188 protein-coding genes, 1 tRNA gene, 1 other RNA gene, 7 pseudogenes and 1 riboswitch (1 of these 198 cut by a window edge) are annotated in these 227,373 nt (G+C 73.1%); of the genes and pseudogenes, 98 read left to right on the plus strand and 99 right to left on the minus strand.

The window, feature by feature from the left end; genetic code table 11:
* Positions 1 to 177: 177 nt before the first annotated feature.
* On the minus strand, positions 178 to 369 hold the full coding sequence (locus ACIQ8B_RS01500) for a hypothetical protein (RefSeq protein WP_403544425.1): 192 nt from the start codon (positions 367 to 369) through the stop codon (positions 178 to 180).
* Between the two features lie 54 nt (positions 370 to 423).
* Entirely contained in the window at positions 424 to 1,140 is a 717-nt protein-coding gene (gene npdG, locus ACIQ8B_RS01505) for an NADPH-dependent F420 reductase (RefSeq protein ID WP_403544427.1), read from the minus strand.
* A 139-nt stretch (positions 1,141 to 1,279) separates the two neighbouring features.
* Here npdG and ACIQ8B_RS01510 point away from each other — a divergent pair, with 139 nt between their 5' ends.
* On the plus strand, positions 1,280 to 1,882 hold the full coding sequence (locus ACIQ8B_RS01510) for a hypothetical protein (RefSeq protein ID WP_106414500.1): 603 nt from the start codon (positions 1,280 to 1,282) through the stop codon (positions 1,880 to 1,882).
* An 11-nt stretch (positions 1,883 to 1,893) separates the two neighbouring features.
* On the opposite strand, the gene ACIQ8B_RS01515 is transcribed toward ACIQ8B_RS01510, so the two are convergent.
* A complete protein-coding gene (locus ACIQ8B_RS01515) occupies positions 1,894 to 2,121 on the minus strand; it encodes a hypothetical protein (protein ID WP_106414499.1) in 228 nt (75 codons plus the stop codon).
* A gap of 58 nt (positions 2,122 to 2,179) precedes the next feature.
* On the opposite strand from ACIQ8B_RS01515, the gene map reads away from it, so the two are divergent.
* Both map and ACIQ8B_RS01525 read left to right on the plus strand, forming a co-directional pair.
* Positions 2,180 to 3,037 carry a type I methionyl aminopeptidase gene (gene map, locus ACIQ8B_RS01520; RefSeq protein ID WP_106414498.1) on the plus strand — a complete coding sequence of 286 codons (858 nt, stop codon included), beginning with the start codon at positions 2,180 to 2,182 and terminating at the stop codon, positions 3,035 to 3,037.
* 246 nt (positions 3,038 to 3,283) lie between these two features.
* Positions 3,284 to 3,931 carry a heme oxygenase (biliverdin-producing) gene (locus ACIQ8B_RS01525; protein WP_290009852.1) on the plus strand — a complete coding sequence of 216 codons (648 nt, stop codon included), beginning with the start codon at positions 3,284 to 3,286 and terminating at the stop codon, positions 3,929 to 3,931.
* Between the two features lie 66 nt (positions 3,932 to 3,997).
* On the opposite strand, the gene ACIQ8B_RS01530 is transcribed toward ACIQ8B_RS01525, so the two are convergent.
* Positions 3,998 to 4,642, minus strand: a complete 645-nt coding sequence (locus ACIQ8B_RS01530) for a PhzF family phenazine biosynthesis protein (RefSeq protein WP_106414495.1) — start codon at positions 4,640 to 4,642, stop codon at positions 3,998 to 4,000.
* Positions 4,643 to 4,859: 217 nt separating this feature from the next.
* On the opposite strand from ACIQ8B_RS01530, the gene ACIQ8B_RS01535 reads away from it, so the two are divergent.
* The 4 genes and pseudogenes from ACIQ8B_RS01535 (at position 4,860) to ACIQ8B_RS01550 (ending at position 7,999) form a co-directional block, all read left to right on the plus strand.
* Positions 4,860 to 6,020 carry a serine hydrolase domain-containing protein gene (locus ACIQ8B_RS01535; RefSeq protein ID WP_403544431.1) on the plus strand — a complete coding sequence of 387 codons (1,161 nt, stop codon included), beginning with the start codon at positions 4,860 to 4,862 and terminating at the stop codon, positions 6,018 to 6,020.
* A gap of 150 nt (positions 6,021 to 6,170) precedes the next feature.
* Positions 6,171 to 6,736 (plus strand): annotated as a pseudogene (locus ACIQ8B_RS01540) (ATP-binding cassette domain-containing protein); the annotation flags it as partial.
* 155 nt (positions 6,737 to 6,891) lie between these two features.
* Positions 6,892 to 7,017: pseudogene (locus tag ACIQ8B_RS01545) on the plus strand (iron transporter); the annotation flags it as partial.
* Positions 6,992 to 7,999 carry a hypothetical protein gene (locus ACIQ8B_RS01550; protein ID WP_403544433.1) on the plus strand — a complete coding sequence of 336 codons (1,008 nt, stop codon included), beginning with the start codon at positions 6,992 to 6,994 and terminating at the stop codon, positions 7,997 to 7,999. The pseudogene ACIQ8B_RS01545 and the gene ACIQ8B_RS01550, both read left to right, overlap by 26 nt.
* Before the next feature lie 35 nt (positions 8,000 to 8,034).
* On the opposite strand, the gene ACIQ8B_RS01555 is transcribed toward ACIQ8B_RS01550, so the two are convergent.
* Positions 8,035 to 8,769: a bifunctional DNA primase/polymerase gene (locus ACIQ8B_RS01555; RefSeq protein WP_290009843.1), complete on the minus strand. Its 735-nt coding sequence runs from the start codon at positions 8,767 to 8,769 to the stop codon at positions 8,035 to 8,037.
* A 250-nt stretch (positions 8,770 to 9,019) separates the two neighbouring features.
* Here ACIQ8B_RS01555 and ACIQ8B_RS01560 point away from each other — a divergent pair, with 250 nt between their 5' ends.
* Positions 9,020 to 9,901 (plus strand): glycerophosphodiester phosphodiesterase, encoded by an 882-nt coding sequence (locus tag ACIQ8B_RS01560; protein ID WP_403544436.1) that lies wholly within the window; start codon positions 9,020 to 9,022, stop codon positions 9,899 to 9,901.
* 24 nt (positions 9,902 to 9,925) lie between these two features.
* On the opposite strand, the gene ACIQ8B_RS01565 is transcribed toward ACIQ8B_RS01560, so the two are convergent.
* Positions 9,926 to 10,546, minus strand: a complete 621-nt coding sequence (locus tag ACIQ8B_RS01565; protein ID WP_403544438.1) for a TetR/AcrR family transcriptional regulator — start codon at positions 10,544 to 10,546, stop codon at positions 9,926 to 9,928.
* Between the two features lie 121 nt (positions 10,547 to 10,667).
* On the opposite strand from ACIQ8B_RS01565, the gene ACIQ8B_RS01570 reads away from it, so the two are divergent.
* The gene (locus tag ACIQ8B_RS01570; protein ID WP_290009837.1) at positions 10,668 to 10,880 is read left to right on the plus strand and encodes a DUF6243 family protein; all 213 of its coding nucleotides are present in this window, start codon (positions 10,668 to 10,670) and stop codon (positions 10,878 to 10,880) included.
* Between the two features lie 215 nt (positions 10,881 to 11,095).
* Here ACIQ8B_RS01570 and ACIQ8B_RS01575 read toward each other — a convergent pair whose 3' ends face one another.
* From ACIQ8B_RS01575 to ACIQ8B_RS01585, 3 genes are all read right to left on the minus strand, one after another.
* Positions 11,096 to 12,097 carry a small ribosomal subunit Rsm22 family protein gene (locus tag ACIQ8B_RS01575; protein WP_403544440.1) on the minus strand — a complete coding sequence of 334 codons (1,002 nt, stop codon included), beginning with the start codon at positions 12,095 to 12,097 and terminating at the stop codon, positions 11,096 to 11,098.
* Positions 12,098 to 12,530: 433 nt separating this feature from the next.
* On the minus strand, positions 12,531 to 13,700 hold the full coding sequence (locus ACIQ8B_RS01580) for a serine hydrolase domain-containing protein (protein ID WP_403544442.1): 1,170 nt from the start codon (positions 13,698 to 13,700) through the stop codon (positions 12,531 to 12,533).
* Positions 13,661 to 15,049, minus strand: coding sequence for a multidrug effflux MFS transporter (locus tag ACIQ8B_RS01585; protein ID WP_403544444.1), 1,389 nt, complete (start codon positions 15,047 to 15,049; stop codon positions 13,661 to 13,663). The genes ACIQ8B_RS01580 and ACIQ8B_RS01585 overlap by 40 nt, the downstream gene beginning before the upstream one ends.
* Positions 15,050 to 15,188: 139 nt before the next feature.
* Between ACIQ8B_RS01585 and ACIQ8B_RS01590 the strand changes: the two genes are divergently transcribed.
* The gene (locus ACIQ8B_RS01590) at positions 15,189 to 16,214 is read left to right on the plus strand and encodes a Gfo/Idh/MocA family protein (protein ID WP_403544446.1); all 1,026 of its coding nucleotides are present in this window, start codon (positions 15,189 to 15,191) and stop codon (positions 16,212 to 16,214) included.
* On the opposite strand, the gene ACIQ8B_RS01595 is transcribed toward ACIQ8B_RS01590, so the two are convergent.
* From ACIQ8B_RS01595 to ACIQ8B_RS01610, 4 genes and pseudogenes are all read right to left on the minus strand, one after another.
* Positions 16,201 to 17,853, minus strand: a complete 1,653-nt coding sequence (locus ACIQ8B_RS01595) for an alkaline phosphatase D family protein (protein WP_403544448.1) — start codon at positions 17,851 to 17,853, stop codon at positions 16,201 to 16,203. The two genes, ACIQ8B_RS01590 and ACIQ8B_RS01595, sit on opposite strands and share 14 nt — an antisense overlap.
* A 505-nt stretch (positions 17,854 to 18,358) precedes the next feature.
* Positions 18,359 to 19,081 (minus strand): type II toxin-antitoxin system RelE/ParE family toxin, encoded by a 723-nt coding sequence (locus ACIQ8B_RS01600; RefSeq protein ID WP_403544772.1) that lies wholly within the window; start codon positions 19,079 to 19,081, stop codon positions 18,359 to 18,361.
* 28 nt (positions 19,082 to 19,109) lie between these two features.
* Positions 19,110 to 19,390: pseudogene (locus ACIQ8B_RS01605) on the minus strand (type II toxin-antitoxin system Phd/YefM family antitoxin); the annotation flags it as partial.
* Positions 19,368 to 19,919, minus strand: coding sequence for an ATP-binding protein (locus tag ACIQ8B_RS01610; RefSeq protein ID WP_403544450.1), 552 nt, complete (start codon positions 19,917 to 19,919; stop codon positions 19,368 to 19,370). The gene ACIQ8B_RS01610 and the pseudogene ACIQ8B_RS01605, both read right to left, overlap by 23 nt.
* A 147-nt stretch (positions 19,920 to 20,066) precedes the next feature.
* Here ACIQ8B_RS01610 and ACIQ8B_RS01615 point away from each other — a divergent pair, with 147 nt between their 5' ends.
* The 3 genes from ACIQ8B_RS01615 (at position 20,067) to ACIQ8B_RS01625 (ending at position 22,714) form a co-directional block, all read left to right on the plus strand.
* Positions 20,067 to 20,987, plus strand: a complete 921-nt coding sequence (locus ACIQ8B_RS01615; RefSeq protein ID WP_403544452.1) for a helix-turn-helix domain-containing protein — start codon at positions 20,067 to 20,069, stop codon at positions 20,985 to 20,987.
* Entirely contained in the window at positions 20,984 to 21,199 is a 216-nt protein-coding gene (locus ACIQ8B_RS01620; RefSeq protein ID WP_106414482.1) for a DUF397 domain-containing protein, read from the plus strand. Before ACIQ8B_RS01615 ends, ACIQ8B_RS01620 begins: the two co-directional genes overlap by 4 nt.
* Before the next feature lie 288 nt (positions 21,200 to 21,487).
* Positions 21,488 to 22,714: a cytochrome P450 gene (locus ACIQ8B_RS01625; RefSeq protein WP_403544455.1), complete on the plus strand. Its 1,227-nt coding sequence runs from the start codon at positions 21,488 to 21,490 to the stop codon at positions 22,712 to 22,714.
* A gap of 225 nt (positions 22,715 to 22,939) precedes the next feature.
* Here the strand turns inward: ACIQ8B_RS01625 and ACIQ8B_RS01630 are convergent, their stop codons facing one another.
* The 6 genes from ACIQ8B_RS01630 to tal all read right to left on the minus strand — a co-directional run bounded on the left by ACIQ8B_RS01630 (position 22,940) and on the right by tal (position 29,545).
* Positions 22,940 to 24,220, minus strand: a complete 1,281-nt coding sequence (locus tag ACIQ8B_RS01630) for a cytochrome P450 (RefSeq protein ID WP_290009819.1) — start codon at positions 24,218 to 24,220, stop codon at positions 22,940 to 22,942.
* Entirely contained in the window at positions 24,217 to 24,834 is a 618-nt protein-coding gene (locus ACIQ8B_RS01635) for an ATP/GTP-binding protein (protein WP_106414479.1), read from the minus strand. The genes ACIQ8B_RS01630 and ACIQ8B_RS01635 overlap by 4 nt, the downstream gene beginning before the upstream one ends.
* Complete coding sequence (locus tag ACIQ8B_RS01640; RefSeq protein WP_106414478.1) at positions 24,815 to 25,174, minus strand: DUF742 domain-containing protein; 360 nt, start codon at positions 25,172 to 25,174, stop codon at positions 24,815 to 24,817. The genes ACIQ8B_RS01635 and ACIQ8B_RS01640 overlap by 20 nt, the downstream gene beginning before the upstream one ends.
* Entirely contained in the window at positions 25,171 to 25,596 is a 426-nt protein-coding gene (locus ACIQ8B_RS01645) for a roadblock/LC7 domain-containing protein (RefSeq protein WP_198602574.1), read from the minus strand. Before ACIQ8B_RS01645 ends, ACIQ8B_RS01640 begins: the two co-directional genes overlap by 4 nt.
* A gap of 138 nt (positions 25,597 to 25,734) precedes the next feature.
* Positions 25,735 to 27,759: an ATP-binding protein gene (locus ACIQ8B_RS01650; RefSeq protein WP_403544459.1), complete on the minus strand. Its 2,025-nt coding sequence runs from the start codon at positions 27,757 to 27,759 to the stop codon at positions 25,735 to 25,737.
* Between the two features lie 649 nt (positions 27,760 to 28,408).
* Positions 28,409 to 29,545 (minus strand): transaldolase, encoded by a 1,137-nt coding sequence (tal, locus tag ACIQ8B_RS01655; protein WP_403544461.1) that lies wholly within the window; start codon positions 29,543 to 29,545, stop codon positions 28,409 to 28,411.
* An 874-nt stretch (positions 29,546 to 30,419) separates the two neighbouring features.
* On the opposite strand from tal, the gene ACIQ8B_RS01660 reads away from it, so the two are divergent.
* From ACIQ8B_RS01660 to ACIQ8B_RS01690, 7 genes and pseudogenes are all read left to right on the plus strand, one after another.
* On the plus strand, positions 30,420 to 31,592 hold the full coding sequence (locus ACIQ8B_RS01660) for a 3-deoxy-7-phosphoheptulonate synthase (protein ID WP_403544463.1): 1,173 nt from the start codon (positions 30,420 to 30,422) through the stop codon (positions 31,590 to 31,592).
* Positions 31,593 to 31,665: 73 nt separating this feature from the next.
* Complete coding sequence (locus tag ACIQ8B_RS01665; RefSeq protein ID WP_365422617.1) at positions 31,666 to 32,436, plus strand: 2,3-dihydro-2,3-dihydroxybenzoate dehydrogenase; 771 nt, start codon at positions 31,666 to 31,668, stop codon at positions 32,434 to 32,436.
* 43 nt (positions 32,437 to 32,479) lie between these two features.
* Positions 32,480 to 33,103: an isochorismatase family protein gene (locus tag ACIQ8B_RS01670; RefSeq protein ID WP_403544466.1), complete on the plus strand. Its 624-nt coding sequence runs from the start codon at positions 32,480 to 32,482 to the stop codon at positions 33,101 to 33,103.
* The gene (locus ACIQ8B_RS01675) at positions 33,100 to 35,043 is read left to right on the plus strand and encodes an anthranilate synthase family protein (protein WP_403544468.1); all 1,944 of its coding nucleotides are present in this window, start codon (positions 33,100 to 33,102) and stop codon (positions 35,041 to 35,043) included. The genes ACIQ8B_RS01670 and ACIQ8B_RS01675 overlap by 4 nt, the downstream gene beginning before the upstream one ends.
* The gene (gene aroC, locus ACIQ8B_RS01680; protein ID WP_403544470.1) at positions 35,012 to 36,196 is read left to right on the plus strand and encodes a chorismate synthase; all 1,185 of its coding nucleotides are present in this window, start codon (positions 35,012 to 35,014) and stop codon (positions 36,194 to 36,196) included. Before ACIQ8B_RS01675 ends, aroC begins: the two co-directional genes overlap by 32 nt.
* A 29-nt stretch (positions 36,197 to 36,225) precedes the next feature.
* Positions 36,226 to 36,312, plus strand: a pseudogene (locus ACIQ8B_RS01685) (shikimate kinase); the annotation flags it as partial.
* Between the two features lie 74 nt (positions 36,313 to 36,386).
* Positions 36,387 to 36,713, plus strand: coding sequence for a shikimate kinase (locus ACIQ8B_RS01690; RefSeq protein ID WP_403544472.1), 327 nt, complete (start codon positions 36,387 to 36,389; stop codon positions 36,711 to 36,713).
* A gap of 61 nt (positions 36,714 to 36,774) precedes the next feature.
* On the opposite strand, the gene ACIQ8B_RS01695 is transcribed toward ACIQ8B_RS01690, so the two are convergent.
* From ACIQ8B_RS01695 to ACIQ8B_RS01745, 11 genes are all read right to left on the minus strand, one after another.
* Complete coding sequence (locus ACIQ8B_RS01695) at positions 36,775 to 37,632, minus strand: arylamine N-acetyltransferase (protein ID WP_403544474.1); 858 nt, start codon at positions 37,630 to 37,632, stop codon at positions 36,775 to 36,777.
* 101 nt (positions 37,633 to 37,733) lie between these two features.
* A complete protein-coding gene (asnB, locus tag ACIQ8B_RS01700) occupies positions 37,734 to 39,587 on the minus strand; it encodes an asparagine synthase (glutamine-hydrolyzing) (protein ID WP_403544476.1) in 1,854 nt (617 codons plus the stop codon).
* A gap of 57 nt (positions 39,588 to 39,644) precedes the next feature.
* Positions 39,645 to 41,210: a carboxylesterase/lipase family protein gene (locus tag ACIQ8B_RS01705; RefSeq protein WP_403544478.1), complete on the minus strand. Its 1,566-nt coding sequence runs from the start codon at positions 41,208 to 41,210 to the stop codon at positions 39,645 to 39,647.
* Positions 41,211 to 41,331: 121 nt separating this feature from the next.
* Positions 41,332 to 42,594, minus strand: a complete 1,263-nt coding sequence (locus tag ACIQ8B_RS01710) for an FAD-dependent oxidoreductase (RefSeq protein ID WP_403544480.1) — start codon at positions 42,592 to 42,594, stop codon at positions 41,332 to 41,334.
* The gene (locus ACIQ8B_RS01715) at positions 42,591 to 44,030 is read right to left on the minus strand and encodes an FAD-dependent oxidoreductase (protein ID WP_403544482.1); all 1,440 of its coding nucleotides are present in this window, start codon (positions 44,028 to 44,030) and stop codon (positions 42,591 to 42,593) included. Before ACIQ8B_RS01715 ends, ACIQ8B_RS01710 begins: the two co-directional genes overlap by 4 nt.
* A gap of 8 nt (positions 44,031 to 44,038) precedes the next feature.
* A complete protein-coding gene (locus tag ACIQ8B_RS01720) occupies positions 44,039 to 46,132 on the minus strand; it encodes a molybdopterin oxidoreductase family protein (protein ID WP_403544484.1) in 2,094 nt (697 codons plus the stop codon).
* Positions 46,125 to 47,516, minus strand: coding sequence for a nitrate/nitrite transporter (locus ACIQ8B_RS01725; RefSeq protein ID WP_403544486.1), 1,392 nt, complete (start codon positions 47,514 to 47,516; stop codon positions 46,125 to 46,127). The genes ACIQ8B_RS01720 and ACIQ8B_RS01725 overlap by 8 nt, the downstream gene beginning before the upstream one ends.
* Before the next feature lie 134 nt (positions 47,517 to 47,650).
* Positions 47,651 to 49,219 (minus strand): class I adenylate-forming enzyme family protein, encoded by a 1,569-nt coding sequence (locus ACIQ8B_RS01730; RefSeq protein ID WP_403544488.1) that lies wholly within the window; start codon positions 49,217 to 49,219, stop codon positions 47,651 to 47,653.
* Positions 49,220 to 49,307: 88 nt separating this feature from the next.
* Positions 49,308 to 49,850: an SRPBCC family protein gene (locus ACIQ8B_RS01735; protein ID WP_106414462.1), complete on the minus strand. Its 543-nt coding sequence runs from the start codon at positions 49,848 to 49,850 to the stop codon at positions 49,308 to 49,310.
* A 104-nt stretch (positions 49,851 to 49,954) separates the two neighbouring features.
* On the minus strand, positions 49,955 to 50,938 hold the full coding sequence (locus ACIQ8B_RS01740; RefSeq protein ID WP_403544763.1) for an NADPH:quinone reductase: 984 nt from the start codon (positions 50,936 to 50,938) through the stop codon (positions 49,955 to 49,957).
* 105 nt (positions 50,939 to 51,043) lie between these two features.
* Positions 51,044 to 53,674, minus strand: coding sequence for an ATP-binding protein (locus ACIQ8B_RS01745; RefSeq protein WP_403544490.1), 2,631 nt, complete (start codon positions 53,672 to 53,674; stop codon positions 51,044 to 51,046).
* A 133-nt stretch (positions 53,675 to 53,807) separates the two neighbouring features.
* Between ACIQ8B_RS01745 and ACIQ8B_RS01750 the strand changes: the two genes are divergently transcribed.
* The 3 genes from ACIQ8B_RS01750 to ACIQ8B_RS01760 all read left to right on the plus strand — a co-directional run bounded on the left by ACIQ8B_RS01750 (position 53,808) and on the right by ACIQ8B_RS01760 (position 58,597).
* On the plus strand, positions 53,808 to 54,893 hold the full coding sequence (locus ACIQ8B_RS01750; RefSeq protein WP_290004527.1) for an alkene reductase: 1,086 nt from the start codon (positions 53,808 to 53,810) through the stop codon (positions 54,891 to 54,893).
* 169 nt (positions 54,894 to 55,062) lie between these two features.
* Positions 55,063 to 56,316, plus strand: coding sequence for an MFS transporter (locus tag ACIQ8B_RS01755; RefSeq protein ID WP_403544492.1), 1,254 nt, complete (start codon positions 55,063 to 55,065; stop codon positions 56,314 to 56,316).
* 361 nt (positions 56,317 to 56,677) lie between these two features.
* Entirely contained in the window at positions 56,678 to 58,597 is a 1,920-nt protein-coding gene (locus ACIQ8B_RS01760) for a helix-turn-helix domain-containing protein (protein WP_403544494.1), read from the plus strand.
* Here the strand turns inward: ACIQ8B_RS01760 and ACIQ8B_RS01765 are convergent.
* The gene (locus tag ACIQ8B_RS01765; protein ID WP_403544496.1) at positions 58,585 to 59,706 is read right to left on the minus strand and encodes an IS701 family transposase; all 1,122 of its coding nucleotides are present in this window, start codon (positions 59,704 to 59,706) and stop codon (positions 58,585 to 58,587) included. The two genes, ACIQ8B_RS01760 and ACIQ8B_RS01765, sit on opposite strands and share 13 nt — an antisense overlap.
* Before the next feature lie 449 nt (positions 59,707 to 60,155).
* On the opposite strand from ACIQ8B_RS01765, the gene ACIQ8B_RS01770 reads away from it, so the two are divergent.
* Entirely contained in the window at positions 60,156 to 60,863 is a 708-nt protein-coding gene (locus tag ACIQ8B_RS01770) for a DsbA family protein (protein WP_403544498.1), read from the plus strand.
* A 563-nt stretch (positions 60,864 to 61,426) separates the two neighbouring features.
* Here the strand turns inward: ACIQ8B_RS01770 and ACIQ8B_RS01775 are convergent.
* From ACIQ8B_RS01775 to ACIQ8B_RS01790, 4 genes are read right to left on the minus strand one after another with little or no spacing between them, the layout of a single operon-like run.
* A complete protein-coding gene (locus tag ACIQ8B_RS01775) occupies positions 61,427 to 63,556 on the minus strand; it encodes a DEAD/DEAH box helicase (protein ID WP_403544500.1) in 2,130 nt (709 codons plus the stop codon).
* On the minus strand, positions 63,553 to 64,884 hold the full coding sequence (gene brxD / locus ACIQ8B_RS01780) for a BREX system ATP-binding protein BrxD (protein ID WP_403544502.1): 1,332 nt from the start codon (positions 64,882 to 64,884) through the stop codon (positions 63,553 to 63,555). The genes ACIQ8B_RS01775 and brxD overlap by 4 nt, the downstream gene beginning before the upstream one ends.
* Positions 64,881 to 67,685 carry a BREX-2 system phosphatase PglZ gene (pglZ, locus tag ACIQ8B_RS01785; RefSeq protein ID WP_403544504.1) on the minus strand — a complete coding sequence of 935 codons (2,805 nt, stop codon included), beginning with the start codon at positions 67,683 to 67,685 and terminating at the stop codon, positions 64,881 to 64,883. The genes brxD and pglZ overlap by 4 nt, the downstream gene beginning before the upstream one ends.
* Positions 67,685 to 71,575: a PglY protein gene (locus ACIQ8B_RS01790; protein ID WP_403544506.1), complete on the minus strand. Its 3,891-nt coding sequence runs from the start codon at positions 71,573 to 71,575 to the stop codon at positions 67,685 to 67,687. The genes pglZ and ACIQ8B_RS01790 overlap by 1 nt, the downstream gene beginning before the upstream one ends.
* Before the next feature lie 322 nt (positions 71,576 to 71,897).
* Here ACIQ8B_RS01790 and ACIQ8B_RS01795 point away from each other — a divergent pair, with 322 nt between their 5' ends.
* On the plus strand, positions 71,898 to 73,067 hold the full coding sequence (locus tag ACIQ8B_RS01795; protein ID WP_403544508.1) for a hypothetical protein: 1,170 nt from the start codon (positions 71,898 to 71,900) through the stop codon (positions 73,065 to 73,067).
* Here the strand turns inward: ACIQ8B_RS01795 and ACIQ8B_RS01800 are convergent.
* The 3 genes from ACIQ8B_RS01800 to ACIQ8B_RS01810 all read right to left on the minus strand — a co-directional run bounded on the left by ACIQ8B_RS01800 (position 73,043) and on the right by ACIQ8B_RS01810 (position 75,442).
* On the minus strand, positions 73,043 to 73,654 hold the full coding sequence (locus ACIQ8B_RS01800) for a hypothetical protein (protein WP_403544510.1): 612 nt from the start codon (positions 73,652 to 73,654) through the stop codon (positions 73,043 to 73,045). The genes ACIQ8B_RS01795 and ACIQ8B_RS01800 overlap by 25 nt on opposite strands.
* Before the next feature lie 151 nt (positions 73,655 to 73,805).
* Entirely contained in the window at positions 73,806 to 74,948 is a 1,143-nt protein-coding gene (locus tag ACIQ8B_RS01805) for a hypothetical protein (RefSeq protein WP_403544512.1), read from the minus strand.
* A 32-nt stretch (positions 74,949 to 74,980) separates the two neighbouring features.
* Positions 74,981 to 75,442 carry an ATP-binding protein gene (locus ACIQ8B_RS01810; protein ID WP_403544514.1) on the minus strand — a complete coding sequence of 154 codons (462 nt, stop codon included), beginning with the start codon at positions 75,440 to 75,442 and terminating at the stop codon, positions 74,981 to 74,983.
* 150 nt (positions 75,443 to 75,592) lie between these two features.
* On the opposite strand from ACIQ8B_RS01810, the gene ACIQ8B_RS01815 reads away from it, so the two are divergent.
* The 3 genes from ACIQ8B_RS01815 to ACIQ8B_RS01825 are packed head-to-tail and all read left to right on the plus strand — an operon-like array spanning position 75,593 to position 77,756.
* Entirely contained in the window at positions 75,593 to 76,441 is an 849-nt protein-coding gene (locus tag ACIQ8B_RS01815; RefSeq protein ID WP_403544516.1) for a helix-turn-helix domain-containing protein, read from the plus strand.
* The gene (locus ACIQ8B_RS01820; RefSeq protein WP_403544518.1) at positions 76,438 to 76,626 is read left to right on the plus strand and encodes a DUF397 domain-containing protein; all 189 of its coding nucleotides are present in this window, start codon (positions 76,438 to 76,440) and stop codon (positions 76,624 to 76,626) included. Before ACIQ8B_RS01815 ends, ACIQ8B_RS01820 begins: the two co-directional genes overlap by 4 nt.
* A gap of 38 nt (positions 76,627 to 76,664) precedes the next feature.
* Positions 76,665 to 77,756, plus strand: a complete 1,092-nt coding sequence (locus ACIQ8B_RS01825; RefSeq protein WP_106415316.1) for an IS630 family transposase — start codon at positions 76,665 to 76,667, stop codon at positions 77,754 to 77,756.
* A gap of 74 nt (positions 77,757 to 77,830) precedes the next feature.
* On the opposite strand, the gene pglX is transcribed toward ACIQ8B_RS01825, so the two are convergent.
* On the minus strand, positions 77,831 to 81,589 hold the full coding sequence (gene pglX, locus ACIQ8B_RS01830; RefSeq protein WP_403544520.1) for a BREX-2 system adenine-specific DNA-methyltransferase PglX: 3,759 nt from the start codon (positions 81,587 to 81,589) through the stop codon (positions 77,831 to 77,833).
* A gap of 207 nt (positions 81,590 to 81,796) precedes the next feature.
* Here pglX and ACIQ8B_RS01835 point away from each other — a divergent pair, with 207 nt between their 5' ends.
* The 5 genes from ACIQ8B_RS01835 to ACIQ8B_RS01855 all read left to right on the plus strand — a co-directional run bounded on the left by ACIQ8B_RS01835 (position 81,797) and on the right by ACIQ8B_RS01855 (position 87,514).
* Positions 81,797 to 82,330: a hypothetical protein gene (locus tag ACIQ8B_RS01835; RefSeq protein ID WP_403544522.1), complete on the plus strand. Its 534-nt coding sequence runs from the start codon at positions 81,797 to 81,799 to the stop codon at positions 82,328 to 82,330.
* A complete protein-coding gene (locus ACIQ8B_RS01840; protein WP_403544524.1) occupies positions 82,327 to 83,727 on the plus strand; it encodes a KGGVGR-motif variant AAA ATPase in 1,401 nt (466 codons plus the stop codon). Before ACIQ8B_RS01835 ends, ACIQ8B_RS01840 begins: the two co-directional genes overlap by 4 nt.
* On the plus strand, positions 83,724 to 85,202 hold the full coding sequence (locus tag ACIQ8B_RS01845) for a hypothetical protein (protein WP_403544526.1): 1,479 nt from the start codon (positions 83,724 to 83,726) through the stop codon (positions 85,200 to 85,202). Before ACIQ8B_RS01840 ends, ACIQ8B_RS01845 begins: the two co-directional genes overlap by 4 nt.
* An 87-nt stretch (positions 85,203 to 85,289) precedes the next feature.
* Positions 85,290 to 86,468: an ATP-binding protein gene (locus ACIQ8B_RS01850; protein ID WP_403544528.1), complete on the plus strand. Its 1,179-nt coding sequence runs from the start codon at positions 85,290 to 85,292 to the stop codon at positions 86,466 to 86,468.
* Positions 86,465 to 87,514, plus strand: coding sequence for a ParA family protein (locus ACIQ8B_RS01855; protein WP_403544529.1), 1,050 nt, complete (start codon positions 86,465 to 86,467; stop codon positions 87,512 to 87,514). Before ACIQ8B_RS01850 ends, ACIQ8B_RS01855 begins: the two co-directional genes overlap by 4 nt.
* A 64-nt stretch (positions 87,515 to 87,578) precedes the next feature.
* Here the strand turns inward: ACIQ8B_RS01855 and pglW are convergent, their stop codons facing one another.
* The 7 genes and pseudogenes from pglW to ACIQ8B_RS01890 all read right to left on the minus strand — a co-directional run bounded on the left by pglW (position 87,579) and on the right by ACIQ8B_RS01890 (position 98,108).
* Positions 87,579 to 91,889 carry a BREX system serine/threonine kinase PglW gene (pglW, locus tag ACIQ8B_RS01860; protein WP_403544531.1) on the minus strand — a complete coding sequence of 1,437 codons (4,311 nt, stop codon included), beginning with the start codon at positions 91,887 to 91,889 and terminating at the stop codon, positions 87,579 to 87,581.
* Positions 91,890 to 92,094: 205 nt separating this feature from the next.
* Positions 92,095 to 93,003 (minus strand): DUF3800 domain-containing protein, encoded by a 909-nt coding sequence (locus tag ACIQ8B_RS01865; RefSeq protein ID WP_403544533.1) that lies wholly within the window; start codon positions 93,001 to 93,003, stop codon positions 92,095 to 92,097.
* Positions 93,004 to 93,142: 139 nt separating this feature from the next.
* Positions 93,143 to 95,053, minus strand: coding sequence for a DNA/RNA helicase domain-containing protein (locus tag ACIQ8B_RS01870; protein ID WP_403544535.1), 1,911 nt, complete (start codon positions 95,051 to 95,053; stop codon positions 93,143 to 93,145).
* 304 nt (positions 95,054 to 95,357) lie between these two features.
* An RNA gene (rnpB, locus tag ACIQ8B_RS01875) (RNase P RNA component class A) lies at positions 95,358 to 95,760 on the minus strand.
* A gap of 115 nt (positions 95,761 to 95,875) precedes the next feature.
* A pseudogene (locus tag ACIQ8B_RS01880) lies at positions 95,876 to 96,655 on the minus strand (DMT family transporter); the annotation flags it as partial.
* 19 nt (positions 96,656 to 96,674) lie between these two features.
* Positions 96,675 to 97,511, minus strand: coding sequence for an AraC family transcriptional regulator (locus ACIQ8B_RS01885; RefSeq protein WP_403544537.1), 837 nt, complete (start codon positions 97,509 to 97,511; stop codon positions 96,675 to 96,677).
* A 27-nt stretch (positions 97,512 to 97,538) separates the two neighbouring features.
* Positions 97,539 to 98,108 carry a Uma2 family endonuclease gene (locus ACIQ8B_RS01890; RefSeq protein ID WP_403544765.1) on the minus strand — a complete coding sequence of 190 codons (570 nt, stop codon included), beginning with the start codon at positions 98,106 to 98,108 and terminating at the stop codon, positions 97,539 to 97,541.
* A gap of 172 nt (positions 98,109 to 98,280) precedes the next feature.
* Between ACIQ8B_RS01890 and ACIQ8B_RS01895 the strand changes: the two genes are divergently transcribed.
* From ACIQ8B_RS01895 to eda, 4 genes are all read left to right on the plus strand, one after another.
* Entirely contained in the window at positions 98,281 to 99,036 is a 756-nt protein-coding gene (locus ACIQ8B_RS01895; RefSeq protein ID WP_190000382.1) for a MerR family transcriptional regulator, read from the plus strand.
* Positions 99,037 to 99,085: 49 nt separating this feature from the next.
* Positions 99,086 to 99,694, plus strand: coding sequence for a hypothetical protein (locus ACIQ8B_RS01900; RefSeq protein WP_403544767.1), 609 nt, complete (start codon positions 99,086 to 99,088; stop codon positions 99,692 to 99,694).
* A 27-nt stretch (positions 99,695 to 99,721) separates the two neighbouring features.
* On the plus strand, positions 99,722 to 100,504 hold the full coding sequence (gene yaaA / locus ACIQ8B_RS01905; RefSeq protein ID WP_403544539.1) for a peroxide stress protein YaaA: 783 nt from the start codon (positions 99,722 to 99,724) through the stop codon (positions 100,502 to 100,504).
* Between the two features lie 75 nt (positions 100,505 to 100,579).
* Entirely contained in the window at positions 100,580 to 101,242 is a 663-nt protein-coding gene (gene eda / locus ACIQ8B_RS01910) for a bifunctional 4-hydroxy-2-oxoglutarate aldolase/2-dehydro-3-deoxy-phosphogluconate aldolase (RefSeq protein ID WP_403544541.1), read from the plus strand.
* Between the two features lie 24 nt (positions 101,243 to 101,266).
* On the opposite strand, the gene ACIQ8B_RS01915 is transcribed toward eda, so the two are convergent.
* The 3 genes from ACIQ8B_RS01915 to ACIQ8B_RS01925 are packed head-to-tail and all read right to left on the minus strand — an operon-like array spanning position 101,267 to position 104,341.
* Positions 101,267 to 102,646: a bifunctional RNase H/acid phosphatase gene (locus tag ACIQ8B_RS01915; protein ID WP_403544543.1), complete on the minus strand. Its 1,380-nt coding sequence runs from the start codon at positions 102,644 to 102,646 to the stop codon at positions 101,267 to 101,269.
* 34 nt (positions 102,647 to 102,680) lie between these two features.
* On the minus strand, positions 102,681 to 103,424 hold the full coding sequence (locus ACIQ8B_RS01920; RefSeq protein ID WP_290004757.1) for a zinc ribbon domain-containing protein: 744 nt from the start codon (positions 103,422 to 103,424) through the stop codon (positions 102,681 to 102,683).
* Entirely contained in the window at positions 103,421 to 104,341 is a 921-nt protein-coding gene (locus ACIQ8B_RS01925) for a Nif3-like dinuclear metal center hexameric protein (protein ID WP_403544545.1), read from the minus strand. Before ACIQ8B_RS01925 ends, ACIQ8B_RS01920 begins: the two co-directional genes overlap by 4 nt.
* Before the next feature lie 235 nt (positions 104,342 to 104,576).
* Here ACIQ8B_RS01925 and ACIQ8B_RS01930 point away from each other — a divergent pair, with 235 nt between their 5' ends.
* Together ACIQ8B_RS01930 and ACIQ8B_RS01935 are read left to right on the plus strand one after the other, a co-directional pair.
* Positions 104,577 to 105,797 carry a hypothetical protein gene (locus ACIQ8B_RS01930; RefSeq protein WP_403544547.1) on the plus strand — a complete coding sequence of 407 codons (1,221 nt, stop codon included), beginning with the start codon at positions 104,577 to 104,579 and terminating at the stop codon, positions 105,795 to 105,797.
* Between the two features lie 97 nt (positions 105,798 to 105,894).
* Positions 105,895 to 106,062, plus strand: a complete 168-nt coding sequence (locus ACIQ8B_RS01935) for a hypothetical protein (protein WP_198602571.1) — start codon at positions 105,895 to 105,897, stop codon at positions 106,060 to 106,062.
* A 388-nt stretch (positions 106,063 to 106,450) separates the two neighbouring features.
* Here the strand turns inward: ACIQ8B_RS01935 and ACIQ8B_RS01940 are convergent, their stop codons facing one another.
* On the minus strand, positions 106,451 to 107,884 hold the full coding sequence (locus ACIQ8B_RS01940) for an MFS transporter (protein WP_403544549.1): 1,434 nt from the start codon (positions 107,882 to 107,884) through the stop codon (positions 106,451 to 106,453).
* 272 nt (positions 107,885 to 108,156) lie between these two features.
* Between ACIQ8B_RS01940 and ACIQ8B_RS01945 the strand changes: the two genes are divergently transcribed.
* The 4 genes from ACIQ8B_RS01945 (at position 108,157) to ACIQ8B_RS01960 (ending at position 111,174) form a co-directional block, all read left to right on the plus strand.
* Positions 108,157 to 108,816, plus strand: coding sequence for a class I SAM-dependent methyltransferase (locus tag ACIQ8B_RS01945; protein WP_106416443.1), 660 nt, complete (start codon positions 108,157 to 108,159; stop codon positions 108,814 to 108,816).
* Between the two features lie 9 nt (positions 108,817 to 108,825).
* Positions 108,826 to 109,791, plus strand: coding sequence for an N-acetylmuramoyl-L-alanine amidase (locus ACIQ8B_RS01950; protein WP_403544551.1), 966 nt, complete (start codon positions 108,826 to 108,828; stop codon positions 109,789 to 109,791).
* 162 nt (positions 109,792 to 109,953) lie between these two features.
* Positions 109,954 to 110,769: a DUF5336 domain-containing protein gene (locus ACIQ8B_RS01955; protein ID WP_290004542.1), complete on the plus strand. Its 816-nt coding sequence runs from the start codon at positions 109,954 to 109,956 to the stop codon at positions 110,767 to 110,769.
* Between the two features lie 111 nt (positions 110,770 to 110,880).
* Positions 110,881 to 111,174 (plus strand): hypothetical protein, encoded by a 294-nt coding sequence (locus ACIQ8B_RS01960; protein WP_290004543.1) that lies wholly within the window; start codon positions 110,881 to 110,883, stop codon positions 111,172 to 111,174.
* A gap of 199 nt (positions 111,175 to 111,373) precedes the next feature.
* On the opposite strand, the gene ACIQ8B_RS01965 is transcribed toward ACIQ8B_RS01960, so the two are convergent.
* The 3 genes from ACIQ8B_RS01965 to ACIQ8B_RS01975 are packed head-to-tail and all read right to left on the minus strand — an operon-like array spanning position 111,374 to position 114,665.
* Positions 111,374 to 112,477 (minus strand): prenyltransferase, encoded by a 1,104-nt coding sequence (locus ACIQ8B_RS01965; protein WP_290004544.1) that lies wholly within the window; start codon positions 112,475 to 112,477, stop codon positions 111,374 to 111,376.
* Entirely contained in the window at positions 112,474 to 113,214 is a 741-nt protein-coding gene (locus tag ACIQ8B_RS01970; protein WP_019522471.1) for a class I SAM-dependent methyltransferase, read from the minus strand. The genes ACIQ8B_RS01965 and ACIQ8B_RS01970 overlap by 4 nt, the downstream gene beginning before the upstream one ends.
* Positions 113,208 to 114,665, minus strand: coding sequence for a glycosyltransferase family 4 protein (locus ACIQ8B_RS01975; RefSeq protein WP_290004545.1), 1,458 nt, complete (start codon positions 114,663 to 114,665; stop codon positions 113,208 to 113,210). Before ACIQ8B_RS01975 ends, ACIQ8B_RS01970 begins: the two co-directional genes overlap by 7 nt.
* Before the next feature lie 206 nt (positions 114,666 to 114,871).
* Here ACIQ8B_RS01975 and ACIQ8B_RS01980 point away from each other — a divergent pair, with 206 nt between their 5' ends.
* From ACIQ8B_RS01980 to ACIQ8B_RS02010, 7 genes are all read left to right on the plus strand, one after another.
* On the plus strand, positions 114,872 to 115,522 hold the full coding sequence (locus tag ACIQ8B_RS01980; RefSeq protein ID WP_403544555.1) for a TetR family transcriptional regulator: 651 nt from the start codon (positions 114,872 to 114,874) through the stop codon (positions 115,520 to 115,522).
* Between the two features lie 436 nt (positions 115,523 to 115,958).
* Positions 115,959 to 116,029: riboswitch (cobalamin riboswitch) on the plus strand.
* A gap of 130 nt (positions 116,030 to 116,159) precedes the next feature.
* Entirely contained in the window at positions 116,160 to 117,386 is a 1,227-nt protein-coding gene (locus ACIQ8B_RS01985; protein WP_403544557.1) for a prenyltransferase/squalene oxidase repeat-containing protein, read from the plus strand.
* Complete coding sequence (locus ACIQ8B_RS01990; protein ID WP_403544558.1) at positions 117,383 to 118,042, plus strand: SCO2322 family protein; 660 nt, start codon at positions 117,383 to 117,385, stop codon at positions 118,040 to 118,042. Before ACIQ8B_RS01985 ends, ACIQ8B_RS01990 begins: the two co-directional genes overlap by 4 nt.
* Positions 118,035 to 119,219: an energy-coupling factor transporter transmembrane component T gene (locus ACIQ8B_RS01995; RefSeq protein WP_403544560.1), complete on the plus strand. Its 1,185-nt coding sequence runs from the start codon at positions 118,035 to 118,037 to the stop codon at positions 119,217 to 119,219. Before ACIQ8B_RS01990 ends, ACIQ8B_RS01995 begins: the two co-directional genes overlap by 8 nt.
* Positions 119,216 to 120,880: an ABC transporter ATP-binding protein gene (locus ACIQ8B_RS02000; RefSeq protein ID WP_290004549.1), complete on the plus strand. Its 1,665-nt coding sequence runs from the start codon at positions 119,216 to 119,218 to the stop codon at positions 120,878 to 120,880. Before ACIQ8B_RS01995 ends, ACIQ8B_RS02000 begins: the two co-directional genes overlap by 4 nt.
* On the plus strand, positions 120,877 to 121,722 hold the full coding sequence (locus tag ACIQ8B_RS02005) for an ECF transporter S component (RefSeq protein ID WP_290004550.1): 846 nt from the start codon (positions 120,877 to 120,879) through the stop codon (positions 121,720 to 121,722). The genes ACIQ8B_RS02000 and ACIQ8B_RS02005 overlap by 4 nt, the downstream gene beginning before the upstream one ends.
* A 306-nt stretch (positions 121,723 to 122,028) precedes the next feature.
* Entirely contained in the window at positions 122,029 to 122,457 is a 429-nt protein-coding gene (locus tag ACIQ8B_RS02010) for a transglycosylase SLT domain-containing protein (protein WP_403544563.1), read from the plus strand.
* Here ACIQ8B_RS02010 and ACIQ8B_RS02015 read toward each other — a convergent pair.
* Positions 122,372 to 123,121, minus strand: a complete 750-nt coding sequence (locus tag ACIQ8B_RS02015; protein ID WP_403544565.1) for a hypothetical protein — start codon at positions 123,119 to 123,121, stop codon at positions 122,372 to 122,374. The genes ACIQ8B_RS02010 and ACIQ8B_RS02015 overlap by 86 nt on opposite strands.
* Positions 123,122 to 123,321: 200 nt before the next feature.
* On the opposite strand from ACIQ8B_RS02015, the gene ACIQ8B_RS02020 reads away from it, so the two are divergent.
* Positions 123,322 to 124,959, plus strand: a complete 1,638-nt coding sequence (locus ACIQ8B_RS02020) for a hypothetical protein (RefSeq protein ID WP_403544567.1) — start codon at positions 123,322 to 123,324, stop codon at positions 124,957 to 124,959.
* Here ACIQ8B_RS02020 and ACIQ8B_RS02025 read toward each other — a convergent pair.
* A complete protein-coding gene (locus tag ACIQ8B_RS02025; RefSeq protein ID WP_403544569.1) occupies positions 124,913 to 127,006 on the minus strand; it encodes a phosphatase PAP2 family protein in 2,094 nt (697 codons plus the stop codon). The two genes, ACIQ8B_RS02020 and ACIQ8B_RS02025, sit on opposite strands and share 47 nt — an antisense overlap.
* Before the next feature lie 390 nt (positions 127,007 to 127,396).
* Here ACIQ8B_RS02025 and ACIQ8B_RS02030 point away from each other — a divergent pair, with 390 nt between their 5' ends.
* Positions 127,397 to 128,800 (plus strand): MFS transporter, encoded by a 1,404-nt coding sequence (locus tag ACIQ8B_RS02030; RefSeq protein WP_403544571.1) that lies wholly within the window; start codon positions 127,397 to 127,399, stop codon positions 128,798 to 128,800.
* Positions 128,801 to 128,880: 80 nt separating this feature from the next.
* A pseudogene (locus ACIQ8B_RS02035) lies at positions 128,881 to 129,550 on the plus strand (O-methyltransferase); the annotation flags it as partial.
* A 30-nt stretch (positions 129,551 to 129,580) separates the two neighbouring features.
* Here ACIQ8B_RS02035 and ACIQ8B_RS02040 read toward each other — a convergent pair.
* Positions 129,581 to 129,973: a hypothetical protein gene (locus ACIQ8B_RS02040; RefSeq protein WP_290004761.1), complete on the minus strand. Its 393-nt coding sequence runs from the start codon at positions 129,971 to 129,973 to the stop codon at positions 129,581 to 129,583.
* Between the two features lie 103 nt (positions 129,974 to 130,076).
* Between ACIQ8B_RS02040 and ACIQ8B_RS02045 the strand changes: the two genes are divergently transcribed.
* Positions 130,077 to 130,517 (plus strand): DUF1992 domain-containing protein, encoded by a 441-nt coding sequence (locus tag ACIQ8B_RS02045; protein WP_106414427.1) that lies wholly within the window; start codon positions 130,077 to 130,079, stop codon positions 130,515 to 130,517.
* Here the strand turns inward: ACIQ8B_RS02045 and ACIQ8B_RS02050 are convergent.
* Entirely contained in the window at positions 130,506 to 131,354 is an 849-nt protein-coding gene (locus ACIQ8B_RS02050) for a hypothetical protein (RefSeq protein ID WP_403544573.1), read from the minus strand. The two genes, ACIQ8B_RS02045 and ACIQ8B_RS02050, sit on opposite strands and share 12 nt — an antisense overlap.
* A 5-nt stretch (positions 131,355 to 131,359) precedes the next feature.
* Entirely contained in the window at positions 131,360 to 132,034 is a 675-nt protein-coding gene (locus ACIQ8B_RS02055; RefSeq protein ID WP_403544575.1) for a hypothetical protein, read from the minus strand.
* 177 nt (positions 132,035 to 132,211) lie between these two features.
* Between ACIQ8B_RS02055 and ACIQ8B_RS02060 the strand changes: the two genes are divergently transcribed.
* Positions 132,212 to 132,706, plus strand: a complete 495-nt coding sequence (locus ACIQ8B_RS02060; protein ID WP_403544577.1) for a GNAT family N-acetyltransferase — start codon at positions 132,212 to 132,214, stop codon at positions 132,704 to 132,706.
* A 21-nt stretch (positions 132,707 to 132,727) separates the two neighbouring features.
* Here the strand turns inward: ACIQ8B_RS02060 and ACIQ8B_RS02065 are convergent, their stop codons facing one another.
* The gene (locus ACIQ8B_RS02065) at positions 132,728 to 134,827 is read right to left on the minus strand and encodes a DHA2 family efflux MFS transporter permease subunit (protein WP_403544770.1); all 2,100 of its coding nucleotides are present in this window, start codon (positions 134,825 to 134,827) and stop codon (positions 132,728 to 132,730) included.
* Between the two features lie 159 nt (positions 134,828 to 134,986).
* On the opposite strand from ACIQ8B_RS02065, the gene ACIQ8B_RS02070 reads away from it, so the two are divergent.
* Positions 134,987 to 136,504, plus strand: coding sequence for a peptidoglycan-binding protein (locus tag ACIQ8B_RS02070; RefSeq protein WP_403544579.1), 1,518 nt, complete (start codon positions 134,987 to 134,989; stop codon positions 136,502 to 136,504).
* A 30-nt stretch (positions 136,505 to 136,534) separates the two neighbouring features.
* Here ACIQ8B_RS02070 and ACIQ8B_RS02075 read toward each other — a convergent pair whose 3' ends face one another.
* Both ACIQ8B_RS02075 and ACIQ8B_RS02080 read right to left on the minus strand, forming a co-directional pair.
* Positions 136,535 to 137,200, minus strand: a complete 666-nt coding sequence (locus ACIQ8B_RS02075; RefSeq protein ID WP_403544581.1) for an HAD-IA family hydrolase — start codon at positions 137,198 to 137,200, stop codon at positions 136,535 to 136,537.
* Between the two features lie 204 nt (positions 137,201 to 137,404).
* Positions 137,405 to 137,986, minus strand: a complete 582-nt coding sequence (locus ACIQ8B_RS02080) for a TMEM165/GDT1 family protein (protein WP_106414420.1) — start codon at positions 137,984 to 137,986, stop codon at positions 137,405 to 137,407.
* A gap of 434 nt (positions 137,987 to 138,420) precedes the next feature.
* Here ACIQ8B_RS02080 and ACIQ8B_RS02085 point away from each other — a divergent pair, with 434 nt between their 5' ends.
* From ACIQ8B_RS02085 to ACIQ8B_RS02100, 4 genes are all read left to right on the plus strand, one after another.
* The gene (locus ACIQ8B_RS02085) at positions 138,421 to 139,065 is read left to right on the plus strand and encodes an HNH endonuclease family protein (protein WP_106414419.1); all 645 of its coding nucleotides are present in this window, start codon (positions 138,421 to 138,423) and stop codon (positions 139,063 to 139,065) included.
* Positions 139,066 to 139,155: 90 nt separating this feature from the next.
* On the plus strand, positions 139,156 to 140,802 hold the full coding sequence (locus ACIQ8B_RS02090) for an alkaline phosphatase D family protein (protein WP_403544583.1): 1,647 nt from the start codon (positions 139,156 to 139,158) through the stop codon (positions 140,800 to 140,802).
* A gap of 252 nt (positions 140,803 to 141,054) precedes the next feature.
* Positions 141,055 to 141,507: a DoxX family protein gene (locus tag ACIQ8B_RS02095; RefSeq protein WP_403544585.1), complete on the plus strand. Its 453-nt coding sequence runs from the start codon at positions 141,055 to 141,057 to the stop codon at positions 141,505 to 141,507.
* Between the two features lie 349 nt (positions 141,508 to 141,856).
* Positions 141,857 to 142,456, plus strand: a complete 600-nt coding sequence (locus tag ACIQ8B_RS02100) for a DedA family protein (protein ID WP_403544587.1) — start codon at positions 141,857 to 141,859, stop codon at positions 142,454 to 142,456.
* A gap of 24 nt (positions 142,457 to 142,480) precedes the next feature.
* On the opposite strand, the gene ACIQ8B_RS02105 is transcribed toward ACIQ8B_RS02100, so the two are convergent.
* Positions 142,481 to 142,735: a DUF2277 domain-containing protein gene (locus tag ACIQ8B_RS02105; RefSeq protein ID WP_403544589.1), complete on the minus strand. Its 255-nt coding sequence runs from the start codon at positions 142,733 to 142,735 to the stop codon at positions 142,481 to 142,483.
* A 94-nt stretch (positions 142,736 to 142,829) separates the two neighbouring features.
* On the opposite strand from ACIQ8B_RS02105, the gene ACIQ8B_RS02110 reads away from it, so the two are divergent.
* Positions 142,830 to 143,177 (plus strand): hypothetical protein, encoded by a 348-nt coding sequence (locus tag ACIQ8B_RS02110; protein ID WP_106414414.1) that lies wholly within the window; start codon positions 142,830 to 142,832, stop codon positions 143,175 to 143,177.
* 71 nt (positions 143,178 to 143,248) lie between these two features.
* Here ACIQ8B_RS02110 and ACIQ8B_RS02115 read toward each other — a convergent pair.
* Positions 143,249 to 143,320 (minus strand) — tRNA-Val (locus ACIQ8B_RS02115).
* Between the two features lie 220 nt (positions 143,321 to 143,540).
* Here ACIQ8B_RS02115 and ACIQ8B_RS02120 point away from each other — a divergent pair.
* The 3 genes from ACIQ8B_RS02120 (at position 143,541) to ACIQ8B_RS02130 (ending at position 146,117) form a co-directional block, all read left to right on the plus strand.
* On the plus strand, positions 143,541 to 144,356 hold the full coding sequence (locus ACIQ8B_RS02120) for a DUF4097 family beta strand repeat-containing protein (protein ID WP_403544591.1): 816 nt from the start codon (positions 143,541 to 143,543) through the stop codon (positions 144,354 to 144,356).
* Positions 144,357 to 144,484: 128 nt separating this feature from the next.
* Positions 144,485 to 145,858: a hypothetical protein gene (locus ACIQ8B_RS02125; protein ID WP_403544593.1), complete on the plus strand. Its 1,374-nt coding sequence runs from the start codon at positions 144,485 to 144,487 to the stop codon at positions 145,856 to 145,858.
* 37 nt (positions 145,859 to 145,895) lie between these two features.
* The gene (locus ACIQ8B_RS02130) at positions 145,896 to 146,117 is read left to right on the plus strand and encodes a zinc ribbon domain-containing protein (protein WP_039988362.1); all 222 of its coding nucleotides are present in this window, start codon (positions 145,896 to 145,898) and stop codon (positions 146,115 to 146,117) included.
* Between the two features lie 24 nt (positions 146,118 to 146,141).
* Here ACIQ8B_RS02130 and ACIQ8B_RS02135 read toward each other — a convergent pair whose 3' ends face one another.
* Together ACIQ8B_RS02135 and ACIQ8B_RS02140 are read right to left on the minus strand one after the other, a co-directional pair.
* Positions 146,142 to 146,789 (minus strand): response regulator transcription factor, encoded by a 648-nt coding sequence (locus tag ACIQ8B_RS02135; RefSeq protein WP_290004572.1) that lies wholly within the window; start codon positions 146,787 to 146,789, stop codon positions 146,142 to 146,144.
* Positions 146,780 to 147,922, minus strand: a complete 1,143-nt coding sequence (locus ACIQ8B_RS02140) for a sensor histidine kinase (protein WP_403544596.1) — start codon at positions 147,920 to 147,922, stop codon at positions 146,780 to 146,782. The genes ACIQ8B_RS02135 and ACIQ8B_RS02140 overlap by 10 nt, the downstream gene beginning before the upstream one ends.
* A 131-nt stretch (positions 147,923 to 148,053) precedes the next feature.
* Here ACIQ8B_RS02140 and ACIQ8B_RS02145 point away from each other — a divergent pair, with 131 nt between their 5' ends.
* The gene (locus tag ACIQ8B_RS02145) at positions 148,054 to 148,860 is read left to right on the plus strand and encodes a DedA family protein (RefSeq protein ID WP_403544598.1); all 807 of its coding nucleotides are present in this window, start codon (positions 148,054 to 148,056) and stop codon (positions 148,858 to 148,860) included.
* A gap of 33 nt (positions 148,861 to 148,893) precedes the next feature.
* On the opposite strand, the gene ACIQ8B_RS02150 is transcribed toward ACIQ8B_RS02145, so the two are convergent.
* From ACIQ8B_RS02150 to ACIQ8B_RS02160, 3 genes are all read right to left on the minus strand, one after another.
* Complete coding sequence (locus ACIQ8B_RS02150; RefSeq protein WP_290004575.1) at positions 148,894 to 149,703, minus strand: HAD family hydrolase; 810 nt, start codon at positions 149,701 to 149,703, stop codon at positions 148,894 to 148,896.
* Positions 149,703 to 152,162, minus strand: a complete 2,460-nt coding sequence (locus ACIQ8B_RS02155; protein ID WP_403544600.1) for a phosphoribosyltransferase — start codon at positions 152,160 to 152,162, stop codon at positions 149,703 to 149,705. Before ACIQ8B_RS02155 ends, ACIQ8B_RS02150 begins: the two co-directional genes overlap by 1 nt.
* Before the next feature lie 122 nt (positions 152,163 to 152,284).
* The gene (locus tag ACIQ8B_RS02160) at positions 152,285 to 153,451 is read right to left on the minus strand and encodes an HpcH/HpaI aldolase/citrate lyase family protein (RefSeq protein ID WP_290004579.1); all 1,167 of its coding nucleotides are present in this window, start codon (positions 153,449 to 153,451) and stop codon (positions 152,285 to 152,287) included.
* Positions 153,452 to 153,624: 173 nt separating this feature from the next.
* Here ACIQ8B_RS02160 and ACIQ8B_RS02165 point away from each other — a divergent pair, with 173 nt between their 5' ends.
* Positions 153,625 to 154,602, plus strand: coding sequence for a TerD family protein (locus ACIQ8B_RS02165; protein WP_403544603.1), 978 nt, complete (start codon positions 153,625 to 153,627; stop codon positions 154,600 to 154,602).
* Between the two features lie 27 nt (positions 154,603 to 154,629).
* On the opposite strand, the gene ACIQ8B_RS02170 is transcribed toward ACIQ8B_RS02165, so the two are convergent.
* The 6 genes from ACIQ8B_RS02170 to ACIQ8B_RS02195 all read right to left on the minus strand — a co-directional run bounded on the left by ACIQ8B_RS02170 (position 154,630) and on the right by ACIQ8B_RS02195 (position 159,121).
* A complete protein-coding gene (locus ACIQ8B_RS02170; protein WP_403544605.1) occupies positions 154,630 to 155,367 on the minus strand; it encodes a Tellurium resistance in 738 nt (245 codons plus the stop codon).
* 135 nt (positions 155,368 to 155,502) lie between these two features.
* A complete protein-coding gene (locus tag ACIQ8B_RS02175; RefSeq protein WP_403544607.1) occupies positions 155,503 to 156,642 on the minus strand; it encodes a DUF475 domain-containing protein in 1,140 nt (379 codons plus the stop codon).
* 48 nt (positions 156,643 to 156,690) lie between these two features.
* On the minus strand, positions 156,691 to 157,266 hold the full coding sequence (locus ACIQ8B_RS02180; protein WP_403544609.1) for a TerD family protein: 576 nt from the start codon (positions 157,264 to 157,266) through the stop codon (positions 156,691 to 156,693).
* Between the two features lie 151 nt (positions 157,267 to 157,417).
* Positions 157,418 to 157,993 carry a calcium homeostasis/redox stress adaptation protein gene (locus ACIQ8B_RS02185; protein ID WP_106414403.1) on the minus strand — a complete coding sequence of 192 codons (576 nt, stop codon included), beginning with the start codon at positions 157,991 to 157,993 and terminating at the stop codon, positions 157,418 to 157,420.
* A gap of 113 nt (positions 157,994 to 158,106) precedes the next feature.
* Complete coding sequence (locus ACIQ8B_RS02190; RefSeq protein WP_403544611.1) at positions 158,107 to 158,565, minus strand: peroxiredoxin; 459 nt, start codon at positions 158,563 to 158,565, stop codon at positions 158,107 to 158,109.
* 118 nt (positions 158,566 to 158,683) lie between these two features.
* Positions 158,684 to 159,121 carry a DUF3052 domain-containing protein gene (locus ACIQ8B_RS02195; protein ID WP_198602566.1) on the minus strand — a complete coding sequence of 146 codons (438 nt, stop codon included), beginning with the start codon at positions 159,119 to 159,121 and terminating at the stop codon, positions 158,684 to 158,686.
* 403 nt (positions 159,122 to 159,524) lie between these two features.
* Here ACIQ8B_RS02195 and aceE point away from each other — a divergent pair, with 403 nt between their 5' ends.
* Positions 159,525 to 162,272, plus strand: coding sequence for a pyruvate dehydrogenase (acetyl-transferring), homodimeric type (aceE, locus tag ACIQ8B_RS02200; RefSeq protein WP_290004588.1), 2,748 nt, complete (start codon positions 159,525 to 159,527; stop codon positions 162,270 to 162,272).
* A 60-nt stretch (positions 162,273 to 162,332) separates the two neighbouring features.
* Here the strand turns inward: aceE and ACIQ8B_RS02205 are convergent, their stop codons facing one another.
* Entirely contained in the window at positions 162,333 to 162,641 is a 309-nt protein-coding gene (locus ACIQ8B_RS02205) for a small hydrophobic protein (RefSeq protein ID WP_106414400.1), read from the minus strand.
* A 459-nt stretch (positions 162,642 to 163,100) separates the two neighbouring features.
* Here ACIQ8B_RS02205 and ACIQ8B_RS02210 point away from each other — a divergent pair, with 459 nt between their 5' ends.
* Complete coding sequence (locus ACIQ8B_RS02210) at positions 163,101 to 164,318, plus strand: alpha/beta hydrolase (protein WP_403544614.1); 1,218 nt, start codon at positions 163,101 to 163,103, stop codon at positions 164,316 to 164,318.
* Between the two features lie 67 nt (positions 164,319 to 164,385).
* The gene (locus ACIQ8B_RS02215) at positions 164,386 to 165,261 is read left to right on the plus strand and encodes a DUF4429 domain-containing protein (protein WP_403544616.1); all 876 of its coding nucleotides are present in this window, start codon (positions 164,386 to 164,388) and stop codon (positions 165,259 to 165,261) included.
* A gap of 92 nt (positions 165,262 to 165,353) precedes the next feature.
* Here ACIQ8B_RS02215 and ACIQ8B_RS02220 read toward each other — a convergent pair.
* A pseudogene (locus tag ACIQ8B_RS02220) lies at positions 165,354 to 165,806 on the minus strand (MerR family transcriptional regulator); the annotation flags it as partial.
* 94 nt (positions 165,807 to 165,900) lie between these two features.
* On the opposite strand from ACIQ8B_RS02220, the gene ACIQ8B_RS02225 reads away from it, so the two are divergent.
* The 6 genes from ACIQ8B_RS02225 to ACIQ8B_RS02250 all read left to right on the plus strand — a co-directional run bounded on the left by ACIQ8B_RS02225 (position 165,901) and on the right by ACIQ8B_RS02250 (position 175,295).
* A complete protein-coding gene (locus ACIQ8B_RS02225) occupies positions 165,901 to 166,368 on the plus strand; it encodes an N-acetyltransferase (protein ID WP_365414441.1) in 468 nt (155 codons plus the stop codon).
* An 18-nt stretch (positions 166,369 to 166,386) separates the two neighbouring features.
* A complete protein-coding gene (locus tag ACIQ8B_RS02230) occupies positions 166,387 to 167,208 on the plus strand; it encodes a serine hydrolase domain-containing protein (protein WP_403544619.1) in 822 nt (273 codons plus the stop codon).
* Positions 167,209 to 167,355: 147 nt separating this feature from the next.
* Positions 167,356 to 168,336 (plus strand): hypothetical protein, encoded by a 981-nt coding sequence (locus tag ACIQ8B_RS02235; RefSeq protein ID WP_403544621.1) that lies wholly within the window; start codon positions 167,356 to 167,358, stop codon positions 168,334 to 168,336.
* Between the two features lie 54 nt (positions 168,337 to 168,390).
* Positions 168,391 to 170,259, plus strand: a complete 1,869-nt coding sequence (locus ACIQ8B_RS02240) for an HSP90 family protein (protein ID WP_403544623.1) — start codon at positions 168,391 to 168,393, stop codon at positions 170,257 to 170,259.
* A gap of 2 nt (positions 170,260 to 170,261) precedes the next feature.
* Positions 170,262 to 173,228 (plus strand): hypothetical protein, encoded by a 2,967-nt coding sequence (locus tag ACIQ8B_RS02245; protein ID WP_403544625.1) that lies wholly within the window; start codon positions 170,262 to 170,264, stop codon positions 173,226 to 173,228.
* A gap of 492 nt (positions 173,229 to 173,720) precedes the next feature.
* Complete coding sequence (locus tag ACIQ8B_RS02250) at positions 173,721 to 175,295, plus strand: S8 family serine peptidase (protein WP_403544627.1); 1,575 nt, start codon at positions 173,721 to 173,723, stop codon at positions 175,293 to 175,295.
* 290 nt (positions 175,296 to 175,585) lie between these two features.
* Here ACIQ8B_RS02250 and ACIQ8B_RS02255 read toward each other — a convergent pair whose 3' ends face one another.
* The gene (locus ACIQ8B_RS02255) at positions 175,586 to 176,242 is read right to left on the minus strand and encodes a pirin family protein (RefSeq protein WP_403544629.1); all 657 of its coding nucleotides are present in this window, start codon (positions 176,240 to 176,242) and stop codon (positions 175,586 to 175,588) included.
* A gap of 144 nt (positions 176,243 to 176,386) precedes the next feature.
* On the opposite strand from ACIQ8B_RS02255, the gene fasR reads away from it, so the two are divergent.
* The 5 genes from fasR (at position 176,387) to fabF (ending at position 181,352) form a co-directional block, all read left to right on the plus strand.
* Positions 176,387 to 177,592, plus strand: coding sequence for a fatty acid biosynthesis transcriptional regulator FasR (gene fasR / locus ACIQ8B_RS02260; RefSeq protein ID WP_106414391.1), 1,206 nt, complete (start codon positions 176,387 to 176,389; stop codon positions 177,590 to 177,592).
* Positions 177,593 to 177,682: 90 nt separating this feature from the next.
* A complete protein-coding gene (locus ACIQ8B_RS02265) occupies positions 177,683 to 178,597 on the plus strand; it encodes an ACP S-malonyltransferase (RefSeq protein WP_403544632.1) in 915 nt (304 codons plus the stop codon).
* A 21-nt stretch (positions 178,598 to 178,618) separates the two neighbouring features.
* Positions 178,619 to 179,647, plus strand: a complete 1,029-nt coding sequence (locus ACIQ8B_RS02270) for a ketoacyl-ACP synthase III (protein ID WP_403544634.1) — start codon at positions 178,619 to 178,621, stop codon at positions 179,645 to 179,647.
* An 80-nt stretch (positions 179,648 to 179,727) separates the two neighbouring features.
* Positions 179,728 to 179,976, plus strand: coding sequence for an acyl carrier protein (locus ACIQ8B_RS02275; protein ID WP_004988657.1), 249 nt, complete (start codon positions 179,728 to 179,730; stop codon positions 179,974 to 179,976).
* A gap of 104 nt (positions 179,977 to 180,080) precedes the next feature.
* Complete coding sequence (fabF, locus tag ACIQ8B_RS02280) at positions 180,081 to 181,352, plus strand: beta-ketoacyl-ACP synthase II (protein ID WP_106414388.1); 1,272 nt, start codon at positions 180,081 to 180,083, stop codon at positions 181,350 to 181,352.
* 118 nt (positions 181,353 to 181,470) lie between these two features.
* Here the strand turns inward: fabF and ACIQ8B_RS02285 are convergent, their stop codons facing one another.
* Positions 181,471 to 181,965, minus strand: a complete 495-nt coding sequence (locus ACIQ8B_RS02285) for a DUF3145 domain-containing protein (RefSeq protein ID WP_290004625.1) — start codon at positions 181,963 to 181,965, stop codon at positions 181,471 to 181,473.
* Positions 181,966 to 182,240: 275 nt separating this feature from the next.
* Between ACIQ8B_RS02285 and ACIQ8B_RS02290 the strand changes: the two genes are divergently transcribed.
* From ACIQ8B_RS02290 to ACIQ8B_RS02300, 3 genes are all read left to right on the plus strand, one after another.
* Positions 182,241 to 183,140: an SGNH/GDSL hydrolase family protein gene (locus tag ACIQ8B_RS02290; RefSeq protein WP_403544637.1), complete on the plus strand. Its 900-nt coding sequence runs from the start codon at positions 182,241 to 182,243 to the stop codon at positions 183,138 to 183,140.
* Positions 183,141 to 183,155: 15 nt separating this feature from the next.
* Positions 183,156 to 184,127 carry an aldose epimerase family protein gene (locus ACIQ8B_RS02295; RefSeq protein ID WP_403544639.1) on the plus strand — a complete coding sequence of 324 codons (972 nt, stop codon included), beginning with the start codon at positions 183,156 to 183,158 and terminating at the stop codon, positions 184,125 to 184,127.
* A 327-nt stretch (positions 184,128 to 184,454) separates the two neighbouring features.
* Positions 184,455 to 185,753: a pyroglutamyl peptidase gene (locus tag ACIQ8B_RS02300; RefSeq protein ID WP_403544641.1), complete on the plus strand. Its 1,299-nt coding sequence runs from the start codon at positions 184,455 to 184,457 to the stop codon at positions 185,751 to 185,753.
* On the opposite strand, the gene ACIQ8B_RS02305 is transcribed toward ACIQ8B_RS02300, so the two are convergent.
* From ACIQ8B_RS02305 to ACIQ8B_RS02315, 3 genes are all read right to left on the minus strand, one after another.
* Entirely contained in the window at positions 185,725 to 186,339 is a 615-nt protein-coding gene (locus tag ACIQ8B_RS02305; protein ID WP_290004632.1) for a LysE family transporter, read from the minus strand. The two genes, ACIQ8B_RS02300 and ACIQ8B_RS02305, sit on opposite strands and share 29 nt — an antisense overlap.
* The gene (locus ACIQ8B_RS02310) at positions 186,336 to 187,133 is read right to left on the minus strand and encodes an EI24 domain-containing protein (protein WP_403544644.1); all 798 of its coding nucleotides are present in this window, start codon (positions 187,131 to 187,133) and stop codon (positions 186,336 to 186,338) included. The genes ACIQ8B_RS02305 and ACIQ8B_RS02310 overlap by 4 nt, the downstream gene beginning before the upstream one ends.
* Positions 187,134 to 187,258: 125 nt before the next feature.
* Positions 187,259 to 188,857 (minus strand): MFS transporter, encoded by a 1,599-nt coding sequence (locus ACIQ8B_RS02315; RefSeq protein WP_403544646.1) that lies wholly within the window; start codon positions 188,855 to 188,857, stop codon positions 187,259 to 187,261.
* Between the two features lie 148 nt (positions 188,858 to 189,005).
* Between ACIQ8B_RS02315 and ACIQ8B_RS02320 the strand changes: the two genes are divergently transcribed.
* On the plus strand, positions 189,006 to 189,605 hold the full coding sequence (locus ACIQ8B_RS02320) for a helix-turn-helix domain-containing protein (RefSeq protein ID WP_403544648.1): 600 nt from the start codon (positions 189,006 to 189,008) through the stop codon (positions 189,603 to 189,605).
* 104 nt (positions 189,606 to 189,709) lie between these two features.
* Here the strand turns inward: ACIQ8B_RS02320 and ACIQ8B_RS02325 are convergent, their stop codons facing one another.
* Complete coding sequence (locus ACIQ8B_RS02325) at positions 189,710 to 190,732, minus strand: NADP-dependent oxidoreductase (protein WP_403544650.1); 1,023 nt, start codon at positions 190,730 to 190,732, stop codon at positions 189,710 to 189,712.
* 89 nt (positions 190,733 to 190,821) lie between these two features.
* On the opposite strand from ACIQ8B_RS02325, the gene ACIQ8B_RS02330 reads away from it, so the two are divergent.
* Positions 190,822 to 191,271 (plus strand): MarR family winged helix-turn-helix transcriptional regulator, encoded by a 450-nt coding sequence (locus tag ACIQ8B_RS02330; protein WP_403544652.1) that lies wholly within the window; start codon positions 190,822 to 190,824, stop codon positions 191,269 to 191,271.
* Between the two features lie 356 nt (positions 191,272 to 191,627).
* Here the strand turns inward: ACIQ8B_RS02330 and ACIQ8B_RS02335 are convergent, their stop codons facing one another.
* The gene (locus tag ACIQ8B_RS02335) at positions 191,628 to 192,455 is read right to left on the minus strand and encodes a hypothetical protein (protein WP_403544654.1); all 828 of its coding nucleotides are present in this window, start codon (positions 192,453 to 192,455) and stop codon (positions 191,628 to 191,630) included.
* Positions 192,456 to 192,693: 238 nt separating this feature from the next.
* On the opposite strand from ACIQ8B_RS02335, the gene ACIQ8B_RS02340 reads away from it, so the two are divergent.
* From ACIQ8B_RS02340 to ACIQ8B_RS02375, 8 genes are all read left to right on the plus strand, one after another.
* Positions 192,694 to 193,860, plus strand: coding sequence for a mandelate racemase/muconate lactonizing enzyme family protein (locus ACIQ8B_RS02340; RefSeq protein ID WP_106414379.1), 1,167 nt, complete (start codon positions 192,694 to 192,696; stop codon positions 193,858 to 193,860).
* A complete protein-coding gene (locus ACIQ8B_RS02345) occupies positions 193,857 to 194,861 on the plus strand; it encodes a zinc-binding dehydrogenase (RefSeq protein WP_403544656.1) in 1,005 nt (334 codons plus the stop codon). Before ACIQ8B_RS02340 ends, ACIQ8B_RS02345 begins: the two co-directional genes overlap by 4 nt.
* Positions 194,862 to 195,056: 195 nt before the next feature.
* On the plus strand, positions 195,057 to 196,025 hold the full coding sequence (locus ACIQ8B_RS02350) for a hypothetical protein (RefSeq protein ID WP_365414468.1): 969 nt from the start codon (positions 195,057 to 195,059) through the stop codon (positions 196,023 to 196,025).
* 182 nt (positions 196,026 to 196,207) lie between these two features.
* Positions 196,208 to 197,320: a multiple monosaccharide ABC transporter substrate-binding protein gene (chvE, locus tag ACIQ8B_RS02355; RefSeq protein ID WP_403544659.1), complete on the plus strand. Its 1,113-nt coding sequence runs from the start codon at positions 196,208 to 196,210 to the stop codon at positions 197,318 to 197,320.
* 32 nt (positions 197,321 to 197,352) lie between these two features.
* A complete protein-coding gene (mmsA, locus tag ACIQ8B_RS02360) occupies positions 197,353 to 198,903 on the plus strand; it encodes a multiple monosaccharide ABC transporter ATP-binding protein (protein WP_403544661.1) in 1,551 nt (516 codons plus the stop codon).
* Positions 198,900 to 200,144 carry a multiple monosaccharide ABC transporter permease gene (mmsB, locus tag ACIQ8B_RS02365; RefSeq protein ID WP_106414375.1) on the plus strand — a complete coding sequence of 415 codons (1,245 nt, stop codon included), beginning with the start codon at positions 198,900 to 198,902 and terminating at the stop codon, positions 200,142 to 200,144. Before mmsA ends, mmsB begins: the two co-directional genes overlap by 4 nt.
* A gap of 54 nt (positions 200,145 to 200,198) precedes the next feature.
* Positions 200,199 to 201,353 (plus strand): aldose epimerase family protein, encoded by a 1,155-nt coding sequence (locus ACIQ8B_RS02370; RefSeq protein WP_403544663.1) that lies wholly within the window; start codon positions 200,199 to 200,201, stop codon positions 201,351 to 201,353.
* A 202-nt stretch (positions 201,354 to 201,555) separates the two neighbouring features.
* Positions 201,556 to 203,250, plus strand: a complete 1,695-nt coding sequence (locus tag ACIQ8B_RS02375; protein WP_403544665.1) for a pyridoxal phosphate-dependent aminotransferase — start codon at positions 201,556 to 201,558, stop codon at positions 203,248 to 203,250.
* 25 nt (positions 203,251 to 203,275) lie between these two features.
* On the opposite strand, the gene ACIQ8B_RS02380 is transcribed toward ACIQ8B_RS02375, so the two are convergent.
* The 14 genes from ACIQ8B_RS02380 to ACIQ8B_RS02445 all read right to left on the minus strand — a co-directional run bounded on the left by ACIQ8B_RS02380 (position 203,276) and on the right by ACIQ8B_RS02445 (position 216,960).
* A complete protein-coding gene (locus ACIQ8B_RS02380) occupies positions 203,276 to 204,523 on the minus strand; it encodes a lytic murein transglycosylase (protein WP_403544667.1) in 1,248 nt (415 codons plus the stop codon).
* A gap of 104 nt (positions 204,524 to 204,627) precedes the next feature.
* A complete protein-coding gene (locus tag ACIQ8B_RS02385) occupies positions 204,628 to 205,392 on the minus strand; it encodes a hypothetical protein (protein ID WP_403544669.1) in 765 nt (254 codons plus the stop codon).
* A gap of 48 nt (positions 205,393 to 205,440) precedes the next feature.
* On the minus strand, positions 205,441 to 205,989 hold the full coding sequence (locus ACIQ8B_RS02390) for a nuclear transport factor 2 family protein (protein ID WP_106414370.1): 549 nt from the start codon (positions 205,987 to 205,989) through the stop codon (positions 205,441 to 205,443).
* A 25-nt stretch (positions 205,990 to 206,014) separates the two neighbouring features.
* Complete coding sequence (locus tag ACIQ8B_RS02395; RefSeq protein ID WP_403544671.1) at positions 206,015 to 206,674, minus strand: hypothetical protein; 660 nt, start codon at positions 206,672 to 206,674, stop codon at positions 206,015 to 206,017.
* A gap of 191 nt (positions 206,675 to 206,865) precedes the next feature.
* The gene (locus ACIQ8B_RS02400) at positions 206,866 to 207,381 is read right to left on the minus strand and encodes a hypothetical protein (RefSeq protein ID WP_290004665.1); all 516 of its coding nucleotides are present in this window, start codon (positions 207,379 to 207,381) and stop codon (positions 206,866 to 206,868) included.
* A complete protein-coding gene (locus ACIQ8B_RS02405) occupies positions 207,378 to 208,652 on the minus strand; it encodes an MCE family protein (RefSeq protein WP_290004667.1) in 1,275 nt (424 codons plus the stop codon). The genes ACIQ8B_RS02400 and ACIQ8B_RS02405 overlap by 4 nt, the downstream gene beginning before the upstream one ends.
* Positions 208,649 to 209,974, minus strand: coding sequence for an MCE family protein (locus ACIQ8B_RS02410; protein ID WP_403544674.1), 1,326 nt, complete (start codon positions 209,972 to 209,974; stop codon positions 208,649 to 208,651). Before ACIQ8B_RS02410 ends, ACIQ8B_RS02405 begins: the two co-directional genes overlap by 4 nt.
* On the minus strand, positions 209,971 to 211,014 hold the full coding sequence (locus ACIQ8B_RS02415) for an MCE family protein (protein ID WP_290004670.1): 1,044 nt from the start codon (positions 211,012 to 211,014) through the stop codon (positions 209,971 to 209,973). The genes ACIQ8B_RS02410 and ACIQ8B_RS02415 overlap by 4 nt, the downstream gene beginning before the upstream one ends.
* Positions 211,011 to 212,054 carry an MCE family protein gene (locus tag ACIQ8B_RS02420; protein ID WP_403544676.1) on the minus strand — a complete coding sequence of 348 codons (1,044 nt, stop codon included), beginning with the start codon at positions 212,052 to 212,054 and terminating at the stop codon, positions 211,011 to 211,013. Before ACIQ8B_RS02420 ends, ACIQ8B_RS02415 begins: the two co-directional genes overlap by 4 nt.
* Positions 212,051 to 213,118: an MCE family protein gene (locus ACIQ8B_RS02425; protein ID WP_403544678.1), complete on the minus strand. Its 1,068-nt coding sequence runs from the start codon at positions 213,116 to 213,118 to the stop codon at positions 212,051 to 212,053. The genes ACIQ8B_RS02420 and ACIQ8B_RS02425 overlap by 4 nt, the downstream gene beginning before the upstream one ends.
* The gene (locus ACIQ8B_RS02430) at positions 213,115 to 214,380 is read right to left on the minus strand and encodes an MCE family protein (protein WP_403544679.1); all 1,266 of its coding nucleotides are present in this window, start codon (positions 214,378 to 214,380) and stop codon (positions 213,115 to 213,117) included. The genes ACIQ8B_RS02425 and ACIQ8B_RS02430 overlap by 4 nt, the downstream gene beginning before the upstream one ends.
* Position 214,381: 1 nt before the next feature.
* A complete protein-coding gene (locus tag ACIQ8B_RS02435) occupies positions 214,382 to 215,188 on the minus strand; it encodes an ABC transporter permease (RefSeq protein WP_290004677.1) in 807 nt (268 codons plus the stop codon).
* A gap of 6 nt (positions 215,189 to 215,194) precedes the next feature.
* Positions 215,195 to 215,959, minus strand: coding sequence for an ABC transporter permease (locus tag ACIQ8B_RS02440; RefSeq protein WP_290004678.1), 765 nt, complete (start codon positions 215,957 to 215,959; stop codon positions 215,195 to 215,197).
* Positions 215,956 to 216,960: an ABC transporter ATP-binding protein gene (locus ACIQ8B_RS02445; protein WP_290004679.1), complete on the minus strand. Its 1,005-nt coding sequence runs from the start codon at positions 216,958 to 216,960 to the stop codon at positions 215,956 to 215,958. Before ACIQ8B_RS02445 ends, ACIQ8B_RS02440 begins: the two co-directional genes overlap by 4 nt.
* Positions 216,961 to 217,680: 720 nt before the next feature.
* On the opposite strand from ACIQ8B_RS02445, the gene ACIQ8B_RS02450 reads away from it, so the two are divergent.
* The 5 genes from ACIQ8B_RS02450 to ACIQ8B_RS02470 all read left to right on the plus strand — a co-directional run bounded on the left by ACIQ8B_RS02450 (position 217,681) and on the right by ACIQ8B_RS02470 (position 225,639).
* Entirely contained in the window at positions 217,681 to 218,301 is a 621-nt protein-coding gene (locus ACIQ8B_RS02450; protein WP_106414360.1) for a hypothetical protein, read from the plus strand.
* Positions 218,302 to 218,434: 133 nt separating this feature from the next.
* Positions 218,435 to 220,003, plus strand: a complete 1,569-nt coding sequence (locus ACIQ8B_RS02455) for a DUF6801 domain-containing protein (RefSeq protein ID WP_403544682.1) — start codon at positions 218,435 to 218,437, stop codon at positions 220,001 to 220,003.
* Between the two features lie 48 nt (positions 220,004 to 220,051).
* Complete coding sequence (locus ACIQ8B_RS02460) at positions 220,052 to 220,993, plus strand: hypothetical protein (RefSeq protein ID WP_403544684.1); 942 nt, start codon at positions 220,052 to 220,054, stop codon at positions 220,991 to 220,993.
* 227 nt (positions 220,994 to 221,220) lie between these two features.
* Positions 221,221 to 222,462, plus strand: coding sequence for a helix-turn-helix domain-containing protein (locus ACIQ8B_RS02465; RefSeq protein ID WP_290004685.1), 1,242 nt, complete (start codon positions 221,221 to 221,223; stop codon positions 222,460 to 222,462).
* Positions 222,463 to 222,804: 342 nt separating this feature from the next.
* Complete coding sequence (locus tag ACIQ8B_RS02470; RefSeq protein ID WP_403544687.1) at positions 222,805 to 225,639, plus strand: beta-galactosidase; 2,835 nt, start codon at positions 222,805 to 222,807, stop codon at positions 225,637 to 225,639.
* A 25-nt stretch (positions 225,640 to 225,664) separates the two neighbouring features.
* Here ACIQ8B_RS02470 and ACIQ8B_RS02475 read toward each other — a convergent pair whose 3' ends face one another.
* Together ACIQ8B_RS02475 and ACIQ8B_RS02480 are read right to left on the minus strand one after the other, a co-directional pair.
* On the minus strand, positions 225,665 to 227,170 hold the full coding sequence (locus tag ACIQ8B_RS02475) for an alpha-N-arabinofuranosidase (RefSeq protein ID WP_106414355.1): 1,506 nt from the start codon (positions 227,168 to 227,170) through the stop codon (positions 225,665 to 225,667).
* A 38-nt stretch (positions 227,171 to 227,208) separates the two neighbouring features.
* Positions 227,209 to 227,373: the final stretch of a carbohydrate ABC transporter permease gene (locus ACIQ8B_RS02480; RefSeq protein WP_403544689.1), read on the minus strand. It continues 690 nt past the right edge of the window; the window shows 165 of its 855 coding nt (coding positions 691-855); the start codon falls outside the window, past its right edge — the gene reads right to left on this strand; it ends in the stop codon at positions 227,209 to 227,211.

A 227,373-nucleotide genomic window follows, 5' to 3' on the forward strand; every position in this document is an offset into this window, starting at 1 on the left:
GGCACACCGGCGGACGGCGTGCCGGGACGAGGCCGGGTGCGGGTCAGGGGCGGGCGCGGACCCCGGTGGGCCGGGCGGATCGGGCGGACCGGACGGCCTCGGGGCCGAGGAGAGCGTGAGCCGGGTGCGGAACGCCGGGTCCGGGCCGGGCCGAGGAGGGGCGGACCCCCGAGGGGGTCAGCGGGTGGCCGGGCCGCCGTCCTGGGGGGCGCGGCCCCGCTTCACGTAGTACCAGGTCATGTTGGACGACAGGCCCGCCAGGAGGACCCACACGATGCCGATGAACACGCCGCCCTCCACGAAGGAGACGACGGCCGCGGCGACGGCGAGGAGGCACACGACGAGGGTGCAGACGGCGAGGCGGGGCATGACGGGGGGCTCCTGTCGGGGGACACTGCTACCGCTCCAGTGTCCCCCATCGCCTCATACGTCCGTGACGCGGAGCCCGGCGTGCGCCTTGTAGCGGCGGTTGACCGAGATCAGGTTGGCGACCAGCGACTCCACCTGGTGGGCGTTGCGCAGCCGGCCGGCGAAGACGCCCCGCATGCCGGGGATCCGCCCGGCCAGCGCCTGGACGGTCTCCACGTCGGCGCGGACCTCGCCGAGGACCATGACGTCGGTGTCGATCGCCTCGATCTCCGGGTCCTGCAGCAGCACCGCCGACAGGTGGTGGAACGCGGCGGTGACGCGGGAGTCCGGCAGCAGCGCGGCGGCCTGCTGGGCCGCGCTGCCCTCCTCCGGCTTCAGCGCGTAGGCGCCCTGCTTGTCGAAGCCGAGCGGGTTGACGCAGTCCACGACGAGCTTGCCGGACAGTTCCTCGCGCAGGGACTCGAGGGTCTCGGCGTGCCCGTCCCACGGCACCGCGACGATGACGACGTCGCTGCGCCGGGCGGTCTCGGCGTTGTCGGCGCCCTCGATGCCGTGACCGAGCTCCTCGGCGGCGGCCTGCGCCCGCTCGGCGGCGCGGGAGCCGATGATCACCTTCTGTCCGGCCTTGGCGAGCCGGTAGGCGAGGCCCTTGCCCTGTGGCCCGGTGCCGCCGAGCACGCCGACGACGAGACCGGAGACGTCGGGCAGGTCCCAGGGGTCCTTGGCGGGGGCCTTCTTCGGGGGCTGCTGTGCACTGTCGGTAGAGGTCATGGCCCGACTCTACGTGCGGACGACCGCCGTGACCGGCCGGGCACAGGCCCGTCACGGCCGCCCCCGGGGTCCCCGGGTCGGGCGAACCGGATTCGAACACCGGGACGCGGGCGGGCCGTCGGGGGCAGGATGCGGCGGCATGGACGCCGTACGGGTCGCGCTGCTGAGGGAAGTGCTCGCCGGGACGGAGTGGCTGGGCGCGACCCGGCACTTCGCGGGGACGCTGCGCGGGTCGGTGGTGTCGCACGGCGGCGGACTGCTGCTGGTGGGCACCCCGGAGTACGAGCCGTGGCACCTGGCGGCGCACCTGGTGGACGAGGCGGCCTGGTCGGGCACCCCGGAGCTGGCCCCGACGCTGGTACGGCACGACGCGCGTCCCACGGACCCGGCGCACCTGGCCGTGGGCCTGGGGCGGCTGGAGGCGGCGCGGCGGGGCGAGACGCTGCTGGTGGTGGCGCCCGGCGAGCCGCCCGCGACGCTGCTGGAGCGGGTGTCGGACGCCCGCCGGGCCGGGGCGACGCTGCTGTCGCTGGGTCCGGAGGCGGGTGAGCTGCCGGCGCTGGCGCACGAGGTGCTGCCCGTCCCGGACGGCTCCGAGCTGGACCTGGACACGGTGCAGCACCTGGTGAGCGCGGCGGCCGGGGAGAACGCGCTGCCCGCCCGCCGGGGCCCGCGCCGCTTCCGGGACCGGCTGTCCCGGCTGGCCGACCTGCTCACCGCGCCGCCGCCGATCCGCTGGTAGCGCGCGGCGGCTCAGTCCTCGTCGCGGCCCTGGGGGGCGTCGTGCCACGCGGGGTCGTTCTCCCACTGGAGGTTGCGCTCGCGGGCGGTCTCCATCGCGTGCTCCGCCTCGGTGCGGCTCGCGTACGGGCCGAAGCGGTCCTTGGCCGGGCACTCGGGCCCTTCCTCGACCTTCCGGTGCTCCAGGCAGTAGTACCACTCGCCGGGTCTGCCGGCCGTGCGCTTCTTGAACAGGGGCATGACGGCTCCTCTCGCCACGGAAGATGGTCCCCCGTCGCCGCTGAATTAGACTCGCCGCATGTCTGGCCAGTCACTCCTCGTACCGGGGAAGCTCTCCCCCACCCGCCCCGTTCCCGGGAACATCCGCCGTCCCGAGTACGTCGGCAAGCCCGCGCCCGCCCCGTACACCGGGCCGGAGGTGCAGACGCCCGAGACGATCGAGGCGATGCGGCGCGCCGGCCGGATCGCGGCCCGCGCGATGGAGGAGGCGGCGAAGCTCATCGCGCCCGGCGTGACGACGGACGAGCTGGACAGGGTGGCGCACGAGTACCTGTGCGACCACGGCGCCTACCCGTCGACGCTCGGCTACCGCGGCTTCCCCAAGTCGCTGTGCACCAGCGTCAACGAGGTCATCTGCCACGGCATCCCGGACTCGACGGTGCTGCGCGACGGCGACATCGTCAACCTCGACGTGACCGCGTACATCGGCGGGGTGCACGGCGACAACAACGCCACGTACCTGGTCGGCGACGTGGACGAGGAGAGCCGGCTGCTGGTGGAGCGGACCCGCGAGGCGCTGAACCGCGCGATCAAGGCGGTGAAGCCGGGCCGCCAGATCAACATCATCGGCCGGGTGATCGAGTCGTACGCGAAGCGGTTCGGCTACGGGGTGGTCCGTGACTTCACCGGTCACGGCATCAACACGTCCTTCCACTCGGGCCTGATCATCCCGCACTACGACAGCCCGCACGCGACGACGGTCATGCAGCCGGGCATGACCTTCACCATCGAGCCCATGCTGACGCTGGGCACGCACGAGTACGACATGTGGGACGACGGCTGGACGGTCGTGACGAAGGACCGCAAGCGCACGGCCCAGTTCGAGCACACGCTGGTGGTCACGGACACCGGGGCGGACATCCTGACGCTGCCGTGACGTCCGGCGCGCCCCGCGCCACGCCTACGAGGGCCCGCCTCCTCCGGGAGCGCGGGCCCTTCCGTGTCCTCGGGGCCCTGGGGTCCTCGGGGCCCTGGGGTCCTCGGGGCCCTGGGGTCCTCGGATCCTGGGGTCCTCGGATCCTGGGGTCCTCGGCCCGTTTGCCCGGGGCGGAGGCGGGGGAGGTTCCCGACAAGCTGTCGGCAAGGCATTGACTTAGGTAAGCCTAACCAAGAAGATCGGCCCATGGACTCCTTCTCGACCCTCATCCGCACCGCCTCCCACGAGCAGCACGTGGAGGCGGAGACCTCGACCTTCATGACCGATCTGCTGGGCGGGCGACTGGGCGTGGACGCCTACGCGCGCTACACCGAGCAGCTGTGGTTCGTGTACGAGGCACTGGAGTCCGGCGCGCGGGACCTGGCGTCGGACCGGGTGGCGGGCCCGTTCATCCGCCCGGAGCTGTTCCGCCTCGCCGCCCTGGAGCGGGACCTGGAGCACCTGCGCGGCCCCGGGTGGCGCGCGGCCCTGACCGCCCTGCCCGCCACGCGGGCCTACGCGGACCGGGTCGCCGCGGTGGCCCGTGAGTGGCCGGCGGGATACATCGCGCACCACTACACCCGTTACCTGGGCGACCTGTCGGGCGGCCAGATCATCCGCGACAAGGCGGAGCGGACCTGGGGTTTCGCCAAGAAGGGCGACGGAGTCCGCTTCTACGTCTTCGAGGGGATCCCCAACCCGGCCGCGTTCAAGCGCGAGTACCGCGCACTGCTGGACGGGGTGCCGGTGGACGATCTGGAGAAACAGCGCGTCGTGGCCGAGTGCAAGCGGGCGTTCTCGCTGAACACGGACGTGTTCCGCGCGCTGGGCGAGGAGTTCCCGCTGTCGGCGTGACGCGAGCGGACCCCTCGCGCGACGCCGGTGACCGGGCGGCGCCCTTGGCGCCGCCCGGCAGTCGTGTCAGCGCTCCAGGCGGACCCGGCCGCCGACCTCCGTCCAGCCCTCCGGCTGCGGCGCCGTGAGGATCTGCGAGCCCGTGCCCTGCGTGATGTTCAGGGCGCGGCCCAGTCGGTCGGTGAGCAGCAGCGCGGCGGCGCCCGTCGCCTCGTCCTCGTCGACACCGTCGTCCCGGCCCGGGAACGCGCGGGCCCGGATCCGCCCGGCCGGCTCGTCCAGCCAGGCCCAGGCGTAGACCCACTCGCCCTTCGGGGGCACGGGCAGTTCGTCCACTTCGGCGGCGGTGGCGTACTGCCGCAGAGTGCGCGGCGGCGCCCATTCCGCCCGTGCCTCGATCCAGCAGAACTCCCCGTCCTGCCGGGCTCCCACGACCCCGGCGGGCGTGACGAGTTCGGGCACGTCGAGCAGCCAGGCGGCGCCGACGCAGGGGTGGCCCGCGAAGGGCAGGCGGGTGGTGGGGGTGTAGACGTCGATCACCCCGCGCTCGGGGTCGTCGACGAACACGGTCTCGCTGAAACCGAGTTCGGCAGCGAACTCCTGGCGCTCGTCCGGTCCGGGCAGGACCGAACCGTCCCGGACGACGCCCAGTTCGTTGCCGTATCCGCCGCGTGGGCCGCAGAAGACACGCAGCACGTCGTAAGCAGTCACGGGGGCATTCAAGCACCGTCCGCGGACCCCGGCCGCCCGCGGTCCGGGCGCCCCGCCCGTCTCGGGGTCACGGCCCTGGGAAGTCCCTTACGAGACGGGCCGGTTGATAGGGGACGCCTCAGGGACGGTCCTCGTCACCGCGCACGATTCCGCCGTCGTCCATGATCACCAGGATGGTCCCGTCCGCAGCACGCACCGCCGCGATCGGAGACCCTCCATGACCTCAGGCACCACCGCCCGCGCCCGCGCCACGGCCGTGTCCGCCTTACTGGCCTCGTCCCTGCTGCTCGTCCCCCTCGCCGGGACGGCCGCCGCCCACCACGCTCCCGCCTCCCCCGCCGCCTCCGCGCCCCGGACCGGCGGGTTCGACGCGACCGCGCTGGAACGGGCGCTCGCCGAGGTCCCCGACGGGGACGTCTCCGCGGCCCTGATCCGGGTCGGCGGCCAGGGCAGCTGGGCGGGCAGCGCGGGTGTCCGGAACCTGCGCACGGGGGCGCCCGCGCTGCCGCACGCCCGCTTCCGGGCCGGCTCCACGACCAAGGTGGTGACCGCGGCGGTCGTGCTCCGGCTCGTCGCGGAGAAGCGCGTCGACCTGGACGCCCCCGTCACCCGCTACCTGCCCGGACTGCTCCCGCCGTCCTTCACCGAGCCCCCGACCGTCCGTCACCTGCTCACCTACACCAGCGGGCTGCGTCCCGGCGCGAGCCTCGGGTCGACGACCGAGGAGATGTACTCCCGCCGGTTCGAGACGCTCACCCCGCAGGAGGTGGTGGCCGCGTCCGTCGCCCAGGGACCGGCGCACGCTCCCGGCGAGCGGCAGGAGTACGGGAACATCCACTACACCGTGCTCGGCCTGCTCATCGAGAAGGTGACCGGCGACAGCTACGCACACCAGGCGGCCGTACGGGTCCTCCGCCCCCTGGGCATGCGGCACACCGGCTTCCCCGGCGGCCCCGACCCCCGTGTCCACGGGCCGCACCACCGCGCGTACGCCGACATCGGCGGCCGGACCACCGACGTCACCGAGTGGAACATGTCCGACCGCTGGGCGGCCGGGGACATGATCTCCACCACCGCCGACCTGGAGCGCCTGCTGTTCGGCCTGTTCGGCGGCGAACTCCTGCCCCGGCCGCTGCTGGACCAGATGCTCACCGTGCCGGACGCCGACGGCGCCACCTACGGGATGGCGCTCGAGCGGTTCGTGATCGACGGGCGGGAGGTCTGGGGCAAGACCGGCTCCCGGCCCGGCTGCCACACGGTGCTGGGGGCCACCCGGGACCTGTCCCGCACGGTCGTCTCCTCGGTCAACGCCAAGAGCGCCCGCGAGGACGGCTTCCCGCTCGTCCAGCGCTTCGCCCTGCCGGCCTTCGAGAGCTAGGCGGAGCACGCGGACGGGGCGCCCCGGAGGAGGGTTGCCCCGTCCGCTGCGTGGCGACGCGTTCCCGTGGGGACGCGCTCCCGAGGGACGTCCGGCGTCCCCGCGGCTCACTCGGCCACCGCGCGCCTCCGGCGGAGGGGGGAGGCCGCGGAGTGGTCCGCGCCCGAACTCGCCCTGCGGCGGGCCGTCCTGCCCCAGTCGGCCACGCTGTCCTTCCCGTTCACGGTCGAGGACGTGGTGCGCATGGGCCGGGCGCCCTGGATCGGCGCGCGTCCCGGGGAGGACGGGGCGGCGGTCGCCGAGGCGATGGCCGCGGCCGAGGTGACGGCGTTCGCCGCGCGCCCGTCCTCCGCGCTGAGCGGCGGCGAACGCGCCCGGGTGGCGCTCGCCCGGGTGCTGGCCCAGCGGGCGCCGCTGCTGATGCTCGACGAGCCGACGGCCGCGCTCGACCTGCGCCACCAGGAACTGGTGCTGCGGCTGTGCCGGGAGCGGGCACGGGCCGGTGACGCGGTGGTCGTGGTCCTCCACGACCTCGGCCTCGCCGCGGCCCGCGCCCACCGCGTGGCGGTCCTGCGGGCCGGCCGCGTCGCGGCGGACGGCCCCCGGAGGAGGTCTTCACGGAGGACCTGCTCACGGAGGTCTACGACCAGCCGGTCGAGGTCCTGCCCCACCCGCGCACGGGCGCGGTCCTGGTGCTTCCCGTACGGGAGGAGTGAGAACGGGCGCTCCGGCAGCCGGCTCCCCCCGGCGCGGGGGCAGGCGCTCCGGGGAAGGCCGACACCGCCGCACGGAGGGCTGCTTGCCCCCCTCGGCGACCGCCGCCAGGGCGTCACGGCCGCCCTCGGCCGGAGGGAACCGGACGCGCCGCCGGGTTCAGGTCACGGTGTGGCCGCTGTGACCGGTCCCGGCGTCCGGCTCCGGGGGTGTCCCGGTAGGGTTCGCCTCCGGGAAGGGGAAGGTGAAGGAACCGGATGAGCAGGGATCTCGGTCTTCGTAGGCTCCACGCACTCCGCGGGCCCCGCGGGCCTCGCCGCACCGCGCTGATCGCGGCCTCCGTGACCGCGCTGTCGGTGACGGCGAGCGGCTGTGTCGTGGTGCACGGCGAGCGCGAGGTGCTCCCGGCCGCCACCCGCGCCGAAGCGGCCGAGGCGCTCAAGGAGTTCACGGCCGCGTACAACGAGGCCGACAAGGCGTACGACTCCTCCCTGGACGCCGACCACGTCACCGGCGCGCTCGCCGACATCGACGGGGCGCGGCTCGAGGCGGGCAAGGTCAACCATCCCGACGGCAACCCGCGTCACGTGCCGCTGGAGCTGACCGACGCGAAGTTCACCATCCCCGCCAAGGCCGGCTGGCCGCGCTGGTTCCTCGCGGACGCGGCCGCCAACAAGGGCGGTGACATCCGCTGGCTGCTGGTGTTCACCCGCGACGCGCTGGACGATCCCTGGGAGGTGGCGTTCCTGACGCTGGTCCCCCCGGAGGACATGCCGGAGTTCAAGACGGACAAGGACGGCTGGGCCGAGGCCGTCCCCGCGAACTCCACCGGTCTCGCGGTCGCGCCGGGCGAGTTGAGCCAGAAGTACGCCACGTACCTGAAGGACGGCGGGGACGGTTTCGCGGACGGCCCGCACACCAGCGGGTGGCGGGACACCCGGCGGAAGCAGTCGGTGCGGCCGGGGCTGGCCACGCAGTACATCGACGAGCCGCTGGTGAACGGCGACTACGCGCCGCTGGCGCTGCGCACGGCGGACGGCGGGGCGCTGGTGTTCTTCACGACGCGGCACTTCGAGAAGCAGACGGCGGCGGCCGGGGCGACGGTGCCGACGCCGAACAAGGACGTGCTGGCGCTGACCACCGGGGAGATACGGCAGTCGCTGACGATGGAGTTCGTCTCCAACGAGGTGGCGCTGGACCCGGCGGACGGTCCGGTGGAGGTGCTGGGGCGGATCCAGGGGCTGACGTCCGCGAAGGGCGAGTAGCGGCGGCGGACGGCGCGAGGGGACCGGCGTGACGGTCAGTGGCGCAGGGGCCAGGCGGCTTCGGTGGGGTCGGGCTGGTCGCCGGCGTACCGGGCGCAGGCGTCCGTGAGGTACTCCAGCAGGCTCAGCGGGTCGGGCAGCGGGTGCTCGGGGCCGCGCTCCCAGTGGACCGACGGGTCGTCGTCGCCGAGGAGGCGGGACGGCGGGACGAGGACGTAGGAGCCCCGGCAGTGCCAGCGCAGCCCGGGATGCTCGTCCATGGTCTCCGGATGGCAGTCCAGCTCGCAGGGCCACCACTCGTCCTCGTCCTCGGGGGTGCCCCGGGTGAGGGTGAAGAACAGCATGCGGCCGTCGTCGCTCTCGGCGACCGGGCCGACCTCGACGCCGGCCTCCAGCAGGCGGTCCAGCGCCTCACGGCCCGCGTCGAGGGGGACGTCGAGGACGTCGTGCACCATGCCGGTCGCGGTGATGAAGTTGGCCTGCGGCTGGTGGCGGGCCCAGCGCTCGATCTGGGCGCGGTCGGTGGTCGACTGGGTCTGCCAGGCGAAGGACACCGGGTGCCGGGCGGGGGTGGGACAGCCCACGCGGTCGCAGGAACAGCGGTAGCCGGCGGGGTGCGCGGCGGGCGCGAGCGGCAGTCCCGCTTCGGCGGCGGCGAGCAGCAGGGCCTCACGGCCGCCGTCACCGGCGGCCTCCTTCGGGCGGCGTCCTCGCAGCCACTGGGAGAGTTTGCCCTGCCGGCCGCTCCGGCCGCCGAACTCCGCGCTCATCTATCCCCTCGCCTCGCCGTCGTGCGCTCCAGCATGCCCTATGGTCCCACGATCGTGCGCATCGGGGGTCCGGAGCCCACAATCGGCGCAGGTGGGACGAGGGTGACGCGACAGGGCGCAAGCTGACCGGTGGGGCGAACGGGACATGTGCGCGCCAGGGCGGACCGGACACCCGGACGGCCGGACGGGGCGCGGCGGACCGGGTGTCGGTGCGCGGTCCGCCCCGACGGGCCCGCCTACCGTGGGCGGCATGGTCTCGTGGATCGCGTCGACGGCGCCGGCCGCCCTGCTGTCCGTGGTGTCCCTGGCCGCGCTGCCGTTCACGGGGCACGGCGGCTCTCCCCCGCTGGAGTGGGGCGGCGGCCCGCTGACGGTGGACTCGCTGCCCCGGGTGACGTACGTCGCCCACCGCGGCGGGGCGCGGGAGGTGCCGGAGAACAGCATGACGGGGCTGATGGCGGCGTACCGGCGCGGCACGGCGCAGGTGCTGGACTTCGACACCCGGGTGCTGCGGGACGGCACCCCGGTGGTCTTCCATGACGCGACCCTGAACCGTACGACCTTCCTGGGCGGGGAGGTGCGGAAGCTGGACGCGCGGGAGTGGAAGGGGGTGCGGCTGCGTCCGCGCGACAGCCTGCCGGGGAGCTGGCGCTCGGAGCGGCCGCCGACGGTCGAGGAGGTGCTGGACCGGCTGGGCGGGCGGATCCTGCTGATGCTGGAGCTGAAGGATCCGCGCGGGCTGGACCGGGTGGCCGGGATGATCCGGGCGCGGGGGCTGACCCGGTCGGTGTTCGTCAACACCAACGACCCGGCGGTCGCGCGGCGGGTGCACCGGCGGGGCCTGCTGACCCAGCTGTGGCGCTCGGCCGGCCAGATGCGCACCGACCGGCCGGAGCGGTGGCGGTCCTTCGTCGACCTGCTGGACGTCGACATCCACGCCCGGGACGCGGACCTGAAGCGCGCGGTGCGCTCGGGGATCGGGCGGGTGTGGGCGCACACCGTCATCACCCCGGCGCAGCGCGACCGCGCCCTGGCGCTCGGCTGCGACGGGGTCCTCACGGACGCGCCGGGGCGGCTGGCGCGGTACCGGGCACGGGTGCCGGGGCCGGTCAGCGCGGTGACGGGGCGCTGAGCGGCGGGCCGGGCGGGACCCGGGTCAGCGGGGTGCGAGGCCGTGGAGGGCGTAGTCGACGAGGGTGTCGGTGTACGCGTGGTCGATGGGGCCGGTGCACTGCAGCCAGCGCTGGGCGAGCGGGGAGACGAAGAGCTCCAGGGCGATGCGCGGGTCGATGTCGGGGCGGACGTCCCCGGCCTCCTGCGCGGCGCGCAGCCGGTCGACGTAGAGCTGGAGCTGGGGTCCGAGGAGCCGGGCGACGAAGCGCCGGCCGAGCTCCTCGTTGACGACGCCCTCGGCGGCCAGGGCACGGGAGGGCGCCTCGAAGGCGGGGTCGCGCAGCTCGTCGACGGTGGCGCGCAGGACGTTCTTGAGGTCGGCGGCGAGGTCCCCGGTGTCCGGGATGCTGTAGGGGACCTGCCCGGCGGCCTCGGCGGCCTGTTCGCTCAGCTCCAGGAACGCCTCGAGCAGCACGTCCGCCTTCGACGACCACCAGCGGTAGATCGTCTGCTTGCCGACGCCGGCGCGGGAGGCGATCCCCTCGATGGTGGTCTTCGGATACCCCACCTCGGCGACGAGGGCGAGGGCGGCGTCGTAGATGGCACGACGGGACCGCTCGCTGCGGCGCGAGGTGTCGGGGGCGGGCGGCTGTTTCTGGACCATGGCGTGAATTTATCAGGTTGACAAGACGCCACGTCTCGCCGGACAGTGGAGCGGACGACAGGCGAGACGAACCGTCTCGTATCCTATCCACTCGTGTCCTCTCCATCGGAAGGAGCCCCTCATGCCCCGAGGCGGAAACATGCTGGGTGTCGGCGGCGCCCGGCGGCACCTGGGCCGCGAGGCCCTGCGCGGCGGCGGCCACGGCGGCCGCATCGGCGGCGGCACGGACCCCCAGGCCCAGAAACGCGAACTGCTGCGCAAACTCCAAGAACGGCGCAACGCCCGCCAGGAGGGCGACGAGGGGGAGGAGAACGGTCAGCCGGTCCAGCGGTAGACGACCGGCCCTGGCGGCGGGCGCCGCGGGCGCGGTCGGCCGGATCGCCGAGGATCACCGGCGGCCTCCGGGTCCTCCGGGTGGCGGTCTCACCGCCGTCGGCCGTCGAAGGCTCCGGAGGAGAGCCGCTCGTACGCGCGTCGCGGACCGGCCCGCGGCACCGCGACGGTGAGGGACACCCCGGCATCACGCCGGCCGGCAAACGACCGTGACCGCTAGTCCCGCTCGGGCGCCGGCGGCCAGGGGTCGCCCCAGTCCGTGTCGCGGGCCGCCCGGTAGAGGGCGCCGTGGCGTCTGGTGATCGTGGTGCGGTGGAGGGCCGGGTCCGTCTCGCAGAGGTCGAGGAGGACCTGGCCCTTGCGGATCTGGGGCTTGCGGACGACGCGGGCGGGGGCCGGGGCGGCCGGGTGCCGGGTCGCGGCGACGTAGCTGAACTTCTCGTCCTCGTAGGCGAGGGTACCGCCCTTGACCTGGCGGTGCAGCGAGGAGCGGCTGACCCGCGCCGAGAAGTGGCACCAGTCCGTGCCGGGCGCGATGGGGCAGGCCGCGCTGTGCGGGCACGGGGCGGCCACGTGGAAGCCCGCGGCGATCAGCCGGTCGCGGGCCTCGATCGTGCGGGCGTACCCGTCGGGGGTGCCGGGCTCCACGATCACCACGGCCCGCGCGGCGCCGGCGGCCGCGTCGACGAGGGCCGCGCGGTCGGGGGCGGTGAGTTCGTTGAGCACGTAGGAGACGGTGACGAGGTCCGTCGGCTCGAGGGCGAGCGCCGGTCCGATCCGGGCGCGTTCCCAGCGGGCGGCGCGCAGGGCCGGGTGCCCGGCGGCCAGTTCGCGGCCGAGGTCGAGCGCGGGTCCGGCCCAGTCCAGCACGGTCACCGGACGCTCCCCGTCCCAGGTAGCACTCACCGCCCACGCCGCCGCGCCGGTGCCGCCGCCCACGTCGACGTGGTTCCCGGGCGCCCACCCGGGCACGGCGCCGGCGAAGGCGCGGAGCGCCGCGTGGACCGCCTCGAAGGTGGCGGGCATGCGGTACGCGGCGTACGCGGCCACGTCGGCGCGGTCGCGCAGGATGGGGGCGTCGGTGGGGGTGGCGCCCCGGTAGTGGGCGATCAGCCGCTCGACGGCCTGAGCGGCCTGCCGCGCCGGAACCCCGTCGAGCAGCCCCCCGAGGGCGGCACGCAGGGAGTCGGCGGTGGGGAGGGGGGCGGGGGCGTTCACCCGGTGATTCTACTGACCCCCAGGGGGCCTCGTTTCCGCATGTGGGCCGGGGCGTGCCGACGGACCGGCACGCCTGGCGGCGATGGGGCCGGCGGGCCGCGGCTCCGCCGGGGTCAGGCCGGCGACGGGACCGGGACGCCGGACGGCCCGTTGCCGGGGGCCGGGAATCCGTGGGCGCCGCGGGCGCGGTGTCACGGGATCACGGGATCCGAGGCCCCGTGGGTACGGACGTCCGGGCGGCCCGGGCCTTCTGCCGGGGACGCCCCGTCCCGGAAGCGCCGTCAGCGCCCGGTCAGGGCCTGCGCGGCAGGACTCCGGTGGGGGCGGCGGCCGTCACGGGGCAGCCGCGAAGCCGCGGCGCTCCCGACCCGCGGGACGCCAGGACGGGCGGCGCGACGCCGTTGCCGGGGGCTGCCCCCGAGGGCGGGCCCCCTCACCTCCCCCGCACCGCCCGCGCCACCCGGGTCGCCGCGTCCGCGCGGGGCGTGCTGTCGGGCGGGGTGGGGCGGCGGGGGTGGACCGTGTTGGCGAGGAGGACGACGAAGGTGTCCGTGGCGCGGTCGAGGACCAGGGACGTGCCGGTGAAGCCGGAGTGGCCGGCGGCGCCGCGGCCCGCGAGGGCGCCCATGAAGGAGGGCTGGTCCACGGCGAAGCCGAGGCCCGGGGGCCGCAGCATGAGGTCCACGTGGTCCGGGCCGAGGATGCGGGCGGGTCCGTACGCCCCGCCCGCCAGCAGGGTGCGGCAGAGGACCGCGAGGTCGCCCGCCGTGGCGAAGAGGCCCGCGTGGCCGGCGACCCCGCCCAGCGCCCAGGCGTTCTCGTCGTGCACCTCGCCCCGCAGCATCCCCCGGTCCGCCTTGCCCCACGGCCGCCGTTGGTCCTCGGTCGCGGCGGCCGACGGGCACGGCCCGAACCCGGTCGCGTCCATGCCGAGGGGCCGGGTGATGCCGTCGCGCACCAGGACGTCGAGGGGGCGGCCGGTGAGGCGTTCCAGGACGTGCTGGAGCAGCAGCATGTTCAGGTCGGAGTAGCAGTACGTGCCGGGCACGCCGACCGGCCGTTCCGCGCGCAGCCGCGCCAGCCGTTCGGCGTCGTCGGCGCAGTCGTACAGCGGCAGTTCGGGGCGCAGTCCGGAGGTGTGGGTGAGCAGCTGGCGCACGGTGATGCCGTGCCGTACGGCCGCCGTGAAGTCCGGCAGGTAGGCGCCGACGCGCGCGTCGAGGCCCAGCGTGCCCCGCTCGATCTGCTGCACGGCGGCCACCGCCGTGAACAGCTTGGTGACGGAGGCCAGGTCGAACGGGGTGTCCACGGTCATCGGCACCCGCTGCTCCGGCGGCAGCTCGACGGGCGCGTCCGCCGTCCCGTCGTAGCCGGCGTAGCGCACCGCCCAGCCCACCGCCTCTTCCACGGCGATCACCGGGCCGCGTCCGACGGCCACCACCGCGCCCGCCGCCCAGGGCCGTCCGCCCTCGGTGCGGGCGCGGACCTCCTGGACCAGACGCCGCAGCTCCCCGGCGTCCAGCCCGGCCCGTTCCGGGGCGCCCCGGCGCAGTCTCGGGGTGCTCAGACGCCCCCGCCCTTCCTGTCCGTCCCGCTCCTCCACGGGCGGCACATTCCCAGGAAGCAGGCCGTCGCCACCAGGGCGGAGGCCAGCTGGACGACGGCCATCGGGACGGCGGTGTCCTCGCCGGCGATGCCGACCAGCGGGGTGACGACCGCGGCGACCAGGAAGGACGTGGTCCCGAGCAGGGCGGACGCGGAGCCCGCGGAGTGCTTGGTGCGCAGCAGGGCGAGGGTCTGGGTGTTGGGCAGGGTGACGCCCATCGCGGACATCAGCACGAACAGCGCGACGGCCACGGGCACCAGCCCCGTCTCGCCGAACACGCCGAGGGACAGCAGCAGCAGTACCGTCGCCGCGGCCACCACGACGGCGAGCCCGACGCCGAGCACCTTGTCCAGCCGGACCCGTCCGACCAGCACCTTGCCGTTGATCTGGCCCACCACCATCAGCCCGACGGAGTTCAGCCCGAACAGCAGGCTGAAGGTCTGCGGGGAGGCGCCGTAGATCTCCTGGACGACGAACGGGGACGCCGAGACGTAGGCGAACAGCGAGGCGAAGGCGAAGCCGCCGGCCAGCGTGTAACCGGTGAAGACCCGGTCGGCGAGCAGCCGGCGCATCGAGCCGAGGGTCTCGCCCACTCCCCCGTCGTGCCGGTCGGCCGGCGCCAGCGTCTCCGGCAGCTTCGCCCACACCACGGCGGCCAGCAGCACCCCGATGGCGGTCAGGACGACGAACACGCCCCGCCAGTCGGTCACCCGCAGGATCTGCCCGCCGACCAGCGGCGCCATGATCGGCGCGATCCCGGAGATCAGCATGAGGGTGGAGAAGAAGCGGGCCATGGCCACGCCGTCGTACAGGTCGCGGGCGACCGCGCGGGCGATGACGATGGCGGCCGCGCCCGCGAGTCCCTGGACCAGCCGGAAGGCGACGAGGAGTTCGACGGTGGGGGCGAGGGCGCACAGCGCGGTGGCGACGACGTACACCGCGAGGCCGGCCAGCAGCGGCCGGCGGCGGCCCCAGCGGTCGCTCATCGGCCCGACGACCAGCTGCCCGAACGCCATGCCGGCCAGGCAGGCGGTGAGGGTGAGCTGGACGGTGGCGGCGGGCGCGTGCAGGGACCGGGTGACCTCCGGGAGGGCCGGCAGGTACATGTCCATCGCCAGCGGCGGGGTGGCCGTGAGCCCGCCGAGGAGCAGCGTGACCAGCAGACTCGCACGCCGGCCGGGGACCGCGCTCCGGGCCGCCGGGACCGCGCCCTTCACCGCCCCTGCCGCGCCGCCCGCCGCCGGGTCCGGCGGCCCGCCCCTGCCCGTGTCCGCAGTCCCCTCCGGTGCCCCGCCGCCGGCCGGACCGGCCGACGGCTTCGATATGGACGCCCCGCCCTCGGGCATGTGCCCCTCCCTTTTTCTGTCTTCGGCTCCCTATGCTCTCAGCTCGTACGGAATGCTCGGCGTCGACGGTGATGTCATGGGAGCGCTTCCATCGACTCTCGTCGACGATACGGCGAACGACACGATCAGGGTGGGACGGATGACAGAGCAGAAGGTGCGCTGGGGGATCCTGGCGACCGGGGGGATCGCCGCGAGGTTCACCGCGGACCTGGAGGACGTGCCCGACGCGGAGGTCGTGGCGGTGGCGTCGCGGTCGACGGAGCCGGCGAAGGCGTTCGCCGAACGGTTCGGCATACCGCGGGCCTACGGCGACTGGGAGTCGCTGGCGCTCGACGAGGAGGTCGACGTCGTCTACGTCGCCACTCCGCACACGGCGCACCGCGCGGCGGCCGGGCTGATGCTGGAGTCCGGGCGGAACGTGCTGTGCGAGAAGCCGTTCACGCTGAACGCGCGGGAGGCCGAGGAGCTGGTCGCGCTGGCGCGGGGCAACGGGCGTTTCCTGATGGAGGCCATGTGGACGTACTGCCATCCGATGGTGCGGCGGCTGAAGGCGCTGGTCGACGACGGCGCGATCGGCGAGGTGCGCCACGTGCAGGCGGACTTCGGTCTCTCGGGTCCGTTCCCGGCGTCGCACCGGCTGCGGGACCCGGCGCTGGGCGGGGGCGCCTTGCTGGACCTGGGCGTGTACCCGGTGTCGTTCGCGCAGCTGCTGCTCGGGGAGCCGTCGGACGTCACGGCGCGGGCGATGCTCTCGGAGGAGGGCGTCGATCTCCAGACGGGGGCGCTGCTCTCGTGGGAGAACGACGCCCTCGCCTCGGTGCACTGCTCCATCGTGGGCGGTACGGCGACCTACGCCTCGGTCACCGGCTCCGAGGGACGCATCGACATTCCGTCCGGCTTCTTCTTCCCGGAGCGGTTCGTGCTGCACCGGGACGGCCGTGACGCCGAGGAGTTCACGGCCGACCCGGCCGACGGCCCCCGCGACAGCCTCAAGCACGAGGCCGTCGAGGTGATGCGGGCCCTGCGGGCCGGCGAGACCGAGTCCCCGCTGGTCCCGCTGGACGGCACCCTCGCCGTGATGCGGACGCTCGACGCGATCCGGGACCGCGTCGGCGTCCGCTACCCGGGCGAGGACGCGAACGGCACGGCGGTCAGGCCGGCTTGAGCCCCGGGTCCCCCGCCTCCGTGACGAAGGAGGCGGCGGTGGTGAGCGGCGCGCCCTGCGTGGTCACGTGGGAGACCGTCTTGAAGTCGGCGCGCGCCCGCTCCCGGCCGAGCGTGACGGTCGTGTAGCCGCGCAGGCCGTTGTAGAAGCGCATGTGCGGATTGGCGGCGGTCAGGCTGTCCCAGTTGGCGGGCTTCTCCGACCCGTTGCCGCCGCTGGTGACGGAGGTGGTGACGATCTCGGTGCCCACGGTCCTCGAGCCGGGGTCGGAGAAGTCGCGCTTGATGTCGAAGCCGTAGTGGACGTGCACGTCGCCGGTGAGGACCATCAGGTTCTCGACGCCGGCGGCCTGCGCGCCGGCCAGGACGCGCTCGCGGGAGGCCGGGTAGCCGTCCCAGGAGTCCATGGAGACCTTGGCGGGCGGGGTGGGCCTGTCGAGCCGCTGGGAGAAGGTGACCTGCTGCGGCACGACGTTCCACACCGCGTCGGAGCGCCGCCAGCCGTCGAGCAGCCAGCGCTCCTGGGCGGCGCCGGTGAGGGTGCGCGAGGGGTTCTCGGACTCGGGGCCGGGGTACTGCCAGCCGTCGCCGTAGGCCTGGTCGGAGCGGTACTGCCGGGTGTCGAGCACGTCGAACTGGGCGAGGCGGCCCCAGTGCAGCCGGCGGTACAGCTTCAGGTCGGGGCCCTCGGGGAGCTGGGGCCGGCGCAGCGGCATGTTCTCCCAGTAGGCGCGGTAGGCGGCGGCCCGGCGCAGCAGGAACTCCTCCGGCGGGACGCTGTTCTCGGGGGTGTCGTCGGCGTAGTTGTTCTCGGTCTCGTGGTCGTCCCAGGTGACGACGAAGGGGTGCGCGGCGTGCGCGGCCCTGAGGTCGGGGTCGGACTTGTAGAGGGCGTACCGCAGCCGGTAGTCCTCCAGCGTGACGGTCTCCCGGCGGAACAGGTCGGGCAGGGTGCCGGCCGGGTAGGCGCGGGAGCCGGCGACGTCGTTGACGGCGTACTCGTAGAGGTAGTCGCCGAGATGGAAGACGACGTCGACGTCCTCCTGCGCGAGGTGCCGGTAGGCGGTGTAGTAGCCCTGGTCGTAACGCTGGCAGGAGACGATGCCGAAGGTGAGGTCCGCGGCGCGGCTGCGGGCGGCGGGCGCGGTGCGGGTGCGGCCGGCGGGGCTGACGAAGCGGCCGGCGCGGAAGCGGTAGTGGTAGACGCGGCCGGGGGCGAGGCCGCCCGCCTCGACGTGCACGGTGTGGTGGAACTCCGGGTGGGCGGCGGCCTTCCCGCGCCTGACGACGCTGCGGAAGCGGGCGTCGAGGGCGATCTCCCACTCGACGGTGACGCGGCGGGCGGGCAGCCCGCCGTCCGCCTGGAACGGCGCGGGCGCGAGGCGGGTCCACAGCAGCACCGAGTCGGGGTGCGGGTCGCCGGAGGCGACGCCGAGGGTGAAGGGGTCGTCGGTGAGCCGCGCGGTGTCCAGTTCGGCGGCGGCCGCGGTGCCCGCGCCGGGCACGCCGACGGCGAAGGCGAGCGCGGCGGCGGCCCCGGTGGCGGTCAGGAAGCGGCGACGGCCGATGTGACGGGCGGCGGCGCGGAGTTCGGGCGCGTGGGACGGGCGGGCCTCGGGTGTCGTCGGTACCTGTGCCATCGGTTCCTCCCCTGGCGGACATGTGGGTGCGGGAGGAATTGCAGTGGCCGGGGACGACGTGGCATTGACGCGTACACAGCATCCGGATGACGGTCGCATGAGCAGCAGCGGCCCGGGGCCGCGTGGCGATGCCTCCCGTACGCTGCGGATCCTTGAACACCGGGGAAACAGACGGACGGGGGCGGGCTGCGGCACCGGATGCGCGGTGACCCGCGAACTGCTGGGCGCGGGCCGGGCGGTGGCGACGGCGGGGCGGAGGGCGACGGAAGGCGGCCGGCTTTCTCGACGGCCGTGTCACGACCCGGAGACGCGGAGGCGCTGTTCACGGCGACCGAGATGACGGAGATGACGGAGATGACGGGGCGTATGCGGACCGGCGCGCTCCAGGCGAACGGAGAGATCGCGGGCGAGGCGTTCCGCGTCTTTGCCGTGGGAGGTGATCCACACAAGCGGAGTTAACACCTCCGCCCCATTGCGGCCGTTCGGCACACTATGCTCAACTTCTCTACACCAAAGCTTCACAGTTGAGGCAGCGGTCTTTCGTCGGCCACATCCAGGGGGGAGGCGGCAGCCGTTCCACACCGCCGGCTGGGGGTGGGCCCGCGCGGGACCGCGGGTCCATACCGGCGGGTGGAACGGCTGCCGCACGTTTTCCGTGGCTGAAGGGCTCCCGGCCTCCCGCTCCGACGGCCCGTCGAGGTCGCTCGATCCTGTTCCGGCCATGGGCGACGGCCCCTCCTGGTCCCCCGCACCGTCGCCATGTCGCTCCCACGGCCCGCTCGACGCTCCCGGGGGTCGCTTCCTCGGTGACCGTCACGTCGGAACCGTAGGTGTCGTCACAGAGGATCAGTTCCTCCGCCGGCGGGACCAGGCGGCGGTACCGGACGGCGAACCGGACCGCGAGGTGCGGCGGTCCTTCGAGGCAGAGGCACGTCCCGTCGCCGTGGGAGCGGCCTTCGAGCCGGTCCCCCGCCTCCTCGTACGGCCCGACCGTCATCTCGCGCAGCCGGCCGTCCTCGACGGTGGGGACGACGCGGCAGTCACCGGCCCTGAGCCGCCACCGGGCGCCGTGACCCTGCAGGGCCTTGACGTCCAACGCCGTCGTGTCGCCCGGGTCCATCGCCTTCTGCAACTCGGTGAGCCGGTACAGGATCCGCAGGGCGTCCGGGCGCGGGATCCTGAGCACGTCCCGCTGCGCGTGCGGGGTGAAGCGCGTGACGCACCCCATGCGGTCGGTCCCGGCCGGTGCGGGGCGGGGCGGCCGCCCCCTCGGGCGAGACCGACCCCTCCGGGCCTTCGGACCCGGCTTCGTCGGCCAGCCGGTTGAGCCAGGCGTCCTCGGCGTCCTCGGCGATCCGGCGCAGCCGCCGGTACTCCTCGATGCCGGTCACGACGGCCTCCTGCTTCCCGCGCCGCGTGATGATCGCCGGGGTCTCCTCGTGCCGGGCACGGTCGATCACGTCGGCGAGGTGGCTTCTGACCTCGCCATGGACTCGATCACCGGTTCACTCATGTCATGAATGCACCAGATGTACATCTGGTACGGCTGTGCTCCCGTACTCCGCCCAGACCGTCTTGCCCGGGCCGTCCGGCCGCGGGTGCCAGTCCCAGCGGGTGGCCAGGGCGGCGACCAGGAGGAGGCCCCGGCCGGTTTCGTCCACGGCGGGAACCTCGGGCCGGGGTCTTCCCGGCCGGAGCGGGACCCGTTCGCCCCGGGTGTCGGTGACCTCGACGCGGACGGTGGCGGAACGGGGTCCGGCGTGGAGGAGCCCGAGGCGCAGGTGGAAGTCCCGGCCGGGGACGTTGCCGTGCAGCACGGCGTTCGCCGTCAGCTCGGCGACGATCACCAGGATCGCGTCGTGGTCGTCGGTGCCGTACGGGACACCCCAGGCGTCCAGGCGGACGGCGGCGAGGTGGCGGGCGAGACGGGCTCCGCGCGGGGTGGAGGTGAAGCGCATCGCGAAGGTGCGGGACGCCGGCGCGGGTCCAGGTGGGGCGGTGCCCAAGTGAGCGGTGGGGGTGGCGAGTCGGCCGGGACCGGTGGGACCGGCGGGGTTGTTCGTCATGCCGACCACGGTCCCGCCGGTCGTGTGGCGTGACCAGCGGTGACGCACCGACGCGGGCCGCTGTACGCGACGTGTCGGCGCGCGTACGTGACGTGCGGCGTGACGGCGTCCCCCGCGGGCGCGTTGAACCGGAGAAGGCGGTGGCCGATGACGAAGCGTACGGGCGCGGACGCCCTGGCGGGCGGCGGGGACGGCGGAACGGTCGTGAGTGTCGGGGACGGATGGGAGAGCGACGACGGCGGGGGCGGCGCGTGCCGTCCCGAGGACGGGGCGGGGAAGGGCGTGGTCGCCGCGTTCGGGCAGACCCTGAAGACGCTGCGGTTGCGGGAGGGCCTGGACCGGGCGGAGTTCGGGAGCCGGATCGGGTACTCCGCGGCCACGGTCGCGTCGTTCGAGCAGGGGCGGAGGATCCCGTCGCCCCGGACCATCGAGCGGGCGGACGAGGTGCTGGGGGCGGACGGGCTGCTGTGCGTGTGGAAGGAGGAGGTGGAGCGGGCCCAGTATCCGGTGTTCTTCCAGGGGATGGCGACGCTGGAGAAGGAGGCCGTCGAACTCGTCTCCTACAGCATGCCCGTCCTCAACGGGCTGCTCCAGACCGAGGAGTACATGAGGGGGTTGCTCGCGATGAGGCGTCCCCCTCTGGACGAGGAGACCACGGAACAGCGTGTGGCAGCACGACTGGCCCGACAGGACATCTTCGACCGGCAGCCGGCGCCCTTCCTGAGCTTCGTGCTCGACGAGTCGCTCCTGCGACGCCCCTACGGGGGTAAGGCCGTGTTGCGGGGGCAACTGGAGCACCTGCTGCTGATCGGACAGAAACGCAACGTCGAGATCCAGGTCATGCCGTTCGAACGCGAGGACAACGCGGGCGTGAACGGGCCGTTCACCGTCGTCACGCGCAAGGACGGCAAGAAGTTCGTGTACGCCGAGGCCCGAGGCATCGGCTCTCTGGAGACCGACCCGGAACAAGGGGTTCTGGCCGCCGCGCTCTATGGGATCATCCGATCACAGGCTCTCAGTCCGCGAGAGTCAACGGAGTTCATCGAAAGGTTGCTGGGATCGCCATGAAGAGCGCTGAGTCCTCGACCGTCACCTCCGGGCTCGCCTGGTTCAAGAGCAGCTACAGCGGAACCGAGGGCGGCGAATGCGTAGAGGTCGCGGCCGGTACGGCAGTTGTGCACGTCCGGGACTCCAAGGCCGTCGCCGGGCCCGTCGTCACGGTGTCGCGTGACGCGTGGGCGGGGTTCGTCGGGCTGGCCTCCTCGGAGCGGAGCGTCTGACACTCGTACGGTCACGGGAGCCCTGCCGCGCCTTGCGGGCGGCAGGGCTCTCGTGTGCGCCGGGCGCCTGATCAGCCCTCCGTGTCTCCCGGAGGCCTGGTGTCACCGGGCTCCCAGCCGTCCCGCGCGCAGCGGGAGCGCCGCGGCGGACGGCCGCGACGAGGCCGCTCAGGGGCGATTTTCGGCCGGTTCCGCGTTCGAGCGGATCCGGTCATCAAGCGGTCTGTCGTCGCTGACGAATGATCAATAACCTTGTGCAGTACACGAAATACGATCGCAGGGAGCCCCATGTCCACCGCCCAGCAGGTGCCCGACATCCTCTCGCCCGAGTTCGCCGCCGACCCCTACCCGGCCTACCGCGTGATGCGGGAGACCTCGCCCCTCATCTGGCACGAGCCGACCAAGAGCTACATCGTCTCGCGCTACGAGGACGTCGAGCGCGTCTTCAAGGACAAGGCCGGCGAGTTCACCACCGACAACTACGCCTGGCAGCTCGAACCGGTGCACGGCAAGACGATTCTGCAGCTCAGCGGGCGTGAGCACGCCGTACGCCGCGCGCTGGTCGCGCCCGCCTTCCGCGGCAGCGACCTGGAGCAGAAGTTCCTGCCCGTCATCGAGCGCAACTCCCGCGAGCTGATCGACGCCTTCCGGCACACCGGCTCCGCGGACCTGGTGAACGACTACGCGACCCGTTTCCCGGTCAACGTCATCGCCGACATGCTGGGCCTGGACAAGGCCGATCACCCCCGCTTCCACCGCTGGTACACCGCCGTCATCGCCTTCCTCGGCAACCTCTCGGGGGACCCCGAGGTCACGGAGGCCGGTGAGCGGACCCGGGCGGAGTTCGCCGAGTACATGCTGCCGATCATCCGCGAACGCCGGAAGAACCCGGGCGACGACCTGCTGTCGGTCCTGTGCGCCGCCGAGGTGGACGGCGTACGGATGAGCGACGAGGACGTCAAGGCGTTCTGCAGCCTGCTGCTGGCCGCCGGCGGCGAGACCACCGACAAGGCCATCGCCGGCATCTTCGCGAACCTGCTCGCCCACCCCGACCAGCTCGCCGCCGTCCGTGCCGACCGCTCGCTGATACCGCGCGCCTTCGCCGAGACCCTGCGGTACACCCCGCCCGTCCACATGATCATGCGGCAGTCCGCGACGGAGGTCACCCTCAGCGGCGGCACCGTACCCCCCGGCGCCACCGTCACCTGCCTGATAGGCGCCGCCAACCGGGACGAGCGCCGTTACGCCGACCCGGACCGGTTCGACATCTTCCGCGAGGACCTGACCACCACCAAGGCCTTCTCCGCCGCCGCCGACCACCTCGCGTTCGCGCTCGGCCGGCACTTCTGCGTCGGCGCGCTGCTGGCCAAGGCCGAGGTGGAGATCGGCGTCGACCAGCTCCTCGACGCCATGCCGGACGTGCGGCTCGCCGACGGGTTCCAGCCGGCCGAGCAGGGCGTGTTCACCCGCGGCCCGCAGAGCCTCCCGGTCCGGTTCACGCCGGTCCAGGGCTGACCGCGCCGGTCACCGTCGTCGTACGCACCGTCGTCGTACGCACCGTCGCCGGTCACCGTCGTACGCGCCGCCCCCGCCCCGGCCGGATCCCGCCGCGCCGGGCCGCCCGCGGGGGCAGCGCCCGCCCGGACATCCGCGGACGCCCGCACGCACCTCCGCGGGCGCCCCTCCCCGCCTCGCCGGAGTGTCCCGCGCGCCGCGGAGCCCTCCCGCACCGGCGGAGCGCTACTGCACCACCGGCGTGAACTGCACCGGCAGTTCCATCAGGCCCCGCATCCAGATCGACGGACGCCAGACCAGTTCCTCCGGCTCGACGGCCAGGACCAGGTCCGGCAGCCGCTCCAGCAGCGTCTCGACCGCCGTCCGCGCCATCACGTCCGCCAGCAGCGGGGCGGGGTACGGGCAGCGGTGCTCACCGTTGCTGAACGACAGGTGCGCCGCGTTCTCCGCGCCCACGTGGCCCTCGGGCCAGATCTGCGGGTCGGTGTTGGCCGCGGCCAGGCCCAGCACCACGCAGTCGCCGGCCTTTATCTGCCGGCCGCCGAGCTGGACGTCCCGCACCGCCCAGCGCCCGATGAAGTTCTGCGTCGGGGTGTCCAGCCACAGCACCTCGTTGAGCGCCTCGCCGACGCTGAGCCGGCCGCCCGAGACGTTCACGGCGAAGCGCTCGTCCGTCAGCAGCAGACGCAGGGTGTTGCAGACCCAGTTGGCCGTCGGCTGCTCGGCCGCCGAGATCACCGAGATGAGGTCCTGGACGATCTCCTCGTCCGAGAGTCCCGCCGGGTCCGTCACCATGCGCGAGGTGACGTCCGGGCCGGGCGCCGTCCGCTTCTCCTTGACCAGCTCCCGCAGCCGTTCACCCACCCGGTTGTACCCGGCGACCGGGTCCTCGCCCTCCGCGGCGTCCAGGGAGATGCGCAGGTCGTCGACGAGCCCGCGGGTGTCCTCACCGGTCGCCGGCATGCCGCACATCTGCACGACGGCGCGCATCAGCAGGGGGTGCACGTAGTCGGACATCAGCTCGGCCTGGCCGCTGCCGGCGAACCGGGCGATGAGGTCGTCGGCGATCAGCAGGCACTCGTTGGCCAGCTCGAACTGGTCGACGCCCTCCAGCGCCTCGGTGATCACTCCGGCCCGCCGCCGGTGCTCGTCGCCCTCGGCGAACAGCACCGACGGCTGGTAGCCGACGTACGGCAGCAGCGGCCAGTCCGACGGGATGTTCTCCCACTGGTTCCAGCGCCGGGAGTCCCGCGCGAACAGCTCGTCGTGACTGGTCACATAGGTGAGCTCGGTGTAGCCCAGCACCAGCCAGGCCGGGATGCCGCCGTCGAGCAGCACCGGTGCCACGGGGCCGTGTTCACGGCGCATCGTGCGGTAGAGCTGCGAGGGCGTCTGCTGGAAGTCCAGCCCGGTCAGACTCACCGCGCCGGCGTGCGCGGGGCACCCCGGTGGCGGCCCGTCGCCGGTGCGGGCCGGGTGCGCGAAGGGAGCGGCCGGATCGGTCACAGTGTCGCCTCCTTGGCGGTGGCCAGGTCGTGGAGGTGGTTCACGAGGGTGATCAGCACGTCCTTGCCGGAGGCCCGGACCCGGGCGTCGCAGTCGACCATCGGCACGTGCGCGGGGAGGGCGAGCGCCTGGCGTATCTCGTCCAGGGAGTACCGGACGCTGTTGTCGTCGAACCGGTTGACGGCCACCACGAACGGCGTGCCGTGGTGCTCGAGGCGGTCGATGGCGTACCAGGAGTCGTCCATCCTCCGCGTGTCCACGAGGACCACGGCGCCCAGGGTGCCGGAGAACAGCCGGTCCCACAGGAACCAGAAGCGCTCCTGCCCGGGCGCGCCGAAGAGGTACAGCACCATGCGGTCGTTGAGGCTGATCCGCCCGAAGTCGAAGGCGACCGTGGTGGTGGTCTTCGTGCTCACCCCGTCGGTCTCGTCGACGCCCACGCCGGCCTGGGTCATCACCTCCTCGGTGTTCAGCGGCCGGATCTCGCTCACGGAACGGACCAGGGTCGTCTTGCCCACGCCGAACCCGCCCACGACGACGATCTTCAGACCCGTCTCCGCGGTGTCGCGGAGCGGTGTGCGGTGGGTGGGCAGCTCAGAGGTTGCGGAGTCCATGGAGCACCTCTTGGAGTAGGGCGGAATCGGGCAGGGAGGCGACGGACGCCGCCGCGCGCGGGTGGCGCGCGGTGATGCGTCCGGTGTCCAGCAGGTCGCCGAGCAGGATGCGTACGACCGTGACCGGCAGCCCGAGTTCCGCAGCGATCTCGACGACGGCGACGGGGTGTGCGCACAGTTCCAGGATCCGGACGTGCTCCGACTGCATCCCCGGCGTCGGCGCGCTCTCGCTGACGATCAAGGTGACCAGGTCGAAGGACTCGTCGGCGCGGCTGCGTCCGCCGGTGACGGTGTAGAGCCGGTCCGGGTCGCCCGTGTCGACGGGTTTGCGGGGGGTCACGAGGTTCCGCTCCCCGCGGCCTCGGTTCGGGGTTCGGCCCGCAGGTGGTCGCCGATCTGCTCGACCAGCTCCGTCATCTGGTGGCCGACCACGCCGGGGTCGGCGTCCTCCCCGGCGACGACGGCGAGGTGCGCGCCCTCGCCGGCCTCCACGATGAACAGCAGGCCGCCGTGGAACTCGGTCATCGACTGCCGTACGCCGCCGGTGCCGTCGCCGAACTCCATGGAGGCACCCTGGGCGAGGGCCTGGATGCCGGAGCAGATGGCCGAGAGCTGGTCGGCGAGGTCGAGGGTCAGGTGCTCGCTCCAGCAGAGCTTGAGGCCGTCACGGGAGAGGACCAGGGCGTGCCGTGCGCCGGGGGTCCGCTCCAGGAGACCCTGCAGGAGCCAGTTGAGGCTGTTGTCGGTGGTCGTGGTCTGCATGGTGGGTGATGGGACGGTGGTGTCCGGCATGCCGGTCACCGGCCCGTTCCTCCTATCTCACGTGCTCGAGCGGGAAGGGGCGCCGTCGCCCCGGACGCCGTGCGGGGCCGGGGGCGGCACCGTACGGGAGGGGTGGGACTAGGGAGCCGCGGGCGGCTGGGAACCGGCGTCGGTTCCGGACGTGCCGGTGTTGCCGCTGCCGGACGCGCCGGTGATGCCGTTTCCTGACGTGCCGGCGGCGCCGGTGCCGGACTGCCGGGCGCCGCGGTGGAAGGCGCCGAACCGTGAACCGGCGTCGCGCGCGCCGCGCCGTGCCGACCCCGTGTCGCCGGAGCGGGCGGCCGCCGACTGGCGCTGCTCGCGCTCGCGTTCCGCCTCGGCCATGGTGCGGCCGGGGGCGCGGACCGGAAGGCCGTTCAGGGTGGTGCCCTCGGGCTGCCGGTGCCGTCCCTGGCCGGGTACCGAGGACAGGCCGGACCGCTCGGTGCGGGCGGCCGGGCGCTCGGGCCAGGAGGCCGGCTCCGGGGCGGCGGGCAGCGCGGCGGCCGCGGGGCGGGCCTCGGCAGCGTTGTCATGGTCGTCGTGGGAGCCGCGGGCGGGCAGGGCGTCCGCGTCGCTCCGGGAACCACGGGTGGGCAGGGCGTCCGCGTCGCTCCGGGAACCACGGGTGGGCAGGGCGTCCGCGTCGTGGGAGCCGCGGGCGGGCAGCGGGGCCGAGCCGGACGTCGACGGGGACGGGACGGGCACGCCCCGGGCCGCTCCGCCGCGGCCGGCCAGCGCCTCGCCCCGGCCGGCCGTCTCGTGCGGCGCGGGCTCGCGCTGCTGGGCGAGCAGGTTCAGCGGCAGCAGGACGACGACGCCGGTGCCGCCGCGGGAGGACGGCCGGTAGTTGACGCTGATGCCGTACTTCGCGGCGAGCCGGCCGACCACGGCGAGGCCGAGCCGGGTGCCCTGGAGCGAGGCGAGGTCGGTGACGCGGCCGGTGACGGCCTCCTCGGCGCGCCGCATCGCCGCGGCGGCCATCTTCAGGCCGCTGTCCTCGATGGTGACGACGATGCCGGCGCTGCGGTCCTCGACGTAGACGTGCACCTCGTCGATGGGCGGGGAGAAGTTCGCCGCGTTGTCCATCAGTTCGGCGAGCAGGTGCATGACGCCCTCGGCGGCGAAACCGGCGACCGCGGAACGGGTGGAGCAGTGCAGGCGCACCCGCTGGTAGGCGGCGATGCGGCCGGCGGCGCCGCGCAGGATGCTCTCCATCACGATCGGCTTGTTCCAGGCGCGGCTGGACCGGCCGCCCATGAGCAGCGCCAGCCGGTCGGTCATCAGGCCGAGCTGGGAGGTGCTGTGGTCCAGCCTCAGCAGGTCGCCGAAGACCTCCTCGCCGTGCCGTTCCTGCATCTCGCGCAGGTCGGCGAGCATCTGGACGGCCTTCGCCTGGACGCGGCTGAGCGCCTTGGCGGAGGCGGCCTGGGCGGCGGCGGCGCGCCGCTCGCTGTAGGCGAGTTCACGGATGAACGATTCCGCCGGGGCGCGCAGGGCGGGGAGCTGCGGCAGGTCGGTCTCGGCGAGCACGGTGTCGGCGGAGCGGCCCTCGCGGAGCCGGGCGACCGCGGCCGGCATCGTCTCCCGTACGAACCGGTCGTGTTCGGCCGCGGTCCGGTCGAGTTCGTCGCGGACCGCGCGGTACTCGTCCTCGAGGGTGAACACGCGCCGCACGTCCTCCTCGACGGTGGCGGCGAAGGTGTGGGTGATGCGGGAGAGCTGCGGGTCGGACGGCGGGGGCACGGCGGCCAGCACGTCGGCGGCGCTCGTTCCCTCGCGCAGCCGTTCGGCCACGGCGGGCAGGGTGACTCCGGCCAGGTGGGAGATCTCCGCGGACCGCCGGGCCGCCTCGGCGCGCAGGCGGCTGATCTCCGACTCCCGCTCGGCGGCGGTGGAGCGGGCCCGCTGGACGAAGCGGTGGTCGACGAGGACGGTGACGGCCACGCACGCCCATCCGGCCAGCACCACGGCCAGGGCCCACGAGGTGGCGCCGGACGGTGCCAGGGCGAGCGCCGCGCCTCCGGCGGCGGCGGTCACCACCAGCACGGCCGCCCGTGCGGCGAACGAGGTGCGCGGCGCCCCCGCCGGTGGGTGCTGGCTGGGAGAGGCAGGCACTGGCATGGAGCGGTCCCTCGGTCGGTGAGAGCAGGGGAAGGGGGCGGCCGTGCGATGACGGCCGCGGGCCGGGGAAGGGATCGGCCAGGAGAAGGCGATCTTCCGACCACGTACGGCTCATGCTAATCACCCGGATGCGCGCGGAAGCCCCGCTTGCTGAACAGCTCGTCAGCGAAATGAGTTCGTCGTGAACTCATCGCTCGTGCGTTCCGCTGTGGTAGTCCTGACGACGCCGGACGAGCCGGGCCGGAGTGCGACAACGCGCCTCCGCCGAGAGCTAACGGTCCGTCACATCCGCTCCACAGGGCGCTTCTCCGCGCCCGCCTCACTCACGCGAGGCATCGTTTTTTGGCCAACTACGCCTATGCCAGGGGCGTTTCCCCCCTGGCCGCCGTGACGAGGAGGGCGCGGAGGTGAAGGACTGCCGCCGCTCGTGAAGCTTCGGTGACGGCCGTTCGCGCCGGTGTGCGTGAGCGGGGGCACACGGGGGTTCCCGCGGAGGGGGACGGGGCCCCGGAGGAAGAGGAGAGCGGCACCGGATCGGCCCGGGTCGCGCGGAGGCAGCCGGAGGCGACCCCTCCGCTCCTGCCGCCCGAGCGGCCCGGGAGTCGGGAGCCGGACAGGCCGGCGACTCCGCCTCCGGCCCCCGGCCCGGTCACGTCCGGTGAGCCGTGTGCCGCCCCGCGTCCACTGCCGCGTACAGGTCACGCCACGCGGCCGCCAGCCCTTCGACGCTCTCGGCCTCCAGCTTCCTGGCGACCTCTTCGCCGTCGATGCCGAGGCCTTCCAGTCGTCTCCAGACCTCGAGAGCCGCGCCGTGACGGCCCATCAGCGTGTCGCCGCACATGTCGAGCCGTCGGGCGGCCGCCTCCAGGGTGGGCAGGGTCATCAAGGTGATCGTGCCCCAGGTGACGAGCTGCTCGACGTAGCGGGTGAGGGACGACGAGGGCTCGGTCACGGTCGTGGCCGTCCACATCAGCCGTTGCGGATGGCCCCCCGCGGCGGCCAGGGCCCGCCAGTCGGCGCCGCCGAACCAGTCGTCGTACATCCGGTAGAAGTGGCGGGCCCGTGCCACAGCGGCTTCGCCGCGCAGCGCCAGGGCGTCGGAGGTGCCCAGGTCCTCCAGCCGCGCGTCCACCTCAGCGTCCAACAGGCCCACGGGCAGTGAGACGACCGAGGCCAGCGCCGGGAGTCGCCGGCCGTCGGCCAGCGCGCGCTGGAGGCCCTCCACATAGGCGTCGAGGGCCTCGCGGTAGCGCGAGGCCGAGAAGACCGCGGTGACGTGGACGGGGAAGCCCGCACCGACGCACTCCCTGATCGCGGCGATCCCCTCCGTGGTGGCCGGCAGCTTGACCATCGCGTTGGGCCGGTTCACCGCGCGCAGCGCCTGCTCCGCCTCCGCCACGGCCGACTCGACGTCGTGGGCGAGGCGCGGGTCCAGGTCCATCGACACCAGGCCGTCCAGGCCGCGTGTGGCCTGGTACACCGGGCGGAGTTCGTCACAGGCCCAGCGGACGTCGTACGCCGCCACCGCACGTACCGCGTCGGCGGCGCAGATGTCGTCGGAGGCCAGGCCCGCGAGTTGTTCGCGGTAGGCGTCGTCGCTCTCGACCGCCGCTGCCAGCGCGGCCGGGTCGGACGTGGCGCCCCGGACGCCGGTGCGCGCGATGAGCCGGGTCAGGCATCCGGAGGCGAGGTGACCGCGGGTGAGTCCGTCCAGCCAGGGCGAGACGCCCTCCGCGACCAGTTCGTCCAGCTCCAGCACGCCCGGTTGCCTCAGCCGGTCCGACATGGCGGATCGTCACTCCTTGCTAGTCCATGGAGAGTTCAAGCATCGCCGTCAGGTTATTCGCATGCACCCGCGATGAACTACGGGTGTCATGCCACATTGGCGCAAAGTGGTTCCGACATCGACTTGATGAAGTAGCGGCTATTTGACGAAGTCCGTCGATCGCCATTGGGCCTGCCTTCGCTTTCGATACAGGATCGGGGCGAACAGCCGGCCCGAGGTCCGGCACGACCACTCCGTCTGCCGAGGAGCACCGCATGCACGACCCACATCGCCGTCCTCGACGGCCCTGCACGGGTCTTGTCCGCAATTCGGACGCCGACCGGCGCAGGGGGGCTCGTCACCTGGGAGAACGGCCTGTTTTCTCCGTCCGCGCCCCGTCGCGGCTCCTCCGGGGGCGACACTCGAACGATTTTTCGAATCCGGGCCGGGCCGCGCGCGGCCCCGTGGGGGCCGTTCCGGTCCCCCGGCCCGGCACCGGAACCGGGTGAAGCGGAAAGCACCGCCTCCGGGCCGGTAACGCATTTACGGGGCAGCGCCCATTGCGTGCCCCGGCGTCCGGGTCCGCCGCAAAGCGAGCAATTCCCAGCCGCGGCGTTCCCGCCACCTATCGCACGAGCGGAGCTATCACCAGAGCTATTCCGCGTGCCGAACAAAGCGGCGGTCGTCGCGCCCCCGACGCGCGGACGGGCACCACCCGCACGGCCCGCGGCGGCGCCGCTCGTGCGGCTTGTCCGATGACCGGCGGCCCCGGCACACCCCGGTGCGCCCGGCCCCGCCGGCCCACGTCCGAGACCCGCACGGCCGCGCGTCACGGGGTTCTCCCCGCCCCGGCGATGGCGCGCCGCAGTCACGCCCTTCGCCAAAGGAGACACCAGTGGACGACGCCCTGCTCGACATCAAGGACAAACCGGCCAGGCAGCAGCCCGAATGGGGTGACGCGGCGCGGGTGCGGCAGGTCACGGACACCCTGGCCCGCCGACCCGCCCTCGTCGACGCGGCGGACGTCGACACGCTGCGTTCGCTGCTGGCCCGGGTCGCCTCGGGCGAGGCCCTGGTCGTCCAGTCCGGCGACTGCGCCGAGGACCCCGCCGAGTGCACGCCCGGCTATGTCGCCCGGAAGGCCGCGGTGCTGGACCTGCTGGCCGGCGCGCTGAAGATGATCACGCACAAGCCGGTGATCCGTGTGGGCCGGATCGCGGGCCAGTTCGGCAAGCCCCGCTCCAGCCCGACCGAACTGGTCGGCGGTGTGGAACTGCCGTCCTACCGGGGCCACATGGTCAACGGCCCGGAGCCCGACCCGGAGAGCCGGCGCCCGGAACCCGGCCGCATGCTGGACTGCTACCAGGCGGCCCGCGAGATCATGACCCAGCTCGGCTGGCAGGACGCCGGACCGCGGCACGCCGTCGAGCCGCCGGTGTGGACCAGCCACGAGGCACTGATCCTGGACTACGAACTCCCCATGGTCCGCCGGGACGAGCGGGGCCGGCTCGTCCTCACCTCCACGCACTGGCCCTGGATCGGCGAGCGCACCCGTCAGCTCGACGGCGCGCACGTCGCCCTGCTGTCCCGGGTCGCCAACCCGGTCGCCTGCAAGATCGGGCCCAAGGTGACGGCCGACGAGCTCCTCGGGCTGTGCGAACGGCTCGACCCCGACCGGGAGAAGGGCCGCCTGACCCTCATCGCCCGGATGGGAGCGGCCACGGTCGGCGACCGGCTGCCGGGGCTCGTCGCCGCGGCCCGCGATGCCGGGCACCCGGTGATCTGGCTGACCGACGCCATGCACGGCAACACCGTCGCCCTGCCGGGCGGCCTCAAGACCCGCTACCTGGAGACGATCGAGCGGGAGATCCAGGAGTTCCAGGAGGCCGTCCGCTCCGAGGGCGGCATCATCGGCGGGCTGCACCTGGAGACCACGCCGGACGACGTCACCGAGTGCGTCCCCAACGACGCCTGCGTCGAGCACGTCGCGGACAAGTACACGTCCTACTGCGATCCGCGCCTCAACCCGGGCCAGGCCGTCGCCGTGGCCTCGGCCTGGCTCGGCTGACGGCTCCGCCACCCACCCCGGCCGGCACGGGGCACGGCCGTCGGGCAGACACGCAGATGAGGAGGTCCTGACAATGGACGGAAAGGTCGCACTCGTCACCGGGGCGGCGGGCGGCATCGGCGAGGCGGTGGCCCGCGCCCTCGGCGAACGCGGCGCGGTGGTGGGAGCCGTGGACCGCGACGCCGACCGGCTGCGGCAGGTGGTGGACAAGCTGCGCGCGGACGGCCTGGAGGCGCAGGCCCTGCCCGCCGACGTCACCAGCGCCGCCGACGTCGACGCCGTGGTCCGCACGGCCGAGGAGCGCCTCGGCCCGCTGGAGTACCTGGTCAACGGGGCCGGCGTGCTGCGCCTGGGCACCGTGCGCAACCTCACCGACGAGGACTGGACGACGACGTTCGCCGTCAACGCCACCGGCGTCTTCCTGATGTCGCGGGCCGTCGTCAACCGCATGCTGCCGCGTCGGCGGGGCGCGATCGTCACCGTGGCGTCCAACGCCGCCGCCACCCCGCGGGTGCAGATGGCCGCCTACGCCGCGTCCAAGGCGGCGGCGACCATGTTCACCAAGAGCCTGGGCCTGGAGGTCGCCCGGGACGGCATCCGCTGCAACGTGGTGGCGCCGGGCTCCACCAGCACCCCGATGCTCACCTCCATGTGGCACGACGAGTCCGGCCCGAAGCACACGATCGAGGGGCGGCTGGACGCGTTCCGGGTCGGCATCCCGCTGGGCAAGGTGGCCCGTCCCTCGGACGTCGCCGACGCCGTCGCCTTCCTGCTGTCCGACGAGGCCTCCCACATCACCCTGCACGAACTCACCGTCGACGGCGGCGCCGCGCTCGGCGCCTGAGCCCCGCCCCCCCACCGACCTGAGGCGACCAGGAGAGCAACTCATGGCAGGTATACCCGAGATCACCCCCTACCCGATGCCGACGGCCGGCGACGTGCCCGCCAACGTGGCCCAGTGGTCCGTCGACCCGGACCGCGCCGTCCTGCTGGTGCACGACATGCAGCGCTATTTCCTGCGGCCCCTGCCCGACGGCCTGCGGGAGGAACTCGTGGACAACGCGCGGCAGGTGCGCGAGCACTGCGCCGGGCTCGGCGTGCCGGTGGCGTACACGGCGCAGCCCGGCGGCATGACCGACGAACAGCGGGGCCTGCTGAAGGACTTCTGGGGCCCGGGCATGCGCACCGCCCCCGCCGACCGGCAGGTCGTCGGCGAACTGGCCCCGGCCCCCGGCGACTGGCAGCTCACCAAGTGGCGTTACAGCGCCTTCTTCCGCTCCGACCTGCTGCAGCGGATGCGCGCCGCCGGCCGGGACCAACTGGTGCTGTGCGGCGTGTACGCCCACGTCGGCGTGCTGATGACCGCCGTCGAGGCGTTCACCCACGACATCCAGCCGTTCCTGGTGGCCGACGCCGTGGCCGACTTCTCCGAGCACCACCACCGGCTGGCCCTGGAGTACGCGGCGCAGCGCTGCGCCGTCGTCGTCACCACCAAGGAGGTCCTGGCATGACCGGCACCGCGAACGGCGACCTGCTCGGCCGGATCCTGGGCGACCGGCCACCGGCCGCGTACGCCCTGCTGCACCGTCCCGAGACGACGGGTCCGGGCGTGCTGGACGTCGTCGTCGGCGAGGCGGCCGAGCCGCGCACCCTCGCCGAACTGCCCCTGCCCGACACCGCGGAGACATCCGGCGGCCCCCGCCACGAGGTCCTGGCCCTCGTGCCCTACCGGCAGATCGCCGAGCGCGGATTCGACTGCCCCGACGACGGCACGCCGCTGCTGGCCATGACCGTCACCGGTCAGGCCGCCGTGCCCGTCACCGAGGTGCTGACCCGGATCCCCGACCTGCCCGTGGAGCTGTCCGGCGGCGGCTTCGACGTCCCGGACGAGGAGTACGCCGCCACCGTCCGCCGGGTCGTCAAGGACGAGATCGGCACCGGGGAGGGCGCCAACTTCGTCATCAAGCGCACCTACACCGCCGACATCACCGGCTACACCCCGCGGCACGCGCTGGCGGTCTTCCGGCGCCTGCTGCAACGCGAGAGCGGCGCCTACTGGACGTTCCTGGTGCACACCGGCTCGCGCACGCTCGTCGGCGCCACTCCCGAGCGGCACATCAGCCTGCGCGAGGGCCTGGCGGTGATGAACCCGATCAGCGGCACCTACCGCTACCCGTCCACGGGCCCGGCGCTGCCGGAGGTGCTCGACTTCCTCGCCGACCGCAAGGAGGCCGACGAGCTGTACATGGTCGTGGACGAGGAACTGAAGATGATGGCCCGGATCTGCGAGGAGGGCGGCCGGGTGGTCGGGCCGTATCTCAAGGAGATGGCCCGCCTCGCCCACACCGAGTACTTCATCGAGGGGCACAGCACGCGCGACCCGCGCGACATCCTGCGCGAGACGCTCTTCGCCCCGACCGTCACCGGCAGCCCGCTGGAGAACGCCTGCCGGGTCATCAACCGGTACGAACCCGAGGGGCGCGGCTACTACAGCGGTGTCGTCGCGCTGATCGGCCGTGACGAGCACGGCGGGCGGGCCCTGGACTCCTCCATCCTGATCCGTACCGCCGACATCGACGCCACCGGCCGGCTGCGGATCGGCGTCGGCGCCACGCTCGTACGGCACTCCGACCCGGAGAGCGAGGTCGCCGAGACCGCGGCGAAGGCGGCGGGTCTGCTCGCGGCCGTCGAGAACCACGGGCCGGCCCGCTTCGCGGACCATCCGCGGGTCCGGTCGGCGCTGGAGCGGCGCAACGCCACCCTCGCCGGCTTCTGGCTGGCCGGTCACGGCTCCGGGGCGCGGCCCGGTCCGGAGCTGAGCGGACGCCGCGTGCTGGTCGTGGACGCCGAGGACACGTTCACGTCCATGCTCGACCACCAACTGCGCTCCCTGGGGCTGCGGGTGACGGTCCGACGCTTCGACGAGCCCTACTCCACGGACGGCTACGACCTCGTGGTGATGGGGCCCGGTCCGGGCGATCCGCGCGACGTCGGGCACCCGAAGATCGCGCACCTGCGTGCCACGGTGCGCACCCTGCTCGACGAGCGGCGCCCGTTCCTCGCCGTCTGCCTCAGCCACCAGACGCTGTGCACGCTGCTCGGTTTCCCGCTGGTGCGCCGGGCGGTGCCCAACCAGGGCGTGCAGCGGGAGATCGACCTGTTCGGATCCCGGGAACGGGTCGGGTTCTACAACACGTTCGCCGCCCGCGCCGAGGAGGACAAGGCCGAGTGCGAGGGGGTGGGCGTGGTGGAGGTCAGCCGCGACCCCGACACCGGTGAGGTGCACGCGCTGCGCGGCCCGCACTTCGCGTCGATGCAGTTCCACGCCGAGTCGGTGCTCACCCAGGACGGCGTGCGGATCATCGGCGACCTCGTCAAGGAGGTTCTCCCCCACGCGACGGGAAAGGAGCGCGGCACCGTTGAGCAGGTTGCGCTGGCTGACCGCGGGTGAGTCCCACGGTCCCGCACTCGTGGCGACGCTGGAGGGTCTTCCCGCCGGCGTGCCGATCACCACGGACATGGTGGCGGACCACCTGGCGAGGCGGCGGCTCGGCCACGGTCGCGGTGCCCGGATGAAGTTCGAGCGGGACGAGGTCACGTTCCTGGGCGGCGTCCGGCACGGACTGACCCTGGGCTCCCCGGTCGCGATCATGGTGGGCAACACCGAGTGGCCCAAGTGGGAGCAGGTCATGGCGGCCGACCCGGTCGACCCCGGCATCCTCCGGGGACTGGCCCGCAACGCCCCGCTCACCCGCCCGCGTCCCGGCCACGCCGACCTGGCCGGCATGCAGAAGTACGGCTTCGACGAGGCCCGGCCGGTCCTGGAGCGCGCCTCCGCCCGGGAGACCGCCGCCCGCGTGGCGCTCGGCGCGGTGGCCCGCTCGTACCTGAAGGAGACGGCCGGCGTCGAGATCGTCTCCCACGTCGTGGAGCTGGCCTCGGCCAAGGCGCCGCAGGGCGTGTACCCGACGCCGGCGGACGTGGAGCGGCTGGACGCGGATCCCGTGCGCTGTCTGGACGCGGACGCGTCGAAGGCGATGGTCGCCGAGATCGACCAGGCGCACAAGGACGGCGACACCCTCGGCGGCGTGGTGGAGATCCTGGCCTACGGCGTGCCGGTCGGCCTCGGCTCGCACGTGCACTGGGACCGCAGGCTCGACGCCCGGCTGGCCGGCGCGCTGATGGGCATCCAGGCCGTCAAGGGCGTCGAGGTGGGAGACGGTTTCGAGCTGGCGCGGGTGCCGGGTTCCGAGGCGCACGACGAGATCCTCGCGACCGAGGAGGGCGTCAGACGGGCCTCGGGCCGCTCCGGCGGCACGGAGGGCGGTCTGTCCACCGGTGAACTGCTGCGGGTGCGGGCCGCGATGAAGCCGATCGCGACCGTGCCCCGGGCGCTGCGGACGGTGGACGTCTCCACGGGCGAGGCCGCCCAGGCGCACCACCAGCGCTCGGACGTGTGCGCGGTCCCGGCGGCCGGGATCGTGGCCGAGGCCATGGTCGCGCTGGTGCTGGCGGACGCGGTGGCGGAGAAGTTCGGCGGCGACAGCGTTGCCGAGACCCGCCGCAACGTCACCTCGTACCTCGAGCACCTCACCGTCCGATGAGCGGGCCGCCGGCCGTGCCGGCCGGCCCGATGGGCGGGGGCAGGTCCACCGTCGGGCGACTGCCGGCCGAGCGGCTCGGCGTCGCCTGCCGGGACGCCGACGAGGACGTCGTCGCCGAGCGGGGCCGGACCATCGCCCAGGTCTTCGCCGGCGACGGCGAGTCCGCCTTCCGGCGGCCGGGGCGCGGGCGGTGGCCCGGGCCCCGGCCGGGCACGACGGCGTGCTCGCGCCGGGCGGCGGGGCGGTCCTCGATCCGCGGACCCGGGCGCTGCCGTCCGGACTGCCGGTGGTCTTCCTCGACGCCGACGCCGGCGAGGCGGTGCGGCGGACCGGCCGGGACCCCGGCCGGCCGCTGCCGGCGGGTGATCCGCACCGGCGGCGGCGTGCGCCGGCCGCGGCACGCCGTCCGTTCCGCACGGAGGTCGCCCGGGCGGTCGCCGGCACCGGCGGGCGCACCCCGGAGGGGGTCGTGGAGGCCGTGCCGGCGGCGCCGGCCCCGCGGGAGGTGAAGGCCTGAAGCCCTTGCACGAGAGCTCCCCGCCCGGAAGGCGGGGAGCTCTCGTGCGGTGGCGCGCCCGTCACCGCCGGGCGGCGAGGAAGCCGTGCAGCAGCCGTTCCTCCTCCGCGGTGAGCGGCAGCCCGAACACGGTGCGCACGGCGTCCACGGTCTCGTGCGGGCGCAGGAGGCGCAGGCGCTGCTCGCCGCTGCGGTACTCGGTCATGAACTCGTTGTTCTTGAGCCGGTACCGCTCCTCGTCGCCGGCCCGCTGCACCACGAGCTGCCCGACGAAGGGCGAGCCGGGGCGGGTGGAGCTGACGTAGTGGGCGGCCTGGAAGTCGACCGCGTACTGGGGTTCGGTGCGGAAGGCGTAGATGTCGAACCAGCCCTCGGGCCGCCGGTACTGCAGGAGCCAGTGGCCGTCCTCGGTCGTCAGCCGCCACGACCAGCCGGCGACGGTGCTCTCCGCTTCGGGTCGCAGGGCGATGGGTTCGACGAGCGCGGCGTAGCCGTAGCCGGGGTCGGCCAGCCACACGGTGTCGTCCGCCCGCACCAGCAGGGCCGTGTGGGAGCGGAACCGGCGCTTGCCGCTGCCCTCGCGGATGCGGACCAGGAGCCGCGTGACGGGGAAGCCGAAGCGGTCCAGCGCGGCGGCGAACAGCAGGTTCGTCTCGTAGCAGTATCCTCCGCGGCCCGCCTGGACGATCTTGCGCTGGACGGCGTCGATGTCGAGGGAGACCGTGCGCCCCAGGGCGATGTCGACGTTCTCGAAGCAGACGGAGTCCCGATGGGCGCGGTGCAGGGCGCGGAGCGCCGCGAGGGAGGTCTCGCGCGGCCCCCGGTAGCCGATGCGGGCGAGATAGGCGTCGAGGTCGAGCCGTTCGCTGCCCCACTCCGGGGAGTCGTCGACCACGAGGGGCAGGCCTGAAGTGTCCATGAGCGTCCTTCCGCCGGTGCGAGAGGTGGGTCGGATCGCACGGCGGTGCGGCGCGCGGCCCGTCCGGGTGCCGCGCGCCGCACGCCGCGCCGGTGGGAGCGTCACCACTCCACGCGGACGTCGTACTCCTTCACCCACGCGTCGAACTCGACCAGGCGCTCCATCACGGCCCGCATGCCCCACAGGCCGCCGAGACCGGCGTAGGACTCGACGGGCTTGTCCAGGAGCTTGCGGATGCCCTCGGCCGGCACGAGGTCGAGCACGGGGGAACCGTCCAGCAGGGCCTCGACCTTGGCGCGCAGGGCCCGCACGTACTCCACGTCCTGGGTGGACGGGTAGGGGCTCTTCTTGCGCTCCAGCACCGACTCGGGCAGGACGTGGCTCGCTGCGGCGCGCAGCAGGCTCTTCTCACGGCCGTCGAAGGTCTTCATGGCCCACGGCACGTTGAAGACGTACTCCACCAGCCGGTGGTCCGTGAACGGCACCCGCACCTCCAGGCTCGCGGCCATGCTGATGCGGTCCTTGCGGTCCAGCAGGAAGTTCTCCCAGCGGCTGATGTTGAGGTACGACAGCTCCCGCATCCGCGCCTCGTCGGCGGACTCGCCCTCCAGGCGCGGCACTTCGGCGAGCGCCTCGGCGTACCGCTTGGCGACGTACTCGTCGAGGCCGAGCCGGTCCCAGAGGCCGATCTCCTTCATGGTGTCCAGGCCGCCGAGCCGGCGCCAGGCGTCGTACCAGGGGAAGGTGTCGCCCTCCACGGCCTCCTTGTCGAAGAACCAGTTGTAGCCGCCGAAGAGCTCGTCCGCGGTCTCGCCGGACAGGGCGACGGTCACCTGCTCCTTCAGGGCCTTGCACAGGTGGTAGAGGGAGTGCTCCATGTCGCCGGTGGAGATGGGCAGGTCCTGGGCGCGCAGCACCCGCATGCGCACGTCCTCGTCGAGGACGTGGTGGTTCTCCAGCTCGACGATGACGTGCTCGGCGCCGGAGCGGCGGGCGACGTCGACGGCGTACGGCGTGTCGGGGTCCATCCAGATGCCGTTGCCGCGGAAGTTCTCCTCGTTGTTCTTGAAGTCGATGGAGAAGGCCTTGATACGCTCCTGCTTGCCCTGGTCGCGGAAGACCTTGGCGGCGAGCGCGGTGATGGCGCTGGAGTCGAGGCCGCCGGAGAGCAGGGTGCCCACCTTGACGTCCGCGATGAGCTGACGTTCGACGATGTCCTCGAGGAGTTCGCGGATGCGGGTGACGGTGGTGTCGAGGTCGTCGGTGTGCGGACGGGCCTCCAACTGCCAGTAGGTGCGGGTGGTGTGGCCGCCGCGGTGGAAGCGCACGACGGTGCCGGGCACCACTTCGTGCATGCCCTTGAAGACGGCGTGGCCGGGGGTGTTGATGATGGCGAAGATCTCCGCCAGGCCCTCGCGGTCGACGACCGCCTCGGCATCGGGGTGCGCCAGGATGGCCTTGGCCTCGGAGCCGAACAGCACGCCGTCGGGCGTCGGGTAGTAGAAGAGGGGCTTGACGCCCATGCGGTCGCGGACGAGGAGGAGTTCCTCGGTCCGCGGGTCCCACAGGGCGAGGGCGTACATGCCGTTGAGGCGTTCGGCGAAGTGCTCGCCCCACTCCAGGTATGCGTGCAGGACGACCTCCGTGTCGCTGGAGGTGCGGAAGGCGTGGCCGAGGCCGACGAGTTCCTCCTTCAGCTCGCGGTAGTTGTACACCTCGCCGGTGTAGACGAGGACGGGGAGGCCGTCGCCCTCACCGGTGACGTGCATGGGCTGGCGGCCGCCCTCCAGGTCGATGATGGAGAGCCGCCGGTGCCCGAGGGCGGCGTGCGGTGAGATCCACACACCGCGGTCGTCGGGGCCCCGGCACGCCAGCGTCTCCGTCATGGCCGACGCCGTCCCGCCGTGTACCGACAGATCGTGGTCGTAGGCGACCCAGCCTGCGAGTCCGCACATCGAAGTCCCAGTCCTTTCGTTCCTGTGGTGATGCAGAGCGGGGGGATGGAGTGGTGCTCAGGGCCGCGGCGCCCAGCCGGCGCGGTCCCAGTACGCCAGGTGGGGCTGGGCCGACACCGTGCCGATCCGCGCCACCCGCTCGCCGCCGAGGACCATCACGGTGGGCCGGTCCGGGCTGAACACCGGCCAGGCGGGCGCGTGTCCGCTGCTCGGTGTCCCGCCGCGGGCGAAGGCCGCCACCAGGTCGATCAGCGTGTCCGAGATCCGCCGCTCCAGTGGTCCGTCCCCGTAGGCGGGCGCGTTGACCGGCAGCGCGAACGTGCCGAAGAGGAACTTCGCGACGGCCTCGTGCGGGGTGGTCCCGGCGTACGGCGGCCTGAGCGGGTGGGAGAACTCCATCAGGTACTGCGGCGAGGCGGCGGGGTCGCGTTCGCGGGCGTGCCGTTCGGCCAGCCGCACGATCTGGTAGCGGAACAGCCCGTCGCCCCACACCTGTGTCCACACCGACACCGGGTCCCGGGGCAGGCCCTCCGCCTCGGACGCCCGCCGGTAGTGGGCGACGCAGTCGTCCACCTGCTCGTCGGTGACCTTGACGGCGCCCTTCTCGAGGACCTCGCGGACGGCGGCGCGCAGTCCCGCCTCGTCGGCCGGGTGGGGACCCTGGTAGGGGTAGCCGGGGCCGGTGGTGAAGAAGGAGCCCTCGGTGCGGCAGTAGACGGGCATCATCGGGATGCGCGGTGTGGGAAGTTCGTGGTCGTAGCCGCGCATCCACCGCCCGTCGACGACCGGCCCCCGGTACTCGCGCCCGCCCTGCACGAACCGCTCGGTGGGGCTGCCCGCGTACACCTCGTCGAAGGCGTCACGCAGGTCGGCGGCCGGTACGGCGCGCAGGCCGGGCACGGTGGTGCCGAAGCGGCGGGCCAGGTGCTCGTAGACCCGGCGGGACTCCTCGGGGGTGGTGGAACTGGCCGGCTCCCACACGTGCTTGACGCTGATCGGGATGATCCTCTTGATGACGCCCCGCAGTTCGGGCAGCAGAGCGAGCTGCCAGGTGCTGGAGCCGCCCGCCGAGGTGCCGGAGACGGTGATGTTGTCCGGGTCGCCGCCGAACGCGGCGGCGTTGTCGCGGACCCAGCGCACCAGCGCGACCTGGTCCTGCAGGCCCCAGTTCGCGCAGGATCCCGTACGCGGGTCGGTGAGGTCCTCGTGCAGGCCCCAGCCGAACACGCCGAGGCGGTAGTTGAAGTTGACGACGACCATGCGGCCGTGGACGGCGGTGCGGGCGCCGTCGTAGTCGGGTTCGCTGCCCGCGCCGAGCATCCAGCCGCCGCCGTGGATGTAGACGAGGACCGGCAGACGGCCCGCCACGTCCGGGGTCCACACGTTGGCGTAGAGGCTGTCCTCGCTGCTGTCGGGCAGGTAGTCGCCCTGCAGGGAGGGGGCCGCGAAGGCGGTGGCGTCCCGCACGCCCTGCCACGGCTCGGACGGCCGGGGCGAGGAGAACCGCAGCGGGCCCACCGGCGGGGCCGCGTAGGGCACGCCCCGGAAGACGGTCAGTCCGTCGGCCCGCTCTCCGGCCACTCGTCCCGTCGTCGTCCGGACGACCACTGTGCGACTGGGCATCTGGTGAACCTCATTTCCCGCCTCGGCGTTGTCGGGGGCGGCGCGCGCGCACCATGGGGCCACAGTGATCGTCGCCCCGGTGCCGGGCGGGCCGCCAACCGCCGGTCACTACTCCGTCAAGTCAGGCCGCGTCCGCCGCACGGTGCGGGGGCGGCGGGCCGCCGGGGCCCGGCGCGGACAGCAACCGGTCGGGCGGGGCGGTCAGTTCGCTGCCGGTCAGGGCGCGCAGGGTGCGGTAGGCGGTGGCGTCGCCGGCGAGCACACCGCCGCGCAGGACCCGCCCCTCGGGGTCGAGGACGAGCTTGGCGTAGGTGCCGGCCGTGTCGTCGCGCAGGACGTACTCCACGGCGCCCTCGGTCTCGGCGTGGGCGTCGCCGAAGCTGGCCACGTCGACGCCGAGGAGTTTGAGCTTGGCGGCCGTGTCGGGGGCGGTGAAGGGGGTCGTGGGGCGGTCGAGCAGCCGGTCGGCGACGAGTTCGGCCATCCGGTAGCCGGGGGCGACCAGCCCGTAGGTGCGGCCCCGGACGGCCGCGCACTCGCCGACGGCCCAGATGTGCGGGTCCTCGGTGCGGCACAGGTCGTCGACGAGGAAGCCGCCGCGTCCGCCCGTGGCGAGTCCGGCGGGTCCGGCCAGTTCGTCGCGGGGGCGCACGCCCGCGGAGAACACCACCAGCCGGGCGTCGAGCGCGGTGCCGTCGGTGAGGGTGACCCCGCCGACCCTGCCGTCGGCGGCCGGGTGGATCTCGCGGACGGCGGTGCTGCAGTGCACCCGCAGTCCGAGACCGGTGACGAGCCGGGTGAGCACGTGTGCTCCCCCGTGGTCGAGCTGTACCGGCATCAGGCGCGGCGCGAGTTCCACGACGTGGGGGCGAACGCCGAGCAGCCGCAGCGCGTTGGCGGCCTCCAGGCCGAGCAGGCCCCCGCCGACCACGACACCGGGGAGGCCCTCGCGTGCCGTGTCGCGGAGGGCGTCGAGGTCGTCGAAGGTGCGGTAGACGAAGCAGCCGGGCAGGTCGCGCCCCGGGACGGGCGGCACGAACGGCCGGGACCCGGTGGCCAGTACGAGGGCGTCGTAGCGTCTGACGGCGCCGTCGGCGGTGGTGACCGTGCGGGCTTGCCGGTCGATGCCGGTCACCGGGGTGGCCGTGTGCAGCTCCACCAGGGGGTCGGTGAGGAAGGCCCGGTCCGCGAGGGTGAGGTCGGCGGCGCTCCTGCCCTCCAGGTAGGACGACAGGGCGACCCGGTTGTAGGCGGGGCGGGGCTCCTCGGCCAGGACGACGGCACGCCAGGTGCCGTGCCGGTCCTGGGCCCTCAGGTGCTCGACGAGGCGGTGGCCGGTCATGCCGTGTCCGACGACCACCAGGGTGCGCGGGGTGCGGGTCATGGGTCGCTGTTCCCTCCGGTCGACGACGCTCCGGTCGCTCCGGTCGACGGTGTTCCGGTCGCTCCGGACGCCGACGCGAGGACCATGCGCACGTCGTCCGCGCAGCCGCCGCAGCCGGTGGTGGCGCGGGTCGCGGCGGCGATCCCCGTCAGGTCGCGGGCGCCGGCGCGCCAGGCGCGCAGCAGGTCGGCCTTGGTGACGTGGTTGCAGTGGCAGAGCACCGCCGCGTCCGGCAGTTCGACGCGGGCGGGGTGTGCGCCGGCCTCGGTGCCCAGCAGGAGAGCGAACCGGTCGGACGGCACCGGCAGTTCGCGCGCGTACAGCTGGGTGAGCGCGGCGGTGGCGCGCGGCAGGCCGATGAGGACCGCGCCCGCGACGCGGTCCCCGTCGAGGGCGAGCGCGGCGTGGCGGCCCCGGGCCGGGTCGGACAGCGTGATGTGCCGGGTGGCGCCCGGCGGGTCGGGCGGACCGAGGCAGGCCAGGTCGAGGCCGGGCGCCCGCAGCCGCAGCACGGGCCGGCCGGCGCGGTGGTGCGTGTCGTGACCGGCGAGGATCCGGGCGAGGCTCTCCGCCTGTTCCCAGGCGGTGCCGACGAGTCCGGACACCTCGCCGCCGAACTCGGCGCAGTCGCCCAGGGCGTGGACGTGCGGATCGGCGGTGCGCAGGTGCCGGTCGACGACGATGCCCGTGCGGACGGCCAGTCCGGCGCGCCGGGCGAGCGCGGTCTCGGGTTCGACTCCGGTGCACAGCGCGAGCGCGTCGGCCCGCAGGACCTCGCCGTCGTCGAGGACCAGCTTGCCGGGCCGGTACTCCACGGCGGCGCGCCCCGTCCGCAGGCGGGCGCCGGCGGAGCGCAGCCGGCTCGCGAGCAGGGCGCCGGCCGTGTCGTCGAGCCGGTCGTGCAGGGGGTGCGGCCCGGGGTGCACGAGGGTGACGTCGCGGCCGGCGCGCAGCAGCGCGAGGGTGGTCTCGATGCCGAGCATGCCGCCGCCGAGCACCACCACGGGCCCGTCCGCGAGCTGTTCGGCGTCGTCGGCGGTGCGCAGGGTGGTGGCGCCCTCGGTGAGCCGGCCGTCCGCGGTGAGTACGCCGGGCAGCTGCGGGATCCTCGGCCGGGCGCCGGTGGCGAGCACCAGCCGGTCGTAGCCGAGGGTCTCGCCGGTGTCGGTGCGCACCAGGCGGCGGGCGCGGTCGACGGCGGTGGCGGTGACGCCGGGCCTGACGCGCACGCCGTCGGGCGGGGCGGGCAGTTCCAGGTCCCCGGCGGTGAGGGTGCCGTCGAGGACGGAGGTGAGCAGCGCCCGGTTGTAGGCCGGCCGCGGCTCCGCGCCGAGGACGGTGACCGGGCCGCGGTGCCCGTGCGCCCGCAACCGCTCGACGAGCCGGTGCGCCGCGGGTCCGTGGCCGACGACGAGGACGTGGTGCATGACGGTCATGGCCGGCCTCACGGTGCGCCGGAGCCGGGTTCGACCCGCACGGCGCAGACCTTGAATTCGGGCATTTTGCTGCGGGGGTCGAGGGCGGTTCCGGTGATCAGGTTGGCCCGGCCGGCGCCGGGATGGTGGAACGGCAGGAACACCGTGTCCGTGCGCATGCTGCCGACCAGCCTGACCCGCGCGACCGTGGTGCCGCGGACCGAGGTGACGCGGGCCGGGCCGCCCTCGCGCAGACCCGCGCGTTCGGCGGTGTCGGGGTGGATCTCGACGTACGGCTCGGGGACGGCGTCGTTGAGTTCGGGCACGCGGCGGGTCTGCGCGCCGGACTGGTAGTGGGCCAGGACCCGGCCGGTGGTGGCGTACAGGGGGTGGTCGGCGTCGGGCGTCTCGGCCGGGTCGCGGTGGTCGACCTCGGCGAACCGGGCGCGGCCGTCCGGGGTGGCGAAGCCGTCGAGGAAGAGGCGGGGCGTGCCGGGGTGCGGCTGCCCGCCGGGACGTTCGGGGCAGGGCCAGTGCAGGGCCTCCCCCGCGTCCAGCCGCTCGTAGGTGATGCCGGAGTAGTCGGCCGTGCCGCCGCGGGAGGCGCGCCGCAGTTCGTCGAAGACCTGGCGCGGCGCCGTCGGGTAGCGGTGGGCCGGTTCGCCGAGCCGGACCGCGAAGCCGTGCAGGACCTCCAGGTCGGTGCGCACGCCCTCCGGCGGGGGCAGCAGCCGGCGGCGGCGCAGCACCCTGCCCTCCAGGTTCGTCAGGCTGCCCTCCTCCTCGGCCCACTGCGCGACCGGCAGGACGACGTCGGCGGTCCGCGCGGTCTCCGAGGGCACGAAGTCGGCCACCACCAGCAGGTCGAGGGCGGCCAGCCGGTCGGCGACGTGGGCGGAGTGGGGCGCGGACACCAGGGGGTTGGAGCCGAACACCAGCAGGGCGCGCGGGCCGCCCTCGGTGCCGAGCGCGTCGAGCAGTTCCCAGGCGCTGCGGCCGGGGCCGGGCAGGGCGTCCGGTGTGGTGCCCCAGACCCGGGCGACGTGGGCCCGTGCCTCCGGGTCGGTGATCATGCGGTAGCCGGGGAGCTGGTCGGCCTTCTGCCCGTGCTCGCGGCCGCCCTGGCCGTTGCCCTGCCCGGTCAGGCAGCCGTAGCCGCTGCCGGCGACGCCGGGCAGGCCCAGGGCGAGGGCGAGGTTGATGAAGGCCGCGGCGGTGTCGGTGCCCTTGCTGTGCTGCTCGGCGCCCCGTCCGGTCAGCACGTAGGCCCGGCGCGCCCGGCCCAGCAGTTCCACGGCGGCGCGCTGTTCGGCGACGGGGACGCCGGTGACCTGTTCGACGCGCTCGGGCCACCAGGCGACGGCGCGCCGCCAGGCCGCGTCGAAGCCGGTGGTCCGTTCCTGGACGTATTCCTTGTCGCACCAGCCGTCGCTCACGGCGATGTGCAGCAGTCCCAGCGCCAGCGCGAGGTCGGTGCCGGGCACCGGTTGCAGGTGCAGGGCGGCCCGTTCGGCGGTCTTGGTGCGGCGCGGGTCGATGACGATCAGGTCCGCCTTCCGCAGGTGCCGCATCAGCGGAGGCATGGTCTCGGCGGGGTTGGCGCCGGCGAGCAGGATCGTGTCCGCCGCGTCGAGGTCGGCGACGGGGAACGGCAGCCCGCGGTCCAGGCCGAAGGCGGCGTTCCCGGCCGCGGCGGCCGAGGACATGCAGAACCGGCCGTTGTAGTCGATCTGGCTGGTGCCGAGGGCGAGCCGGGCGAACTTGCCCAGCAGGTAGGCCTTCTCGTTGGTGAGGCCGCCCCCGCCGAACACGGCGAGCGCGTCCGGGCCGTGCTCGTCGCGGATGCGCCGCAGCCGCGCGGCGACCGTGTCCAGGGCGGTGTCCCAGTCGGCCGGGGCGAGACGGCCGTCCGGGCCCCGCAGCAACGGCCGGCGCAGCCGGTCCGGGACGTCGAGCACCGCGGGCGCCGTCCAGCCCTTCTGGCACAGGCTGCCGTCGTTGACGGGGAAGTCGGAGGGTTCCACCACGGTTCCCGAGGCGCCGTGGCCGAGGCGGGTGCCGCACTGCAGGGCGCAGTACGGGCAGTGCGTGGCCACGCTCGTGCGCGGCGCGCTGTCAGGCACGGGTGACCTCCGAGGACTCGGCGGCCCGCCGCGCCTGCCGTGCGTCGCCCGCCGGGGTGCCGTGCGGGGTGCGCAGGTAGACCAGCAGGGTGACGGCCATGCACACCGCGTAGAAGGCGAGGAAGAACCAGAAGGCCGGCTCGCCCGTGCCGCGGCTGCCGTAGGACGCCCGGAAGGCCAGGTTGACGACGACGCCGCCGAGCGCGCCGACGGCACCCGCGATGCCGATGACCGCGCCGGTCAGGCGGCGGGCCCGGGCGAAGGCCTCGGTCGCGTCGTGGCCGGCGGTGACGGCGGCCTCCGCCTGCCCGGCGAAGACGACCGGGATCAGCTTGTACGTGGAGCCGTTGCCCAGCCCGCTGAGCACGAACAGCACCGTGAAGACGGCGACGAACAGCGCGAGGGAGTCGTGCGCCGAGGCGGCCAGCAGCAGGAGGGTGCCGGCGCCCATGGCGAGGAAGTTCCAGAAGGTGACCCGGGCGCCTCCCCAGCGGTCGGCGAGCCGGCCGCCCAGCGGGCGGGACAGCGAGCCGAGCAGCGGCCCGAGGAAGGTGAGCCCGGCGGCCTCCAGCGGTGTCGAGCCGAACTGGTTCTGCAACACGAGCCCGAAGGCGAAGCCGTACCCGATGAACGAGCCGAACGTGCCCAGGTACAGCAGCGAGATCCACCAGGTGTGCGGGTCGCCCACCGCCTCGCGCAGCACGCCCGCCGGGGCCGGGCCCGTGGCGACGTTGTCCATGCCGAGCGCCGCGAGCACCGCGGCCAGGGCGATCAGCGGCAGGTAGGCGGCGATCACGTAGGCGGGGTGGGTGTCGCCCGCGGTGGCGATGACCAGCAGGCCGACGAGCTGGATGACGGCGACGCCCAGGTTGCCGCCGCCGGCGTTGAGGCCGAGCGCCCAGCCCTGGTGACGCCGGGGGAAGAAGTGGGCGATGTTGGTGGTCGAGGAGGCGAAGTTGCCGCCGCCGACGCCGGCGGTCGCGGCGACGAGCAGGAACACCCACAGGGGTGTGCCGGGCCGCTGGACGAAGTACAGCGCCAGCAGGGCCGGGACGAACAGCAGGACCGAGCTGAAGACGGTCCAGTCGCGCCCGCCGAAACGGGTCACGGCGTGGCTGTACGGCAGGCGCAGCAGCGCGCCCACCAGGGTGGGGGTGACCACCAGCAGGAACTTCTCGCTCGGGGTGAATCCCAGGCCGATGGCCGGGGACATGAACAGCACCAGGACCGACCACATGCTCCAGATCGAGAACCCGATGTGCTCGGAGAGGACGGACAGGACGAGGTTGCGTCGTGCGACGTGCTTGCCGGTGCGCTCCCAGAACTCCTCGTCCTCCGGATCCCAGTGCTCGATCCGGCGTCGGGAGGCGCGCAGTGCCGTCATCGGGGGCAACTCCTCGGCTGGGGAGGCGGCCCGGAGGGTGGCGCCGGGCCGCCGTGCGGGGGGTGACGGGGGCGCGGGCCCATGGGGGGGGGTGGGCCCGCGCCCCGAAGAGGCGGCGGTGCGGGATCCGGGACCTACGCGTTCGTCCGCTCCGCCTTCAGCAGCCGGGCCAGCTCCAGCCGCTTGATCTTGGTGGTGGCGGTCTGCGGCAGGTCGTCGAGCTTCCACTGCACGGGCTCCGCCATCGCGGGCAGACCGGCCACCGCGGACTTCCAGGCCGCCAGGTCGAGCGGCTCGTCGTCGCGCGTGCACACCACGGGCAGGGGCCTGCCGTCCTCGTCCGGGACGATGATGACCTCGACGAGCTCCGGTATCCGGGCGAAGAGGGTGTCCTCGATCTCCAGGGTGCTGTCGACGCCCTCGATCTCGTCGACCTCCCGGTCGAGCAGGTGCAGGCAGCCCCACTTGGTGCGGTAGCCGAGGTCGCCCATGCGCCACCACTCGCCGTCGGCCTGCTTCTCCCAGCGCTCGTGCTCGCCGAGGTAGGTGACGATCCGTCCGTCGGAACGCACCTCGATGTAGCCGGGGTTGGACTTGGTGGGCCGCCTGCCGTCCCGGCTGACCACCCGGACGCCCGTCATGCCGGGGAACGGGGAGCCCACGCAGCGGCCGTCGGCGTCCGCGCCGCGCTTCCTGGAGTAGGTGCGCCCGGCGATCGGGCCGACCTCGCTCTGCCCGTACATCTGCACGAACTGCGGCGACTCGCGCCGTGACGCCTTGAGCATCAGGTGCACGGTGCGCGGGTGGATGGCGTCGAAGGTGCTGCTGAAGTACTTCACGTTCGCCAGCGGCCGGCGCGGGTCGTCGACCAGCACCTCCCAGCGCAGGAACGTGTTGGGGTGCGCCTCTATCAGGCCCGGCGGGGCCTGGCGGAACACCTCGGCCACGGCCTCCGGGTCGTCGTCCCGGAGGATGATCAGGGGGTGTCCCTGGAGGATCGTGATAGGCATGGCGGTGAACATCCGCGAGTGCACGAACGACACGTGGATGGCCACCGGTTCGCTGCGGCCCACCAGGGAGGCCACGGCGCCCTGCGGGCGGTAACGGGCCTGGAAGGTGCGCCCGGTGTGCACCGCCAGCTTGGGCGTTCCGGTGGTGCCGGAGGTGTGGGTGACCAGCGTCGGGTGGTCCGGGGGCATGGTCACCGGCGCGACCCGGGCCGAGCCGGCCAGCGAGGCGAGCGTGACGGCCTCGTCGTGGTGTCCGGAGGCCAGGAGCACCTGCCGGGCCAGACCGAAGATCTCGGCGGGCAGGTGGTGGTCCAGCTTGTCCTGGTCGGTCACCAGGTAGGGCCGGTCCACGCGGCGCACCAGCTCGCACACGGTGGTGCCGTCGAGCTTCGGGGACAGCAGGACCGGGACGGCGCCGATCCTGGCCGTGGAGCAGGCCAGGAGCGTGATGTCGAACCCGTTGGTCTTGTGGACGACCACGCGCTCCCCGGGCCGGACGCCGGCCGCCCACAGCCGGGAGGCCAGGTCGTCGACGAGGTCGGCGACCTCCGTGAGCGTCATGCGGCGTCCGCGCTCCGGAGCGACGTCGAGATCATGGTCGAGAATAACGGGATTCACCGGGTGTCGGGCCGCGGCCCGCTCGAAGAGCGTGCCCAGCCGAATTCCCTTGTTTCCGATGCGCTGGAGAAACATCTGCCCACCCTCTCATCCGCCGTGACTGTTCCTCAGCCGTGCGGCGGGCCGTTTGAATTCAGGCTCCCGTACGGATCAGCGGGAATTGTCACCGCTTTTCGATGACGTCCTTGATGCGCTTCAGCGTGGCGTCGAGGTCCTGCTCGAGCTTGGCGGTCCAGTCGGCCACGAAGCGCTTGCGGTCGTCCTCGTCGAGGCCGGCGACGATCTTGTGGATGCCGGCGGTGGCCCGGCCCATGCGGAAGTGGTGGGTGAGCACGCAGCCGTCCTCGGCGGGCGCCATGTCGAAGCCCCAGATGCTCTCCTGGTCCTCGCGGGCGTGGGTGAGCATCATCCACCGGAAGGTGCGGCCGGGCTCGGCGGCGGTGATGCGGCACTCGGTGTGCCAGACGCCGCGCACCAGGGGCGCCCAGGCGACGACGTCCTCGCTGCGGAGGTTCTCGCCGCGGAAGACGGCGCCGACGGTGGACGGTTCGCCGGAGACCCACGTGCCGCCCCGGCATTCGGGGCTCCATTCGGCACTGCGCGGCAGATCGCTGACGACGGAGTAGACCTCGAGCGGGGTCGCGGAAATGTGAATGTCGGCCTTGAGCTCGAAGAGCGGCGAGGTGTCGATGATTGACTGAGTCATGTGCAGAATTCTGTCGAGGCTGCCCGGCGCCGGTCAAAGAGCGGCTTTCTCGTTTGTCAGGTCTGAATTCCCGCATTTCACCGGCGCCGTGCGCCCCGCCCGGATCAGGCCCTGTCGGCGACGCTCAGCACGAGTTTTCCGTGCACCTTGCCCTCCTCCAGCCGGCGGTGGGCCTCGGCGGCGTCGCTCAGGTGCAGCCGCTCGATCGCCCGGGGCCGGAGACGGCCGTCGGCGACCAGCCGGTTGACGGCACTGGCGGCCTCGGCGAGCTCCCCGGCGGTGGCGTGCGAGATGGCGAAGCCGTGGATCGAACGGTCCCTCAGGTACAGCGGCCCCACCGGCAGCACGGGCCGGGAGCGCAGTCCGGCGAGCAGCACGATCCGCCCCCGCCCGGCGAGCAGGTCCACCGCGGTCTCCAGGTCGTTGGTGCCGGAGGCGTCGAGGTAGAGGTCGGCGCCCGCCGGGGCGGCGGCGCGGATGCGCCCGGGCACGTCGGGGTCCTGGTAGTCGATGACGTGGTCGGCGCCGAGTCCGCGGCAGTACCCGGCGTCCCGCGCGGAGGCGACGGCCACGACCCGGGCGCCCGCCGCGGCGGCCATCACCACCAGGGCGCTCCCGACGTTCCCGCCCGCGCCGACCACGACGGCGGTCTCGCCGGAGCGGAGCCGCCCGTGGGTGAACAGGCCGAGGTAGGCGGTCGCGGCCGGGTGGGCCAGCGCGACGGTCTCGTACGGATCGGCGCCCTCCGGCAGGCGGTACAGCCGGTCGACGGGCACCACCACCCGCTCGGCGGCGGCCCCCTGACGGCCGTCGTGGCCGAGGCTGTTGCACCACACCCGGTCGCCGGGCCGGAACCGGTGGACTCCGGTGCCGACCGCGGCGACGGTGCCGGTGAGGTCCCGGCCTATGACGAAGGGGAACGTGAGCGGGGTGCGCCAGGCGCCCGAGCGCACGAAGGTGTCGACGTGGTTGACCGAGACGGCCGTGACGTCCACCAGGACGTCGGTCGGCCCCGGTTCCGGCGTGGGCTGATCACCGTAACGGATGACGTCCGGAGATCCGAGCTGTTCAATGTAGGCAGCACGCATCATGGTCAGGGATTCTGGCAAAGAGGCCCCGGCCCCGTCCTCGAGCGGCCCGGACGCCGTCGCGGATCTGTCAGATCGGAACCATCTCTGTCAGATCCGCCCCGGTCAGACCAGGTTGAGACGGGCCAGTTCCCGCCGGGAGCCGACGCCCAGCTTGGGATAGGCCTTGTACAGATGGTGCTCGACGGTCCTGCGGCTGAGGAACAGCTGCGCGGCGATCTCCCGGCTGCTGTTGCCGCCGGCCGCCAGCCGGACCACCTGCAGCTCCTGCGGGGTCAGCCGGTCGAGGACGTTCTCCGCGGTGGCCCTGGCGCCCGTCGTCGCGTCACCCGCCGCCCGCAGCTCCGCACGCGCGCGCTCCGCCCAGGGCACGGCGCGCAGCCGTTCGAAGTCCTCCAGGGCGGACCGGAGCGTGTCACGGGCCTCGCTGCGGCGCCGGGCCCTGCGCAGCCACTCCCCGTACAGCAGCGCGGTGCGGGCCCGCTCGAAGGGCCGCCGGCCCTGTCCGTGCAGCCGGACCGCCTCCCGGTAGTCCTCCTCGCGCCCGTCGACCAGCGCCCGGCACCGGTGGGCCACCGCCAGCGCCCACGGCTGCCGGCCGGCCCGCGCCCAGGCCTCGAAGGCGCGCATCGGCCGCTCGGCCCGCTCGGACCGCCCGAGCCGCACCGCGGCCTCCACCTGATCGGCGACGGTGGCCATGGCCATCGCCATGTGGCGCTGCGGCCCCGGGCCGACGGCGGTCTCCAGGCGGCCGAGGGCCGCCTCGTAGTCGCCGCGCGCCAGTTCCAGCAGGCTCAGGGCGCTCTCGCCGGCCACCCGGCCGGCGTCGGGGACGTCCCGCATGAGGTCGCGGCAGCGCTGCTCGTCGCCCTCGATCGCCGCGATCCGGGCGGGAACGCCGTTGAGCCAGGCGACGCGCTCACGCAGTCCGGTGTCGCGGGCGATCTCCACGGCCTCGGCCACCGACGCCTCGGCGTCCCGGTGGGCCCCGGCCAGCACCTGGCGTTCCGCCAGCAGGTGCAGGGCCTGGGGCAGGGCCCCGATGAGGCCCTGAGCGCGGCAGCGGGCCACCTCGGCCGCGGCCAGTTCCATGGCCGTGGCGTCGTCGCCGAGCAGGATCGCGCTGTGCAGGGCGCGCGTGCGCGCCGCGTCCGAGCCGTCCTGGCCGGCGGCGACGGCGCGCTCCAGCAGGGGCAGTCCGCGGGCGTAGTCGTCGTCGACGAGGTGGGCCATGCCCTCCACCATCGGGTCGGCCTCCCCGAGGGACGCCAGCCGCTCGGCGGCCTCCCGCACGGAGTCCGCGTCGCCGGCGAACCAGCCGTACGTGGCGCCGGTGCGGAGCATGGCGGGGCCGAGGCCGGGGTCGGCCGCGTGCGTCCGCAGCAGCAGGCGGGCGGCCTCGCGCTGGTCCCCCGACTCGAACATCACGGCGGCCCGTACGGGGGCGAGCCGGGCCAGGTCCTCCGGTTCCGGGGTCGACCGCTCGGCCTGCTCGGCCAGGTCCCGGGCCTGGCCGGCGTGCCCGGCGTTGAGTGCGCAGGTCGCGGCGTCGGTGAGCCGGCGGATCTGGGCGCGGCGGTCGGGGGTGAGCCGGGCGGCCTGCTGGTGCAGGAGCGAGGCGGCGGCGTAGGCGCTGCGGTCGGCGGCCCGCTCGGCGGCGGCGACCAGTTCGGAGGCAACCTCGTCGTCGGGTGAGGTCGTGGCCAGCGGCAGGTGGCGGGCCCGGCAGTCGGGGTCCTCCGCGGCGTCGGCCAGCGCCTGGTGGACGGCGATCCGCCGGGCCAGTACGGCTCCCTGGTAGGCGGCGGTCCCGATCAGCGGGTGGCGGAACACGACGGTGCTCTCGGTCACCTGGATCAGCCCCGCCCGCTCCGCGTCCTCCAGGGCCTCCAGACCCACGCCGAGCGTGCGGGCCGCCTTCATCTGCAGCGGCAGGTCGCCCCGCCCCTCGGCCGCGGCGAACAGCAGCGCCAGCCGCGTCTTCTCGGGGAGCGCGGCGATCTGGGTGCGGTACGACGACAACACCCGGTCGGCGACGGTCACGGGCGTGAAGCTGCCGGGGTCGTCGCGGCGGGCGGCGCCGAACTCGATGAGCGCCAGTGGGTTCCCGGCGGACTCGGCGATGACCTGGTCCCGGAAAGCGGGGGGCAGCCCCAGGTCGGCGAGGAGACTCACCGCGTCGCCGGTGTCCAGCCGGGAGGGGCGCAGTTCGGCGAGCCCGGGGGCGGCGAACCCCTCGTCCCGGGTGGCGAACACCATGGCCACCTGCTCGGCGGCGAGCCGGCGGGCGGCGAAGAGGAGCGCGTCGGAGGTGGCCTGATCCAGCCACTGGGCGTCGTCCACCAGGCACAGCAGCGGCCCCTGCTCGGCCAGGTCCGCCAGGAGCGTGAGCACGGCCAGCCCGGTCAGGAACCTGTCCCGCGTGCGGGTGCGGCCCGCCCCGAGGACCGCCCGCAGGGCGTCCGCCTGGGGTTCGGGCAACCCGTCCAGCCGGTCCTGCACCGGCCACAGCAGCTGCACCAGCCCGCCGAAGGCCAGGTCCGCCTCCGGCTCGACCCCGGTGACCCGCAGGACCCGCATGCCCGACGCCGACGCCGTCTGCGCCGCCCGGTCGAGCAGGGCCGTCTTCCCGATGCCCGCCTCACCGCGCAGGACCAGGGCGCCGCTGCGTCCCTCGCGGGCCCGGGCGGTCAGTTCTTCGAGCGCCGCGATCTCGGTGGACCTGCCGTACAGCACGTAGGTGCCCCCACTCCCCGTGATGCGGCCCACCGGTAGGCAAGCCGTGCCGACGTACGTACCCGGTTTCAGAAATCTTACTGATTCGGCCTGACCTCCCCCCTTCCTACGGTGTGAACAAGCCGGTTCCCCGATGGAGGAGATCGTGAGCCACTTCTTCGAACCGCTGCCCCTGGGCAAGCTGACGCTGCCCAACCGGCTCGTCATGGCGCCGATGACGCGCAGCCGGGCCAGGGGCGGCGTACAGACCCCGCTGGCGGCCGACTACTACGGACAGCGCGCCGGAGCGGGCCTCATCATCACCGAGGGCACGCAGCCCTGCGTGATCGGGCAGGGATACATCGACACACCGGGCGTGCACACGCCCGAGCAGGTGGAGGCATGGCGCCGGGTGACCGACGCGGTGCACGAGCGGCAGGGCCGGATCTTCGTGCAGATCATGCACTCCGGCCGTATCGGGCACCCGAGCCTCTACCCCGACGGCGCGCTGCCGCTGGCCCCCTCCGCGGTGGCCTCGGGCGGCCGGATGTACACGCCGGAGGGCATGCTGGACCACCCCACGCCCAAGGCCATGGACCTGGAGGACATCGCCCGGGCGGTGGAGGACCACGTCTCCGCCGCCAAGTACGCGATGGACGCCGGGTTCGACGGTGTGGAGCTGCACGGAGCCAACGGCTACCTGATCCACCAGTTCCTCGCCGACAACACCAACCTGCGCACCGACGCCTACGGCGGCAGCGTCGACAACCGCATCCGCTTCGCCGTCGAGGTCGCCCAGGCGGTCAGCGACGCGATCGGCCCCGAGCGGGTCGGCATCCGCCTCTCCCCCGCCAACACGACCAACGGCATCGAGGAGAGCGACTCCGCCACGCTGTACGAGGCCCTGATCCGCGCCCTGGCGCCGCTCAGCCTGGCCTACGTCCACCTGATGGAGTTCGGCGGCCGCGACATCACGAAGCTGATCCGGCGCGAGTGGCCGGGCGTCCTGATCCTCAACCCGCACGCCACGGGCGAGGAGGCCGCGGTGACGCCCGAGGCCGCCGAGGCGGTCCTGGCGGAGGGCCTGTGCGACGCGGTGAGCATCGGCTCGCTGTGGCTCGCCAACCCCGACCTGCCCGCGCGGATCAAGGCCGGCGGTCCCTACAACACGCCCGACCCGGAGACCTTCTACGGAGGCGACCACCGGGGCTACACCGACTACCCGACGCTGGACAGCTGATCCCCCGGGCAGGCGGCAGCGGGGCTCCCGGTCGGCGCCCGCCCCACCCCGCTCCCCTCCTGCCCCGATCCCCGGCTCCCTGGCCCGGCCGGCGCCTTCTCCCCCGAAGGGCTGCACGCCGGACCGGGCCAGGGTGGTCCAGCGACGACCGACCGCTCAGGGAGCACCGATGAGCAACTCACTCGCCGAGTCCGGCGCCCAGGGTCCCGCCGCGCCGGGCAGGAAACCTCACGCAACCGACACCCGCGGCCCGTTCCGCGGACCCGCGGCCCTCTGGCTGGCCCTCATGGCCGGCCCGCTGTCCTTCGGTATCGCGGGCCCCGCCCTGGTCCTGGACGACGCCGCGCGGGACCTCGGCGTCTCGACCGGCGCCGCCACCTGGACGGTGACCGCGTTCGGCTGGGGCATAGCCGTCGGAACGCCGCTGCTGGCCGGGCTGCTGGACCGCCGGGGGGCTCGCGCCGCCCTCACCGCCTGCGGTCTGCTCGTCCTGCTGGGGGCGGGCCTGGTGGCCGGCGTCCCCGTGCTGCCGGTGCTCGCCCTGGGAACCGCCCTGATGGGCCTCGGCACGGCCGGCCTCACGGCGACGGCCATGAGCCTGGCCGGCTCGCCCCGCGCCATGGGACTGGTCACCGCCTCGCTCGCCGTGGTGGGTTCGACGGCCCCGCTGGCCGGTTCCCTCGTCAACGACCTGCTGTCCTGGCAGGCCGCCCTCGCGCTGCCCGTGCTGAGCGCCGTGGCCGTGCCGTTCGCCGTGGCCCGGTGCGCGCACGGCGCCCCGGTCACCCGGGAGCCGTTCGACCCGCTGGGCGCGGTGCTGCTGACCGCGCTGGTCACCGCGCTGGTGTTCGTGCCGCACCAGCCCCTGGCCGCCGGGGTCTGCTCCGTCCTCGCCGCGGGGCTGCTGGCGGCCCAGATGCGCGCACGGCCGCGGGGTTTCGTCCCCGCCGTCCTCGTCCGCAACCCGGGCTTCCTGGTCTCGGCGGGACTCGCGCTGTGCCTGGCGGTGGTCAACTTCGGCATGATGTACGCGATTCCGAAGCGGCTGGAGGACCACACGTCGTGGTCCACCAGCGAGATCGGCGTCGCCATGGTGTGGCCGCTGCTGCTGGGCGGCGCCCTGTCCTGGTTCGTGGTGGCGGTCTCGGCGGCACGGGCGGGACGCCGGGTCGTGATCACCGCGCTGGTGGGTCTCGCCCTCGCGGGAGCGGTGCTGGCGGCCGTCGGCACCTCCGCCGCGGTCCTGCTGGCCGCCCAGGCCCTGACGTCGATCGCGGCGGCCTCGGGCCAGGGAGCGTTCGCAGTGCACGCCACCTCGGCTGTCCCCGACGCCCAGCGTCCCCCGGCCATCGGCCTGTTCAACCTCGCCTATCTCCTCGGTGCCGCCTTCGGCCCCGCCATCGTCTCGCTCCTGTCGCTCTGACCGCCGGCGGTCTCGATCCGGGCGTGCCGTCACACCACGCAGGTGTGACGGCACACACCCGTTTCCCGGAATCTCACTGCATACGTCAACTGGCATACTTCCATGGGGGGTTCGTGGGTAACAGCGAGCCGTGAGCCTGCTCGGCCGCCATCGTGGCGGTCCGCAAGTCCTCAGGCCACCACGTGGGGGGAGAGGCTGTGGCTCTCGGTTCGCGGGCGCGGTTCGCGCAATGCACGCGGGTGTTCCCCCCGTTGCACCGGTGGAGCTGCGGCCCGTGCGACTCGGCCTCGTGCACCGTCACTGCCAGCGATTGGGAATCGAGACACCGGAGGACCTCGTGTCGGGGACGAAGGACGAAGCGGTGGCGGCTGTGCTGGCCCTGCTGGACCTCCTGGCCGGTGAGGGGTCGGCGAACCGGTTCGAAGCCGTGGTCGAGGAGGCGCGAAGACAGGGCGTGACCGGCGCCGACCTGCGCACGGTGGAACGGATCAAACGACTGGCTCTGGGCATCCAGGCCCGGCTCGAGCGTCGTCAGCAGTGGAGCGCCGCCCTCGCCGCGCTCGTCGACACCGCCTCCGATCTGGCGAGCCCGCACACGGTCGAGGACACCCTCAAGATCATCACCCGCCGGGCGCGGCTGCTGCTCGGTGCCGACGTCTCGTGGGTCACCCTGCCCGCCACCGACGACGGGGCGTTCCGGCTGCACTCGCTCGACGGTCACGTCACGATGCTCAACACGCGGCTGCGGTTACCGGAGGGAGCCGGGCTCGCGGCCGCAGTACTGGCACACCGCGCGCCGCTGTGGACCTCCGACTATCTGACGGACGAGAGTTTCCGGCACGCCGCCGAGCTCGATGAGTGGATCGGCGCCGAGGGACTGCACGCCGTACTCGCCGTGCCGTTGAGCCGCGGCACCGCCTTCGCCGGATCGCTGCACGTGGCGGACCGCAGCGTGCGCCACTTCTCCGTGGACGAGATAGCGCTGGCGAACATGCTCGCCGAGATCGGCGGTGTGGCGCTGTCACGGGCCGTGTACCTGGACGAGACACTCGCGGAGATGTCGGCCCTGCGGGACCGGCTGTCGCGCGCCGAGGCGGACCTGGCCGACGCGCGCGGGCTCACCGAGGCCCAGGGGGCGTTGCTCGCCCTGGCGCTCGACGGCTGTGCCCCGCAGCTGCTGGTGGAGGAGTGCCACGTCAGACTGAGGGCTCCGGTGCTGTTGTGCGGCCCGCACGGTACGACGATCGCCGCGGCCGGTGACCTGTCCGAGCACGGCGAGGCGTTCGCCCGCGCCAGGAAGGCCACCGGTGTCCTGCTGGATCCCGCCCCCGTCCTCCTCCAGGACGGCATCTGGTCCGTGCCGGTCCTCGCCGGCGGTCACCACCTGGGCGTCCTGTACGTCCAGGCCGGTCCGGCCCTGACCGCCGACACCGCGGAACTGCTGCGGTACGCGGCGCGCGTCGTCGCGGTGCTGCTGTCCCTGCAGGAGGGCCGGGGCCCTGTGGACGGGCAGTTCCGGGACGAACTGCTCGAAGACCTGCTGATCAGTGTGCCTCGCCCCCGGGATCTGCTGGAGCGGCGCGCCCGCCGGCTGGGCATCGGACTCGATCAGCCGCACGTCGTCGTGATCGCCCGCGTCGAAGGGGGCGTGCAGGCACACGCGGTGAGCCGGGCATCGACCTGCGCACGCCGTCTGAACGGGCTCCAGACGACGCACGAAAGCGACATCGTGCTGCTGCTGCCGGGCACCGACCCGGGCGCCGCCGCCCGGACGGTGCACGACGAGCTGTCGTCCCTGCCCGGCGGTCCGCCGACGGTCAGCGGTTCCGGACCCGTGTCGGACCCCGGTGCGGTCCTCCACGGGTACCGGGAAGCGGCACGCTGCCTCGACGCGATGACCGCCCTGGGCGCCACGGGAACCTCCGCCTCGACTCACCAGCTGGGGTTCCTGGGGCTGCTGCTGTCGGACCACGTGGACGCCGACAGGTTCATCCAGAGCACCATAGGAGCCGTGCTCGACTACGACGCGCAGCGGCTGACGGAACTGATCCGCACCCTGGACGCCTACTTCGACACCGGCGGCAGTCCCACGTACGCGGCCGAGCAACTCCACGTGCACCCCAACACCGTGGCCCGCCGGCTGGAGCGCATCGGTGAGCTGATCGGCTCGGACTGGCAGAAGCCCGAACGCGCCCTGGAGATCCAGCTTGCGCTCCGCATGTCCCGGATACGGCGCGTGCTGCGGGAACACGACGAGTCGGCCCGGGGTCAGGACGCATAACCCAGTTCGGCGTCGTCGGTGTCGCCCAGGGCCGCCAGGACGTGCGCGGCGGACGCGAGGGTGACGTGGCGGTGCCAGCCGCGGTAGGAGCGTCCGGCGAAGTCGCGGATCCCCACCTGGTCGGCTCCGTGGGCGAGGTCCTGGTCGACCCGGGAGATCATCCCCCGTAACCGCATCAGGAACGCGGGCGGAACCGACGTCAGGTCGGTCAGCCACACCTCCCGGGGCCGGCGCCGGTCGTTGTTCCCCAGTCCCAGCAGAAGCAGGTCACCGTATCCGCGGCCGGCCCGCCGGCCCGCAGGGGCGGGCAGCGCCACCCGTACGGCAGTGACGAGCCCGGAGCACCTGACCGTCCCCGCGCCGTCGCCCGGCCACACCACCGGCCGCTGCAGGCCCCGGCTCGCGCTCATGATCTGGTGCACCGGCCTGGGGGTGGTGTCGAAGCCCTTCAGCGCGGGGTCCCTCACCGACAGCCGCAGGGAGTCGTTCACCCTGAGCATCATCTGCGTGCCCCGGTCGAGGAGGTGCGACACCGTCGGGGTGATGTCACCGCCGCGGGCGTCCATCACCAGGGGGCGGGACGGCAGTCGCCAGGCCGCCGTCTCCAGATAGGCCCGGAGCGAGCACTCACCGAGGGTCTCCGCCGACGCGTCGTCCGGTATGGACGCGCGGCGCCGGCGGTCCTCGGCCAGCCAGGCCGGGGAGAGCTGCAGCCGCCAGTTGACCGGCACGCTCGCCTCCTCACCGACCGCCCATACGCCCGCGGCCTGCTGGGCGTTGAGCATCTGCCCGTGCTCCGGGAAGAAGCGCCGCTCCACTCCGACGGAGTGCCGCCCGGCCTTGGGGATGACCATGGGCCGCACCACCCACGCCTGGGGCGGGGCCACACTCACCGTGTACCAGGCCAGTGCCCGGCGCACCGGGCCCCATTCCCAGCTCGAGTCGCTGATGAAGTGGTGCAGACTCTGCTCCGTCGCCTGTCCTCCGACGAGCGCGGCGATATTGCGTATCGACTTGCGTCCCCTCACCTCCAGCAAACCGCGTATGTAGTCCATGCCCTTACGACGTTGGTCGCTGCGGGGCAGGGAGGCGAACAGCAGTGAGCACATCTCCGGCAGCGACACGTTGCACGGAGGTGCGTATGACGGTTCGTGCCTGGTCGGACTCTGTGCTTGGTCAGGGCTCAGCGCGACCACACTCATGAACGGACTCTCCATCGGGGGTAGACGAAGACGATCCGAAGGGCTGCCCGTCCAATGTGCGGCAGGCGGGGTTCCCGTCCCAGGTACACCGGGCACAGGACTTGTGACGGACGGCGGTGGCCGGGCCACCACCGCCTCCTTCTCCCCCGCGGATCCCTGTCCGGAGCGCACGGTTCGGAAGGTGCCCGGACCACCGTCCTGGCCGGCGGGCGTCTCCGCGGAGCCCGGTGACGGGCGACTTGACGAAGTAGCGCCGGCATCGGGCGCCGGGCACCGCACGCGCGTCACCATGGGATTCCACGACGCGGCACACACCGCGAGGACCCCGGTGTGGTCCCGCTACCAAGGAGGACACCATGAGTGCTGCCCCTGAGCCACGGCCCGTCACCGTCTGGTCGGATCTGGGGTGCCCCTGGGCCACCCTCGCCCTGCACACGCTGCGCACCGCGGCCCGAGCACGGGAGCAGGACCTCCTGATCGACCACCGGGCCTTCCCGCTGGAGTTGTTCAATCACCAGCCCACGCCCAAGTTCATCGTGGAGCCCGAGATCGTGGTGATCTCCGCGCACCGTCCCGACCTCGGCTGGCGTCCGTGGGCCGGGCGGGAGTACGACTACCCCTCGACGATGCTGCCCGCGATGGAAGCCGTCCAGGCCGCGAAGGACCCGTCCGTCGGTGGCCTGCGCGGCAGCGACGAACTGGACGCCGGACTGCGGCACGCGTTCTACGCCGAGAGCCGGTGCGTCAGCATTCCCTCCGAGATCCTCGACGTCGCCGCGAGGTGTGAGCACGTCGACGAACAGGCCCTGGCCCGCGCTCTTGAGCGCGGCGCCGGCCGCGCGGAGATCTACGAGCAGTTCCGCGTCGCCCAGGGGCCCGGCATCCAGGGCAGCCCCCACCTGTTCGCGCCCGGCGGGTACGCGGTCCACAACCCCGGCGCCCACGTCCAATGGACGGGCGATCCCGACAAGGGGGGCCTGCCCCGCCTCGACCGCTACGACCCGTCGTGGGCGGAGGAACTGCTCGACCTGCTGGCCGAGGGGAGGCAGCCGACCGATGCCTGAGAGGGATCTTCGCGTCTCGACCGCCACGTACGACCGCTTGGCGGCGGCGGCCGCGGCAGAAGGCGTGACGGTGCGGGCCTACCTCGAAGGGTTGACGGAATGGATCGCGCCCGGACGGCCCGGACACCATGTTTCCGTGGCGAGGCCCGAAGCCGACCTGCGGCTGGTGTCGCTGGGCATAGACGCACCGGGTCCGGACGGACGTGAGTCCCCCGGAACCACGGCGCCCGGCTCCCCTTCCTGACCGGCCACGAGCCTCGGCCGCCCCCGCGTACCGCCCGGACACCCGGAGACGGCCGGTGCGAGCGAGGTACCGGTGTCAGCACGGCTGGGGAACACCGTTGCCACGAGCCGTCCGGTTCGAAGCGCCTGCGGGCGCCTCCGCGGCCAGTTCCCGGCCCACAGGCACCCGGTCCTCGGTGCAATGGCGCGCAGGTGATGTCACCTGTCCCGGCCCGGGCACGGCTCGCTGGAGCAGCGTCATCGGGGTCGAGCGGCAGACGAGCCGGGCTGTATGCCGGGTTCTGTTCCGGCGGATCTCCGCATGAAGGGAGCGTTCGTACTTATTGTGGACGCACCACAAAGCGCACAGGTTCAGAGAGGACGCGCGCTGCGCCTTCCAGATCAGCGAGCCGCCTCGCCAGCGTGGACTTCGCGAGCCGTGAGGGCAGGACGTCCGCAAACTTCAGCCCTTTGACCGCCCTCTCGTCAACCTCCGGCAGGCATAGATAGCCCGAGGTAGTGGCGCACACCTGTTCCCATTCATCCGGGCTGGCATTCTCACGCAGACGGACCCAACAGTCGTTCACTTGCTGAGCAGGCGCGGCGACTTCACCAAGAGTGGTCACAAGCGTGGCGTTCACCCGGTGACCGGCCCACGTCCACCACTTCACGTACCCACCCGAGCTTCTGGTGATTACGGTGCCTCGGGGGTGCACCTCTTCGAGAAAGCGCTCCCGCGCCTGGACCAGGTACTTCTCCGCACGTGGTGTGAGGTCGACCGGCGGGTTCGCACCGATAAGAACCTCTCGCACCGCCCGTGCCAGCTCGAAGGAGACACCGAAGTCGAATCCCGCCCCGCTCCACTTCGCCCTTCCACCGCTGTCGACGGGCTCGACAAAGCACCGTTTGCGCTTCCAGTCGATGTACGTGACCTGCCAGCTCCGCCCGGCGAGGAGCAGCCTCCGGGGACCGTCGATCTTCTCCGTGAGCAGACTCGGATCCGTCCTGCCGATTTCTCTGCGGCCCTGCAGCACGGTGAACTGCGGCGGCGAGGTGAAGACCGCCGTCAGATTCATGAAGTGCCGGTGGCCGAAGCGCCGTTCGGCTTCCGGGCCGATGAACAGCAGCCCGCCGTCCTGGTCCAGATACCCATTGTCGACCAGATGTCGGACGATTGGCTCGGCCGATCGGTCGAATGGGCCCAGACCGTTCCACCACTCCTCCCACAACTTGTCACCGACCCGGGACTCCTGCAGACACAGCGCCAGCAGTTGCTGAGCCACGATGTGCCGTGGCTCCGGCGGGGCGACGACCGGCTCCACCCACCCGCGCGACCACTGGAGGAGGAGGGCTGCCGCTCCCAGCAGTCCGTCCTGGTCCAGTGCCAGGAACAGGCAGTTGCGCGAGGTGCCGGGCCTGCGGCCGGTACGGCCGAGTCGCTGCAGGAAGGACGCGACGGTGGTCGGCGCGTCGATCTGGATCACTCGGTCCAGGTCGCCGACGTCGATGCCGAGTTCCAGCGTGCTGGTGGAGACGATGACGCAGTCCCTCGCCTCCGCGAAGGCCTCTTCGGCACGTCGGCGTTCGTCGACGGAGAGGGAGGCGTGGGACAGGAAGGTGGTCACGCCCTTGGCACGCAGCTTCTCGCCCAGTTCCTCGACGAGCCTGCGGGATTCGCAGAAGACGAGCCTCTTCTCGCCGCGGTGCAGTGCGGCGATCACAGTGGCGGCGTTGTCCGCCGAGCCGACGTAGTCGAGCTGGATGTCCGCGGCCGACGCGGAAGTGTTTCCCCTCCCGGCCTCCGGAGCGGCGAGATGGGGCGCCACGACCGTCGACGGCTGCCTCCCCGCCCCCGACCCCTGCAGCCACCGCAGCAGTTCGTCCGGGTTGCCGACCGTGGCGGACAGCCCGACCCGCTGGACGGGCCGCCCGACGACGCGCTGGAGCCGCTCCAGGACGGCCAGGAGGTGCCAGCCCCGGTCGTCCCCTGCGAAGGCGTGGACCTCGTCGACCACCACCGCGCGCAGCCCCGAGAAGAAGGAGGTGTGGTCGACGTTGGCGCTCACCAGCATCGCCTCCAGCGACTCCGGGGTGGTGAGCAGGACGTCGGGGCGCGCGGCGAGGATGCGTTTGCGGACGCCCGCCGTGACGTCCCCGTGCCACAGGGCCGCCGTGCGTCCCAGCCAGGACGTGTAGGTTTCCAGCCTGGGCAGCAGGTTGTTCAGCAGCGCCTTGAGCGGACACACGTACAGGACGGACGTCCCGGACCACCTGCTCTGCACCATCTTGGACAGCAGGGGGAAGGCGGCTGCCTCGGTCTTGCCGCCCGCGGTGGGTGCCAGCAGGATCGCGTCGTCGCCCGCGATCAGCGGTGCGATGGCTTCCTCCTGCAGCGGGCGCAGCCCGGACCACCCGAGGGTGTTGACGATGTGGTGGACGAGCGCCGGTTCCAGGCCGTCGATGCCGCTCACGGCATCTCCAGGTCGACGTCCTGGGCCCGTGCGGCGGCCGCGTTGCGTTCCACCTCGGTCAGCTCGCCGTCGGAGAGGGTGAGCGCGTAGTGCTTGCGGGGGTCGAAGTCGTCGAACTCGTCGACCCGGTCGAGCACGTCGGCGACGAGCTTGCGCAGGAAGACGCGGGGTGCGACGCCGACCTTGCCGCCGAGCCCGCCGGTGACGGCCGTCGCGAGTTCCATGAGGTAGGCGTCGTCCACCCGCTGCTCGACCCGCTGCGGATGCCGCGCCGCCCCCGCGTACAGGTCGCGCACGTGTCTGCCCAGCTCGCCGAGACGCGGCAGGTCGAAGCCGGGCAGCCGCAGCTGCACCGCGCGCGGGGAATCGAAGCGCGGATCCGTGGAGAAGTCGGTGGCCAGACGCTGGGCGAGCGGGAGGAGTCGCTGTACGCCCTGCTGCCCGTCGAAGAACGCCGGGGTGCCGGTGATGACGAGGAACAGTCCGGGGAAGCGTCCGGCGTCGATCTCGTCGAGCAGCTGCCGCAGCGCGTTGAACCCCTTCTCGCGCACATCGCCACGTACCCGCTGGAGCGTCTCGATTTCGTCGAGCACGACCAGCAGGCCGGGGTGACCGCAGTCCCGGAGCACGGTGAGCAGTCCCTGGAGGAAGCCGAGCGCGGCGAAGTGGTCCAGGTCACCGCGGACGCCGGCGGCCCGCCGGGCCGAGGCGGCGACGGATTTCTGTCCCCCGAGCCAGGCGACCAGGGCTTCCGCGGTCACGGCGTCGCCGGCCGTGACCGCGCGCCGGTAACCGCGCAGGGCTGCGGCGAACGCGGGGGTGGTGCGGGCGACGTCCGTGAGCCGGCGCTCCATCAACACGTCGACGGCGTCCGAGAGCGCCCCCTCGTCCTCCTCGTCGATCTCCCCGCCGTCGAGCACCTCCTCCTCCAGCGTGTAGAACCACGAGTCGACGACCGCGCGCAGCGCACTGGGACGGTGGGTCGCCGTGGACAGCCGCTCGGTGAGCCTGCGGTACACCGTCTCCAGCCGGTGCAGCGGCGTCTCCGTCTCGGAGATCTGCACCTCGGCGGTGGCGAGCCCGGCGCGTTTGGCCCGCTCGGCGAGCCAGCGCGCGAAGAACGTCTTGCCGGACCCGTACTCGCCCCGGACGGCGTGAAAGGCGGCGCCGCCCCGCGCCACCGTGGACAGGTCCTCGTCGAGGGCTCCGGTGAACCGGTCGAGGCCCACCGCGAACAGGTCCAGGCCGGAGTGGGGCACGGTGCCACGGCGCAGCGCGTCGACGACCTCGCGGCGCCGGACGGCGCTCACCTCGGGTGCGGAGCTCACTTGCTCTCCTCGGGGAAGAACTGGTCCCGCAGCAGCTTCACGTCGAGGCGGACGGTGTGCCCGGCGTCGATGAATCCGAGCACGGGGTATCCCTCGACGTTCAGCAGCCGCTGCAGGGTCGCGATGAAGCCGTCGATGTTGCGGCGGACCCGGCCCGTCGCGGAGACGGCCGCGGCGAGCGCCGCCGGTGACATCGTCTCGCCGGCGTCGGCGAGCGCGTCGACGACGGCGGCGACCACCTTCGCCTCGGGCGCCTTGCGGACGTACTCCTTCTGGGCCTCGTACACCTCACTGGCCACGACGCGGGCGCCGAGCGAGGCGGGGGCCGCGGGTGCGGCCTTCCCGTCCTCGGTGGGTGGGGCGACGTCGGTCTCGGCGAAGAGTCCCTCGCCCTCCGGCGCCGGCCGGAGGCTGCCGGTCCGTGCCTTGCCGGCGGGTTTCCGCTGTTCCTGCGTGACATCCGCGGCCGGGGCAGCGACGGGCTCTGGGGGTTGTGCCTGCCACCACGCCGGGACGGCCCGCTCGCGGGGCAGGGCCTCCCATCCCTTGGGCATCAGCGCCTTGTCGGGGAGGAGGACGAGCACCGGCACCGTCACCTCCGCCAGTGACGCCCCGCCGTGGTAGCCGGCCCTGCGGCCGGTGTAGCGGATGTCCTCCCGCCAGGGGGCGACGATGGTCCCTCCGCCTTCCGCCACCCGTGGACCGGTCAGCAGCACTTCCCCTTCGCCCGCCGCACCGGTGCGCCACCTGGCCGCGGCCGGTCCGGTTCCCGCGGCGGCGGACGCCGCGCCGGTGCCGCGTTCCAGCACGTGGCCGTGGTCCGCGACGAGCACGACCGGGCGCCCGTACCCCTTGGCGGTGGCGAGGAGTTCCCGCAGATAGGTGATGTCGTCGAGGCTCCAGCGGGTGCGCTGCCCCTGCTGGCCCTTGTCCAGCGCGTCGTCGATGGTGTTCAGCACGACGCCGACCACCGCGTCCGTGGCGAGTGCGGCCATGACCTCCTCGGAGAGGTACCGTCCGGCGTCCCCTCCGATCCCCGCCTTGTGGAAGAGGACGGCCTCCCTGCGGTGCGCCTTCCAGAAGGCCGTGAAGCCGGTGGTCTCCGCGGTCTGACTACCCCGGGTGGCCGAACCGGTGAGCAGTGAGGCGCGGCTGACCTCGGTGACCGAGGGCAGCATCGACACGGCCGCCTGCCGCCTCGGCGGCTGTCCCTCAGCGGGCGTGGGCACGGCCTCGGTCCATCCCTCGCGCTCCGCCTCCTCGCCGAGCTGGACGGCGACGGCGCTGCTCATGCCGTCCAGGACGAGGAGGAGGGGTGCCGCGCCCGTGGCGGCGACCGGCCGGACCGCTTCGGCCAGCACGTTCTCGACGAGCAGGCACCCGCCGGGGAACGGGGCCGTGGCGTGTTCGGCCCATGCGGCCAGCCGCCCGGCGAACTCCTCGTCCAGCCGCTCCCTGCGGGCCTTCACCGCTTCGTACAGGGCGCGGAAGTCACCGGCGGCGACCGGGTCGCCGCCGGGGTCTCCGGCCCAGAGCACGGCGGTCGCCCGGTCCGCCCAGCCCCAGTCCGCCAGGTGCGAGCGGACGCCGGCCGCGACCGAGCGGACCTCGGGCCGCGGAAGGGCGAGCCAGCGTGCCGCACGCACGGCCATGGACGCCGCCAGGTGGCGGTCCGCGTGAAGCCTGACCAGCGTGTGCTCGTTCAGTTCGTCGAGTGCGGCCTGGGCCGCCGCAGGGTCCTGCCGTGCCGCGGCGGCGGTCACCCGGCGCAGCTGGGCGGTGAAGCTCGACGGCAGGAAACGGTTGGTGGTGAGGCTCCGTGTCAGGCCCGCGTCCGCGGCCAGCTGGTCGGCGCGGTCGAGGACCGCGAAGACGCGTCGGCGTGCGTGGGCGTTGCCGTGGGCCTCACCGATCCAGCGGACGAGGGTTCCCTCGACCGCTTCGGTGAAGACGTGCAGTTCGCTGCGGCGCGGCATGACCTGCCCGAACAGTCCGCCGACGGCGAGCACCGTGTCCGGGTCGGCCGCCGGGTCGCGCAGGACGGCGCCCAGGAGCCCCAGGGCCATCGCGTCGTGTCCGCGGCCGGCTTCCACCAGCGACAGGAGGACGGGCACCGCGGGACCCGCGGTCTCGCCGAGCCACTTCTTGAGCTCGGCGCGTTCGGTGTCGTTCAGTTCGGCGAAGCGCATCGGTCCGGCGGGCGTGCGGGACCAGGCGAGCAGGGTGTCCGCGTCGACGGCGACGTCCTGGGCGGGTGTGGCGTCGTCGTCTCCGTCCCCGCCGAGCCCCAGTCGGGCCACCACGAGCGCACGCACCGCCGCGTCCCGGGTCAGGACGCCGGCGCAACGTCCCCACCCCTGTCCGGGCTCGGCCTCGAACAGGGCTTCCAGCAGCCACGCCTCCTCGCGTGCGTGCATGCGCGGGTCGAGACTCGACGCGCCGAAGCGCTGCATGACGATCTCGGCGTTGTCCACGGTGAGGGTGCGCCGCCTGACCGCGTGTCCCCGCAGGTCCCAGCCCAGTTGGTCGTCGCCGAGGCCGGTGGTCACCACCAGGACGTCGCCGTCGGCCGCCTTGTCCTGGTGCCGGGCCCACTCGCCGAGGATGCCGAGGACGGAGGACTGGTGGCTCACCCGTACCCGCCGGGTCTCCTCCCCCAGCGTGGTGGTGAACTCGACCGGGGCGCCCGTCGCGTACCGGCCGTGCACCAGGACGAGCCGTCGGTCCTTCAGGCCCTTGGCGTATGAGGAGAGCAGCGCTTCCACCGTGCGCCGGCCCACGGGAGGCAGCGTGGCGGCCATCAGCGCCCGTACTCCTCGGCGTCGACGGGCACGGGCCGCCAGGAGACCTGGACCCGGGTGCCGGGGTGGGCCTCCAGGTAGGCCTTGATCTCGTCCTGGACGTCGGCGAGTGCGGCGGAAAGGCTCGCTTCGAGCCGCGTCGGCTCCACCACGTGGGCGGCGCGGGGGCCCACCGGGCGGGCGCCGGAGTCGTCCTCCCGGGCCGGCGTCGGCACCGTGATGGGCCCGGGGGAGGGCACCGCCGGCTGCCCGTGCCGGGTGAGGCTGACGTCCTCGGCGGTCGGCTGCGGTTCCGGCACCGGCTGGGCGATCTGCGCCAGGCGCGCCACCTCGTTGACGAGGGCCAGGGCCTGTTCCTGCAGCCGGTCGAGCACGGGGACGAGCGAGCGGACCTGTTCGTGGTCGTGCGCGGTGTCGCGGACCAGCTCCACCAGCCGTGCCGCCCGCTCGCCCACGCCGTCGTCGCGCTGCGCGAAGGCGGCGACGCTCGCCAGCAGCTTCCAGTTGGTGTCGTCGAGCGCGCGCAGCACCTCGGGGGCCTGCTTGATCGCGGTTCCGATCTCCTGGTCGGTCACGTCGTAGGAGGCGGCGGCCAGTTCCCGGACGAGCGCGGTGGAGTCGGCCGGGCGCACCAGGCGGGCCAGGAGGTCGGCGGCCGCGTCGGTGGACTTCATGCGCGGGGAGTCGGCCCCGTGCGGTCCGCTCAGGCCGAGGGCTTCGGCGTGCCTGCGCAGCGAGCTGCGCATGCCGTCCACGGCCTCGCGGTAATCGCCCGCTTCCTTCAGGACCCCGCTGGCGAGCTTGGCCACGTTCCGTGCGAAGAGCACCGGCGGCACGGGCACGCCGAAGATCCGCCCGGCCCGCTCGCGTGCGGTCGCGAACTCCTCCTCGCTCGGCAGCCGCACGGCCCGCAGGCCGTAGCCGGGGCCGATCCGTTCGAGCTCGGGGGGCTGCGGGACCGGAGAGGTCTGGTAGACCCAGGTGCGGTCGTCCAGCAGGGCGTACGTCGCGATGATCAGGTTGCTGACGTTCTTGTCGAGGCCGGTGTAGCCGAGTTCGCCGATCCAGGTCCGGATGTCCTCGACGGACAGGTCGGATCCGGCCTTGGCGTCGGCGGCCTTCTGGTTGATGCGCAGCCGCCAGTCGCCGGTGAGGTTGAGGGGGCCGTCGTGGACCTCTCCGAGGCCCAGGGCGTGCACGATCCTCTTGACGACGGGCAGCTGGTGCTTGTCGACGACGACCCGGCGGGATCCGTCCTCCATCGCGCGCCCGATCCACTCCAGGGCGGTCTTCAGCTCGCGCGGGGTGACGGCCTTGCGCGTCAGCCCGGGGTCGAAGTCGGGGTGCTTCGGGTGCAGCACGCCGAACAGCTCGTCCGCGAGGGTGAGCAGGTTCTGCTCGAAACCGGCGCCCGCCTCCGGACGGGTGCGGGAGTACCCGGACTTGAGGCACCACAGGTGCTGCTGCTCGGGCACGTCCGCGCCCAGGTTGGCCGCCTCCGGCTTGGCGATGCCGTACAGCTGCTGCAGCACGGCGGTGAGCTGCGAGGTCAGGTTGTCGCTCTGCGCCTTGAGCTGGTGGCGGATCTGGACGCGCTCGTCGGCGGAGCGGGTGGCGGTCGCCTCGTCCAGCCGGTCGCGCTCCAGCAAGTAGTTGATCTTCAGCAGCCGGCCGAGCTGGGTCAGCTTCTGCTCGGAGAAGAAGTGGGGCAGCCACACGATCGTCGGGGCGTCCCTGCCGGCCCGCCGCAGGGCCTCGACGCGCTGCACGTCGTCCATCGGCGAGCGTCCCGGCTCGTCGAAGGGGTAGTCCATGACGAAGCGGATGTTGCCGTCGGTCTGCGGCTGGAACTGCTCGTCCGGCAGGTGGGGATCGCGCACGTTGCCGAAGACGAACTCGGCGGTCCGCCTGGTGCCCCGCCACACGATCTCGCGTTCGCACACGAACGCCTGGGTGTCCTTGATGCCGAGCGCGGCCCACAGCCGGTCCTTGACCCACTGGCGCCTGAGGCCGGGCTGGTCGGCGCTTCCCTGCACCTCTTCGAGCAGCGGCTCGACGTCCACGTCCGACAGGTGCAGGTGGAAGACGGGGTCGCCGGTGCCGTCGCCCTCGCTGCGCAGCTCGCCGAACTCGGTGGCCTGGAGCTCCTTCAGGGCCTTCGCCGCGTGCGAACCGGCCGACCCGATGCGTGCCTTGATGGTGCCGTGGTTGAGCGCCGCCAGCCGTCCGCCCGTCAGGCGCGTCAGGGCGGGCACGTTGGGCGCGAGGGCGGCGAGCAGCAGCGTCTTGATGAGCAGGTCGTCGCGCCGGTAGTGGGGGTGGTCGGCGGATCCGTACTTCTGCAGCAGATGGGCCCTGACCCGGGAGTGGAACCGCTCCGCGATCTCCGACTCCTTGCGGAGCTTGGCGGTGAACGCCTCGCCCCTGCCCTCGGAGATGACGTCCCACAGGTCGCCTATGGGGATCAGGTCGCCCATCTTCAGGTCGTCGCGCCGCCGCTTCAGCAGCTCCTGCACCAGCTTCAGACCGGTCCGCTCCCGCTGCAGCGCGCCCGCCAGGTCGACCAGCACGTTGAGCAGCGCGGGCGAGAGCGGGTACAGCGTGCGGAAGGAGTCCCAGTCGGCGTCGGTGCGCCCGTGCGCGTCGAGCAGGACCTGGCGCACCTCGTCCTTCGACGACTCGACGATCCTGAAGGCCTCGTCCCGGGCCTGCTCCATCCCCGGCTTGGGCGCGAGCACGCGGTGCTTGATGATCTCGACGAGGTTGCTGTCCTCGAGGTCGACGACGTCCAGGCGCCCTGCGAGGTACGTGATCTGCTGCTCGAGGTTCTGCACGTCGGCGCCGGCCACGTCCGAGCCGATGAGCTGGGACAGGTCACGCTGCCGGGAGATGAACGACACGATCGGCACCGGCCGGTCGCTGTCCCCGGACTCGATCAGCTTCACCAGCCGCTGCACCTGGTCGCGGACGAAGTCCTGCTCGCCCATGTGCGCCTGCAGCCACAGGATCAGCTCGTCGAGGAAGAGCACGATGCCGTCGTAGCCGAGCGACTTGGCGTGCCGGGAGATCACGGACAGTCCGTTCTCCAGCGGCAGGAACGCGTCCTTGTCGCCGCGGGCGCCCTCCGCGTAGGAGGCCATCGGCCCGGACAGCAGGGCGGACACGAGCGCGTCGCGGTAGGGGTCGCCGGCGGGGGCGGCGAAGGCGCGGTCGAGGTCGGCGGAGGTCCAGCTGCCGCGGTCCGGGACGTCCCCGGCGTCGAGGATGTCGAGGTCGTCCTCGTCGTCCTCGTGCGTGCCGGTCACGGCGCCGCCGGGGGCCACGGCGAGGGCGCCCTCCCCCAGCCACTGCACGAACTGGGCGTCGTCGGCGAGGAACGCGCGCTGCCGCTGCGCGTCCGCCAGCACGGCGTCGGCCCGGTAGACGGCGGGCGTCGGCCTGTCCGGGTGCCGGGTGCGCACGGCCTGCACGTATCCGCCGAGCAGCGCGGAGTCGAGGTCCGTCGCCCCGACGAGGTGGTACGGCACCATCATGAACCGCCGGTCGCGCAGCCAGTCGTCGTGCTCGGCGATGACCTCCTGCAGGCGCGGCTTGGCGCGGGCGGCCGGGTTGTTGTTCAGGACGGCGTGCAGCACGGTCAGGAAGTGGCTCTTACCGGCGCCGAAGGAACCGTGCAGGTAGGCGGCGTGCGAGTTGCCCGAACGGACGGCCGTCCCGACGAGCCCGAGCGCCTTGCGGAACGCCCCCTGGAGCTGGTCGGTGACCACGTATTCGGCGACCCGGGCGTCGGTCTCCGTGAACCCGCCGGAAAGTTCGATCTTGAAGTCGCCGGCATGGACGTCTTCCTTGATGTCGATGACATCCCGCAGGAAGAGCTCGCTGGTGGGCATTCGGCTCTCGTTCCCTCTCTCGACGGGCACCCGGATCACACGGCGTCGCGCGCGACCTCCCATCTTGCCAGTCTTGGCCTGCCTTGCGCCCGGGCCAGGGGCAACTCCCGTGATCTTGCGGTCACCTTGCGCGACGATCGGCGAGGGTGCTGTCGCTCACCGTGGACGGAGGGGTCCCTGCGGCGGGGAGCGGTCACATCCGGTGACGCCGTGTCGTGGCCGGGAACGGCACCGGAGCGGGGACGCGGTCTTGTGGCCGCCGTCTCACGCCTCCGACAGTGAGATCCGGCGATGCGGCCTGATGCCGTGAGGGGGCGATCTCGTGGGGGCGGGGACGGGAGCCGGGACCGGGGGGATCGACGAGCTGCTGCGGGACCGTCTGCTGATCATGGTCAACGACCGGTCGGCGAACGAGGTGCTGCCGCACGTTCCGGCCCGTACGGGCGGGCTGGTGGTGACGGGCGCCGACGCTCCTGTGCGGTGCAGGGCGATACGCAACGCCTACCCGGAGACGGTCGTGGTCATGGACCACGAGAGCCACACTCGGCGGACCGCCACGGCTGACGCACCCTTCGGGCTCAGGACCGCGTACGGCTGGCGCGACCTGGACCTCACCGGACTGGATGAGGTTCTGGACGGCCAGCGCGACAACAAGGCGTCCTATGCCGTGACGCCGACCTGCTTCGTCCCGGCCGACGAGGCCGGAGGCGCACCGGTGCTCGGTGCCGTGATCGGTCAGGCGAACCGGCTGCACCGTGAGGACACGGTGGTGTTGCTGCCGTGCAGCTGGCGATGGTTACGGCGCTCCTCCCTGCCGCTGCTCGCTGACCGGATCCGCGCGTGCCGGCATCCGGTGGCGCTGATCATGCAGGCGAAGGACGACCCGATGGAGCGTGAGCAGGCAGCCGAGGGACTGCGTCAGTTGTGCCGTTCCTGCCCCCGACTCGTGGTGTGGCGAACCGACCTGGCCGCCTTCGACGCGATGGCGCACGGGGCGCTGGGTGCGGCGGTCGGCGTTTCGGCCGCGCTCCGGCACGGCGTGGCTCCGCGGCCGGAGAACGGAGGAGGCGGCCACAAGCCGTATCCGGTGGTCCTGGTGCGGCGCCTGCTGCGTTACCACCGGGTGGCGACGCTCCAGGACTGGTTCGCCCACGTCGATCCGTGGACCTGCGACTGCGCGGTGTGCAAGGGGGCACCCCTTACCCGTTTCACGGACCACGACGCCGACGTGACCGTCGCCCTGCGGCACAGCGTCTGCGAGCTGTACGCACTCCACGAGGAGTTGGACGCGACACTGGCCGGCGACGAACGCCTCGGCTGGTGGCGCCAGCAGCTCGCGGACGCCTGGGAGCACCACCGCCTGCTGGCCGCCCGGACGGGCACGGAGGTCCCCTTCCCGAAGGTCCTCCAGGCCTGGCGGCGCCAGAGTCCGACGGCACTGCCCGGAACGGCCGGGGAACAGCGGGGTCAGAAGCGGTCCGGGCCGAGCTGACGCCAGGCCTGTTCGTGGAAGAGCCACTGGGCGGCCGAGTGCCGCTCGGGCCGGTAGGGGGCGGGTTCCAGCAGCCAGCGCAGCGACCCCGTCGGCTCGTGCAGGGCGACGCCGACGCCGTAGAAGCGGGCCTTGAGGAGGAGCAGGTCCATGTCGGTGCGCGGCTCCCGTTCAGGCGCGGGGTGCGACACGACGACCCCGCGGGCGCAGAACGGTGCGAACTGCGAGGCGTCCCGGACGGCGGCGTCCCACGCGCGGGGGGAGATGCCGCGCGGCCCGTGGACGAGGACCAGCTCGACGCGGGCGGCGGGCGCGAGACGCCGCACGACGACACCCTGCTCCCCCCACCCCACGACGCCGGGCGGTGCGGTGTGCAGCGTCCGCAGGGCGTGAGCACCGAGTGAGGACTGCGGCACCGGCAGGTCCACGGGCAGGTCCTGGAGGACGGTGAGCAGCGCCCGGCTGTCGACGGCACCGAGGCCGGCCGAGGAGCGGCGGCGTGCCTCGTCGGCGAAGACGGTGACGGCGGCCTGCACCTGCTGCCCGCGCAGCCTGAGTCCGACGAGCGCCTGCTCGGCCAGCGGCATGTCTCGTGTCCTCGTCCTGGTCGGTCGGGCGGAAGGGCTGGGTGCGGTCGGTGCCGCATGCTTCCGTGTCTATCAGTCCCGCCCGTCGCGGGCACATCCGTCGCTTTAATCCGCCCACGCGGCTGCTGCCCGCTCCAGAATGCGCGCCTCGCTAGGCCGCCCTGCGGACGGTCTCCGCCGTCGGCAGGGGCTCCTCCTGACCGGTGACGGGTGACAGGGCCGGCGGCTGCGTGAAGGAGTCGAGCACGGTCACGCCGAAACGGCTCGCGAAGGGTGCGGCGGCCATCGCCAGGGCGACGACGATCGGCGCGGTGAACTCGCCTGCGGCTCCGGTGAGTCCGAGTCCGACGGCGAGGGCCACGAGGGCGCACAGGAAGAGCAGCGGCACGAGTACGCGGGCCTTCGGGGAGGGCACCGCGGTCGCGTCGGGGACCGTCTCCGGCACGTCGGCGAGCCGGTCGGCGTCGACCACGCGGAAGTCCACGACGTCGGCGCGCGGACGGCTGCTGTACGTGAGGACGTTGCAGACGAGCAGCCACAGGTCACGCTCGTGGGCCGCCCGTTCCTCGCCGGTGGCGCTGCCGTGGACGAGTGCGGTGCGGTGACGCAGGGCGCGGACGGCGGTCGCGGTGCTCCGCGCCATGGCCAGGCGGCTCCCCGGTACGGCGCCGGCGGACTCCCGGTGAGCGCGACGCACCAGGGCCGTGCACAGCTGCTCGACCATCCGGCTCTGCCAGGCCGCCGGCGTCGACTTGGCGGGAGCCTTGTCGACGCGGGTGGTGAAGCTCTCCAGGACGCCGACGGCCACCGCGGTGACCGTGCCCGACGGGTCGGCGTTGCGGACGGCCCAGATGTCGATGCAGGTCAGCAGAGCCGAGACGTGGACGAAGGCGAGGTAGACGCCGATGGCCCACAGGGGCCAGTCGCGCCAGGTGGAGGGGGTGACGACGAGGGCGAGGGCGGCGCAGGCGAGCAGGCCGGGTGCGGCGAGAAAAATTCGGCTGAGCTGCGCCCAGGTGGCGTGCCCGTGCACCTGGTCCACGAGTGGTTCGGTGGCCAGCACCTCCAGCTCCGCGCGGGATCCCAGCTTTGTAGTGAGTTCTGCCTTCACCGAGCCGAGCCGGTCTTCCGCCCTGCGTCGTCCGAGCCGTTTCAGTAGAGGTACCTGGCCGAGAAGACGACCCGGCACACGTGTGCCGCCCACCCACGGGACGTAGTACACGACGAGCTGGAACGGGGTGATGAGGAACCAGAAGTAGAAGACCAACCATAAGAATGCCTGTCGCGTGCTCATGGGAGCAGGGTGGCAGGAGGCACCGACACGGCTCAGTGGGTGGCGCCGAGGGTGCGGGAGCCGGCGGTGTGCTCGATCTCCGCCCAGACCCTCTTGCCGGGGCCCGGCTCGGTGTCGACGCCCCAGCGGGAGGCCAGGGCGTCGACCAGGAGGAGACCGCGGCCGGTCTCGGCGTCGGGGACCGGGGACGGCGGGAGTTGGGGGACGCGCTCCCCACAGGCATCGGCGATCTCGATGCGGATCGTGTCCGGGCCGTGTGTCAGACGCAGGGCGATGTCCCGTCCGGGCACACGGCCGTGGAGCACGGCGTTGGCGGTGAGCTCGGCGACGATCAGGGCGGCGGTCTCGGAGAGGCCGGAGCCGTACGGAACTCCCCAGTCGTCGAGTTGGTGGACGGCGAGTCGGCGGGCGAGCCGGGCGCCGCGGCGGGTGGCGCTGAAACGCTGACTGAACACACGTACGGTGACCGGGGCTTGAGGGTGGGGCGCTGTCATAGGGGCCAGCGTTCCGGTGGGGCGGTCGGTCCGGCCAGGCACGACGCTGGTACAGCCGTGTTGTACCGGTTCACTCGCTGGACAGGGTGCGTCACACCCCGTGACCATGGGTGAGTTGGACGCGGGGTGCGGAACGAGAGGTGGCCGGGCGTGGTGGACGTCGAGGATGCGGGGGCCGGGGCTGTTGGCAGTGAACCAGAGGTGTCGGACGGCCTCAAGACCTTCGGGGCCGTGCACAAGGTCCTGCGGGAGGAGGCCGGCTTCACGCAGGAGGCGTACGCGGAGGTCGTCGGCTACTCGGTCCACGCCATCGCCAAGCTGGAGCAGGGCAGGCGGTTCCCGCAGCCACGGTTCATCGAACGGGCCGGGGAGGTGCTGGAGGCGCCACGGGTGCTGCGGGCGGCGGCACGGAACCTGGCACGGAAGCAGGGCCTGGCGTCGTGGTTCCAGCAGTGGGCGGGGATCGAGGAGGAGGCGATCTCGCTCTACGCGTATGAGTGCAGGGCGATTCCGGGGTTGTTGCAGCCGGAGGCATACATCAGGGCGATCTTCGAGAGGCGGTTGCCGCCGCTGACGGAGGAGCAGATCGAGCGGCAGGTTGAGGCGCGGCTGGAGAGGCAGCGGTTGCTGACGGAGAGGCCGAACACGGCGTTCAGCTTCGTCGTTGAGCAGGCACTCGTCGAAAGAGGGGTAGGCGGTACTCAGGTCACCCAGAGCGTGATTGACCACCTGTTGCAGGCCGGGCGGCTACGTAACGTCGAGATCCAGATCATGCCGCTCCGGCAAGCGGATCACGTCGGCGTCGACGGGCAGATGTACTTGGCGGAGACCCCTGATCACCAGTGGATCGGGTACACCGAAGGGCAGCAGTCGAGTGTCCTGATCACTCAGCTCGAAGACGTGAGCGCGATGCTCCAGCGTTATGGCAAGCTGCGTCAGCAGGCTCTCGGCCGGGAAGCCAGCATGAGCTTGCTGGAGCAGATGCGAGGAGCATTATGAGCAGCACAGAACTGGACTGGTTCAAGAGCAGCTACAGCGGAAGTTCCGGAGACAACTGCATCGAGGTCGCCGTGGACGAGTCCATCCACGTGCGCGACTCGAAGCTGCGGGAGAGCGGGCAGCTCGCCCTCTCCCCCGCAGCTTGGGCAGCGTTCATCGCCCACGCAGCCAACACCCAGGTCTGAGCTAGTGACCTGAGTCGGAGATTCGTCGTTGGTTTGGCATGAGTCGTCCGGGTCCGAAGATTCCGCCGTTGTCGGTGACCGATGCCCAGCGGGCCGTGCTGGAGGGCTGGGTGCGCCGCCGCTCGACCGCTCAGGCACTGGCCCAGCGTTCAAGGATCGTGCTGGAGTGCGCCGACGGACACTCGATCATGGAGGTGTCGCGCCGGCTGGGTGCCTCTCCGGACACGGTCCGCACCTGGCGGCGACGCTTCCTCGAGCGAGGGCTGGACGGCCTGTGTGACGAGCCGCGGCCCGGTGCTCCGCGGAAGATCACCGACGCGGACGTCGAGCGGGTCATCGTCAAGACGCTGGAGGAGAAGCCGAAGAACGCCACCCACTGGTCGACCAGGTCGATGGCGGCGGCCACGGGCATGTCCCAGTCCGCGATCTCGCGGATCTGGCGGGCGTTCGCCCTGGCCCCGCACCGGTCACAGACGTTCAAGCTGTCCACCGACCCGCTGTTCATCGACAAAGTCCGTGACGTCGTCGGGTTGTATCTGGATCCGCCGGAGAAGGCCCTGGTCCTGTGTGTGGACGAGAAGTCGCAGATCCAGGCCCTCGACCGCTCTCAGCCGGTGCTGCCGATGATGCCCGGGGTTCCTGAGCGCCGCAGCCACGACTACGTCCGGGCCGGCACCACCACCCTGTTCGCGGCCCTGGAGGTCGCCACCGGCAAAGTGATCGGCTCCCTGCACCGCAGGCACCGGGCCGTGGAGTTCAAGAAGTTCCTGGCCAAGCTGGACAAGGAGGTGCCCGCCGACCTCGAGGTCCATCTCATCCTGGACAACTACGTCACCCACAAGACACCCGCCGTCAAGAAGTGGCTGCTGGCTCACCCGCGGTTCCATCTGCACTTCACTCCGACGAGTTCGTCCTGGCTGAACCTGGTGGAGCGGTGGTTCGCCGAGCTCACGCAGAAGAAGCTCAAGCGCGGTGTCCACCGCTCCGTCCAGGCCCTCGAACGCGATATTCGTTCCTGGCTGGCCGACTGGAACGACAATCCACGACCGTTCGTCTGGACGAAGACTGCCGACGAAATCCTCGACAAAGTCGCGGCCTACTGCCGACGAATCTCCGACTCAGGTCACTAGATCATCTTTGGTGGGTCAGGGCTCAGTGCCTTGACCCACCAGGGTGTCTCCGGGCTACTGAGCGTCGAGCCTGTCTACTCTGACGCCGCCGTCGGCTTCTTCGGAGCCGCAGCCTTCCGCCCCCGCGTCTTCTTCACAGGCCGCCAGGCCTTCAGATCCGCAGCGCTGAGCTGGTGCTTTGTCATCTGCTCTTCGAGGTAGGTCTCACAGTCCTCGGCCGGCACGCCCTCCCACTCGGCGTCGTACTCACCGTGCCACTGCTTGACCCACGGCATGATCTCTTGAAGCCCGGCCACGAGGGGGAGAATCCGCTCAGCACCCCAGCCACTCTGCGTGGTCCGGTCCTCAATGAGGTTGACCAGTGCCTGAGCCTGCTCTTTGTGATCCCAGCCGGCCCATCCGAGAAGCAGCGTGGAGTCGCCATCGGGACTGGCCTCGGGGTAGGAGATGAACCGCTCCTTGGGCACGTCGAGCTTGCCGCGGTTGGCCCAGTAGGAAGCCCGGAGGAAGTCGGCCGATGTGTACTTGGGTGGCACGGGAATGTCCAATCGCTGCCCAGTACGGTCCTCCTCCCGCTGCAATTCCCAGGCCTCTTCCCACTGCTCCCGCTTGCGCAAGCCAGCGTCCTTGTAGCGCATTGCAGCTAGGTATGGCACGTGTTCGTCAGCTACAACGTCGGCGAGGACGTGGTTAAGTGGAAGGTCTGGCTTGCCCAAGTGGTCAGCGGCGTACAGAGCGGCGACCGATGTGACGTCAGCATCGGAACTCAGCGAATCCGCAAGTTGGTTGATAGTGAGAGCATAGGGCTGCTCCATCCCATCCCGAAGGCTGTACCAGAGCGCGCGATTCTCACACCGGTCGAGAAGCCAGTCACGAATAGCTCGCCTCTCTTTATCCGACCATAGTTCACTAGACCATCGCCGCTTATACTCAGGTTTTTCGATAAGTCTGACATCTCTGCGGCTTTCGATAATGGAGATGCGACCCTTCACGATGTCCCGGTACCAATCAGGCCAGCGACCAGGAACTTCGGTTACGGGGGCCGACTTATGCCGTTCGAACCAAGCGGTCTTAACCTCGCCCCGCGCCACCCTCCGCGCAAGCACGATCTCGAAAGCTCGTTCCCCAAGGCGCACTTCAGGCACGCCATCTATGTCGCTCGCCTGAACGGTAGTCCGAGCTACCTCACCGTCAGACAGGAGTCCATACATGCCGTACACCTGCCAGTCCAGTTCTTCTTGCAAGGCGATCATGCGCTGACGGGTGCACACGAACTTGGCTTTCAAATCGTCGAGGGCGTCGCGCGTGGGAGTACCGGCGCCACACAGGACCGAAGGGTCTGCTTTTACCAAATTTCGGGAAAGACCGTCAAGCAAACGACTCACTTCAAGCGGGGACTGGCCAGGGAGGGGAAATTCCTCAAGTCGAGTCGCATTGAAAGCATATCGCGCTTCCCAAAGTTCATCCTGCACCCCCCGACCAATCCCACTCCCCCCCTTAACGTGACAATTCTGCTTCATCCAGAATGAAGCAGCAGACGAGTTAAGGATGCCGAGCAGCGCAAGATATTCCTTTTCCGACGCCTCTTGCGGCAGCTTGATAACCGGTGCAGTTTGTTTGAATACTTTCTCGCCGCGATCAAGCACAAAGTTATTATGAGTAGAAACCTCAGCATAGGAGATACCAAGTGGAATCTGAAACCTTTCGGGATGCCACCTGCTCCATTCGAACCAAGTAAGCCCGATTTCTTCATGGGTCCCACCGGGCTCCCGCCGCTCTCGTAGCAAACTACGCTGGCGCCACAAGATGCGCATAGAAGCTGGATCTGAAAGATCTGCACTCAGATTTTCCTTGTAAGGAAAAATGGCCTCGACACCTGGAGTAAGTACCCAGTCCCGGACCACCGTGCCTTCCACGATAGGCACAATACGTGAGGGCTTCACTCCCGCCCTTTTCCAGGTTCCCACTGGGGCGAAGTAGGCGTCGTCCGCCCCCGTGTGAGCCGTGCGGCCAATAAGCTTGACCCTGTCGCCGAGCGACACGCTACATTGCCGCATGAGGCGCGCAGCCACCTCCGAAACGCCGCCGCCACTTAGTGACCACGGTGCCGTCGCAAATCCATGGCGACTTAGATCATCGACGGAAATCCACTCCGACTCACTCCCCGGTTTCCCAACCTGTGCCACAATAGCGCGCCACACGAATCCATCTGCTGGCGCCAGTGGTTGAGAAGGCTCACCCCGGACGCCAAGCACGGCCCGGACTTTCCGGTTATCGCTCGGCACACGGTTTCGCCCAATCAGAATCACGGTCGGAGTACCGTGCCCAGGGATGTAAGCACCGCCCGTGTCGATAACGTGCGACAGCTCCACTCTCTCACGGAAGTATCGCTCGATAAGGCTCCTACCAAACTCCCTCTTCATGAACGAGTTCGCAGTAATCTGCCCAACGAATCCACCACCACCGACAGCGCCACCTGTTCCTCTCACCGCCAGTTCGAACAACCTCTGGGCAAAAGGAACCGACAATGCATACTGGCCAACGCACGCATCGTAAGCTGCCTTGTAGTTCCTTTTCTCCTGGTCGTCCTTGACGGTGATATACGGGGGATTTCCCACTACCACGTGATAAGAACCCCGCCCCAGCAGATCCACCCGCCGAGCGAACTCCCAGACGTCCTCCGTCCCATAGGCGAACGCCTCCCCGGAGCCGTCCTCCCCCTCCACCGAGAACAGATCCAGCTCCCCCTGGATACCGGCCGCCCCCCGCCCATGCAGCAACGAGTCCCCCACCGCCACGTTGATGGGAAACACCGGCGCCTCGGCCAGCGTCCGCGCCCCCGCCTCCTTCATTGCCGCGACCAGCAGCCGGAACCGGGCGACGCTCACCGCGAACGGGTTTTTGTCGCACCCGTGGACGGAGTCCAGCGCCCGCCGCACCACCGTCCAGTCGTCCGCGGCCGGCGTCGCGGCCCGCCACTTCTCGACCAGCCGCCGGAAGATGCCCAGCAGGAAGTGCCCGGAGCCGCACGCGGGGTCGATGGTCCGCAGCCCGCGCCGTTCCTCGCCGTCCGGGCCCACCCACACCGGGTCGAGCCCGAACTCCTCCTCGCTCACGGCGGGTTCGAGCGTCAGGTCGAGGATGAACTCCTCGACGAACTCCGGCGTCTGCAGCAGCGCGTACGTCTTCCGCGCGTGCTCGCTCAGGTCCTGGTACAGGTCGCCCAGGAACCGCGTGTCCCACTCCGGGTCGGTGAAGTCGTGCCGGATCCGCCCGTCCGCGCCCCACCGCCGCCAGAAGCCCAGCAGCTCGGTCGCGGCCTCGTAGCTCGGGGTCAGCCCCCACAGCGGGTTGTGCGCCTCGTCGAACAGCCCGGCCGCCGTCTCGTTGGCCGCCGCCACGTGACGGAACGCCGCGATCAGCCAGTCCCGGTTGTTGAGGTGCGGGTGCTCACGGAAGAACGCCTCGTGCCGCTCCTCTGCCTCGACCAGCCGCTCGCCGGGGCCCGCGATGAAGGGCTCCTCGATCAGCCCGTTGTCCTCGCAGAACCGCACGAAGACACAGGCCAGCACCCACGCCACTGCCGCCTGCGTGACCCGCTCGTCACGCCAGGCGCCGTACGTCGCGGCGGTCCGGGACGCGTCCAGCGCCTGCTGGTACTCGCCGCGCAGCCGGACGCGGAACTCCTCCACGGACTCGCTGCGCTCCCGCAGGTCGTCCTCGAGCGCGACCACCTGCCGCTTCAGGTCCTTCAGCAGCGCTTCCTTGTCCAACCCGGAACCGGACTCCGACCCCGAGCCCTCAACCGCATCCGTGACCGTCACTTCTCGCATCCCTCTGACCGCATCGCGTCGTCTTCCGCGTGACCGGGGCCCATCCCCCGAGGCCCACGACCGGAAACCTCCCCCCATCCTGCCAGCCCCGCCACCCGCGCCAGCCGGAACGAGCGGCCGCACCCGCCGACGAGTGACGGCCCCGCGCGCGCCGGAAACCGCGCAAACCACTCCCGTGCCGCAAAAGCGTGAAGTTAAAGTGATCGCGTGACGGCTCCGAAGACTCCCGCCATACCGCCTCCGCCGGACTTCTGGGCAGCGGGCCAGAACCACTACCACGCGGCGAAGCTCGCCGCCGACAGGCGGTTACCCGTCTCCGCCGACCACCTCGCCGGCCTGGCCGCCGAGTGCGCGATCAAGGCGATCCTGCTGGCCTGCCTCGGCTCGCAGCTCACCCCCAAGAACAAGCCGTTCCACCCGGCCCTCAAGCAGCCGCCGCAGCAGCCGCAACCGGGCCAGAAGGCCAAGCAGCAGCACTGGAGCGAGTACGAGCACGGCCACCTGCCCGGTCTGTGGGCACAGCTCGCCGAGGTCGTCAAGCTGAGCGCGGGCCGACAGGTCGGACCGATGTTCCAGCAGATGCTGCTGCAGAACCCGTTCCACAGCTGGCACATCGCGGCGCGGTACTGCAACGGCAGGTCGATATCGACCGCCGACCTGCAACGGCACCTCAAGGCCGCCTACGACCTCATCGCCGCCTTCGAGTACGCACGCCAGACGGGAAACGGCACTCTCCGATGAATCCGATCCCCCGCTTCGACACGACCTGGGAGGCGGCGCTCGGCCAGGCCGACGCGGCCGCCGTCACCCTCGGCCGGGACGTCGTCCTCGTCCGCGACCTGCTGGGCCGGGCCTCCCTCCTCGTCGACGACCGCGACGAGCCACTGGACCCGGACGCACCGGACATGGCCAGACTGCGCGAGGAGTTCCCGGACGTCACACGCCCCTTCACCGGCGCCGAACCCGTCCAGACCGCCTCCTCCCTCTTCGCCCCGGAGATGTTCTTCGACTCCGCCGAGGTCGTCGTGCGCCGGGAGCGCGAGCCGGGCGGCGCCGGGCAGGTCGCCGTGCTGGAGCGGACCGTCGTCGGCGCCGACTGGTCCCGCGACACCGAGCCCGAGGACGTGACGTCCGCCGACCGGCGCGAGCGGCGCATCGCGCTCTACGGGTTCAAGGGCGGCGTGGGCCGCTCCACCGCCACCGCGATACTCGCCCGCCACCTCGCGAGCCGCGGCTACTGCGTCCTCGTCGTCGACCTGGACCTTGAGTCGCCGGGCGTCTCGTCCCTGCTGGAGGACCCGGACGGCCTGCCCGCCCACGGCATCGTCGACCACCTCGTCGAGGCCGCCGTCGGCAACGAGTCCGGCCTCGACCTCGTCACCCGCAGCGGCGTCCTGCCCGGCATCGAGGGCAACGGCGAGGTGTGGCTCGCACCGGCCAGCGGCAAGCCGCGCGAGGGGGAGCCGTACGACTACCTCGCCAAGCTCAACCGCATCTACAGCGACCTGCCCGCCACCGAGCCGGACGGCCGGCCACGCCCCTTCTGCGCGCGGCTGGAGGACACGATCACGGCGTGCGAGGACTTGGTGGCCGAGCGGTCCCGGCGGCCGGACGTCGTGCTGCTCGACAGCCGGGCCGGGATCCATGACATCGCCGCGATCACCCTGACCCAGCTCAGCGGGCTCGCCCTGCTCTTCGCGGTCAACAACCCCTCCACCTGGGAGGGCTACCGGATGATGTTCCGGCAGTGGGCGCAGCGACCGGACCGGGCGAGCGAGCTGCGCGGCCGACTGCGCATCGTGGCCGCCATGTTCCACTCGGCGGGCGACGCCAAGCGGCTCGGCGCCCTGCGCGACCAGGCGTACGAGACGTTCTCCGAGCTCCTCTACGACGACGTGGAACCGGACGCCGTGGACGACCTGCTCGACCCGGACGCCCCGCCGGTCTTCCACCCGGCGCCGCTGGACAGCGACGCCCCGCACGCCCCCATCCCCATCCTCTTCGGCAACGACCTGGTCGGCCTGGACCCCTACCGCGGCCGCGACTGGCTCGAAATGCCCTTCATCGAGGCCGCCTACGCCCGGTTCCTCGCCGCACTCGACCGGCTGGTCCCCAAGCCCCGCACGGGAGCGTCATGACGCACGAACCCACCCCCGACGAGTACCGCACGCTCCTGCTGCACGCCCCGGGCAGCGCCTTCGACGCCGACACCGAACAGCCCGACCTGCTGCGGATGTTCACCCCGTCCAGCCACCGGCGGGCCCTGGACCCGGACGTCACCGTGGTGCTGGGCGCGCGCGGCACCGGCAAGACGTACTGGACGAAGGCCCTGGCGAGCGAGGAGCTGCGCAGGGTCGCCGCGGACTCCTACATGATCCCGCGCCTGCGCGGCCTGACCGTCGCCACGGGGCACGGCCGGGGCGGCGGCGCCGACGCCGCGTACCCGGGCCGGCGGGTCATCCGCAAGCTGGTCCAGCGGGCGCCGGAGGGCGAGGGGTTCCGGGAGTTCTGCGAGAACTTCTGGTGCGCGGTGATCCTCACCGCGCTCAGGGACCCGGCCGCGCTGCGGCACACCGACTGGCAGGAGCGCATCGACTGGGTGGCCGACCACCCCGAGGCCTACGACAGCGCCCTGGCGGCCAAGGACGACGAGGCCCGCCGCGACGGCCGCCCCCAGCTGCTGATCTTCGACGCGCTGGAGCACCTGCACCAGGACCGTTCCGTCATCGACAAGATGGTGTCGGCGCTGTTCGCGGCGGCGCTGGACCTCCGGCTGGGTTACAGCAGTCTCCGGGCGAAGATCTTTGTCCGCCCCGACATGTACGACAGCGCCCCGAAGGACTTCGCCGATGCCTCCAAGCTCGGCGCCAACCGCGCCGAACTCACCTGGACCACCGAGAACCTGTATGGCATGCTCTTCCACCGGCTCGGCAACCAGCCGGGGCCGGAGGCCGAAAAGTTCCGGGCCCGGACCGGGCAGTGGCACTCCCAGGGCGACGGCCGCTACACCGCGCCCGTGGACGTCATCGCCGACCCGGACCGGCAGGAGGAGGTCTTCGGCGCCATGGCGGGCCCGTACATGGGCGCCAACCACCGCAAGGGCTACACGTACACCTGGCTGCCCAACCACCTCCAGGACGGCAACGGGCAGATCAGCCCCCGCACCATGCTCCGCGCGGTGTCGAAGGCCGCGGAGGTGACGCGGGACCGGCACCCGGGACACGAGTACGCGCTCCACCACGACGCGATCCGGCAGGCCGTGCTGGACGCCTCCCAGATCCGGGTGGACGAAATCAAGGAGGACATCCGCTGGGCGGCCACGGCCGTGGAGAAGCTGAGCGACCTCCAGGTGCCGATGGAGCAGTCGGTCGTCATCCACATCTGGTCCACCGCCTCCCTCGCCTCCGAGCTGCGCAAGCTTCTGGAGGGCAGCGAGAACGGCAGCGGGCCGGCGAACGTGGACGACTACTTCAGCCTGATCGAGGAGCTGACGAAGGTCGGTGTCATGACCAGGCGTTCCAGCGGAGCCGTGGACCTGCCCGACGTCTACCGGCTGGCCTTCAACATCGGCCGCAAGGGCGGCGTCTCCCGGCCCAAGCGAACCGCCGGGTGAGCGACCGGCGCGTCCGACACGGTCGCTGGACCGTGCGGCGCGTCCCCGGTCCGGCGCGCTGTCGGCGCCGCGGGGAACAATGGGCGCATGACGACCGACCTCGCTGACCTCCTCGGCACCCAGGAGACCTCGGCCTTGGAGTTCAAACGCAGTGCCAAGCGTCCCGAGGCCATCCGCCGGGCCATCTGCGCGCTGGCCAACGATCTCGGCGGACACGGCGGCGGCGACCTGCTGATCGGTGTCGAAGACAGTGGTGAACCCGTGGAGGACGTCGACACGAGCGACCGCGCCCTGCTGGCGCTCACCGACATGCGCGAGGACGGGCTGATCCTCGACCGGCCGTCCATGACCGTGTCCGTCGCCCCCTTCAAGGGCAAGCCGGTGATCCGGATCAGGGTCGAGGCGTCCGCCGCGCCTCCGGTCCGGTTCGACGGCGTGGTCTGGGTGCGGCCGGGACCCACGACGCGTCGGGCGACACGGGACGACGAGCGCGTGCTGACCGAGCGCCGCAGGGCGGCAGACGGACCGTACGACAGCCGCCCGGTGGTCGGGACGGGAGTCGGTGATCTCGATCTCGGGCTGTTCCGCACGAGCTATCTGCCCACGGCCGTCGATCCCGAGGTCCTGGAGGAGAACGGCCGTCCCGAGGCGCAACAGCTCGCCTCCCTGCGCTTCGCGACCCTGGACGGCACGGCTACGGCGGTCGGCCTGCTGGTCACCGGCTACGACCCGAGTGCCTTCGTTCCCGGTGCCTACGTCCAGTTCGTCCGCTACCAGGGCGACGACCTGGACGCGGCCATCGCGGACGAGCAGGAGCTGCGGCACAACGTGGTGACCACCGCCGACCGGCTCGAGACGATACTGCGGGGCCACCTGCACACCCGGGTGGTCCAGTCCTCCGGTTTCAAGGAGGAGTCACGCCCCGACTATCCCCTGGCGGCCCTTCGCGAGCTCTGCATGAACGCGATCATGCACCGCAACTACGAGACGTCCTACGCACCCGTCAGGATCGTGTGGTTCGACGACCGGATCGAGGTGACCAACCCCGGCGGACCCTACGGCCAGGTCCGCAGCGACAACTTCGACCGGGTCAACGACTACCGCAACCCCTCCCTCGCCGCCGCGATGAAATCCCTGGGCTACGTCAACCGCTTCGGACGGGGCATCGGACGGGTGCGTGCGGCCCTCGACCGCAACGGCAACCCGCCGGCCGAGTTTTCCGTGGACGACTCATCGTGGTCCGTGACCGTGAGGAGAGCGCAGTGATCTCTGTCGCCCTGTTCAACAACAAGGGGGGCGTCGGCAAGACGACACTCGCCTACCACCTGGCCCACATGCTGCACCGCCAGGGGGCGCGCGTCCTGGCCGTGGACCTCGACCCCCAGTCCAACCTGACGGCGGCGATCCTGGACGAGGACGAGCTGGAGGAGCTCTGGGACAAGGGCTCCGAACTGTTCGCCCAGAACGACTACCCCGAGCAGCGCAAGCTCTTCACCCGCACCGACGGGCAGCACACCGTCGCGGACGCGGTGCGTCCCATCCTGGAGGGAACCGGTGACATCGCACCGGTCAGCCCGGTGACCGTCACCTCGGGCCTGTGGCTCCTGCCGGGCAACCTGGAGCTGAGCAAGTTCGAGGACAAGCTATCGGCGGCCTGGCTCAACGGTTACGGGGGCGACCCCGCAGCCATCCGTACCACGACCGCCTTCCACCGCATCATCGAGCGGTCGGCGCACGAGGTCGACGCGGACTTGGTGCTCATCGACGTGGGGCCGAACCTCGGCGCCATCAACCGGGCCGCGCTGATCGCCGCCGACACGGTCCTCATGCCCATGGCCGCCGACCTGTTCTCCCTCAAGGGACTGCTCAACCTGGGTCCCACGCTGCGCGAGTGGCGCAGCCAGTGGCAGGACCTGGTGAAGCCCAAGATCCAGTCGTCCATCTCCTCCCCCAGCGCGGCCATGCAGCCGCTCGGTTACGTGATCATGCAGCCGGAAATGCGCCTCGACCGGCCCGTGCGGGCGTACGAGCGCTGGCTCACCCGGATCCCTTGGGTCTACGGCACGGCGGTTCTGGGGCACGCGGACTGGCCGACCGACGACCGCTCGTACGAAATCGCCACCCTGCGCAACTACCGCAGTCTGATGCCGCTCGCGCACGACGCCCGCAAGCCGATGTTCGACCTCAGAGCCGCAGACGGTGCCCTGGGCAGCACGCAGAAGTACGTGCAGACCTGCTACCAGGAGTTCAAGGCGCTCGCCGAGGCGGTCATGGACCGTCTCGAAGTGGCCACCGGGGACGACTCGGCCTAGCGGAAGCCGGCTGTGGGACACGCTCGCCCGCCGAGCCGTCCGCGCCCTGCGGCGCGGCGGGCCCTCACGACGCCTGCGCCTGCGTGCCCTCCGCCAGCGAGTCGAGGAACCTGCTGTCCAGGGAGGCCCGCTCGCCGTCCTCGCCGATCACCTCGACCGTCCTGCCGTCCAGCTGCGGCGTCCGCGACCGCACCTCCATCGGGCACAGCAGCCACAGTCCATGCGGGGCGTCGGCGGGGCGGCGGGCCGCCTCCTGGAGGCGGACCAGGGTGTCGTGGCCGCCCTCGTCCCAGTAGCGGGCGAACAGGCCCGCGTTGTGCAGGAGCAGCACCGTGCGTGGGGCCGCGGCGCGGGCCAGCAGGCGGGTCTCGACCCGCGGCCAGACGACGCGGACGAAGGAGGCCAGTCCCCGTTTGACGCGGCCCGGCGCGGACGCGGCGTCGGCGCGCAGGACCTTCTCCCAGTCCTGCCCCTTCTCGGCCGCCAGGGCGCGGAACTCCGCCAGGAACTCGCGTCCCAGGTCGACGCTCTCGACCCGGTGGGCGGAGGTGATCGCCTCGACCGCCCCTGGCAGCCGGGAGGCCCGGACGATCAGGGCGAGGAAACCGCCGCGCTCGACGCCGGCCGTGAGCTTGGCGCGGATCAGCTCGTGGGGGTCCGCGTCCTCGTCGGCCGGGGCGGCTGCCCGGGCGGGAGGCAGGTAGCTGGTGCGGCTCCCGGTCGACGTCCAGGACACGGCCGGTTCCGGTGTCGACGGGAAGAAGCTCGACGTCCTGCCGTCGTAGGTCAGGTCGAAGCGCGCCTCGGCGAGCGCCTGCTCCAGCTCGACGTACGTCGGCTCCCGCTCGCCCGACAGCACGTCGAGGTCCGGGAAGCGGGCGCGCAGCCTCGCCACCAGCTCGGCGACCGCGATGCCCCGGTCCCTGCGCACGCCGGCGCCGGCCTGGGAGATGCGCAGGGCACGGTCCAGGGTGAGGTCACGCGGGTACAGCTCCAGGCGCGGGGTGACCTCGACTCCCGGCGCCATGGCGGCGGCGAGCGCCACCAGCCGGGTGTCCGCGAGCGGGGCGAATCCCTCCGGGGCGGGGACGGCGCGCAGCTCTCGCACGACGGCCGCCCGGCCGGGCAGCGGCTCCCGACGCGCCAGGCGCTCGGCCGTGCCCCCCAGCTCGGCGGCGTAGTCGGCCAGTTCGCGCGGACTGGGATCGTCGGTCCCGGGCAGGGACTCGGCGGCGATCAGTACGGTGTCACCGCGCCGGTGGACCGCGAGCCGGGGCTCGTGCAGGCCGGCGCCCTCGCCCTCCCACATCTCGGCCTCGACGGCGGCCCGGACCACCGCCAGCGCCTTGGCCAGGGTGCGTTCGGGGGTGTCGTCGCCGGCGCCGTGCCTGACCCGCAGTTCGACGGCGGCCTCCTTGGCCGTCATGACACGGCCGGCCCTCTCGACGATCTCGACGAGCTCCCTGCGCACCTCGCCGAGCCACTCCAGCTCGGCCCACTGCCGGATCTCGAGGCGGTGGTGGCGTGAGACGGGCGGCTGCTTGATGCCGAGGTGGTCCGCGATCCGGGCCTGCACCGGCCAGGGGCCGAGGGGGGACAGCGGGCCTGTCGCCGACGGCAGGCCGAGGGTGAGCAGCACGACGTCCGCGCGGTGCGAACCCTTGCGCCCCGGGGCGGGGGTGAGGCGGTCCGCCATGTCGTCTATCGACAGGACGGCCGAACCGGCCGGTCCGACCTCGTCCCCGGCGCCGTCGCGGGCCGGGGCGGTGGAACGAGGCTCGGGCTCGGCCGTCGCGCGCAGCGCGCTCGCCCACTGCTTGCGGCGGCGGTTGAGTTCCTTGCGGACCAGCGCCCCGGCGCCCCGTGCCTTGGAGATGGCGTACGGCGGGACCTGCAGCAGTTCCCCGACCGTCGTCGCCCCCAGGGCGTTGGCCACGGAGACGGCCCGCGGGGACAGACCCGCGGCCTCCAGCAGCGTCGAGGCCTCAGCGGCCTCCGCCGCGGCGTCGCGTGCCTCCTCGGTGCCCTCCGCCAGCTGGCCGACCGTCGCCGGGGTCGTGGCGGGCCGGGCCGAGTCGGCCGCCCGGAACACCTCCCGCCACGCGTCGTGCATCTGGCGAAGGTTGTCGAAGCGCTGCTCGATGTCCCGGTGCAGCGCGCGCCGGAAGAAGGCGGTGAGGCCGTCGGCGAGCGCCGACTCGAACAGCTCCCCAGCGACGTACAGCTCCGCCGACTCGTTGGTGAGCGGGTCCACCAGGCCGTCGCCCCACATGGGACGCTCCCCGCTCGCCATCTCGTGCAGGGTGACGGCCGCCGCGTACCGCTCCGCGTGATCGTCGTAGTACGGGCGCCGCAGGGAGCCGAGGAACGGGTCGAGGTAGCCGCGGGTGCCCGCCCTGACGTCCCGCTCGGAGGCATCGGCGAGGGAGAAGTCGAACAGCTTCAGGCGCCAGATCCGGTCCTTGCTCTGGTGGATGCCGAAGTTGTCGGGCTTGATGTCCCGGTGCCGCACGCCGCCCGCGGCCAGCTGGTCCAACGCCTTGAACAGGTCGTCGCCGAAGCGCTCCAGCTCGTGGTAGGTCAGCCGCCCCTTGCCGCGCAGCCGGGCGCCCAGGGACTGCTCCCCGGCGTACTCCAGTTGCAGGACCGTGCGTCCGCCGATCTCGTCCAGGCCCTTGCCGCGCAGCTGGACGATCGCGCCGCCGCCGACCTCCTTGAGGACACGGGCCTCGACGCGCAGCCGCTCGGCCTTCTCCTCGTCCAGGGCGACCTTGAAGACCCTCTCCTCGACGTCCGTGCGGCCCTCCTCGTCCTCGACCACCCGCTCGACGAGCAGGGCGCGGGCCGTGGCGCCCGTGCCGAGCACCCGGCGCACGGTCCACTCGGAGTCGAGGGACTGGCCAGGGAGGGCCTCCAGGGGATCGGTGCCGACGGTGGTGTGCGTCTCGGGGAGCACGCTGACGCGTTCGGCCTCGTCGAGCAGGTCGAGGAACTCCTCGGCCGAGCCGAGGCGTTCGTTCACGTCGGAGCGGGTCGCCCGGTGGACGAGTTCGTCGAGTGCGTCCGAGAACCCGTCCGCCACGGCGAACAGGTGCAGCCCCCCGTCCGTGCGGAGCCGCTCGCTGAGGGCGCTGCGCTGCGGGGCGGGGGGCTGCCCGGTGAGGATCAGGTACGAGACGGCGCCAAGGCCGAAGATGTCCAGGTCCGCGGGGTCGGCGTACGGCTGGTCAGTCTCCGGGGCGAGGTAGACGCGGGCCGCATCCTCGATCAGCGCGGCGTCGAGTGCGGACCCGCCGACGGAGCGGAAGAAGGTGGCGTTGCTGTCGAAGTCACGGGCCGCGGTCTGCCAGTCGGTGATGCGCAGTTCGGGCCGCAGTCCGTCGGGGCGGAACGAGACGTACACCGACCTGGCCGCCAACGCCCGGTGGTAGAGCGACCGGTTGTGCGCGTAGCGGACGGCCTCGGCGAGCTGCCGTACGAGGTCGAGTCGGACCTCGGGGGTGAGCTTGCCGCCGTAGGTCGCCAGATACTGGTCGAGGCGCAGGTCGGTGTGGCGGTGGCGGAACAGGATGGCGGGGCCGCCCTGGTGCTCACGCATCTCCACCGCCTCGACGATGCCGCGGTGCGTGACGCCCTGGAGGACCTGGTACTCGCGGCGGGCCGCGCGTTCGGTGGACTTCTTGTCGGCCTCCGTCGCCATCTGGCTGACGAGGTAGATGCGGACGCGTCCCTCCTCCTGGACCAGGCCGTCGTCACGGGTGGCGAGACGGTCCTCCCAGGTGGTCCCGGCGTCCAGCGGATGCGGCTGCAGCTTCCAGACGTCGCCGAAGCGGAGGTGGGCGGTGGACTGCCGGATGCCGATGGCCTTCAGGAGCCGTGGCAGGGTGTTCCGGGAGAAGTCGGGTGTGATGCGGCGCTCGGGGCGGTCGGGCGGCAGCCCGAGGAAGTCCTGCCAGATGCGCTTCAGGCCGGTGTCCCGGTCGTCGCGGCCGTAGACCCTGACGCGCTGCACGTCGTCGAGGTGGCTCTCCAGGTCGGGCGCGGACAGGAAGACCGCCGCCTCCACACGCGGCACCGAACGCTCGGGAACGTCGAGCTTGCGCGCGGCCCACAGCAACTGGCTCTTGAGGTCCTTGGCCTTGGCGTCGTTGAAGTGCAGCGGGTTGGTGACGGTCCGTGTGCGGTCGGTCCCGTGGAAGTTCCACGTCGAGCCGGAGTTCTCCAGGCGTCCCGGGTGGCTCTTGATCTCGACGAGGTAGAGGCCGGCGGGCACCGCGATCAGCAGGTCGCACTCGTTGATACGGCCCGACTGCGCGGTGAACGAGAACGTGGCCCAGGCCCGGTACGGCTCGACGGACGGCATCAGACGGCGCACGTGGTCGAGTGCGTCCTGCTCCCAGGGGAAGGGGGAAGGATGCTCCTGGAACCACTGCTGAGTCGGCCGCGGTGGTCCGGGCCTGGGCCCCGGACGCGAACCTGCTGCCGTCACCGTCCGACCTCCCCTGTCCGCCCCACGCCTTCCTGTGGGAGAAACCCCTGGCCGACCTTATCGTCCCCGGCCGACGGGCCGGATCTCGCTGTCAGGAATCGTTCGGGGCGGGGACGGCGGGCTGCTGCTGGGCGGGGATGAAAGCCGTCGACACGGGGGCCGGTACGGCAACGCGGAACAACTCCGCCGCCGACCGTCCTCGCCGGCGGTCCGACACCACGACCCCACCCGTCCACTTGCCCGTCACCGTCCGGTACCGGTGTTGCAGCTCACCCACGCGAGGGCAGTGGCGTTCCCTTATGGCCGCGTAAGCGGGATGGCAGTGGGTGTTCCAGGTCAGGTCCTCGGCGTAGGTGGCGCAGGCCGCCGGGAAGAGCACGGCGGAGACGAGCAGATCGGCGATCTGCAGCCCGATGTGCGAGTCGCTGTGGCCGAAGACGGGGGATTCGGCGACATGCGGCATCAGATCGCCGCCCGCCCGGAACTTCCGGGTCGTGACGCAGTGCACGTTGTCGACGTTCTTGCTCTTCGTGCGGCTGTCGAGGATCACCACGCCGCAGTCCTCACGCCCCGCGAGGAAGTTCTCGAAGTGGGCGCAGAGGGAGGCGACCGAAGCGCCGTACATCGCGTCCTCCGCGTTGGCGACGCCGTCCTGCTTGACGCAGATCTTGGCCAGCACCCGGCAGCCGTGGCGTTCCAGCATGGTCAGCAGCTTGTCGATCAGACCGTGTGCCAGACGGACCTGGTTGCGGTTGCCGTTGCGCAGGTGGGCCCGGATGTTCGACCCCTTGATCTCGGTGCGGATGACCTCGCTCAGCTTGACGGCGTTCCGTAACGTGGGGCGGAACTGCTTCTTCAGAGCGATGAAGTCCCAGGTGAGGGCGCGCAGTGCGGACTCCTCGACGACGATGCCGCCGATCACCATGACCGGCGGTGCTTCCGGTGTGGAGGGATGAACCGTCTGGCCGTCGCCGGACTCGTCGACGTAGCACAGGTACAAGCTTTCCTCCGCCGGAAACAACTATGGCCGCCCCAGAATCCTGAAGGGCAGCCATAGGGGTTGCTGCGCTGGGCGCAGCCTTGTTTTGGTTCTGCGTCCAGCCTATGACGACCTCTCGCACATACGCAACTACGCGCCGTCACACCGCTACGACGACCCGCCTGCCGCCTTCCACCAGCTCCCGCAGCCTGGCCCGGGTCTCGGCGTCGGTCGAGTACAGGACCGTGCCCTTCATCCCGCGAGTGAGCAGGACCTTGTAGGTGTTGCGCACGAGACGGTCGACGACCTCGTCGGTGACCGTCTTGCGGCGCAGGTCCGGATCGTGCGAGGCAGCCCTGTTTACCACCCACCTGTCCCGGCGCCAGACCAGGTCGGGGCCGATGATGACGCCGTTCCAGTCGTACTCGAAGCCCTGGGCGGTGTACACACAGCCGACCTGCCCGAAACCCGCCGGATCAGTGGCCCACAGCGCAGCCGGAGGCGCGCCGGAGACGGACCGGTCCCCGCGCAGGTTCCACGGCTTCTTCCACTCACCGATCACGACGTCCAGGGGCAGCGGCTCACCGTTCCTCGGCTCCTCCTTCGCCCAGGGCCAGCAGTATCCGGCCGTGATGCGCGCACGGTCACCGCCGGCCTGCCGCTCCTCCAGGAACGCCTCGAGCTCCGCAGGAGACTCGGCCACTCGGAGGTCCATCAGCCCGTCCGGCTCCCAGACGACCGGGCCGCCCTCCTCGAATCCCAGGAGGCGGTGCGTCCAGTGCACGTACGCCTCACTGCCGCCGCACCGGAACTGCGCGTCCAGCTCTATCAGCTCCCAGTCCAGATTCCGCCGCTCGGCCGCCTCGATGATCTGCGGAACCGTTCCCTGCTCACCCGGCCGCACCACTTGGTGCTCGTCCAGCAGGAACACCGGGACGCGCGCCGCGTCGATGAGTTCCTCCACCTGAGGCTTGCCGGTGCGCAGCCGGGCCGGGGTCCACCGCTGGTTCGACGTCTCACGGATCCGGTGCGCTTCGTCGCAGAGCAGTACCTCAAGTCCGTTCTTCTCGGCCGCCATGAAGTCGTTGAAGTACTTGAAGAGTTTCTTCACCACGGGCTTCCGATCACCCGCGATCTTCCGCATCGTGAGGGTGAAGGAGCGCGATCCCGTCGCGTGAAGGGCTGTGTGGCCGTTGCGGTAGAGCTCACCGAGCAGTGAGAGCGCGATCACGCTCTTGCCGGTGCCGGGACCACCCGTCACGATCACGACTTCCTTGTGGTCCGAGTGGCGGGCCTTGCGTACCGCGTGCATGACCGTCTCGTACGCCAGATGCTGCTCGTCGAGGAGGACGAACTCCTCGCGCTCGCGCACCTCACGGGCAGCGGCCTCCATCAGTTGACGAGAGGGCTTGATCACCGCACGCCGGAGTTCATCGGCTGCGCTCGCACCGGACTCCGGTGCGAGCCGCGCCTTGAGGAACTCGATGAACGCACCGCGTCGGTCCCTGCTGAACAACCGCCCGTGAGCGCGCTGCCCGACGTCGTACAGGTTCTCGACGTCGACCTCGGATGCGTTGTGGAGATACGCGACACCGGCGACACGCTCGGGGTGCCGCGCGAGGGCGCTGTTGAATCCCACCAAGTAGTCGCAGTAGTCGGCTACCTGGAGGATGGGGTTGAGTTTGGGCCTGCCGTGGCCGTCGACCAGACACCGCTCCGCCGCCCCGTCGTAGGGGTGTGCGCGGCTCCACTGCTTGAGCTCGACCACGACGTAGGACGGCTCCCGGGTCCGCGGATGTACACCGGCCAGCACTACGTCCGCCCGCTTGCTCGAGAGAGGAAGCTGGTACTCCAGCATCATCTCGACGCCACCCAGCCCCGCGTCCAGGAGGGCGTGGGCCACCTGAGGGATGCTGCGCTCCCACGAGCGTATTTCGGACGCGCTGGGCTTGCGCTGGTGAAGGTGGAAGAACTGCTCTGTCATGTAGGCGGCCAGGGTGCCGGCGAAGCGGTCCTCGGGCCCTGACATGTGGTCGGCGGCGATGGTCGACGCCGAACCGCGATACAGCACGGAAAAGCCCCCAGGCAGCACGAAGCGACTCGTGCGGATGGGGGCATGTCCTGAAGCGGAAGCCCGTCGGACCGCAGTTGAAAATATCCAGGGAGAACACTAACGCGATGTCGCGCACGACCACAGGTGAGATCACGAACGGTGAGCCTGCTGCCGGCACGGCACGACGCGAAGAGCCGGGCGGAGAAGAACCGCTGTGCCGCGCAGAGGCACTCCGCGTTGGCACCGGAGGTTGCGGGCCGGACGGAGCGGGGAGCAGCCCGACTGCGACCAGACCGTGGAATCAGGCGGGAGCCGCGGGCGGCAGACGAGTCGGGCTGTACGCCGGGTTCTGTTCCGGCGGGTCCTCGCGGTCCCGCCGGCGACGGCCATCCATCTAGGACCGGTGTTGCCACCGGCCTCGTGCGGTCCACCCGCGGACTCGGGCGGGCAGCCCTCGGTCGTCCGCGCAGAAGCACCGGGGTGCTTCCTTTTGACCTTGCTCCGGGTGGGGTTTACCTAGCCGCCTGAGTCACCTCAGGCGCTGGTGGTCTCTTACACCACCGTTTCACCCTTACCCGGCGCCGAAGCGCCGGGCGGTCTGTTCTCTGTGGCACTGTCCCGCGGGTCACCCCGGGTGGCTGTTGGCCACCACCCTGCCCTGTGGAGCCCGGACGTTCCTCGGGAAGCCCCCTAGGGGGACTCCACGCGGCCGTCCGCCCGGCTCGTCTGCCGTGCCGACCATGGTACCCGCCGCCCGGCCGGCTTCCGCTCCCGCGCGTTGGCCAGCACCGATCCGGTGAGAATCAGGACGAAGGCGGCCACCACCGTCGCGGTCAGGGCCTCGTCCAGGAACAGCGCGCCGGCCGCCACCGCGATCGCCGGATTGACGTACGTGATCACGGACGCGCGGATCGGACCCGCCTCCCTGATCAGTTCCAGGAAGGCGACGAACGCCACCGCCGTGCAGACGACGCCGAGGGCGGCCAGCGCGGCCAGGGTCCCCGGGGCGGGGAGGGCCGCCGGGCGGCTCGCGATCGCCGCGGGGGCGTAGACCAGGGCCGCCAGGGCCAGGCAGGGCGTGATCAGGTGCAGCGTGGGGACGTCCTTGAGGTGGCGGTCCGCGATCAGCGGAGCCGTCGCGTAGCCGACCACCGTGACCAGGACCTCCGCGAGGGAGAGGGCGTCGCCGCCGGTCAGGTGGGGGACGGTGAGGACGGCCACGCCGCCGAGGCCGAGAGCCAGGCCCGTGATCCGTCGGGGGCCCAGGGGCTCCGCCCGGCCGTAGGCGCGGGACAGCAGGACGCCGACGATCGGGACGCCCGCGATCAGCAGGCCGGCCGTGGAGCTGGAGAGGTGGCGTTCGGCGTCGGTCAGGGTGTACCAGGGGCCGACGATCTCGATGACCGCGAACGCCAGCATCGGCTTCCAGTGCGTCCGCACGTTCCGGACGAGGCCGGTCCGGCGCAGGGCGAAGGGGAGCAGCAGCAGCGCGCCCACGGCGCAGCGGGCGGACACCACTCCGGACGGGGACACCTCCTCCACCGCCACCTTGATCATCAGATAGGGAATGCCCCAGACCACTCCCATCAGGGAGAACAGGAACCAGCCGCGTGCCGTCATGCGGGGAGTGTCCGCCGGGTCAGCGTCCGGGGTCTTGAACGCTGTTGCGGTACGCCGCCGGGGTCACCCCGAGCACGCGGCGGAACCACCGGGTGAGGTGCGCCTGGTCGGCGAAGCCGACCAGGGCGGCCGCCTCCGCGGGCCGCACCCCCGCGTCCAGCAGGGCGCGGGCCCGGGTCACCCGGTACTGGGCGAGCCACGCGTACGGCGGCACGCCCATCGTCGTGCGGAACGCCCGGAGCAGCTGGTAGCGGGAGAGGCCGAGGTCGGCGGCGAGGTCTCCCAGGGAGGGCGGGGCGAGGAGTTCGTCGGCGAGGCGGTCGCGGACGGTGAGGGCGACGGACCGGGCGCCGGGGACGGCGCCGTCGACGGCGCGGGAGGCGGAGTGGCGGCGGGCCAGCGCGGCGAGCAGCCACGGCAGGCGCGACTCGGCCTCCAGCGGGTCGGGGCGGGCGCTGAGGTCGGTGTGCGTGCGGCGCAGGGCGGCGGCCAGCTCCCGGTCGTGCAGGACGGGTTCGGGGAAGTGCGGGAGGCCGGTGCCGGACACGATGCCGTCGCCGAGCAGGAGGGGGGCCGCGTAGAGGGCGCGGTACGAGTAGCCCTCGGGGGCGGCGGGGCCTCCGGTGTGCATCTCGCCGGGTTCCAGGACGACGATCGAGCCGGGGCCGGACACGATGCGCCCGCCGCGGTAGGCGATCGTCTCGAGCCCGCCGACGGTGACCCCGACCGTGTACTCGTCGTGCGCGTGCGGGGCGTACTCGTGCCGGTCGAACCGGGCGGTGAGCAGATCCAGCACGGGCCCGCACCGCCCCAGCCGCGCCCTGGTCCATCTGGCCTGTTCCCGCACGTTCCCCACGATGTCGCACCCCCGGCCTTCAGGGGATCAGAGGAAGTCGGCGGTGTCCAGGTCGAAGGCGAAGAGCTCGGGGAGGGTGAGGGGCTTGCCCAGGGGCCGGGTGCGGTGCTCCCGGTACTCGTCGCCCTCCGGGTCGCCGAAGAGGGTGATCGAAGAGGTCTCGCGGTCCACGAGGAGGTACAGGGGAATGCCGCCCCGTGCGTAGCACCGGCGCTTGGCTTCGCGGTCCGCCTGCGGCTTGGTGGAGGTCACCTCCACGACCATCGCCACGCCGTCGCAGGGCATCCACGGGTCGGCGCCGCGGTAGAGGCGCAGCTCCGTGGGCGCGAAGGTGCCGTCCGGGATGACGTGGTTCTTCGGGCAGGCGCCGCCGCTCTTCAGCTTCAGCCCTTTGTTCCCGGAGAAGTCCATGTCGGTACGGGATCGTCTGATCACCTGCTTCATGATCAGATTGATGTAGTCCTCGTGGTCCCCGTCCGGCGGCGGCGTCACGACGATCTCCCCCTCGATCAACTCCGCCCGGAAGCCCTCCGGGGTGTCCAGGGCGAGGAACCCCTCCAGCAGGACGTCCGCCTGCGAGATCGGTTCGTGGGCCATTGCCGTCACGTCGCGCCCCTCCTTCGGTCGCTCGCCGGACTGGACCATCGGGTGATCACCTGACCGTGGAATCGGGAACCGTTCCCTCGATCGTGGCACAGGATCACGGCCCCCGTCGGACGCCACAGCGTTCGCTTGACCCTGCCGCGACGTCAACGTTTCTACTGGGGGCATGCGGATCGGAGAGCTGGCCGCGGCGGTCGGGGTGACCACGCGGGCCGTGCGGCATTATCACCATCTCGGGCTGTTGCCGGAGCCGGAGCGGCTCGGGAACGGGTACCGGGACTACACCCTGCGGCACGCCGTCGTGCTGGCGCGGATCCGGCGGCTGACCGAACTGGGGCTCGGGCTCGCCGAGGTGCGGGACGTGCTCGCGGACGACGCGGGCAAGGACCTCGCCGAGGTGCTGGCGGAGCTGGACGAGGACCTGGCGCGGCAGGAGGAGGCGATCCGGGAGCGGCGGGCGCGGCTGCGGACCCTGCTGGAGTCGGAGGGCGGGACGGCCGCCGAGGGGCCGGTCTCGCCGGAGCTGGCCGCGCTGTTCCGGGACACCGCTCACCTCACCGACTCCCCCATGGCCGCGAAGGACCGCGAGATCCTCGCGCTGATCGAGACGTCCGCCCCGCCGGAGGAGCGGAAGCGGCTGATGGGGCTGATGAGCGGGGTGGTCGGGGCGCCGGGCGGGACGGAACGGGCCATGACCGTGTACCGGCTGCTCGACGAGCTCGAAGGGGTCGGCACGGACGACCCGCGGGTCGACGAGGCCGCCCGTGCGCTCGCGGAGTGCGTGCCCGCCGGGCTGCTGCCCGAGGACGCCGTCCTCGACGAGAGCAACAGCTTCCTGGCCGCCCTCTACGCGGACTTCGCCCCTGCCCAGGCGGAGGCCTTCCGCAGGGCGCTGCGGATCGTGGCGGAGGGGCGGGCGTGAGCCGGCGAACGGCACGAGAGGTTCCCGTACGGGAGAGAGGGGTGTGGCGATGAGGGCGGCGGTGCGGGTGGGGTGGGCGCTGGCGCGGCACGAGGCGCGGCTGATGGCGAGCCTCGCGCTGTGGCTGGCGCGGCGGACGCACGGCGTACGCGAAGGCACGGCGTTCGGGTACGCGCGCGGTGAGAAGGCGATGATGTCCGGGATCGCGTTCGTGTGCGTGGTGGAGACGGTCGCGATGTCCGTGCTGCTGGCCGACTGGCCGACGCTGCACGCGGTGGTGCTCTTCCTGGACGTCTACACCGTCGTCGTCGTGATCGCCCTGTACGCCGCCTTCGCCGTACGGCCGCACGTCGTCGGCCCCGACAGGCTGCGGGTCCGCCGGGCCGTCCACGTCGACCTGCGGATACCGCGCGAGCGGATCGCGTCCGTGCGGCGCGAGCTGCGGATGACGCACGCGGAGGCGGACGGGGAGCTGAACCTCGCCGTCGGCTCGCGGACGACCGTGACGGTGGAGCTCGCGGAGCCGGTTGCGCACCGGTCGTTCTTCGGACGCACCCGGGACGTGCGCGTGCTCCGCTTCCACGCCGACGACGCCGACGGCCTGGTGCGGGCGCTCACCGCCGCCGCGCCGGGGCCCGCGGACCACGCCGTACCCTGACAGGCGAGCTCGACCGAAGGAGTACGTGTGCTTGTCCTGCTGCCGCCGTCCGAAGGCAAGGCCGCTTCCGGCCGCGGTGCCCCGCTGCGGACGGAGTCCCTGTCGCTGCCGGGACTGAACGCCGCGCGGGAGGAGGTCCTCGCCGAGCTGGTCGGCCTCTGCTCCGGCGACGAGGACAAGGCACGTGACGTGCTCGGGCTGAGCGAGGGCCTGCGGGGCGAGGTCGCGAAGAACCGCGAGCTGCGCACCGCCGGCGCCCGTCCGGCCGGGGAGATCTACACCGGGGTGCTGTACGACGCCCTGGACCTGGCCTCCCTCGACGCGGCGGCGAAGCGGCGGGCGGCGCAGTCGCTGCTGGTGTTCTCCGGACTGTGGGGCGCGGTCCGCGTGACCGACCGGATCCCCTCCTACCGCTGCTCGATGGGGGTCAAGCTGCCCGGCTTGGGCGCGCTGGGCGCGTACTGGCGGGCGCCGATGGCGGAGGCGCTGCCCGAGGCCGCGGGGTCGGGGCTGGTCCTCGACCTGCGCTCGGCCGCGTACGCCACGGCGTGGAAGCCGAAGGGCGAGGTGGCCGGGCGTACGGCGACGGTCCGCGTGCTGCACGCGCCGACCCGCAAGGTGGTCAGCCACTTCAACAAGGCGACCAAGGGCCGGATCGTCCGGAGTCTGCTGACGGCCGGGGCCGCGCCGAAGGACCCGGCGGAGCTGGTGGAGGCGCTGCGGGACCTCGGGTACGCGGTGGAGGCCGCCGCGCCGGCCCGTGCGGGACGGGCGTGGACGCTGGACGTGCTGGTGGACGAGGTGCACTGAGCCCCTCCGGGGGTCTCGTTGCAGGGTATGCAACGCCCTTTGCGCAGGATGCGTGCCGACGGCAGGATGAGCGCCATGAACGCTCCTCTGTCGCCGTCCGGTGTGCCCGACACGGGTGCCGCTCCCTCCTTCTCGGTGCTCGCGCCGGCTCCCGTGGTGCCCGTGGTCGTGGTCGGGGACGCCGCCGACGCCGTGCCGCTGGCGCGGGCGCTGGTGGCGGGCGGGCTGCCCGCGATCGAGGTGACCCTGCGGACCCCGGCCGCGCCGGGCGCGATCCGGGCGATCGCCGCCGAGGTGCCGGGGGCCGTGGTCGGCGCCGGGACGGTGCTCACGCCGGAGCAGGTGACGGGCGCGGTGGCGGCCGGGGCGCGGTTCCTGGTCAGTCCGGGGTGCACGGACACGCTGCTGACGGCCCTGCGGGCGTCGGGGGTGCCGTTCCTGCCCGGGGTGTCCACGGCGTCGGAGGTGATGGCGCTGCTGGAGCGCGGGGTGCGGGAGATGAAGTTCTTCCCGGCGCGGGCGGCGGGCGGCCCGGCGTATCTGAAGTCCCTGGCGGGACCGCTGCCGCAGGCGCGCTTCTGCCCCACCGGGGGGATCGGCCCGGCCACCGCCCCGGAGTACCTGGCCCTCCCCAACGTGGGCTGTGTCGGCGGGAGTTGGATGCTGCCGGAGGACGCGGTGGCCGCCCGTGACTGGGACCGGGTGGAGCGGCTGGCGCGGGAGGCGGCGGCGCTGTAGGGAGACGGGCGGGGCCCGCCGGGTCTACCGCAGGTGGGACGTGTCGTTGAACAGGCGGACGCTGGCGTTGCCGTCGGCGTAGTACGCCACGGCGGACAGCGAGGCGGCGGACAGTTCCATGCGGAACAGCGCCTCGGGCGGGGCGCCCAGGGCGAGCCGGACCAGGGTCTTGATCGGGGTCACGTGGGTGACCAGCAGGACCGTGCGGCCCCGGTACTCGGCGAGCAGCTTGTCGCGGGCCTCCGCGACGCGGGCGGCCGTGGCCGCGAAGCTCTCGCCGCCGCCGGTGGGTTCGGCGTCCGGGGACGCCAGCCAGGCGTTCAGGTCCTCGGGGTGCCGCTCGCTCACCTCGCCGAAGGTGAGGCCCTCCCAGGCGCCGAAGTCGGTCTCCCGCAGCCCTTCCTCCACGGCCACGTCCAGACCGAGCCGGGCGGCGACGATCCGGGCGGTCTCGCGGGTGCGGGCGAGGGGTGAGGCCACGACCGCCTGCACGGTGCCGCGCCGGGCGAGCGCGGCCGCGACCTTCCGGGCCTGCTCGCGCCCGATGTCCGAGAGGGAGGGGTCGCTGCCCCCGCTGCCCGAGAACCGCTTCTGCGGGGTGAGCGGCGTCTCGCCGTGCCGCAGCAGCACGAAGGTCGCCGGCGCCCCCATGTCGGCGGGCGCCCACCCGGAGGACGGGGTGGCAACGGCCTGCGCGGCCCGACGGTCGGCGTCGGCGGCCGCGGAGCCGCTTCCCGCCGCGTCGGAGGCGCCCTCGCCGCCGCGCCCCCGAGCCGCGCCCGCCGAGCCCGAACCGCCGGCCCCGGCACCGCTCGCCGCTGTGGGACGCCGCCTCGGCCCCGGCTCGCCCGGCTCCGCGGCGCTCTCCGCCCCCGGCGCCATCGCCGCGCGCACCCGTGCCGCCCCCGCCGTCGCGTCACCGGGCGGGCCCTCGGGGGCCGGTACGGCCGGGGGCGTGTCCAGGTCGGCGCGGCCGGCCGCGGGCGGCCGGGGCCCGCCCCGCTCCGCGTCCATCGCCTCGTTGGCCAGGCGGTCCGCGTGGGTGTTGCGTGCGCGGGGGATCCACTCGTAAGTGACCCGGTCCGGCGGGAAGACCGTCGCGGCCTCCGCCGCGAGCGGCTTCATCGCCGGGTGCTTGATCTTCCAGCGGCCCGTCATCTGCTCGACGACGAGCTTGGAGTCCATCCGGACGTGGACCCGTGCCTCCGGGTCCAGCTCACGCGCGGCGCGCAGGCCGGCCAGCAGGCCCCGGTACTCGGCGACGTTGTTCGTGGCGACGCCGATGTACTCGGCCGCCTCCGCCAGGGTCTCCCCCGTGGCCGCATCGCTGACCACGGCCCCGTAACCGGCCGGTCCCGGGTTGCCCCGCGACCCGCCGTCCGCCTCGACGACGAACTCCCGCATCGGATTCGGTCCCCTGTGAGCCCCGCTGTTTCCCCTACAGTCCCGACTCCGCCGTGCGGACCAGGATGCGGCGGCAGTTCTCGCAGCGCACCACGGTGTCCGGGGCGGCGGCGCGGATCTCGTTCAGCTCGGTGATGGCCAGCTCCTGACGGCATCCCTGGCAGGTGCGCGCGTACAGCTTGGCCGCGCCGATGCCGCCCTGCTGCTCGCGCAGCTTGTCGTACAGGCTGAGCAGAGCGGCCGGCACGGACGCGGCGACGACCTCGCGCTCCTTCGTCACGGAGGCGGCCTCGCCGTCGATCTGCTCCAGCGCCGCGTCCCGGCGGGCGGTCGCGTCGTCGACCTTGCCCTGGACGGAGCCGACCCGCTCGGTGAGTTCGGCGACCCGCTCCTGGGCGGACTCGCGGCGCTCCATGACCTCGAGGACGACGTCCTCCAGGTCGCCCTGGCGCTTGGCGAGGGAGACGATCTCGCGCTGGAGGTTCTCCAGGTCCTTGGGCGAGGAGACGGCTCCGGAGTCGAGGCGCTTCTGGTCCCGGGCGGCGCGCTGGCGCACCTGGTCGACGTCCTGCTCGGCCTTGGTCTGCTCGCGCGCGCAGTCGCTCTCCTCGGTCTGCGCGGCGACGAGCAGGTCGCGCAGCTGGGCGAGGTCCCGGTTCAGCGACTCGATCTCGGCGTGCTCCGGGAGCGACTTCCGCTTGTACGCGAGCTGCTGGAGGCGGACGTCGAGGTCCTGGACGTCGAGGAGTCGGATCTGGTCGGCGGGCTCGGCGTTCAGTTGGGGGCTCCAGAGGTGTCGGAATCCAGAGGGGCGCGCGCGGCGCCCCCCGGAAGGGTGGCGGTGGGTGACGGGTGGGCGCCGGACGACGCCGCGTGGGCGGTCCAGGGGTCGGTGACCGTGCGCGAGACGTGGACCCGGAGGTTCCAGCCGTGCCGGTCGGAGATCTCGTCGAGCTGGGCGGCGGCCAGCTCGCACCAGGGCCACTCGGTGGCCCAGTGCGCCGCGTCGAGCAGCGCGAGAGGACTGTGGGCGCGGTCCGCCATGAACTCGGACGCCGGGTGGTGGCGCAGGTCCGCGGTGAGGAAGGCGTCCACGCCGGCCGCCCGGACGTGGTCGAAGAGGCTGTCGCCGGAGCCGCCGCTGACGGCGACCGTCCGGACCGGCGCGTCCGGGTCGCCGGCGACGCGGACGCCCTGCGCGGTGGCGGGCAGCCGTTCGGCGGCGCGGGCGGCGAACTCGCGCACGGTGAGGGGCGGGTCGAGCTCGCAGACGCGGCCCAGCCCCCGCCGCCCCTCGGGGTCGGAGGGGTCCGGCACCAGGGGCCGTACGACCCTGAGGCCGAGCGCGCCGGCGAGGGCGTCGGAGACCCCCGGGTCGGCGGTGTCGGCGTTGGTGTGGGCGACGTGCAGCGCGATGCCGTTCCTGATGAGCGTGTGCACCACGCGGCCCTTGAAGGTGGAGGCCGCGACGGTGGTCGTGCCGCGCAGGTAGAGCGGGTGGTGGGTGACCAGCAGGTCGGCGCCGAGCTTCACCGCCTCGTCGACGATCTCCTGGACCGGGTCGACGGCGAACAGGACGCGCGTGACCTCCTGGTCCGGCTCCCCCACGACGGTGCCGACCGCGTCCCAGGACTCGGCCCGCCCGGCGGGCCACAGGTTCTCCAGCGCGGCGATGACTTCTGACAGACGGGGCACGCCGCCAAGGCTACCTGGCCCTTTCGCACGGCAGTACCGGATCCGGCCCCCGCCCGGTCCCGCACCGCACCCGCGGTGCGCCACGGTGCGGCACCCGCCGAGCACCCGTGGAGCACACGGCTCGCGCTTCCTCGGCAGAATCGTTCCTGGAGCACCCGTACGTGTGAAGCGCGCCCCTCCGCTCCGCCGCCTCCGTCCGCGGAAATTACCGTTCGTCACCGGAGGTGACCGAGAGATGACGGTCTGCGCCATCGAACCTGCGGCGGCACACGAGAACGGAGCGGGACGGGCGGGCTGCGCCATCACCGCGGACGGCTGTTACGCCGCCCGTCTGGCCCTCGCCGGCGACTCCCTGTTCCCGGAGCGCTGGACCCTGGACGGCCCCGAGCCGTACGCGGTGCCGTTGCCCGGCAACCAGCCGGAGGAGCCCGGCACCGAGGTACAGCCCCTGAGCGACGGCCGCGTCCTCATCCACCGGCTGGTGGACGGGCGGCACGCCTTCTCCCTGCTGTACCCGACCGGACCCGGCACCGGCGAGCTGCCGCTCGGCGCGGTCGTGTGCCCGGACGGGCAGACCCGGCTGCGGCTGCTGCCCCCGGCCCCGGACGGCCGCCGGGCGTACGCCCTCGCCGCCGGCCGGGACTCGGCGGCGGTGTGGCGGGTGGCGGGCGGCGCGTCCGGGCCCGAACGGGTCGCGGAGATCCCCGGCCGCTGCTCGGGCGGGGTGTGGCTGGACCGCGAGGGCCGGATGCTGGCCCTGGACCGGGAGGCGGACGGACGCACCAAGTCGGTCGTGGTCGACCTCGGACGCGGCGGCGAGGTGTCCCCGCTGCTGCAGATCACCCCCGGCAGCGACGACCGGGTCCTGCTCGCCGACCCGGACAGCGGGCTGCTGCTGATCCGCTCGGACGCGCCCTCCCCCGGGGAGGAACGGCTCGGCTGGGGGGTGCTGGGCAGCACCCTGCCCGTGCGGTTCCCCGGGTGTCTGCGGCTGGCGGACCGCACGGTCACTCCGTTCGCCGTGCAGCCGGGGCAGGTGCTGAGCCCGGAGGGCTGCGCGGTGGCGCTGCGCGTCGAGGGGGCGGGCGGCGGCTGGATCGGGCTGTGGCGCCCCGCCGAACGGCGCGTGCACCACGTCCCCGCCCCGGCGGGCTGGCTGACCGGCACGGGGCTGTGGACGGCGTCCGGGACGCTGCGGCTCCCCTGTTCCACCGGGGCGGCGCCCTGCGGTGTGGCCACGCTGACGATGCCGGGGGAGCGACGGCGGCCGGAGGACGAGCCGCCTCGGGGCGCCGCCGCGGGCGCGGAGCCTTCACCTCCGCACCAGGTGCCGTTCCCTGGTCAACTGCCGACCCGCGCAACGGAGATGACCGTCCGTCACCTCAACTCGCCGGCCGACGCGCCCCGTCCCGTGCCGCTCCAGCAGGCACCCCTCGGGCGGCTTGTAACGAACTAGCGGCGGTTGGCGTGGCCGCCTGGATCCGGGGTGCGGTGGGCCGGTTAGACTCGCCCGGCTGTAGGAAAGATCATGTTTACGGGGTGAATTCCTTCCGATGAGCGACGTCATCACGCACGAGCCGCAGTCCGTCGAGCACGAGCAGGTCGCCGCGGGTCACGGCAGGCACCGGGGGCCGGTCTCCACGCAGGACACCGAGACGTCCCCGCGCGGCCGGCACCGCAAGCCGACCCAGGAGAACGAGCACGTGGAGTCGGCCGCCTGACACCAGGTCGGCGGCCTCGCCCCCCGCGGGCGGCACGGAAGAGCGGCCCCGGACGACGGCCGGGGCCGCTCCCGTGTCCGGGGAACCTCTGCGTCCGCCTGGCGTTCACCACGCATCGGTGCGGCGCCCGGGACGTCGTGCCGCGGCGGCGCCGGGCCCGGTCCGCTCACCGCCCGCGCACGCGACGTGCTGCGGGAGTCCGCGGGCAGCGTCCGCGGGCGGGGCGACCGCCGCCCGCCCGCCCCCGTCCGGGTCCACGGTCCGCGCACCACCGCCTGTCCGCGGCCATCGGCAGGACGGGCACGCGTCACCGCACGGGGGGCCTTGCACGAGGCCAGCGAGCGGGGCCGGCTGTGACGCCGGGGCCGGACCCCTCCCTCGGGACGGTTCAGCCCGTCCGCCTCGCCGGGGTGCGCGGCAGCCACGCCCACATCAGGACGGCGCCCACCGCCAGGACGGCGGTCCCGGTGGTGAAGACGAGGGCGTAGCCCTCGGTGAGGGCCTCCGGGGTGTCGCGGCCGTCCGTGCGGGCCGCCGCTATGGTGGCCATGACGGCGAGGCCGAGGGAACCGCCCATCGTGCGGGAGGTGTTGACCAGGCCGGAGACCACCCCGGCCTCCTCGGGCGCCGCGCCGGACGTCGCGAGGGAGGCCAGCGGGGTGCCGGCGAGGCCCGCGCCCAGCATCATCAGGACGCCGGGCAACATGATCGCGGTGAGGTAGTCGCCGTCCGCCGTCATCGTGGACTGCCAGGCGAAGCCGGCCAGCGCGACGAGCGTGCCGAGCACGGCCACGGCGCGCGGTCCCGTCGCCCGCATCAGGCGCGGGGCGACCTTGGAGCCGATGATCACGGCGAGGGAGCTGGGCACCAGGGCGAGTCCGGCCTCCAGCGGGGTGTAGCCGAGGACGTTCTGCGCGTAGAGGGTCATGAAGAACCACATGCAGAACATCGCGGAGCCGCTGAGGAACATGGCGACGTTGGCGGAGGCCACCGACCGCAGCCTCAGCAGCCCGAGCGGCATCAGCGGGGACCTGGCGCGGGCCTCCACGAGCACGAACAGCGCGACGAGGGCGAGCCCCGCGCACAGCGGCACCACGGTGGACACCGCCGTCCAGCCGACGGCCTCGGTCTGGGAGACCCCGTACGCCAGGGTGGCGAGGCCGGCCGTGACGAGCACCGCGCCGGGCAGGTCGAGGCGGCGGCCCTCCCCGGCGCGGCTCTCGGTGATCCAGCGGGCGGCGGCGGCCAGCACGACCGCTCCGACGGGCACGTTGATCAACAGCACCCAGCGCCAGGACAGCGCCTCGACGAGCACCCCGCCGACGAAGCCGCCCGCCGCGCCGCCGCCCGCGCCGACGGCGGTCCAGGTGGCGATGGCGCGGGCGCGGGCCGCGCCCTCCGGCACCGCCGAGGTGACGAGGGTGAGCGTGGAGGGCGCCAGGACGGCCGCCCCGAGCCCCTGCACGGCCCGCGCCACCAGCAGCTGCCAGCCCTCCTGGGCGAGCCCGCCGGCCAGCGAGGCCAGGGTGAACAGTCCGAGCCCGACGAGGAACATGCGCTTGCGTCCCCAGAGGTCGCCGGCCCGGCCGCCGAGCAGCATGAAGCCCGCGAAGGCGATGGAGTACGCGTTGACCACCCACTGCAGGCCCTGCTCGTCCAGCGCGAGGCCGGTGCGCAGGGAGGGCAGCGCCACGTTGACCACGGAGATGTCGAGCACGACGAGGAACTGGCCGGCGCAGGCGAGCGCCACCACCAGCCATACGGGCGGTGCGGAACGGGCGGGGGCGCGGGTGGTGTCGGGGGCTTCGAGCATGAGGGTCATGCTCTCAACCGCCGCGCGCGGCCCGCATCGGCATTTCGTCGGACACCCGTCTCCTCCCCCGGACCGAGCGCGGTCACCTCTTCACGATGCCGCCCGGCGGACGGTCTCCCCCGCCGCGCAAGCCGGACCCGCGCGACCGCACAGCACCAGTGCGGGGGGGTGACGCCGGCCGGACGGCGCCTCGGCGTCACCCCCCCCCTCACCACCTCCGCCGGGGCCTGCGGCAGCATGACCCCGTGGAAACTTCTGTGACCTCCGAAGAGGCGTCCCCCGTGGCGAAGGCGCCGGAGCCCGCGATCCTGGCCGCGTTCGAGGCGGCGAAGGGGTTCATGCCGCTGGACGAGGGCCTGGCCCTGTACGCGGCGGCGGCCGAGGCCGGCCGGCTGGGCCTGCCCCTGCTGGAGATCGGCACCTACTGCGGCCGCTCCACGATCCTGCTCGCGGACGCGGCCCGCGCGGCCGGCGTCACCGCCCTCACCGTGGACCACCACCGCGGCAGCGAGGAGCAGCAGCCGGGCTGGGAGTACCACGACCCGGAGACCGTCGACCCCGAGCTGGGCGTGATGGACACCCTGCCCGCCTTCCGGCGGACCCTGCACCGGGCGGGCCTGGAGGAGCACGTGGTGGCGCTGGTGGGGCGCTCCCCGCAGATCGCCGCCCTGTGGGCGCGCCCCCTCGGCCTGGTGTTCGTCGACGGCGGCCACACCGACGAGCACGCGAGCGCCGACTACGAGGGCTGGGCCCCGCACGTCGCCGAGGGCGGGCTGCTCGTCATCCACGACGTCTTCCCCGACCCGGTGGACGAGTTCACCGGGCAGGCCCCGTACCGGGTGCACCAGCGGGCCCTGGCGTCCGGGGAGTTCACGGAGGTCTCCGCCACGGGTTCGCTGCGTGTCCTGCGCCGTACGGGTGCGGCCGCCGCGCACCGCTAGGGTGGCCGGGTGTCGTACACAGGTCCCGACTTCGATCCGCCCCCGCGGCGGCGGTCCCGCCGCGGTCCGCTGACCGTGGCCCTCGCCGCGCTCGTCTGCGGCGGGCTGCTCGGCTGGGGCGTGTACGCGGCCGCGGGCGGCACGGACGACGACGCGGCGGGCGCGGGGGCCGAGGGCTCCCCGTCGGCCGCGCCCCGTACGCCGTCGCCCACCGCCTCCTCCCCCGCCGCCTCGCCGTCCGCCGGGGACGAGGGGTCCCCCGCCTCGCGGGCGCCCTCCGCGTCGGCGCCCGCCGCGGCCGGCCCGCTCAAGGGCAAGGTGGTCGTCATCGACCCGGGGCACAATCCGGCGAACTTCGAGCACACGGCCGAGATCAACCGCCAGGTGGACGTCGGCACCCACCGCAAGGAGTGCGACACCACCGGCACGTCGACCGATGACGGGTACGCGGAGGCGGAGTTCACCCTGGACGTCGCCCACCGGATGCGGACCGTCCTGGAGAAGCAGGGCGCGACGGTGAAGCTCACGCAGGACGGCGACCGGCCGTTCGGGCCGTGCGTGGACGAGCGGGCCCGGATCGGCAACGCGGCGAAGGCCGACGCCGTCGTCTCGATCCACGCCGACGGCTCCGGCGCCGGCAACCGCGGCTTCCACGTGATCCTGCCGGGCGAGGTGAACGCCGGTGAGGCGGACACCCGCGCCATCGTGGAACCCTCGCGCGAACTCGGGGAGCGCATCGCGGGCGCCTTCGTGCGCGTCACCGGCACCGCGCCGTCCAACTACATCGGCGGCGGCACCGGACTCGTCACGCGGAAGGACCTGGGCGGTCTCAATCTGTCAACGGTTCCGAAGGTGTTCGTCGAGTGCGGGAACATGCGCGACAGCAAGGACGCGGCGCTGCTGAGCAGCGGCGCGTGGCGGCAGAAAGCGGCGCGAGGGATCTCCGAGGGAATCGTGAGCTTCCTGCGCGGGTAGGGATCGGCACGCTGGTCCGGGCGGACAGCCCGGTCCCGCGGACGATAGTGTCCTCCGTACGATCGGGGGCCTCCCCCGCGCTTCACACCGGGCCACCCCACGGGGCGACATGGTGACGGCGACGCCTCTTCCGACGACGAGACGACCTACGAAGGACCTGAAGTGAATATCCGCTCCCTCACTCGAGGCGACGGCGTGGTGATCGGAGCAGCCGTACTGCTGTTCATCGCGTCGTTCCTCGATCTGTACTCGATCGACGGCGCCCCGGACAGCACGGACATCCCCAGCCTGTGGGCGAGCGGTCCGGTGCTGCTGAGCGTGGTGCTGGCGGGACTCATCGCCGCGGCCCTGATCGTCGTCGCCCGGGGTCTGCCGCAGGCGCCGAAGGTCGCGGGTCTGGATCTGGCGCCGTTCGGTGTGGCCTTCGCGGTGTTCGCCGCCTGGAGCGCACTGGGCAACGTCTTCGACCCGGCGGGCGGCCTCGACAACTTCGACGGCGCCGGTGACGGCCCCGACGCGGGCCTGGGTGTGATCCTCGCTCTCGTCGCCACGCTGGTGATGGCGGCCGCCGCCGTGGCCACGCCGCTGGTCCCGGCGCTCAAGGGCGCGCTGCTCCCGGCCCCCCGTCCCGCCGCCCCGCAGCAGCCGTACGGTGCGCAGCCGCCCGGCGGTTACGGCTACCCGGGCGCCCAGCAGGCGTCCTTCGGCGGCGGCCAGCCCGGCCAGCCGTACGGCGGTCAGCCGCAGCAGGGCCAGCCGGCCGCGCCCCCCTCCGCCCCCGACTTCTCCCCGTTCTGGTTCGCCGTGCCGGTGCCGCGTCCGCTGTTCCCCGAGGACGGCTCGCCCACACCGATCGCCGAACTGGCCCCGGGTACCTGGTACCTGGCGGTGGAGCAGCGCGGTCAGGCGCTGGTCGCGCAGACGCAGGACGGCCGCCGCGGCGTCCTCCAGGACACGTCGGGCATCCAGCGCGGCTGAGCCCCGGCCCGTCCCCGACGGCCCCTCGCCCCTGCGGGCGGGGGGCCGTTCGCGTGCGTGGTCCGCGGACAGGACTGGTTTCAAGCGGGCGTTCGGGGCCAGACGGACATCATGTCCCCTCGATATCGCTCTGGTTCCACCTCCGCGGGAACGGTCATCGCGGTGATCGCGGACGTCATGGCCTTCATCCTCGGACTGTGGATCCTGATGTATCTGCTGGACGCCAACCGGGCCAACGACCTGGTCCAGTTCGTCCATGACGCGGCCAACTGGCTCGCCGCCTGGTCGCGGGACCTGTTCACCTTCGACGAGGAATGGGCCCGGGTGGTCTTCGGCTACGGACTCGCCGCCGTCGTCTACCTCTTCATCGGCCACGCCATCGCCGGCCGCCTGCGCCGCCACTGAACCGGGCGCCCCCGGACCCCGGCCCGGCCACGGGACCCGGGGGTCCGGGGGCGCCCGGAAGAACACAGCACCTTCGACGAGGAACGGGCCCGGGCCGTCCTCGGCCACGGACTCGCCGCCGTCGTCCACCTCTTCACCGGCCACACCATCGCCGGCCGCCTGCGCCGCCACTGAACCGGGCGACCCCGGACCGGGCGGTTCAGGCGTCCGGGCAGCAGTCCGGGTCCATGCCCTTGGGCAACTGGTCCCCGCCGAAGACCGCGCAGGTCGGCTCGTGACCGCCGAGGGCGGCGACGGCCAGCAGCAGCGAGCCGGCCGTCCAGGTGGTCAGCTCGCGCGGCCAGACCGCGTCGTCGTCGAAGACGTACCCCGTCCAGTACAGGCCGCTCTCCGGGTCGCGCAGGTGCTGGATGGACTGGAGCACCTCCAGCGCGCGGTCGGACTCGCCCGTCGCCCACAGGGCCAGGGCGAGTTCGGCCGACTCGCCGCCGGTCACCCACGGGTTGGGCACCACGCAGCGCACTCCGAGGCCGGGCACGACGAACCGCTCCCAGCCCTCCTGGATGCGCTCGCTCGCCTCCGCGCCGGTCAGCGCGCCGCCGAGCACCGGGTAGTACCAGTCCATCGAGTAGCGGTTCTTGTCGAGGAACCGCTCCGGGTGGCGCCGGATGGCGTGCCGCAGCGCGCCCGCGGCCAGCTCCCAGCCGGGCTGGGGCTCCTCGCGCTGGTCGGCGATGGCGAGGGCGCAGCGCAGCGCGTGGTGGATGGAGGAGGAGCCGGTGAGCAGCGCGTCCGTGGCGGGTGTGCCGTCGTCGTCGCGCCGCCAGCCGATCTGCCCGCCGGGCTGCTGGAGCGTCAGCACGAACTCCACGGCCGCGCACACGGCGGGCCACATGCGGTCCAGGAAGGTGTCGTCGCCGGTGGACAGGTAGTGGTGCCACACGCCGACCGCGATGTAGGCGACGAAGTTGGTCTCCCGGCCCCGGTCGGTGACGGCGTGCGGGTCGCCGTCGGCGTAGGCCGCGTACCAGGAGCCGTCGTCCAGCTGGTGGCGGGCCAGCCACAGGTAGGCCCGCTCGGCCGCCTCGTGCTCGCCCGCCGTGTCCAGCGCCATCGCGGCCTCGACGTGGTCCCACGGGTCGAGGTGGTGGCCCCGGAACCACGGGATGGCGCCGTCCTCCCGCTGCACGGCGAGGATCCCGGCGACGGTCCGCGCCGCCTGCTCGGCCGTCAGCACGCCCGTGAGGACGAGGTGTTCGAAGCGGGGGGTGCGGGGGTCGCCGGCCGGCCGGGAGGTCGTCACGTGGCGTCCGCCTCGGCGCGCGGCAGGTGCGGCTTGGTCGCGTAGGCCACGAAGCTCTTGCCGATCACCGGGTTCAGCGCCCGCTCGGCGACCCGGGTGGCCAGCGGCTTCTTCATGATGTCCCAGACCAGCAGCTTGTGGTACGCGCGGACCGGCAGCGCCTTGTCGTTGTCGACGCCGAACGCGCACTTCAGCCACCAGTACGGCGAGTGCAGGGCGTGGGCGTGGTGGGTGCCGTAGGGGCGCAGGCCCGCTTCGCGGATCTTGGCGAGGAGTTCGTCCGCCTTGTAGATGCGGATGTGGCCGCCCTCGACCTCGTGGTAGGCGTCGGACAGGGTCCAGCAGACCTTCTCCGGGCCGTAGCGCGGGACGGTGATCGCGATCCGGCCGCCGGGCTTGAGGACCCGCACCATCTCGGCGAGCACGCCCTTGTCGTCGGGGATGTGCTCCATCACCTCGGAGATGATGACCACGTCGAAGGACTCGTCGGGGAAGGGCAGGGCGAGGGCGTCGCCCTCCATGGCGGTGGCGGTGGCCCCGGCGGGCGCCTCACCGGCCTCCTTCATCGCCGCGAACCACTTGGCGACCTCGCGGATCTCCTCGCCGTTCTGGTCCAGCGCGACGACCCGGGCGCCGCGCCGGTAGCACTCGAAGGCGTGCCGTCCGGCGCCGCAGCCGAGGTCCAGGACGCGGTCGCCCGGGGCGAGCGGGAACCGGGAGAAGTCGACGGTCAGCACGTGGCCCTGCTTTCACGGTCGGAGGTGTCGGCCGCGGTCACGGGTACGCCGCCCGTGTCCGCGGGAGCGTCGGGGACGAGGCCGAGGTGCGCGGGCGCCGGGGTCCGCGGGGCCGGGGCCGCCGCGTGCGGGGCCCCGCCCCGGCCGGCGCGGGCGGTCTCGATGGCCTCGCGGTAGCGGGCGACGGTGCCCTCGGCGGCGCGCGCCCAGGTGAAGTTGGCCAGCACGCGCTCGCGTCCGGCGGCGCCGAGGCGGGCGCGCAGGCCGGCGTCGCCGAGCAGCCGGGTCAGCGCGGCGGCCAGCGCACCCGCGTCGCCGGGCGGCACGGCCAGGCAGGTCTCCCCGTCGCGTCCCGCGACCTCGGGGATGGCGCCGCCGGTGGTGGCGACGAGCGGGGTGCCGGTCGCCATGGCCTCGGCGGCCGGGAGGGAGAAGCCCTCGTACAGCGACGGCACGCAGGCGACCTGCGCGGAGCGCACCAGGTCGACGAGCTCGGCGTCGGAGATGCCCTTGACGAACTCGACGGCGCCCTCGAGGCCGTAGCGCTCCATCGCCTGGGCGACGGGCCCCTCGGCGGGCCGCTTGCCGACCACGACGAGGTGGGCGTCGGGCTGTTCGGCGCGCACCTTGGCGAGCGCCTCGACGAGGAAGACCAGGCCCTTCAGCGGCACGTCGGCGCTGGAGGTGGTGACGATCCGGCCCGGGACGACCGCGACGGACGGGTCCGGGGAGAACAGGTCGGTGTCGGCGCCGATGTGGACGACGTGGATGCGGTCCTGCCGCACGCCGAGGTCCTCGACGATCTCGGCGCGGGAGCTGCCGGAGACGGTGAGCACGGACGGCAGCCGGCGCGCGACGCGCTTCTGCATGCGGGTGAACGCGTACCAGCGGCGCACGGACATGCGGCGCTGCCAGTTCCCGGCGGCGTCCAGTTCGAGGCGGCGGTCGACGGTGATGGGGTGGTGGACGGTGGTCACCAGGGGCGCGCCGAGGTCGCCGAGCAGGCCGTAGCCGAGGGTCTGGTTGTCGTGGACGACGTCGAAGTCGCCGCGGCGGGCGCGCAGATGGCGGCGGGCGCGCAGCGAGAAGGTCAGCGGCTCGGGGAAGCCGCCGGTCCACATGGTGCCGACCTCGAGGGCGTCGATCCAGTCGCGGTACTCGTCGCGCTTCGGGGTGCGGAAGGGGTCCGGCTGGCGGTAGAGGTCGAGGCTGGGCAGCTCGGTGAGGCTCAGCCCGTCGTACCCCTCGTCGAGCACCGGGTAGGGCTGGGCGCCGATGACCTCGACGCGGTGCCCCAGGCGGGCCAGTTCGCGGGAGAGGTGGCGCACGTAGACGCCCTGGCCGCCGCAGAACGGGTTTCCCTTGTAGGTGAGGAGCGCGATGCGGAGCGGTCGCGAGCCGTCGGATGCGGGGCCCGCCGAGGGCCCGGCCTGACTGGCCTCAGCGGTCACTGCGGGGCCCCCTTCTGCCTGCACTGTCCCGCGACAGTACGACGGGACGCCGATCTAGAACAAGTTTCAGAGTTGATCGTTCGGAGGATCCGAATCTACCGGCAGGTAAGGAGGCCGGCAGCGGTGGATCAGGTGATTCACGCCACGGCGGACGCCGTGCCATGCTGTCCGATCATCGATCCTCACCGACTGTCACGGACGGCCCCATGCCCGCGGATGCCCACAGGACCAAGGCGGCGCCGGACGCCGGGCGCGCCGACCCGGCCTCCCCGCTCACGGAGCGGCAGGAGGCCCGGCGGCGGCGCATCCTCGAGGCGTGCGCGCGGCTGGCCTCGCGGGGCGGCTTCGACGCGGTGCAGATGCGCGAGGTCGCGGAGTCCTCGCAGGTGGCGCTCGGCACGTTGTACCGGTACTTCCCGTCGAAGATCCACCTGCTGGTGGCCACGATGCGGGACCAGCTGGAGCACCTGCACGCGACGCTGCGGAAGAAGCCGCCGGCCGGCGAGACGGCGGCGGAGCGGGTCGCCGGGACGCTGATGCGGGCGTTCCGCGCGCTGCAGCGCGACCCGCACCTGGCGGACGCGATGGTGCGGGCGCTGACCTTCGCGGACCGCAGCGTGAGCGCGGAGGTGGAGCAGGTCTTCCGGCGGACGACGGCGATCATCCTGGACGCGATGGACCTGGCCGACCCGACGCCCGAGCAGCTCTCGGCCGTGCGGGTGGTCGGCCACACCTGGCACTCGACGCTGATCACCTGGCTGTCGGGGCGCGCCTCCATCGCGCAGGTGAGCGCGGACATCGAGACGGTGTGCCGGCTGATCGACCTGACGGCGCCGCCGGCCTCCGGCCAGCCCTGACGAAATTCTCGACGGCGCTTCCGGTACCGGCATCCGCCTCCTCTCACCTGCCACTGCTCGGCCGTCTCGGCGTCCGGCGTGCGTGAACGGTTGACCACCCGTTCCGCCCTCCGCACGGTCACCGCAGACATTCGGAGTCGAGCCCGAAACTTTCTCATCGCCTCCCGCGCCGCCCCCACCGCACCACGCCCACCCGGCCCGCACCACGGGACCCGCCGGAGGAAGGATGACATGCGCATGACTGGAAAGGGAACGACGGAGCCGCACGGAGAGCCGGGGGCGCCCCTGCCCGCGCGCCGGCCACGCGCCGCCCTGGGCGGCGACCCGGGTGACCCCGGTCACCCCCCGCGTCCCCGCCCCTCCCCGCGCACGCGGCCACCCCGGAAGCCCGTTCGACGGGCGGGTAGAGTGGCCGCGTCGTATCACAGTCGTACGGGGGGAAGCCGGTGCGAATCCGGCGCTGACCCGCAGCCGTGAGCCGTCGCGAGACGGTGAGCCGGAACGCCCCGCACGGATCGTGACCGGCTCACGTGCCCGGCGCTCCGCCGACGCACGGGCACCGTCGAGGTATACGGAGCCGAGCCGCCGGGGTGTCCCGCGCTGCCCGGCCCTTTTCAGGGAGAGGCACCCGCCCGTCATGAACGTCCGCCGCAGCGCAGCGGTGCTGGTCGCCGTCGCCGTCCTCGGCGCCGCCGCACCGGCCGCAGCCGACTCGTCCCCGTCACCGTCCCGGCCCGCGCTGCCGTCCGCGCTGTACGGCGACGCCGACCCGCAGTACGACGGGGTGTGGCGCCAGTCGCTCGCCCTGCTCGCCCAGCACGCGGCCGGCGCCGAGCCGCCGAAGGCCGCCGTCGGCTGGCTGACCGGCCAGCAGTGCGCCGACGGCTCCTTCGCACCGTTCCGGGCCGACCCGTCCGCCGCGTGCGACGCGAAGACCATGGTCGACACCAACCAGACCGCTGCCGCCGTGCAGGCGCTCGCCGCGCTCGGCGGCCACGACGCCGTCACGGAGAAGGCCGTCGGCTGGCTGAAGTCCGTGCAGAACGAGGACGGCGGCTGGGGCTACACCGCGGGCGGCGCCAGCGACACCAACTCCACGTCCGTCGTCATCGGCGCGCTCGCCGCCGCCGGCGAGGAGCCCGGCGCGGTGAGGAAGGGCGGCAAGTCCCCCTACGACGCGCTGCTCGGCCTGGAGCTGCCCTGCACGGGCGAGGGCGCGGGCGCGTTCGCCTTCCAGCCGGAGAAGGACGGCTCGCTGGCCGCCAACGCCGACGCCACGGCGGCGGGCGTGCTCGGCGCGCTCGGCAAGGGCCTGCTGGTCGAGCCCGGCAAGGGCGACGGCGCCGCGGCCGGCGCCTGCGTCAAGGCCACCACCCCGGAGCAGGCCGCCGCCAACGGCGCCGCCCACCTCACCGACGCGCTCGCCGCCAAGGGACACCTCCTCGCTGCCACGCCCGGCGGCGAGAAGCAGCCCGACTACGGCAACACCGCCGACGCGGTGATCGCGCTCGCCGCGCGGGGCGACACGGCGCAGGCGGAGAAGTCGCTGGCCTGGCTGGAGAGGAACGCCGCGGACTGGGCCGCGCGGAACGGGCCCGGCGCCTACGCCCAGCTCATCCTCGCCGCCCACGCGACGGGCGCGGACCCGCGCGCCTTCGGCGGCACCGACCTGGTGGAGCAGCTCCAGGCCACCGGCCCGGCGCAGGAGCGCACGGCGGCGGACCAGCGCGAGGAGGACGCGGAGAACGCGGAGAAGGCGGGCTCCGCGTCCGTCGTGTGGTGGATCGTCGGCGGCGTCTGCCTGGCCGCGGCCGCCGGCGCCGGCTTCCTGGTCGCCGCCCGCGCCAAGAGGCGGCAACCGTGACCCGCCGGGTCACCGTGCTCTTCCTGGCCGCACTGCTGCCCCTGCTGGCGGGCGCCGGCCAGGCCCAGGCCGCCGGGTACCGCTACTGGTCCTTCTGGGAGCGGGACGGCTCGGCGTGGACGTACGCCACCGTGGGGCCGTCGCTGTCCCGGCCCGCCGACGGCGACGTCCAGGGCTTCCGCTTCTCGGTCAGCGAGGACTCCGGCGACGCGGCGAAGCCGCGCGGCACCGCCGACTTCGACGCGATCTGCGCGAGGACGCCCGCGAAGGACGGCACGAAGCGGGTGGCGCTGGTCCTCGACTTCGGCACGCCCGCCGACGCCCCGTCCGGGGAGCGGCCCCCGGCCGGCCGCACGGCCTGCGCGCAGGTGCCGAAGGACGCCACGGCGGCGGAGGCGCTGGCCTCGGTCGCCGAGCCGCTGCGCTACGACAGCAACGCGCTGCTGTGCGCGATCGCGGGCTACCCGGCGAAGGGCTGCGGCGAGCAGGTGGCCGGGGGCGGGAAGGAGCCGGCATCCGGCACGGCGTCCGGCCCGGAGGAGACCTCCGCGCGGGACGACGGCGGCTCCGGGCCCTCGGTGGGACTGATCGCCGGTGCGGCGGCGGTGGTCGTGCTGGGCGCCGCGGCCGTCTGGCAGGTCCGCCGCCGTGCGTGAGTCACGCGGCTCCGGTCGTCCGGGCCTCGCCCGGCCGCGCCCGGAGCGGGGGGCGCCGCCCGCCGGCGTCCCCGTCCCGCGCTCGCGCCGCACCCAGCTGCACCCCGGCGCGTGGTGGCTGTGGGCCCTCGCGCTGGGCACCGCGGCCACCCGCACCACCAACCCGCTCCTGCTCGCCCTCCTGATCACCGTCTCCGGGTACGTCGTGGCCGTCCGCCGCCCGCACACGCCGTGGGCCCGCTCCTACGGCGCCTTCGTGAAGCTCGCCGCCGCCGTGCTGGTGCTGCGGCTCGCCTTCGCGGTCGTCCTCGGCTCGCCGATCCCCGGCACCCACACCCTGTTCACGCTGCCCGAGGTGCCGCTGCCCGGCTGGGCGCAGGGCATCCGCCTGGGCGGCCGGGTCACCGCCGAGGGCCTCGTCTTCGCCCTGTACGACGCGCTGCGGCTGGCCGCGCTGCTCGTCTGCGTGGGCGCCGCGAACGCCCTGGCCAGCCCGTCCCGCCTGCTGAAGTCCCTGCCGGGCGCCCTGTACGAGCTGGGGGTGGCCGTGGTGGTGGCGCTGACCTTCGCGCCGAACCTGATCGCCGACGTACGGCGGCTGCGCGCCGCCCGCCGCCTGCGCGGGCGCCCCGACAAGGGCGTGCGCGGTCTGGTCCAGGTGGGGCTTCCGGTCCTCGAAGGCGCCCTGGAGCGCTCGGTGTCCCTGGCCGCCGCGATGGACGCGCGCGGGTACGGCCGTACCGCCGAGGTGCCGCCCGCCGTGCGGCGCGCCACCGCCGCCCTCACGCTGGGCGGCCTGCTCGGCGTCTGCGCCGGGACGTACGGGCTGCTCACCGCCGAGGGCGACAGGTACGGGCTGCCCGTGCTGCTCGCCGGTCTGGCGTCCGCGCTGGCGGGCCTCCGGCTCGGCGGGCGGCGCACCCTGCGCACCCGCTACCGCCCGGACCCGTGGGACGCCCGCGCCTGGCTGGTCACCGCGTCCGGCGCGGCCGCGGCGGCGCTCCTGCTCCTGGCCGGCTCGCTCGACCCCGGGGGCCTGAACCCCGGTGTGGTCCCGCTGGAGCCGCCCGCCCTGCCCCTGTGGCCGGCGGCGGCCGTGCTCGTCGGCCTGCTGCCCGCCTTCGTCACCCCCGCCCCCGAGACGGTCCGCGACCCCCGCGAGGAGCCGACGACGTGATCCGCTTCGAGAACGTGTCGGTGACCTACGACGGCGCGGCAAAGCCCTCCGTGCGGGACGTCGACCTGGAGGTCCCCGAGGGCGAACTGGTCCTGGTGGTGGGCCCGTCCGGCGTCGGCAAGTCGACGCTGCTGGGCGCGGTCAGCGGACTGGTGCCGCACTTCACCGGCGGCACCCTGCACGGCCGGGTCACGGTCGCGGGCCGCGACACCCGCACCCACAAGCCGCGCGAACTCGCCGACGTGGTGGGCACGGTGGGCCAGGACCCGCTGTCCCACTTCGTGACGGACACCGTGGAGGACGAACTCGCCTACGGCATGGAGTCGCTGGGCCTGCCGCCGGACGTGATGCGCCGCCGGGTCGAGGAGACCCTGGACCTGCTGGGCCTGGCCGGCCTGCGGGACCGCCCGATCTCCACGCTGTCCGGCGGCCAGCAGCAGCGGGTGGCCATCGGCTCCGTCCTCACCCCGCACCCGAAGGTGCTGGTCCTGGACGAGCCGACGTCCGCCCTGGACCCGGCGGCCGCCGAGGAGGTCCTGGCGGTCCTCCAGCGCCTGGTGCACGACCTCGGCACCACGATCCTGATGGCCGAGCACCGCCTGGAGCGGGTCGTCCAGTACGCCGACCAGGTCGTGCTGCTGCCGGGCCCCGGCGAGCGCCCGTGGATGGGCGCTCCGGCGGAGGTCATGGCGGTCTCCCCGGTCTGCCCGCCGGTGGTCGAGCTGGGGCGCCTGGCCGGCTGGTCCCCGCTGCCCCTGACGGTCCGCGACGCCCGCCGCGGGGCCGCGCCGCTGCGCGAGCGCCTGGAGGGGGAGCGGCCCGGGCGGGACACCGCCCCGCCGCGGCCCGCGTCCCCGGTGAAGCGCCGCTTCGGACGCGCGAGGAAGGAGAACGCCGACGCCCCCGAGCCGGTGGCGGAGGTACGGTCCCTCGCCGTCCGCCGCGACCGCGTGCGGGCGCTGACCCACGTGGACCTCACGGTGTCGCCCGGCGAGACGATCGCGCTCATGGGCCGCAACGGCGCGGGCAAGTCGACGCTGCTCGGCGCGCTGGTGGGGCTGGTCCCCCCGTCCTCCGGGTCGGTCCGCACCGGCGGCGCGGTCCCGCACCGCACCCGCCCCCGCGACCTGGTCCGCAAGGTCGGCCTGGTCCCCCAGGAGCCCCGGGACCTGCTGTACGCGGACACGGTGGCGGCGGAGTGCGCGGCCGCCGACCGGGACGCGGAAGCGGAGCCCGGCACCTGCCGCGCGCTGCTCACCGAGCTGCTGCCGTCGGTGGCCGACGACATCCACCCCCGCGACCTGTCCGAGGGCCAGCGGCTCACCCTCGCCCTCGCGGTGGTGCTGACCGCACGGCCGCCCCTGCTGCTGCTCGACGAGCCGACCCGCGGCCTGGACTACGCGGCGAAGGCCCGGCTGACGGCGATCCTGCGCGGGCTGGCCGCCGAGGGCCACGCCATCGTCATGGCGACGCACGACGTGGAGCTGGCGGCGGAACTGGCGCACCGGGTGGTGCTGCTCGCCGAGGGCGAGGTCATCGCCGACGGCCCGTCGGCGGAGGTGGTCGTGGCGTCACCGGCGTTCGCCCCGCAGGTGGCGAAGATCCTGGCGCCGCAGCCCTGGCTCACGGTCGCCCAGGTGAAGGAGGCGCTGGAGCGATGAGCACGCCGACCCCCGCACGGCCGGCGGACCGCCAGGCCCGCGCCCTGCGTCTGGGCCCCCGCTCCTGGCTGGCGCTCGCCCTGGTGAGCGCGGTGGGCGTGGCCGGGTTCGGCTGGCCGTTCCTCGCCCCGCCCGAGTCGGCGGTGAACGCGCACGCCTCCGACGCGCCGTGGCTGTTCGCCGGGCTGCTCGTCCTGCTGGTCGCCGTGGTGGCGTCGGCCCTGTCGGAGTCGAGCCTGGGCGCGAAGGCGGTGGCGATGCTCGGCGTCCTCGCGGCGGCGGGCGCGGCCCTGCGCCCCATCGGCGCGGGCACGGCCGGGCTGGAGCCCATGTTCTTCCTGATGGTGCTCAGCGGCCGGGTCCTCGGACCGGGTTTCGGCTTCGCCCTGGGCTCGGTCACGATGTTCGCGTCCGCGCTGCTCACCGGCGGGGTGGGCCCCTGGATGCCGTTCCAGATGCTGGCGATGGGCTGGTTCACCATGGGCGCGGGCCTCCTGCCGGGCCCCGACCGGCTGCGCGGGCGCGCGGAGGTCTGGATGCTCGCCGTGTACGGCTTCCTGGCCGCCTTCGCCTACGGCACCGTGATGAACATGGCGGGCTGGCCCTTCATGTCGGCGCTGGCCTCGGGCATCGCCTTCGACGGCGACGACCCGGTGGCCGCCAATCTGGCCCGCTTCGTCGCGTACTGCCTGGCCACCTCCCTGGGCTGGGACCTGGGGCGGGCCGTCGTCACGGTGGTGCTGACGCTCACCGCCGGGGCGGCGGTGCTGAGGGCGCTGCGCCGCGCCACGCGCAGGGCCGCTTTCGAGGCGCCGGTCACATTCGGCGACACCCCTCGGTAGGCGTTCGTGCGCACCGCGCACGCGAGCCGGTGAAGCACCCCACATGACCCGGGTCACATACGAAGGGACACCGTAGACGCGCGGCGGGGTCACTCGATGCCGGCCCGCCCGAAACGGGACCTGGCGGGCACCTGCGCCCGCTTCCCTCCGACCGCGGGTAGTAAAAGGGACCTTTGCGGGCAAACGCCGGATTTGTTTCTGTGGAGCGGTCGCCGGGCGCCGACGTCCCCACGGGGCGCGGCGCCGCTGCGTGCCCCGCCTCTCGGCGAGGCCGCGACTCCCCCGCTTCCGACCGAAAGGCCGCCTGTGTCCGCCGCTTCCCTCCTCCGCTCCGTCGCCACTCCGAAGAAGGCCCTCGCCGGTGCCGCCCTGACGGCCGCCACGTGCGGCACGCTGATCGCCGCCGCGCCCGCGCAGGCCGCGACCACGGCGGCGCCCGCCTCGGCCGCCTCGGCCCAGGCGACCGCGAAGAAGATGATCGGCAACTCGGCCGAGTTCCAGTGCTTCTCGAACATCGTGTCGCACGAGAGCAGCTGGAACCCGCAGGCCACCAACGCCTCCAGCGGCGCCTACGGCCTGGTCCAGGCGCTCCCGGCCTCCAAGATGGCCTCGGCCGGCTCCGACTGGAGGACCAACCCGGCCACCCAGATCAAGTGGGGCCTGGACTACATGAAGGACCGCTACGGCAGCGCCTGTGACGCCTGGTCCTTCTGGCAGGCCAACCACTGGTACTGATCGTCCCGGCCACCCCCCGTACCGAAGGCGGCGACCCCCCGATCCCCGGGGCCGCCGCCTTCGCCCGTGTCCGGCCCAGCGCCTGCGTCCGGCCCGGGACGAGCGGGGGCCGCTCGCCGAGGCCCCCCGGCGCGGTGCGGACGGCCGCCGGCGTCCCCGGTCCCGCAGGGCGGTACGGCTGGATCTCCCCGGCCGCCCGCAGCCACGCCATGAAGTCCTCGACGAGCGCGGGCGGGTCGGCGGCCTCGGTGGCGTGCACCTCCCAGCCGGGGCGTGCCATGCCGAAGACGACGACCGGCAGCGGCCGGCCGAGGACGCGCTCGATCACCCCGTCGGCGCGCGGGTGCCGGGCCAGGTCGATCACGGCGTCGCGGAAGTGCGCGCGCGGCAGGCGGGCCCGGGCGGCCACGTCCTCGTCGTCCAGCACCCGGTCCAGGTCGGACTCGCCGTCGTACCAGGCGCCGGGGCGCCGCGCCTCCTCGACGTACTCCTGGCTGCCGACCGGGTCCTCGGGGACGTTGCCGGGCCTCTCGAAGTCCTCGAGCGGCCAGGAGGCGTAGTTCCAGCGCGCCTCGCCGTCGTCGTCCGGGCCGCGCTCCCGCTCGTACCGGCTCTCGGCGGTGCACCCGATGGCCACGTAAGGGCGGCGGTCGTCGTCGTCCACCCGCCAGACGCGGAAGGACAGGGCGTGGATCCCGGGTCTCGCCCCGGCGGGGAAGCGTTCGAGGACGCCGACGGCCGCGGTCCGCAGACGGGCGAGGAAGGTCTCCGGTCGATCCGTCGTCCGAGGAGCATCCCACCCGTCAACGACAGGTGACGGGACCCCCCTACGGAGTGAACGCCGGTACGGAGTATGACGTCTTCATGATCGTGCCCTCTGCCGACCTCGCCCTGATCCAGCGCCCGGACACGGTTCCGCCGCGGAGGTCACCCCTCCGCGCCTTCTGCCGGCGTCATCGCGTACCGCTCCTGGCCACGCTGCCCGTGCTGCCGCTGTACGCGCTGTGGTGGGCCGTGCTGGCCACCGGCGGCGGTGACCTCGCCGCCCAGGACGCGTGGGCGGGGTTCGCCGCGCGGCACGGCACCTCGGCGTACAACCTCTTCTGGTACGGCGGCATGCACACCGCCAACTACAGCCTGATATCGCCGTACTTGATGGCGGCCGTCGGGGTGCGGGCGCTCACCGTGGCGTCCGGGGCGGCCGCCACCTGGATCGCGGCGGTGCTGATCGGACGCGTGCTGCCGCGCCGGCCGCTCGCTCCCGCGCTGCTCGCGGCGCTCGGCCTGTGGGGCAACGTGGCCTCGGGGCGCACCACGTTCGCCCTCGGGGTGGCCTTCGGGCTCGCCGCGTGTCTGTGCCTCACCGGGCGGAAACGTCTCGTCCTCGCCGGTTCCCACGCCGCCCTCGCCACCATGGCGTCCCCGGTCGCGGGCCTGTTCCTCGCCGTGGTCGGCGCCGGGTACGCGCTGGTGCGGCGGCCGGGTCCCGCCGCCGCCCTGCTCGTCCCGCCCGCCCTGGTCGTGGGCGCGACCAGTCTGCTGTTCCCTTTCCAGGGCGAGCAGTTGATGCCCGCGGGCCGCATAGGGATACCCGCGACGCTCGGGATCGCCGTCGCGGTGCTGTCCCCGCCGTCCTGGCGGGTGGCGCGGTGGAGCGGCGTCGTCTACGCGGCCGGGACCGTGCTGGTGTATCTGATCCCCTCCCCCATCGGCACGAACGTCGAGCGGTTCGCCGAGTACGCCGCGCCGGTCGCGCTGCTGACGGCCCTGCTGGCGCAGCCGCGGCTGCGGCCGGTGCGGCGCGCCCTGCTGGTGGCCGCGCTGGTGTTCTCCGCCGGGTGGACCGGCAAGAAGACCGTCGACGACCTGAAGGTGTCGACGGACGTCCCGGCCTGGGCGGCGCAGACGGACGGCGTCGTCCGGGCCCTGGAGTCGCTCGGCGCGGACCGGACGCGGGTGGAGGCGGTGCCCGCCCGCAACCACCGGGAGGCGGTGGCGCTCGCCCCGCACGTGCACCTCGCGCGGGGCTGGAACCGGCAGCTCGACGTGGAGCGGGCCCGGCTGTTCTACGACGGCTCGTTCTCCGCCGCCTCCTACCGGGCGTGGCTGGACCGGTGGGCGGTCGGGTTCGTCGTGCTGCACGACGGCAAGCCCGACGGGTTCGCCGAGGAGGAGGCGCGGCTGGTGCGGGAGCGGCGGCCCGACTGGCTGGTGCCGGTCTGGCGGGACGCGCACTGGCAGGTGTTCCGGGTCCGGGACGCCGTGCCGCTGGTGTCCGCGCCGGGGTCGGTGGTGCGCACCTCCGGCGCGGAACTGGTGCTGCGGATGGCGCGGCCCGGCACGGTGACCGTGCGGATCGCGTACTCGCCGTGGCTGCGGGTGGACGGCGGCGGATGCCTGTCCCGCGCGGGCGAGTTCACCCGGCTCACCGTGTCCGCGCCCGGCGAGTACCGGATCAGCTCGGAGTACGGTCCTTCTCCGGCGCCGGCGGCCCGCTGCTGACCTCCTTCTCCTCCTTCTCCTCCTCCTTTTCCGCCTTCTCCGCCTCTGCCGCCGCCGTGACCGTGCGGGCGCGCGGGCCCTGGAACAGGTAGGTCAGGCCGAAGCCGGCGCCGACGACGACCGCGCCGCCGACCGCGTCCAGGATCCAGTGGTTGCCGGTGGCGACGATCGCGGCGGCCGTGAACAGCGGGTGCAGCAGGCCGAGGGCCTTCATCCACGCCTTGGGCGCGATGATCGCGATCACCAGACCGCACCACAGCGACCAGCCGAAGTGCAGCGACGGCATCGCCGCGTACTGGTTGGTGAGCGCGGTCAGCGTGCCGTAGTCGGGCTGGGAGAAGTCCTGCACGCCGTGGACCGTGTCGATGATGCCGAGGTCCGGCATCAGGCGCGGCGGGGCAAGCGGGTACAGCCAGAAGCCGACCAGGGCGAGCAGCGTGGCGAAGCCGAGGGCGGAGCGCGCCCAGCGGTAGTGGACGGGGCGGCGCCAGTAGAGCACGCCGAGCACGGTCAGCGGCACGGCGAAGTGGAACGACGTGTAGTAGAAGTCGAAGAACTCCCGCAGCCAGCCGATCTTCACCACGGCGTGGTTGACCGCGTACTCGATGTCCAGGTGGAGCACGCGCTCCAGGTCGAGGATCTGCCGGCCGTGCTCCTCGGCGCGGGCGCGGCCCGCCGAGTTGCTGCCGCCGGTCGCGGCGAGCCGCACCTTGGCGTACCCGGCGTAGGTGACGCGGATGAGCAGCAGCTCCAGCAGCAGGTTCGGCCGGATCAGCACCCGCCGCAGGAACGGCAGCAGCGGCACGAAGGCGAACCGGGCCGGCACCGGCGGGGCGTACGGCGTCGGCACCGGGTCGCGGAAGTACGGCGAGGTGCGGCTGAGGAACGGCACGGCGGTGGCGGCGGCCAGCGCGGCGAGCAGCACCACGTTGTCCCGCAGCGGGTGCAGGAACGCCATGTTCGGCAGCATCATCTTGGCCGGCAGCGTCATCACCAGGACGACGGCGACGGGCCACACCAGCCGGTCGCGGGCGCGCGTGCCGACCCGGCCGACGACGGTGAGCAGCACCCAGAGCAGCTGGTGCTGCCAGGCGGTCGGGGACACCACTATGGCGGCGCACCCGGTGATGCCGACGGCGAGGAGGAGCTGGCCGTCGCGGGCGTAGTGGACGGCCCGCTTCAGTCCGAGGGTGACGACGGCGGCGCCCAGCAGCAGGAACAGGGCGATCTCCAGCGGACCTTCGAGGCCGAGGCGGAGCAGCGCGCCGTGCAGGGACTGGTTGGCGAGGGCGTCGGCGGGGCCGCCGAGGCCGGCGCCCGCCAGGTGGTGCACCCAGTAGGTGGCGGAGTCCTGGGGCATGGCGGCCCAGGCGAGCACGGTGGCCGTGGCGAAGGTGACGGCGGTCGCGGTGGCGGCCTGGCGGCGGCCGGTGAGCCACAGCAGCGGCGCGAAGAGCAGCAGGGTCGGCTGGAGGGCCGCCGCGACGCCGACGAGGACGCCGCCGGCCCGCTGCCCGTGCGCGACGAAGCAGCCGAGCAGGACGAGCAGCACCGGGATGATGCTGGTCTGGCCGAGCCAGAGGGTGTTGCGCACCGGGAGGGACAGCATGAGCAGGCTGACCGCGACGGGCGCGGCGAGCAGCGCGGTGCGCCGGCCGACCGGCTGCGGCAGGGCGCGGACGGCGACCAGCGCCAGGGCCACGACGAGCAGCAGGGTGCCGAAGGTCCAGCCCCAGCCGAGGGTCTGCTCGGCCGATCTGGTGAGCGGTTTGAGGACCAGCCCGCCGAAGGGCGTGCCGGTGAACTCGGTGGAGTCGTAGAGGGATCCGCTGACGTGCAGCACGCCCTCGGGGCCCACCCAGGTCTCCAGGTCGGTCAGGCGTTCACCGCTCGGGGTGGTGAGGACGAGGGCGACCTGGCGCACCGCGAGGACGGCGGCGACCAGCCACAGTCCGAGGCGCGCCGCCCGCAGCCGCGCCCGGGCGCCGCCCACGGCCGTCGCGCCGAAAGCCTCGGCCGGTCGCCCAGTGTGTTCCGCATTCGCCACGCCTCGTCGGCCTCCCGCCCCGATTTCGCCCCGCGCGTCCCGTGCGGGGGCTTCGTCGTGCGCAGCCTACGAGGCGCGCACCCCTCGACAAGGACGCCGGACACCGCCGCTTCACCTGACGGCCCGCTCTCTTTTGTCCGGATGACGATAGTCCGAGGGGGACGAGGTTGCCCCGGCGGGACGCGAGAAGCATCACAACCGGCCATGCGGAGCGGCGGCCCCGGCGGCCGCGACGTGCCTGGACACAGCACATTTCCGTGCAATATGCATCTATCTCCGTACGGTACGTAACGGGGGAAACGCCGCCTATCGTCACTTGCTTCGGCCCGCCCGACAGCGCCGCCGCGCGGACCCGTCCCCGTCCCCGACGAAAGGCAGGCGAGCGAAGTCTTGTCGACTGCTCCCGTCGCCCCCCGCTCCGTCACCCCCGGCACGGCACAGGCGTCCGACCCCTCCGCCGGTCCCCCGACGGTCACCGACCCCGCGCTCGTCAGGCGTGCCGTGAAGGCGGCCGCGCTCGGCAACGCGATGGAATGGTTCGACTTCGGTGTCTACAGCTACATCGCCGTCACCCTGGGCAAGGTCTTCTTCCCCTCGGGCGACGCCACCGCCCAGCTGCTCTCCACGTTCGGCGCCTTCGCCGCGGCCTTCCTGGTCCGCCCGCTCGGCGGCATGGTCTTCGGCCCGCTCGGCGACCGCGTGGGGCGGCAGAAGGTCCTCGCCCTCACGATGATCATGATGGCCGCGGGCACCTTCGCCATCGGCCTGATCCCCTCCTACGCCGCGATCGGCGTGGGCGCCCCGATCCTGCTGCTGGCGGCCCGCCTGGTGCAGGGCTTCTCCACCGGCGGCGAGTACGCGGGCGCCTCCACCTTCATCGCCGAGTACGCCCCCGACAAACGGCGCGGCTTCCTCGGCAGCTGGCTGGAGTTCGGCACGCTCGCCGGGTACGTCGGCGGCGCGAGCCTGGTGACGCTGATGACCGCGCTGCTGTCCACGGACGCCCTGCTCTCCTGGGGCTGGCGCATTCCGTTCCTGATCGCCGGACCGATGGGCGTCATCGGCCTCTACCTGCGCATGCGGCTGGAGGAGACCCCCGCCTTCGCCGCCGAGGCCGCCAAGGCCGGGACCGAGCGCCCGAAGGTGCCGCTGCGCGAGATGATCACCGGCCAGTGGCGCGCGCTGCTGCTGTGCGTCGGCCTGGTGCTGGTCTTCAACGTCACCGACTACATGCTGCTGTCGTACATGCCGAGCTACCTCACCGGCGAGCTGGGCTACGACACCACGCACGGCCTGGTCGTCGTGCTCGGCGTGATGGTGCTGATGATGGCCGTCCAGCCGTTCGCGGGCGCGCTGACCGACCGGGTGGGCCGCCGCCCGGTGATCGCGGCCGGCTGCGCCGGGTTCCTCGTGCTGTCCGTGCCCGCGCTGCTGCTGATCCGCGACGGCGGACTGCTCGCGGTCGCCGCCGGCCTGGGCGCGCTCGGCCTGCTGCTGGTCTGCTTCACCGCCGCGATGCCGTCCGCGCTGCCCGCGCTGTTCCCCACCCGGGTCCGCTACGGCTCGCTGTCCATCGGCTTCAACGTCTCGGTGTCCCTGTTCGGCGGCACCACCCCGCTGGTGGTCACCGCCCTGATCGGCGCGACCGGCGACGTGATGATGCCCGCCTACTACATGATGGCGGCCGCCGTGATCGGCGGGTTCGCGGTGTGGCGCATGGCCGAGTCGGCGGGCCGCCCGCTGCCCGGCTCGCCGCCGTCGCTCGAGCCCGGGACACCCCCGGAAAAGGTCTGACGGCCCGGCGCCGCGCCCCGTGTCTTCGACAGCCGATCCGGCCGGGCGGGACCGGGCGGCCCGACGGAAGGCACACCCGCATGAGCGAGACGCGGACCTGGAACGCGGTGGACGGCTACCTCACCGGGCGGCTCCTGGGCGACGACCCGGACGAGGCCCTGGCGGCGGCGCTGCGCGACAGCGACGCCGCCGGTCTGCCGCCCATCGCCGTCTCCCCGCTCCAGGGCAAGCTGCTCCAGCTCCTCGCCCAGCTCCGGGGCGCCCGGCGCGTCCTGGAGATCGGCACGCTCGGCGGTTATTACAGCACCATCTGGCTGGGCCGCGCCCTGCCCGCCGACGGACGGCTGGTGACCCTGGAGCACGCCCCCCGGCACGCCGAGGTCGCGCTCCGCAACATCGCCCGCGCCGGTCTCGCCGAGCGGGCCGAGGTGCGGGTCGGTCCGGCGCTGGAGTCGCTGCCGAAGCTCGCGGACGAGCACCCGCCGCCGTTCGACCTGGTGTTCATCGACGCCGACAAGGCGAACAACCCGCACCACGTCGAGTGGGCGCTGCGGCTGACGGCCGCGGGCAGCCTGATCGTCCTCGACAACGTGGTGCGCGGCGGCCGGGTCGCCGACCCCGCGAACACCGACCCGGACGTGGTGGGCACCCGGGCCGCCCTGGACCTGTTCGGCAGCCACCCGCGGCTCAGCGCTGCAGACGGTCGGCGCCAAGGAGTACGACGGCTTCGCGCTGGCGCGCGTGGTGGGCCGAGCGGGCGGGCGGCCCACGCCCCGCGGCTCACACCTCGTGGTAGAAGCCCACGTTGACGCTGCGCGGGGCGGTGCGGTCCTGGATCACGATCTCCCCGCTGCCGCCCCGGGGTAGCGGCACGGTCCCGCCGTACGCGACCGGCCGGGCGTGCTCCCCGACGGTCAGCCGCACCTCGGACGACGGCTCCGGCAGCGAGCCGCGCAGCCAGGTCAGGTGCCAGCCGCCGTCCTGCGCGCACCGGAACTCCAGGTGCACGCGGGACACGAACAGCCAGTCGTCGGGCGTCGTCAGCCGGCACAGGGACGTGTCCCGGCCCACCCGCAGCACCGTGCCCGGCTCGCTGGGCGCGTCGGCCATGAGCATCCCGGCCGTCGCGCCCGCTTCCGCCGCGGACACCGCGGCCATGGTGAGTTCGAGCACGTGCGCTCCTCCTGAGAGGTCCTGGGGACCGGAGCGGCCGGATCGGCTGCCCGCCGCCGCATGATAAAACGCCCGGCCGTACCGCGTCCGGCACAATGGCCTCATGACCGAGCGGAAGCCACCCGGCGTCGACTTCGAGAGCTGGGTCGACAAGCAGATCCGCGACGCCGACGCGCGCGGGGAGTTCGAACGGCTCGAGGGCGCGGGCAGACCGCTGCCGCGCGAGGTCGAGAGCGCCTACGACGAACTGTGGTGGGTGAAGCGGAAGATGGCCCGCGAGGGCATGTCGGTGCTGCCGCCGACGCTGGCCCTGCGCAAGGAGGCCGAGGACGCGCTGGAGGCGGCGCTCGCGGCCCCCTCCGAGCGGATCGTGCGGAAGATCCTCGCGGAGATCAACGCGAAGATCAGCGACATGATGTTCAAGCCGCCGCCCGGCCCCCCGCTGGGCAAGAAGCCGTACGACGTCGAGGACGTCGTACGCCGGTGGCGGGAGCGCCGGGCGGCGTCGGACGGACAGGGCGGGCGGGACGGCTCAGACGGCTAGCAGGCGCTCCGCCAGTTCGCGGTAGTCCCGCAGCGCGAGCCGCAGTTGCTCGGTGTCGGCGGCCGGCGCGGAACCGTCCTTCGGGTCGCCCTGGGCGGGCGTCCGCCAGTTCTGCGCGAGGGCACGGCGGCGCTCGGTGAGCGCGTCGGTCAGCCGCTCGGTGAGCTCGTGCAGGACGAGGTCCGCCTCCTCGACGGCGTCCCGCGGCCGGTCCACGAACCCGGCCACGGCCTGCCGCAGCCGCGCGGAGAGACGGTCACAGGTGTCGTCGGTGAGCAGACGGGCGTCGGGGCCGTGGTGACCGGTGTGCCCGGACCCTCCCTTCGCGCCGGGCGCGGAGCCGTGGTCGCCGGTGCCGTCCGGTCCGGTGCCGTCCGGTCCGGTGCCGTCCGGTCCGGCGCCGGCCGTGTGGGCGCCGGCGCCGTCCGGGCCGGGCACGGCGGTGCGGCCGGTCGTGCCGGGTGCGGTGCCGTGCGTGCCGGCGCCGGTCTGCGGGTGGGCGGCGACCAGCGGGCTCCGGGGCCCGGCGGAACCGGTCTCCGTGCCGCCGGGACGGTGAGAGGTCTCCGTGCCGCCGGGACGGTGAGTGGTGTCCGTGCCTCCCGGGAAGGTGTCCGTGCCGTACGGGGCGTCCGTCCCGCCGAGGCCGGCGGTGGAGTCCGCGCCCCCACGGCGCGGGAAGGTGTCCCCCGTACGGGCGGCGTCCGTCTTGCGGTCGGGCGTGGCCGCCTCGTGGCCGGGGTCCGCGGAAGCGGGGCCGGTGGCCGGGGCGTCCGGGGCGGCCCCCGGACCCCGGGGGATCCAGGTGTCCTGGGTGTGACGGGGTGCGTCGGGCATGACGATCAGCTCTCCTTCGCCTGGCGGCGGTGCAGCAGCGACGGGGTGCGCTGCTCGCCGCGGTGGGTGGCGGGGGCGGCGGCACGGCCGCCGGCGACGCCACGGCGTGCGCCGTCGTGCCGTGACGGCCGGACCAGTTCCTCGAACAGCGCCCGCGCCTCGACCATCGCCTCGCGCATCTCCTCCGTGCCGGCGCTGCCGTCGTGCGCGCCGTCCGGGTGGGCCCGCGCGACGCGGTGCACGCGGCGGTAGCCCTCGACGTGGTGGGCGTGGTGCACGGACAGCGCGGCGACCTGCTCCTCGTACTGCTCGCCGGCGGGGAAGCCGCGCGTGCCGGCGAGTTCGGCGATCAGCCGGTCCGCCTCGACGACCGCCTCGCGCGGAGCGTCGACGAACCGCTCCTGCGCGGCCGTCCAGCGCGCCTCGTAGCGCTCACGCTCGGCCGGCTCCAGCGGCCGTACCTGGAGGGAGCCGTGGCGCTCCACGCGCTCGGCCAGCTCCCGCTCGGCGGCCCTGGTGTCCCCGTCGTGCCGTGCGACGGCACGCTCGTACTCGGGACCGAAGCGCCGCTTGAGGTTCGCTCCGTGTCGCGGGCCGCGTGCGCGCAGGGTCAGGACGGCCGCGACGGCGACAACGACCGCGACAATCACGATCAACGCAATGATCAGGCCAGTGGACATGATGCCTTCCGGGGGTTCTCGTCCCAACCGGCACTCCTCGCGAGCCGGTTCGCCCATCGGGTTGCCCGATGCACCGCGCACAAACTGCGCGGCGCAGACGCCCGCCCCCGCCACCGGCGTCCCCCGCCGCCCCGACCCGCTTGCGCGGACGCCCTGCCGGGGACCGACAATGCCGCCATGACCTGGACCGTCGCCCCGGAACGCCCCGACTCGCCCGCCGCCCTCGCGCTCTGGCGGGCGTACTACACGGAGGTCAGCGACCGCTGGTACCTGCGGCACGAGGGGCGCCGGACCGACCCGGACGAGCTGGAGCGGGAGATCGCCGCCGCGTCGGGCGCCGACCTCGTCCCGCCGCGCGGGCTGCTGCTGATCGCGCGGTACGCGGGCGCGCCGGCGGGCAGCGCCGGGATCCGGCTGTCACCGGACGGCACGGCCGCCGAGCTGACCCGGGTGTTCCTGCACGAGCGGATGCGCGGCCGGGGCGGTGCGGCGCTGCTGGTGCGGGCCGCCGAGGAGGCGGCGCGGGCCCGCGGCGCCCGCCGGATGATCCTGGACACCCGCGGCGACCTGGTCGAGGCCCGCGCCCTGTACGCCCGCCTCGGCTACACGGAGACCGGGCCGCACAACGACGAGCCGTACGCCGAGCACTGGTTCGCCAAGCGGCTCGCCTGAGCCCGGGCGGGCAGGGGGTCCTCAGCGCGCCGGGGTCACCGCGCGGGCGCCCCGGGGGCGTTCCTCACGGGAGCCGCACAGCTCGTCGTTGAGCTCGTGCACGAGCTGCACCAGGTCGGTCGGGCGGTCCGCCCCCCACCAGTCGCCCAGCAGCTCGGCCAGCGACTCCTCGCGCGCCCGTGCCAGCCGTTCGCTCACCTCGCGGCCCTCGTCGGTGAGCACCATGTCCATGCCCCGGCGCACGGCGAGGTGCCGGCTCTCGACCTGCCGCGACGCCTCCAGGACGACGTCCAGCGGGACGGGGTTGCGCTCGGCGAGCCGGGCCGGTTCCACCGAGCCGTGGCGGCGCATCCGCAGCAGCAGCCAGCTCGACGCGGGCAGCAGGTCGTAGCCCGCGCGGTCGGTGATCCTCCGGTAGATCTCCCGGCGCCCCTCGCGGGTGGCGAGCACCGACAGCGCGCGGCACACCTCGTCGTGCGAGGAGCGCTCCACCGGGTTCGGGGCCAGGGTCTCGGAGGCGTCGGGCGCGGTGACCGAGGCGCGCAGCGGGTCCTCCTTGAGGAACCAGGCCAGCGCGAAGCCCAGCAGCGCGATCGGCACGGCGTACAGGAAGACGTCGGTGATGGCCGTGGAGTAGGCGTCCAGCGCGGCGGGGCGCAGGGCGGGCGGCAGCGCGCCGATGCCGCGCGGGTCGGCCTCCAGCGTCCCGGGCGAGACGCCGGGCGGCAGATCCGCGCCGCGGAGGGCGGCGGTGAGCTGGTCGTCGAGCCGGCCCGTGAAGATCGCGCCGAACACGGCGACGCCGAACGAGGCGCCGATGGACCGGAAGAAGGTCGCCCCGGAGGTGGCGACGCCGAGGTCCTCGTAGGGGACGGCGTTCTGCACGATCAGCACCAGGACCTGCATGACCAGGCCGAGGCCGAGGCCGAAGACGAAGAAGAACGCGCTCATCACCGCGGTGGAGCTCTGCGTGTCGAGCTGGTGGAGCAGCAGCAGTCCGACGGCGGTGACGGCGGTGCCCGCGATCGGGAACACCTTCCAGCGGCCGGTGCGGCTGACGATCTGCCCGGAGCCGGTGGAGGACAGCAGCATGCCCGCCACCATCGGCAGCATGTGCACCCCGGACAGGGTCGGGCTGATGCCGTGGACCACCTGGAGGAAGGTCGGCAGATAGGTCAGCGCGCCGAACATCGCGAAGCCGACGATGAAGCTGATCACGGCGGACAGGGTGAAGGTCCGCACGCGGAACAGCTTGAGCGGCAGCACCGGTTCGGCGGCCCGGCGCTCCGCCGCCACGAAGGCGACGATCAGCACGGCGCCCAGCACCGCGAGTCCGATGATCTGCGGCGACGCCCAGGCCCAGGTGGTTCCGCCGAGGGAGGCGACCAGCACCAGACAGGTGGCGACGGAGGCGATGAGGAAGGTGCCCAGGTAGTCGATCACGTGCTTGGCCGACCGGCGGGGGATGTGCAGCACGGCGGCGATGACGGCGAGCGCGACAATCCCGACGGGCACGTTGATGTAGAACACCCAGCGCCAGCTCAGATGCTGGGTGAACAGCCCGCCGAGCAGCGGCCCGAGCACGCTCGTCGCGCCGAACACCGCCCCGAACAGGCCTTGGTAGCGGCCGCGTTCGCGGGGCGGCACCAGGTCGCCGACGATCGCCATCGACAGCACGATCAGTCCGCCGCCGCCGAGGCCCTGCAACGCGCGGAACCCGATCAGCTGGGGCATGTCCTGCGCCACCCCGCACAGCACGGACCCGACCAGGAAGATGACGATGGCGGTCTGGAAGAGACGCTTGCGGCCGTACTGGTCGCCGAGCTTGCCCCACAGCGGGGTCGCGGCCGTGGACGCCAGCAGGTAGGCGGTGACCACCCAGGACAGGTGCTCCAGGCCGCCCAGCTCGCTGACGATGGTCGGCAGGGCGGTGGAGACGATCGTCTGGTCGAGGGCGGCCAGCAGCAGGCCGAGCAGCAGCGCGCCGATCGACAGCAGGACGCTGCCGGACACCTGGTCCTCGCCGGCGCCGCCCGTCCCCGTCGAACCCTCCGGCGGTGCGGGCCGTGCGGGTCGTGCGGATCCCTTGCCCGACGCCGAACGGTGCGCGTCCCCGGCCATGCAGACCTCCAGAGGTTCTCGTTCCACCCTCCATCGTGATCGGAGTGACCGCATATGGCCTGTTGAGTCCTACCGGAAGTTCTGATTCCGGGGGCGCGCGGATGCGAGTGTGAAGATGATCTGCATAATCTCTGGAGTTCGCGAGGGGAGGGACGACACGTGGACCAGCCGGACGGGCACCCGTGCCCGGAATGCGGTGCGCCCAGGAACACCGACAACACTCCGTCGTGCGGCTGCACCCGACGCGCCTCCGACGCCCTCCGCGACGCCCGCACGGCGGAGGCGGCCGCGGCGGAGGACTTCGACCCCCTGCGGATACGCCCCTACGTCGACCTGAACGGCCGCCCGGGCAGCACTACGCCGGACGGGTCGCCCCAGGCGACGGAACCGGGCGCGCCGCCCGCCCCCGAGGCGCCCGAGGCTTCCCGGACACCCGTGAGCGAGGGTGCGGGAGCGCCCGACGCCACCACGGCCCCGGAGGCCGTACGCCCCGACGTCGCGGGGACCGGCAGGGCAGCGCCCGGCTCCGCGGCCGCGTCCGAAGCGGGGGGAGCCGGAGCGGGGGGAGCCGCCGGCGCCGGGGGGACGCCCCGTACGGGGGCCGCGCACACCGGCGGCCACGCCGACGCGGCACCCGGCACCGCCGACCGGGCCGGCGCCGGCGCGCCCGGCGGACGGCGGGCGCCGGCGGAAACCGCCGGCCCGGAGGCCCCCGACGCCACCATGACGCTGCGCGCCGTCCGCCCCGCCGGCGCGGCGCCCGGCGCCGAGAAATCCGACGCCGAGAAGTCCGGCGCCGCAGCCGCGCCCGGCGCCCCCGCCCCGGCGGCCGCCCCCGGACTCGACGACGCCACGGCCGCGCGGAAGACCGTCGCCCCCGGCGCCGACGACCGCACGTCCGTGCTGCCCACGCCCCTCGCCCCCGGCACCGCACGGCCGAACGCCGACGATCTGGGCCTCTTCGACGACGCCACGCGTCCGCTCCGCGCGGTGCCCGCGGAAGCGGCGGTGCCCGCGGAAGCGGCCGTCCCCCGGCCCGACGCCACCGCGCCGCGCGACCGCCGCAGGCGCGGCGCGCTGATCGCGGCGTCCGGCGCGGTCGTGGCCGTCCTGGGCGCGGCGGGCTGGGCGAGCGGGCTGTTCTCGTACGACACGCCGTCGCGGAACACCGCCGCCCCGGACGACATCAGGGCGAGCGTGCCGGACGCGTCGTCCGCGGCCCCCTCGGCGGAGCCGTCCCCCGACGCCTCGTCCGCCTCCCCCACCGCGTCCGCGTCCGTCTCGGGCTCCCCGTCCGCGAGCGCGAGTGCGAGCGCGTCCGGGTCCCCGTCGCCCTCGGCGTCCAGTTCCGCGCCGAGCCCGTCCGCGTCCGCCGAGCCGTCGGCGACCCCGTCGGCCGGCGCCGCGTCCTCCGCGCCCGCGGCGGCCCCGGAGCCGGAGGAGCCGGCCGGCGCCGCCCCCGTGCTGCGGCGCGGCGACCGGGGACCGGGGGTCGTCGAACTCCAGCAGCGTCTGCGCCAGTTGTGGCTGTACCACGGCGACCTCGACGGCCGGTACAGCCACCGGGTGGAGGAAGGCGTGCGCCACTACCAGTGGTCCCGCGGCATCACCGAGGAACTGGGTGTGTACGGCCCGCAGACCCGCAGCCGCCTGGAGACGGAGACCCAGGCGCCCTGACGGGACCGCGTCACCGGAGCCGGTCGCCCCTCACGCGGAGACGTGCAGCCGGATCGTCCCCTCCGGCGTGCGCTCGACCCGCACCTGGGTCAGGTCCCGGACGACGACGTCCGGCTGGTGGAAGCCGGCCCGCGGGCCGATGCCGACCACCCGCATCCCGGCGGCGCGCCCCGCGGCGATCCCCGCGCCGGAGTCCTCGAAGACGACGCAGTCGGCCGGGTCGACGCCCAGCTCCGCCGCGCCCTTCAGGAAGCCCTCCGGGTCGGGCTTGCTCGCGCCGACCGACTCGGCGGTGATCCGCACCGCGGGCTGTTCGAGCCCGGCGGCGGCCATCCGCGCCGTGGACAGGGCGACGTCCGCCGACGTGACGAGCGCGTGCGGCAGCCCGTGGAGGGAGGCGAGGAACGCGCGGGCGCCCGGTATCGCGACGACGCCCTCGGTGTCCGCGGTCTCCTCCGCGAGCAGCCGGGCGTTCTCCGCGTGGTTCTGCTCCATCGGCCGGTCCGGCAGCAGCAGGGCCATGGAGGCGTACCCCTGCCGGCCGTGCACCACCTTCATGACCTCGTCGCCGTCCAGCCCGTGGCGCTCGGCCCAACGGCGCCAGATGCGCTCGACCGAGGCGTCGGAGTTGACGAGGGTGCCGTCCATGTCCAGCAGGAGGGCGCGGGCGGGGAGTACGGCGGTGGTGGCCGTCATCGGCTGCTCCAAGGCGGGGAGTACGGGACCGTGGGGACACGGATCCCGTGCGGACCGTGGGGACGGATTCCGTGCGGGACAGAGCGGCCCCGCCCGCCGGTCAGGGAAAACGGGCGGGAGCCACTTTGTTCATCCACGGTACAAAACGTACCCCACGTTCCGCCACCGCCCCCACGGGGTGTTCACCGACGGGACGGCCCCCGGTCACCCGGCGACCGCCTCCCACAGGCTCCACACGCCCAGGCCCAGCATGAGCAGCGCCGCGATCCGCGTGATCAGCTTCAGCGGCACCCGCTTCATCAGCGCCTTGCCGCCGACGATGCCGAGGCCGGCCACCGCCCACAGCGCCAGCACGGCCCCCAGGCCCACGGAGAGCGGGTCGTCGTAGCGGGCGGCGAGGTTGGCCGTCATGATCTGCGTCAGGTCGCCGAACTCGGCGACCAGGATGAGCATGAATCCTGCCCCGGCGACCTTCCAGAAGGACTGGTCCTCCGGCTTGCGGACCTCCTCCTCGCCCTCGTCCTTCTTGAGCAGCAGCATCGCCGCGCCGGCGAGGAAGAGCACACCCGTGAGCGCGTGCACGAGCTGCTGCGGCAGCAGGGTCAGCACACTGCCCGCCGCCACGGCCAGCGCGACGTGCACCGCGAAGGCGGCGGCGACGCCGGCGAAGACGTAGGAGGCGCGGTAGCGGGTGCCGAGGACGAGGCCGGCGAGCGCGGTCTTGTCGGGCAGTTCGGCCAGGAAGACGACGCCGAAGACGACGGCCGTCACGGTCAGGCTGATCAACGGTTCCTCGATCGGTCGGGGCCGCCCCGCCGAGAGTGATGAGCTTGCGCGCAAGACGCCTCGGCACGGCAGCACACTTCGACGCCCGTGCCGTACGGCGCGGGCGTGCACTGCTTGCCGAAGGTCTCGCCGGCAGGACCCTCACGGGTCTGCCTCCGGGCGCCGGCTCAGGCGGGCTGAGCAGTATGTCGACGGTCCGGCACAGGGCTACTCCCCTTCTGCGCCGTCCATCGTACGCGAGGTCCGCCCGGACCCGGGAGACGGGCGCCGGGCCCGGCCGCGCGCACCACCGTGCGCGGAAACTTCACACCGAACCATAGACGTGTCATGAACGCGTCATTAGCTTCTTACCGGACCCTCGCCTCCCGGCAACACGGCGCCGCGAGCATTCCCCCGCACGCACGCCAACGCCCGCACCCCTCAAGGGAGTTCGCATGTCGAAGCTCTACGCGCGTCGACGGCTCAGCATAGCCGCGGCGCTCACCGGACTCATAGCCTCCGCCGGGCTGTTCAACGCCCCGGCCGCCTCCGCCGCCCTCCCCACCCCGGTGAGCGCCGCCACCGCGCGCGGCTACCTCGCCACCCTCCCCGTGCGCACCGAGAGCCGCACCGGCTACGACCGCGACCTGTTCCCGCACTGGGTCACGATCAGCGGCAGCTGCAACACCCGCGAGACGGTCCTCAAGCGCGACGGCTCGAACGTCGTCACCGACTCCGCCTGCGCCGCCACCAGCGGCAGCTGGTACTCCCCGTACGACGGCGCCACCTGGTCCGCCGCCTCCGACGTGGACATCGACCACCTGGTGCCGCTCGCCGAGGCCTGGGACTCCGGCGCGGGCTCCTGGACCACCGCCCGGCGCCAGGCCTTCGCCAACGACCTGACCCGCCCGCAGCTCCTCGCCGTCACCGACAACGTCAACCAGGCCAAGGGCGACCAGGACCCCGCCACCTGGATGCCGTCCCGCACGGCCTACCGCTGCACGTACGTCCGTGCGTGGGTCCAGGTGAAGTACCACTACGACCTGGCCGTCGACTCGGCCGAGAAGTCCGCCCTCCAGGGGTACCTCAACAACTGCTGAGGCAGCGCGGTCCGAACCGCCGGGTGCGCCGATCTTCCCGGTGGCCTCCGTCGCTGCGTACCGTACGGGGCTACGGAGGAAGGGGTCATCATGGCCGGACTGCGGCTCGGACCGCTGCTGAGGTACGTCGACGGGTCGTCCGCGACCGTCTGGGCGGAGACGGACGGACCGGGCACCGTCGAGGTGCGCTGCCCGGACGGCGTGGGCGGGACCTCCGGCACCTTCCAGGTGTGCGGCCACCACTACGCGCTGGTCCGGGTCACCGGCCTCACCCCGGGCACGGCCACCCCGTACGAGGTCGTCGTCGACGGCGAGCGCGTGTGGCCCTCCGCCCAGGAGCCGTTCCCGTCGCTCCCGCCCTCGGTGATCCGCACCCCCGCCTCCGACGACCGGGCGCGCATCTCCTTCGGTTCCTGCCGCTGGGCCTCGCCGCCCACCGGCGAGCCCGACCCGGTGGGGCCCGACGCCCTGGACGCCCTCGCCAAGCGCATCGCCGCCGACCCCGAGGGCGAGCGGCCCGACGTCCTGCTGCTGCTCGGCGACCAGGTGTACGCCGACGAGACCTCCGAGGCCACGAGGGAGTGGCTCGCCGCGCGCCGCGACCTGAGCGAGCCGCCCGGCAGCCAGGTGGCGGACTACGAGGAGTACACCCACCTCTACTACGAGTCCTGGCTCGACCCGCAGGTGCGCTGGCTGCTGTCCACCGTCCCCACCTGCATGATCTTCGACGACCACGACGTGATCGACGACTGGAACACCTCCGCCTCCTGGGTCGAGGACATGCGCGCCACGTCGTGGTGGCGGGAGCGGGTGCTCAGCGGACTGATGTCGTACTGGGTGTACCAGCACCTGGGCAACCTCTCCCCCGCCGACGCCGACGCCGACCCCGTCCACGCGGCCGTACGGGAGGGTCCCGACGGCACCGCCGCGCTGCGTGACTTCGCCGCCGAGGCGGAGGCCGACGCGACGGCTGTGCGCTGGAGCTACCGGCGCGACTTCGGCCGGGTGCGGCTGGTCATGGTGGACAGCCGCGCGGCCCGGGTGCTCGAGGAGGGGCGGCGCTCGATGCTCGACCCGGGCGAGGCCGACTGGCTGCGCTCCCAGGTCTTCGACGGCCGCGGCTCCTACGACCACCTGCTCGTCGGCACGTCGCTGCCCTGGCTGCTCCCCCACCTGGTGCACGACGTCGAGGTGTGGAGCTCCGTGCTGTGCCGGGGCGACAAGGGCCCGCGCTGGGCGCGGCTCGGGGAGAAGCTGCGGCGCGCGGCGGACCTGGAGCACTGGTCGGCGTTCCCGGACTCGTTCGGCGAGCTGGCGGAGCTGCTCGCCGACGCGGGCAGCGGCCCGGACGCGCCCGCCACGGTGTGCGTGCTGTCCGGGGACGTCCACCACGCCTATGTCGCCGAGCCGCAGTGGCCGGGGCGCGCGGAGCCGCGGGCACGGGTGGTGCAGCTGACCTGCTCCCCGGTCCACAACTCCATCCCCGCCTCGATGCGGATGGGCTTCCGCTTCGGCTGGAGCGCCGCCGCCCGGGGGCTGGGACGGGTGTTCGCGCGGCACGGCGGTCTGGGACGGCCGCCGGTCCACTGGCGCAGGACGGGCGGGCCGTGGTTCGGCAACCAGCTCATGACGCTGGCCACCCGGGGGCGTACCGCGGTGCTGCGGCTGGAGCACGCCCAGCAGGAGGAGGCCGGGGTGCGGCTGCGGCGCGTGACGGAACGGCGGTTGAGCCGCTGAGACCCGCAGACACCTGTGAGTCCGCTGTGCAACGGGGGGCGGTTCCGGTCATCCCTCCGATCAAGGAGGTGCGGCGGGGCGCGTGGTGACGTGCGACGGGGGCGTGCGGGAGGGGAGCAAAAGGGGCCGAAGCCGTGGCCAGATGTTGAACTTGCAAGCAAGATTTAGGTGCACCTAACGTGGGATTCCGACTCGGTTCCGCCCCAGGACCCGGCCTCGTCCGGGGGCCGGCCTGACCGAAGGAGACCCCCCATGAACGGACGCCTCACCAGCGCCCAGCCCTATGCCCTGGGCCTGTTCCGCATGGTCGTCGGCCTGCTCTTCGCCTGCCACGGCGCCGTGTCCCTGCTCGGCCTGTTCGGCGGCATGGACGGCGGCGGCGGCACCGTCGAGACCGGCGCCTGGCCGGGCTGGTACGCCGCCGTGATCGAACTCGTCGGCGGCGGGCTCGTCCTGCTCGGCCTCGCCACCCGGGCCGCCGCCTTCATATCGTCCGGCGCGATGGCGTACGCGTACTTCAAGGTGCACCAGCCCGAGGCCCTCTGGCCGATCGAGAACCACGGCGAGGGCGCGGCCATGTACTGCTGGGCCATGTTCCTGCTGATCTTCACCGGGTCCGGCGCCTTCGGCCTGGACCGCCTGCTCGTCCGGCGCGCCTCCGCGCGGGACGGGCGGCCGGCGGAGCAGACCCCTGTGGCCGCCTGACCGCACCGCATCACCTCACCCACCCGCACGACCGCCGACGCCTCCCCACGGCGCCCGCCTCCCCAACGGGACCACCGAGTCGCACCGGACGCCCCCCGCCGCACACCGCGCGGGGGGCGCCTTGGTGTGCGGACGCCTTGTGTGCGGGCGCCTCGGCGCGCGGGCGCGGGACGCCGGTGGGCGGCGGGCGCGCGAACTGCGGGCGGCGGGCGCGCGAACCCCCCGTGACCTTTCCGTCACTTGCCGCGCGTACGCTGTATGGCTGTCATCGGCTTCTCCTGCCACTCCTGCCGCCTCCGCCGCGACAGCGCGGCAGGCACGGGCCCACGGGGGCGTACGGGGAGTGCGAGTGGAGAGTGTCGGGTCACTGGTCGGCAGCCCGTGGATCTACGCGGTGGTGGCCCTGTCGGTCCTGCTCGACGTGTTCCTTCCGGTGCTGCCCAGCGGGGTGCTGGTGATCGCCGCGGCCACCGCGGCGGCCGCGAGCACCGCCGCCTACGTGCCCGACATCCTGGTGCTGACGCTCTGTGCCGCCACCGCCTCCGTCCTCGGCGACCTGGTCGCCTATCGCCTCGCCTGGCGCGGCGGCGCCCGGCTGGACCGGGCCCTCGCCCGCTCCAGCCGGCTGCGGGGCGCGCAGGAACGCCTCGGCGCGGCGCTGGCCCGGGGCGGCGGCGGTCTCGTCGTCCTCGCGCGGTTCGCGCCGGCCGGCCGCTCGGTGGTCTCGCTCGGCGCCGGCGCCGCCCGCCGCCGCGCCCGCGACTTCCTGCCCTGGTCCGCCCTGGCGGGCCTGTCCTGGGCCGGTTACAGCGTCGCCCTCGGCTACTTGGGCGGCCAGTGGCTCGGCGCCACCTGGCTGGCCACGGCGGTGTCCGTGGGCGCCCTGTTCGCGGCGGGCGCGGGCGCGGGCTACCTGATGCGCAAGCCGCAGGCGTCGGAGGCGCGGTAGCCCCCGGGGCAGGGTGACGGCGGCTCAGCGACCGGATGACGCCGCTCGGTTCGCCGCCCGGCGGTCCGGGGCGCCCCGGACCTCCAGGTCCTCCAGCAGTTCGGCCGTGGCCTCGGCGATCGCCTCGACCGCGCGGTCGAACACCTCGCGGTTGTGGGCGGCCGGCGCCCGGAAGCCGGACACCTTCCGCACGTACTGCAGGGCGGCGGCGCGGATGTCCTCCTCCGTGGCCTCCTCGGGGAGCACGGGCGGACGCAGGGTCTTGATACTCCGGCACATGACCCCAGTCTCGCGCCTTCCGCCGTCCGGGGCCACGAAGTGAAGACCCTTGCACAACTCGCCACCCATATTCGAACAGGCGTATCATTGGGCCGTGGCTGCGACCTATGACTTTCCGAGTGACCTCCTCGCCGGTCAGGAGGAACTGCATCAGGTCCGGGCCGAGTTGTCGGCCCTGCTGAAGCGGCTCCCCTGGTCGGTCGAACCCCTCGACGGGTTCAGCGACGACCACGGCTGGCGCAAGATCGAGCGCCCCGCCTCGCCCGGCTGGACCGAGGACGAGCAGGCCGAGGTCGAGAAGCTCCGCCGCCGCGAACACGAGCTCGCGGTGTTCGTCAGCACCCACCGCTACTGGTCCGAGGTCACCGGCACCGACCGCGTGCAGGCCCGCTCCGCGCTGAAGCACGTCCAGGGGAGCCCGGACGAGGGGCAGTCGCCGTAGCCCCCGGGGAGTCGCCGTGGCTCCCCGACGGCACAGGGCCCCCGGAGATGCTCCGGGGGCCCTGTCATGTGTGGGCGCGGACGGTTTCGAACCGCCGACATCCTGCTTGTAAGGCAGGCGCTCTACCCCTGAGCTACGCACCCTCGCCCGTGCTCGCCGCCCGGGTCGAGTGGACAGCCTACATGGCCGGGGTCACGGTCCCGCAAACCCCGTACGCCCCGGCCCGGGGGGATATCCCCACCCCGGATCCGCCGGTCGGCCGGATCCCCCCGCGGCCCCCGCCTCCGTACGGTCGAGGACGTCCGACGCCGCCGCACCGCGCGGCCGTTCGCCCGTCAGCCGTATGCCCAGGGGGAGCCCGTCATGCCCGCCACCGCCCGCACCGCCGCGTCCGCCCGCGCCTCCGGCGTCCTCGGCACCGTACGGGCGCGTGGCCTCGCGCTCGCCGGGGCCGCCGTGGTGCTCGGCGCGGCGCTGAGCGCCTGCGGGGCGTCGGCGGCCGACGACGACGAGCCCGACCACCGCACCTTCGACCTGGCCGGGGCGAGTCTGACCATCGACTCCGACGAATCCGCCCTGGAGATCGTCGCCTCCGACAAGCAGCCGGCGGGCGAGATCGCGGTCACCCGCTGGTTCCGGGGCACCGTCGCCCTCGGCTCCGACCCGGAGGTCACCTGGTCCATGGACGGCGACCGGCTGGTGCTGCGCGAGAAGTGCTCCGGCGTCGTCGCCGACTGCTCCACCAAGCACCGCATCGAGGTGCCGCGCGGCGTCGGCGTCACCGTCGAGAGCGACGACGGCAGCGTCCGGGCCGGCGGCTTCCACGACGCGCTGACCATCCGCACCAAGGACGGCCCGGTCCGCGTCACGGACACCAGCGGCCCGCTGGAGCTGCGCAGCGGCGACGGACCGGTGCGCGCCGAGGTCTCCTCCCGCACCGTGCGCGCCCACAGCGGCGACGGCTCCGTGCACCTCGTGCTCACCGCCCTGCCCGACCGGGTGGAGTCCCGCAGCGGCGACGGTTCGACGACCATCGAGCTGCCGCGTGGCGCCTACCGCGTGGACACCTCGACCGGCGACGGGGCCGAGGACGTGTCCGTACCGCGCGACGACTCCAGCGCCCATGTGGTGACCGCCCGCACCGGCGACGGCGAACTCACCGTGCGTACGGTGAACTGACGGACCCGTGTGTTCGTCCTGTACCGGTGGGAGAATGACAACGGGCAGGGCGAACGACAGTACGGGAGAGGGATGTGACGGCGACACCAGCACAGCCGTACTCGCCGTCGGAGCCGCGCGTGCCTCGCATGCGCCGCTCCCTTCCCGGACCGGCGGGACGGCGTGCCCGCCGCACCCCCGGACCCCTGCGTGACGCGCTCGCCCTCGCGGTCCTTCCGCTGGTCGCGGCGCTGGTGCTGCCCGCCGCGTTCGCCGGGGGCGGCACCCGGCGCTGGTTCGGCGGGCGCGCGGAGAACCAGCGCGCCGAGGCGCAGGCCGCCAAGGACGCCGCGGCCGCCGCCTTCTACGAACTCGACACCGCCCAGCGCGACCTGCGGATCTCCATCGAGACGATCACCGCCGTCGACGACTCGCCCGCCGCGCGCCGGGCCGTCGACGACTTCGCCGCGCTCGGCCGGCGCATCGACGAGGCCAGCCACCGCTACATCAGCGCCGTCGACGCCCACGACCTCGACCGCGACGACCTGGACGCCTCGACGGCCTCCCGGGCGCGCGCCGACCTGGACGCCGCCAAGGACGAGCTGGGACGGGTCAAGCAGGACCTGGACCGGTTCGCCGACGGGCTCGGCCCGCTGCTCGGCAAGGCCGAGACCCAGCTCGCCCGGCTCGCGCCCGCCGTCGAACGCGCCCGGCAGGCACTGCTCGCCGCTTCCCAGGCCCTCGACGCCATCCGCGGCTCCGGGCTGAAGGCCGACGACCTCGCCGCCCGGCTGGCCGCCCTCTCCCCCGAGCTGACCAAGCTGAACCAGGGCGCCGGGCAGCACGGCGTGCCCGCCACCCTGGACCGGGCCGCGCGCGTCACCCGCGAGGCCGAGGCGATCCGCGTGGAGGCCGAGCGGCTGCCGGAGCGAGCCGCCGAGATCGACCGCCGTCTGGTCTCCCTGCGCACCCGCGCCCAGGCCCTCACCACCCGCTCCGAGCAGGTCGAACCCGTGCTGAGCGAACTGCGCCGGCGCTTCACCGTCGCCTGCTGGCAGGACCTCCAGGGCGTGCCCGGGATCGCCGAGCGCACCGTGCGGCAGGCGGAGGCCCGGCTCGCCGAGGCCCGGGCCGCCCGCGAGGAACAGCGCTGGCCCGACGCCACCGCCCTGCTGTCCACCGCGCGGGCCCTGCTGAACACCACCGACGAGGCCGTGTCCGCCGCCGGGGACCGCCTGCGCCGGCTGAACGCCGTGCAGAAGGACCCCGAGCAGGAGATCGAACGCACCCGGTTCGCCATCCGGGACGCCCAGCGGCTCGCCATGGCCGGCCGCAACACCCCCGACCCGCGCCACGCCCGCCCGCTCGACGACGCCGTGGCCCGGCTGGAACGCGCCGTCGCCGGGCTGGAGGGCCGCCACCCCGACTACTGGCAGTTCCTCACCGAGACCGAGGCGGTCCGGGAGACCGCGAGCCGTGTGGTGGCCCAGATCCGGGAGGAGCGGGGCGCAGGCGCCAACTGACCGGCCCCCTCCTCACCGGTCCGGTTAACCTGTGCCCATGCCTCGCTACGAATTCCGCTGCCGCACCTGCGGCGACACGTTCGAACTGAGCCGTCCGATGGCGGAGTCCTCCGCTCCCGCGGCCTGCCCGGCGGGTCACGACGACACGGTCAAGCTCCTCTCCACGGTCGCCGTCGGCGGCACCGCCTCCGCGGCGGCACCGGCCCCCCGCGCGGGCGGCGGGGGCGGAGGCTGCTGCGGCGGAGGCTGCTGCGGCTGACACCGCGCCGCCGGGCCCGGCGGATCAGCTGCCCAGGTAGCGGAGGACCGCCAGCACCCTGCGGGAGTAGCCCTCCCCTCCGCCCGCCAGCTCGAGCTTGTCGAAGATCGCGTTGGTGTGCTTCTCCACCGCGCTCTGCGAGATGTGCAGCCGTCGTGCGATGGCCGCGTTGGTGTGCCCCTGCGCCATCTCGGCCAGCACCGCGCGCTCCCGCGCACTGAGCCGGGCCAGCGGGTCGGCGTGGGTGGTGCGGCCGAGCAGCTGCCGGACGACCTCCGGGTCGAAGGCGGCGCGTCCGGCGGCCACCCGCTCCAGCGCGTCCAGGAACTCGTCGACCTGGACGACCCGGTCCTTGAGCAGATAGCCCACCCCTTCCGACTCTTCCGTCATCAGCTCCGTCGCGTACCGCTTCTCCACGTACTGGGAGAGCACCAGCACCCCCACCTCGGGGCGGCTGCGGCGGATCTCCAGGGCCGCGCGCAGTCCCTCGTCGGTGTGGGTCGGCGGCATCCGCACATCGGCGACCACCACGTCCGGCGGGGTGGCGGCGACCGCCTCCAGCAGCCGGTCCGCGTCGCCGACGGCGGCGAGCACCTCGTGCCCCTCCTCCGCCAGCAGCCGCACCAGGCCCTCCCGCAGCAGGGTGGAGTCCTCGGCCAGGATCACGCGCACGGCAGCTCCGCGGTCACCAGCGTCGGCCCGCCCGGCGGACTGCGCACCTCCAGGCGCCCGTCCAGCGCGGCCACCCGCCGGGCCAGCCCGAACAGGCCGCTGCCCGACGCGTTCGCCCCGCCCCGGCCGTCGTCCTCGACACTCACCCGCAACGCTCCCTCCTGCGATCCGACCGCGACGACTATCCGGCTCGGCACCGCGTGCTTCACCGCGTTGGTGACGGCCTCGCAGACCACGAAGTAGACGACGGTCGCCACCGCCCGCGCCGGCTCCCTGCTCAGCCCGTACTCCACCCGCACCGGGACCGACGCCCGCTCGGCGACCGTCTCCAGCGCCGCCCGCAGTCCCGCCTCGTCCAGGGTGGTGGGGTAGATCCGCCAGGCCACTTCCCGGAGGTCGTCCAGGGCCTGCCGGCTCTCCTCGTGCGCCTGGCGCAGCAGCCGGTCCGCGCGCTCAGGGTCCTGGCTGCGCAGGGCGCGGCCCAGCAGCATGCCGAGCGCGACCAGGCGCTGCTGCACCCCGTCGTGCAGGTCCCGCTCGATACGGCGCCGCTCGTCGTTCACCGCGTCGACCACGGCCGCGCGGCTCGCGGACAGCTCGGCGATGCGCCGCTCCAGCTCCTCCTGGTGGCGCGGCCCGAGCATGCGTCGGGCCAGCTTCCCCTCCAGCTCGGCCACGGCGAGTATCCCCTGCACGGTCAGGAAGAGCAGGAAGAGGCCGGCGAGGGACGTGGAGGCGACCGCTCCGGTGTTCCGCACGTCGTCGACCAGCAGCCACAGGTACATCCAGGACGTGCCGTAGCCGAGGCCGACCGCCGCCGAGAGCATCACCACCGCGCCCAGCACGCCGAGGGCCCAGCGGCAGGCCAGATACTGCAGCGCCCGCGTGTCCTCGTACACGGGAGAGGTGTGGACCCGGAGCCAGACCCGCAGCCGGGCCCGCTCCAGCTCCGTCACTTTCCGCGCGCACGCGAGGACCGGGCGGAGCACGGCGCGGCGGGCCCGCGGCCAGGCCACGACGAGCAGGAGGGGCAGGCCGGCCAGGACCGTGCCGAGCAGCTCGAGGACGGCCGCGGCGGCCCCCCACATCAGGCCCACCGCGCACCGCACCACACGCCGCGCCATGACTCGCATGATCGCGAGACTAGCCGGGCCGGGCCGGGGCACACACTGCGGAAAACCGCAATTCCCCCTGCGGAGAACCGCACGCGATCGTGCGGCTTTCCTCAGCGACCCTTCAGCTCCGATTTCCTAGCGTGGACGACATGACAGCCATCGCAGCGCAGACGATCACGGCGGCCTCGGGCACGGACGCCGGACCGCAGTGGGTCAACGACCTCATGGACGCCCTCGGCGCCCCCGGGGCCGGACTCGCCATCGCGCTCGAGAACCTCTTCCCGCCCGTGCCCAGCGAGGTGATCCTGCCGCTGGCGGGGTTCGCCGCGAGCAACGGGCGGATGGGCCTGATCGCCGTGCTGCTGTGGACCACCGCCGGCTCGGTGATCGGCGCGCTCGCCCTGTACGGGGTGGGGGCGCTGCTCGGCCGGGAGCGGACTCTGGCGCTGGCGGGACGGCTGCCGCTGGTGAAGGTCGCGGACGTGGAGAAGACGGAGGCGTGGTTCCTGCGGCACGGGTCGAAGGCGGTGTTCTTCGGCCGGATGATTCCGCTCTTCCGCAGCCTCGTCTCCATACCCGCCGGGGTGGAGCGGATGCCGCTGCCGCTGTTCCTCGGCCTGACCACGCTGGGCAGCGCGATATGGAACACCGCGTTCGTGCTCGCGGGCTACGCGCTCGGGGACAACTGGACCCAGGTGACGTCCGTCGTCTCGACCTACTCGAAGGCGGTGCTGGCCGCGGCCGCCCTGGCCCTGGTGGCCTTCGTGGTCATACGCCTGTTCCGCTCGGGCGGCGGCAGCCGCCGCGCCGGACGGGGCTCGGCGGGCGCCGGCTCCCGCGGGGCGGACGCCGACGCCGACGCCGACGAGGCCGGGGCGGCCGACGACACCTCGTCCGCGCACGCCCGGTCCGCTCGCTCGGCCGCCGACACCCTGATCCTGCGCCGCCCCGAGTGATCCCCCGGCAGGGATGCCGGCAGGGGTGCCGGCTCAGCGGGAGCGGACGGTGTGGAGGAACTCACGGAGGATGCGTTCGCCCGCCAGGACGCCCCGCTCGGGCAGGGACCGGATGCCGGGGGCCGTCCAGGAGGCCTCGGCGAGTTCGCCGTGGCCCGGGCGCCAGCCCTGGTCGGCGGCGAGGAGCAGGTCCGCGTCGAGGAGGGAGTCGCCCGCGGCGAGGGTCAGGTCGGCGCCGCTGCGGCGGGCGACCTCCCGCATGGCCGCGCTCTTGGTGAGCGGCTTGGGCACGGCGTAGATCTTGCGGCCCTGGAGGGACACGGTCCAGCCGCGGTTCTCCGCCCACTCCCCGAGTTCCTTCACCCACTCCTCGCGCAGCAGTTCGCGCTCCACGACGAGGTAGGCGAAGAGGTCCTCGGCGGTCCGGTGCTTGCGCACCCACACGGGGTCGGCGGTGCGCAGCAGATGGTCCTGCACCTCGGACAGCGGGGCGCACTCGTCGGCCAGCCGGGCCTGCACCCGCGCGTGCCAGTCGCGGTCGGAGACGCCGTCGACGAGCAGGTGGCCGCCGTTGGCGCAGATCGCGTAGGTCGGGGCGGGGCCGGGGAGGTTGATGCGCTGGTACTGCTTGCGGGTGCGGGTGGTGGTGGGGACGAACAGGGCCTCGTCGCCCAGCTCGGTGAGGAGCCGGGCGGCGGTCTCCGTCAGGTAGGACAGGGGCCGGCTCTCGTGGACCTCCACGCACAGCAGCCTGGGCGCCCGCGCGTCGGGCATGGTCAGGGCGAGGGCGGCGGCGGAGTAGATGAGGGTGCGGTCGAGGTCGCTGGCGACGATGACGGGCATCAGCGGCTCACCGCCGTGCCGTCGGCGCCGGTCGCGCCCCGGGTGAAACGGGGGTGGATCAGCCCGACGCAGGTGTACGGCAGATCGGGGACCTCCTCCACGGGGACGCCCCGCTGCTCGGCGAGCAGGCGGACGTGGTCGAGGTCGCTTCCGGCCCCGGCGCGGGCCAGCACCTTCCAGGGCACCCGGCGCAGCAGCACCCGGGTGGTCTCGCCGACACCGGGCTTGACGAGGTTCACGTCGTGGATGCCGTACTCCTCGCTGATGCGTTCCACGGCGGCCCAGCCCTCCCAGGTGGGCGTGCGGTCGGCGGCGAGCAGGTCCTTGGCCTCGGCGCAGGCGGCCTCGGTGACCTCCTCGAAGCGGGCGGAGACGGCGTCCAGGAAGGCCACCGACAGGTCCGCGTCCGCGAGTTCGCGGTAGTACTTCGCGCCGTGGTAGTCGTCGGGGCCGACCAGGTCGGCGCGCAGCACGGTGCGCGAGATCAGGCCGGAGACCGTGGAGTTGAGGCAGGCGGACGGGATCAGATAGTCCTCGCGGGTGCCGTAGGTGCGCACGCAGGAACCGGGGTCGGCGAGGACCGCGATCTCCGGGTCGAAGCCGGTGATGCCCTCGGTCTTCTCGAACTCCTCGACGGCCTGGGCGAGTTCGCGAGTGATGGCGCCCTTGCCGGTCCAGCCGTCGACGAACACCACGTCGCGCGGGTCGTGGTGGGCGGCCAGCCGGCGCAGGGCGTTGGCGTCGATGCCGCGGCCGCGCACGATGGAGACGGCGTAGTGCGGCAGGTCCAGGCCGTGGCGGTGCTGCGCCCAGCGGCGCATCAGGATGCCGATCGGGGTGCCCGCGCGGGCCAGCGACACCAGCACCGGGCGGGGCGACCGCTCGGCGAGGACGATCTCGGTGACCACGCCGACGGCGTGCGCCAGCCGGGCCGCCGAGGCGTCCAGGGCGTTGTGGAAGAGCTGCTGGTACTGCTCGCTGGGCTGGTACTCCACGGGCAGCGACTCGGCGTAGTGGGCGCCGCCGCTCTGGATGGCCTCCTCGCGCTCCTCGGTCGGCGCCTCCAGCGTCACGTCCGAGAGGTCCTGGAGCAGCCAGCCGACCTCCTCGGGCGCGTACGAGGAGAAGGCGGGGCCTCGGAGGGGCTCGGGCAGCATGGTGGCGGGCCTTTCGGGAACGTCCTGGGCGGCGGCGGGCACGTACGACGGTACGGCCGCGAGGAGGACGTGCGGGGTGTGTTCGGCGAGCCGGGCGAGCAGGCCGTCGGGCGCGTGCAGCGCGGGGGTGTCGGCGACCGAGTCGACGACGGCGACGACGGCGTCGAAACCGGCGCCCGCGACGTTGTAGGCGTACCGCTCGCCGGGGCCGTCGGCGGGGTCGTCGTGGGCGGGGAAGACGAGACGGCTGCGAATGGCGTAGCCGGGGTCGTCGACCGCGAGGACGGGTGAACGGGTGGTGGTGGAGTAGCGCACCTCGGCGCCGGTGGTGCGCTCCAGCTCGGTGGCGAGGCGCAGGGGGGCGTACATCAGTTCCTCGAAGCCGAGGACCAGGACGCGGTGCGCGTCCTCGGGAAGGGCGGTGGCTATTCGGGCCGCCATGGCGGGGAGGGCCGCGTCCAGCCGGGCGCGGTGGGCGGGGGTGAAGCCGTGGCGGCCTCCGTCGGGGAGACCCGCGGGCCAGTTCAGGTCCACTCGCGTGAGGTCTCCGCGCGGCTGCGGCCCGGTGGGCGCCGCGGCCGTCCTCCCACCGCCGCCCGCGCCCTCGTACTGCGCCACCAGGGCCTGCCCCCTCTCCAGGACGCCGTCGGGCAGCCGCACCGTCCCCGACGCGGTCGTCACCAGGTCGATCCGCGCCCCGATCTCCCGGGCGAACTCCTCCAGCCGTCCGGCGTCCGCCGCCGACCGCATGTCGACCAGCGCGACGACGACGTACCGCTCCCGCGGATACCGCGCATGCAGGGCGCGCACGGTGTTCAGCACCGTGTTGCCCGTCGAGAACTCGTCGTCGACCAGTACCAGCGGCCCGTCCCCGGCCAGCAGGGCCGGGTCCTCCGGCAGCAGCAGATGGGAGGTGGCATGGGAGTGCGACTCCTCGAAACCACCGGCGGTGGCGACCCCGGCGACCGGCCGGCGCGTGGAGTGCAGGCAGGGCGCGGCGCTCAGGCCGTCGGCGACGGAGTGACCGAGGCCGGTCGCGGTCTCGGCGTACCCGAGCACGACGGCCCGCCCGGCCGCCTCCTCGCCCAGCAGCTCCCGCACCCGGCGGCCGAGCGCGACGCCGTGTCCGTACACCACGGACGGCGCCTGGGGCACGTGCTTGCCGAGGACGTTCGACACCAGCAGGTGGGCCCGCTTGGGGTTGCGGCGCAGCGCCAGCCCCAGCAGCCCGCGCAGCCGTTCGTCGCCGGCCAGCTCGACGCCGAGCCGCTCGGCGACCCAGGTGCCGGACCAGGTGTTCACACTTCTCTCCCTCTCGGTCACTCCCCCGGGCCTCCCGGTCGCTGCGCCGGACCCCTCGGTCACTGCGCCGGACCCCTCGGCCACTCTCCCCGGCCTCCCGGTCACTCCGCCGGACCCCTCGCTCACTCGGTCAGGCCCGCCGCGAGCAGTTCCACGAAGCCGATGTCCTCGTTGGCGACGCCGAAGACCTCGGCGCGCAGCAGGGTCCGCTCCGCCCAGGCGCGGTGCGGCTTCACCTCGTTCATCTTGTTGGTGTACGCGGAGCGCAGTACACCCCCGCCGTCGCGTTCCGGCCGGAGGATGTCCTGGGCGTCGCTGTACTCCTCGTGGCTGACGACGGACAGCGCGTGCACGGGCAGCACGTGGGAGGGGTGGATGCAGGTCTTGCCGAGCAGGCCGTTGGCCCGGTCCAGGGAGATCTCGCGCAGCAGGCCGTCCATGGCGTGCTCGATGAGCCTCTGGCGCAGCGCGGTGGCCTCCACCTCCAGGAAGGGGCTCTGCCGCAGCTGCGGCTTGAACATGCGCTCCTGCACCCGGAAGTACTCCCAGACGGGCCCGGTCACGGTGAACCCGGTGCCGTCGGCGCGGCCGAGCATGTTGACCACGTCGGAGATCACGGAGGCGACGACCTGGATGTCGTACGCGGTCATGTCGGGACCGCGGCGCAGCCCGTAGGAGGAGCAGAAGTCGGTGACGCCCAGGCGCAGGGCGAGCACGCGGTCCCGGTACTTGTCGACGGCGCGGAAGATGCCTTCGAGGGTCTCGACGCGGGTCTCGCGGTAGAGCAGCTCGGGCGACTCCAGCACCGGCATGGCGAACAGCCGGCGGCCGCTCGCGGACTCGGCGGCGGTGAGCGCCTCGAGGAACGGCAGGCCGCGTTCGGCGGTGAACTTCGGCAGCACGAATCCGGACAGCACCGCCACGGCGGGGCCGAGGCGGCGGACCAGGTCGCCGATCTGCTCGGGCTCCCGGACCCGGACGAACAGCAGCGGCAGGTCGGCTCCGGGCCGTGCGGCGAGGTCGGTGAGCTGGCGGACCAGGTTCTCCTCGCCGGCGACGACCTCGGCGTCGCTGATGGAGTCCTCCAGGCACAGCACCATGGAGACCACGCCGCGGGCGCCCTGCTTGACGACGTCGTCGGCGAGCCGGGGGCGGGTGGCGGGGCTGTAGAGCGTGGCGCCGAGCGCCGCGGACAGCAGCCGGGCCGGGGAGTCGGCGGTGAACGCGCAGGGCTCCCGATAGAAGAGGCGTTTCCGCACCTCAGGGGCGACGTGCCCGAAATGACGCATTGAACTCCCCCGTGGCGGTAGCGGACTCCGTGGAGCTCCGGAAGGTGGCCGGTAATAGTACGTAGAAGCCCGTGTCGGCGGTTCCCGCCGGGCATGAACTTCAGGTAACCCCGTGATGTCGGGACCAACCCCCCGCATTGTCGTGGCCAGGCCGGAGAAGGCAGGATGACGGCATGACGCACGCGATGCTGAAGGGGTCGAACGTTCCTCTCGAGGCCACCACGGTACGCGCCGTGCTGCGCTGGTCGCCCGGGCAGGGGGTGCCGGACGTCGACGCCTCCGCGCTGCTCCTCGGTCTCGACGGCCGCGTGCGCTCCGACGAGGACTTCGTCTTCTACAACCAGCCCCGGCACCCGTCCGGGAAGGTGTGGCGGCTCGGCAAGAAGCGCGTCACCGAGGGCCTGACCGACACGATCCAGACAGATCTCGCCGGTGTCGAGTCCGGTGTCGGCCGCATCCTCCTCGTCGCGTCGGCGGACGGCGTGACCTTCGACCGCGTCCAGACGCTGCGCATCCTGCTGTACGACGCGCAGAACCCCGACGGGGAGGCGTTGGCCCACTTCGACGTCAAGCCTGAGACGGGCCAGGAGACCGCGCTGATCTGCGGCGAGCTGTACCGGCGCGGGGAGGGCTGGAAGTTCCGGGCGCTCGGCGAGGGCTACTCGAACGGGCTGAAGGGCCTGGCGACCGACTTCGGCATCTCGGTGGACGAGTCGGAGGCCGCCGGGGATCCGGAGACGTCTGCCGCGCCGAGCACGCCCGAGCCCCCGGCGCAGGCCCCCGAGGGCATCTCGCCCGACGCGGTGACGCAGCCGCAGGTTCCGGCGGTGCCGCCGGTCCCGGAGGTGCCGCCGGTCCCGGAGGTGTCCCGCCCGCTGCCGCCGGAGCAGCCGCCCGCGGGTGTGCCCACGCAGCCCGCGTACGGCTACCCCCCGCAGCAGCCCCCGGCCGTCCCGCCCGCCGCCGCGCAGCCCGCCTACGGCCACCCGCACCCGACGGGCCGTCCCGCGTACGGCTATCCGGCGCCCGCGCCCGCCACGGCCGCCGCCCAGCCGGCACAGGCGGGGTACGGCTTCCCGCCGCCGGCCACGGGCGCGCCCGACCCGGACTTCCGGCTGCCGCCGCAGGGACCGCAGTTCATCGGACGCTAGGACGCACCGCGACGGGCGGCCCGCGGCTCAGCGGCGGGGCTTGGTCTTGGAGCCCCTGCCCCACTGCAGGCCCCAGCCGTACAGGCGGTCCAGCTCGGCCTGGAAGCCGTAGACGAACCGCACCTCGCGGCGCACGACGATCTCGTTCTTCACGTTCTCGATCAGCACCACCGCGCAGGAGCGGGCCTGCGGCTGGCGTTCGTCGAGGGAGATCTCGACGCGCGGGCCGTTGCTCGGGTAGAGCGTGACGACGGCCTTGGTGCGGTCGAAGGCCGGGGTCTGGTCGTAGATGTAGGCGAAGACCAGCAGGCGTTTGATGTTCTCCCGCTGGTCGAGGTTGACGTAGATCGTCTCGCCGGAGGCGGAGCCGAACCGGTCGTCGCCGCTGAGTTTGACGTACGGCGGATCGTTGACGTCGCCCAGATAGCCGCCGAGGGGCTGCACCACGCCCTTGGTGCCGTCCTGCAGCTCGTACAGGCAGCCCAGGTCGAGGTCGACGTTGACCATGGACTGACTGTGCGCGACGACCTCCGGCGGCTTGAGCGCCCTGAACGGGTGGCGCAGCAGGCTCTCGCGCTGCAGGCCGCCGAAGTCGGAGGTGCGCATCTGCCAGCTCAGGTTGATGCGCAGATGCCCGGTGGCGGCGCCCTGTTTGGTCAGGGACACGTGTGGGTGCCGCTTGGTCAGCTCGATGGCGTTCGTGGCCGCGTTGCCGGAGACGAAGTCGTCGTTCCGCCCGCGCCGCAGTCCGTCCAGTAAACCCATTCCCGCCCCATGTCCACTCGTCGGGCCCCCGCCGGTGGCCGCGGGGCGCCGGTGCGCCGCACGGCCGACGGGGCGGCCACGAGGACCCGGTCCTCGTGGCCGCCCCGTCGAGAGCGTTCCTCATCGGGAGGGCTGTCACACCCCGGACGAGACCTCTGTCTTCTCTCCCGCGGCCGCCTCGGCCGCGGCGAGCCGCCTGTTGCGGAGCACGGAGGACCAGAAGGAGGCGCCGATCAGGATGACGCCGATGGAGCCGGTGATGAGCTCGGGGATCTCGTACTGGATGGTGACGAGCAGGATCAGCGCCAGGGCGCCGATCGCGTAGTGCGCGCCGTGCTCCAGGTAGACGTACTCGTCGAGGGTGCCCTGGCGGACCAGGTAGACCGTGAGCGACCGGACGTACATGGCGCCGATGCCGAGGCCGAGCGCCATCAGGACGATGTCGTTGGTGATGGCGAAGGCGCCGATCACACCGTCGAAGGAGAAGGACGCGTCCAGCACCTCGAGGTAGAGGAACATGAAGAACGCGGCCTTGCCGCCCACGGCGATCGCCGACCTGGGCTTGCCCGCGCGTGCGGCCTTCTCCTCCTCTTCCTCTGCCTGCTCCTCCTCCTCTTCGAGCTTGTCCTCGAAGTAGCCGGAGAGTCCGCCCACGATCATGTAGGTGATCAGACCGGCGATGCCGGCCAGCAGGACCGTCTCCGCCTTGTCCACGTGCGTGCCGCCGTGCTGGTGGGCGTGGGAGGCGAAGGTCACGGCGGAGATCAGCAGGACGACCAGCGCGACGCAGACCGACAGCATGTCGACCTTGCCGAGCTTGGACAGCGGCCGCTCCAGCCAGGCCAGCCATTTGTGCTCCCGGTCCTCGAAGACGAAGTCCAGGAAGATCATGAGCAGGAACATGCCGCCGAAGGCCGCGATGGCCGGGTGGGCGTCGGTGACGAGCTCCTGGTAACGGTCCTTGTCGCTCAGCGCGAGGTCGACCGCCTCGATGGGGCCGAGCTGTGCGCTGACCGCGACGATGACGACGGGGAACACCAGCCGCATGCCGAAGACGGCGATCAGGATGCCGATGGTGAGGAAGATCTTCTGCCAGAAGGCATTCATCTTCTTCAGGATTCCGGCGTTGACCACCGCGTTGTCGAAGGACAGCGAGATCTCGAGGATCGAGAGGATCGCCACGATCCCGAAGGCTGTCCACCCCCCGAAGAGGAATGCTGCGACCAGGCCGAGCGCGGTCACCGCGAACGACCAGCCGAAGGTTTTCAGAACCACTGGCTACCCCATGTGTGTGAACGGGTGTCCCCCGCCGCCGTGGCGGCTTTACGAAACATTGACCCCGAAGTCTAGAGCGATGCCGCGCAGACCCGACGCGTACCCCTGCCCTACTGCACGGAACTTCCACTCGCCCTGGTAGCGGTACAGCTCACCGAAGATCATCGCCGTCTCCGTGGAGGCGTCCTCGCTGAGGTCGTACCGGGCGAGCTCCTGGCCGTCCGCCTGGTTCACCACGCGGATGAAGGCGTTGCTGACCTGACCGAAGGTCTGGCCGCGCTCGTCCGCCATGTGGATGGACACCGGGAAGACGATCCTGTCGCACTGCGGCGGCACCTTGGAGAGGTCCACCAGCAGGGACTCGTCGTCGCCCTCGCCCTCGCCGGTCAGGTTGTCGCCGGTGTGCTCCACCGAGCCGTCCGGGCTCGTGAGCTGGTTGTAGAAGACGAACCACTCGTCCCCCATGACGCGGCCGCCGCTGCACATCAGCGCACTGGCGTCGAGGTCGAAGTCGGCGCCCGTGGTGGAGCGCGCGTCCCAGCCGAGCCCGACCATCACCTGCGTGAGGTCGGGTGCGGCCTTGGACAGGGAGACGTTCCCCCCTTTGGCGAGCGTGACGCCCATGATGCTGGTCCCCCTCCGAGTGTCTTTCCAGGTGGTCCTGCGCTCCCCCGCGCGGGGGCGTCCCCGGGCGCCGCGCGCACGCAGCGCGCGGCGCCCGGGCGACGGCCGTACGGGACGGCCCGCCCGGGTGCGTACCCGGGACGTGCCCGTCTCAGACGTTCACGCCGAAGTCCTGCGCGATGCCGCGCAGGCCGGAGGCGTAGCCCTGGCCGATGGCGCGGAACTTCCACTCCGCGCCGTGGCGGTACAGCTCGCCGAAGACCATGGCGGTCTCGGTCGAGGCGTCCTCCGACAGGTCGTAGCGGGCGATCTCGGCGCCGCCGGCCTGGTTGACGACGCGGATGAACGCGTTGCGCACCTGGCCGAAGGACTGCTGGCGGTTCTCGGCGTCGTAGATCGAGACCGGGAAGACGATCTTCTCCACGTCGGCCGGGACGGTGGCCAGGTTGACCTTGATCTGCTCGTCGTCGCCCTCGCCCTCGCCGGTGAGGTTGTCACCGGTGTGCTCGACGGACCCGTCGGGGCTCTTGAGGTTGTTGAAGAAGATGAAGTGCTGGTCGCTGGCGACCTTGCCCGAGCTGTTCAGCAGCAGGGCACTGGCGTCCAGGTCGAAGTCGGTGCCGGTCGTGGTGCGGACGTCCCACCCCAGTCCGACGATGACCGCGGTCAGGCCCGGCGCCTCCTTGCTCAGCGATACGTTGCCGCCCTTGCTGAGGCTGACTCCCACGAGTCCTCCCTTGGTGTCCCGGGGGCGGGATGCCCCGTTGTGCATGGATGTCGGATCAACGAATCGATCCTAGTGACGGGTTCCCCGGGCCCGCAGACCCTGGGGACGGACGTTCACAGGGTGTCGAGCGCCGCGAGGTACTCGCCGGGGTCACGGGCGTCCGCCATCCCGCTGGTCACGGTGCGGCGCACCACGCCCTGCTTGTCGATCACGAAAGTGCCCCGGACCGCGCAGCCCTTGTCCTCGTCGAGGACGCCGTAGGCGCGCGAGACGTCGCCGTGCGGCCAGAAGTCGCTGAGCAGCGGAAAAGGCAGGTCCTCCTGCTCGCCGAAGACCCTGAGGGTGTGGATGGAGTCGTTGGAGACGGCGAGCACCTCGGCGTCGCGCTCGGCGAACTGCTCCAGCCGGTCGCGGATCTCGCTCAGCTCGCCGGTGCAGACACCGGTGAAGGCGAACGGGTAGAAGAGCAGCACGACGTTCTTCTGCCCGCGGAAGTCGGACAGACGCACCGGGGTGCCGTGATTGTCCTTGAGTTCGAAGTCGGGGGCCTGCTCGCCGACCGGGATCGTCATCGTCGTCCTCGTCGCTCCGGGGTGGTGCCGTGCGACCACCCTACGCAGGCCGGACGAGGGCCCCGCGAACGGGCCGACGCGTGCCACGCACGTCGTCGCCGGCCCGTCCGGGGGTGGGTCACCGCTTCGACTTGGCGGCCTTCGGGGTCGCCAGCCGGCTGCCGCTCCAGTCCTTGCCCACGCTGACGCTCTTGGACGCCGTCAGGCCGGCCGTGGCGGCGGCCTCCGAGATGTCACTCGGCTCGACGTAGCCGTCCCGGCCGGTCTTCGGCGTGAGCAGCAGGATCGCGCCGCCCTCTTCGATGTACGTGGTGGCATCCACCAGCGCATCCGTCAGGTCGCCGTCGTCGTCACGGAACCACAGCACAACGGCGTCGGCCACGTCGTCGTAGTCCTCGTCGACAAGGTCGCTCTCGATGACGCCCTCGATGGCCTCGCGGAGCTCCTGGTCGACGTCGTCGTCGTAGCCGATCTCCTGGACCACCTGCCCGGGCTGGAACCCCAGCCTGGCGGCAGGGTTCGTCCGCTCCTCCGCGTGGTCCGCGGTCGCGCTCACGGGTTGCCTCCTGATCATGTCTTGGGAATAACTCAGCCACGCGCGTGCGCGAAGCATTGGCCGTAGTCCACACGGGCGGGACGGATCGCGCAAGTACCCGGCCGTGCGGACCGCCGAAACGGTGACGATCCTGGCCGGGTCACCGCAACTTCAGGCACACCGCCCTCGTCAACAGTGATGGACACCACACCTTTGTGCCCTGTTTGGGCGTTTGGGAACCGTCTGCGGGTACGAGACTCGCATGTACTCGCCCCTTGCGTCACCGTACCGGCCCCGGCGTGGGATTACCTCTCGGTAGAGATGACGTCCGCGGCCGCCGGGTGGAGCATGGGAGCGGCGCACACCGGGCCGTGACGAGCGAGACGGCGGCCCTTCTCCGGCCCTCTGACAGGTAAGGAACAGCGTGGCTTCCGCATCCGATCGCAGCCCGATCATCATTGGCGGCCTTCCGAGTCAGGTTCCTGACTTCGACCCCGAGGAAACCCAGGAGTGGCTCGACTCCCTCGACGCCGCGGTCGACGAGCGCGGCCGGGAGCGGGCCCGTTATCTGATGCTGCGGCTGATCGAGCGTGCCCGCGCCCGGCGCGTGGCCGTGCCCGAGATGCGCAGCACGGACTACGTCAACACGATCCCCACCCGGGCCGAGCCGTTCTTCCCGGGCAACGAGGAGATCGAACGCAAGATCTTGAACGCGACCCGCTGGAACGCGGCCGTGATGGTCTCGCGCGCCCAGCGCCCGGGCATCGGGGTCGGCGGCCACATCGCCACGTTCGCGTCCTCCGCGTCGCTGTACGACGTGGGCTTCAACCACTTCTTCCGCGGCAAGGACGAGGGCGACGGCGGCGACCAGGTCTTCTTCCAGGGACACGCCTCGCCGGGCATCTACGCCCGCGCGTACCTGCTGGACCGGCTGAGCGAGCGGCACCTGGACGGGTTCCGCCAGGAGAGGTCGAAGGCGCCGTACGCGCTGTCGTCGTACCCGCATCCGCGGTCGATGCCGGACTTCTGGGAGTTCCCGACGGTGTCGATGGGCCTCGGCCCGATCGGCGCCATCTACCAGGCGCGGATGAACCGCTACATGCACGCGCGCGGCATCGCGGACACCTCGAAGTCGCACGTGTGGGCGTTCCTCGGCGACGGCGAGATGGACGAGCCGGAGTCGCTGGGCCAGCTGAGCATCGCCGCGCGGGAGGGCCTGGACAACCTCACCTTCGTCGTCAACTGCAACCTGCAGCGGCTGGACGGCCCGGTGCGCGGCAACGGGAAGATCATCCAGGAGCTGGAGTCGGTCTTCCGCGGGGCCGGCTGGAACGTGATCAAGCTGATCTGGGACCGCACCTGGGACCCGCTGCTGGCCCAGGACCGCGACGGCGTGCTGGTGAACAAGATGAACACCACGCCGGACGGCCAATTCCAGACGTACGCCACCGAGTCCGGGGCGTACATCCGCGAGCACTTCTTCGGCGACGACCACCGGCTGCGCGCGATGGTCGAGGGCATGACCGACGACCAGATCCTGCACCTGGGGCGCGGCGGTCACGACCACCGCAAGATCTACGCGGCGTACAAGGCGGCCCTGGAGCACAAGGGCCAGCCGACGGTGATCCTGGCGAAGACGATCAAGGGCTGGACGCTCGGCCCGAACTTCGAGGGCCGCAACGCCACGCACCAGATGAAGAAGCTGACGGTCGACGACCTGAAGCACTTCCGCGACCGGCTGCACCTGCCGATCCCCGACAAGGACCTGGAGTCCGGGCTGCCGCCCTACTACCACCCGGGGCCGGACACGGAGGAGATGCAGTACATGCACGACCGCCGCCGGTCCCTCGGCGGGTACGTGCCGACCCGGGTGGTGCGCAGCAAGCCGCTGGCGCTCCCGGACGACAAGGCGTACGCGAGCGTGAAGAAGGGCTCGGGCCAGCAGTCCATCGCGACGACCATGGCCTTCGTGCGGCTCCTCAAGGACCTCATGCGGGACAAGGAGATCGGCCGCCGTTTCGTGCTGATCGCGCCGGACGAGTACCGCACGTTCGGCATGGACTCGTTCTTCCCGAGCGCGAAGATCTACAACCCGCTGGGCCAGCAGTACGAGGCGGTGGACCGGGAACTGCTGCTCGCCTACAAGGAGTCCCCGCAGGGGCAGATGCTGCACGACGGCATCTCCGAGGCGGGCTGCACGGCCTCGCTGATCGCGGCGGGCTCGGCGTATGCCACGCACGGCGAGCCGCTCATCCCGGTGTACGTCTTCTACTCGATGTTCGGGTTCCAGCGCACCGGCGACCAGTTCTGGCAGATGGCCGACCAGCTGGCGCGCGGCTTCGTCCTCGGTGCGACCGCGGGGCGGACCACGCTGACCGGCGAGGGTCTCCAGCACGCGGACGGGCACTCGCAGCTGCTCGCCTCGACCAACCCGGCGTGCGTCGCGTACGACCCGGCGTTCGGCTACGAGATCGCGCACATCGTGCGGGACGGGCTGCGCCGGATGTACGGCTCGTCCGAGGAACACCCGCACGGCGAGGACGTCTTCTACTACCTGACGGTCTACAACGAGCCCATCCAGCACCCGGCGGAGCCGGAGAACGTGGACGTCGAGGGCATCGTCAAGGGCCTGTACCGCTTCAGCGAGGGCCGGGGCGGCTCGTACCCGGCGCAGATCCTGGCGTCCGGGGTCGCGCTGCCGTGGGCGATCGAGGCGCAGAAGATCCTCGCGGAGGAGTGGGACGTCAAGGCGGACGTCTGGTCGGCGACCTCCTGGAACGAGCTGCGGCGCGAGGCGGTGGAGTGCGAGCGGCACAACCTGCTGCACCCGGAGGAGGAGCAGCGCACCCCGTACGTGACGCGCAAGCTGGCCTCGGCGCGGGGGCCGGTGGTGGCGGTGTCGGACTGGATGCGGTCGGTGCCGGACCAGATCGCGCGCTGGGTGCCGGGGACGTACCAGTCGCTGGGCGCGGACGGGTTCGGCTTCGCGGACACGCGCGGGGCGGCGCGGAGGTTCTTCCACATCGACGCGCAGTCGATCGTGCTGGCGGTGCTGACGGAGCTGGCGCGTGAGGGCCATCTGGACCGCTCGGTGCTGAAGCAGGCGCTCGACCGGTACCAGCTGCTGGACGTGACGGCCGCGGACCCGGGCACGGCGGGCGGCGACGCGTAAGCACGGGAACGGCTGAGCCCCCGGCGCGTCGCCGGGGGCTCAGCCGTGTGGGCCCGGGTGTCAGAGCATGCCGGAACCGATGCCGCCCGCCCCGGCCAGCCAGATCACGGCCAGGAGCGTGTCGATGGCGCCGAGGACCAGGGCGATCAGGGCCGGCACCGAGCGGGAGCCCGCCCAGCTGCGGCCCATCGCCAGCCAGCCGCACACCATCGCCACCGGGCCGAGAATGATGCCCAGGACGAAGAAACCGGCGACGGCGCAGATGGCTCCGACGATCCCGAGCGTCGCGCGATCCGGCCCGGACCGTGACCACGTCCGGCCACTGGTGCGGGGGTGCCTGCGCGTTCCGTGTCCGAAGCTCGCCATCATCAACTCCCTGATGGGTTGGTTGACATGGCGGGTACCCCCGCTCTCGTGACGAATTCCCCCCGTGCGTACGGCGGGTGACCGCTGCCTGCGCGCCGCCCCCCTCCAGCAGCGCGCCGCAGCCGGCCCTCCCCCATGCCCTGCGCAGGACGTGACCCACTGTGACCTGGGCGCGGTCCGGAGGGGAGGGGTCACCGCACCGGTTCACCCTGATGAGCGAAATCCGGCCCGACGGCCCGTCAGAGAACCGCCGGATGCGGCCGCGCGCGCCTCCGTGTTCCCGCCGCGCCCGGTGAGCGGCGCGGCCAGGACGGCGACCGCGGCGACGTCGGCGGCGACGCGGCGGGCCCGGCCCTCGCCACGCACCGGCACACGGATCCGTCCCTGGATCCGCACAACGAAACGTGATCCCGGTCACTGGGCTCCCGCGAGACACTCCCGTTCTCCTAATGTGTCCCTCCAGTGACTTCCTTCGACACCACCCCTCAGCTGAACGTCTGGCGGGCGCTGCTGGCGCTCGCCGTGGTCTTCGTGATGCTGGCGACCACCGGCTGGACGGCACGGCGCCACCAGCGCCACCCCGCTCCCCTGCAGGCGTCGCTCGCCGCGTGGGAGGACGGCCGGGTGGCCGGAAGGCGGCTGCCCGACCCGCAGTCGGCGCCCACGCGGCTGGCCCGGTTCTTCGCCTCGCTCACCGACGCGCAGCGGCTGCGGCTCGCCGAGCGCTATCCGCTCGCCGTCGGCAACATGAACGGCGCGCCGGTCGAACTGCGCTACCGCGCCAACCGGATCGCGCTGGCCGAGGCGCGCGCGGTGGAGCTGGGACGGCTGCACGACAGCCGGCTCACGCCCGCGGGCCGGCAGCAGGCGGCCCGCAGGACGGACCGGATCGAGGCGCTGATGCGGCCGGACCGGCACATCCTCGCCTTCGACCCGGCGGGTTCCGGGCGGGTCGCCGAGGTCTTCGGTGACCTGGGCCGGGCCGAGCGGGTGTCGGTGGTCGTCCCCGGCGTCGACACCGACCTGCTCACCTTCCAGCGTTCCCGCGGCAGGCACTCCGCGCCCGTGGGGATGGCCAGGTCGCTGTACGAGGCCCAGCGGGACGCCGATCCCGCGACCCGCACGGCCGTGATCGCCTGGGCCGACTACACCGCGCCCAGCGGACTCGGCATGGACGCGGCCACGGCGATGCGCGCGGAGGAGGGCGCGGGCCGGCTGGACGCGATGGTGCGGGGGCTGCCCGGCCCGGCCCCGGTCTCGCTGTTCTGCCACAGCTACGGCTCGGTGGTCTGCGGACTGGCCGCGCACGGGCTGCCGGAGCGGGTGTCCGACATCGCCGTGGCCGGCAGCCCGGGGATGCGGGTGGAGAACGCCTCCCAGCTGCGCACCACCGCCCGGGTGTGGGCGATGCGGGACGCCGACGACTGGATCCAGGACGTGCCCTACCTGGAGCTCGGCGGACTGGGCCACGGGGCCGACCCGGTGGCCGACGGGTTCGGCGCGCGGGTGCTGTCGGCCCGTGACGCCGAGGGGCACGCCGGGTACTTCGTGCCCGGGACGGACAGCCTGCGGAACTTCGCGGGCATCGGGGTTGGCGCATACACAGCGGTGTCGTGCGCGCACCGGGACGAGGCGTGCCTGGCGGGTTTGTCCGGTACGACCCCTACCGGACGCGCGTAGAGGCGGGGATACTGCGGTGTACGCGGGGGAGGGGACGGAGAGGCTCGTGCCGCATACGATGAGCCGCATGGGTGACGTACTGGCCGGATTTCATGCCGCCTGGGAGTTCGGGTCCGACTCCGTGCTCATCCGTTACGTACGAGGGATTCGAACACCCAAGCTATTCCAGGCGCTCGGTGAACGGCGCGTGCCGCTGGAGGCGGTCGAGGGCGTGACCCTCACGCCCGGGAAGCGCGGGACCGTGGTCCTGCGGCTGGAGCCCCGGCCGGGGGCCGACCCGCTGATGGAGGCGGCCGCCGGGCAGCTGAAGGAGAGCAGCGACCCCTACCGGCTGGTGCTGCCCGCCGAGCGGGAGACGCTCGCCGAGTACTACGCCGACGAACTGCGCGACCGGCTCACCGAGTCGGGCCCGGCCGAACGCCACCTGGTGGCCGCGCCCGAGCCGCCGCTGCAGTTCAAGGCGTACGACGGCAAGGCGGCGTTCGACGGCACGTCGGTGGCGTTCCGCTGGTTCTGGACCGGGGCGTCCTCGGCGAAGTGGAAGGCCGGCGACCAGCATTTTCCCGTCTCCGAGCTGAGCGGGGTGGAGTGGCGTTCGCCCGAGGTGTTCGAGGGCCATCTGCGGCTGCTGCGCCGGGACACGACGGTGCCGGCCCCGGCGCAGGCCGACCAGGACCCCGCCGCGGTGGTGTTCGGGCTCGGGTACGGGCCCGTGCACGAGTCACTGCCGTTCGCGGCGGCTGTGCTGGCCGCGGCGCGGGACGGTGCGGCGGTGCCGGCGCTGTCGTCGCCGGCAGCGGTCGCGGGCGGGGCGACCGCCGCTCGGCGGGATCCCGCGGACATCGCCGAGCGGATCCGGCATCTCGGGGAACTGCATCAGGCGGGGCTGGTGACGGACGAGGAGTTCTCCTCGAAGAAGGCGGAGTTGCTGGCGGAGCTCTGACCCGTCCCCCGGGCGCGGGTCCGTCGGGGCCGGCCGCGCGGTTCCCCGCGCCCCCCGGCGTCGTCGTCACCGGGTGCGCGGTCCTCGGGCCCCTCCGGGGCCGGGGCGCGCCCGGCGTCCGCGTAGAAGCTGATCTTGCGGTCCAGGACGGCCAGGGTGCCCTGGAGCTCGGCGATGCGGGCCAGCACGTCCTCGCGGGTCGCCTCGAGCAGCTCGAAGCGCTCGGCGTACGTGTGGTCGCCGGCCCGGACCAGTTCGGCGTAGCGCACCATGTCGGCGACCGGCATGCCGGTCAGGCGGAGCTTGCCGACCAGGGCGAGCCAGTCGAGGTCGCGGTCGGTGTAGCGCCGCTGCCCGGTGTGGGAGCGGTCGACGTGCGGCATGAGGCCGATGCGCTCGTACCAGCGCAGGGTGTGCGCGGTCAGCCCGGTGAGGGCGGCCACCTCGCTGATCGTGTACTTGTCCTTGCCGTCCGGCCGCCGGCCGCCTCGCGGGGGTCCGGCGCAGGTGCCGGTCCTGGTGTCCGTGGTCTCCGTCACCGTCATGGCGTCCACGCTAGATCCTTCGAGTGCGCTCCAGGCAAGCGACCGCGGCCGGAATCGGGCGGACGTGTCGGGGTTCTCCGACTACCGTGCGGGCATGATCTCTGCACGCCGAGCGACACCCGACGACGCGGGGGAAGTGCTGCGTCTGCGCCAGGTGATGATCGACTCGATGGCCCGGTCCGACCCGTCCACCGCGTGGCACGCGGTGTCCCTGCCGGGTCTGCGCGACCGGCTGGCGGCGGACGGCTCCTTCGCCGTGTTCGTCGTGGACCACCCGGAGCGGCCCGGCGCCCTCGCCGCGACGGTGGCCGGCACGCTCGACTACCGCATCGGCGGCGCGCGGAACCCGCTCGGCACCGACGGCCACGTCTTCAGCGTCGCCACCGACCCGGATGTCCGCCGCCGGGGTTGTGCGCGGGCGTGCATGGTCGCGCTGCTGGAGTGGTTCCGCGAGCGGGGCGCCGGACGGGTCCGGCTGACCGCCAGCCCGGAGGCCGAGCCCCTGTACCGGTCGCTGGGGTTCACGCCCAGGCCGGACCCTTTGCTGGAGCTCAGGCTGTGAGCGCTTAGGCTCGTCGTCATGTCGCTGAAGAGCCTCGCGTCGATCGAGAACTGGCCGGTTCCCACCGCTGCGGCGGGGGTGGTACGGGCGGACGGCGCCGTCCTGGGCACGCACGGGCCGGCCGGGCGCCGCTTCCCGCTGGCCTCGGTCACCAAGCCGCTGGCCGCCTACGCGGTGCTCGTGGCGTACGAGGAGGGGGCGGTCGAGCTGGACGAGCCGGCCGGCCCGGACGGCTCGACGGTCCGGCATCTGCTGGCGCACACCTCGGGTCTGGCCTTCGACGAGCACCGGGTCACCTCCGCGCCCGGCGAACGGCGGCTGTACTCCAACGCCGGGTTCGAGCAGCTGGGCGACCACGTGGAGAGGGCGACGGAGATCCCGTTCGCCGAGTACGCGCGGCAGGCGGTGCTGGAGCCGCTGGGGATGACGTCCACCTCGCTGGAGGGCTCCCCCGCCAAGGACGGTGTGTCCACGGTGGACGACCTGCTGCGGTTCGCCGCCGAGGTGCAGGCGCCGCGGCTGCTGGACCCGCGGACGGTGGCCGCGGCGATGACCGTGCAGTACCCGGGCACCAAGGGCGTGCTCCCGGGCTACGGGCACCAGAACCCCAACGACTGGGGACTGGGTTTCGAGATCCGGGACGGCAAGTCGCCGCACTGGACGGGCGCCTCGTCCTCGCCGCGCGTCTTCGGGCACTTCGGTCAGTCGGGCACGTTCCTGTGGATCGACCCGGACGCGGGCGCGGCCTGCGTGGTGCTCACCGACCGGGCGTTCGGACCCTGGGCGGTCGAGGCGTGGCCGCCGTTCACCGACGCGGTGCTGGCGGAACTGCGCGGCTGACTCCCGCCGTTCGCCCGGATGTGTCGCGATCACCGGTGTCACCTGCGAGGTTGGCGTGGGGCCGGTGTGAAAACCCTGTGGAAGCGGTGTCGGTGGCGCGCCCTATGATGCGCCGGACGATCACGCGGGACCTGGGGAGGGCGCGACATGTTCGGAAAATTGTTCGGCAGGGGCGAGGGCGGACCGGGGGCGGATCCGCACGCCCTGCCGGCGCCGCGCAGGAAGAACGGGACGTACGTCCTGCGCGCCCTCGGGGACACGCGTGTGCTGGCCGTCGTGGAGGCCGCGGACACGGGTGACTGGGAGGCGGTCAGGACGGCCCTCGCCCCCTTCGACCTGGGCCGCGACCACCACGTCCTCGGCCAGCTGGCCGACCTGGACGGGGTGCAGGACTGGATCGGCCGCGCCGTCGAGGAGGACAAGGAGCACCGGGCCCTGGCCCTGCTGATCTCCGGGGCGCGGCACGTCAACTGGGGCTGGGAGGCCCGGACCAGCGCGCGCGCCGCGGACGTCACGCGCGAGCAGTGGCAGATCTTCCACGAGCGGCTCCGCGTCGCCGAGCGGCAGCTCTTCGAGGCCGCCGAGCTGCGTCCGGACTGGATCACCCCGTGGCGCCGACTGCTCACCTCCGCACGCGGCATGTCGCTCGGTTCCCCGGTCGCGGAGGTCCGGCGCGACGCCGCCCTGCGCCGTGACCCGCTCGACCTGGAGGTCCACCTCGAATGGCTGTCCCAGCTCCAGCCCCGCTGGGGCGGCGAGCCGGGGGAGGCCCTGGAGTACGCCCGCGCGGCGTTCGCCGCCGCACCCGACGGCCACCGGCTCGGCTGTGCCGTCGCCATGGCGTACATCGAGGAGTGGGTGGAGTCCGACGACAGCGCCTGCCTGCAGCGGCCCGCGGTCCGGGCCGAGTTGAGGCAGGCGGCGGAGCGCAGCATCCTGCACCACGCCTACGAGCGCCGCCTGGGCTGGCAGGGCGACTACAACATCTTCGCCATGGCCCTGTCCCTGGCCGGGAGCAGCACCGCGTCCAACGTCTTCCGCGAGCTGGAGGGCGCGTACACCGAGTGGCCGTGGACGTACATGTCCGAGCCGCAGGAGGCGTACGCGCGCTTCCGCAAGGCCTTCTGAGCCCCGGCTCGCACCCTCCGCCGCCACCGCACGCCCTCACACCCCGGACCCCCGATGACCCTGCCCGAGAACACCGCCGACCGCACCTTCCAGGTGGACCTGCGCGGCCTCGTCGACCTGCTCTCCCACCACCTCTACTCCAGCCCCCGCGTCTACCTGCGTGAACTGATGCAGAACGCGGTGGACGCGCTCACCGCCCGGCACGCCCTCGAACCGGCCGCGCCCGCCGGCTCGTTCGGCATCCGGCTGTACGCCGACCGCTCCGTGGTCCGCGTCGAGGACGACGGCGTCGGCCTCACCGAGGCCGATGTGCACACCTTCCTCGCCACGATCGGCCGCAGCAGCAAGCGTGCCATGGGGGTCCCCCCGGACGAGCCCGTTCGAGGCTGGGGGAGGATCGCCGAGCAACGGGGCGACTTCATCGGCCAGTTCGGCATCGGCCTGCTGTCCTGCTTCCTGGTCGCGGACGAGATCCACGTGGTCAGCCGGTCCGCCCGCACGCCCGGCGCGCCCGCCGTGGAGTGGCGGGGGCGCGGTGACGGCAGCTACACCGTGCGCACCCTGCCCGCCTCCGCCCGGCCCGCCCCCGGCACCACCGTCACCCTGACCCCGCGCGCCGACGCGGGCGAGTGGACCGCGCCCGCGCAGGTGCGGGGCCTGGCACGGCACTTCGGCTCGCTGCTGCGGCACCCGGTGACCTTCGACGACGGCTCCGGCGGCCCCGCCGTGCCGGTCAACCCGGAGGAGGCACCCTGGGCGCGGACGTACCCGACGCCGGGCGCCCGGTCCCGCGCGCTCGCCCGGTACGGCGAGGAGGTGTTCGGCTTCGCGCCGCTGGACACCATCGAGCTGAACCTGCCGGCCGTGGGGCTGAAGGGCATCGCGTGCGTGCTGCCGGAGGCGGTGCCGGCCGGGCGCCGTCACGGCCACCGGGTGCACGTCAAGGGCATGCTGCTGTCCGAGCAGGCGGAGGAGATCCTGCCCGACTGGGCGTTCTTCGTGCGCTGCGTCGTCGACGCGGAGAGCCTGCGCCCGACGGCGTCCCGCGAGTCCCTGTACGAGGACGACACCCTGGCCGCGGTGCGTGACGCGCTGGCCGAGCGACTGCGCGCGTGGATCGCCCGCGTCGCCGCCAGCGACCCCGAGCTGCTGCACCGCTTCCTCCAGGCCCACCACCTGTCGGTGAAGTCGCTCGCCGTGCACGACGACGAGATCCTGCGGATGCTGCTGCCGTGGCTGCCGTTCGAGACCACCGACGGGCACTGCACGCTCGACGAGTTCTCCCGCACCCACCGCACCGTGCTGGTGACGTCCAGCGTGGAGGAGTTCCGGCAGGTCGCGGCGATCGCGTCGGCCGCCGGTCTCGGCGTCGTCAACGGCGGCTACACCTACGACCGCGAACTGGCGCACCGGCTGCCCGAGATCCGGCCGGAGGTGAGCGTCGCCGACCTCGACCCGGCGACCCTGACCGCGCACCTCGACCCGGTCGACCGGGAGACGGAGCTGGCCGCCGCGGCCTATCTGGCGCTGGCCCGTGACGCCCTCGCGGTGTTCGACTGCGACGTGGCGCTGCGCGCCTTCCAGCCGGCGTCCGCGCCCGCCCTGCTGGTCGACAGCCGGGAGGCCCGGCACGAGCGCACCCGCTCCCGGCTCGCCCGCGAGCAGGAGGGCGGCCTGTGGGGCGACATCCTGGGCGCCCTGCGGCAGGAGGCGCCGCGCGCCCAGCTGATCCTCAACCAGCTGAACCCGCTGGTGCGCACCGCCGTCGCGATCGACGAGCCGGAACTGGCCCGCACCAGCGCCGAGGCCCTGTACGGGCAGGCCGCGCTGCTGTCCCGGCGTCCGCTCAGGCCCGCCGAGTCCAGCCTCATCAACCGCTCCTTCCTCGACCTTCTCGCCCACGCCCTGCGCAAGGACAGCTGACGATGCAGACCCCGCCCCAGACCACCGACGAGCTGTACGAGGCGCTGCGGGAGAACGACCGCCTCCCCTACGGCCGTACCCGCACCGTCACCGCCGAGGAACTCGCCGAGGCGGCCGAGCTGTTCGGCGAGCCGGTGCCGCTGATCCACGCCCTGCTGGAACTCCAGGAGGCGTACACGTACGGCTCCGAGCCGCGGAAGTCGCCGGTCGTGTTCGCCCGGCTCCTGAACCTCTTCGACGAACAGCCGGACGTGTTCGACGACCGGCTGCGCCACCAGCTGTTCTGGCGGTTCAAGTGGGTCGCCGGCGCCCTGCGCAGCCTGCCCGAGATACCGCTGGCCGCCCTACGCCAGTGGCTGACGGAGATGCGCGACCGCTACGAGAAGGCCGGCCTCGACCTCCAGCCGTACTACGGGCAGGCCTACCGGCTCGCCGTCCACACCGGCGAGGACACCGTGTCCGCCTACGAGTTGTGGGCGGGCCGGGCCCGCGTCCCGCTCAGCGACTGCGAGGCGTGCGAGACCTGCGACCGCGCCCTGCACCACCTGGCGTCCGGCGACGACGAGCGGGCGCTGCGCACCTGGGAGCCCGTGCTGGCCGGCAAGGAGTCCTGCCAGGAGGAGCCGGCCCGTTCCATCTCGCACGCGCTGCTGCCGCTGCTGCGCACGGGCCGCACCGACGAGGCGCGCCGTCTGCACCTGGCGGGGTACCGCGGCTGCCGCCGCAACCCGTCGATGGCCGGGGAGGTCGGCCGCCACCTGGAGTTCTGCGCGCTGACCGGCAACGAGGCGCGCGGCCTGGAGCTGCTGGCGGAGAACCGCAACCTGTTCGACGAGGTGGACTCGCCGCTGGAGCAGCTCGACCTGCTCACCGGCGTGGAGGTGCTGCTCGCCCGCGTCGAGGCGCTGGGCCACGGGGAGCTGCCCGCCGCCGGGTTCCCCGGCCGGAGCTGGACGGTGGCGACGCTGCGCGCCGAGGTGCGCGAGCGCGCCGACGACCTGGCCGCCCGTTTCGACGCCCGCAACGGCACGACGGCGCACTCCGACCGCCGCGGGGCCCGTCTCGGCCGGGCGCCGCTGCTGGAGTCGCTGGAGCTGACGCTGCGCCCGCGCGCCCTGGAGGACGTGGCCCCGGCGCCGGCCGCTCCGGCCCCGGCGCCCGCCGAGACCCTGCCCGAGTCGCCGGCCGACCTGATCAGGCGGGCGCGGGAGCTGGACGAACAGGGGCACCCGGACGCGCACGCCTGCTGGGCGCGGCTGCGCGACCTCGTCTCCGCCCGCGACTACGTCCACCCGGACGACCCGGAGGTGGGCCCGCTGGTGCGGCTGCGCGCCGATCTGCTGGACGAGGAGGCGACGCTGGCGGAGCGCAGGGACGCGCACGAGGACGCGGCGGCCCTGTACGAGGAGGCGGCGGGGCTGTACGAGGACGCGGGGCTCACGGGTCACGCGGTGTTCGCCCGGGCGAGCGCGGTGCTGGCGGGGGCGCAGGTGCCCCCGCCGGGTGCGGACGCCGAGGGCGCGCAGCCTGAGGGTGCGGACGCCGAGGCCCGGGCCGCCGCCCAGGCCGCCGTGTTCACCGAGGCGCACGCGGAGCTGGTGCGGCTGCACGAGCAGGCGTCCGGGATCGCTCCGTACCTGGAGGCCCGGCTGCTGCGCCTGAGGGTGAGCGCGTGCGGCCTGCGGCTCCAGGCGTCCGGGGACGGGGCGCAGGCGGCCCCGGTCCTCGCCGAGGCGGAGCTGCTGTACGACTTCGCCACCCGGCACGGACTCACCGGGCAGATCGCCGCCGCCCGGCTGCTGCGGGCCACCACGCACGCCATGGCCGGCGACCTGCCCACCGCGCGCGCCGAGGCGGACGAACTGGTCGCGCTGCTGCGGACGGACGGGCCCGCCTGGCACCTGCCCCGCGCCCTCTCCCTGCGCGGCAAGATCCAGCTCGGCCTCGGGGACGCGGAGGCCGCCCACGCGAGCCTCGGCGAGGGGGTGCGGCTGGCCGCCGAGTGGCCCGCCGAAGCGGTCGACGCCCCGAACCTGCACGGCGAGCTGGCGCAGGCCTGCATGCACCTGGGCCGCCCCGGCGAGGCGCTGCGGCACCTGACGCGGTCGGCGGAGCTGGAACTGCGGGCGGGCAACCGGTTCGACGCGTTCTGCGCCTACAGCAACGCGGCCCAGCTCAGCCTCGACCTGGGCCGGACCGAGGACTGCATCGCGCTGCTCGACTCCCTGCTCGTCGAGCCGGACGTCGTCGACGGCGAGCTGGACGACCGGCTCGTCGCCCAGTTGCGCCTGACCCGTGCCCGCGCGCTGCGCGCCGGTGACGACCTCAAGGCCGCCACCGCGGAGTTCGTCGCCCTCGCGGCCGAGTCGGCCGGCTGGGACGACGACCCGGGGAGCCACGCCATGATCGCCGCGGAGACCGCCGTACTGCTCGGTGAGGCCGGGGAGTTCGGCAAGGCCCGGGAAGCGGTGGACCAGGCGCTGGCCGCCCACGCTCGCGACCCGCGGTTCGAGATGCTCAGCAACGCCCTGCGGGAGCTGGCCCGTCTCCAGGCGCACCAGCAGGGTCCCGGGGGCCTGACCGGCGCCCGCGCCTTCCTCGACGACGCCGGCCGGGTCGCCGACGCGGCCCGCGCCGTGGGCTTCGAGGCGCACGGCCGCTCCCTGGACACGGCCCTGGCCTACGAGCACGGGCGGGTCAACGCGTACGCCGGTGCGTACGACGAGGCGCTGGCCGCGCTGGAGAAGGCCCTCGGGCTGCTCGGGGAGCCGGGCGAGGACGCCGGCCAGGCCGGGGAGTGGGCGGAGTGCGTCCGCCTGGCCGGTGTCGTGGAGGGCGTCTACCTGGAGCGCACCGCTCCGGCCCTCGCGCGGATCGGGGCGGCGGCGGACCGGCTGACGGCCCTCGGCCACACAGAGCCTGTCGAGGAACTGACCGCTCTCGCGGCGAGGCTGCGCGACGAGGAGTGAGCGTCACGGCCCGGCCCGGCCACGGGCCGGTGACCGCGTCGACGGTCACCGGCCCGCGCGCTCTCATCGAGTGGGTCCGCTCAGCGGGCCCACTCCTCCCCGTGCCCCTTGTTCCAGCGCCACTGGAATTCGACTCCGCTCACAGACGGGACCGGACGAAGCGGACGTGACGTGCGGCGCGGCGCGGTTCCGTGAATTCACTGTGACGGTGATCTCGTTTACCCAGTGCTTCCGTACCGTTTGATGACCTTGTGTCATTTCCCCTGTGTGACGCGGAGGTCAAGGCCCGTCGGGACCCCTTGTGCAATCCGCGTAGACCGTTCAATCTTTCGGCTGGCGACAGGGAAATGCGATCGCGGTCACAGCGTCCGCGCTTGGCATGCACCTGACATGCGTGCGTCCGGCGACCCGGTACGGACGTCCGCCACGCGGCGCCTCACCCCCAGGAGGCGCGACCCCCACACTCCCCACCTGTCGAGGAGGAACCCTCAGATGGCAGTGCAGCGAAACGCCAAGCGCAGATCGATCGCCGGCATCGGCGCGGTCGCCGCGGCGGCCCTCACGGGCGGCCTGTTCACCGCTCCCGCCGCGCACTCCGCCGAGTCCCCCAAGGGGGCGATCGCCTACGCGGACGCGCCGAACGCGGTCGAGGGCAGCTACATCGTCACCCTGAAGCCGCACACCAAGGCCGCCTCCGCCAAGGGCAAGGGCCTGGCCGAGAAGTACGGCGCCGACGTCGAGCACACCTTCCGCGAGGCCGTCAACGGCTACACCGTCGAGGCCACCGAGGCGGAGGCCGCCGAACTGGCCGCCGACCCCTCGGTCGCCCTGGTCGAGCAGAACCGCGCCTTCACCATCCAGGCCACGCAGACCAACCCGCCGTCCTGGGGCCTGGACCGCATCGACCAGACCGCGCTGCCGCTGAACGGCTCGTACACCTACGACGACACCGCCGGCCAGGGCGTCACCGCGTACATCATCGACACCGGTGTGCGCGTCTCCCACAGCGACTTCGGCGGCCGCGCCCGCAACGGCTACGACGCGGTGGACGGCGACAACGTCGCCCAGGACGGCAACGGCCACGGCACCCACGTCGCCGGCACCGTCGCGGGCAGCGCGTACGGCGTCGCCAAGAAGGCGGACATCGTCGGCGTGCGCGTCCTGGACGACAACGGCTCCGGCACCACCGCCGGCGTGATCGCGGGCGTCGACTGGGTCGCCGCCAACGCGGTGCTCCCGGCCGTCGCCAACATGTCGCTCGGCGGCGGCGCCAGCACCACGCTCGACAACGCGGTGCGGCGCGCCATCGCCGCGGGCGTCACCTTCGCGGTCGCCGCGGGCAACGAGTCCACCACGGCGACCGGTTCCCCGGCCCGGGTGTCCGAGGCGATCACCGTCGGCGCGACGACGTCCACCGACGCCCGCGCCGGCTACTCCAACTACGGTGCGAACCTGGACATCTTCGCGCCGGGCTCCTCCATCACCTCCGCCTGGCACACCGGCGACAGCGCCACCAGCACCATCTCCGGCACGTCGATGGCCGCTCCGCACGTCGCGGGCGCCGCGGCGCTGTATCTCGCGGACAACCCGTCGGCCACCCCGGCGCAGGTCTCCTCCGCGCTGATCTCGAGCTCCGTGTCCGGCGCGGTCACGGGCCCGGGCACCGGCTCCCCGAACCGCCTGCTGTACGTCGGCGGCGACGGCGGCACCACCCCGCCGCCCGGCAAGACCTTCACCAACTCCACGGATTACCCGATCCGCGACCGGTCGACCGTCGAGTCCCCGATCACCGTCACCGGCGTCTCCGGCAACGCCCCCTCGGCCCTGCAGGTCCCGGTGAACATCGTCCACACCTACATAGGCGACCTGACGGTCCAGCTGGTCGCCCCCGACGGCTCGCTCTACACCCTCAAGTCCTCCGGCACCGGCGGCTCCACGGACAACATCAACACCACGTACACCGTGAACGCCTCCTCGGAGACGGCCAACGGCACGTGGAAGCTGCGCGTCACCGACGGCTACTCCGGCGACACCGGCTCCATCAACAGCTGGGGCCTGACCTTCTGAGGCCCTGACCACAGCGCTCCCCCCTCCGCCCCGGCACGGTCCACCGCGCCGGGGCGGAGCCCTGTCACCCACCGTCCGGACACTGACGTCGCGGGAACCGAGGCTGGACGTCGGGCACCCGAAGCCCAGGGCGCTGGAAGAGCTGACCGACGCCATCAGGTCGTCCCACGAGCGCATCGACGCGTGGGCCGAAGATGTCGAGCAGGCGTTCCCCGTCGTCCACGACGCGGGGTTTCAGCGCGGCATGGGCGGCCACCGGGGTGCTTCCGCCCGAGCACCGGAGCCGGTGGTCAGAACGCCGGCATCTCCCACATCAGCACCTCCGCCGGCCCCTCCGCCACCGCCTCCGCGTCCTTCTCGTCCGTGAGGCGGGCCGCGTCGCCCTGGTTCAGGGTCTCGCCGTCGAGGCGGACCGTGCCGCGGACCACGTGGAGGTAGGCGTGGGCCGCCGCGGGGACTTCCGTGCGCTCCCCCGCCGACAGCCGGCGGACGTGGAGCATCGCGCCCGCCTCCGGGAGGGCGTACGGCGTGGAGTCGGCTATGCCGCGGACGACCTCGTAGCGGGGTTCGCCGCCCGGCTTCAGGGGGGCCAGCCACATCTGGAGGAAGGTCAGCGGGGTGCGGCCCGCGTTGCGCTCCACGTGGCGGACGCCCGACGCCGCGCTGAGGCGCTGGAGGTCGCCGGGGCGGATCACCGTCTCGCGGCCCGTGGAGTCGCGGTGGGTCAGCTCGCCGGCGATCACCCACGTGACGATCTCGGTGTGGCTGTGCGGGTGCTCGTCGAAGCCGGCGCCCGGACCCAGGTGCTCCTCGTTGCAGGCGATCACCGCGCCGAAGCGCAGGTTGTCCGGGTCGTAGTGGGGGCCGAAGGAGAAGGCGTGCCACGACTCGATGCCCGCCGCCGGGTCTCCGCCCCTGTAGCGCTCGCTCGCTCGCCTGACGTCCATCACGCCCTCCACCGTAGGCCCTGCCGGAGGGGACGGGGACGGCGCACGGCCGGGGGCACCGGAGCCCGGACACGGGGCACGGACGCGGGGGCGGGTGCGACCCTGGAGGACGGCCCGCCGTCCGGATGAGGCAGTCTTGTCCCCGTGCCCGAACCCGAAACCACCACCCCCGGACCCGCCGCACGCCCCGCCCATCCGCACACAGCGACGCTGAAGCGGCTGGAGCAGTCCTCGGGCAGTCTCGCCGCCCAGGCCATCGCGCGGATGGACGAGACGCTGCCCTGGTACCGGGCCATGCCGCCGGAGAACCGTTCCTGGATCGGCCTGGTGGCCCAGGCGGGCATCGCCGCCTTCACCGAGTGGTTCCGGCGCCCCGACGCCCCGCAGGCCATCTCCACCGACGTCTTCGGCACCGCGCCGCGCGAGCTGACCCGGGCCATCACGCTGCGGCAGACCGTGGAGATGGTGCGCACCACCATCGAGGTGATGGAGACGGCCATCGACGAGGTGGCGGCCCCCGGCGACGAGAGCATGCTGCGCGAGGCGCTCCTGGTGTACGCCCGTGAGATCGCGTTCGCCACCGCCCAGGTGTACGCCCAGGCCGCCGAGGCACGCGGTGCCTGGGACGCGCGCCTGGAGTCGCTGGTGGTGAACGCCGTGCTCAGCGGGGAGGCCGACGAGGGCGCCGTGTCCCGGGCCGCCGCGCTCGGCTGGAACTCCCCGGAGCACGTGTGCGTGGTGCTCGGCACCGCTCCCGACGGGGACTCCGAGCTCACCGTGGAGGCCATCCGGCGGGCCGCCCGGCACGCCAAGCTCCAGGTGCTCACCGGGGTGCTCGGCGACCGGCTCGTCGTCATCGCGGGCGGCAGCGACAACCCGCTGGCCGTCGCGAAGTCGCTGATCGGCCCGTACGCGGCCGGTCCCGTCGTGGCCGGCCCCGTGGTGCCGGACCTGCTGGCCGCGACCCGGTCCGCGCAGGCCGCCGCCGCGGGTCTCAAGGCGTGCTCCGCCTGGCAGGACGCCCCGCGTCCGGTGCTGGCGGACGATCTGCTGCCGGAGCGCGCGATCGCCGGGGACCCCTCTGCGCGCGAGCAGTTGGTGGAGGAGATCTACAGACCGCTCGAGGAGGCCGGCGCGGCGCTCCTGGAGACACTCAGCGTGTATCTCGAACAGGCGAGCAGCCTCGAGGGTGCGGCGCGGATGCTGTTCGTTCACCCCAACACCGTTCGTTACCGGCTCCGACGTGTGACAGACGTCACCGGATGGTCACCCTCCGATGTACGCTCGGCGTTCACCCTGCGGATCGCACTGATCCTGGGGCGTCTGGCCGATGGTGATCTCCAGACCTAGCCTTTTTGTGGAGGGTCGACAAAACCCCCTCCGGTTCTTCGTCCTTGTCCTCACGGGCGGCCGCGCCCGTACGCAAGAGAGAGTGTGAGAGTGCTCGTACTCGTCGCTCCCGGCCAGGGCTCCCAGACGCCCGGCTTCCTGACCGAATGGCTCGAACTCCCCGGCGCCGCCGACCGCGTCGCCGCGTGGTCGGACGCCATCGGACTCGACCTCGCCCACTACGGCACGAAGGCCGACGCGGACGCGATCCGCGACACGGCCGTCGCCCAGCCGCTGCTGGTCGCGGCCGGGCTGCTGTCCGCCTCGGCACTCGGTGACATCGCCCCCGGCGCGGTCGCCGGTCACAGCGTCGGCGAGATCACCGCCGCCGCCCTCTCCGGCGTCCTCGACGACTCCGCCGCCCTCTCCCTGGTCCGCAAGCGGGGCCTGGCCATGGCCGACGCCGCCGCGGTCACCGAGACCGGCATGGCGGCGCTGCTCGGCGGCGACCCCGAGGTGACCCTCCCGCACCTGGAGAAGCTGGGCCTCACCCCGGCGAACGTCAACGGGGCCGGCCAGATCGTCGCCGCCGGCACCAAGGAGCAGCTCGACGCGCTGCAGGCCGACAAGCCCGAGGGCGTGCGCCGGGTCGTCCCGCTGAAGGTCGCCGGCGCCTTCCACACCCGCCACATGGCCCCCGCCGTCGACGCGCTGGCCGAGGCCGCCAAGGCCCTCACGCCCGCCGACCCGAAGGTCGCCTACGTGTCGAACAAGGACGGCGAGGCGGTCGCGTCCGGCGCCGAGGTGCTGGAGCGCCTGGTGGGCCAGGTCGCCAACCCGGTCCGCTGGGACCTGTGCATGGAGACCTTCAAGGAGCTCGGCGTCACGGCCCTGCTGGAGCTCTGCCCCGGCGGCACCCTGACGGGCCTGGCCAAGCGTGCCCTGCCCGGCGTCGAGACGCTGGCCCTGAAGACCCCCGCCGACCTCGACGCGGCCCGCGAGCTCGTCGCCGAGCACGCCGCCTGACGCCCTTAAGGAGCCGACCGCATGGCGAAGATCAAGCCCAGCAAGGGCGCCCCGTACGCGCGCATCCTCGGCGTGGGCGGCTACCGTCCCACCCGGGTCGTGCCGAACGAGGTGATCCTCGAGACGATCGACTCGTCCGACGAGTGGATCCGCTCCCGCTCCGGCATCGAGACCCGGCACTGGGCCGGGCCCGAGGAGACCGTCGCCGCGATGTCCGTCGAGGCGTCCGGCAAGGCGATCGCGGACGCCGGGATCGACGCCTCGCGGATCGGCGCCGTCGTCGTGTCGACCGTGTCGCACTTCGCGCAGACCCCGGCCATCGCGACCGAGATCGCCGACAGGCTCGGCACGGACAGGGCCGCCGCCTTCGACATCTCCGCCGGCTGCGCGGGCTTCGGCTACGGCCTGACCCTCGCCAAGGGCATGGTCGTCGAGGGGTCCGCCGAGTACGTCCTGGTCATCGGCGTGGAGCGGCTGAGCGACCTGACCGACCTGGAGGACCGCGCGACGGCCTTCCTGTTCGGTGACGGCGCGGGCGCCGTGATCGTCGGCCCCTCGCAGGAGCCGGCCATCGGCCCGACCGTGTGGGGCTCCGAGGGCGACAAGGCCCAGACGATCAAGCAGACCTACGCGTGGGACCGCTTCGGCGGCGACCTCGCGGAGCTTCCCCGGGACAGCAAGGGCGACCTCAAGCTCCCCGCGATCACCCAGGAAGGCCAGGCGGTGTTCCGCTGGGCCGTGTTCGAGATGGCGAAGGTCGCCCAGCAGGCGCTGGACGCGGCCGGGATCACCGCGGACGACCTGGACGTCTTCATCCCGCACCAGGCCAACGTGCGGATCATCGACTCGATGGTGAAGACCCTCGGACTGCCGGAGCACGTCACGGTCGCGCGTGACATCCGCACCACCGGCAACACCTCGGCCGCCTCGATCCCGCTCGCGATGGAGCGGCTCCTGGCGACCGGCGAGGCGAAGAGCGGCGACACCGCGCTCGTCATCGGCTTCGGGGCGGGTCTCGTCTACGCCGCGACTGTCGTTACCCTCCCCTAGGCACTCCGTGCCGGATCATGCTTCCGGTACAGGAGAAAGCACCGCCACACCCTCTGGAATCACAACGAAGGAGCGCCACCATGGCCGCCACTCAGGAAGAGATCGTCGCCGGTCTCGCGGAGATCGTGAACGAGATCGCCGGCATCCCGGTTGAGGACGTCCAGCTGGACAAGTCCTTCACCGACGACCTGGACGTCGACTCGCTGTCCATGGTCGAGGTCGTCGTCGCCGCCGAAGAGCGCTTCGACGTCAAGATCCCGGACGACGACGTCAAGAACCTCAAGACGGTCGGCGACGCGACCGAGTACATCCTCAAGCACCAGGCCTGAGCACGCGCGGGGCGTGAGCCCCGCCAGGGCCGGGAGTCCCCCGGCCCCGCCACCCGGCGGTGGCGCCGTACGCATCCTCGTCAATCGTTGGAGAAAGAATTCCGATGAGCTCGACCAATCGCACTGTGGTCGTCACCGGTATCGGCGCAACCACACCGCTGGGTGGCGACGCGGCCTCGACCTGGGAAGGCCTCGTCGCCGGACGGTCCGGCGTGAAGCTCCTGGAGCAGGAGTGGGCCGCCGAGCAGGCGGTCCGTATCGCGGCCCCGGTGGCCGTGGAGCCCACCGAGGTCATCCCCCGGCCGCAGGCCCGCCGCCTGGACCGCTCGGCGCAGTTCGCGCTGGTCGCGGCCAAGGAGGCCTGGGCGGACGCCGGCTTCGAGGGCAAGGCCGGCGAGATCCCGGACGTCGACCCCGACCGGCTGGGCGCGGTGATCGCCTCCGGCATCGGCGGTGTGACGACCCTGCTGGACCAGTACGACGTGCTGAAGGAGAAGGGCGTCCGCCGCGTCTCCCCGCACACCGTCCCCATGCTGATGCCGAACGGCCCGTCCGCGAACGTCGGTCTCGCGGTGGGCGCCCGCGCGGGCGTGCATACCCCGGTGTCCGCGTGCGCCTCGGGCGCGGAGGCCATCGGCTACGCCATCGAGATGATCCGCACCGGGCGCGCCGACGTCGTCGTCGCGGGCGGCACGGAGGCGGCGATCCACCCGCTGCCGATCGCCGCGTTCGGCAACATGATGGCGATGTCCAAGAACAACGACGACCCGCAGGGCGCCTCGCGCCCCTACGACCTCGCCCGGGACGGCTTCGTCATGGGCGAGGGCGCGGGTGTGGTCGTCCTGGAGTCCGCCGAGCACGCCGCCGCGCGCGGCGCCCGCGTCTACGCGGAGGCGGTCGGCCAGGGCATCTCCGCCGACTCGCACGACATCGTGCAGCCGGAGCCGGAGGGGCGGGGCATCTCGCACGCCCTGCAGAACCTGCTGGACCGCACGGACCTGAACCCGGCGGAGATCGTGCACGTGAACGCGCACGCCACGTCGACGCCGGCGGGTGACATCGCCGAGCTGAAGGCGCTGCGGAAGGTGTTCGGGGACGACGCGGATCACTTCGCGGTGTCCGCGACGAAGTCGATGACCGGACACCTGCTGGGCGGCGCCGGTGGTGTGGAGTCGGTCGCGACCGTGCTGGCGCTGTACCACCGGGTGGCTCCGCCGACGATCAACGTGGAGAACCTGGATCCTGAGGCCGAGGCGAACGCGGATGTCGTTCGCGGTGAGGCGCGGAAGCTGCCCGCCGACGGGCGGATCGCCGCGTTGAACGACTCGTTCGGGTTCGGGGGGCACAACGTGGTGTTGGCGTTCCGGACGGTTTGACCGCCCCCAGGGGCGGTTCGTGGAAGGGGTTCACCTCTGGGGAGGTGGGCCCCTTCCGGTTCTTCTGCGGGTCGCCGGCGTGCCGGGGGGCGGGGGTTCGCGCAGTTCCCCGCGCCCCTCAGACGACCTGGTGGAGCCAGCGGACCGGGGCGCCTTCGCCTGCGTAGCGGAAGGGTTCGAGTTCGTCGTCCCAGGGCTTGCCGAGGAGTTTGGCGATCTCCGACTCCAGGTCGGTGTCCTCCGTGCGGGAGCGGACCAGGGCGGCGCGCAGGCGGTCCTCCGGGACGAGGATGTCGCCGTGGATGCCGGTGACGGCGTGGAAGATGCCGAGGTCGGGGGTGCAGCTGTAGCGTTCGCCCTCGGCGGCGGGGCACGGTTCGGAGGTGACCTCGAAGCGCAGCATCTGCCAGCCGCGCAGCGCGGAGGCGAGCTTGGAGGCGGTGCCGGCCTGGCCCTGCCAGGAGAACTCCGAGCGCCAGGTGCCGGGGGCGGCCGGCTGGCGGATCCAGTCGAGGCTGACGCGCGTGCCGAGCACCCCGGCGACGGCCCACTCGACGTGCGGGCACAACGCGCGCGGCGCGGAGTGCACGTACAGAACTCCACGAGTCGTCACCGGAACCTCCGGGCTGAGCGGGTCGTCTTCGATCGGGCGGAACGGTCACGGCCCGGCGGGCCGCGTTGAGGGCGAGGCTACCGTGCGACGGAGCCAGGGGTGTGACGGACCGTCCGTCCCGGTGACGGGAAAGTCGTGCCGTTCACCCGGCAGGACGCCTGTGCGGGCGCCGGGGTTCATCGCCGGGCGGGCCCCTCGGAGGAGCGGGAACTCCCGTGCGTTGTTATGGGTTGGGGGACGGCACGGACGAGGCGGGACGCTCGGGGAGGCGGCGGATGGGGCAGGCGACGTGGAGGCGGGGACGCCGTGCGCGGGCGCTGTGCGCCGCGGTGGCGGCCGTCGCGTTCGGCGTGGCGGGCTGCGACGCGGGCGGCGGGGAGGCTCCCGGTGCGGCCGCCTCCGGGACTCCGTCCGCCAGGCCGACACCGCTGTGGGACACCCGCCCGGACTCGGTGGCCGCGGTGGGCGACTCCATCACCCGGGGGTTCGACGCCTGCGCGGTGCTGGCGGACTGTCCGGAGGTGTCGTGGGCGACGGGTGACAGCGAGCAGGTCGACAGTCTGGCCGTACGGCTGCTGGGGCGGGCCGGGGCGGCCGAGCGGAGCTGGAACCACGCGGTGACCGGCGCCCGGATGGCGGACCTGCCGGGGCAGATGGCGCGGGCGGTGCGGCGCGAGCCGGAGCTGGTGGCGGTGATGGTGGGCGCGAACGACGCCTGCCGGGAGAGCGTGTCGGCGATGACGCCGGTGGAGGAGTTCCGCGCGGACTTCGAGGCGGCGATGCGCACCCTGCGCGAGGCGCTGCCGAAGGCGCAGGTGTACGTGGCGAGCGTGCCGGACCTGAAGCGGCTGTGGTCGCAGGGGCGGACCAGCGAGCTGGGCAGGCGGATCTGGAAGCTGGGCATCTGCCCGTCGATGCTGGGCGACGCGGACGCGCTGGACGCGGCGGCGACCGAGCGGCGGGCGACGGTGCAGCGGCGTGTGGAGGACTACAACGAGGTGCTGCGCGAGGTGTGTGCGAAGGACAGCCGGTGCCGCACCGACGGGGGCGAGGTGTACGCGTACCGGTTCGGCACCGCGGAGCTGAGCCGCTGGGACTGGTTCCACCCGAGCGTCGACGGGCAGGCCAAGCTCGCCGAGATCGCCTACCGGACGGTCACGGCGCCGGGGCCGTGACCTATCGTTCCGCACATGAACGAACTCTTCGGCACACTTCCCGACGGCACGCCGGTGCACCGGTGGACCCTGGAGCGGGCGGGCGTACGGGTACGGATCCTGTCGTACGGCGGGATCGTGCAGGACGTCGAGGCGCCGGACCGGGACGGGCGGCCCGGGAGCGTGGTGCTGGGGTTCGACGGCCTGGACGGCTATCTCGCGCACCCGAAGCCCTTCCTCGGCGCCCTGATCGGCCGGTACGCCAACCGGATCGGGGGGGCGCGCTTCACCCTGGACGGCACCGAGCACGTCCTCGCGCCGAACGACGGGCCGAACTCGCTGCACGGCGGTGAGCGGGGCTTCGACAAGCGCGTCTGGGACGTCACGGAGGCCGGTCACGGCCTGCGGCTGTCGCTGGTCGCCGAGGACGGCGAGGAGGGCTTCCCGGGCCGTCTGGAGGTCGTGGTCACCTACTCCCTGGACGAGCGGGGCGCGCTGCACATCGCGTACGAGGCGGTGACGGACGCGCCGACGCATGTGAACCTGACGAACCACACGTACTGGAACCTGGCCGGTTCCGGCACCGCGGGCGGGCACGAGCTGCGGGTGGCGGCGTCCCGCTACACGCCGTCCGGTCCGGGGCTGATCCCGGCCGGCGAGCCGGCGGACGTCTCCGGCACCCGCTACGACTTCCGTGAGGCGCGCGAGGCGGGCGGCGGTTACGACGACAACTTCGTGCTGGACAAGGGGGTGACGCCGGCGCCCGAGGAGGTGGCCGAGCTGTACGACCCCGTCTCGGGCCGGGCGCTGACGGTGGCGACGACCGAGCCGGGCATGCAGGTGTACACCGCGGACCACATCGGGGAGCCGTTCGAGCCGGGTGCGGGCATCGCGCTGGAGACGCAGCACTTCCCGGACTCGCCGAACCGTCCGGAGTTCCCGAGCACGGTGCTGAGGCCGGGCGAGGTGTTCCGCTCCGAGACGGTGTACGGCTTCTCCGCGCGGTAGCGGCGGCCCTCCGCGCGGGGTCCGGACACAGCGGGGTCCGGACCCGCATGAGCCCCGGTCCGGGGTCAGGGTCCCGGGCCGGGGCTGTTCATGGGTTACCCCGCCGGGACCCGACGTTAACCGCTGAGCCGCTCCCGCGGCCGGGGATCGGTGTCCCGGGACGGATCCCGTACGAACCCTTCACATTCGGCCACGGGAGTGCTCCCCCGCCGCTCCGGCAGCCGCCGGACGGTGTCCGTCGCACCGTGGTGCGCTCCACGCCGGTCACGCGATACTGCGGGCCTCCGGCATCCACCCGTACCCCACGACGACGGAAGGCCCCCTCCTGTGATCTCTCCCCGTGTGCGCACCGGTGTGCTCGGTCTGGTCCTGCTGACCGCTCTGTCCGCCTCCACGACCGCGACCGCCGCCGGGCCGGCGGCCCCGGGGTCCGCCGCGCCGCCGACCGTCGAGGAGCTCCGCCTCGACGAGGCCGCGCCGCAGGAGATACTCCGCCGCTCCGGCTTCGACACGGTCGCGCCCGTCTTCGCCCGTGCCCTGGACGAGGCCCGCTCCTACGCCGGGGCCCGGCGGGTCGTGGAGCGGCAGGGGTCCGCGCTGTGGCGCAGGGCCGTGGACCGCGCGCAGGGCCGGGGCCCGGCGGGCGGTGACCTGAGCCGGGACGACGACCGGCCGCTGTACTGGGCGCGGCTCGGCATGACGCGTGAACTGCGCGGCTGGGAGCCCCGGTTCGGACTGGACGCGACACGGCGGGAGCGGCTGCTCGACACGCTGGAGCGGACCTCGCGCGGGCAGACCGCCGTCCTCTTCCACTCCCGGCTCCGCCCGGGCGGGGGGACCCCCGTCCCGCACCGCAAGGGGCTGAAGCGGGTGCTGGTGACCGGCTTCGACCCGTTCACGCTGGACCGGGACATCCGCATCTCCAACCCCTCGGGGGCCGTCGCGCTGGCCCTGGACGGCACGGTGATCGAGACGGCGAGCGGCCCGGCGCGCATCGAGACGGCCGTGTTCCCGGTGCGCTGGCGGGACTTCACCGAGGGCACGGTGGAGCGGGCGCTGCGGCCGCACCTGCCGGAGGTGGACCTGTTCACCACGGTGAGCCAGGGCCGGGCGGGCCGCATCGACGTCGAGCGCACCAACGGCGCCTGGCGGGGCGGCTTCGGCGACAACGAGAACACCGGGCGGCCCGGGACCGTCCCCGTGTCCGACCCGGCCTCGCAGCCGCAGTGGACGTCGACGACGCTGCCGTACGCGGCGATCGTCGCGGCGGACACCGGCCGGTTCCCGGTGTACGACAACACCGCCGTGACGGAGATCCCCGCGGGAGGGACCGCGCCGGTGCAGCGGCCGGACGGGCCGACGCCCGGCTCGACGGCGCGGGCCGGGGGCGGCGGCGACTACCTGTCCAACGAGATCGCCTACCGGGCGACGCTGCTGCGCGACCGGCTCGGGCTGCACGGCACACTGCCCGGCGGCCACGTGCACACCCCGGTGCTGGAGTTCGGGGCGGGCAACACCACGGAGGTGACCGACCCGCAGTTCGTGCGGAACCGGCTGGACATCGTCGCCCAGGTGCGCGCGATCGTGTCCGTCGCGGTCAGTGCGCCGGAGCGAGCGCGAGGCTGACGCCGAGGCCGGCCAGCGCGGTCCCGATCACCTTGTTGAGGACCCGCTGGCCGCGCAGCATCAGGCCGCGCATCCGGTCGTGGGAGAAGAACAGCGCGACGGCGGCGAACCACAGCAGGTGGGCCAGCGACATGAACAGGCCGTAGCCCGCCTGCCGGAGGACCGGCGTGCCGGGGCCGACGACCTGCGCGAACGTCGAGACGACGAAGAGCGTCGTCTTCGGATTGAGGACGTTGGTCAGGAACCCGGTGCGCAGCGCGGCGAGCGGGGTCAGGCCGGTGCGGTGCTCCAGGTCGACGGTGACCTCGGCGCGGGTGCGGAAGGTGCGCACGCCGATGTACACGAGGTAGGCCGCGCCGGTCAGTTTGACGACCGTGAAGAGGAAGGCCGAGGAGGCGATCAGCAGCCCCACGCCGAGCATGGTGTACGTGACGTGGACCAGGACCCCGGCGGCCACCCCGGCGGCGCCGAGCAGCCCGGTGCGGCGGCCGTGGAGGTAGCTGTTGCGGACCACCATGGCGAAGTCGGCGCCGGGGGCGATCACCGCGAGGACGGTGATCGCGGCGACGGCGAGGACCTCGGTCACGCGCCGACGCCCTCCTCCTCGGGCGCGCCGGCGGCGCCGCCCTCCCCGGTCTCCTCGCCGAGCAGCTCGCGCGCCATGAGGGTGGCCCCGGCGACCGCGCCGGGCATCAGGAACACCGCGACGAACGGCACGAGGAACGCCAGCGCGAGAGGGGTGCCGAAGCCCCACACGAGGGTCTTGCGGGACCGCAGCAGCGCCAGCCGCTCGCGCACCTCGACGCCGCGCCGCTGGAGGGCGACGGCGGTCAGCTCCTCGGTGAGGAAGAAGCCGGTGACGAAGAGGCCGATCACCGGGACGACGGTCTGCCCGGCCACCGGGACGAACCCGAGCGCGAACAGCAGCACCGCCCACACGGCGGCCCGTGCGACGATGCGGAGGCTGTCACGGGCGGAGATCCACAGCTCCCGCCACAGCGGCAGGTCCGACTCGGGCGCGGTGCCGTCGGGCGAGACGTCCCGGTCGACCGCCTCGGAGAGGCTCTCGTAGAAGGGCTGCCCGATGAGCAGGGTCACCGCGGTGAAGGTGAGCACGCACAGCAGCAGGCCGAGCGCGAACAGCACGACGGTGAGGAAGCCGCGGAACAGGCCCGTCCAGGGATCGGCCCAGTCGTCGGCGAACGGCGTCGCCCAGCCGACGAGGTCCGCGCCCCACAGGGCGAGGGCGACCAGGGCGGCCGCGTACAGCACCAGGGTGATCAGCCCGGGCAGCAGCCCGAAGCCGTACTGCCGGCCGTGCCGGCCGACCCACTTCTGGCCCTTCAGCAAGTACCGGAAACCCACCCCTAGATCGCGCATGGGAGGACTTTAGCGGGAGCCCGGACCAGCGACGGGCGTGGACCGCACCCCACGTCCAAGGATGCGGCCCACGCCGTGCGCAACGACGCCGGCCGGGCGGGCGTCACGGGCGGACCCGCCCTGTGTCACCGGGCGGGGGCGGCCTCGGCGGCCTCCCCCTCGTCCGCGGGGGCGCGGTGCGGGCCGTCCGGTCCGCGCAGGGCCACGTGGACCAGCAGGACGGCCATGACGGCGACGCCCGCCCACATGGCCTGCTGCCAGCCCTCCACGAAGGACTCCCGCGCGGCGCGCACCAGGTCCTGGGCGTGTCCGCCGGTGGCCGGAGCCGCCTCGACGGCGTTGGCGATGCCTTCCCGCGCGCTGTCCGCGGCCTCCCGGGGGACGCCGTCGAGCCGGTCGCCGACGGCGGCGCGGTACCCGGAGGCCACGAGCGCGCCGAGCAGCGCGACGCCGAGGGCCGTGCCGAACTCCCGGGTGATGTCGTTGAGGGCCGAGGCGACGCCCTGCCGGGCGCGGGGCAGGGCGGCGGTGATCGCCTCGGTGGAGGGCGTCATCGACAGGCCCATGCCCGCGCCCATGGCGAGCGTGCCGGGCAGCACGGACAGGTAGCCGCCGTCGGCGGAGACGAACAGGGCCATCAGCGCGAGGCCGAGGGCGGACAGGGCGATGCCCGCCGTCATGGTGGAGCGGACGCCGGTGACGGCGGCCGTTCGGGGGGCCAGTCCGGACGTCACCATCATGGTGACGGCCATGGGCATCATCGCCGCCGTGGCCAGCAGGCCCGACCAGCCCAGCACCGCCTGGAAGAAGGGGAACATCACGACGGCGACACCGGCCTGCACACCGAACACGGCGAGCAGCGTGAGGGAGCCGCCGGCCAGTCCGCGCTCGCGGAAGAGCCGTACGTCCAGCAGCGCCGCGTCGCGGCGGCGCAGCTCCCAGGCCACGAAGGCGACGGCGGCGGCCAGGCCGGCCGCGAGGCCGGTGAGCGTCACGGGGGCGGTCCAGCCGCGCTCGGGGCCTTCCTGGAGGACGAAGATCAGGCCGACGACGGCGACCGTGGACAGCAGCGCGCCTCCCGTGTCGAAGGAGGAGGAGGGCCGTTCGCGGGAGTCGGGCACCGACCGCACGGTCGCCACCAGCGCCACCGCCGCCAGGGCCACGGGCAGCGCGAACAGCCACCGCCAGTCCGCGACGTCCACGAGGAGCGCGGAGAGGAACATCCCGAGGATGCCGCCGCCCCCGGCGACCCCGGTCCACACGCCGATCGCCTTGCCGCGCTCCTCCTCGGGGAAGGTGGAGGTGATCACGGCCAGCGTGATCGGCATGATCATCGCGGCGCCGGCCCCGGCCGCCACCCGGGCGCCGATCATCACGGCGGCCGACGGCGCGAACGCGGCCGTGGCGCCGGCCGTGCCGAAGAGGACCAGCCCCGCGATCAGCACGGGCTTGCGGCCCAGCCGGTCGCCGACCGCGCCGAGCGGCAGCAGCAGGGCGGCCAGGGCGAGGGTGTAGACGTTGACGATCCACAGGACGGTCGTCTGGGAGGCGCCCCACTCGACGGCCATGTGGGTCTGGGCGACGTTCAGGCCGGACACCGACGCGACGACGGCCATCAGCGCGGTCGACACGGCGGTCAGGATCGCGCGCAGCTGTCGCGCGTCCGGTGCTCCGGCGCCGCTCGGTGGTGCGTCCGCCGCCCGGAAGGGCTGGTCGCTGCTCATGTTCTCCTCCGGAAAGGGGCATGCGGGATCAGCGCCGGGACGGGCCGGCCGCCGAAGAGGACGAAGCGGGGCGGTGGCCAGGCGGACCTTCGCCCCGCTCCCCTGCGACGCTAAGCCCTTGTTGCCGACGAGGCATAGGATGTTGCTCATGACGCAAGAAGACGGCGGTCTGGACGGCCTCGTACGCAAACGGATCCGTGCGCTGCGGGTCGCGCAGGGGTGGTCCCTGGAGGAGCTGGCGACCCGGGCCAGCCTCAGCCAGTCCTCGCTGAGCCGGATCGAGAACGGGCAGCGGAGGCTCGCCCTGGACCAGCTCGTCGTCCTCGCCCGGGCCCTGGACACCACCCTGGACCAGCTCGTGGAGAACGCCGACGAGGACGTCGTCGTCAGCCCGATGATCGACGGCGCCCACGGCCTGATGCGCTGGCCCGTGCAGGGCCACCCGGGGATGAGCGTGGTGCGTCAGCGGCTGACCGCTCCCCCGCCCGGCAACCCGGCCCGGATGCGCGCCCACCCGGGCCGCGAGTGGCTGGTCGTCCTGTCGGGCACCGCGGTCCTGCTGCTCGGCCACCGCCGGTACCGCGTGGAGACCCACCAGGCCGCCGAGTTCCCCACCATGACCCCGCACGCGATCGGGGCGGAGGGCGGACCGTGCGAGATCCTCGGCATCTTCGACCGCGACGCCCGCCGCGGCCACCAGCGGGACGCCGGCGGCCCCGCGGAGGACGGCGGTCCGCGGGGCGCGTAGGGGGCGCCGGGGAAGCGAGGGCGCCCGCATGCGGAAGGACCGCACCCGGCGGCACGGATCGTGCGGCCGGGTGCGGTCCGTGGCGGCTCCGGGAAGCCCCGTCGTCAGAGTTTGACGATCATCTTGCCCGTGTTGTCGCCGCGCAGGACGCCGAGGAAGGCCTCCAGGTTGTTCTCGATGCCCTCGACGACCGTCTCGCGGTACTTCAGCTCGCCCGAGCGGACCCAGGCGCCGACCTCCTCCACGAACCGCGGCTGCAGGTCGTAGTGGTCGCCGACGAGGAAGCCCTCGATGCGGCCGCGGGTCTGGATGAGGCGGGCGAGGTTCTTCGGGCCGGGGGCGGGCTCGGTGTTGTTGTAGACGGAGATCGCGCCGCAGACGGCGATGCGGCCGTCCCGGTTGAGGGAGCCGATGGCCGCCTCGAGGTGGTCGCCGCCCACGTTGTCGAAGTACACGTCGACGCCGTCGGGGGCGGCGGCGCGGAGCTGCTCGCTCACCGGGCCGTTCTTGTAGTTGAACGCGGCGTCGAAGCCGTACTCCTCGGTGAGGAGCTTGACCTTCTCGTCGGAGCCGGCGGAGCCGATCACCCGGGACGCGCCCTTGAGCTTGGCGATCTGGCCGACCTGGCTGCCGACGGCGCCGGCCGCGCCGGACACGAAGACGGAGTCGCCCTCCTTGAAGGACGCGGTGCGCAGCAGGCCCGCGTAGGCGGTGAGGCCGGTCATGCCCAGCACGCCCAGGTACGTGGACAGCGGTGCGGCCTGCGGGTCCACCTTGACGGCGGTCTTCGCGTCCACGACGGCGTACTCGCGCCAGCCGAGGAAGTGCAGCACGTGGTCGCCGGCGGAGATCCCCTCGGCGTTCGACGCGACGACCTCGCCGACGGCGCCGCCCTGCATGGCCTTGCCCAGCTCGTACGGGGCGACGTAGGACTTGGCGGCACTCATCCTGCCGCGCATGTACGGGTCGACGGACAGGTACTCGTTGCGCACCAGCACCTGGCCCTCGCCCGGGGTGCGGACCTCCGCCTCGACGAGCGCGAAGTCGTCCGGCTCGGGCCAGCCGACCGGCCGGCTCACCAGGTGCCATTCGCGGGCGGTGGCGGGGGGCGTGGGGGTGTCGGACATGAAGGCCCTTTCCTCGAATGCTTCAGTACCTGAAACAACCATGCTGCTGAATATTTCAGTATGTCAAGCACATGGGTACTCTGGTCGGCATGGCCACACCCCGATCCGCGCCCAGCCGTCCCGACGCTCTCACCCTGGAGGTCGTCGAGCTGATCGGCGCGGTCGTGGCGCGCTACCACGAGGAGTACGAGGAGGCCGCCGCCGGACACGCGCTGACCGGCGCGCAGGCGCGGCTGCTGAGCCTGCTGAGCCTGGAGCCGCTGCCCATGCGGAGGCTGGCGCAGCGGCTGAAGTGCGAGCCGTCGAACGTCACCGGCATCGTGGACCGGCTGGAGGCCCGCGGCCTGGCGGAGCGCCGCCCGGACCCGGCGGACCGCCGCGTGAAACTGGCGGCGGCGACCGAGGAGGGGCGCCAGGTGGCGCGCAGCCTCCAGGAGTCCCTCCGCTTCGCCCGCGAGCCGCTCGCGGGACTGTCGGAGGGCGAGCGGGTGGCGCTGCGGGACGCGTTGCGGCGGATGCTGGCGCCGGGGAGCGGCTAGCCGCTCCCCGGCGCCGGCACACTCCCGCCTGGGTGCCGCCGGGCGAGGTCCGTGAGCGGGCCCCGCCCGGGGCACACCCCCGGGCGCCGACCGGACACGGTCCGTCACGCACACCCGCCGGGACCGGCGGCCGGCCCCGGGGCACGGTGCGGCTGCACGGATCCGGCGGCTCACGCGACAGCCCGGCACGGGCCGCCCAGGACGCTCCAGCGGGCCCGCTCAGGGCACCGGCACGGGCAGGACGCGGACTCCCGCACGGCCCGTCGGGCTCGGGCGGAGCGGGCCGGGGGCGGGCCGCTCCGCCTCGCCGCCAGGCGGAGACGGGCGCCGCGGGCCGCCCGGGTTCCGCCCGGAACTCAGGTGCACCACCACAGGAACTTCTTACAGGTCTGCGACGGTTCGGGTTCCGGGTCCGGCTCCTCGGTGGTGGGGTCCGGGTCGGCGGGGGCGTCCGTCTCCGGCGGGTCCTGCGGGGGCTGCTGCGTCGTCGGGTCGCCGGTCGTGGGCGCCTCCGCGGGCGCGGACGACGTGGTCGCCTCCGCCGTCCCCTCCTCCGCCCCCTCCGGCTCCTTGTCCTCGGGGGCGGACGCGGAGGCCGAGGCGGAGGCCGAGGCCGAGGCGGAACCCGACGCCGCCGGGCCGGGAGACCTGCTCGGCACTCCCGCCCGCGGGACGGTCCCGCCCGCCGACGCGCTCGGCTCGACCTCGTCCGAGCCCCCGTCGACCGACTCCCCGCCCGCCACCGCCGGACGCGGCTTCGGAGCGGGCGCGTCCAGCCCCAGTTCGGCCAGGCTCAGTCCGCCGGCCGCGAGGACGAAGCCCGCGACGATCAGCAGGGTGCGGTTGCGCCGACGGCGGTGGGCCGCCGCCTTGCGGTCCCGGCGGCTCTGTCCGACACCGTCGTCCTCACCCTCCGGACTCTCCGGCCGCCCGCCCCGGCGCCGGTCCGCACGCCGTCCGCGGGGCACGGCGTCCGCGGCCGGCTCCTCGCCCGCGTCGGCGCCTTCGTCCCCGGGGCGGTCCCCGTCACCGTCGCCGTACGCGTCACCCGCGTCCGGGAGGACGGGGGCGCCGTCCGCGGGCGGGGTCCGCTGCCGGGCGTGCGGCGTCTCGGCGGGCGTGCCGCAACCGGGGCACGCCAGAGCGCCGTTGAGGTGCCGTCGGCACGGGTGACAAAAGTCCATGACGCGGGAAGGTTAGGTTCCGGCCCGGTCCGGTTCCTAGGGCTTGCTGTGAAGGTTTGGTACGGACCCTTACGCAATGGTTTCGAAACTGCCGAAACCGTTGTGCGCGCGACCCATTGACACCTCCGCCACGCCGTCCTTACTGTCTCGCCAGCATTTCGAACGTGTGACGAAATATCGAACGCGACGTATCGTCGCGTCCGATGCCAGTCCACCACCGCAGCGAGGGGCAACTGCCGTGCGCATCACCGGAATCAGCACACACGTGGTCGGAACGCCGTGGCGCAACCTGACGTACGTCCAGGTGCACACCGACGAGGGGCTCACCGGGGTCGGCGAGACCAGGATGCTCGGCCACACCGACGCCCTCCTGGGCTATCTGAAGGAGGCCGAGGCCAACCACGTCCTCGGCTCCGACCCGTTCGCCGTCGAGGATCTGGTCCGGCGGATGAAGTACGGCGACTACGGCCGCGCGGGCGAGATCGTGATGTCCGGGATCGCGGTCGTCGAGATGGCCTGCTGGGACATCAAGGGAAAGGCGCTGGGCGTCCCCGTCTGGCAGTTGCTGGGCGGCAAGGTCACCGACAAGGTGAAGGCGTACGCCAACGGCTGGTACACCACCGAGCGCACCCCGGAGGCGTACCACAAGGCGGCGCGCGCCGTGATGGAGCGCGGGTACCGGGCGCTGAAGATCGACCCCTTCGGCACGGGTCACTTCGAACTCGACCACCGGGAGACCTTGTACGCCGTCTCCCTGATCGAGGCGGTGCGGGACGCGATCGGTCCCGAGGCCGAGCTGATGCTGGAGATGCACGGCCGCTTCTCCCCCGCCACCGCCGTCCGCCTCGCGCACGAGCTCGCGCCGTTCAAGCCCGCGTGGCTGGAGGAGCCGGTGCCGCCGGAGAACCTCAAGGCGCTGGAGAAGGTCGCCGCGAAGGTCGGCATGCCGGTCGCGACCGGTGAGCGCATCCACGACCGCATCGAGTTCCGCGAGCTGTTCGAGAGCCAGGCGGCGGACATCCTGCAGCCGGACGTCGGGCACATCGGCGGCATCTGGGAGACCCGCAAGCTGGCGGCGACCGCCGAGACCCACTACATGCTGGTCGCCCCGCACAACGTCGGCGGTCCGGTGCTGACCGCCGCCTCCCTCCAGGTCGGTTTCACCACTCCGAACTTCAAGATCCTGGAGCACTTCAACGACTTCGCCGACGCGGAGATCAAGAAGGTGGTCAAGGGCGCACCCGTGGTGGACCCGGAGGACGGCTGCTTCCACCTGTCCGACGCGCCCGGACTCGGGGTCGAGCTGGACACCGACGCCGCCGCCGAGTTCCCGCAGCAGCAGGCCCGGTTCGACCTGTGGGCCGAGGGCTGGGAGCAGCGCAGGCCGAAGGGGACGGGACAGTGAGCACCGCCGTCGTCGTCGAGGCGCCCGGACAGCACCGGCTGGCCGCGCACACCCCGCGCCCGCCCGCCGCCGGAGAGGCGCTGGTGCGCGTCCACGCGGTCGGCATCTGCGGCAGCGACCGCGAGGTCTACCAGGGCAACAGACCCGAGGGATACGTCCGTTACCCGCTCACCCCCGGCCACGAGTGGTCCGGCACCGTCGCCGCCGTGGGCGACGGGGCGCCCGCGAGCCTGGTCGGACGCAAGGTGGTGGGCGAGGGCTTCCGCAACTGCCAGGTCTGCGACCGCTGTCACGCGGGCGAGACCACGCTGTGCACGGCCGGGTACGAGGAGACCGGGTTCACCCGGCCCGGCGCGATGGCCGCCACCCTCACCCTGCCGGCCCGGCTGCTGCACCCGCTGCCGGAGGACGCCGACCTGACCGCGGCCGCGCTGCTGGAGCCGGCCGCCTGCGTCGCCGCCGCCGCGCTGAAGGCGCGTGCGGTGCCCGGCGAGCGGGTCGCCGTGGTCGGCACCGGCACGCTGGGGATGTTCGCCGTGCAGTTCCTGCGCGCCGCCTCGCCCGCCGAACTGCTGGTGGTCGGGACCCGCCCGGACCGGGCCGAGCTGTCGCGGCGGTTCGGGGCGACCGCGTTCCGCACCAAGGACCAGCCGCTTCCGGACGACGTCGACGTGGTGATCGAGACGGCCGGGTCCGCCGACGCGGCCCGTACCGCCGCCGCGCTGCTGCGTCGCGGCGGCCGGCTGGTGCTCACCGGCATCCCGGCGCCGGGCGCCGACGGGCTGGACCCGACGGACCTGGTGGTGCGGCAGCTGGAGGTGCACACCGTGTTCGGCGCACCGCCGGACGCCTGGGCGCACACGGTGCGGATGTTCGCGGCCGGGCTGCTCGACCCGCTGCCGCTGGTGACCCACGAACTCCCGCTCGCCGAGTTCCCGGACGCCATCGAGCTGGTGGGGTCCGGCGATCCGAAGGTGGGCAAGGTCCTGCTGCGCCCCTGATCCGCGCCGGTACGAGGACGAGCCGACGGCCCTCGTGCCGGCGCCCCTCCCCCCTCCCCGTCGCCCTCGTGCCGGCGCTCCTCCCCGCCGCCTCGAGCCCCGCCCCGGCTTCCGTTCCGCCCCGGACCTCGGCCGGCCCGCGCCGCGGGCCGCGAACCTTGTCCGGCATATCGAACGAACAACAAAGGACACCCCGTGACCGACGCTTCCGCCACAGCGCCCCGCAGGCCCGGTGAGCAGGCGCTCACCGCGCTCGGCCTGGGCGCGCCCGCCCCCGACCCCGCCGACGCCTCGCCGCACTCCTTCCCCGGCGGCGGGCGCTGGCGCACCGAGATCCCCTCGTGCGAGGGACCCGAGGCGCTGACGGTGGTGCTGAAGGAGGCCTCCCGCCTCGACGTGCCGGTGCACCGGATCAGCCAGGGCAGCGGTGTGTGGATGCTGACCGACGCCGAGATCACCGAGATGGTCGAGGCGACCGCCGAACGGGACGTCGAGCTCTGCCTGTTCACCGGGCCGCGCGGCACCTGGGACATCGGCGGTTCCACCCGGACCGACTCGCGGGGCGCCGGGCTGCGCGCCCGCGGCCACGACGCGGTGGCCGGCTGTGTCGAGGACGCGGTGCGCGCCACCGAACTGGGCGTGAAGTGCCTGCTGGTGGCCGACGAGGGCGTGCTGTGGACGCTGCACCGGGCGCGGGCGGCGGGCATCCTGCCGGCGGACACCACGCTGAAGGTGTCGGCGCTGATCGGGCCGGTCAACCCGGCCTCGTTCGCGGTGCACGAGCGGCTGGGCGCGGACTCGGTCAACGTGCCGAGCGATCTGACGCTCGACCATCTCACCGAGATCCGGCGGGTGTCGGCGGCCCCGATGGACATGTACATCGAGGCGCCCGACGACCTGGGCGGTTACGTGCGGATGTACGAGGTGGCCGAGCTGATCCGGCGCGGCGCCCCGGTGTACCTGAAGTTCGGGCTGGCCAAGGCGCCCGGCATCTACCCGTACGGCCACCACCTGCGGGAGGTCGCGCTCGCCACGGCGAAGGAGCGGGTGCGGCGGGGCCGGCTGGCGCTGGACCTGCTGGCGCGGCACGGCGCCGGCGGCGGGATGGCGCCGCTCGGTTCGCGCCTGCCGGGCAAGCTGCGCCGGTTCGACATCTCGTCATAACGTTCCGGAAACGCAGCTTCACAGAAGAAGACACAGGCGCGCACAATCCAACACACCCGCTGTCAGGGTCCCCGCGCGTCCGGCCCTTCCGCACCCCTCGTCACCGCTTCGTACACGGCACCACCGACTCGAACCGAGTCGCCCGCTCCGCTCGACTCGTCCGACGATCAAGGAAGATCTCCATGCGTAACCGCAGAGCCGCATTCGCCGCGACGGCCACCGCCGTCACCCTCGCCCTCTCCCTGACCGCCTGCGGCCAGAACAGCGAGGGCGGCAGCCAGGAGGACAAGGGCAGCTCCGAGGGAGCCACCATCGGCATCGCGATGCCGACCAAGTCCTCCGAGCGCTGGATCGCCGACGGCGGCAACGTCGTCGAGAACCTGGAGTCCAAGGGCTACGAGACCAAGCTGGTGTTCGGCGAGGACGAGCCGGACCAGCAGGTCTCCCAGATCGAGAACATGATCACGCAGGGCGTGGACGCCCTGATCGTGGCGGCCATCGACAACAAGTCGCTGAACAACGTGCTCCAGCAGGCCGCCGACGCCGACATCCCGGTCATCTCCTACGACCGCCTCATCCTCGGCACCGAGAACGTCGACTACTACGCCTCCTTCGACAACGAGAAGGTCGGCGAGCTCCAGGGCACCTACATCGCCGAGCAGCTGGGCCTGGCGGACGGCAGCGAGAAGGGGCCGTTCAACATCGAGCTGTTCGCAGGCTCCAACGACGACAACAACACCCGCTACTTCTTCCAGGGCGCGATGAACGTCCTGCAGCCGTACATCGACAAGAAGCAGCTCGTCGTCCGGTCCGGCCAGACGGAGCTGACCCAGGTGACCACCCTGCGCTGGGACGGCGCCACCGCGCAGCGGCGCATGGACGACATCCTCACCAAGTCGTACAAGAGCGCCAAGGTCGACGCGGTGCTCTCCCCGTACGACGGCATCTCCATCGGCATCCTGTCGGCGCTGAAGTCGGACGGCTACGGCACCGCGAACAAGCCGCTGCCGGTCGTCACCGGCCAGGACGCCGAGGTCGCCTCGGTGAAGTCGATCATCGCCGGCGATCAGTCGATGACCGTCTACAAGGACACCCGCGAACTCGCCAAGGTGGCCGCCGACATGGTCGACGCGCTGCTCAACGACAAGAAGCCCGAGGTCAACGACACCAAGACGTACGACAACGGCGCGAAGGTGGTGCCGGCGTACCTGCTGGAGCCGGTCGCCGTGGACAAGGCGAACTACCGGGAGACCGTCGTCGACTCCGGCTACATCAAGGAAAGCGACCTCAAGTAACGGCCGGACCACACGGATTGGAAGGCACGACCATGGCGGGACCCGTCCTGGACATGCGCTCGATCGTCAAGACCTTTCCCGGCGTCAAGGCGCTGTCGGACGTCAACCTGACCGTCCGGCAGGGCGAGGTCCACGCCGTCTGCGGGGAGAACGGCGCCGGCAAGTCGACCCTGATGAAGGTGCTCTCCGGCGTCCATCCGCACGGCACCTACGAGGGCGAGATCCTCTTCGAGGGGGAGGTCTGCCGCTTCAAGGACATCCGGGCGAGCGAGCAGCGCGGCATCGTCATCATCCACCAGGAGCTGGCGCTGGTGCCGTTCCTCTCCCTCGCGGAGAACATCTTCCTCGGCAACGAACACGCCACCCGCGGGTTCATCGACTGGAACGAGACGCTGAGGCACGCCACCGAGGTGCTGCGCCGGGTGGGGCTCGACGACCACCCGGAGACCCGGGTCGCCGACATCGGCGTCGGCAAGCAGCAGCTCGTGGAGATCGCCAAGGCGCTGTCGAAGAAGGTGCGCCTGCTGATCCTCGACGAGCCGACCGCGGCGCTGAACGACGAGGACAGCGGCAAGCTCCTGGACCTGATCCTGGAGCTGAAGAAGCAGGGCATCACCTCGATCATCATCTCGCACAAGCTCAACGAGATCCGCCGGGTCGCCGACTCGGTGACCATCCTGCGCGACGGGCGGACCATCGAGACGCTCGACGTGAAGTCCCCGGAGACCACCGAGGACCGGATCATCAGCGGCATGGTCGGCCGGGACCTGGAGCACCGCTTCCCGGAGCGCACCCCGCACCGGCCGGAGGAGGGCACGGCGCCCGCCCTGGAGATCCGCGGCTGGACCGTGCACCACCCCATCGACCAGTCCCGCAAGGTGGTCGACGACGTGTCGCTGCACGTGCGGCGCGGGGAGATCGTCGGCATCGCCGGACTGATGGGCGCCGGCCGCACGGAGCTGGCGATGAGCGTCTTCGGGCGCAGCTACGGACGGTACGCGGGCGGCACGGTGCTCAAGGACGGCGAGGAGATCCGGACCCGGACCGTCGCCGAGGCGATCCGGCACGGCATCGCGTACGTCACCGAGGACCGCAAGCACTTCGGGCTCAACCTCATCGACACCATCAACCGGAACATCTCGCTGAGCGCACTGGGCAAGGTCTCCCGGGCCGGTGTGGTCGACGAGCACGAGGAGCGGAAGGTCGCCGAGTCCTTCCGCACCTCCATGAACATCAAGGCGCCGACCGTGTTCGAGCCGGTCAGCAAGCTCTCGGGCGGCAACCAGCAGAAGGTCGTCCTCAGCAAGTGGATCTTCACGGGTCCCGACGTGCTGATCCTGGACGAGCCCACCCGCGGCATCGACGTCGGCGCCAAGTACGAGATCTACACGGTCATCGACCGGCTGGCCGCCGAGGGCCGGGCGGTGGTCTTCATCTCCTCCGAGCTGCCGGAGTTGCTCGGCATGTGCGACCGCGTCTACACCATGGCCGCCGGACGGCTGACCGGGGAGTTCGCACGGTCCGAGGCCTCGCAGGAAGCGCTGATGCGCCAGATGACGAAGGACAAAGAGGTAACGCGATGAGCACGGATGTGACCGCCAAGACGCCGGCCCCGGCGCCGTCCGGCAAGGGCGGCGGGGCCGCGGACGGCGGACTGTGGGGGCTGGTCCTGAACGGCATGCGCCGCAACATGCGGCAGTACGGCATGCTCATCGCCCTGGGCCTGATCGTGACGCTGTTCGCGGTGTGGACCGACGGCGACCTGCTGCTGCCCCGCAACGTCTCCAACCTGGTGCTGCAGAACAGCCACATCCTGATCCTCGCGATCGGCATGATGATGGTGATCATCGCGGGCCACATCGACCTGTCGGTGGGATCGCTGACCGCGTTCGTCGGCGCGCTGGCCGCCGTGCTCATGGTCAAGAACGACATGCCCTGGCCGCTGGCCGTGCTGCTGTGCCTGGCCATCGGCGCGGTCGCCGGCGCCGTGCAGGGGTTCTTCATCGCGTACGGCGGCATACCGTCGTTCATCGTCACCCTGGCGGGCATGCTCATCTTCCGCGGGCTGACGGAGATCTTCCTGGAGGGCCAGACTCTCGGCCCGTTCCCGGAGGGCGAGCAGAAGATCGGCATGGGCTTCCTGCCGGAGGTCGGCCCGGAGACCAACTACCACAACCTCACCCTGCTGCTCGGTCTGGTGCTGATCGCGGCCGTGCTGCTCCAGGAGCTCCGTGACCGCCGCCGGCAGAAGTCCTTCTCGCTGGACGTGCTGCCGAGGAACCTGTTCCTGCTGAAGCTGGTCGCGGTCACCGCCGCGATCCTCACCGTCACCCTGCTGCTCGCCAGCTACAAGGGCGCCCCGATCGTGCTGCTCGTCCTGGGCGTGCTGGTGGTCGGTTACAGCTACGTGATGCGCAACTCCGTCTTCGGCCGCCACATCTACGCCATCGGCGGCAACCTGCCGGCGGCCAAGCTGTCCGGGGTGAAGGACAAGAAGGTCACCTTCTCCGTCTTCCTGAACATGGGCATGCTCGCGGCCCTGGCCGGTCTGGTGGTCGCCGCCCGGCTGAACGCGGCCTCGCCGAAGGCGGGCCTGAACTTCGAACTCGAGGCCATCGCCTCGGCGTTCATCGGCGGGGCCTCCATGAGCGGCGGTGTCGGCACCGTCCTCGGCGCCATCATCGGCGGCCTCGTCCTCGGCGTGCTGAACAACGGCATGAACCTCCTCAGCGTCGGCACCGACTGGCAGCAGGTCATCAAGGGCCTCGCCCTGCTGGCCGCGGTCGGCTTCGACGTGTGGAACAAGCGCAAGGTCGGTTCGTAAGTCAGCCGGGCCCCGCCGCACGGCGGGGCCCCTTCCCTTCAGGGAGCGGCACGGATGGAACTGAACAGACGCACGCTCATCGCGGGAACCGCCGCGGCCACGGTGGCCGCCACCACCCTGGGCGGGACGGCGCACGCCTCGTCCGGGGGCCGGGGGAAGCCGGTCCGGGAACTCTTCGGCAGGCTCGCCGACGGCACCCGGGTGGACCGCTGGACGCTGGAGAACGGCGGCATCCGCATGAAGGTCCTCTCCTACGGCGGCATCGTCCAGTCGCTGGAGGTCCCCGACCGGCGCGGCCGGCGCGCCAACGTCTCCCTCGGCCTCGCCACCCTGGAGGAGTACGTCGCCTCCAGCCCGTACTTCGGCGCCCTGATCGGCCGGTACGGCAACCGCATCGACAAGGGCGCCTTCACCCTCGACGGCACCCGGTACCAGCTCTCCGTCAACGACGGCGACAACAGCCTGCACGGCGGCGCGCAGGGCTTCGACAAGCGGGTCTGGGACGTCGAGCCGTTCACCCGCGGCTCCGACGTCGGCCTGCGCCTGTACCGCACCGCCGTCGACGGGGAGATGGGCTACCCGGGCACCCTGCGCACCAAGGTGACGTACACCCTCACCCGGAGCGGCGACTGGCGCGTCGGCTACGAGGCGGTCACCGACCGGCCGACGGTCGTCAACCTCACCAGCCACGTCTACTGGAACCTGGCCGGCGAGGGCAGCGGCAGCGTCCTGGACCACGAGCTGTCGATCGCCGCCTCCCGCTACACCCCGGTCGACGCGGGACTGATCCCCACGGGCGAACTGGCCGGGGTCGCCGGCACCCCGTTCGACTTCCGGCGGGCCAAGCCGGTCGGCCGGGACATCCGCACCGCCCACCGGCAACTGCTGTACGGGCAGGGCTTCGACCACAACTGGGTGCTGGACAAGGGCGTCACCACCCGCCCGGAGCACGTGGCGACCCTGCGCGACCCGTCCTCCGGCCGCACCCTGCGCATCGCGACGAACGAACCGGGCCTGCAGTTCTACTCCGGCAACTTCCTCGACGGCACCCTGACCGGCAGCGGCGGCCGGGTGTACCGGCAGGGCGACGGGCTGTGCCTGGAGACCCAGCACTTCCCGGACTCCCCGAACCAGCCGGCGTTCCCCTCGACCGTGCTGCGGCCGGGCGAGACGTACCGGACGACGACGGTGCACACCTTCGGCACGTGAGCCGCCGTCCGGTGTGAGCACGTCGGTGTGAGGACCTCGGTGTGAGCACGGTCACGGTCCGCCCTCACCTTTTCCTCACACGTGCTGAACGGCCCCCGGACCGGATCCGTAGTTCTGGGTGGCCCGTGCTCCCCCGCGCGGGCCACCCAGGCATGACGGGTCCGTCACGTCCCCGGCGGGTCCGCCGCACACGGAGGTTCCCTTGGCCGACAACGTCACCTCGTTGTTCCGCAGCACCGCGGCGCACAGCCCGTCGATGGCGGCGCTGACGAGGGAGAGCGACGGGGCCGGCCCGGTGGACTTCTGCGTTCCCTGCAACCCGTACTTCCCCACCCCCGCCATGTTCGAGGAGATGGCGGCCCGGCTGCGCGACATCATCACGTACTACCCGAGCAGCGCGGACACCATCACCGCCGAGCTGTGCGGCCTGCTGCGGCTGCCGCCGCAGTGCGTGGCGATGGGCAACGGCTCGACCGAGCTGATCACCTGGATCGACCACCTGCTGGTGCGCGAGTCGCTCGCCGTGCCGGTGCCGACCTTCGGCCGCTGGACCGACCAGCCGATGGAGACCGGCAAGCGGGTCGACATGTTCCCGCTCCAGGAGTCCAGCGGCTTCGCCCTGGACCTCGCGCAGTACGCCGACTTCATCCGCGCCCGCGGCACCCGGGTCGCCGTGATCTGCAACCCCAACAACCCCGACGGCGGCTTCCTGCACAGGCACGCGGTCGTGCAGTTCATGGACGCCATGGCCGACCTGGACCTGGTGGTGATCGACGAGTCCTTCCTGGAGTTCGCCGACGCGGAGAACGAGCCGAGCGTGGTGCAGGAGGCGATGCTGCGCCCCAACGTCATCGTGCTGCGCAGCCTCGGCAAGAACTTCGGCCTGCACGGCATCCGCTTCGGCTACCTGGTCGCCAACCCCGCCCTGGCGGGCCGGGTGCGTGCGATGCTGCCCAAGTGGAACCTCAACTCCTTGGCCGAGCACGTGGTGTTCATGCTGAAGGAGCACGGCGCCGAGTACGCGCAGAGCCTGCACCAGGTGCGCCGCGACCGGATGGACATGTCCGGCCGGCTCTCCTCGCTGCCCGGCCTCACGGTCTACCCCTCCCAGGGCAACTTCCTCTTCGTGCGCCTGCCCGTGGGCGCCGAGGGGACCGTCGTCCGCGACAGACTGCTCACCGAGCACCGCATCCTGGTGCGCGAGTGCGGCAACAAGATCGGCTCGTCCAGCCGCTTCCTGCGTCTCGTGGTGCGCCCCCAGGCCGACGTGCGTCGCCTGGTGACCGGCCTGGAACAGGTGCTCTACGGGACGACCAGGAGGGGAGCCGCCGTGCCCGGGCAGGCCACAGGGACCGGCTACAGCTCGGGCACGGCGGCGGTGGACCGCCTGGTGAGCGAGACCAACGGGGCCGGAACGCGCGGCCTCGCGCAGGCCGCCGGCGCCGGCATGCCGCTCCCCGCCGCCGCGTCCGCCCCTGCGGTGGGCGCGGGCGGCGGGATGCCGGCGCCGGCCGCGGCGGGGCCGCCCCAGCCGGAACCCCTGCCCGTGCCGCAGCCCGTGCCGCAACAGCTTCCGCGGCCGGCGCCGTTCCCGGAGCCGGCCGCGCAGCCCGCCCCGGCCGCCGCACCGCCCCTCGCCCCCGCGGCCGCGTTCCCGCCGCCCACGCCCGCGCCCACGCCCGCACCCGCGCCTCCGCCCATGCCCGCGCCCACGCCTGCTCCGACGCCGGCGCCCGCCCCGGCGCCCACCGGCCCCACCCCGCCCGGCGTGCCGGCGCGCGGCGGGCTGACGGCGGCTCAGGTGCGCGGCACCGACGGGCTGTCCATGGCCCCGGCGACGGGCTGGCCGGGGGCACAGAACTGGCCGGACGCGGCGGGGATGGGACAGACGGGCTGAGGCGCCGGCCGGCGGCTGTCTCCCCCTACTGCTCGGGCGAGGTCTCCGTCGGGGTCGGGCAGGGTGCGCCGAAGGCGGACGGGGAGGCCGTGGGCTCGGGCTCCGGGCCGGGAGCGGTCGGCTCCGGGGCACAGGGGTCCGAGCTGGTCGGGTCCGGTGAGGGCTCGGCGGTCCCGGTCGGGGACTCGACGGGCGGTTCCGAGGGCTCCTGGCTCGTCGGGGGATCCGTCGGAGTGCCGGTCGGGGACGTGCTGGGACCGGGCGACGCGGGCGGCGAGGCGTCCGGGGAGGACGGGGAAGGGCGCGGGGACGGTCCCGGACCGCCCGAGGGGCTGGGCTGCGGGCCTATGACGACGCCCCCGCCACCACCCCGGCCTCCGCCCCCGACCGGCCCGGTCGCCGGGGTGTCGCTGCCCGCGCCGGGGCTGCGGGGGACGACGCCCTTGCCGTCGGGCACGGCGTGGACCCCGTGGCTGTAGAACGCCAGCCAGTACCTGACCAGGCGCAGGTAGGCACGGGAGTGGTTGTAGCTCAGGACCGCCCGGTCCAGGTCCGCCGGGCGGCTCAGGTCCCGGTCGCCGGCGCACAGGTAGTGGCCGGCCGCCAGCGCCGCGTCGAAGATGTTGTTCGGGTCGGCGCGTCCGTCGCCGTTGCCGTCCGTGCCCCAGCTCGCCCAGGTGGACGGCAGGAACTGCATCGGGCCCACCGCCCGGTCGTAGACGGTGTCGCCGTCGTGGGCGCCGCCGTCCGTGTCCCGGATCAGCGCGAAACCGCGTCCGTCGAGGGCCGGCCCGGTGATGCGGCCGAGCGTCGTGCCGTTCCGGTCGACCGCGCCGCCGCGCGCCTGGCCGGACTCGACCTTGCCGATGGCGGCCAGCAGTTCCCAGGACAGCCGGCAGCCGGGGTCCGTCCCGGCGACCGAGGTCTCGGCGGCACGGTAGGCGCGCAGCACGGTGGCCGGGACGCCCGACTGGGCGTGGACCTCCCGGTGGAGCACCGGTGAGGCCGGGGCCGCCCGCGCGGTGCGGAGCGGCGGGAGTTCGGTGTGGTACGAGCCGTCACCCGGCGGCGCGAGTTCGGCGAACGGGTCGCCCGCGGCCTGCGGCGCCCCGCCGTCGCCCGCCGGTTCGGCCCGGGCCTCCAGGGCGTCCCCCACGAGGCCGGGTCCCTGGGAAGCGGTCAGGGCCGTCATGGCCGCCACGGCGAGCACGGTCGTGCGCAGTCCCCTGCGGGCCCGGCCGGAGCACCGGCGTCGGGATCGGCGTACGGACATGGGCGTCACTCCTGTCGGATCCGTCGGAGGGGCGGGTGGTGCGGAGGTGCAGGGAGTGCGGGTGGCGCGGGTGGTACGAGGTGGCGAGGGCGGACGGGCGTCGGTCATCCGCGGCCGAAGGTGTCGAGGCCGGAGACGAGCCAGCGTCCGTCGCGGTGCACGGTGTCCACGGCGAGCATGGCGGCCGCGTACACGCCGTCGTCCCGCGCCCCGCCCTTCCCGCCCGTCCGCTCGCCGGAGGTGGCGACGCTGCTCTGGTCGGCGTAGACGAGGACCCGTGCCCGGTCGCCGTCGATCCGTTCGACCGCGGTCTCGGTGACCGTCGTGGTGATCACCGCCTTCCGCGCGTCGGCCCGCTTCCGGACGTCGGCGAGCAGGTCCCGGTGCTGGGCGACGGCCTTGCCCGTGAGGAGGTCCTTCGCGGCCGTGTCGAAGGCTCCGGGATCGGCGTGGTCGTAGGAGAACAGCCGGTCGACGGCCTCGGCCACCTGCCCCTTGATCTCGCTGGTGCGGGCGAGGTCGGTCAACGCCGTGTTGCTCCGCGCGGGCTCGGCGCGGAGCGACTCGGCCTCCGCGTGGGCGTAGCCCGCGAAGGCGCCGAGGAGCACCGTCAGCGCGCAGAGCGCCGCCAGGCCCAGAGGACGGCGCGGCCGGGACCGGGCGGTCCCGCTCCCCTCGTCCGTGGCCGGTGCGGGCCCGCGCCGGGAGGGCGGCGTCCGCACGGCGGTACGGACGGCCGCACCGCGTGTACCGGTGCGGTCCTCCGTGCCCTCCGGGCGGGGGGCGGCGGTCGTCGCGGTCGCGGCGGGGCGGGCGACGCGGGCCTGACGGCGTCGCTGGCGGTTGATGTGGTGACGGGTCGTCGACATGGTGGGGTGTCCTCCTCGCTGCGGCCGGCTCGTGCGGTACGGGACCGGTCAGCCGGCCGGTGCGCCGCCGACGGGCGCCTGGCCCAGGGCGCTCAGCTTCCACCGGCCGTCGGTCCGGGTGAGTTCGCCGAGCATGCGGCTGTCCTTGTCGGTGCGTGTCCCGTCGGCCGCCTCGACGGTGACGCGCAGGGCGACCAGCACCCGGGCGCGGCCGGCGCGGTCGTCGAGTTCGGTGACGGCGCCGGACAGCACCCGGGCCGTGCTGACGGTCTTCGCCTCCTTCACCTGTTCGGCGAAGTCGGACCGGCCGGCGTCGAGCTGCTCGTGCAGTTCCCCGGTCGTCGACGCCTCCCAGAGGTCGAGTCCCTGGTCCAGGTCGCGGTGGTCGAGCGTGTTGAGGTTCTGCACGGCCTGCTCCCCCGCGGCGAGCGCCTCGTCCCGTTGCACGGCGTAGGCGGTCCGGTCGTCGTGGGCCGCCCGGTACCAGTCCTGGCCCGCCCACGCGGCGAAACCGCCGGCGACGAGGGCGAGGGCGAGAGCCGGCGCGTACGGCGTCCGGAGGCGGTTCGCGGCGAGGCGGCGGGCCGGTCGTTCCATGGGGTGCTCCCGTCTTTCGCGCATGTCAGCGGGCCTTGATGTCGACGATCCGCCACCGGTCGTCCTCGAGTCGTGCCGTGACCGTGAGCTGTGCCGCCGCGGTGGTGGCCGCGTCCCCGCCCCTGCGGGAGGTCTGGTCGAGGAAGACCAGCAGGCGGGCTCGGTCGCCGTCGAGTTCCACCACGCCGGTGCGGACGGCGCGGGTGCTCAGGGTGACGCGCTGCGCGGCGAGGTCCTGGCGGACGCGGTCGAAGAGGGTCGCGTACTGGCGGGCGGCCCGCCCGTCGAGGACGGCGCGTGCGGAGCGCTCGGCGGCGGCGGTGCCGTCGGGTGTGTAGGAGAAGATCCGGGCGAGGGCGTTGCCGACGTCCCCGGTGACCCGGCTGGTGGCCTCGGTGTCGGTGAGCGCCCGGTTCCGGGCGGACTCGGCCGACCGCAGCTGGTGGGCCGCGTGGAGGAAGGCACAGCCGCCGAGGACCAGGGCCGCGGCGACGCCTGCGGCGACGGCCCGCCTCAGACGCGGGCCCGGCCGACGGCCGCTCCCGGCACGGCGGTTCGCCGGGCGGTGGGCGAGACCGTCACCGGGCTCGCCCTCGGACGGCTCCTCGCGGGACCCGTCACCGGGTAAGTCCCCGGCGGACCGCTCCCCGGCGGTGTCGCCCCCGAGGGACACATCCGCCGGCACGTCGCCGTGACGCCCCTCCCCCGGACTCCTCGTCCCCCTGCCCCCGCTGCCGGAGTCCTCCCCCTCCGGGCCTGCGTCCGCGACGACGGCTTCCCCGGTGCGGGCGCTCGCGGAGTCCGTGTGCGCGTGTCCCTCCGGTCCCGTGCCGGGCTCTCGTGCACCTGTCCTGCGGGCCGCCGGCCACGTCCGTGTCATCGGTCCCCGCCCTCCCTCTCTCCCTCGACCGGTACGGCACTCAGCGCCTTCACCTTCCACACGTCCTCGCCCGTGCGGGCCAGGACCGCCTCCAGGCGCTTGCGGTCGACGGCCGGTTTCCCCGTCCCGGGCGGTGTGACCTCGACGCGGACGGTGGCGATGAGCTTCGCCGTGCCGGAACGGGTGTCGAGCGCGGTGACGGCGGCCTCGGTGACCGTGCCGCGTGCCGAGGCCCCGGTCCGGGCCCCGGTGGCGCCGAGCTCCTCGCGCAGCGGGCCGGTGGAGACGTCGCGCCACTCCCGGACGCCGCGCTCCGCGCGCTGCCGCGTGGAGGCGTCGATCGTGGTGAGCACGGCGAGGGCCCGGCGTCCGTCGGCGAGCGCCGCGTCCCGTTCCCTGCCGTACGCGAGACCGTCGTCGGTGCGTGCCTGGGTGTACGTCCACGCACCGGCGCCGCAGAAGCCGAGGGCCAGCGCGAGCCCCGTCCCGGCGACGATCCGGGCCCGCCTCATCGGGCGCCTCCGGCGGCCGGGCTGAGGACGCCCGTCAGGTCGCGCGGCGCCTCGCCGCTCTGCCCGGGCAGGGCGAGCGCGCCGGGCAGCGCCGCGCCGCCGTGCCGCGCCGCGCCGCTGCCGGAGGGCAGGGAGCCGGGGCGGGCCGGTTCGGGCACCGCGCCGCCCTTCGGGGCGTTCGCCGCGCCGCGCACGTTCGTCCCCGTCGACGCCGGGGCGGTGCAGGCCGCGCCGGTGTTCAGGGGAGGTGCGGTGCCGAGGTCGAGGCCGTTGCGGTAGCGCGTGGCGCCGTACCCGGCCGTGCAGGGCAGGGGGTCGAAGAAGGTGACGGCCATGCCGAGGTTCAGCTTCCCTCCGTCGACGGCGGTGGCTCCGGCGGAGACGGCCGCCGGGTACGTCACGAGCAGTTCCTCGATGCCCCGCTGCCGGGTGACGGCGACCTCGGCGGTGGTGAGCAGGTTGGCGAGCACGACGCCGAGGCTCGGGTCGAGGTCCCGCAGCACGCCGCTGACCTGGGTGGCGGCCTCGGGGGTGACCGCGAGGAGGCGGCGCAGGTCGGCGTCGGACCCCTTGAGGGCGCGGGCCAGTTCCTCCGCCCCCCGGGCGAAGCCGCGGATCGCCTCGCCCTCCTGGGCCTGGGTGCGCAGGACGGTCTCGCCGTCGGTGATGAGCAGGGTGGTGGACGGCAGGGCGCGGTCGGCGGCCTTGACGAAGTCGCTGCCGCTGTCGAGCAGCACCTGGAGGTCGTCGCCGTGTCCTTCGAAGGCCTCGCCCAGCTCGTCGACGACCGTGCGCAGATCGTCCTGCGGAACCGACCGCACCAGGTCGTCGACGCTGGCGAGGACGTCGGTGACGGGGGCGGGCACCTGGGTCTGGGCCTGGTCGATGCGGGTGCCGTCCGTCAGGTAGGGGGAGCCGTCGCTCTCCGGCCGCAGGTCGATGTACTGCTCGCCCACGGCCGAGAGCGCGGCGACCACGGCCTTGGTGTCGGCGGGGATGCGGGGTGCGGACTTCTTGATCCTCAGCTCGGCGACGACCCCGTCGTCGGTCAGGCGGATGGGGCCGACGCGGCCCACCGAGACGCCTCGGTACGTGACGTCCGCGTGGGTGAACAGACCGCCTGTGCGCGGCAGTTGCACGTCGACGGTGTAGTGGTCGGCGACGCCGACGTACCGGCCGAGGTCGGCGTAGCGGATGCCGAGGTAGGACAGGGCGAGGACGGCGATGAGGAGGAAGGCGAGGTTCTTCAGCCGTACGGCGAGGGTGATCACGAGCCGTCACCCGCCTCCGGGGACGCCGGTGCGGTGTCCGCGCCGGCGGTGGGCGCGGACACGGAGGGCAGGGGCAGCGGGGAGGAACCCCGCGACGGCGGCGGCGACGGGGCGGGGGCGGACGAGTCCCCCGGGCCCGCCGCCCCGGGGCCGCCCCTGCCGGAGGGGCGTCCCTCACCGGCGGCGCCCGTCCCGCCGCGGGCCGCGGCGGTGGGGCCCGTGGAGGGGAGCGGGGCGTCGATCGGCGGGATCACCTCGGCTCCGGGCACGGCGACCATGCTCAGATACGCGTTGAGGTAGTCGCCCTTCACCCCGTTCAGCACCTCGTCGGTGAAGGGGTAGGTCACCAGCACCTGGAGCGCGTCGGGCAGGTCCGCGCCGGCGTCGGCGAGCTCCTTCAGCGTCGGCGCGATGGCCTTGAGGTCGGCGATCATGTCGTCCTTGCTCGCGTCGATGGTGGACACGGCGACGCCGGAGAGCGTGTCGAGGGAGCGCAGCATGGTCAGCAGTGAGCCGCGCTGCCTCTCCAGCGTCTTCAGGCCGGGCGAGAGGCCGGTGAGGACGGTCCCGACGTCGTCCTTGCGGTGGGCGAGGGTGGAGGAGAGCCGGTTGACGGCGTCGAGCGCGTCGGTGATGTCCCCCCGGTGGTCGTCGAGTTCGGTCACCAGGGTGTTCACCCGCCGGAGCATGGAGCGGACCTCGGGTTCCCGGCCGCCGAGCGCCGCGTTGAGTTCCCGCGTGATGGTCCTGAGCTGGTTGACGCCGCCGCCGTTCAGCAGCAGGGACAGCGCGCCGAACACCTCTTCCACCTCGGTGTTGCGGCTGGTGCGGGACAGCGGGATGAGGCTCCCGTCGGACAGCCTGCCGCTCCCGCCGCCGGGCGGGGGAGCGAGCTGGACGTACTTCTCGCCCAGCAGGCTGGACTGTTCCAGGCGCGCGGTCGCGTCGGCGGGCAGCCGTACGTCGCCGTTGATCTCCATGGAGACGCGGGCGGACCAGTCGTCGCCGAGCTCGATGCCGGTGATCCGGCCGACCGCGACGTCGTTGACCCGCACCGCGGAGTGCGGGACGAGACTCAGGACGTCGCCGAGTTCGGCGGTGACGGTGTAGGGGCGGTCACCGAGGTCGGCGCCGCCGGGCAGCGGCAGGTCCTCGATGCCGTCGAGGCCGCGGGGCGCGACGGCGACGCCGCCGACGGCGAGGGTGAAGCCGAGGCCGAGGGCGATCAGTCCGCCGACGGTGAGGCCGGCGACCCGGCCGGTGGTGAACGCGCCGCGTCCGAGCCGCGAGGCGGCCCGGCTGCCGTGTGTGCCGCGCTTCATCTCTTCCCCTTCCCCCCGGTCGCGGACCCGTCGCCGCTCGTGGCGGAGGCGCCGGTGACGGGCAGTGGCAGCAGGGGGCCTCCCATGCTGATCTCGTTGAGGTTCGCCCGGCCGTCGAGGGTGCGGGTGTCGGGGTTGTAGGCGTTCACGACGTTGCCGGCGGCCAGCGGCGCCACGTCCAGCGCCTCGGCCAGCGAGGCCCGTTGCTCGACCAGGGTGCGGGTGATCGGGACGAGCCGGTCGACGTTCTCCTTCAGCTCGCCCCGGTTGTCCTCGATGAAGGTCTTCACCTGGCCGAGGGCCTTGCCGAGTTCCTCGAGCGCGCCGGTGAGGTCGTCCTTGTTGTCGGCGAAGAAGACGACGACCTCGTCGAGGCGTTCCTGCGCGGTGCGCACGTCGGCGTCCTTGTCCTTCAGCATGGTGGTGAAGGTCTGGAGGCTGCGGAGCGTCCGGAACAGGTCGCCGCTGCTCCCGTCCAGGGTCCTGGCCGCCTTGCCGAACTCCTCGACGCCGTCACCGATGGCCTCGCCGTTGCCGTCCAGGTTGGCGGCGCCGGTCCGCAGCAGGCCGGACAGGGCGCCGTCGGCGTTGGCGCCGTCCGGGCCGAGGGCGTCGGCGAGTTCGGTGATCGAGTCGTAGATCTGGTCGATCTCGACGGGGACGCGGTTGCGCGCGGCGGGCAGCACGGCGCCGTCGGCGAGGGCGGGGCCGGTGCGGTGGGCGGGGGTGAGCTGCACGTAACGGTCGGCGACGATGCTGGGCGCGACGACGACGGCCCGCGCGTTCTCGGGGACCTTCACCCCCTCGTCGAGGCGGAGGTCCACCCGGACGGTGGTGCCCTGCGGCCGCACCGACTCCACCTCGCCGACCCGCACGCCGAGGATGCGCAGGTCGGAGCCGGCGTGGACGCCGACGACGCGGTCGAAGTAGGCGGTGATGCGGACACCGTCGGGCGCGAGGGCCGAGGCGGCGGCCAGTCCGCCGGCGGCGAGCACCACCAGGGCGAGCAGGCCGGTGAGGATCTTTCTGCGTCGGCTCATCGTTCACCACTCCCCCGGGCCGCCGCCGGCTGTTTCGGCGGCAGGCATCCGGTCTCGGGCAGGGAGGTCTCCGGCAGGTAGTCGCGGGGCACGACGCCGCACAGGTAGCTGTCGAACCAGCGGCCGTTGCCCAGGGTGTTGCCGACCAGGCGGTAGTAGGGGCCGACCAGGGCGAGCGTCTTGCCGAGCTGGTCGTTGTTCTTCTCCAGGACGCCGGTCACCCGGCCGAGGGCCTTGAGGGTGGGGCCGAGCTGTTTCTCGTTGTCCTCGACCAGTCCGCCGAGTTCGGTTCCGAGGTCACGGCTGCCCTTGAGCAGGGCGCTGATGGCGGCCCGCCGCTTCTTGAGCTCGCCGAGCAGGGAGCCGCCGTCCTCGATGAGGGTCTCGAAGCTGGACTTCTGGTTCTCCAGCGTCTTGCTGAACCGGGCGCTGCCCTTGAGGAGCCTGGAGAGTTCCGCGTCGCGCTCGGAGACGGAGCGGGACAGGTCGGACAGGCCGGTGGCGGCCTTGCTCACGTGCGGAGGCGAGTCCTTGAAGGTGTCGGAGATGGTCTCGAAGCTCTCCGCGAGCCGGCGGGTGTCGATGGCGTCGACGGTGCCGCTGAGGTCCTGGAAGGCCTGGGTGACGTCGTAGGGGGAGGTGGTGCGGGACGCCGGGATGCGGCTGTCGGAGTCCTGCGGGCGGGAGCCGAGGGGGTCGACGGCCAGGTACTTGTCGCCGAGGACGGTCTTGACGGCGATGGCGGCGGTGGTGCGGTCGCCGATCCAGGCGTCGTCGACCGTGAAGGAGACCTTCACCTTGGCGCCGTCCAGTGCGACGCCGGTGACCTTGCCGACCTTGACGCCGGCGATGCGCACCTCGTCGCCCTCGTCGAGGCCCGCCGCCTCGGAGAAGTCGGCGCTGTAGGCGGTGCCGCCGGTGAACGGCAGCCGGTCCGCGCCGTAGGCGAGGCCGCCGAGCAGGGTGAGGGCGAGCAGGCCGGCGATGCCGACGGCGACGGGGTCACGGTCCTTGACCGGCTTCACGCGCGGGCGTCTCATCCGCGGCACCTCGATTCGGTGATCGCGATGCCGCTGGGCGGCTCGGAACCGTCGGAGGTGGTCACTCCGCTCACACGCGCCTCGCAGAGGTAGAGGTTGAACCACGATCCGTAGGAGGACAGCCGGGCCAGGGCGGTCATTTTGGCGGGGGTCCGGTCGAGGAACTGCTCGATCTGCGGGGTGTGCTCGCCGAGGTTCCGCGAGAGCCGGCCCAGTTCGCGGATGTCCCGCTTCAGGGGCGCGCGCCCGTCGTCGAGGAGGTCGGCGGTCACGGTGGTCAGGTCGCCCATGGCCGCGACGGCCCTGCCGAGGGGTTCGCGGTCCTCGTCGAAGCCGGAGACGAGGTCGCGCAGGGTGACGACGAGGTCGTCGAAGCTGTCCTCGCGGTCGTTGAGGGTGTCCAGGACGGTGGTGAGGTTCTCGACGACCGCGCCGATCACCTCGTCCTTGGCGGCGACGGTGGTGCTGAGCGAGCCGATGCGGCGGATCAGGCTGTCGACGGTGGCGCCCTCGCCCTGGAGGACCTGCACGATCGATCCGGCGAGTTCATTGACGTCCTTCGGGGAGAGCCCTTCGAACAGGGGCTTGAAGCCGTTGAAGAGGAGGGTCAGGTCGAGCGCGGGAGTGGTGCGGTCCAGCGGCACGGTGGCGCCCTCCTCCAGGGTGCCGCCGAGGTCGCCGCTGCCACGGCCGAGCGACACGTAGCGCTGGCCCACCATGTTGAGGTACTTCACCGCGGCGGTGGTCGAGCGGGGCAGCCGGCGGTCCTCGCGGACGGTGAAGGTGACCTGCGCGAGGCGCCGTTGCACGACGCGTACGTCGGTCACCTCGCCGACCGTCACACCGGAGATCCGCACGCTGTCCCCGTCCCGGAGCCCGGTGACGTCGGTGAAGAGGGCCTTGTAGGCACGGCCGCCGCCGACGTCGGCGCCGGAGCCCGAGCCGGCGACGCCGAGGCCGAGCACGGTGGTGGCGAGGGCGGTGACCACCACGAAGACGAGGGACTTCAGCAGCGGTCCGGTCAGCGGGCGGCGCCGGGTGTGCGCGGTGTCGGAGCCGGTCATCCGAGGGTCACCTCCGTACCGCGGTAGACGGGGCCGGCGAGGAGGCTGCTCCAGTCGGGCAGGTCGCCCGGGGCCGCGCCGGCGGCGGGGGCCAGCAGTTCGTTGACGAGGTCGTTCTCCGCCGGGGAGTTGGCGGGCCCGAGGTCCTCGGCGGCCGCGGCGGAGGCGGACGGCGCGGTGGGCCGGGGCAGCGGGCCGACGTAGGGCACGGAGGGGCAGCGCGGGCCGCCGCCGGAGCCGTACACCGGGGTGTCCCGGCCGGGGCGGTAGGCGCCGCGCGCGGCGACGGCGGTGACGTCGACGTGGATGCCGGGCCGGTCGCCGCCCTTGCCGAGCGCCTGGTCCATGGCCGGGACGAACTCGGCGAGGGTGCGCAGGGTGCACGGGAAGGAGGAGGAGTACTCGGCGAGCAGTTCCAGGGTCGGCCGGCCGGTGGCGGCGAGGCGGATGAGGTTGCCCCGGTTCTCGCGCAGGAAGGCCGTCACGTCCTCGGACGTCCGGGTCGTGGAGCCGAGGGCGGAGGCGAGTTCGGCCTCCTTCTCGGCGAGGGTGCCACTGGTGGTGGTGAAGTCGGTGAGCGCCGTGATGACGTCGGGCGCGGCGTCCGCGTAGACATGGCTGACCTTCACGAGTTCCCTGAGGTCGCGGTTGAGGGCGGGCAGGTGCGGGTTGAACTCCTCCAGGTGCCGTTCCAGCAGGCTCAGCGTCCGGCCGAGCCGTTCCCCGCGGCCTTCCAGGGCCTGCGAGACGGCCGACAGGGTCGCGGCGAGCTTCTGCGGCTGGACCGCGGTGAGCATCGGCAGGACGTCGTCGAGCACCTGCTGGAGTTCGACGGCGTTCTCGGAGCGGTCCTGGGGGATGACGGCTCCGGCGGCCAGCGGCTCGGGCGAGGGGTTCTCGGGCGGCACCAGGGCCACGAACCGCTCGCCGAACAGCGTGGTCGGCAGCATCTGGGCGCGGACGTCGGAGGGTACGGCGTCCAGCGTGCCGGGCTTCATGGCGAGGGTGAGGCGGGCCCCGTCGCCGGTGGCGTCGATGGCGCGGACCTCGCCGACGACGACGCCGCGCAGTTTCACCTCGGCGCCCGGGTGCATCTGGTTCCCGACGCTGTCGGTCTCGACCACGACCGGGTCGGACGCGGTGAACTTCTTGTCGTAGACGGCGACGGCCAGCCAGATCAGCAGGGCGGGCACCAGCACGAACACCACTCCGGCGAGCCTGCGGCGCAGCGCCCGTCCTCGGGGTTCCCGGGATTCGCTCATCTCACCCCGCCACCTTCACGGTCGTGGTCGCACCCCACAGGGCCAGCGACAGGAAGAAGTCGGTGACGCTGATCAGGACGATGGCGTTGCGCACGGACCGTCCGACGGCGACACCGACACCGGCGGGGCCGCCCGAGGCGCGGAACCCGTAGTAGCAGTGGGCGAGGATCACCATCACGCTGAAGATCAGCACCTTCAGCACGGAGAGCAGCACGTCCGTCGGGGAGAGGAAGAGGTTGAAGTAGTGGTCGTACGTCCCCCGGGACTGCCCGTTGAACAGGACGGTGACGTAGCGGGAGGCGACGTAGGAGGAGAGCAGCCCGATCGCGTAGAGCGGGACGATGGCGACGACGCCGGCGATGATGCGGGTGGTGACCAGGTAGGGCATGGAGCGGATGCCCATGCCCTCGAGTGCGTCGACCTCCTCGTTGATGCGCATGGCGCCGAGCTGGGCGGTGAAGCCCGCGCCGACGGTCGCGGAGAGGGCGAGCCCCGCGACGAGAGGGGCGATCTCGCGGGTGTTGAAGTAGGCGGAGACGAATCCGGTGAACGCGGCCGTGCCGATCTGGTCGAGGGCCGCGTAGCCCTGGAGTCCGACGACGGTCCCGGTGAACAGCGTCATCGCGATCATCACGCCGACGGTGCCGCCGACGACGCCGAGGCCGCCGGAGCCGAAGGCCACCTCGGCGAGGAGACGCTGCACCTCCTTGAGGTACCGGTGCAGGGTCCGCGGGATCCACAGCAGGGCCCGTGCGTAGAACAGCAGTTGGTCGCCGGAGCGGTCCAGCAGGGCGAGCGGGGAGGCCATCGGACCTCAGCCTCCCTTCGGCGGGACGATCTGGAGGTAGACGGCCGTCATCACCATGTTGACGAAGAAGAGCAGGAGGAAGGTGATGACGACGGACTGGTTGACGGCGTCGCCGACGCCCTTGGGGCCGCCGCGCGGGTTGAGGCCCCGGTAGGCGGCGACGATACCGGCGATGAACCCGAAGACCAGGGCCTTGAGTTCGCTGACGTACAGGTCGGGCAGCTGGGCGAGGGCGGAGAAGCTGGAGAGGTAGGCGCCGGGGGTGCCGCCCTGCATGACGACGTTGAAGAAGTAGCCGCCGAGGATGCCGACGACGGAGACCAGGCCGTTGAGCAGGACCGCGACGCCCATCGCGGCCAGGACCCGGGGCACGACCAGTCGTTGCACCGGGGAGACGCCCATGACCTCCATGGCGTCGAGTTCCTCGCGGATCTTGCGTGAGCCGAGGTCGGCGCAGATGGCGGAACCGCCGGCGCCGGCGATCAGCAGCGCGACGATGAGCGGGCTCGCCTGCTGGACGACGGCGAGGACGCTGGCGCCTCCGGTGAACGACTGGGCGCCGAGCTGCTGGGTGAGGGAGCCGACCTGGAGGGCGATGACGGCACCGAAGGGGATGGAGACGAGGGCGGCGGGCAGGATCGTCACGCTCGCGACGAACCAGAACTGTTCGACGAACTCGCGGAACTGGAAGGGTCTTCGGAAGGCGGCGCGGCTGACTTCGGCGGCGAGCGCGAAGAGTCTGCCGGTCTCGCGCAGCGCGCCGCTGATCATGCGCCGCTCCCGGCGACGGGCATCGTCACGGTGGCCGCCCGCGCGTCCCGCGCGTAGGTCTCGCGGATGGCGGAGCGCGCGGCGGGCGGCAAGGTGTCGAGCATGCGCATGACCCGGTCACGCCGCCGGGCGACGGCGCGGCGCGGCGGGAGGCCGGGCGACGGCTCCAGTTGCGGGACGATCACCCGGGGCGCGGCGGGGACGGCGGTGTTCGCCTCGGCGGCGAGGGTGGCCGCGTCCTTCTCCTCGGACATCCCGATGGGTCCCTCGCGCCGGCCGCCGAGGAACTGGGAGACGACCGGCTCCTCGCTGGTCAGCAGCACCTCGCGCGGGCCGAAGGTGACGAGCTCGCGCCGGAAGAGCATCCCCATGTTGTCGGGCACGGTGGCGGCGATGTCGAGGTTGTGGGTGACGATCAGCATCGTCGCGTCGATCTGCGCGTTCAGGTCGATCAGCAGCTGCGAGAGGTAGGCGGTGCGGACCGGGTCGAGCCCCGAGTCCGGTTCGTCGCACAGGATGATCTGCGGGTCCAGCACGAGCGCGCGGGCCAGCCCGGCCCGCTTGCGCATGCCTCCGCTGATCTCACCCGGAAGCTTGCCCTCCGCGCCCAGCAGTCCGACGACCTCGATCCGCTCCATGACGATACGGCGGATCTCGGACTCCTTCTTGCGGGTGTGCTCACGCAGCGGGAAGGCGATGTTGTCGAAAAGGGACAGGGACCCGAAAAGGGCTCCGTCCTGGAACATGAGACCGAACAGTTTACGGGCTTCGTAGATATCCCTCTCCGGACTGTTCACCATGTCCACCCCGTCGACGAGGACACGTCCCTTTTCGGGTTTGAGCAGCCCGATGAGCGACTTCAGAAAAACTGTCTTTCCGGTGCCGGAAGGACCCAGCATCACACTGACTTCTCCGGCCGGAAGAGTGAGCGACACGTCCCGCCAGATGTTCTGCCTGCCGAAGGACTTGGTCAGTCCCTCGACCACGACTTCGATTCCCATGTCACCTCCAGCGGACGTCCGTCGAATATGCGCCGCGGGCGCACGTTAAGTCGATGCGGAGCCCATCGACAACGGGCGGGACACCGGATGCGCGCCGGCCCCCCGGAACTTGTCACCGCACCGACAACACCGCACCCCCGCATCTGTCTCCGGGGAGACAGACAAGGTCTCACCGCTCCGGGGGGCGTGGAGGCACGCGAGACCCTGCCGACAGACACCCGAACCGAGGGAGGATGGGTCGGAGAACGTCCGTCGCGGCTCCGGCCGGCAGGGGCCGCCGACCTGGAACCGAGCACCACACCGGCACGTTACGGCCGAGTAACCTCGGCAGGCAACACCGTGATCCGAGTTTTCCGGGATACCGGCTCCGACCATCCGAAATTTGTCAGCAAGAGCACAACAAGCTCACGGGAACTTGTCAGCCGGTGAGCACGGAGCACGAAACGGAAGCTCCTCGGGGAATGGCGGACCGCTACCGGTGCGCACCTGTCGTCCTTGACGGCACCTGAGTAAGGTGAACTGCGGACCACTCACTCCGGAAACAGCTTGTTCCCCTTTTAAAAGAATCATGGACCGCCGCATTGTTCAGCTAAGTTTACCGCCAGTAACGTCATGGCTCACGGACAGGCCACGTCCGGCCGCGGGCCGTACACACGTTCCGTCACCCACGTCGGCCACGGCCCGTCTCCGCCGGTCAACCCTCAAGGAGATTTCCGAGCCATGAAGAAGACCTTCAGAAGGACCGCTGTCGTGGCGGGTGCGGCCACGGCCGCCTTCGGCCTCACCCTCTCCCCCGCCTCGGCGGTGCCGTCCACGACGTGGACCGTCACCCCGGGCGGCGGCTACACGGCGACGAACGTCGGCAACATCGTGCTGACCGCCACCATCCCGATGACGTGCACCACCTCGAGCGCCTCGGGCACCATGGGGAGCGCCACCGGCAACCCGGCCCAGGTCGCCACCATCAGCGCCATCAACTTCGGCACCGCCTCCACCCCGTGCACCAGCGTCCTGGGCACCGTCACCACCGTGGCGGTCACCCCCTGGACCGTCGTCGCGCAGGACTACGCCGCCGGCGTCACCAAGGGCTACGTCGGCAACGTCACGGCCAACGTGACCGCCGGCGTCTGCAAGTTCACGGTGAAGGGCAAGGCCTCGGCCACCTACACCAACTCCACCGGCATCCTGGCCGTCAACAGCGTCGCCGGCGAACTGACCGTCACCAACCCGGTCAACTGCGGCACGGTCATCACGACCGCCACCAAGCCCCTCTTCAAGGGCAACTACGCCATCAAGGCGGCGAACGGCGCCATCCCGACGATCGTCGGCACCAACCCGTAAGAGGCCCCCGTCCGCGAACGCCCGGCCGGCGCACCCGGCCGGGCGTTCGCGGGCCACCCGTGCCGGAACCGGCCGGTGCCGGCCCCCGCACCCCGATTCCGGACAACCTCCGGACAACCCGAGCGGAGTAGCTTTGAGAGGCAACCGCACCGCCGCGTCACGGCCCTCCCGTGTCCGCGTCAGGGGCGCGGCGATCGCGGCGTTCGTCGTACTGGCCGCCATGGTCCCGGCCGCGGCTTCCGCCGCGGGCCCCCAGAAGGTCGACGCCGAACTGCCCTACGTCTGTGCCCTCCCCTCGGGCGAACGGGCGTCGACGGTGCGGATCTCGGCGGAGTTCCCCGACCGGGCGGAGCGGGGCGAGGCGATCTCGCCCACCGGCGTCACCACCACCGTGGAACTGCCGGCCGAGGCGGTCGCGGACCTCACCGCGCTCGAGGCGACCACCGTGCGGGCCGCGACCCGTCTCACCGTGGGCGTCGCCCAGGGGGAGGCCGCGGCCGAGGCGATCTGGCACGGCACCGCGCAGCCGGTCGCTCTTCCCGCGTCCGGGCCTCTGACGCTGACCGCGACGGGTGACGTCCCGACGGTGACCGGACAGGGCCACGGCGAACTGAGGTTCTCCGCCGGGAACCTCACCGTCGACCTGACGCCCGGCGCGGCGGACGGGACCGCCGTCGGCCCCCGGCCGCTGACCGTCTCGTGCTCCCCCGCCGGCAAGACGCCGGAGGGCGGGCTGCTGGCCACCGTGCCGGTCGGTGCGGACGCCGCGGAGCCGAGCGGCTCGCCGTCCCCGCCCGACGCCTCCCCCGGGACACCGGAACCGTCCTCCGGAACACCGCGGGACCGGCAGGGGGACCGGGCGCCGGAGGTGGCGGAGAACCCGGCCGGCTCCGCGGCGGGCCGGGACGCGCCGCCCTGCGCCTACACCGAGGAGAACCCGTTCGGCCCTCTGTCGATGAACGCGTACATCACCGGCTACAGCAACGTGAAGAAGCAGAAGGGCGCTTCGCTCCTGCCGGTGTCCTGCGTGCTGCTCGAGACGAAGGAGATGCTCGCCGAACCGGACGAGAACGGCAATTTCGTCGTGACGATCAAAGCCGAGGGCGAGCTGCGCCACGAGGGGCGCAAGCAGTCGCCCCCCTTCCGGAGCACCTTCCTCAGCTTCGGTTTCGTCCCGACGACGGCCACCATGGTGCTGGAACAGACCGGCCCGATGACCATCGAATTCGCCAGCACCTACGTGGGGCTGGACATCGTGGCGGAGACCTTCGTCCGGGTCCCGTTGCGCCTCCGGGTGACGGACCTCGAGGTCAACGGCGTCCCCTTGGACGTCGGTTCCGGCTGCCGGACGGAGAAACCGCTGCGCTCCACCGATCCGGACCCCGCGAACCACCCCGGCGACCATCTGGTCATGTACGGAAAGGGCGAGCAGAAGTACGCCGAGGACGCCACCGGCTACATGCTCCTCACGGGCGGCCCGCTGACCGGTGAGGCGACCATACCCGCCTTCACCGGGTGCGGCGGCGGCCGCGAGAACCTCGACCGCCTCCTCACCGCCTCCGTCTCCGGACCCGGCAACCACATCAAGCAGATACAGGGACAGACGTGCACGCCGAGCGCTCCGGTGTTCGAAACCCCCGAGTCCAGGGGCCAGTGCACGGAAGACCTCCAGCCCTACCAGATCCCGGTCGCCGAGCGCTGAGCCTTCCGCCCCTCCACCCACCCTCACGAGTCCCCGAAAGGTATCCTGATGCCCCCGTTCTCCACCCGCACCCGCCTCGCCACCGTCTCCGCGCTGACCGCGCTCGGCGCGTTCGCCTCCCTGGGCACCGCGACCGCGGCCGAGCCCGCGCTGAACGGCGAGTGGGCCCCCTTCACCCGCTGCCCGGTGGACGCGCCGGCGATGCTGGCCGCCGACGGCCTCGCACAGACACCGCAGTGCGTGGTCTCCAGCTCCACCAGCGGCTCCATCAAGCTGGGCAACACGACCGTGGTCACGGGGAAGACGAACCTGCAGATCGGCATCGTGCAGAACGCGGACGGCACCAGCAGTGTGGTGGCCCCGCCCGGCGGCGCGCTGATCGCCGAACCCGCCACCGTGCCCGGCGGACTGCTCGGCCTGATGTGCCCGAGCGACATACCCGTCATCACGGGCCTGTGCGAGTCGCTGGAGAACTCCAGCCTCAACAAGATCACCGCGATCATGGAGTCGGTCGGCGCGCCCTACGCCTTCAACCAGACCGCGGGCATCCTGACGGACATGCCCATCGTCGCCCTGCCGGTCCGCATCCACCTGGAGAACCCGCTGCTCGGCAGCAAGTGCTACATCGGCACGGCCGCCAACCCGATCGTGCTGCGCCCCGAGAACCGCGACTTCCCGGCGTTCGACATGTCCTTCTTCCAGGGTGACGGGACCTCCGACCCGGCCGGCGAGATGAGCCGGATCAACCTCACCGGTTCCACCCAGAACGACAGCACCTTCGCGGTCCCCGGCGCCACCGGCTGCGGCCTGAACGTCGGTCTGATCAACCTGGCGGTGAACGCCAAGACCGGACTGCCCTCCGCCTCCGGGAACAACAGCCTCACCCTCAACAACACGCAGACCTACCTCACCGGCCTCAACGCGCCCGGCACCGTGGCCCCCCGCGCCGGCGCGGTGCTGGCGGAGAACTGGCACTCCGCCGTCAAGTGACGGCCCGCGCACCGGCCCGTCCGGGTTCCCCGGGGACGCCCGTCCTCCCCGGGGAACCACACCACTCCCAATGAAGCGGTTTCTGCACAAGATGTGTACAACACAACGAAGTTGACTTACCGTCGGCTGCTCAGACCGGTGCACGCGGCGGCCCGGCCGGGCTCCGTCCGGCGGGGCGTACCCGGTCGGCCGCCCCGCCGGACAGGTCGGAGAGCAAGGGATCACTCATGCCCTCAATCGAACGTCCTTCGGTGCTCGGCGAGCCGCTCGATCCCCTCCCCCGGCAGTTCGCCGCCCTCATGCGGCCGTTGCTGCCGGGGCTGCTGAACGAGATACGCACCGAGGTCACCCGCGCCTACCCGGTGTACGGCAGGCTGCTCAACGGTCCCGACGGGCACGCCATCCGCCAGGGCGTCGAGCAGGCGCTCACCGCCTTCGTGGACCGGGTGGCCGATCCCGGCACGACCTCGGAGCTGCGGGACGAACTCCTGCGCAGGTTCGGCCGGGTCGAGGCCTACGAGGGGCGTGACCTGGAGGTGCTCCAGGGCGCCTACCGGCTCGGCGCGCGCATCGCACTGCGCCGGGCCAAGACACTGGGGCGGCAGCACAGCCTCTCCCCCACCACGGTCCTCGCCTTCGCCGACGCCCTGTTCGCGTACGTCGAGGAGCTGGAGGCCGTCACCCGGGAGGGGTACACGGAGGTACGGGAGAGAGCCGTGTCCGAGGTGTCCGCGTTACGAAGACAGCTCTTACACCTCCTCCTGGCCGCCTCCCCGCTCCCCCGGACGACCGCGTCCGAACTGTGCGCGTCCGCCGCCTGGGAACTGCCCCGGACGTGTTTCCTCGTCGCCCTGCGCCCGCCGGTCCCCGAGCACATCCAGGCTGGGCTCGACAGCGACGTCCTCGCCGACTTCGACATCCCGCAGCCGCATCTGCTCGTGCCGGGTGAGCTCACTCCCGAACGCCTCGAGATGCTCCGTACGGCTCTGTCCGGCACCCGTGCCGCGGTGGGCCTGGCCGTGCCGGTCGCCCAGGCCGCGGACTCCGTCCGCTGGGCCCGCCGCTTGCTGCAGCTCGTCGACGACGGCGTCGTGCCGGACGCCCCGCTGGTCCGCTGCGAGGACCATCTGACGACGCTGTGGCTGCTGTCCGACCCCGCCCTGGTCGACCGTCTCGCCGCCCGCGAGCTGGCGCCGCTCGACGGGCTGACCGCCAAGCGGCGCGACCGGCTCGTCGAGACCCTCCGGGTGCACGTCTCCACCCGCGCACCCGCCGAGCAGGTCGGCGAGACGCTGGGGGTGCACGCCCAGACCGTCCGCTACCGGCTGCGGACGCTGGACGCCCACCTGGGCGACCGGCTCGCCGACCCCGACCACCGGTTCGCGCTCGAGGTGGCCCTGCGCGCGCGCCACCTGCTCGGCCGCGACGGCGCGCGGGACGGCACGGACCTGCCCCGTCCCGGTCAGTAGGCGCGCGTCGGCAGAACGGGCGGCCGGAGTCTCCCCCGACCGCCCGCCGGCTCCCGTACGGGACCACGCCGTCAGGTCGCTTCGCCGGGCACCGCTTCCACGCCGGGTGGTACACCGCGCTGATGTCCCCGTCCGTGGAGTCCATGGCCATGGAGCCGACCTCGGACGGGTCGTTCCCGCGGTGACTCCCGGCCAGGGCCGGCTCCGGTCCTTCGCCCCCGGTCCGTACACCGCCGGTGAACGCGGCGGGCGTGCCGGGGCTCCCACGTGAACGGGGGGCGTTCCGGTTCGGGGACAATGGCCCACCAGCACCCCTTGTGGCACAGACCAGGAGGCGCTCCCTTGGAGCTCAGCAGGCGCACCTTCACCGCCCTGGCCGGCACGGCCGCGCTCGGTCTCGCGCTGGCCGGCAGCGGCGGGGCGGCGACCGGCCCGCGGGGGCCGCGCGTCGTGCCGACCGGGCCGCCGCCCCCGCCGCCGGAGGCCGACGGCCGGCGCCATCGCGTGGCCCACGACCGGCACTCCCTGCTGGTCGACGGCGCGCGCCTGGTGCTGTGGTCCGCCGAGGTCCACCCCTTCCGGCTGCCGAGCCCGTCGCTGTGGCGGGACGTGCTGCAGAAGCTGCGCGCCCACGGCTTCAACGCGGTTGACGTGCCCGTGCCGTGGAACGTCCACTCCCCCGCGCCCGGCGTGCACGACTTCACCGGGGTGCGGGACCTGAACCGCTTCCTCTCCGTGGCCGCCGAGGAGCGGCTGTACGTGGTGCTGCGGCCCGGACCCTACCTCGGCGCGGACCTGGACGCCGGCGGCCTCCCCGGCTGGCTCACGGCCGCCGCGGGCTCCGCCCGCACCGACGACCCCGAGTACCTGCGGCACGCCGAGGCGTGGCTGACCGCCGTCGACGCCATCGCCGTACGGCACCTGTACACCGCGGGCGGCGGGACGGTGCTGCTGTACCGGCTGGAGGACGGGCGTCCGGTGCCGGCCGGGGACCCCGCGGCGCGCGCCCACCGGGCCCGGCTGTACGCGACGGTGCGCGCCGACCGCATCGACGTGCCGGTCCTGGACGGGGACGGCTGGACCGGCGGCGACGGACCCCGCACGGCCGGTCTCACCGCCGTGGCGGGCGGGGCGGCCGACGCCTGGGGCGGGGCGCTGTCCGGCGGCGAGGGGTACGCGCGGGTGCGCGAGACCCACGACGCGGTGCACGAGCGGCGGCGCCATCTCAGCGCGCTCGCCGACCGGGTCACCGTGCACCACACCGGCATGGGGTTCGGCGGGACGTCGTGGGGCTGGCTGCCCGGACCCGGCGTCCACACCTCCTACGACTACGGGGCGGTGCTCGACGAGGCACGCCGGCCGGCGCCGAACATGGCCGCCGTCCAGCAGCTCGGCCATCTGGTGCGGACCGTGCCCGACCTCGCCCGGCTGGAACCGGCCGGCGACGGCCAGGAGCGCGTCGCGGACGGACGGCTGACGGTGCGCCGCCTGGCCAACCCGGACACCGGCGCGCGGTTCCTCGTGGTGCGCAACGACTCCGAGGAGGAGGTGCGCGCCCTGCTGCCCGGCACCGGCATCGAGGTGCCGGTCACCGTGGCCGCGGGCGACGCCAAGCTGCTCGCGACGGACCTCCGTCTGGGCCACCGCACGCTCGCCTACACCACCGTCCAGCCGATGCTCTCCGTCTCCACCGGGCGGCAGGACGTGGCCGTGTTCGTCGGCCGTCACGGGGAGACCGCCCAGCTCGCGCTGGACTGTGAGAAGCAGCCGGGCGTCGACCGCGCGGACACCGAACCCGCCTGGGCCTACGACCGGGGCCGGCTGAACCTCGTCGTCCCGCTCGGCGTGGGCGGCCTGAGCCGGGTGCTGGTCAAGGACGGCGACTCCGAGACCCCCCTCGTGCTGCTGTTCGCCGACGACGAGACCGCGCTGCGCCTGTGGACCTACGAGACCCCGGCCGGACCGCTGGTGGTCTACGGCCCCGCCATGCTGCGCTCGGCCGCGCTGCGCGACTCCACCCTCCACCTGACCGGTGACGTCACGATCGAGACCGGCGTGGAGGTGTGGGGGCCGCGCGGCATCGCCGAGGTCACCTGGAACGGCGAGCCGGTGCCCACCTACATGGGCCGGGCCCGCAGCCGGGTGATGGAGGGGCTGATGCCGGCCGTGCGGGCGGTGGCGCTGCCCGCCCTCGACGGCTGGCGGTGCCGCGCGGAGAACCCGGAGTCCGACCCGGACTTCGACGACTCGGCCTGGACGGTCGCCGACCGCACCGCCTCGCACAGCTCCACGCCCGTGCCCGAGGGCGGGCCCGTGCTGTTCGCGGACGACTACGGCTTCCACCACGGCGACGTCTGGTACCGGGGGCGGGTCGAGGACCTGCGCGGCATCCGGTCGGTGGCGCTCTCCTACAGCACCGGCACCCAAGGGCTGCTGATGGCCTGGCTGGACGGCCGGCCGCTCGGCACCCACCGGATGCCGGCGCCCGACGAGGGGACCGTCTCGCGCGGCACCTGGACGGCCACGGCGCGGTTCACCGTCCCCGGGGCGCTGCGCACCCCCGGCGAGCACGTGCTGTCCGTGCTGGTGCGGCCCATGCAGCACGCCGGGACGGAGCCCGGCGAGGACGCCCACAAGGCCGCCCGGGGACTGGTCGCCGCCGCGTTCGCGGGCGGTGACCGCGGCGTCGAGTGGCGCGTCCGGGGCGCCGCCGACCCGGAGCGGGTGACCGGCCCGCTCAACAACGGCGGCCTGTACGGGGAACGGCGCGGCTGGCACCTGCCGGACCACGACGACCGCGGCTGGCGGGTGGTGGAACTCCCGCGCGCGGAGCGGCGGCAGGGCGTCACCTGGTACCGCACCCGCTTCCGGCTCGGTCTCGAACCCGAGCTGGACGCGTCGGTCGGGCTCACCCTGGAGGACGACCCGGAGCGCGCCTACCGGGCGCAGATCTTCCTCAACGGCTGGAACCTGGGCCAGTACGTCAACGACGTGGGCCCGCAGCACACCTTCGTGCTGCCCAACGGCATCCTGCGCACCCGCGGCTCCAACACCCTGGCGCTGGCCGTACTGTCCGACGGGACCACCCCGGCCGGACCGGGCACGGTCCGGCTGACGCTGCTGGGCGCGGCGCGCGGCGGCGTCCCGGTCGAGCCGGTGGACCCACCGGGGAGGTGAGCCCACCGGGCGCGCGGCCCCCGCGTCACGCCAGCCGGATCATGTTCCAGGACAGCGGCTCCAGCACGGCCGAGAGCCGGCCGCCGTCCAGCGCGGTGCCCTCGGCCGCGTGCGGCACCACCCGCTCGGGCTCGGCGAGGGTGTTGCGGGCGTCGGGGTCGGCGTCCGCGAGCACGCTGTGCTCGACGACGGACGTCAGCCCGAGCCCGTTCAGCGCGACGTCGAGCGGCAGCGGCCCGGTACGGGAGCGGTTGACGGCGAACACGGTGACCGTGCCGTCCTCGCCCCGCACCGCGGTCGCGTGCAGCAGGTCCGCCTCGCCGTACCGCTTCGTCTCGTACGTCGGCGAGTCCACGCGCACGTCGAGGACCTCCCCGCGGCCGTACGCGGAGGCCTGGGCGAACGGGAAGAACGTCGTCTGCCGCCAGGCCGGGCCGCCCGGCTCAGTCATGATCGGGGCGATGACGTTGACCAGCTGGGCGAGGCAGGCGACGGTGACCCGGTCCGCGTGCCGGAGCAGCGCGATCAGCAGCGAGCCGAGGACGACGGCGTCCATGACGCTGTAGTTGTCCTCCAGCAGCCGCGGCGCCTCGGGCCAGTCGAGCGCGCTCACCTGCTCGTCGGTGCGGGACATGTACCAGACGTTCCACTCGTCGAACGAGAGGTTGATCTTCTTCCGGGACTTCAGGCGGGCCCCGACGTGGTCGCAGGTGGCCACCACGTCCTCGATGAAGGTCTCCATGTCGACGGCGGAGGCGAGGAAGGAGTCCACGTCGCCGTCGAGCGGCTCGTAGTAGGCGTGCAGGGAGATGTGGTCGACCAGGTCGTACGTCTCCTGGAGGACGGTGGCCTCCCACTCGGCGAAGGTGGCCATGGAGCGGCCGGAGGAGCCGCAGGCGACGAGCTGCACGCCGGGGTCGATCTGGCGCATGGCGCGGGCGGTCTCGGCGGCGATCCTGCCGTACTCGGCGGCCGTCTTGTGGCCGGTCTGCCAGGGGCCGTCCAGTTCGTTGCCCAGGCACCACAGCCGGATGCCGAAGGGGTCCTTGTCGCCGTGGGCCGCGCGCAGGTCGGACAGGGCGGTGCCACCGGGGTGGTTGGCGTACTCCTGGAGCTGGAGGGCCTCGGCGACGCCCCGGGTGCCGAGGTTGAGCGCCATCATGGGCTCGGCCTGCGGCCCGATCTTCCGCAGGAAGGCGATGTACTCGGACAGGCCGAAGCGGTTGGTCTCGGTGGAGCGCCAGGCCAGGTCCAGGCGGCGCGGGCGGTCCTCGACGGGGCCGACGGAGTCCTCCCAGCGGTAGCCGGAGACGAAGTTGCCGCCGGGGTAGCGCACGGCGGTGACCCCGAGCTCGCGGACCAGGTCCAGGACGTCGCCGCGGATGCCGTCGGCGTCGGCGGTGGGGTGGCCCGGTTCGAACACGCCGGTGTAGACGCACCGGCCGAGGTGCTCGACGAACGAGCCGAACAGGCGGGGGTCGACCGTGCCGACGGTGAAGGCGGGGTCCAGGGTGAAGCGGGCGGTGCGCATCGTGTCCTCTCGACGGGTCGGGTCCTGCGGCGGGCGCGTCACTGGCCGGCGAGGCCGGTGTGGGCGACGCCCGCCACGATCTGGCGCTGGAAGAAGACGAAGACCACGATCAGCGGCAGGCCCGCCATGAGTCCGCCGGCCATGAGCTGGGCCCACTGGATGCCGTAGGAGTTCATGACGGTCGCGATGCCGTTCGGCATGGT

The sequence above is a fragment of the Streptomyces sp. NPDC096105 genome (assembly GCF_044763335.1).
In the GTDB taxonomy this organism is placed as follows: Bacteria; Actinomycetota; Actinomycetes; order Streptomycetales; family Streptomycetaceae; genus Streptomyces.

Excerpts from the sequence above, each read along its gene's own strand:
- ACIQ8B_RS01500 (WP_403544425.1), bottom strand. The coding sequence starts at position 369 with ATGCCCCGCCTCGCCGTCTGCACCCTCGTCGTGTGCCTCCTCGCCGTC.
- npdG (WP_403544427.1), bottom strand. The coding sequence starts at position 1,140 with ATGACCTCTACCGACAGTGCACAGCAGCCCCCGAAGAAGGCCCCCGCC.
- ACIQ8B_RS01510 (WP_106414500.1), top strand. The coding sequence starts at position 1,280 with ATGGACGCCGTACGGGTCGCGCTGCTGAGGGAAGTGCTCGCCGGGACG.
- ACIQ8B_RS01515 (WP_106414499.1), bottom strand. The coding sequence starts at position 2,121 with ATGCCCCTGTTCAAGAAGCGCACGGCCGGCAGACCCGGCGAGTGGTAC.
- map (WP_106414498.1), top strand. The coding sequence starts at position 2,180 with ATGTCTGGCCAGTCACTCCTCGTACCGGGGAAGCTCTCCCCCACCCGC.
- ACIQ8B_RS01525 (WP_290009852.1), top strand. The coding sequence starts at position 3,284 with ATGGACTCCTTCTCGACCCTCATCCGCACCGCCTCCCACGAGCAGCAC.
- ACIQ8B_RS01535 (WP_403544431.1), top strand. The coding sequence starts at position 4,860 with ATGACCTCAGGCACCACCGCCCGCGCCCGCGCCACGGCCGTGTCCGCC.
- ACIQ8B_RS01550 (WP_403544433.1), top strand. The coding sequence starts at position 6,992 with ATGAGCAGGGATCTCGGTCTTCGTAGGCTCCACGCACTCCGCGGGCCC.
- ACIQ8B_RS01555 (WP_290009843.1), bottom strand. The coding sequence starts at position 8,769 with ATGAGCGCGGAGTTCGGCGGCCGGAGCGGCCGGCAGGGCAAACTCTCC.
- ACIQ8B_RS01560 (WP_403544436.1), top strand. The coding sequence starts at position 9,020 with ATGGTCTCGTGGATCGCGTCGACGGCGCCGGCCGCCCTGCTGTCCGTG.
- ACIQ8B_RS01565 (WP_403544438.1), bottom strand. The coding sequence starts at position 10,546 with ATGGTCCAGAAACAGCCGCCCGCCCCCGACACCTCGCGCCGCAGCGAG.
- ACIQ8B_RS01570 (WP_290009837.1), top strand. The coding sequence starts at position 10,668 with ATGCCCCGAGGCGGAAACATGCTGGGTGTCGGCGGCGCCCGGCGGCAC.
- ACIQ8B_RS01585 (WP_403544444.1), bottom strand. The coding sequence starts at position 15,049 with ATGCCCGAGGGCGGGGCGTCCATATCGAAGCCGTCGGCCGGTCCGGCC.
- ACIQ8B_RS01590 (WP_403544446.1), top strand. The coding sequence starts at position 15,189 with ATGACAGAGCAGAAGGTGCGCTGGGGGATCCTGGCGACCGGGGGGATC.
- ACIQ8B_RS01595 (WP_403544448.1), bottom strand. The coding sequence starts at position 17,853 with ATGGCACAGGTACCGACGACACCCGAGGCCCGCCCGTCCCACGCGCCC.
- ACIQ8B_RS01600 (WP_403544772.1), bottom strand. The coding sequence starts at position 19,081 with ATGGGGTGCGTCACGCGCTTCACCCCGCACGCGCAGCGGGACGTGCTC.
- ACIQ8B_RS01610 (WP_403544450.1), bottom strand. The coding sequence starts at position 19,919 with ATGACGAACAACCCCGCCGGTCCCACCGGTCCCGGCCGACTCGCCACC.
- ACIQ8B_RS01615 (WP_403544452.1), top strand. The coding sequence starts at position 20,067 with ATGACGAAGCGTACGGGCGCGGACGCCCTGGCGGGCGGCGGGGACGGC.
- ACIQ8B_RS01620 (WP_106414482.1), top strand. The coding sequence starts at position 20,984 with ATGAAGAGCGCTGAGTCCTCGACCGTCACCTCCGGGCTCGCCTGGTTC.
- ACIQ8B_RS01625 (WP_403544455.1), top strand. The coding sequence starts at position 21,488 with ATGTCCACCGCCCAGCAGGTGCCCGACATCCTCTCGCCCGAGTTCGCC.
- ACIQ8B_RS01635 (WP_106414479.1), bottom strand. The coding sequence starts at position 24,834 with ATGGACTCCGCAACCTCTGAGCTGCCCACCCACCGCACACCGCTCCGC.
- ACIQ8B_RS01645 (WP_198602574.1), bottom strand. The coding sequence starts at position 25,596 with ATGCAGACCACGACCACCGACAACAGCCTCAACTGGCTCCTGCAGGGT.
- ACIQ8B_RS01650 (WP_403544459.1), bottom strand. The coding sequence starts at position 27,759 with ATGCCAGTGCCTGCCTCTCCCAGCCAGCACCCACCGGCGGGGGCGCCG.
- tal (WP_403544461.1), bottom strand. The coding sequence starts at position 29,545 with ATGTCGGACCGGCTGAGGCAACCGGGCGTGCTGGAGCTGGACGAACTG.
- ACIQ8B_RS01665 (WP_365422617.1), top strand. The coding sequence starts at position 31,666 with ATGGACGGAAAGGTCGCACTCGTCACCGGGGCGGCGGGCGGCATCGGC.
- ACIQ8B_RS01670 (WP_403544466.1), top strand. The coding sequence starts at position 32,480 with ATGGCAGGTATACCCGAGATCACCCCCTACCCGATGCCGACGGCCGGC.
- ACIQ8B_RS01675 (WP_403544468.1), top strand. The coding sequence starts at position 33,100 with ATGACCGGCACCGCGAACGGCGACCTGCTCGGCCGGATCCTGGGCGAC.
- ACIQ8B_RS01695 (WP_403544474.1), bottom strand. The coding sequence starts at position 37,632 with ATGGACACTTCAGGCCTGCCCCTCGTGGTCGACGACTCCCCGGAGTGG.
- asnB (WP_403544476.1), bottom strand. The coding sequence starts at position 39,587 with ATGTGCGGACTCGCAGGCTGGGTCGCCTACGACCACGATCTGTCGGTA.
- ACIQ8B_RS01705 (WP_403544478.1), bottom strand. The coding sequence starts at position 41,210 with ATGCCCAGTCGCACAGTGGTCGTCCGGACGACGACGGGACGAGTGGCC.
- ACIQ8B_RS01710 (WP_403544480.1), bottom strand. The coding sequence starts at position 42,594 with ATGACCCGCACCCCGCGCACCCTGGTGGTCGTCGGACACGGCATGACC.
- ACIQ8B_RS01715 (WP_403544482.1), bottom strand. The coding sequence starts at position 44,030 with ATGACCGTCATGCACCACGTCCTCGTCGTCGGCCACGGACCCGCGGCG.
- ACIQ8B_RS01725 (WP_403544486.1), bottom strand. The coding sequence starts at position 47,516 with ATGACGGCACTGCGCGCCTCCCGACGCCGGATCGAGCACTGGGATCCG.
- ACIQ8B_RS01730 (WP_403544488.1), bottom strand. The coding sequence starts at position 49,219 with ATGTTTCTCCAGCGCATCGGAAACAAGGGAATTCGGCTGGGCACGCTC.
- ACIQ8B_RS01735 (WP_106414462.1), bottom strand. The coding sequence starts at position 49,850 with ATGACTCAGTCAATCATCGACACCTCGCCGCTCTTCGAGCTCAAGGCC.
- ACIQ8B_RS01740 (WP_403544763.1), bottom strand. The coding sequence starts at position 50,938 with ATGCGTGCTGCCTACATTGAACAGCTCGGATCTCCGGACGTCATCCGT.
- ACIQ8B_RS01750 (WP_290004527.1), top strand. The coding sequence starts at position 53,808 with ATGGAGGAGATCGTGAGCCACTTCTTCGAACCGCTGCCCCTGGGCAAG.
- ACIQ8B_RS01755 (WP_403544492.1), top strand. The coding sequence starts at position 55,063 with ATGAGCAACTCACTCGCCGAGTCCGGCGCCCAGGGTCCCGCCGCGCCG.
- ACIQ8B_RS01765 (WP_403544496.1), bottom strand. The coding sequence starts at position 59,706 with ATGTGCTCACTGCTGTTCGCCTCCCTGCCCCGCAGCGACCAACGTCGT.
- ACIQ8B_RS01770 (WP_403544498.1), top strand. The coding sequence starts at position 60,156 with ATGAGTGCTGCCCCTGAGCCACGGCCCGTCACCGTCTGGTCGGATCTG.
- pglZ (WP_403544504.1), bottom strand. The coding sequence starts at position 67,685 with ATGGCCGCCACGCTGCCTCCCGTGGGCCGGCGCACGGTGGAAGCGCTG.
- ACIQ8B_RS01790 (WP_403544506.1), bottom strand. The coding sequence starts at position 71,575 with ATGCCCACCAGCGAGCTCTTCCTGCGGGATGTCATCGACATCAAGGAA.
- ACIQ8B_RS01800 (WP_403544510.1), bottom strand. The coding sequence starts at position 73,654 with ATGCCGCTGGCCGAGCAGGCGCTCGTCGGACTCAGGCTGCGCGGGCAG.
- ACIQ8B_RS01805 (WP_403544512.1), bottom strand. The coding sequence starts at position 74,948 with ATGAGCACGCGACAGGCATTCTTATGGTTGGTCTTCTACTTCTGGTTC.
- ACIQ8B_RS01810 (WP_403544514.1), bottom strand. The coding sequence starts at position 75,442 with ATGACAGCGCCCCACCCTCAAGCCCCGGTCACCGTACGTGTGTTCAGT.
- ACIQ8B_RS01820 (WP_403544518.1), top strand. The coding sequence starts at position 76,438 with ATGAGCAGCACAGAACTGGACTGGTTCAAGAGCAGCTACAGCGGAAGT.
- ACIQ8B_RS01825 (WP_106415316.1), top strand. The coding sequence starts at position 76,665 with ATGAGTCGTCCGGGTCCGAAGATTCCGCCGTTGTCGGTGACCGATGCC.
- pglX (WP_403544520.1), bottom strand. The coding sequence starts at position 81,589 with ATGCGAGAAGTGACGGTCACGGATGCGGTTGAGGGCTCGGGGTCGGAG.
- ACIQ8B_RS01840 (WP_403544524.1), top strand. The coding sequence starts at position 82,327 with ATGAATCCGATCCCCCGCTTCGACACGACCTGGGAGGCGGCGCTCGGC.
- ACIQ8B_RS01845 (WP_403544526.1), top strand. The coding sequence starts at position 83,724 with ATGACGCACGAACCCACCCCCGACGAGTACCGCACGCTCCTGCTGCAC.
- ACIQ8B_RS01850 (WP_403544528.1), top strand. The coding sequence starts at position 85,290 with ATGACGACCGACCTCGCTGACCTCCTCGGCACCCAGGAGACCTCGGCC.
- ACIQ8B_RS01890 (WP_403544765.1), bottom strand. The coding sequence starts at position 98,108 with ATGGCCCACGAACCGATCTCGCAGGCGGACGTCCTGCTGGAGGGGTTC.
- ACIQ8B_RS01895 (WP_190000382.1), top strand. The coding sequence starts at position 98,281 with ATGCGGATCGGAGAGCTGGCCGCGGCGGTCGGGGTGACCACGCGGGCC.
- ACIQ8B_RS01900 (WP_403544767.1), top strand. The coding sequence starts at position 99,086 with ATGAGGGCGGCGGTGCGGGTGGGGTGGGCGCTGGCGCGGCACGAGGCG.
- eda (WP_403544541.1), top strand. The coding sequence starts at position 100,580 with ATGAACGCTCCTCTGTCGCCGTCCGGTGTGCCCGACACGGGTGCCGCT.
- ACIQ8B_RS01915 (WP_403544543.1), bottom strand. The coding sequence starts at position 102,646 with ATGCGGGAGTTCGTCGTCGAGGCGGACGGCGGGTCGCGGGGCAACCCG.
- ACIQ8B_RS01930 (WP_403544547.1), top strand. The coding sequence starts at position 104,577 with ATGACGGTCTGCGCCATCGAACCTGCGGCGGCACACGAGAACGGAGCG.
- ACIQ8B_RS01935 (WP_198602571.1), top strand. The coding sequence starts at position 105,895 with ATGAGCGACGTCATCACGCACGAGCCGCAGTCCGTCGAGCACGAGCAG.
- ACIQ8B_RS01940 (WP_403544549.1), bottom strand. The coding sequence starts at position 107,884 with ATGACCCTCATGCTCGAAGCCCCCGACACCACCCGCGCCCCCGCCCGT.
- ACIQ8B_RS01960 (WP_290004543.1), top strand. The coding sequence starts at position 110,881 with ATGTCCCCTCGATATCGCTCTGGTTCCACCTCCGCGGGAACGGTCATC.
- ACIQ8B_RS01980 (WP_403544555.1), top strand. The coding sequence starts at position 114,872 with ATGCCCGCGGATGCCCACAGGACCAAGGCGGCGCCGGACGCCGGGCGC.
- ACIQ8B_RS01985 (WP_403544557.1), top strand. The coding sequence starts at position 116,160 with ATGAACGTCCGCCGCAGCGCAGCGGTGCTGGTCGCCGTCGCCGTCCTC.
- ACIQ8B_RS02005 (WP_290004550.1), top strand. The coding sequence starts at position 120,877 with ATGAGCACGCCGACCCCCGCACGGCCGGCGGACCGCCAGGCCCGCGCC.
- ACIQ8B_RS02020 (WP_403544567.1), top strand. The coding sequence starts at position 123,322 with ATGATCGTGCCCTCTGCCGACCTCGCCCTGATCCAGCGCCCGGACACG.
- ACIQ8B_RS02045 (WP_106414427.1), top strand. The coding sequence starts at position 130,077 with ATGACCGAGCGGAAGCCACCCGGCGTCGACTTCGAGAGCTGGGTCGAC.
- ACIQ8B_RS02050 (WP_403544573.1), bottom strand. The coding sequence starts at position 131,354 with ATGCCCGACGCACCCCGTCACACCCAGGACACCTGGATCCCCCGGGGT.
- ACIQ8B_RS02055 (WP_403544575.1), bottom strand. The coding sequence starts at position 132,034 with ATGTCCACTGGCCTGATCATTGCGTTGATCGTGATTGTCGCGGTCGTT.
- ACIQ8B_RS02060 (WP_403544577.1), top strand. The coding sequence starts at position 132,212 with ATGACCTGGACCGTCGCCCCGGAACGCCCCGACTCGCCCGCCGCCCTC.
- ACIQ8B_RS02065 (WP_403544770.1), bottom strand. The coding sequence starts at position 134,827 with ATGGCCGGGGACGCGCACCGTTCGGCGTCGGGCAAGGGATCCGCACGA.
- ACIQ8B_RS02075 (WP_403544581.1), bottom strand. The coding sequence starts at position 137,200 with ATGACGGCCACCACCGCCGTACTCCCCGCCCGCGCCCTCCTGCTGGAC.
- ACIQ8B_RS02085 (WP_106414419.1), top strand. The coding sequence starts at position 138,421 with ATGTCGAAGCTCTACGCGCGTCGACGGCTCAGCATAGCCGCGGCGCTC.
- ACIQ8B_RS02090 (WP_403544583.1), top strand. The coding sequence starts at position 139,156 with ATGGCCGGACTGCGGCTCGGACCGCTGCTGAGGTACGTCGACGGGTCG.
- ACIQ8B_RS02095 (WP_403544585.1), top strand. The coding sequence starts at position 141,055 with ATGAACGGACGCCTCACCAGCGCCCAGCCCTATGCCCTGGGCCTGTTC.
- ACIQ8B_RS02105 (WP_403544589.1), bottom strand. The coding sequence starts at position 142,735 with ATGTGCCGGAGTATCAAGACCCTGCGTCCGCCCGTGCTCCCCGAGGAG.
- ACIQ8B_RS02120 (WP_403544591.1), top strand. The coding sequence starts at position 143,541 with ATGCCCGCCACCGCCCGCACCGCCGCGTCCGCCCGCGCCTCCGGCGTC.
- ACIQ8B_RS02125 (WP_403544593.1), top strand. The coding sequence starts at position 144,485 with ATGCGCCGCTCCCTTCCCGGACCGGCGGGACGGCGTGCCCGCCGCACC.
- ACIQ8B_RS02130 (WP_039988362.1), top strand. The coding sequence starts at position 145,896 with ATGCCTCGCTACGAATTCCGCTGCCGCACCTGCGGCGACACGTTCGAA.
- ACIQ8B_RS02140 (WP_403544596.1), bottom strand. The coding sequence starts at position 147,922 with ATGCGAGTCATGGCGCGGCGTGTGGTGCGGTGCGCGGTGGGCCTGATG.
- ACIQ8B_RS02145 (WP_403544598.1), top strand. The coding sequence starts at position 148,054 with ATGACAGCCATCGCAGCGCAGACGATCACGGCGGCCTCGGGCACGGAC.
- ACIQ8B_RS02150 (WP_290004575.1), bottom strand. The coding sequence starts at position 149,703 with ATGCCCGTCATCGTCGCCAGCGACCTCGACCGCACCCTCATCTACTCC.
- ACIQ8B_RS02160 (WP_290004579.1), bottom strand. The coding sequence starts at position 153,451 with ATGCGTCATTTCGGGCACGTCGCCCCTGAGGTGCGGAAACGCCTCTTC.
- ACIQ8B_RS02165 (WP_403544603.1), top strand. The coding sequence starts at position 153,625 with ATGACGCACGCGATGCTGAAGGGGTCGAACGTTCCTCTCGAGGCCACC.
- ACIQ8B_RS02170 (WP_403544605.1), bottom strand. The coding sequence starts at position 155,367 with ATGGGTTTACTGGACGGACTGCGGCGCGGGCGGAACGACGACTTCGTC.
- ACIQ8B_RS02180 (WP_403544609.1), bottom strand. The coding sequence starts at position 157,266 with ATGGGCGTCACGCTCGCCAAAGGGGGGAACGTCTCCCTGTCCAAGGCC.
- ACIQ8B_RS02190 (WP_403544611.1), bottom strand. The coding sequence starts at position 158,565 with ATGACGATCCCGGTCGGCGAGCAGGCCCCCGACTTCGAACTCAAGGAC.
- ACIQ8B_RS02205 (WP_106414400.1), bottom strand. The coding sequence starts at position 162,641 with ATGATGGCGAGCTTCGGACACGGAACGCGCAGGCACCCCCGCACCAGT.
- ACIQ8B_RS02215 (WP_403544616.1), top strand. The coding sequence starts at position 164,386 with ATGGGTGACGTACTGGCCGGATTTCATGCCGCCTGGGAGTTCGGGTCC.
- ACIQ8B_RS02225 (WP_365414441.1), top strand. The coding sequence starts at position 165,901 with ATGATCTCTGCACGCCGAGCGACACCCGACGACGCGGGGGAAGTGCTG.
- ACIQ8B_RS02230 (WP_403544619.1), top strand. The coding sequence starts at position 166,387 with ATGTCGCTGAAGAGCCTCGCGTCGATCGAGAACTGGCCGGTTCCCACC.
- ACIQ8B_RS02235 (WP_403544621.1), top strand. The coding sequence starts at position 167,356 with ATGTTCGGAAAATTGTTCGGCAGGGGCGAGGGCGGACCGGGGGCGGAT.
- ACIQ8B_RS02240 (WP_403544623.1), top strand. The coding sequence starts at position 168,391 with ATGACCCTGCCCGAGAACACCGCCGACCGCACCTTCCAGGTGGACCTG.
- ACIQ8B_RS02245 (WP_403544625.1), top strand. The coding sequence starts at position 170,262 with ATGCAGACCCCGCCCCAGACCACCGACGAGCTGTACGAGGCGCTGCGG.
- ACIQ8B_RS02250 (WP_403544627.1), top strand. The coding sequence starts at position 173,721 with ATGGCAGTGCAGCGAAACGCCAAGCGCAGATCGATCGCCGGCATCGGC.
- ACIQ8B_RS02255 (WP_403544629.1), bottom strand. The coding sequence starts at position 176,242 with ATGGACGTCAGGCGAGCGAGCGAGCGCTACAGGGGCGGAGACCCGGCG.
- ACIQ8B_RS02270 (WP_403544634.1), top strand. The coding sequence starts at position 178,619 with ATGGCGAAGATCAAGCCCAGCAAGGGCGCCCCGTACGCGCGCATCCTC.
- ACIQ8B_RS02275 (WP_004988657.1), top strand. The coding sequence starts at position 179,728 with ATGGCCGCCACTCAGGAAGAGATCGTCGCCGGTCTCGCGGAGATCGTG.
- fabF (WP_106414388.1), top strand. The coding sequence starts at position 180,081 with ATGAGCTCGACCAATCGCACTGTGGTCGTCACCGGTATCGGCGCAACC.
- ACIQ8B_RS02290 (WP_403544637.1), top strand. The coding sequence starts at position 182,241 with ATGGGGCAGGCGACGTGGAGGCGGGGACGCCGTGCGCGGGCGCTGTGC.
- ACIQ8B_RS02295 (WP_403544639.1), top strand. The coding sequence starts at position 183,156 with ATGAACGAACTCTTCGGCACACTTCCCGACGGCACGCCGGTGCACCGG.
- ACIQ8B_RS02310 (WP_403544644.1), bottom strand. The coding sequence starts at position 187,133 with ATGCGCGATCTAGGGGTGGGTTTCCGGTACTTGCTGAAGGGCCAGAAG.
- ACIQ8B_RS02315 (WP_403544646.1), bottom strand. The coding sequence starts at position 188,857 with ATGAGCAGCGACCAGCCCTTCCGGGCGGCGGACGCACCACCGAGCGGC.
- ACIQ8B_RS02320 (WP_403544648.1), top strand. The coding sequence starts at position 189,006 with ATGACGCAAGAAGACGGCGGTCTGGACGGCCTCGTACGCAAACGGATC.
- ACIQ8B_RS02325 (WP_403544650.1), bottom strand. The coding sequence starts at position 190,732 with ATGTCCGACACCCCCACGCCCCCCGCCACCGCCCGCGAATGGCACCTG.
- ACIQ8B_RS02330 (WP_403544652.1), top strand. The coding sequence starts at position 190,822 with ATGGCCACACCCCGATCCGCGCCCAGCCGTCCCGACGCTCTCACCCTG.
- ACIQ8B_RS02335 (WP_403544654.1), bottom strand. The coding sequence starts at position 192,455 with ATGGACTTTTGTCACCCGTGCCGACGGCACCTCAACGGCGCTCTGGCG.
- chvE (WP_403544659.1), top strand. The coding sequence starts at position 196,208 with ATGCGTAACCGCAGAGCCGCATTCGCCGCGACGGCCACCGCCGTCACC.
- mmsA (WP_403544661.1), top strand. The coding sequence starts at position 197,353 with ATGGCGGGACCCGTCCTGGACATGCGCTCGATCGTCAAGACCTTTCCC.
- mmsB (WP_106414375.1), top strand. The coding sequence starts at position 198,900 with ATGAGCACGGATGTGACCGCCAAGACGCCGGCCCCGGCGCCGTCCGGC.
- ACIQ8B_RS02370 (WP_403544663.1), top strand. The coding sequence starts at position 200,199 with ATGGAACTGAACAGACGCACGCTCATCGCGGGAACCGCCGCGGCCACG.
- ACIQ8B_RS02380 (WP_403544667.1), bottom strand. The coding sequence starts at position 204,523 with ATGTCCGTACGCCGATCCCGACGCCGGTGCTCCGGCCGGGCCCGCAGG.
- ACIQ8B_RS02385 (WP_403544669.1), bottom strand. The coding sequence starts at position 205,392 with ATGTCGACGACCCGTCACCACATCAACCGCCAGCGACGCCGTCAGGCC.
- ACIQ8B_RS02390 (WP_106414370.1), bottom strand. The coding sequence starts at position 205,989 with ATGGAACGACCGGCCCGCCGCCTCGCCGCGAACCGCCTCCGGACGCCG.
- ACIQ8B_RS02400 (WP_290004665.1), bottom strand. The coding sequence starts at position 207,381 with ATGAGGCGGGCCCGGATCGTCGCCGGGACGGGGCTCGCGCTGGCCCTC.
- ACIQ8B_RS02410 (WP_403544674.1), bottom strand. The coding sequence starts at position 209,974 with ATGAAGCGCGGCACACACGGCAGCCGGGCCGCCTCGCGGCTCGGACGC.
- ACIQ8B_RS02415 (WP_290004670.1), bottom strand. The coding sequence starts at position 211,014 with ATGAGCCGACGCAGAAAGATCCTCACCGGCCTGCTCGCCCTGGTGGTG.
- ACIQ8B_RS02420 (WP_403544676.1), bottom strand. The coding sequence starts at position 212,054 with ATGAGACGCCCGCGCGTGAAGCCGGTCAAGGACCGTGACCCCGTCGCC.
- ACIQ8B_RS02425 (WP_403544678.1), bottom strand. The coding sequence starts at position 213,118 with ATGACCGGCTCCGACACCGCGCACACCCGGCGCCGCCCGCTGACCGGA.
- ACIQ8B_RS02430 (WP_403544679.1), bottom strand. The coding sequence starts at position 214,380 with ATGAGCGAATCCCGGGAACCCCGAGGACGGGCGCTGCGCCGCAGGCTC.
- ACIQ8B_RS02435 (WP_290004677.1), bottom strand. The coding sequence starts at position 215,188 with ATGGCCTCCCCGCTCGCCCTGCTGGACCGCTCCGGCGACCAACTGCTG.
- ACIQ8B_RS02440 (WP_290004678.1), bottom strand. The coding sequence starts at position 215,959 with ATGATCAGCGGCGCGCTGCGCGAGACCGGCAGACTCTTCGCGCTCGCC.
- ACIQ8B_RS02445 (WP_290004679.1), bottom strand. The coding sequence starts at position 216,960 with ATGGGAATCGAAGTCGTGGTCGAGGGACTGACCAAGTCCTTCGGCAGG.
- ACIQ8B_RS02450 (WP_106414360.1), top strand. The coding sequence starts at position 217,681 with ATGAAGAAGACCTTCAGAAGGACCGCTGTCGTGGCGGGTGCGGCCACG.
- ACIQ8B_RS02460 (WP_403544684.1), top strand. The coding sequence starts at position 220,052 with ATGCCCCCGTTCTCCACCCGCACCCGCCTCGCCACCGTCTCCGCGCTG.
- ACIQ8B_RS02465 (WP_290004685.1), top strand. The coding sequence starts at position 221,221 with ATGCCCTCAATCGAACGTCCTTCGGTGCTCGGCGAGCCGCTCGATCCC.
- ACIQ8B_RS02475 (WP_106414355.1), bottom strand. The coding sequence starts at position 227,170 with ATGCGCACCGCCCGCTTCACCCTGGACCCCGCCTTCACCGTCGGCACG.